Annotated in this window: 199 protein-coding genes, 2 tRNA genes and 1 pseudogene; 80 read left to right on the top strand and 122 right to left on the bottom strand. The window is 36.4% G+C overall.

The features are described 5' to 3' along the window. Both ACFRAE_RS05885 and ACFRAE_RS05890 read left to right on the top strand, forming a co-directional pair. Nucleotides 1–1,911: pseudogene (locus ACFRAE_RS05885) on the top strand (SusC/RagA family TonB-linked outer membrane protein); the annotation flags it as partial. A 9-nt stretch (nt 1,912–1,920) separates the two neighbouring features. Continuing rightward, nucleotides 1,921–3,552 (top strand): SusD/RagB family nutrient-binding outer membrane lipoprotein, encoded by a 1,632-nt coding sequence (locus ACFRAE_RS05890; RefSeq protein ID WP_422796201.1) that lies wholly within the window; start codon nt 1,921–1,923, stop codon nt 3,550–3,552. 85 nt (nt 3,553–3,637) lie between these two features. Here the strand turns inward: ACFRAE_RS05890 and ACFRAE_RS05895 are convergent, their stop codons facing one another. The 3 genes from ACFRAE_RS05895 to ACFRAE_RS05905 form a co-directional block, all read right to left on the bottom strand. Further along, the gene (locus tag ACFRAE_RS05895) at nt 3,638–4,900 is read right to left on the bottom strand and encodes a DUF3748 domain-containing protein (protein ID WP_422796202.1); all 1,263 of its coding nucleotides are present in this window, start codon (nt 4,898–4,900) and stop codon (nt 3,638–3,640) included. 122 nt (nt 4,901–5,022) lie between these two features. Further along, complete coding sequence (locus ACFRAE_RS05900) at nt 5,023–5,946, bottom strand: dihydrodipicolinate synthase family protein (RefSeq protein ID WP_422796203.1); 924 nt, start codon at nt 5,944–5,946, stop codon at nt 5,023–5,025. A 23-nt stretch (nt 5,947–5,969) separates the two neighbouring features. After that, entirely contained in the window at nt 5,970–7,517 is a 1,548-nt protein-coding gene (locus tag ACFRAE_RS05905; RefSeq protein ID WP_422796204.1) for a sodium:solute symporter, read from the bottom strand. Nucleotides 7,518–7,826: 309 nt separating this feature from the next. Between ACFRAE_RS05905 and ACFRAE_RS05910 the strand changes: the two genes are divergently transcribed. Then, nucleotides 7,827–8,681 (top strand): AraC family transcriptional regulator, encoded by an 855-nt coding sequence (locus tag ACFRAE_RS05910; RefSeq protein ID WP_422796205.1) that lies wholly within the window; start codon nt 7,827–7,829, stop codon nt 8,679–8,681. Between the two features lie 8 nt (nt 8,682–8,689). Here the strand turns inward: ACFRAE_RS05910 and ACFRAE_RS05915 are convergent, their stop codons facing one another. From ACFRAE_RS05915 to ACFRAE_RS05990, 16 genes are all read right to left on the bottom strand, one after another. Beyond that, a complete protein-coding gene (locus ACFRAE_RS05915) occupies nt 8,690–9,628 on the bottom strand; it encodes a polysaccharide deacetylase family protein (RefSeq protein ID WP_422796206.1) in 939 nt (312 codons plus the stop codon). A gap of 19 nt (nt 9,629–9,647) precedes the next feature. Continuing rightward, the gene (locus tag ACFRAE_RS05920; RefSeq protein WP_422796207.1) at nt 9,648–10,526 is read right to left on the bottom strand and encodes a glycerophosphodiester phosphodiesterase family protein; all 879 of its coding nucleotides are present in this window, start codon (nt 10,524–10,526) and stop codon (nt 9,648–9,650) included. After that, nucleotides 10,520–12,202: a SusD/RagB family nutrient-binding outer membrane lipoprotein gene (locus ACFRAE_RS05925; RefSeq protein ID WP_422796208.1), complete on the bottom strand. Its 1,683-nt coding sequence runs from the start codon at nt 12,200–12,202 to the stop codon at nt 10,520–10,522. The genes ACFRAE_RS05920 and ACFRAE_RS05925 overlap by 7 nt, the downstream gene beginning before the upstream one ends. An 11-nt stretch (nt 12,203–12,213) precedes the next feature. Beyond that, on the bottom strand, nt 12,214–15,546 hold the full coding sequence (locus ACFRAE_RS05930; RefSeq protein WP_422796209.1) for a SusC/RagA family TonB-linked outer membrane protein: 3,333 nt from the start codon (nt 15,544–15,546) through the stop codon (nt 12,214–12,216). Between the two features lie 64 nt (nt 15,547–15,610). Then, nucleotides 15,611–16,675, bottom strand: a complete 1,065-nt coding sequence (locus tag ACFRAE_RS05935) for a sialidase family protein (RefSeq protein WP_422796210.1) — start codon at nt 16,673–16,675, stop codon at nt 15,611–15,613. 157 nt (nt 16,676–16,832) lie between these two features. Continuing rightward, nucleotides 16,833–19,010, bottom strand: a complete 2,178-nt coding sequence (locus ACFRAE_RS05940; RefSeq protein ID WP_422796211.1) for a hypothetical protein — start codon at nt 19,008–19,010, stop codon at nt 16,833–16,835. Between the two features lie 12 nt (nt 19,011–19,022). Beyond that, on the bottom strand, nt 19,023–20,207 hold the full coding sequence (locus tag ACFRAE_RS05945) for a sialidase family protein (protein WP_422796212.1): 1,185 nt from the start codon (nt 20,205–20,207) through the stop codon (nt 19,023–19,025). 5 nt (nt 20,208–20,212) lie between these two features. Next, nucleotides 20,213–21,979 carry a metallophosphoesterase gene (locus ACFRAE_RS05950; RefSeq protein WP_422796213.1) on the bottom strand — a complete coding sequence of 589 codons (1,767 nt, stop codon included), beginning with the start codon at nt 21,977–21,979 and terminating at the stop codon, nt 20,213–20,215. 8 nt (nt 21,980–21,987) lie between these two features. Continuing rightward, on the bottom strand, nt 21,988–23,208 hold the full coding sequence (locus tag ACFRAE_RS05955; protein ID WP_422796214.1) for a metallophosphoesterase: 1,221 nt from the start codon (nt 23,206–23,208) through the stop codon (nt 21,988–21,990). 641 nt (nt 23,209–23,849) lie between these two features. Continuing rightward, on the bottom strand, nt 23,850–24,809 hold the full coding sequence (locus tag ACFRAE_RS05960; protein ID WP_422796215.1) for a cytochrome-c peroxidase: 960 nt from the start codon (nt 24,807–24,809) through the stop codon (nt 23,850–23,852). 135 nt (nt 24,810–24,944) lie between these two features. After that, a complete protein-coding gene (locus tag ACFRAE_RS05965) occupies nt 24,945–25,811 on the bottom strand; it encodes an MbnP family protein (protein ID WP_422796216.1) in 867 nt (288 codons plus the stop codon). A 63-nt stretch (nt 25,812–25,874) separates the two neighbouring features. After that, nucleotides 25,875–26,249: a hypothetical protein gene (locus ACFRAE_RS05970; RefSeq protein WP_422796217.1), complete on the bottom strand. Its 375-nt coding sequence runs from the start codon at nt 26,247–26,249 to the stop codon at nt 25,875–25,877. Between the two features lies 1 nt (nt 26,250). Beyond that, nucleotides 26,251–28,239, bottom strand: a complete 1,989-nt coding sequence (locus ACFRAE_RS05975) for a TonB-dependent receptor (RefSeq protein WP_422796218.1) — start codon at nt 28,237–28,239, stop codon at nt 26,251–26,253. A gap of 3 nt (nt 28,240–28,242) precedes the next feature. Continuing rightward, entirely contained in the window at nt 28,243–29,169 is a 927-nt protein-coding gene (locus ACFRAE_RS05980; protein ID WP_422796219.1) for a hypothetical protein, read from the bottom strand. Nucleotides 29,170–29,397: 228 nt separating this feature from the next. Next, nucleotides 29,398–29,697, bottom strand: coding sequence for a hypothetical protein (locus tag ACFRAE_RS05985; protein ID WP_422796220.1), 300 nt, complete (start codon nt 29,695–29,697; stop codon nt 29,398–29,400). A gap of 197 nt (nt 29,698–29,894) precedes the next feature. Next, entirely contained in the window at nt 29,895–30,239 is a 345-nt protein-coding gene (locus tag ACFRAE_RS05990) for a winged helix-turn-helix transcriptional regulator (RefSeq protein ID WP_422796221.1), read from the bottom strand. Nucleotides 30,240–30,347: 108 nt separating this feature from the next. On the opposite strand from ACFRAE_RS05990, the gene ACFRAE_RS05995 reads away from it, so the two are divergent. The 6 genes from ACFRAE_RS05995 to ACFRAE_RS06020 all read left to right on the top strand — a co-directional run bounded on the left by ACFRAE_RS05995 (nt 30,348) and on the right by ACFRAE_RS06020 (nt 38,347). Continuing rightward, nucleotides 30,348–31,091 (top strand): SDR family oxidoreductase, encoded by a 744-nt coding sequence (locus ACFRAE_RS05995; RefSeq protein ID WP_422796222.1) that lies wholly within the window; start codon nt 30,348–30,350, stop codon nt 31,089–31,091. A gap of 172 nt (nt 31,092–31,263) precedes the next feature. Beyond that, nucleotides 31,264–31,869 (top strand): sigma-70 family RNA polymerase sigma factor, encoded by a 606-nt coding sequence (locus ACFRAE_RS06000; RefSeq protein ID WP_422796223.1) that lies wholly within the window; start codon nt 31,264–31,266, stop codon nt 31,867–31,869. A gap of 99 nt (nt 31,870–31,968) precedes the next feature. Then, a complete protein-coding gene (locus tag ACFRAE_RS06005) occupies nt 31,969–33,123 on the top strand; it encodes a FecR family protein (RefSeq protein ID WP_422796224.1) in 1,155 nt (384 codons plus the stop codon). A 181-nt stretch (nt 33,124–33,304) separates the two neighbouring features. Next, a complete protein-coding gene (locus ACFRAE_RS06010; RefSeq protein WP_422796225.1) occupies nt 33,305–36,736 on the top strand; it encodes a TonB-dependent receptor domain-containing protein in 3,432 nt (1,143 codons plus the stop codon). A gap of 17 nt (nt 36,737–36,753) precedes the next feature. Beyond that, the gene (locus tag ACFRAE_RS06015; RefSeq protein ID WP_422796226.1) at nt 36,754–37,548 is read left to right on the top strand and encodes a hypothetical protein; all 795 of its coding nucleotides are present in this window, start codon (nt 36,754–36,756) and stop codon (nt 37,546–37,548) included. A 106-nt stretch (nt 37,549–37,654) separates the two neighbouring features. After that, on the top strand, nt 37,655–38,347 hold the full coding sequence (locus ACFRAE_RS06020; RefSeq protein ID WP_422796227.1) for a hypothetical protein: 693 nt from the start codon (nt 37,655–37,657) through the stop codon (nt 38,345–38,347). Between the two features lie 62 nt (nt 38,348–38,409). Here ACFRAE_RS06020 and ACFRAE_RS06025 read toward each other — a convergent pair whose 3' ends face one another. Together ACFRAE_RS06025 and ACFRAE_RS06030 are read right to left on the bottom strand one after the other, a co-directional pair. Further along, nucleotides 38,410–39,819, bottom strand: coding sequence for a sulfatase family protein (locus tag ACFRAE_RS06025; RefSeq protein WP_422796228.1), 1,410 nt, complete (start codon nt 39,817–39,819; stop codon nt 38,410–38,412). Further along, nucleotides 39,806–41,419: an arylsulfatase gene (locus ACFRAE_RS06030; RefSeq protein ID WP_422796229.1), complete on the bottom strand. Its 1,614-nt coding sequence runs from the start codon at nt 41,417–41,419 to the stop codon at nt 39,806–39,808. The genes ACFRAE_RS06025 and ACFRAE_RS06030 overlap by 14 nt, the downstream gene beginning before the upstream one ends. Before the next feature lie 253 nt (nt 41,420–41,672). Between ACFRAE_RS06030 and ACFRAE_RS06035 the strand changes: the two genes are divergently transcribed. Beyond that, the gene (locus tag ACFRAE_RS06035; protein ID WP_422796230.1) at nt 41,673–42,533 is read left to right on the top strand and encodes a glycoside hydrolase family 16 protein; all 861 of its coding nucleotides are present in this window, start codon (nt 41,673–41,675) and stop codon (nt 42,531–42,533) included. Nucleotides 42,534–42,631: 98 nt separating this feature from the next. On the opposite strand, the gene ACFRAE_RS06040 is transcribed toward ACFRAE_RS06035, so the two are convergent. The 23 genes from ACFRAE_RS06040 to ACFRAE_RS06150 form a co-directional block, all read right to left on the bottom strand. After that, a complete protein-coding gene (locus ACFRAE_RS06040) occupies nt 42,632–43,096 on the bottom strand; it encodes a hypothetical protein (protein WP_422796231.1) in 465 nt (154 codons plus the stop codon). Between the two features lie 51 nt (nt 43,097–43,147). Beyond that, complete coding sequence (locus ACFRAE_RS06045) at nt 43,148–43,681, bottom strand: dihydrofolate reductase family protein (protein ID WP_422796232.1); 534 nt, start codon at nt 43,679–43,681, stop codon at nt 43,148–43,150. 71 nt (nt 43,682–43,752) lie between these two features. Beyond that, a complete protein-coding gene (locus ACFRAE_RS06050; protein ID WP_422796233.1) occupies nt 43,753–44,550 on the bottom strand; it encodes a sulfite exporter TauE/SafE family protein in 798 nt (265 codons plus the stop codon). A gap of 347 nt (nt 44,551–44,897) precedes the next feature. Further along, complete coding sequence (locus tag ACFRAE_RS06055) at nt 44,898–45,542, bottom strand: Crp/Fnr family transcriptional regulator (protein WP_422796234.1); 645 nt, start codon at nt 45,540–45,542, stop codon at nt 44,898–44,900. Nucleotides 45,543–45,677: 135 nt separating this feature from the next. Further along, nucleotides 45,678–46,085, bottom strand: coding sequence for a VOC family protein (locus ACFRAE_RS06060; protein WP_422796235.1), 408 nt, complete (start codon nt 46,083–46,085; stop codon nt 45,678–45,680). A gap of 323 nt (nt 46,086–46,408) precedes the next feature. Then, nucleotides 46,409–47,446, bottom strand: coding sequence for a Gfo/Idh/MocA family protein (locus ACFRAE_RS06065; protein WP_422796236.1), 1,038 nt, complete (start codon nt 47,444–47,446; stop codon nt 46,409–46,411). Between the two features lie 201 nt (nt 47,447–47,647). Next, nucleotides 47,648–48,553 carry a sugar phosphate isomerase/epimerase family protein gene (locus tag ACFRAE_RS06070; RefSeq protein ID WP_422796237.1) on the bottom strand — a complete coding sequence of 302 codons (906 nt, stop codon included), beginning with the start codon at nt 48,551–48,553 and terminating at the stop codon, nt 47,648–47,650. A gap of 22 nt (nt 48,554–48,575) precedes the next feature. Next, nucleotides 48,576–50,672 carry a PQQ-binding-like beta-propeller repeat protein gene (locus tag ACFRAE_RS06075; protein ID WP_422796238.1) on the bottom strand — a complete coding sequence of 699 codons (2,097 nt, stop codon included), beginning with the start codon at nt 50,670–50,672 and terminating at the stop codon, nt 48,576–48,578. Nucleotides 50,673–50,858: 186 nt separating this feature from the next. Beyond that, the gene (locus tag ACFRAE_RS06080; RefSeq protein WP_422796239.1) at nt 50,859–51,431 is read right to left on the bottom strand and encodes a YdeI/OmpD-associated family protein; all 573 of its coding nucleotides are present in this window, start codon (nt 51,429–51,431) and stop codon (nt 50,859–50,861) included. Nucleotides 51,432–51,510: 79 nt separating this feature from the next. Further along, nucleotides 51,511–52,236, bottom strand: coding sequence for a DUF2071 domain-containing protein (locus tag ACFRAE_RS06085; RefSeq protein ID WP_422796240.1), 726 nt, complete (start codon nt 52,234–52,236; stop codon nt 51,511–51,513). A 7-nt stretch (nt 52,237–52,243) separates the two neighbouring features. Next, nucleotides 52,244–52,744 carry a MepB family protein gene (locus tag ACFRAE_RS06090; RefSeq protein WP_422796241.1) on the bottom strand — a complete coding sequence of 167 codons (501 nt, stop codon included), beginning with the start codon at nt 52,742–52,744 and terminating at the stop codon, nt 52,244–52,246. 11 nt (nt 52,745–52,755) lie between these two features. Then, a complete protein-coding gene (locus ACFRAE_RS06095; protein ID WP_422796242.1) occupies nt 52,756–53,169 on the bottom strand; it encodes a DUF6157 family protein in 414 nt (137 codons plus the stop codon). Between the two features lie 33 nt (nt 53,170–53,202). Continuing rightward, nucleotides 53,203–54,108, bottom strand: a complete 906-nt coding sequence (locus ACFRAE_RS06100; RefSeq protein ID WP_422796243.1) for a carbohydrate kinase family protein — start codon at nt 54,106–54,108, stop codon at nt 53,203–53,205. A gap of 91 nt (nt 54,109–54,199) precedes the next feature. Beyond that, the gene (locus tag ACFRAE_RS06105; RefSeq protein WP_422796244.1) at nt 54,200–54,676 is read right to left on the bottom strand and encodes an SRPBCC family protein; all 477 of its coding nucleotides are present in this window, start codon (nt 54,674–54,676) and stop codon (nt 54,200–54,202) included. A 322-nt stretch (nt 54,677–54,998) separates the two neighbouring features. Beyond that, nucleotides 54,999–55,439 carry a hypothetical protein gene (locus ACFRAE_RS06110; RefSeq protein ID WP_422796245.1) on the bottom strand — a complete coding sequence of 147 codons (441 nt, stop codon included), beginning with the start codon at nt 55,437–55,439 and terminating at the stop codon, nt 54,999–55,001. A 564-nt stretch (nt 55,440–56,003) separates the two neighbouring features. Further along, complete coding sequence (locus tag ACFRAE_RS06115) at nt 56,004–56,753, bottom strand: class I SAM-dependent methyltransferase (protein ID WP_422796246.1); 750 nt, start codon at nt 56,751–56,753, stop codon at nt 56,004–56,006. Then, nucleotides 56,744–57,481, bottom strand: a complete 738-nt coding sequence (locus ACFRAE_RS06120) for a DUF2071 domain-containing protein (RefSeq protein ID WP_422796247.1) — start codon at nt 57,479–57,481, stop codon at nt 56,744–56,746. Before ACFRAE_RS06120 ends, ACFRAE_RS06115 begins: the two co-directional genes overlap by 10 nt. A gap of 4 nt (nt 57,482–57,485) precedes the next feature. Continuing rightward, nucleotides 57,486–57,869, bottom strand: coding sequence for a DoxX-like family protein (locus ACFRAE_RS06125; RefSeq protein WP_422796248.1), 384 nt, complete (start codon nt 57,867–57,869; stop codon nt 57,486–57,488). Nucleotides 57,870–58,340: 471 nt separating this feature from the next. Next, nucleotides 58,341–58,826 carry a cupin domain-containing protein gene (locus ACFRAE_RS06130; protein WP_422796249.1) on the bottom strand — a complete coding sequence of 162 codons (486 nt, stop codon included), beginning with the start codon at nt 58,824–58,826 and terminating at the stop codon, nt 58,341–58,343. A 3-nt stretch (nt 58,827–58,829) separates the two neighbouring features. Beyond that, entirely contained in the window at nt 58,830–59,894 is a 1,065-nt protein-coding gene (locus ACFRAE_RS06135; RefSeq protein WP_422796250.1) for an alpha/beta hydrolase, read from the bottom strand. Nucleotides 59,895–59,926: 32 nt separating this feature from the next. Then, nucleotides 59,927–60,373 carry a nuclear transport factor 2 family protein gene (locus tag ACFRAE_RS06140; protein ID WP_422796251.1) on the bottom strand — a complete coding sequence of 149 codons (447 nt, stop codon included), beginning with the start codon at nt 60,371–60,373 and terminating at the stop codon, nt 59,927–59,929. A 26-nt stretch (nt 60,374–60,399) separates the two neighbouring features. Continuing rightward, entirely contained in the window at nt 60,400–61,482 is a 1,083-nt protein-coding gene (locus ACFRAE_RS06145; RefSeq protein ID WP_422796252.1) for an alpha/beta hydrolase, read from the bottom strand. Nucleotides 61,483–61,485: 3 nt separating this feature from the next. Continuing rightward, nucleotides 61,486–62,229 (bottom strand): carboxymuconolactone decarboxylase family protein, encoded by a 744-nt coding sequence (locus ACFRAE_RS06150; protein ID WP_422796253.1) that lies wholly within the window; start codon nt 62,227–62,229, stop codon nt 61,486–61,488. Nucleotides 62,230–62,745: 516 nt separating this feature from the next. On the opposite strand from ACFRAE_RS06150, the gene ACFRAE_RS06155 reads away from it, so the two are divergent. After that, complete coding sequence (locus ACFRAE_RS06155; protein ID WP_422796254.1) at nt 62,746–63,666, top strand: helix-turn-helix domain-containing protein; 921 nt, start codon at nt 62,746–62,748, stop codon at nt 63,664–63,666. A gap of 806 nt (nt 63,667–64,472) precedes the next feature. Here ACFRAE_RS06155 and ACFRAE_RS06160 read toward each other — a convergent pair. Continuing rightward, on the bottom strand, nt 64,473–66,050 hold the full coding sequence (locus tag ACFRAE_RS06160) for a RagB/SusD family nutrient uptake outer membrane protein (protein ID WP_422796255.1): 1,578 nt from the start codon (nt 66,048–66,050) through the stop codon (nt 64,473–64,475). 10 nt (nt 66,051–66,060) lie between these two features. Further along, nucleotides 66,061–69,150 (bottom strand): SusC/RagA family TonB-linked outer membrane protein, encoded by a 3,090-nt coding sequence (locus tag ACFRAE_RS06165; protein WP_422796256.1) that lies wholly within the window; start codon nt 69,148–69,150, stop codon nt 66,061–66,063. A gap of 1,274 nt (nt 69,151–70,424) precedes the next feature. Here ACFRAE_RS06165 and ACFRAE_RS06170 point away from each other — a divergent pair. The 5 genes from ACFRAE_RS06170 (at nt 70,425) to ACFRAE_RS06190 (ending at nt 75,450) form a co-directional block, all read left to right on the top strand. Continuing rightward, complete coding sequence (locus ACFRAE_RS06170; protein ID WP_422796257.1) at nt 70,425–71,264, top strand: SDR family oxidoreductase; 840 nt, start codon at nt 70,425–70,427, stop codon at nt 71,262–71,264. A 50-nt stretch (nt 71,265–71,314) separates the two neighbouring features. Then, nucleotides 71,315–71,578 carry an Atu4866 domain-containing protein gene (locus ACFRAE_RS06175; protein ID WP_422796258.1) on the top strand — a complete coding sequence of 88 codons (264 nt, stop codon included), beginning with the start codon at nt 71,315–71,317 and terminating at the stop codon, nt 71,576–71,578. Nucleotides 71,579–71,587: 9 nt separating this feature from the next. Next, entirely contained in the window at nt 71,588–72,502 is a 915-nt protein-coding gene (locus tag ACFRAE_RS06180; protein WP_422796259.1) for a helix-turn-helix domain-containing protein, read from the top strand. Nucleotides 72,503–73,448: 946 nt separating this feature from the next. Then, nucleotides 73,449–74,420: a glycosyltransferase family 2 protein gene (locus tag ACFRAE_RS06185; RefSeq protein ID WP_422796260.1), complete on the top strand. Its 972-nt coding sequence runs from the start codon at nt 73,449–73,451 to the stop codon at nt 74,418–74,420. A gap of 28 nt (nt 74,421–74,448) precedes the next feature. Further along, nucleotides 74,449–75,450, top strand: a complete 1,002-nt coding sequence (locus ACFRAE_RS06190; protein ID WP_422796261.1) for a glycosyltransferase family 2 protein — start codon at nt 74,449–74,451, stop codon at nt 75,448–75,450. A gap of 797 nt (nt 75,451–76,247) precedes the next feature. Here ACFRAE_RS06190 and ACFRAE_RS06195 read toward each other — a convergent pair. Both ACFRAE_RS06195 and ACFRAE_RS06200 read right to left on the bottom strand, forming a co-directional pair. Beyond that, nucleotides 76,248–77,192, bottom strand: coding sequence for a hypothetical protein (locus tag ACFRAE_RS06195; protein WP_422796262.1), 945 nt, complete (start codon nt 77,190–77,192; stop codon nt 76,248–76,250). A gap of 637 nt (nt 77,193–77,829) precedes the next feature. Next, nucleotides 77,830–77,903: transfer RNA gene (locus ACFRAE_RS06200), tRNA-Pro, on the bottom strand. Between the two features lie 305 nt (nt 77,904–78,208). On the opposite strand from ACFRAE_RS06200, the gene rplS reads away from it, so the two are divergent. Then, the gene (gene rplS, locus ACFRAE_RS06205) at nt 78,209–78,556 is read left to right on the top strand and encodes a 50S ribosomal protein L19 (RefSeq protein ID WP_422796263.1); all 348 of its coding nucleotides are present in this window, start codon (nt 78,209–78,211) and stop codon (nt 78,554–78,556) included. A 170-nt stretch (nt 78,557–78,726) separates the two neighbouring features. Here rplS and ACFRAE_RS06210 read toward each other — a convergent pair whose 3' ends face one another. Next, a complete protein-coding gene (locus ACFRAE_RS06210; protein WP_422796264.1) occupies nt 78,727–79,716 on the bottom strand; it encodes a potassium channel beta subunit family protein in 990 nt (329 codons plus the stop codon). Nucleotides 79,717–80,474: 758 nt separating this feature from the next. Between ACFRAE_RS06210 and ACFRAE_RS06215 the strand changes: the two genes are divergently transcribed. Beyond that, the gene (locus ACFRAE_RS06215) at nt 80,475–82,085 is read left to right on the top strand and encodes a CTP synthase (protein WP_422796399.1); all 1,611 of its coding nucleotides are present in this window, start codon (nt 80,475–80,477) and stop codon (nt 82,083–82,085) included. Nucleotides 82,086–82,119: 34 nt separating this feature from the next. Further along, nucleotides 82,120–83,946 (top strand): membrane protein insertase YidC, encoded by a 1,827-nt coding sequence (yidC, locus tag ACFRAE_RS06220; RefSeq protein WP_422796265.1) that lies wholly within the window; start codon nt 82,120–82,122, stop codon nt 83,944–83,946. Between the two features lie 176 nt (nt 83,947–84,122). Here the strand turns inward: yidC and ACFRAE_RS06225 are convergent, their stop codons facing one another. Further along, entirely contained in the window at nt 84,123–85,472 is a 1,350-nt protein-coding gene (locus tag ACFRAE_RS06225; protein ID WP_422796266.1) for an acyl-CoA dehydrogenase family protein, read from the bottom strand. Nucleotides 85,473–85,706: 234 nt separating this feature from the next. On the opposite strand from ACFRAE_RS06225, the gene ACFRAE_RS06230 reads away from it, so the two are divergent. The 10 genes from ACFRAE_RS06230 (at nt 85,707) to ACFRAE_RS06275 (ending at nt 94,290) form a co-directional block, all read left to right on the top strand. Continuing rightward, a complete protein-coding gene (locus tag ACFRAE_RS06230; protein WP_422796267.1) occupies nt 85,707–85,937 on the top strand; it encodes a hypothetical protein in 231 nt (76 codons plus the stop codon). Nucleotides 85,938–86,060: 123 nt separating this feature from the next. Further along, on the top strand, nt 86,061–87,410 hold the full coding sequence (purB, locus tag ACFRAE_RS06235) for an adenylosuccinate lyase (protein ID WP_422796268.1): 1,350 nt from the start codon (nt 86,061–86,063) through the stop codon (nt 87,408–87,410). 74 nt (nt 87,411–87,484) lie between these two features. Continuing rightward, nucleotides 87,485–88,039, top strand: coding sequence for a NifU family protein (locus ACFRAE_RS06240; protein WP_422796269.1), 555 nt, complete (start codon nt 87,485–87,487; stop codon nt 88,037–88,039). 311 nt (nt 88,040–88,350) lie between these two features. After that, nucleotides 88,351–89,199 carry a transketolase gene (locus ACFRAE_RS06245; RefSeq protein WP_422796270.1) on the top strand — a complete coding sequence of 283 codons (849 nt, stop codon included), beginning with the start codon at nt 88,351–88,353 and terminating at the stop codon, nt 89,197–89,199. Nucleotides 89,200–89,274: 75 nt separating this feature from the next. Next, nucleotides 89,275–90,228, top strand: a complete 954-nt coding sequence (locus ACFRAE_RS06250; protein WP_422796271.1) for a transketolase family protein — start codon at nt 89,275–89,277, stop codon at nt 90,226–90,228. Between the two features lie 6 nt (nt 90,229–90,234). Next, on the top strand, nt 90,235–90,780 hold the full coding sequence (locus ACFRAE_RS06255) for an RNA polymerase sigma factor (protein ID WP_422796272.1): 546 nt from the start codon (nt 90,235–90,237) through the stop codon (nt 90,778–90,780). 34 nt (nt 90,781–90,814) lie between these two features. Then, complete coding sequence (locus ACFRAE_RS06260; RefSeq protein WP_422796273.1) at nt 90,815–91,738, top strand: hypothetical protein; 924 nt, start codon at nt 90,815–90,817, stop codon at nt 91,736–91,738. After that, nucleotides 91,738–92,178 carry a hypothetical protein gene (locus tag ACFRAE_RS06265; protein WP_422796274.1) on the top strand — a complete coding sequence of 147 codons (441 nt, stop codon included), beginning with the start codon at nt 91,738–91,740 and terminating at the stop codon, nt 92,176–92,178. Before ACFRAE_RS06260 ends, ACFRAE_RS06265 begins: the two co-directional genes overlap by 1 nt. A gap of 129 nt (nt 92,179–92,307) precedes the next feature. After that, a complete protein-coding gene (locus tag ACFRAE_RS06270; protein WP_422796275.1) occupies nt 92,308–93,495 on the top strand; it encodes an aspartate aminotransferase family protein in 1,188 nt (395 codons plus the stop codon). Nucleotides 93,496–93,537: 42 nt separating this feature from the next. Continuing rightward, entirely contained in the window at nt 93,538–94,290 is a 753-nt protein-coding gene (locus ACFRAE_RS06275) for an SGNH/GDSL hydrolase family protein (protein WP_422796276.1), read from the top strand. Nucleotides 94,291–94,350: 60 nt separating this feature from the next. Here ACFRAE_RS06275 and ACFRAE_RS06280 read toward each other — a convergent pair whose 3' ends face one another. From ACFRAE_RS06280 to thrA, 4 genes are all read right to left on the bottom strand, one after another. After that, nucleotides 94,351–95,535: a class I SAM-dependent rRNA methyltransferase gene (locus tag ACFRAE_RS06280; RefSeq protein ID WP_422796277.1), complete on the bottom strand. Its 1,185-nt coding sequence runs from the start codon at nt 95,533–95,535 to the stop codon at nt 94,351–94,353. 191 nt (nt 95,536–95,726) lie between these two features. Beyond that, nucleotides 95,727–97,034: a threonine synthase gene (gene thrC / locus ACFRAE_RS06285; protein WP_422796278.1), complete on the bottom strand. Its 1,308-nt coding sequence runs from the start codon at nt 97,032–97,034 to the stop codon at nt 95,727–95,729. Nucleotides 97,035–97,039: 5 nt separating this feature from the next. Further along, complete coding sequence (locus tag ACFRAE_RS06290; protein WP_422796279.1) at nt 97,040–98,041, bottom strand: homoserine kinase; 1,002 nt, start codon at nt 98,039–98,041, stop codon at nt 97,040–97,042. Between the two features lie 29 nt (nt 98,042–98,070). Continuing rightward, nucleotides 98,071–100,518, bottom strand: a complete 2,448-nt coding sequence (thrA, locus tag ACFRAE_RS06295) for a bifunctional aspartate kinase/homoserine dehydrogenase I (RefSeq protein WP_422796280.1) — start codon at nt 100,516–100,518, stop codon at nt 98,071–98,073. A gap of 482 nt (nt 100,519–101,000) precedes the next feature. Here thrA and ACFRAE_RS06300 point away from each other — a divergent pair, with 482 nt between their 5' ends. After that, a complete protein-coding gene (locus tag ACFRAE_RS06300; protein WP_422796281.1) occupies nt 101,001–101,576 on the top strand; it encodes a C40 family peptidase in 576 nt (191 codons plus the stop codon). A 107-nt stretch (nt 101,577–101,683) separates the two neighbouring features. Beyond that, nucleotides 101,684–102,199 carry a phosphoribosyltransferase family protein gene (locus ACFRAE_RS06305; RefSeq protein WP_422796282.1) on the top strand — a complete coding sequence of 172 codons (516 nt, stop codon included), beginning with the start codon at nt 101,684–101,686 and terminating at the stop codon, nt 102,197–102,199. A 46-nt stretch (nt 102,200–102,245) separates the two neighbouring features. Here the strand turns inward: ACFRAE_RS06305 and ACFRAE_RS06310 are convergent, their stop codons facing one another. From ACFRAE_RS06310 to ACFRAE_RS06330, 5 genes are all read right to left on the bottom strand, one after another. Then, a complete protein-coding gene (locus ACFRAE_RS06310; protein WP_422796283.1) occupies nt 102,246–103,688 on the bottom strand; it encodes a LysM peptidoglycan-binding domain-containing protein in 1,443 nt (480 codons plus the stop codon). 149 nt (nt 103,689–103,837) lie between these two features. After that, nucleotides 103,838–104,047 carry a Sec-independent protein translocase subunit TatA/TatB gene (locus ACFRAE_RS06315; RefSeq protein ID WP_422796284.1) on the bottom strand — a complete coding sequence of 70 codons (210 nt, stop codon included), beginning with the start codon at nt 104,045–104,047 and terminating at the stop codon, nt 103,838–103,840. Between the two features lie 76 nt (nt 104,048–104,123). Next, complete coding sequence (locus ACFRAE_RS06320) at nt 104,124–105,401, bottom strand: peptidoglycan DD-metalloendopeptidase family protein (RefSeq protein ID WP_422796285.1); 1,278 nt, start codon at nt 105,399–105,401, stop codon at nt 104,124–104,126. A gap of 109 nt (nt 105,402–105,510) precedes the next feature. After that, entirely contained in the window at nt 105,511–106,296 is a 786-nt protein-coding gene (locus ACFRAE_RS06325; protein ID WP_422796286.1) for a DUF4292 domain-containing protein, read from the bottom strand. Then, nucleotides 106,274–107,977 (bottom strand): tetratricopeptide repeat protein, encoded by a 1,704-nt coding sequence (locus ACFRAE_RS06330; protein ID WP_422796287.1) that lies wholly within the window; start codon nt 107,975–107,977, stop codon nt 106,274–106,276. The genes ACFRAE_RS06325 and ACFRAE_RS06330 overlap by 23 nt, the downstream gene beginning before the upstream one ends. Nucleotides 107,978–108,455: 478 nt before the next feature. Here ACFRAE_RS06330 and rplM point away from each other — a divergent pair, with 478 nt between their 5' ends. The 4 genes from rplM to tsf all read left to right on the top strand — a co-directional run bounded on the left by rplM (nt 108,456) and on the right by tsf (nt 111,132). After that, the gene (rplM, locus tag ACFRAE_RS06335) at nt 108,456–108,899 is read left to right on the top strand and encodes a 50S ribosomal protein L13 (RefSeq protein WP_149525068.1); all 444 of its coding nucleotides are present in this window, start codon (nt 108,456–108,458) and stop codon (nt 108,897–108,899) included. Nucleotides 108,900–108,910: 11 nt separating this feature from the next. Beyond that, on the top strand, nt 108,911–109,297 hold the full coding sequence (gene rpsI, locus ACFRAE_RS06340; protein WP_422796288.1) for a 30S ribosomal protein S9: 387 nt from the start codon (nt 108,911–108,913) through the stop codon (nt 109,295–109,297). Between the two features lie 17 nt (nt 109,298–109,314). Next, nucleotides 109,315–110,121: a 30S ribosomal protein S2 gene (gene rpsB, locus ACFRAE_RS06345; RefSeq protein ID WP_422796289.1), complete on the top strand. Its 807-nt coding sequence runs from the start codon at nt 109,315–109,317 to the stop codon at nt 110,119–110,121. Nucleotides 110,122–110,295: 174 nt separating this feature from the next. Then, complete coding sequence (tsf, locus tag ACFRAE_RS06350; RefSeq protein WP_422796290.1) at nt 110,296–111,132, top strand: translation elongation factor Ts; 837 nt, start codon at nt 110,296–110,298, stop codon at nt 111,130–111,132. Between the two features lie 146 nt (nt 111,133–111,278). Here tsf and ACFRAE_RS06355 read toward each other — a convergent pair whose 3' ends face one another. The 12 genes from ACFRAE_RS06355 to ACFRAE_RS06410 all read right to left on the bottom strand — a co-directional run bounded on the left by ACFRAE_RS06355 (nt 111,279) and on the right by ACFRAE_RS06410 (nt 127,982). After that, nucleotides 111,279–112,895: an ABC-F family ATP-binding cassette domain-containing protein gene (locus tag ACFRAE_RS06355; protein ID WP_422796291.1), complete on the bottom strand. Its 1,617-nt coding sequence runs from the start codon at nt 112,893–112,895 to the stop codon at nt 111,279–111,281. Nucleotides 112,896–113,019: 124 nt separating this feature from the next. Next, nucleotides 113,020–113,628, bottom strand: a complete 609-nt coding sequence (locus tag ACFRAE_RS06360) for an alpha-ketoglutarate-dependent dioxygenase AlkB family protein (protein ID WP_422796292.1) — start codon at nt 113,626–113,628, stop codon at nt 113,020–113,022. After that, complete coding sequence (locus ACFRAE_RS06365; protein WP_422796293.1) at nt 113,615–114,472, bottom strand: bifunctional transcriptional activator/DNA repair enzyme AdaA; 858 nt, start codon at nt 114,470–114,472, stop codon at nt 113,615–113,617. The genes ACFRAE_RS06360 and ACFRAE_RS06365 overlap by 14 nt, the downstream gene beginning before the upstream one ends. 108 nt (nt 114,473–114,580) lie before the next feature. After that, complete coding sequence (locus ACFRAE_RS06370) at nt 114,581–115,324, bottom strand: SDR family NAD(P)-dependent oxidoreductase (RefSeq protein ID WP_422796294.1); 744 nt, start codon at nt 115,322–115,324, stop codon at nt 114,581–114,583. A gap of 154 nt (nt 115,325–115,478) precedes the next feature. Beyond that, complete coding sequence (locus ACFRAE_RS06375) at nt 115,479–116,528, bottom strand: AI-2E family transporter (protein ID WP_422796295.1); 1,050 nt, start codon at nt 116,526–116,528, stop codon at nt 115,479–115,481. Nucleotides 116,529–116,946: 418 nt separating this feature from the next. Further along, entirely contained in the window at nt 116,947–118,791 is a 1,845-nt protein-coding gene (locus ACFRAE_RS06380; protein ID WP_422796296.1) for a hypothetical protein, read from the bottom strand. A 3-nt stretch (nt 118,792–118,794) separates the two neighbouring features. Beyond that, a complete protein-coding gene (locus ACFRAE_RS06385) occupies nt 118,795–119,886 on the bottom strand; it encodes a hypothetical protein (protein ID WP_422796297.1) in 1,092 nt (363 codons plus the stop codon). Between the two features lie 16 nt (nt 119,887–119,902). Next, nucleotides 119,903–120,919 (bottom strand): BT_3987 domain-containing protein, encoded by a 1,017-nt coding sequence (locus ACFRAE_RS06390; protein ID WP_422796298.1) that lies wholly within the window; start codon nt 120,917–120,919, stop codon nt 119,903–119,905. Nucleotides 120,920–120,928: 9 nt separating this feature from the next. Next, a complete protein-coding gene (locus ACFRAE_RS06395; RefSeq protein ID WP_422796299.1) occupies nt 120,929–122,650 on the bottom strand; it encodes a RagB/SusD family nutrient uptake outer membrane protein in 1,722 nt (573 codons plus the stop codon). Nucleotides 122,651–122,662: 12 nt separating this feature from the next. Beyond that, nucleotides 122,663–125,806: a SusC/RagA family TonB-linked outer membrane protein gene (locus ACFRAE_RS06400; protein ID WP_422796300.1), complete on the bottom strand. Its 3,144-nt coding sequence runs from the start codon at nt 125,804–125,806 to the stop codon at nt 122,663–122,665. Between the two features lie 329 nt (nt 125,807–126,135). After that, the gene (locus ACFRAE_RS06405) at nt 126,136–127,350 is read right to left on the bottom strand and encodes a FecR family protein (RefSeq protein WP_422796301.1); all 1,215 of its coding nucleotides are present in this window, start codon (nt 127,348–127,350) and stop codon (nt 126,136–126,138) included. Between the two features lie 38 nt (nt 127,351–127,388). Then, nucleotides 127,389–127,982 carry an RNA polymerase sigma factor gene (locus ACFRAE_RS06410; protein ID WP_422796302.1) on the bottom strand — a complete coding sequence of 198 codons (594 nt, stop codon included), beginning with the start codon at nt 127,980–127,982 and terminating at the stop codon, nt 127,389–127,391. Between the two features lie 294 nt (nt 127,983–128,276). Here ACFRAE_RS06410 and ACFRAE_RS06415 point away from each other — a divergent pair, with 294 nt between their 5' ends. The 4 genes from ACFRAE_RS06415 to ACFRAE_RS06430 all read left to right on the top strand — a co-directional run bounded on the left by ACFRAE_RS06415 (nt 128,277) and on the right by ACFRAE_RS06430 (nt 130,631). After that, nucleotides 128,277–128,807, top strand: coding sequence for a YfiT family bacillithiol transferase (locus ACFRAE_RS06415; protein ID WP_422796303.1), 531 nt, complete (start codon nt 128,277–128,279; stop codon nt 128,805–128,807). Nucleotides 128,808–128,816: 9 nt separating this feature from the next. Continuing rightward, entirely contained in the window at nt 128,817–129,332 is a 516-nt protein-coding gene (locus ACFRAE_RS06420; RefSeq protein ID WP_422796304.1) for a GNAT family N-acetyltransferase, read from the top strand. Nucleotides 129,333–129,609: 277 nt separating this feature from the next. Next, on the top strand, nt 129,610–130,017 hold the full coding sequence (locus ACFRAE_RS06425; RefSeq protein ID WP_422796305.1) for a hypothetical protein: 408 nt from the start codon (nt 129,610–129,612) through the stop codon (nt 130,015–130,017). Nucleotides 130,018–130,085: 68 nt separating this feature from the next. Next, nucleotides 130,086–130,631 (top strand): hypothetical protein, encoded by a 546-nt coding sequence (locus ACFRAE_RS06430; protein WP_422796306.1) that lies wholly within the window; start codon nt 130,086–130,088, stop codon nt 130,629–130,631. 18 nt (nt 130,632–130,649) lie between these two features. Here ACFRAE_RS06430 and ACFRAE_RS06435 read toward each other — a convergent pair whose 3' ends face one another. Continuing rightward, on the bottom strand, nt 130,650–131,918 hold the full coding sequence (locus tag ACFRAE_RS06435) for a response regulator transcription factor (protein WP_422796307.1): 1,269 nt from the start codon (nt 131,916–131,918) through the stop codon (nt 130,650–130,652). 366 nt (nt 131,919–132,284) lie between these two features. On the opposite strand from ACFRAE_RS06435, the gene ACFRAE_RS06440 reads away from it, so the two are divergent. Together ACFRAE_RS06440 and ACFRAE_RS06445 are read left to right on the top strand one after the other, a co-directional pair. Next, the gene (locus ACFRAE_RS06440; protein WP_422796308.1) at nt 132,285–132,449 is read left to right on the top strand and encodes a hypothetical protein; all 165 of its coding nucleotides are present in this window, start codon (nt 132,285–132,287) and stop codon (nt 132,447–132,449) included. Nucleotides 132,450–132,465: 16 nt separating this feature from the next. Continuing rightward, nucleotides 132,466–134,070, top strand: a complete 1,605-nt coding sequence (locus ACFRAE_RS06445; RefSeq protein ID WP_422796309.1) for a fimbrillin family protein — start codon at nt 132,466–132,468, stop codon at nt 134,068–134,070. A 144-nt stretch (nt 134,071–134,214) separates the two neighbouring features. On the opposite strand, the gene ACFRAE_RS06450 is transcribed toward ACFRAE_RS06445, so the two are convergent. Next, complete coding sequence (locus ACFRAE_RS06450; RefSeq protein WP_422796310.1) at nt 134,215–134,874, bottom strand: hypothetical protein; 660 nt, start codon at nt 134,872–134,874, stop codon at nt 134,215–134,217. A 2-nt stretch (nt 134,875–134,876) separates the two neighbouring features. After that, complete coding sequence (locus ACFRAE_RS06455; RefSeq protein ID WP_422796311.1) at nt 134,877–135,821, bottom strand: hypothetical protein; 945 nt, start codon at nt 135,819–135,821, stop codon at nt 134,877–134,879. 708 nt (nt 135,822–136,529) lie between these two features. Here ACFRAE_RS06455 and ACFRAE_RS06460 point away from each other — a divergent pair. After that, entirely contained in the window at nt 136,530–137,333 is an 804-nt protein-coding gene (locus tag ACFRAE_RS06460) for a DNA adenine methylase (RefSeq protein WP_422796312.1), read from the top strand. 2 nt (nt 137,334–137,335) lie between these two features. Then, complete coding sequence (locus tag ACFRAE_RS06465; protein ID WP_422796313.1) at nt 137,336–139,681, top strand: DGQHR domain-containing protein; 2,346 nt, start codon at nt 137,336–137,338, stop codon at nt 139,679–139,681. Between the two features lie 1,077 nt (nt 139,682–140,758). Here ACFRAE_RS06465 and ACFRAE_RS06470 read toward each other — a convergent pair. Further along, nucleotides 140,759–140,832 (bottom strand) — tRNA-Met (locus ACFRAE_RS06470). Between the two features lie 329 nt (nt 140,833–141,161). On the opposite strand from ACFRAE_RS06470, the gene ACFRAE_RS06475 reads away from it, so the two are divergent. Both ACFRAE_RS06475 and ACFRAE_RS06480 read left to right on the top strand, forming a co-directional pair. Beyond that, nucleotides 141,162–141,539 (top strand): START-like domain-containing protein, encoded by a 378-nt coding sequence (locus ACFRAE_RS06475; RefSeq protein WP_422796314.1) that lies wholly within the window; start codon nt 141,162–141,164, stop codon nt 141,537–141,539. A gap of 206 nt (nt 141,540–141,745) precedes the next feature. After that, nucleotides 141,746–143,221 carry an LptF/LptG family permease gene (locus ACFRAE_RS06480; protein WP_422796315.1) on the top strand — a complete coding sequence of 492 codons (1,476 nt, stop codon included), beginning with the start codon at nt 141,746–141,748 and terminating at the stop codon, nt 143,219–143,221. A gap of 100 nt (nt 143,222–143,321) precedes the next feature. Here ACFRAE_RS06480 and ACFRAE_RS06485 read toward each other — a convergent pair whose 3' ends face one another. From ACFRAE_RS06485 to ACFRAE_RS06495, 3 genes are all read right to left on the bottom strand, one after another. Then, complete coding sequence (locus tag ACFRAE_RS06485) at nt 143,322–145,697, bottom strand: TonB-dependent receptor domain-containing protein (RefSeq protein ID WP_422796316.1); 2,376 nt, start codon at nt 145,695–145,697, stop codon at nt 143,322–143,324. 86 nt (nt 145,698–145,783) lie between these two features. Continuing rightward, entirely contained in the window at nt 145,784–146,974 is a 1,191-nt protein-coding gene (locus ACFRAE_RS06490) for a PepSY-associated TM helix domain-containing protein (protein WP_422796317.1), read from the bottom strand. 65 nt (nt 146,975–147,039) lie between these two features. Beyond that, nucleotides 147,040–149,502 (bottom strand): TonB-dependent receptor domain-containing protein, encoded by a 2,463-nt coding sequence (locus ACFRAE_RS06495; protein ID WP_422796318.1) that lies wholly within the window; start codon nt 149,500–149,502, stop codon nt 147,040–147,042. An 89-nt stretch (nt 149,503–149,591) separates the two neighbouring features. Here ACFRAE_RS06495 and ACFRAE_RS06500 point away from each other — a divergent pair, with 89 nt between their 5' ends. The 3 genes from ACFRAE_RS06500 to ACFRAE_RS06510 all read left to right on the top strand — a co-directional run bounded on the left by ACFRAE_RS06500 (nt 149,592) and on the right by ACFRAE_RS06510 (nt 153,398). Further along, nucleotides 149,592–150,584 (top strand): helix-turn-helix transcriptional regulator, encoded by a 993-nt coding sequence (locus tag ACFRAE_RS06500; protein WP_422796319.1) that lies wholly within the window; start codon nt 149,592–149,594, stop codon nt 150,582–150,584. 95 nt (nt 150,585–150,679) lie between these two features. Continuing rightward, nucleotides 150,680–151,891: a bifunctional 3,4-dihydroxy-2-butanone-4-phosphate synthase/GTP cyclohydrolase II gene (locus tag ACFRAE_RS06505; protein WP_422796320.1), complete on the top strand. Its 1,212-nt coding sequence runs from the start codon at nt 150,680–150,682 to the stop codon at nt 151,889–151,891. A gap of 76 nt (nt 151,892–151,967) precedes the next feature. After that, nucleotides 151,968–153,398, top strand: a complete 1,431-nt coding sequence (locus ACFRAE_RS06510) for an NAD-dependent succinate-semialdehyde dehydrogenase (RefSeq protein ID WP_422796321.1) — start codon at nt 151,968–151,970, stop codon at nt 153,396–153,398. Nucleotides 153,399–153,414: 16 nt separating this feature from the next. On the opposite strand, the gene ACFRAE_RS06515 is transcribed toward ACFRAE_RS06510, so the two are convergent. From ACFRAE_RS06515 to ACFRAE_RS06540, 6 genes are all read right to left on the bottom strand, one after another. Then, nucleotides 153,415–153,921, bottom strand: coding sequence for an outer membrane beta-barrel protein (locus ACFRAE_RS06515; protein ID WP_422796322.1), 507 nt, complete (start codon nt 153,919–153,921; stop codon nt 153,415–153,417). 1 nt (nt 153,922) lies between these two features. Then, nucleotides 153,923–154,474, bottom strand: coding sequence for a CopD family protein (locus ACFRAE_RS06520; RefSeq protein WP_422796323.1), 552 nt, complete (start codon nt 154,472–154,474; stop codon nt 153,923–153,925). Nucleotides 154,475–154,644: 170 nt separating this feature from the next. Next, complete coding sequence (hemE, locus tag ACFRAE_RS06525) at nt 154,645–155,682, bottom strand: uroporphyrinogen decarboxylase (protein ID WP_422796400.1); 1,038 nt, start codon at nt 155,680–155,682, stop codon at nt 154,645–154,647. Continuing rightward, a complete protein-coding gene (locus ACFRAE_RS06530; protein ID WP_422796324.1) occupies nt 155,679–156,194 on the bottom strand; it encodes a hypothetical protein in 516 nt (171 codons plus the stop codon). Before ACFRAE_RS06530 ends, hemE begins: the two co-directional genes overlap by 4 nt. Nucleotides 156,195–156,200: 6 nt before the next feature. Beyond that, nucleotides 156,201–156,908 carry a response regulator transcription factor gene (locus ACFRAE_RS06535; protein ID WP_422796325.1) on the bottom strand — a complete coding sequence of 236 codons (708 nt, stop codon included), beginning with the start codon at nt 156,906–156,908 and terminating at the stop codon, nt 156,201–156,203. Then, entirely contained in the window at nt 156,898–157,773 is an 876-nt protein-coding gene (locus ACFRAE_RS06540) for a sensor histidine kinase (protein WP_422796326.1), read from the bottom strand. The genes ACFRAE_RS06535 and ACFRAE_RS06540 overlap by 11 nt, the downstream gene beginning before the upstream one ends. A gap of 121 nt (nt 157,774–157,894) precedes the next feature. Between ACFRAE_RS06540 and ACFRAE_RS06545 the strand changes: the two genes are divergently transcribed. Continuing rightward, nucleotides 157,895–158,596, top strand: coding sequence for a YjjG family noncanonical pyrimidine nucleotidase (locus ACFRAE_RS06545; RefSeq protein ID WP_422796327.1), 702 nt, complete (start codon nt 157,895–157,897; stop codon nt 158,594–158,596). Nucleotides 158,597–158,652: 56 nt separating this feature from the next. Here the strand turns inward: ACFRAE_RS06545 and ACFRAE_RS06550 are convergent, their stop codons facing one another. From ACFRAE_RS06550 to ACFRAE_RS06565, 4 genes are all read right to left on the bottom strand, one after another. Beyond that, on the bottom strand, nt 158,653–159,699 hold the full coding sequence (locus ACFRAE_RS06550) for an SGNH/GDSL hydrolase family protein (protein ID WP_422796328.1): 1,047 nt from the start codon (nt 159,697–159,699) through the stop codon (nt 158,653–158,655). Nucleotides 159,700–159,761: 62 nt separating this feature from the next. Beyond that, nucleotides 159,762–160,577 carry a 3-keto-disaccharide hydrolase gene (locus ACFRAE_RS06555; RefSeq protein WP_422796329.1) on the bottom strand — a complete coding sequence of 272 codons (816 nt, stop codon included), beginning with the start codon at nt 160,575–160,577 and terminating at the stop codon, nt 159,762–159,764. 59 nt (nt 160,578–160,636) lie between these two features. Next, a complete protein-coding gene (locus ACFRAE_RS06560) occupies nt 160,637–163,114 on the bottom strand; it encodes a TonB-dependent receptor domain-containing protein (protein ID WP_422796330.1) in 2,478 nt (825 codons plus the stop codon). Nucleotides 163,115–163,199: 85 nt separating this feature from the next. Continuing rightward, nucleotides 163,200–163,481 (bottom strand): ATP-dependent Clp protease adaptor ClpS, encoded by a 282-nt coding sequence (locus tag ACFRAE_RS06565; protein WP_422796331.1) that lies wholly within the window; start codon nt 163,479–163,481, stop codon nt 163,200–163,202. Between the two features lie 68 nt (nt 163,482–163,549). On the opposite strand from ACFRAE_RS06565, the gene ACFRAE_RS06570 reads away from it, so the two are divergent. Beyond that, on the top strand, nt 163,550–164,596 hold the full coding sequence (locus ACFRAE_RS06570; RefSeq protein ID WP_422796332.1) for a 3-oxoacyl-ACP synthase III family protein: 1,047 nt from the start codon (nt 163,550–163,552) through the stop codon (nt 164,594–164,596). 51 nt (nt 164,597–164,647) lie between these two features. Here ACFRAE_RS06570 and ACFRAE_RS06575 read toward each other — a convergent pair whose 3' ends face one another. From ACFRAE_RS06575 to ACFRAE_RS06620, 10 genes are all read right to left on the bottom strand, one after another. Continuing rightward, nucleotides 164,648–165,325, bottom strand: a complete 678-nt coding sequence (locus ACFRAE_RS06575; protein ID WP_422796333.1) for a sterol desaturase family protein — start codon at nt 165,323–165,325, stop codon at nt 164,648–164,650. Between the two features lie 417 nt (nt 165,326–165,742). Further along, nucleotides 165,743–166,621, bottom strand: a complete 879-nt coding sequence (gene atpG / locus ACFRAE_RS06580; RefSeq protein WP_422796334.1) for an ATP synthase F1 subunit gamma — start codon at nt 166,619–166,621, stop codon at nt 165,743–165,745. A 69-nt stretch (nt 166,622–166,690) separates the two neighbouring features. Next, the gene (atpA, locus tag ACFRAE_RS06585; RefSeq protein WP_422796335.1) at nt 166,691–168,265 is read right to left on the bottom strand and encodes a F0F1 ATP synthase subunit alpha; all 1,575 of its coding nucleotides are present in this window, start codon (nt 168,263–168,265) and stop codon (nt 166,691–166,693) included. Nucleotides 168,266–168,324: 59 nt separating this feature from the next. Beyond that, nucleotides 168,325–168,870, bottom strand: coding sequence for an ATP synthase F1 subunit delta (gene atpH / locus ACFRAE_RS06590; RefSeq protein WP_422796336.1), 546 nt, complete (start codon nt 168,868–168,870; stop codon nt 168,325–168,327). 25 nt (nt 168,871–168,895) lie between these two features. After that, complete coding sequence (locus tag ACFRAE_RS06595; RefSeq protein ID WP_422796337.1) at nt 168,896–169,396, bottom strand: F0F1 ATP synthase subunit B; 501 nt, start codon at nt 169,394–169,396, stop codon at nt 168,896–168,898. 108 nt (nt 169,397–169,504) lie between these two features. Next, a complete protein-coding gene (gene atpE / locus ACFRAE_RS06600) occupies nt 169,505–169,696 on the bottom strand; it encodes an ATP synthase F0 subunit C (protein WP_156306020.1) in 192 nt (63 codons plus the stop codon). A 37-nt stretch (nt 169,697–169,733) separates the two neighbouring features. Beyond that, a complete protein-coding gene (gene atpB / locus ACFRAE_RS06605) occupies nt 169,734–170,858 on the bottom strand; it encodes a F0F1 ATP synthase subunit A (RefSeq protein WP_422796338.1) in 1,125 nt (374 codons plus the stop codon). A gap of 52 nt (nt 170,859–170,910) precedes the next feature. Then, nucleotides 170,911–171,315 (bottom strand): hypothetical protein, encoded by a 405-nt coding sequence (locus ACFRAE_RS06610; RefSeq protein ID WP_422796339.1) that lies wholly within the window; start codon nt 171,313–171,315, stop codon nt 170,911–170,913. Continuing rightward, nucleotides 171,308–171,535, bottom strand: coding sequence for an AtpZ/AtpI family protein (locus ACFRAE_RS06615; RefSeq protein WP_422796340.1), 228 nt, complete (start codon nt 171,533–171,535; stop codon nt 171,308–171,310). Before ACFRAE_RS06615 ends, ACFRAE_RS06610 begins: the two co-directional genes overlap by 8 nt. A gap of 36 nt (nt 171,536–171,571) precedes the next feature. Then, a complete protein-coding gene (locus tag ACFRAE_RS06620) occupies nt 171,572–173,803 on the bottom strand; it encodes a helix-turn-helix domain-containing protein (RefSeq protein WP_422796341.1) in 2,232 nt (743 codons plus the stop codon). Between the two features lie 111 nt (nt 173,804–173,914). Between ACFRAE_RS06620 and ACFRAE_RS06625 the strand changes: the two genes are divergently transcribed. Next, nucleotides 173,915–174,421 carry a phosphoheptose isomerase gene (locus tag ACFRAE_RS06625; protein ID WP_422796342.1) on the top strand — a complete coding sequence of 169 codons (507 nt, stop codon included), beginning with the start codon at nt 173,915–173,917 and terminating at the stop codon, nt 174,419–174,421. 187 nt (nt 174,422–174,608) lie between these two features. Here ACFRAE_RS06625 and ACFRAE_RS06630 read toward each other — a convergent pair whose 3' ends face one another. Then, nucleotides 174,609–175,124 carry a hypothetical protein gene (locus ACFRAE_RS06630; protein ID WP_422796343.1) on the bottom strand — a complete coding sequence of 172 codons (516 nt, stop codon included), beginning with the start codon at nt 175,122–175,124 and terminating at the stop codon, nt 174,609–174,611. A gap of 181 nt (nt 175,125–175,305) precedes the next feature. Here ACFRAE_RS06630 and ACFRAE_RS06635 point away from each other — a divergent pair, with 181 nt between their 5' ends. Continuing rightward, complete coding sequence (locus ACFRAE_RS06635) at nt 175,306–176,001, top strand: carboxypeptidase regulatory-like domain-containing protein (RefSeq protein WP_422796344.1); 696 nt, start codon at nt 175,306–175,308, stop codon at nt 175,999–176,001. A gap of 360 nt (nt 176,002–176,361) precedes the next feature. On the opposite strand, the gene ACFRAE_RS06640 is transcribed toward ACFRAE_RS06635, so the two are convergent. Both ACFRAE_RS06640 and ACFRAE_RS06645 read right to left on the bottom strand, forming a co-directional pair. Next, nucleotides 176,362–177,123 carry a hypothetical protein gene (locus ACFRAE_RS06640; protein ID WP_422796345.1) on the bottom strand — a complete coding sequence of 254 codons (762 nt, stop codon included), beginning with the start codon at nt 177,121–177,123 and terminating at the stop codon, nt 176,362–176,364. Nucleotides 177,124–177,241: 118 nt separating this feature from the next. Next, a complete protein-coding gene (locus ACFRAE_RS06645) occupies nt 177,242–177,961 on the bottom strand; it encodes a LytR/AlgR family response regulator transcription factor (RefSeq protein ID WP_422796346.1) in 720 nt (239 codons plus the stop codon). Nucleotides 177,962–178,091: 130 nt separating this feature from the next. On the opposite strand from ACFRAE_RS06645, the gene ACFRAE_RS06650 reads away from it, so the two are divergent. Then, complete coding sequence (locus ACFRAE_RS06650) at nt 178,092–178,682, top strand: Crp/Fnr family transcriptional regulator (protein WP_422796347.1); 591 nt, start codon at nt 178,092–178,094, stop codon at nt 178,680–178,682. Here ACFRAE_RS06650 and ACFRAE_RS06655 read toward each other — a convergent pair. The 4 genes from ACFRAE_RS06655 to ACFRAE_RS06670 are packed head-to-tail and all read right to left on the bottom strand — an operon-like array spanning nt 178,679 to nt 183,306. Beyond that, nucleotides 178,679–179,311, bottom strand: coding sequence for a response regulator (locus ACFRAE_RS06655; RefSeq protein ID WP_422796348.1), 633 nt, complete (start codon nt 179,309–179,311; stop codon nt 178,679–178,681). The two genes, ACFRAE_RS06650 and ACFRAE_RS06655, sit on opposite strands and share 4 nt — an antisense overlap. Nucleotides 179,312–179,349: 38 nt before the next feature. Next, nucleotides 179,350–181,407, bottom strand: coding sequence for a tetratricopeptide repeat-containing sensor histidine kinase (locus tag ACFRAE_RS06660; protein WP_422796349.1), 2,058 nt, complete (start codon nt 181,405–181,407; stop codon nt 179,350–179,352). 36 nt (nt 181,408–181,443) lie between these two features. Next, nucleotides 181,444–181,926: a hypothetical protein gene (locus ACFRAE_RS06665; RefSeq protein WP_422796350.1), complete on the bottom strand. Its 483-nt coding sequence runs from the start codon at nt 181,924–181,926 to the stop codon at nt 181,444–181,446. A 60-nt stretch (nt 181,927–181,986) separates the two neighbouring features. Next, nucleotides 181,987–183,306: a hypothetical protein gene (locus ACFRAE_RS06670; protein ID WP_422796351.1), complete on the bottom strand. Its 1,320-nt coding sequence runs from the start codon at nt 183,304–183,306 to the stop codon at nt 181,987–181,989. Between the two features lie 269 nt (nt 183,307–183,575). Between ACFRAE_RS06670 and ACFRAE_RS06675 the strand changes: the two genes are divergently transcribed. The 4 genes from ACFRAE_RS06675 to purU all read left to right on the top strand — a co-directional run bounded on the left by ACFRAE_RS06675 (nt 183,576) and on the right by purU (nt 187,783). Then, the gene (locus tag ACFRAE_RS06675) at nt 183,576–183,917 is read left to right on the top strand and encodes a LytR/AlgR family response regulator transcription factor (RefSeq protein WP_422796352.1); all 342 of its coding nucleotides are present in this window, start codon (nt 183,576–183,578) and stop codon (nt 183,915–183,917) included. Between the two features lie 23 nt (nt 183,918–183,940). Beyond that, nucleotides 183,941–184,600 carry a hypothetical protein gene (locus ACFRAE_RS06680; RefSeq protein ID WP_422796353.1) on the top strand — a complete coding sequence of 220 codons (660 nt, stop codon included), beginning with the start codon at nt 183,941–183,943 and terminating at the stop codon, nt 184,598–184,600. A 430-nt stretch (nt 184,601–185,030) separates the two neighbouring features. Continuing rightward, the gene (locus ACFRAE_RS06685) at nt 185,031–186,884 is read left to right on the top strand and encodes a DNA topoisomerase IV subunit B (protein ID WP_422796354.1); all 1,854 of its coding nucleotides are present in this window, start codon (nt 185,031–185,033) and stop codon (nt 186,882–186,884) included. 56 nt (nt 186,885–186,940) lie between these two features. Continuing rightward, nucleotides 186,941–187,783 carry a formyltetrahydrofolate deformylase gene (gene purU, locus ACFRAE_RS06690; protein WP_422796355.1) on the top strand — a complete coding sequence of 281 codons (843 nt, stop codon included), beginning with the start codon at nt 186,941–186,943 and terminating at the stop codon, nt 187,781–187,783. 106 nt (nt 187,784–187,889) lie between these two features. Here the strand turns inward: purU and ACFRAE_RS06695 are convergent, their stop codons facing one another. Together ACFRAE_RS06695 and ACFRAE_RS06700 are read right to left on the bottom strand one after the other, a co-directional pair. After that, nucleotides 187,890–188,219 (bottom strand): DUF4288 domain-containing protein, encoded by a 330-nt coding sequence (locus tag ACFRAE_RS06695; RefSeq protein WP_422796356.1) that lies wholly within the window; start codon nt 188,217–188,219, stop codon nt 187,890–187,892. Nucleotides 188,220–188,244: 25 nt separating this feature from the next. Beyond that, the gene (locus tag ACFRAE_RS06700; RefSeq protein WP_422796401.1) at nt 188,245–188,400 is read right to left on the bottom strand and encodes a DUF6268 family outer membrane beta-barrel protein; all 156 of its coding nucleotides are present in this window, start codon (nt 188,398–188,400) and stop codon (nt 188,245–188,247) included. Between the two features lie 295 nt (nt 188,401–188,695). On the opposite strand from ACFRAE_RS06700, the gene ACFRAE_RS06705 reads away from it, so the two are divergent. Further along, the gene (locus ACFRAE_RS06705; protein WP_422796357.1) at nt 188,696–190,477 is read left to right on the top strand and encodes a hypothetical protein; all 1,782 of its coding nucleotides are present in this window, start codon (nt 188,696–188,698) and stop codon (nt 190,475–190,477) included. Nucleotides 190,478–190,668: 191 nt separating this feature from the next. Here the strand turns inward: ACFRAE_RS06705 and ACFRAE_RS06710 are convergent, their stop codons facing one another. From ACFRAE_RS06710 to ACFRAE_RS06720, 3 genes are read right to left on the bottom strand one after another with little or no spacing between them, the layout of a single operon-like run. Further along, entirely contained in the window at nt 190,669–191,571 is a 903-nt protein-coding gene (locus ACFRAE_RS06710) for a class I SAM-dependent methyltransferase (RefSeq protein ID WP_422796358.1), read from the bottom strand. Between the two features lie 53 nt (nt 191,572–191,624). After that, complete coding sequence (locus ACFRAE_RS06715) at nt 191,625–192,383, bottom strand: ABC transporter ATP-binding protein (RefSeq protein ID WP_422796359.1); 759 nt, start codon at nt 192,381–192,383, stop codon at nt 191,625–191,627. Nucleotides 192,384–192,389: 6 nt separating this feature from the next. Beyond that, nucleotides 192,390–193,124, bottom strand: coding sequence for an MlaE family ABC transporter permease (locus ACFRAE_RS06720; RefSeq protein WP_422796360.1), 735 nt, complete (start codon nt 193,122–193,124; stop codon nt 192,390–192,392). Between the two features lie 209 nt (nt 193,125–193,333). Between ACFRAE_RS06720 and ACFRAE_RS06725 the strand changes: the two genes are divergently transcribed. Beyond that, entirely contained in the window at nt 193,334–194,245 is a 912-nt protein-coding gene (locus tag ACFRAE_RS06725) for a LiaI-LiaF-like domain-containing protein (protein ID WP_422796361.1), read from the top strand. Between the two features lie 29 nt (nt 194,246–194,274). Further along, nucleotides 194,275–196,272 (top strand): (E)-4-hydroxy-3-methylbut-2-enyl-diphosphate synthase, encoded by a 1,998-nt coding sequence (gene ispG / locus ACFRAE_RS06730; protein WP_422796362.1) that lies wholly within the window; start codon nt 194,275–194,277, stop codon nt 196,270–196,272. A gap of 223 nt (nt 196,273–196,495) precedes the next feature. Here ispG and ACFRAE_RS06735 read toward each other — a convergent pair whose 3' ends face one another. Then, the gene (locus ACFRAE_RS06735) at nt 196,496–197,281 is read right to left on the bottom strand and encodes an META domain-containing protein (RefSeq protein WP_422796363.1); all 786 of its coding nucleotides are present in this window, start codon (nt 197,279–197,281) and stop codon (nt 196,496–196,498) included. 242 nt (nt 197,282–197,523) lie between these two features. On the opposite strand from ACFRAE_RS06735, the gene nuoH reads away from it, so the two are divergent. The 11 genes from nuoH to ACFRAE_RS06790 all read left to right on the top strand — a co-directional run bounded on the left by nuoH (nt 197,524) and on the right by ACFRAE_RS06790 (nt 209,231). Further along, nucleotides 197,524–198,597, top strand: a complete 1,074-nt coding sequence (nuoH, locus tag ACFRAE_RS06740; RefSeq protein WP_422796364.1) for an NADH-quinone oxidoreductase subunit NuoH — start codon at nt 197,524–197,526, stop codon at nt 198,595–198,597. Between the two features lies 1 nt (nt 198,598). Next, nucleotides 198,599–199,162, top strand: a complete 564-nt coding sequence (locus ACFRAE_RS06745) for a 4Fe-4S binding protein (RefSeq protein ID WP_422796365.1) — start codon at nt 198,599–198,601, stop codon at nt 199,160–199,162. After that, nucleotides 199,162–199,704, top strand: coding sequence for an NADH-quinone oxidoreductase subunit J (locus ACFRAE_RS06750; protein WP_422796366.1), 543 nt, complete (start codon nt 199,162–199,164; stop codon nt 199,702–199,704). Before ACFRAE_RS06745 ends, ACFRAE_RS06750 begins: the two co-directional genes overlap by 1 nt. Then, nucleotides 199,701–200,006, top strand: coding sequence for an NADH-quinone oxidoreductase subunit NuoK (gene nuoK / locus ACFRAE_RS06755; protein ID WP_422796367.1), 306 nt, complete (start codon nt 199,701–199,703; stop codon nt 200,004–200,006). Before ACFRAE_RS06750 ends, nuoK begins: the two co-directional genes overlap by 4 nt. Then, a complete protein-coding gene (gene nuoL / locus ACFRAE_RS06760) occupies nt 200,006–202,009 on the top strand; it encodes an NADH-quinone oxidoreductase subunit L (protein WP_422796368.1) in 2,004 nt (667 codons plus the stop codon). The genes nuoK and nuoL overlap by 1 nt, the downstream gene beginning before the upstream one ends. A 1-nt stretch (nt 202,010) precedes the next feature. Then, complete coding sequence (locus ACFRAE_RS06765; RefSeq protein WP_422796369.1) at nt 202,011–203,615, top strand: complex I subunit 4 family protein; 1,605 nt, start codon at nt 202,011–202,013, stop codon at nt 203,613–203,615. Nucleotides 203,616–203,623: 8 nt separating this feature from the next. After that, on the top strand, nt 203,624–205,117 hold the full coding sequence (locus ACFRAE_RS06770; protein ID WP_422796370.1) for an NADH-quinone oxidoreductase subunit N: 1,494 nt from the start codon (nt 203,624–203,626) through the stop codon (nt 205,115–205,117). Between the two features lie 80 nt (nt 205,118–205,197). Next, entirely contained in the window at nt 205,198–205,803 is a 606-nt protein-coding gene (locus ACFRAE_RS06775; protein WP_422796371.1) for a DUF4254 domain-containing protein, read from the top strand. 4 nt (nt 205,804–205,807) lie between these two features. Next, nucleotides 205,808–206,833, top strand: a complete 1,026-nt coding sequence (locus tag ACFRAE_RS06780; protein WP_422796372.1) for a glycosyltransferase family 9 protein — start codon at nt 205,808–205,810, stop codon at nt 206,831–206,833. A 35-nt stretch (nt 206,834–206,868) separates the two neighbouring features. Continuing rightward, a complete protein-coding gene (locus tag ACFRAE_RS06785) occupies nt 206,869–208,107 on the top strand; it encodes a glycosyltransferase family 4 protein (protein WP_422796373.1) in 1,239 nt (412 codons plus the stop codon). 8 nt (nt 208,108–208,115) lie between these two features. Beyond that, the gene (locus ACFRAE_RS06790) at nt 208,116–209,231 is read left to right on the top strand and encodes a glycosyltransferase family 4 protein (protein ID WP_422796374.1); all 1,116 of its coding nucleotides are present in this window, start codon (nt 208,116–208,118) and stop codon (nt 209,229–209,231) included. Here the strand turns inward: ACFRAE_RS06790 and ACFRAE_RS06795 are convergent. Genes ACFRAE_RS06795 through ACFRAE_RS06825 form a run of 7 tightly spaced genes read right to left on the bottom strand, consistent with a single transcriptional unit; the run spans nt 209,221 to nt 216,259 of the window. Continuing rightward, a complete protein-coding gene (locus tag ACFRAE_RS06795; protein WP_422796375.1) occupies nt 209,221–209,892 on the bottom strand; it encodes a glycosyltransferase family 32 protein in 672 nt (223 codons plus the stop codon). The genes ACFRAE_RS06790 and ACFRAE_RS06795 overlap by 11 nt on opposite strands. Before the next feature lie 5 nt (nt 209,893–209,897). Then, nucleotides 209,898–210,707, bottom strand: coding sequence for a glycosyltransferase family 2 protein (locus tag ACFRAE_RS06800; protein WP_422796376.1), 810 nt, complete (start codon nt 210,705–210,707; stop codon nt 209,898–209,900). Nucleotides 210,708–210,731: 24 nt separating this feature from the next. Next, nucleotides 210,732–211,538 (bottom strand): glycosyltransferase family 2 protein, encoded by an 807-nt coding sequence (locus ACFRAE_RS06805; protein WP_422796377.1) that lies wholly within the window; start codon nt 211,536–211,538, stop codon nt 210,732–210,734. A 29-nt stretch (nt 211,539–211,567) separates the two neighbouring features. Next, nucleotides 211,568–212,728, bottom strand: coding sequence for a glycosyltransferase (locus ACFRAE_RS06810; protein WP_422796378.1), 1,161 nt, complete (start codon nt 212,726–212,728; stop codon nt 211,568–211,570). Further along, a complete protein-coding gene (locus tag ACFRAE_RS06815; protein ID WP_422796379.1) occupies nt 212,691–213,977 on the bottom strand; it encodes a glycosyltransferase in 1,287 nt (428 codons plus the stop codon). The genes ACFRAE_RS06810 and ACFRAE_RS06815 overlap by 38 nt, the downstream gene beginning before the upstream one ends. Further along, a complete protein-coding gene (locus ACFRAE_RS06820) occupies nt 213,974–215,011 on the bottom strand; it encodes a glycosyltransferase family 2 protein (protein ID WP_422796380.1) in 1,038 nt (345 codons plus the stop codon). Before ACFRAE_RS06820 ends, ACFRAE_RS06815 begins: the two co-directional genes overlap by 4 nt. A 3-nt stretch (nt 215,012–215,014) precedes the next feature. Beyond that, entirely contained in the window at nt 215,015–216,259 is a 1,245-nt protein-coding gene (locus ACFRAE_RS06825; RefSeq protein WP_422796381.1) for a hypothetical protein, read from the bottom strand. Nucleotides 216,260–216,558: 299 nt separating this feature from the next. On the opposite strand from ACFRAE_RS06825, the gene ACFRAE_RS06830 reads away from it, so the two are divergent. Genes ACFRAE_RS06830 through ACFRAE_RS06840 form a run of 3 tightly spaced genes read left to right on the top strand, consistent with a single transcriptional unit; the run spans nt 216,559 to nt 219,597 of the window. Then, nucleotides 216,559–217,044, top strand: a complete 486-nt coding sequence (locus tag ACFRAE_RS06830) for a SixA phosphatase family protein (protein ID WP_422796382.1) — start codon at nt 216,559–216,561, stop codon at nt 217,042–217,044. Nucleotides 217,045–217,066: 22 nt separating this feature from the next. After that, nucleotides 217,067–219,079, top strand: coding sequence for a thioredoxin domain-containing protein (locus ACFRAE_RS06835; RefSeq protein WP_422796383.1), 2,013 nt, complete (start codon nt 217,067–217,069; stop codon nt 219,077–219,079). A 17-nt stretch (nt 219,080–219,096) separates the two neighbouring features. Continuing rightward, entirely contained in the window at nt 219,097–219,597 is a 501-nt protein-coding gene (locus tag ACFRAE_RS06840) for an FKBP-type peptidyl-prolyl cis-trans isomerase (protein WP_422796384.1), read from the top strand. Between the two features lie 420 nt (nt 219,598–220,017). Here the strand turns inward: ACFRAE_RS06840 and mnmD are convergent, their stop codons facing one another. Further along, nucleotides 220,018–220,710 (bottom strand): tRNA (5-methylaminomethyl-2-thiouridine)(34)-methyltransferase MnmD, encoded by a 693-nt coding sequence (mnmD, locus tag ACFRAE_RS06845; protein WP_422796385.1) that lies wholly within the window; start codon nt 220,708–220,710, stop codon nt 220,018–220,020. Nucleotides 220,711–220,845: 135 nt separating this feature from the next. Between mnmD and ACFRAE_RS06850 the strand changes: the two genes are divergently transcribed. The 5 genes from ACFRAE_RS06850 to ACFRAE_RS06870 all read left to right on the top strand — a co-directional run bounded on the left by ACFRAE_RS06850 (nt 220,846) and on the right by ACFRAE_RS06870 (nt 227,878). Beyond that, entirely contained in the window at nt 220,846–222,096 is a 1,251-nt protein-coding gene (locus ACFRAE_RS06850; RefSeq protein WP_422796386.1) for a dicarboxylate/amino acid:cation symporter, read from the top strand. A gap of 341 nt (nt 222,097–222,437) precedes the next feature. Then, nucleotides 222,438–222,857: a cytochrome c maturation protein CcmE gene (locus tag ACFRAE_RS06855; RefSeq protein WP_422796387.1), complete on the top strand. Its 420-nt coding sequence runs from the start codon at nt 222,438–222,440 to the stop codon at nt 222,855–222,857. A gap of 38 nt (nt 222,858–222,895) precedes the next feature. Continuing rightward, entirely contained in the window at nt 222,896–225,358 is a 2,463-nt protein-coding gene (ccsA, locus tag ACFRAE_RS06860) for a cytochrome c biogenesis protein CcsA (protein ID WP_422796388.1), read from the top strand. Nucleotides 225,359–225,362: 4 nt separating this feature from the next. Continuing rightward, the gene (locus ACFRAE_RS06865; RefSeq protein WP_422796389.1) at nt 225,363–226,127 is read left to right on the top strand and encodes a Rossmann-like and DUF2520 domain-containing protein; all 765 of its coding nucleotides are present in this window, start codon (nt 225,363–225,365) and stop codon (nt 226,125–226,127) included. A 197-nt stretch (nt 226,128–226,324) separates the two neighbouring features. Next, nucleotides 226,325–227,878 (top strand): FMN-binding glutamate synthase family protein, encoded by a 1,554-nt coding sequence (locus tag ACFRAE_RS06870; RefSeq protein WP_422796390.1) that lies wholly within the window; start codon nt 226,325–226,327, stop codon nt 227,876–227,878. Nucleotides 227,879–227,882: 4 nt separating this feature from the next. Here ACFRAE_RS06870 and ACFRAE_RS06875 read toward each other — a convergent pair whose 3' ends face one another. Then, nucleotides 227,883–228,323 carry a MarR family winged helix-turn-helix transcriptional regulator gene (locus tag ACFRAE_RS06875; RefSeq protein ID WP_422796391.1) on the bottom strand — a complete coding sequence of 147 codons (441 nt, stop codon included), beginning with the start codon at nt 228,321–228,323 and terminating at the stop codon, nt 227,883–227,885. A 122-nt stretch (nt 228,324–228,445) separates the two neighbouring features. Between ACFRAE_RS06875 and ACFRAE_RS06880 the strand changes: the two genes are divergently transcribed. Then, nucleotides 228,446–228,865, top strand: coding sequence for a hypothetical protein (locus ACFRAE_RS06880; protein WP_422796392.1), 420 nt, complete (start codon nt 228,446–228,448; stop codon nt 228,863–228,865). Nucleotide 228,866: 1 nt separating this feature from the next. On the opposite strand, the gene ACFRAE_RS06885 is transcribed toward ACFRAE_RS06880, so the two are convergent. Both ACFRAE_RS06885 and ACFRAE_RS06890 read right to left on the bottom strand, forming a co-directional pair. Next, nucleotides 228,867–229,643 (bottom strand): amidohydrolase, encoded by a 777-nt coding sequence (locus ACFRAE_RS06885; protein ID WP_422796393.1) that lies wholly within the window; start codon nt 229,641–229,643, stop codon nt 228,867–228,869. Nucleotides 229,644–229,699: 56 nt separating this feature from the next. After that, entirely contained in the window at nt 229,700–230,677 is a 978-nt protein-coding gene (locus ACFRAE_RS06890; RefSeq protein WP_422796394.1) for a polyprenyl synthetase family protein, read from the bottom strand. Nucleotides 230,678–230,686 lie beyond the last annotated feature (9 nt).

A 230,686-nucleotide genomic window follows, 5' to 3' on the forward strand; every position in this document is an offset into this window, starting at 1 on the left:
TATTTCAATGCCTTAAGTGGTCTGTATATGTTCCCAAGAGGGTTAGATTTTAATAAATACAAAACCTACGAATATTTTTCTGAAGAACGTAATATCTACTTACAGGATTGGTGGAATATCAATGCCGATGCGGGTTTAACAGGTACTCATCACCAGCAAAATCCATTCTGGATATTAAACCGTATTCCTACCGATCAAAAGAGGGATAATATTATTGGACAGGCACAGTTGAAATTCCAATTGTTGGAATGGTTGGCTTTAAGTGCGCGTGGTACGATAAACAAACGATGGGATAATTTTGAACGCAGAGCCTTTGCAGGTACCCAAGGCGTTCTTTCGGGAGAAGTTATTGAAGGTGTTTTGAATGATAATGGCCGGTACTCGCGCTCAGAAAGTCAAAGCACAAGTATGTATGGAGATTTATTATTAATAGGAAATAAACAATTTAATGAGGATTGGGATTTTAATTTTACTGCGGGTACCTCTATCAACGATACAAGGTCCAATGGTTTTAATCTAGACCAACGTAAATTGGCTGTAGCGAATGTTTTCTTAATGAGTAATATTTACCGCAACAACCCCATCAATTCATTGAACGAAACGATTACTCGTCGACAAGTGCAGTCTTTGTTCGCTTCAGCAAATTTAGGTTTTCAAGAGAAACTATATGTAGATGCTACGGTAAGAAATGACTGGGCTTCGACTTTAGCAAATACGCCTCAAGAGCATACAGGTTATTTTTATTGGTCGGCAGGTTTAAATACCGTACTGACTGAATGGGCTAACTTGCCTGAATTTATTAGTTACAGTAAGTTACGCTTTTCGTATGCGCAAGTAGGTAATGATGTGGATATTTATGCGACTATGCCATTGAATACGTTGAGTACTGGAACTTTAACATCCAATGTGGCTGGTCCATATATGGGTTTACCATTAAAACCTGAATTGAGTAAAAGTTCGGAATTAGGGTATGAGGGTAGATTTTGGAATGACCGTGTGAATTTAGATGTTGCCCTATATAGAACCTTGACTGAAAACCAGTATTTCACCTACCAAGGTCCTGTGGGTGTGGTAAATACGACTATTTTCTTAAATGCTGGAAAGGTAGAAAACAAAGGTATTGAAATTGCATTGGGTGTGGACGCGGTAAAGAATGACAAATTTACTTGGAACACTGGTTTAAATTTCACCGCAAACCGGAATAAAATTCTAGAATTAGCTGATAAGCTTGGTGATCGTTATCCATTGGGAGGAAACTACAATGTGCTACGATTGAATGGATCATTTGGTGATTTTTGGGCGAGAACATTTTTAAGAGACGCCAATGGAACCATAATCGTAGATGACAATGGAAGACCTCAAATAGGCCCAGAAGGATATGTTGGAAACAATACCCCTAAATCAATCATCGGATGGAATAACACCGTTTCTTATGGAAACTTTGGTTTAAGTCTAACCATTGATGGTCGTTTTGGAGGACAGGTAATCAGTACGACTGATGGGTATTTAAATTCATTTGGTGTAAGTGAAGAAAGTGCTTTGGCTCGTGATCGTGGTGGTGTGGATGTTAAAGCTGTTAAAGCCGATGGTACTGCATGGTCTGGATTACTTCCGGCTCAAGCCTATTATGCTGCTGTTGGAAACAGAGATGGTATTATTGAAGGTCAGGTTTATGATGCTACGAACATTCGTCTTCGCGAATTATCTGTGAGTTATAAATTACCTATTCAATGGAAAGCTGTTCGTCAGGCAACTTTATCATTGACAGGTCGGAATTTGTTTTTCTTCAGAAACGATGCTCCTTATGATCCAGAGTTAAATACGACCACCAGTGTGGGTGGTCAAGGATACGACAACTTTGCGCTTCCTACGACTCGTAGCTATGGATTAAATTTAAAAGTTTCCTTTTAATCGCCTATTATGATGAACTCACAAATGAACAATAAGATATATGCAAAATTAATGGTGATTCTACCCCTAATTTTGCTCAGCCTATTCAGCTGTACAAAAGATTTTACTGAACTAAATACCAATCCTGCTGGAATTTCTGATGATCAAGCAAATGCGGATTACGCGTTGATTGCTTCCTTTTTAGCGCAGGCACAGCGTGATATTATCCCAGAAAATGTCGGGGAATACCAACTGGCAAACAACTTGACGTCAGACGCATACAGTGGTTATTTTGGTGCACAAGCTCCATTTGCAGGAAATGCAAACAACTTAACCTACAACCTTGTCCCAGGATGGTATCAAGCTATATTTGTAGACCGCTATATTACGGCTATGAATCCGCTGTATAAAGTCATTCAATTTACGCGTAATAATGACAAAATGCAGGACATCTTTGCATTCGCGCAATTACTGAAAGTTGCAGCAATGCATAGAACAAGTGACAAAGTTGGTCCTATTATTTATAGCAAATACAATAAACCGGATGAATCTGGTGCGGTAGGTTATGATTCTCAAGAAGTTGCTTATCAGAATTTCTTTTTGGACCTGGATAGTGCTACAACAATTTTAAAAAGCATTCAGGATGAAGAACCTTCTGCTGCGATACGTAAATCAGATCAAGCTTATACCAGTAATAATTACAAGCGTTGGTTGAAATTTGCGAATACCTTACGCTTACGTTTAGCAATACGCATCGCCTTTATTAATCCCGGAGATGCGAAAATACAAGGTGAAAAAGCCTTAGATCCTGCAAATGGTGGCTTACTTGATGACAATGAAGATAATTGCTATATCAAGCTAAGTACAGATCATCCATTAAATATTATCACCAGTTCATGGAGCGATACCCGATTAGGAGCTTCTTATGAATCTATACTCAAAGGATATAATGACCCACGCCTTGCGAAGAACTTCTTGACAGCTGTAGATCCTGCGGTTACTGGTCAATATAAAGGGATTCGTTCAGGAATTAATATTGATGCAAAAAGCAGGTACGATAATTACTCTAAATTAGTTCCTCAACCATCGAAAATACAATTAATGGTGGCTGCAGAAAGCTGGTTCTTAAAAGCTGAGGCCGCATTACGCGGATGGGCAAATGCGGGTAATGCGAAAACGAATTATGAAACTGGTATCACCCAATCCTTTGCTATGTACGATTTAAGCGGAGTTACTACGTATTTGAACAATGCGAGCAATACTCCTGCACCTTATATAGATCCGAAATCTTTTACTCCTGGTGAAAATAACATCAATGCAGGTTCGCCGCATTTAAGTGTTATTACCATTCGCTGGGATGATGCGGCAAGCAATGCGAAGAAATTGGAACGTATTATTACGCAGAAATGGATTGCTATTTTCCCAGATGGAGATGAAGCTTGGTCAGAATATCGTCGTACAGGTTATCCTATTTTATTCCCTGTGGTTATAAATTTCAGTGCAGGAAAAATCCCTACAATACCAGGAGTACGGAGAATGCCTTTTCCAGAACGTGAATACAATAGTAATAGTGCTGCTGTTCAAGAAGCTGTTGGCTTCTTAGGCGGAGAAGATAATGGCGGTACGCGCCTATGGTGGGATGTCGCTAATAAGAATTTTTAATGGTAAGAAATGATGAAGGATCGCTAATTAGCGATCCTTCATTTTTTAGAAATAGAAATAAGGGTTTAAAGCTTAAGAAGCACCCTCATTGTTCTAGATTAATTTGTTTGATTTGAATAAATATACCTGAGTCTTGCTTTACCAATTGGTTGTAAACAAGACTTCTTCCATCGGGGGAAAATGATGGAACTCCGATTAAGGGCAATTCATTGTTGGAATGATTGCTTACTTGAATTAATTCTTTTTTACTGATATGATAGATGTATACCTGCTTATTTGCGGTAAATGTGATCCAACTAGAACTAACATCTAAATTGATGGGAGATTGAATGGAAAAATTAAAATCAGAAATGTAGCTAAGCTCTCCAGAAGAAACTTCACATTGGATAAGTTGATTCCTATTTGTTTCATCTTTGCCTAAGGCATAAATATATTGACCATCATGACTTGCTCTTAGCCAATGTCTAAAATCTGAAATCCCTTTTGTGGATCGACTTAATCGCTGCTGCTTAATGCCTCTTGGCACATGAGGCCTTTCTCCGAGGATACCTACAGCAATAGAGTCATCAAGAATTTTATCCTTATCTATCTCAACTGTAAATATTTCCGTAATCACTTGCCCTGCGTCGTTTAGTGTATTTCCTTGGAATGCGATAATTCCAGAAAAATCCTTATGGTTTGCTGTACTAGGGATAGGTAGCCAGCATTCATCAAAAGCTTTCGATATTTCATCAGATCCCGGTTTAGGGTTAGCTACAACTTCGGAGACAATAGCGGAATAATAATTTCCTAATACATTGTCCCCCTGCTTATCAATATAAATAGGATCTTCGATAGGCAACATCACTCCGACCATACGTAATTGAGGCTCGACAAATTCATCGTTATAGGTAAAGCTAAGCATATCGCCAGATGGGTCCCAAGCATGGGAATGCGTCCCTCCTCTTAATGATCCGGGGGTATAAGGAAATTGTATATCTCTTATATCGGCAAATTGTGCTGATAATGTGGAATCAATAGGCATAATCATACCTGTCCTTCGAGTGATATCATAGGGTTTCTCAGCATTAGCATGCACAAGCCCATGTATAAATATCACTTTATTATCTGTGGGGTGAAAAGAAACTGCCCCTACTCCAGGACCATAGAGGGTCTGATTCGCTGTAGAATAAATATTTTTTTGCGTTCCACTGCTCAGGTCTAACAAACTTATAGATCCTGTACGACCAATATGAGTCTCATCATTCCTTCCATCGAAGGTTAGGTATTTACCATCTCGAGAAAACACCCCCTGATGGTGTAACGTGTGTCCCGAAGGATCAAAAGTCAATTGTTTTGTTTCGTACATAATAGCATCATTCAAATTACAACTCTTCAGTGATAGACATCCTAATAAACTAAAACAGATTAATAATCGATTCATCAATTGTAATTTTGGGTATCAACAGCTAATAAAAAGGCAATATAAAATTAAATTTGTAATCTCATTTTTAAGTCTTGATAATTTAAACTTAGCTGATCTAACTTAGTTTTCGTTTGCTCATCCAATTCCTCAATATCCATTCTTCTCGTATGCAAAGCAATTGGAAATCCTCCTTGTTGTAAATAGTATTTTGCAGCAGTAGGATATGCATAATGCATTACCTCCATTTGCGTTCTTAAAAAATCTTGCACTTCATTTACGGCCTCTTGCTTATGCACATCATCGTAATGATTACATAACCATACAATCAATTCTGGAAAATAATTACCTTGAATACAAGAAAGACCAGCAGATCCTGCAAGCAAAGAATCAACCGCATGCACCATATAAGCATCAAAAAGACCAAATTGCGCATTATCAACTGTATTCGCTAGTTTTCGATTAATGTGATCCAAATCCAATGAAGTGTCTTTATGGTATTTTACCCTTCCCAATTCACTTAATTTCCCTAAAAACTCTGGAGCAATCAATCGTTTATAAGGCACAGGGCATTCATAAAACCCTAATGGTATTTCTTTCGTTAAATTTAAAAGTTGCAATACATTTTGCTCAAATTCCTCATTAGATTGATCCTCTGTCGCCATCAATCCTGTAATCACGATAACACTATCTACTCCTAAATCATACACCTTTCGTATAAACTCTGCCTGACGTTCCAATGGTTCATCAAATGTACCAGTCGCGACCACAGGTACTCGTCCATGAACCTTTTTGATAATAAAATCAATAGATTCCAACATTTCATCCTTGGATAAATCAAACATCTCACTGGATAAGCAATTGGCAAACAATCCTTTTGCACCAGCCTTTAAATATAATTCAATTAGCTTTTCCAAGGCTTCATAATCTATGGATAGATTTTCCTGAAAAGGCATAAGCATAACAGGAATAAATTTTTTAGGTTTATTCATTTTTTGGTTGATTAGGTTATAATTTATTTTTTAAGTTTACTCATCAACATTCCAACTAGGCAAATGCTCAATGTACCGATCACGATAATCATATTACTATGCAGTGGGAATTTTAAACTATTTAGATGGGGAGGTAATAAATAAGAAAGGGACATCCATAGAATCAATAATACACCGACAATAACGCTAATAATTGCCGCTTTATTCTGAACGTTCTTTCCTATTAGTCCCAGTAGGAATAAGCCTAACATGCCCCCTGCGAAAATGCCAGACAAGGTCCACCAAATATCGAGTAAGCTTTTAACGCCAATCATGGCTATTCCACAGCACATACCTAGCACCCCCACCAAAACAGTTGCGGTATACAATACCTTTAGGTTGATTTTCTCATTACTTCTTTTATTAATATATCGTTTGTATATATCTTCCGTAAAAACAGTCGCTGATGCATTCATTCCTGAACTAATCGTACTCATGGCAGCAGATAATAACGCAGAAATGATTAAGCCTAAAATACCAGTAGGAATCATATTGACCATAAAATGTGGCATTACTTTATCGCCATAATCAGCAGGAACCATTTGAGCTGCTAACGTTTGAACCTCTGTATGCCCCATAGGGAGCCCCAATCGTTCCATTGCCGCTTGCAATTTTATCCCTTCAATTAAAGCTGGATGCTGCTGATAATACACATAAAGACAAGTTCCAATCACAAAAAACAATAAAGAAACCGGTACATAAATCCAAACACACAACCAAATGGATTTATTTGCTTCTTGTGCAGATTTTGCCGTATGGTAACGTTGAACATAATTTTGATCCATACCAAAATTATTGAGATTAATAAAAAAGCCATACAACAAAATCACCCAGAAACTTGAGGAGACCAGATCAAATTCAAAAGTTCCCAAACTCAATTTCTGATTCGCCATCGCTTCCGAATAAATAGTCGACAATCCACCAGGAACCTCCTTCACCACTAACCAAATAATGATCAGTGCACCAATGGTTTTCAACACCCCTTGCACTACCTCGGTCCATATGACCGCTTCAATTCCCCCCATCACGGTATAAATCACGATACATATGCCAGTTACCAGCATAATCGCTACCATATTATATCCAGTTAATGCCTGAAGGGTAAGAGATATACCGAAAAATATAGAGCCTATGCGCGCCAATTGCGTAAGTAAAAAACAAAACACCGCATAAGTTCTTGCCCAAGGACCGAAACGCTTTTCCAAATTGGTATAAGCCGATACTTCCCCAGTACTGCGGTAAAAAGGAACAAAGTATTTAGCGGCTAGCCATGCAGCAAAGGGCATGGAAAGGCTAAATACAAACGCATTCCAATTACCTCCATAAGCTTTTCCTGGAACACCGAGAAAAGTATTAGAACTCAAAAAAGTAGCGTATATCGATATTCCAATAGCCCAACCCGGTATCTTACCTGCGGCTTTCGTAAAATCATCAGTAGATTTATTCTTACGTGAAAAATATACCCCAACCAACACCATAGCGATCAGGTAAATCACAATAATCAATACATCTAATACAGGTAAATTTTTCATGCTATACGTTTGAACTATGGCTAAAAATTCTATTTCGGCAATTACAATTCTCCTTCCCAATGCTGTAGAAGAAGCATAAATTAGTTAAAACGAATTAAGGGAAATTTTGAAAACTATTTCTTTTAAAAATTACCAAAAGTGTCCAAGATTTTATCATGTTTGAAAAATCATCTTTTTTTAAGATCAATAAAATAATAACCATAAAATAACATTAGACTTTATTAAAAAAATCAATTAAATATTACCTTTAGCCCATTAACATTTTGATTTTTTATCGCTAATTTTATACAAGTAACCAATAAGACGACCATGATTCCTAAATTTCACCAAGTACCGAAACAATCGGATAATACTTTTAGAATACGTCATGATATCCTTCCAAACTTTGGTAGCATTTGGCATTACCATCCTGAAATGGAACTCCACTATGTGATTAAAGGTCAAGGATTAAAGTTCATTGGCGATAATATCAGCAATTTCCAAGAAGATGAAATGGTCTTGTTGGGCTCCAATATCCCGCATACTTGGAAGTGCCATATTCCAAAAGAATCCGACCATTATGTAGAAGCCATGGTGTTACATTTTCATCCCGATTCCTTAGGGAAAGAATTTTTACATCTACCAGAAACCTTTGAACTATTAAAATTATTAAACAGTTCTAAAACCGGTTTATATATTTTGGGAGATACGAAGCAAAAAGTAAAAGAATATATGATCAATATGTTAGAATCTTCCAAACTACGAAAGGTCATCTACTTATTGGAAATTTTTGATATCCTTAGTCAGACAAAGCATTATTCACCCATTACGCAGGACTATGCGAACAGCAAATTTAATAGTATCGATGAGGAACGCATGAATAGCATTTTCAATTATACATTCAAGCACTTTAGGGAGAAGATTTATGTGGAAGAAGTTGCTAATATTGTCAGCCTATCCGTAACCTCATTCTGTCGTTATTTCAAGCAGATGGCCAATAAATCCTACTTTGACTTTCTTACCGAAGTGCGCTTAAATCACGCCTGTCGATTGCTTATCAATTCCAATTACGCCATTAAGCAAATTGCTGAAGATGCAGGTTTTGAAAACACCTCAAATTTTTATCGTCACTTCAAGATTCTTAAACAGTGTACCCCAAAGGAGTATATTCAGCAATTTAGTTAATATCGTATTTAATTTCCTCTTTGTAAATCCAGCAACTGCTTATAGCTAATAATATGAATTTGTTTTGCAGCGATCAAATCTCTAATCTTCGTACTCTTGGTAAAAACTTCCAATTCAGCCATTCGCTTTTTCCAAGAACCAGTAATCACGGGCAGTTCGTTGGTTTCATCCGAAGCATGTAAATATAATTCCGTCACGCCAGGTTTTAAATCCCCAATTACCTTTAACCAAAAACCCTCCACATCGTCATTATAATGTTGCATTTCCTCATAAATTAGGTAATCTACAAAGACAAGACCCAATTTTTCACAATCCTTACGTAGGTTTTCTTGCCCAAACTTAGCACAGGTTGCTTGTGAGGCCATACGTAATGGTAGATTAAATTCTTTAGCCAATTTTACATACTGGGCAATATAGTCCGGATGCAATTGATAAGTACCCATATGCGAATCGATATGTGTAATATTCAAACCATAGTTTAAGGCTTTTTGAATTTGAGCTTTCCCTTCCAGGTAGGCATGTTCCGGTTTACCATGTTGGTAAACCTCCTCAACAGAGCGCCATAAATAACCATGAGGATCTAACAAGGAGCTTACCTGATCTGCCGGAGCAACAGTACCCCACTTATACATTTTCCATTCAGAAGTCAATGTTAAATGAACACCAAAATGTTTATTTGGATTGGCTAATGCAAAATTAACGATATCTGTACTCCACGGACAATTAAACATTATCGTTGAAGAGCTTATCAACCCTTCTTGCATCCCTTTGATCGTACCTTGATTGGAGGCATAACTCATTCCCGAATCATCGTTATTGATGATGAGTAACTTATCCCCCTTTTTATAGCCCAATCGTTCTGCTAACGTCTTTTCTTGAGCCATTAATTGCAGCTGTAAAAAACAAAGAACAACAGCAATTGTAGTGATTTTAAAGATAATTTTCATTGGTTTATCGCTTAATTAGTTAATTCGATCTTGAAGTTTTTCGCAAATAGTCTTTCAATTGCTGTCCATAATCTGTTTGCACCATATTGACCTGTTGGAATTGCTTAAAAAAAGCATCAAAACCATTCTGTTGAGTTCGTTCCATTTGGTCAAATTTACCTAGACTATTCATCCAAACAAAATACCCATCCGCTAGTAGCCCCTGCATTAATTCCGCATCATAACATTTTTCATCGATGTGTATAAATCGGATAAATGGATATTTCTTCACAAATTCAATATCCTCTGAATTATAAACACGGGCCAAAATTGCAATCTTAGGCGCTAGCCTATGCATTCGTTCAATAGCAGCTTTATCGTATAAAAATAGTAAAACTTGCTCTTCCATTTTATTCTTTTGGATCAAATCAACAATTCGTTTATACGAATCCTCCGATTCTAATTTAATGTCCAAGTCTAAAAACACCCTTCCCTTTGCCAATTTAAGAACTTCATCTAAGGTCGGAACCGTATATTCTGTAATCACATGTTGATGTTTTAGCCTTAATTTCTGGAGCTCATCCCAAGTTAATTCGGCCACATTTCCTTGTCCATTGGTCGTTCTGTTTACGGTTTTATCATGCAATATAACCAATTGTTTATCCTTTGTTTCACGGATATCCAATTCCAAGACATCCGCTCCAGCAGCGATGCAATGATCTATTGTTTTTAAAGAATTTTCTGGATAAACATCATCGCCAATATTAGCACGATGCGCTACAACCATAATATTCCGATAAGGTTTTTTAGATTGGGTCAGTTCCAACAGGCTTTTGGAACTGCTACAAGCAGTAAACGTATGCCCGAATAAGATCAGGCATACGAATAAGCTAACACAAAAATTATTATTTTTTACCATGGTTTATTCGTTCCTTGAAGCAACCAAGGTTTTGACCATTGACTATTTTTACCTCTTAATTTTGAATGACTAGTTTCTTCCAATGCCTCAATCGCAGCGCTCACATTCTCCTTATTCGCATTTATTTCATTATTTCCATAAATGAACCGCACAGGTAATACCGGTTCAGATGAAGCAGGTCCTGCAACCAATTGAGGAAAACCTGTACGCCTAAAATCCATCCATGCCTCTGTAGAACAATTCCAACTAGCAATCCACTTTTGTTCGATTATTCGCTCCAATGTTCCATTATACTTAACATTGGCTCGAGCGATGAAGGTATTATATTTATCAGCAATATTCCAAGTTGTCAACGAAGCTTTAATCCCTTCGTTAAACATATTTTCCGCATTTGCTGTAATCCAGCCGCGTTGTGCAGCCTCTGCCAAAATAAAATACGTCTCCGAAGCCGATGCGATTCTTCTTTTAAGCAAAGGGCCAGTTGTCTGCCTGTATATTTTGCTTAATTGAGACACATGCTGATTTTGAACAATTTGTCCAGGAGTAGGATTCATATTCGTAGCATCAGGAACCTGAACGCCCACCGGTACTCCTACATACAAGCCCGTATCTAATTTAGAACCTAATAACGTAGGATTATAACGTCGTGTAAACTTATTACCTGCATTTATTTCCGTAATGTACTGTTCATCAGTTAAGGATTTATAGGTTTGCAATACCCCGTTTTTACGGACAAATTCATCGTTTTTCACCGGTAAAGTAAGGTCTTCTACCCACTGACAATGCACAGGATCAATCCACACCGTCATCCGCGGATCATTGGTAACTTTCAATTTGTCCATGATGGTCTTAGCAATTTTTCTTCTGCGAAAAACACTGCCATCCGCATCAAATTGCTTCGCTAAGAACCAAGAATCTCCGCTCGTATTACCCAAATAGTTAACTACCGCATCTTGATTATCCTGTTGAATATAGATTCCACTATCATACACCTTTTTTATTAAAGGCGCTGCGACATCAGGCAATTTTTGAGAAAGACGCATGGCATAACGCAATAATAATGTATTGGCCAATCGATGCCATTTATTGATATCACCTTGATAAATTAAATCATTGGCAGGAATTACACCTTCATTTGAATTGTTTTGAAACAAGCTGGAAGCTTTTTGCAGGTCATCCAAAATACCTCGATAAATAAGCTCTTGATTATCATACTTCGGTTGAATGATATTTTCATTCGCACGCAATGCTTCAGAATAGGGAGCATCTCCCCATAAATCCGTAATATTTCCGAAAGCGAAAGCTCGAATCACATAGCCCATACCTTCATGCATCGGAAGGCTATTTTGTATGGAACTCTTTATTAATAAGTCATTATTTCTCAACACATCAAACCAATCCCCCCAATCCCGAGCATCCCAAGTATAATGATTGAAGGAGGTAAACCATCCATCTTCTTGCATGTGTTGTACTAATCCAGCCATTACGCCATTATCCAAAGACGCGTAATTAGCAGACATAGTGCTTAGCACACCCGGAAGAATCAAATTAGCGTTCGCTCGGCTAGGATCTACCCCATTAGGATTAATATTGATTTCTGTCAGTTGATCTGAGCAGCCAGTGAATGTCATTAATCCACAAGTTGCTATTATATATAGGAATTTATTCGTTTTCATGACCGTCAAGTTTATAAAGTTAAATCCAATTTAAATCCAAATGGAATTGTCCAAGGGCTTACATTTTGCATTTCTACCCCCTGTCTAAATCCTGTACCACTTGCCTGAAAGGCTCGTTCTGGATCAATACCTATTTTTGCTTTAGTCCACATCATGATATTTCTTGTAAATAAAGAAACTCGAAGATTTTTCACCCGTTTTATACCAGTGATGTCATATCCTATTGTCAATTCCCTAAGTTTGAGGTAATCGGAATCAAATATTACCTGCTGATTGTAACTCCAAGCAAAAGCATCGGCTACTGGATAAATATGAGTCGTACCTTCGCCTAAATGCTCGGTATAACCGGTTAGATTGCCATCATCATCATATTGGGCTATCACCCCAGGTGCAAAAGACCCATCGTAGGCTCCTACGCCATCCATTTCAAACAGGTAGCCTCCAGTTTCTTTAGTTAAACCACCCACCTTTGGAAAATTACCATTGCTAGGGATAATATATTTCTCAGGATCCGATTTCAAGAAGTTGGCTAATTCCGAAGGTGTTCTCGTACTTCCTGGTATCAAAGCATCTATCAGGTGTTGCGATTTAAAATTAGACCCACCGTAGCGATACGTTGAAGACATAAACTGACCACCATTTCTCCAATCCAAACTAAAACTTAAATGGAATTTTTTATAACTGAATGACGATTGCAAGCCAGCAATAAAATTTGGATTAAAATTACCCACTTTCATTTTCGCATCGATGGAGTTGTCTGCTATCCATTCTCCATTCTTATCCAAAATAGGCCATCGATAATATTCAGAGCTTTTATCCTTCACATAGGCATAACCTCTACTGTACAAATTACCAACCTCATCGCCAACCCATGTCAATGCACCCCCATTATTTTCCTCCCAAAATGCGACATAATCAACCCCTGGAGCCAGTTCTAATATCTTCGTTTTGGTTCTGGTAAAATTCACATCAATATCCCATACTAAACCATTTTCTTTTCTTATCGGTGTTCCACCTAAGCTAAACTCCCAACCTTTACTTTCCAATTTTCCTGCATTAATTAATTTATTATTAAAGCCGGAAGATAAGGCCGTACTTACCCCTAATATTTGGTTTTTATTGTCTTTAATAAAATAGGTTCCTTCAAAACGCAGTCTATTTTTAAATAGTTGCAAGTCCAGACCAAACTCCGAAGAAGAAGCGATCTCTGGTTTTAAGTTCGTATTCAACAAGGTGCCTGGTACTGTCGAATAAATTATCGAACCCCATCTACCAGTACCCAATACAGGATTTAACTGGTACGGATTCGTATCATTACCAACCTGTGCATAGCCTGCGCGTAATTTCAGGTAAGAAATGACATCCGGTAAATTCAAAGTTTCATTGGCAATCCAACTGAAAGATGCCGAAGGATAAAAGTACGATCGGTTATTTTCTGGAAGCGTACTAGACCAATCATTTCTTGCCGTTAAATCTAAAAACACTTGATTTTTATACCCTAAATTAGCCGTTCCATATAAACTATAAATTGCTTTTTCGTATTCACCATTGGATATTATTAAACCAGCACTTGGGATATTAGAAAGCCTATACAAGCCTGGTATGGTTAGTCCGGCATTCCGTTGAGAACCTCCATAGAAATCCGAACCAACTTGATGCATGTAATTACCTCCGAAGGATACCGAATAATTAAAGTCGGCATATTTTTCCAAGCTGTTATAAGTGGCTAAGAAGTCCACATTATTTTCGCGATTTTTAATCTCTTGAAGGTGATAGGCACCCTTCATATCCCGACTATAACTCCATGGAATTTTTGTCTCTCTACTTTCCTCAGACCTGGTTTCTGCCCCCCGTAAAAATGCAGTGAAATGTTTATTGATTTGCCAATCCAACTTTACGTTCCCGAAAATTCGATTCCTTTCAAATCCATTCGTAACAGCATACGCTAAAAAATAAGGATTATCCAAGCCTGGTGATACTTGCATTTGTTGTATTTCTTCTTGTCCTACCCTCCAATAATTTTTTAGATCGCGAACATCCACGTGCGGATAGATGTAAACGGCTTGTAAAGGATTCGTACCTCGATTACCTGTAGCAGGCATATCGTTGGATGTTGAACGAACAAAATTGAGATCAGATGATATTTTCAGGTTATCCAAAATACTGTAACTCACATTGGTGCTAATTCCCGATCTTTTTAAATCGCTATTTGGAATCATACCATTATGCGTCAGATTGTTCAAAGATATGCGGTATAACATTTTAGCGCCAGACCCCGAAATAGCAATATTATTCGTAGTAGATATTCCAGTTTCAAGGAAATTCTTCATATTGTCCTTGTATGATTTTAATTCCGTTGGGATTTTATTGCCACTGGCATCCACAGGACTATTCCATTGAACCGCGAGATTACCTTTATCCAATTCAGGACCATTCCAATATTCCGACGATTCACTAAAAATAGTATGACCTCCTGGTGCGTATTTATAATGTAAATCTAAATAGCGATAAGGTGTCTCAAACACATTGTTCGTCGTAAAGTTTACCGTAGTTTTTTGACCTTCTTTGGCCGATTTTGTCGTGATTAATACAACCCCATTACCTGCCCTAGATCCATATAACGCTGCTGCACTGGGACCTTTCAAGATAGAAATACTTTCTATGTCATCCGGATTAATATCTGCAATTGGATTTCCATAATCCACCTCATTACGATCGCCCATGTTTCGCACATTGTTGGTGCCACTAGTCATTGGTACCCCATCGATCACAAATAAAGGTTGATTGTCTGAACTCAATGAAGTAGCGCCTCGAATCACCATACTCACCGAAGACCCAACACCGCCCGTTTGACTCAAGGTTACTCCCGGAACTTTCCCCGCAATTCCTCCGAGCACATTTTCTTGAACTACTTTGGTTAGGCTTTCCCCATCCACCTTACCTACAGCGTATCCTAATGATCGTTCCGACCGCTTTATTCCCAATGCCGTCACCACAACCGATTCGATCTGCTCACTACTGGTACTTAATAAAATGTTCATGCTACCAGTGCGGGAAATAGGCACCTGCTTGGTAGCAAAACCTACATAAGTAAATTTTAGATTGGCATCCGCATTACTTACACGGATATTAAATTTTCCGGATTCATCAGATGAGGTCGAAACACCCGATTGATCCGTGCTGATGCTTACACCAGCTAAAGGTAGATTTGTTGTTTCTAATCTAACAACTCCAGAAACAGTAGTGCCTTGCTGCTGCGCAAAACTCCTGATTGATGTGAAACAGCCCACTAAACCCAGTAGCATGTACATCAAAACAGCTGTTGAAAGTTTGATTTTTTTCATAATTAAATGTTAATTTTTTTTGGCTCATTATTGTTTCAAATAAATGTGGTGTATGCAAGAGAATTTACTTTAAATCCTCTTTCGATAGTATCAATCGTTTAAAGGCTATATTAGATCGGTTCCAGGTGTACGTCAATGCCACCACACCGTCAGATTGTATGATCGCAGGATAAGAATATTCATCTTCTTTGTCTCCATGCTCTAAGATCAGCGCATCGTCCCATGAAGTGCCATTATCTTTTGAAATTGCTAAATGTAAATCCCCTCTTGAACCCCAGTTTTTTTGATCAGGATTGTATAAGAGCAGTAAATCTCCATTGTCCAATTTGACTAAATCAATTCCACTGTTCGGGTTAGGCAAAGAAGTCGCATAAGGCTTATTCCAAGTCTGTCCATAATCTTTAGAATCTGCACGGTAAATGAATCCTCCACTCGTTCTGAGCAGCATATGCACTTGGCCATCCCCAGACTCCCATAAAGTTGGCTGAATCATCCCTTCACCACCCAGGCGCTCTACATTAAATTCAAAATATGCAGATCGGTTCCAGGTTTTACCACCATCTTTACTAATGTCCACAAAAGGTCTCCAAACGCCTTGTTCATTGGAAGCACCGGCAATCCAATCACCATTGGAAAGAACGATTGGTTTATTGCGCACTGGCCCTCTACCTCCACGATCTGCAGCTACCAATTCTGTGGCTTGGGACCAAGATTTTCCTTCGTCTCCAGATTTGATATACCAAGTTTCCCAGGTCGCTATTTCCTTCCCTACTTTAAAAAAAAGATAAATGGAATCTTGCTCATCTCGAAAAAGCACCGGATTCCAATGAGGTTCCTCGCGAATTTTTGCAATTTCGATTGGTGCGGACCAGTGTTTACTATTTCCTTGTGTCAACCAGATACCCACGTCATCATCCTTTTCCTTCGTTCCTCCAAACCAAGCAATTAGATAATCGCCATTGTTCAGGTAGGTTAAGGTAGATGCATGAGCTTGCGCGAATGGTCGAACATCTGGCAATACGAAGGAGGAATCAGCAATAGCAATAGGTTCCTTTTTAGTTGCGGTCTTACAGGAAATCCCCAACAATAGCAGGAAGAATATGGCGGATGGAAAAATAATTCTTTTCATAAAATTTCATTTAACGATTGGTTGAATTAATTCGCTTTTAGCAATTAGTACGGATGACAGTTTATTTTTGGATAATCAAAATTACAGGCTGATTTCCAACTTGTTTTCTAATAAATTATCTAGATAATATGAAATATTCGCATTTTTATATTAAAATTTATTGAATTATATGTAAATATCTTCCCATCCAGTAAGGCAATAGCCAAATATCTCCCGCCGCATTTTCTGAAGTCCCATCGTGGCCTCCATCCAATACAAATCGATTTCCATTATGCCTTGCTATCTTTAATTCATCGGGTGGCAATACTTGACCTGTAGTTTGCCTTCTAAAATTCTGACTCAGCAGTTTGATATCCTTTCGATGGCTATTTTTTATTGTCCATTGTATGAGATCCATAGGATATTCTTGCAAAAACCAAATCCCATCTTCGAGACCATATTCCTCGGTACGTGTGATGGCAGTAATGATATTCCATAAAGCATCTTTTTCAGGCTTTTCCATTTCCCAATGATCGATAATAGAAGCCTTAAATTTTGTTTGAAGCTCTGGGGTCAATGCATATCGGTATAAACCCCAGTACCCTAAAAAATACATCTCATCATCAGAATGGTTCCAATACATAGAAAGCAATTGACTCAAGTCGTCTGAATCCGATGTGGCTTTTCCAATCTGTTCCATCGGAGTCATTAAATTATCCAAGTAACCATGCTTCTCCATCAGTTCCAAGGCCTTAACTTTAAACTTTTCTTTTTTTGTAAATTGATAGGCCGTTTGCAACATGGCAATGATGTTTGAAGAATTTAATTTCCGATCCCCAATGTTTTTTGAAAAGGAATTAACATATTCAGGGTTCCATTTACCCCATAATGTAGGTTTACCATCATAATCAATTAAATAGAGATCATGATCCACAATATGCGTCATGATTGAATCGATCAATTTAATAGCTTGTTTTTTTACTTCAGGAACTTCAACCACCTCCGCAATGACACCATAAGCAAAAATATGGCCTATGGCCTCATCACTACTGGTCGTTGCCTTCCAATCAAAATCTTTCGCTGGCGCCTTTTGCCAGCGTTCTGGATCGCCAAGTTCAGCGATATGACCTGTTCGTTCAAATGATCTAGAGGGAAATCCTTGCAAAGGATTTATACTAAACAATCGCTCCATGGCATCCAATGATTCCTGCATGTTTTGAAGCGCTTCATCACTTTTAGTCACGGCATATCGAAAGGCTTGTGAAGCCAAATACATCGAAGTCCACAATCCATCATTATCCGAATCTGCTAAATATCCGGTACGGATATTACCGTCTTCCATGCCTACCAAATTCGCATTAAACCCCAGACGAATATGCCGATCGCGAACCTGTTGCTCAAAGAATGCTGCTTTTTTTGCTAAACTGTATTCTTCAAACCTTATTTTTGACAAACCCTTATCCGTTAAAACCAATACTTCAGTTCCAATTCCTTGTTGAATAGCAACAACTTTATCCGATGGTAACCATCGCTTACTGGCATAATAATTTATTTTTTCATCCGCAGTAATTTTAAATGCCCCTTCGGAAGTTCCCACCCACAAGGCCTGATTAATAGTCGCTAAACAGGTGAAATTTAAGGATGGTAATTTATCGATAACTTTGACAATCTGATTTTTCTCATTCATGAACATCAACCCTAAATGTTCATGCGCTATAACAATTTCATTGGTTAATTCCGCCACGCTTTTCATATTTGAGCTTGCAAAAAGTTTCTTTAGCTTTCGTTGATTTAATGCACCCTCATACAAATTATTCGTTGTTAATACATAAAATTTACCAGGATCTCTTGCTTTTAAAACTTGAACGATAGACTCATTAGCTAACGTAATTTGCCACATACTTTTCGAATCTTTGATGTATTTTAACGCTTGATCGGCATATATTAAAAATTCAAATTCAGGATAACAGGTAAAACCTTTGGCCTCCTCCAAGCCATGTGGGGTATATAAACGTCCAGCCCAGGCATTACTAAATATTACTTCCTTATCTAGGTAAACGAATTGCTGATCCAACTGCGCTATAGCGACAATATTTTTATCTTTCATAAATCGATAAACCTGATCTGGCAAAACTTCCCCAGGCCATAATAATTCAGCATGGCTAAGCTGTTGTAAACCCGACTCACTTAATAACTGAATTTTCCCATTGCGATCGATGGCCATATCCATCAATTTTTCATCAGCTGCGTATTTTATGGCAAAATCCTGGATAAAAGGCTTATCCTTATAAATTTGCTGTCCCTGCGCACTAAAGCAGCAGATGAAACAGAAGAGAATGATTATTTTGAATTTCATGTTCGTTTCTATTTAATGACTTGACCAGGTTTTAGTATCTATACAGACATAAGCTATGGACTTCATATCATTGCCTTGATGATGCGAATAGGTGATATGAATTTGTCCTTCCTTCCCTAATATCATTGCTGGATAAGAAAATCTACCTTTTTTCTCCTTATCCGCTACCACAATCCCTTTAGACAGCCAAGTAATCCCCTCATCTTTGGATTGATACAAGGACAATTGAGCTCGCCCCTCCTCCAAATCATTAACCAACAGGAACCAATTGTTTTTTTCTACTTGGAGTACCTCTACGCTGGCTGTACTCGGGATATCCAGTTCCACATTTGCAGTCCATGATAGACCTTGGTCAGTAGATTTACTAAACTGCAATTTGGAAGGAGCATCTCCACTATCACGCATAAAGGCTAAGATTTCACCTTGACTATTTTCCACTAAAGTTGGTTGTATATTGCCTCGTCCTACAATAGGCAAAGAAGATTTCCATTGCTTACCATGATCATCCGAATAAGCAATCATCGACATGTTCAAGCCGTCTGAATAAACTGGCAATAATATTCGACCAGTACCTATTACTAAAGGTTTTATTCGAGTCATCCAGCCTATGGAGCGTTTTAATAAATCACCCGATGCTTGAACAATCAAATCGTCATATTCTGGAGCATACTCTGCCCATCCTCGATGCAAATTGGGCAATTCTTTAAAGCGATCTTTAACTTCCTTCTCAAAATTGGAGTCTGGTTTTAAAAAGATATTATCTTGCCAGTTCCAAGCCACTTGTTCAGCCTCAAAAGACTGACTTTTCCTGACCCGTAGAATGGAGTTTTCCCATTTGTTTGCCTGCACGGCAATCCAAACTAAGAAGAGCTCATTGTTATGTAGAAATAAGACTGGGTTACAATCGGGAATTCCGGGGGTATCCGCCAATTCATAAGGTTTACCCCAAGTTTTGTTGCGTTGACTAAATTTTGCGCCCATAATGCGAACATCATCAGCAGTACGTTCCCCAGAACCTTCAAACCAAGCCACTAATAAATCTCCGGAAGGAAGTTCAACAATAGAACTGCCGTGAACATGCAACTTTTGTAAAGGAAATATCAATTCCTGCTTCTGCAGTTTTATGCCATTTTTCTGCTGTCCCTTTCCCCCATAAGACAGTAATAAAAGCATTAAAACAAATGTCATGTGTTTCATAATAGTTAGTTAGGTTTAATAATTTTAACATAATCGACTTGAACCCCTGCAGTATCTACTGACCAGAGTTCCAACTTATTTTTATTTATTTTGATATGTTGGTATAGGTAACCTTGGTTTTTCCAATGAGCATCCTTTAACACCTGTATATCGTCCCTGCTTTTTACACTGGTCGCTACAGACATCACATACATGGGCGACGATTTGGATTTCTCTCCTTGAGTCCTTAAATAATAGTGAAAATGTCCACTTAACACTAAATCTACTCCATATTGGTCAAATAATGGAATCCAATCTGATAAAATATCAGCATAAGTGCTTTCAAAGGTATATGGAGCGAAATGAAAACAAACGATTTTAAATTTCTCTTTACTAGCTTTAAGCTCTTCTTCCAACCATTTTTTCTGTGATGCTGTTGAAAATGTGACTCCATCCAACATTAAAAACTTACTATGACCATAAACAAAAGAATAGGTTAATCCGTTGGCCTCTACAAAAGGACCATGATTAGGATATTTCAAAAAATGCTGGTACATGGAAGGAAAAATTCCCTCTTGGCTATCGTGGTTTCCAGGAACAGCCATAATTGGTCGACTGGCACCTATTGTGGATAAGCCATTCATTAATTGGTCCCAATGATCCCTATATTGACCCGTATTGACTAAATCTCCCGTTAGTAAATAGAATTGCGCATTGGGAAAGGAGTTTTTCCATTTCGGAACATACTTAGCCCAAATATCATCATTATGGATATCTCCAAACCATCCAAATTCCATAGAATCTACATGAGAAGATGTTTGAAATGAATAGCTTATGGATTTTTGTTGATCTGTGACAATTTGATAAGCGTATTTTGTCCCTGCTGATAGACCTGTTAAATCTACGTGAAATCGATTTATTTCCGAATCATTCGCCAATTGAATATCGACTAACCTTTCTACCAGCGCATCTACGCTAAGCGTATCCTTTTCATTTTCTTTCCAATACCTAAGTTTAGATTGCTTTACTGATGTAGCAGATCTCCAACTGATATGCTGCGAGGTAGAAGGATCTCCAGTCCAGGTTAATAATATTTGATCCGCCATAGGGCTTGATGGAAAATGAGTAGTCCGAAATGCCTTTTGCAAATGTGCTTCTCGAGAACGACCCCGGTAAGTATCCAACAGGTAGGAACCTTGCAATGCTTCAGGAATCTCCTGCAATTGCAATTCGGTCCAGTCCTGATACGTGGATACTCCTTTGGACAATTTAGTGACCGATTGTTGGATTGGATACCTTGGACTAATCTTAAAATGATCCTGCTGTTTTTCCGGTTGCACCAACGTAAAATAAACAAATCGATGCCTATCAAATCCATTGATTCCTAATTGCACCAATCCTTTTGAAAACCTTTTCTTCCAAACTTCATATTCCACCGATTCGTTGGCTAATGAAAGATCCGTTTTCTGAAAGCCATTTCTAATTAACCAAAAGGGGATTTCCTGTTGGTTCTTATCCCTAGCGATATACAGCATGGCGTCCTCATTGATTTCAAATTCCCAGTATTTTTCAGCCAGGACCTGCTGATCCTGCTTGGAAAAATATGTCAGAATATCGTTTTGGTTGAGGCTGTCAAATTTCTTCCATTCTCCCGATGCATATAAACCATTCACGGTATTATGCATCAGGGAAGCGATCGTACTACTCGATTGCGTTGGTTTACAGGAATAAGCAAGTAAGCTCATTCCGTAAACTAACAGGGCTAATTTCATCAAACATTTAATTTTCATCATCCCAAGAATTAATGCGTCTTATGAATCTCAAAATAATCTACTAGCTCCCCTAACTGATTATAGCTGCTAAATTTAATCTGCTTATGATTGATTTCTAAACCATGAAATAAAGGTGTAAATGCAATTTGCTTATCCATCCAAGTTGCGGGCTCTACCTCGTACATTTTGGGACCTGAAACCGAAACTACATAGGTTGGATGCCCATTCCCAGGTACCTTTGCCCGTCCTCGTGCATATCCATGATCATGACCTTGTAAAACTAAATCCACTTGATACTGCTCTATCAATGGTTTTAACTTTTCCCGAAGCTGATCATTATCTCTATTTTTCTTTGTGGAATACAAAGGATGATGCAGTAATAATACGGTCCATCGTTGCTTATTTTGTTCCAAAACTTGTTTTATCCAATCGAATTGTTCGTTCCTAAAGACATCTTCGTCTATCCACATTTCGGTGTTTAAAACTATAAAGCGTACTCCTTGAACATCCGAAAAATAACAGGTCTCTTCCAATCCTTTAGGACCATTGTTAGGAAGATTAAATTGCTTATTCCAGTGCCTGGTAATTCGATGTTTTCCCTCCAAATCATCTGCATGATCATGATTGCCCGATGCCGGAAGTACAGGAATTTGTGCCCCATGGTAACTCATCGCTTGAAACCATTCCTCCCATTCATGAAGATTATTTCCTCTATTGACAATGTCTCCAGCAAAAAGCATCAATTGAGCATCTGGAACAGTTTTCATAGATTGTCTAACGACCTTCGACCACAAGGATTGCACTTGAGATTGCACATCTCCATAATAAATGAATTTAAGAGGATCCGCTTCGGAAGCCGTTGTTTTAAAAACAAACCATTCCGACCAGTGCTCAGCAGTACCTACTCGATAGGTATAACTCGTCTTTGGTTTTAAATCACTCAGAATTAGCTCATGTTGACAAGTGGAATCTTGATTAAAAACAAACAATTTACTACTTGCCAATTTTTCCGATACGGCTTTAGACCATTTGCTAGAAGGCTCCTCCTCTTTAAACTGAATATGACTTATCGGAAATCGTTTATGTGTTCGCCAATTGAGTGCAGCACTATTCGAAAGATTGCTCGTAACGTTTAAAATAATCTGATCAGGAAAGCCCAATTCAAATCGCCATTGCTGTCCAAATACTGAACTATATTGGATAGTTTGAACGAAAAATAAAAGCCAAAAGCAGCGTTTAATAAATTTCATGATTTCTAGAATAAGTAATAATTGTCAGCCTTTTTTAAGCGTTAAGAATCGATTTTTCTTTTCGCTTAATCCAAAGTTATTGAGTAATTCAAGTGGATTTGTCCAATATATTATCATAATTATCCTGCATATTAACCTCATAACCTTCAAATTATAATAATTTAACAGTATAATAATCAAATAAATACAATAGATCTAAATAAAAGTTATTAAGAAAAAATAAGACGCTAATAGTAGCCAGCAACATTCCTAAAAAAGACTGCCTAACAGGAGCTATAGGAGAAATAAAATGCGTTTAGGAACAAACCTGCGAAAGATAAAAAATCAGGATTGATAGAAACATAGCACAATGTCTTTCGTGCTGGATACACGAAAAACAATAATCGTAAAAATCTTGAAGTCAGTAGTGGAAGTATATGCGATCTATTTAATACTTTTTTAAGGTCAGCTATACCATATGTTCGGAGCTGCTAGGGATTTGCTTCGCAAAATTTCGGACTTGATCCATACTAGATTCGATGGAGATCCGAATGAGATCCGTTGGATATGAAAAAATAGCATAAAAATTCTACCTGTTTTTCATAAAAATATAGGGATGCTATTTTTATAAAAACGATCGCAATTGCTGAATGATTCCGATGCTATTTTTTGATAAAATTAGGGTCACTTAAGGTCTTCAAAAAAGCGATAATATCTTCTTTTTCGAGGGCTGACATTGGAATCCTGTTGTTATTGTTTTTTAGGTAAGGATCAAGATTTTCAGATTCCAATACCCCGGCATCCAGATAATTAAGCAGGTCCATTAGATTGGCAAATTGACCAAAACTACCGTAGGGTGCCGTGTAAGCAACATTTCTTAAGGAAGGAACTCGAAAACTATACTGATCTGACGCTTTACCTGTAACTCGGGCACGACCAGCTTCGGAGCTATGGCTATTGATAGGAAATCCAATCGTTCTAAAACTTTGATCTGTAAATAAAGCACCACGATGACAACTGGCGCATTTCAGCTTAAAAATGGCAAAACCACGTGCTTCCTGAGTGCTGAATTCTACTGGATGTTCCATACGCATCACTGAGTCGTATTTACTGTTGGCTGAAATTAATGAATAAGCATATTGGGCTAAGCTTTTATAGATTCGATCAGGACTAAAATTTCCATCGCCAAAACTGTAGGTCAATAACTGTTTATAAGAATCATCATCCTTTAATTTTTCCATGACCTCTACAATGGAGGAATTCATCTCTTCATGGGTAATAATCGGTACTAAAGCTTGATTTTCCAGTTGAAGGATATTGCCATCCCAGTTGTAAAACTGCAAAAATGCCATATTTTGAATGGGAGGAGTATTGCGTAAACCTACACGATTTTCAATCCCAATGGCTTGTGCTTGTTGATCGGTAAAGGCATGTGCTTGCTGATGACAGCTTGCGCAGGAAATGGTATTGTTGCCACTCAACCGTTTATCATGAAATAGTTTTTCTCCCAATTGCACCCCATATTTCGTTGGAAAATTAGCATAGACTGCTGAATTCATAGCCGGGAATTCCGCGGGTATTGAAAGACTCAATAAGGGATTATCCAGCTTTTCTAGGTCCATATTTCGTTGATCCTTACACGATAGCATAAAGACACACAGTAGGTAAAATAGAATTAAATTTCTCAATATCTGCAGGCTTTAGTTCAACATAAAAAAGCCAATGGACTTTTAAAAAGTCCATTGGCTTTTAGATTCTTAATTTTCGACTTTCGAAATGCTAAACATGCCTGATAAATCAGTTGATCCATTGCCAGCAAGATTATCTACGAATCGTAACATTTGTACGGCGGTATGAATGTTCGGGGTTGCATTGTCCGCATTTCCATTGCCAGTACTTAACGTAATGGTATGCAATTTTCCACTTAGCATTTTATCAAAATCTGCTTGAATGCGAATTACAGGCGCATGCTTACCTACCTGCGCTTGAGTTTCTAACGAAAGTGTAATTTCACGATAAGCGTCTACACCTTGCGTATAGGCTCCCTCCTTACCCGCTACCGTACTGCCCGTATGTATGGATAAGGTTTTATGATCGGTATCGTAAAAGCCTTCAATTTTCGTAAAACGGTAACCTGTCCCCCATTCCCACATCATTTTAGTGTCATTTGCTCCAGCTAAAGCATAAAAGCCAGGAAATTTAACCTGATCCAAAACATTCAATTCTTGTTTTATTCCCAGTCCAAACTTTAACGTTTTGTACGTACCTGCTGGAATATCCTGTAAAACAAAATTTAAGGTTTGAGGCTTCGATTGATCGATAACTGTAGCACCTTTATCCAAATTAAGCATATGGTAAGGATATTCAGATCCATCGGCCCTAACCAATCGAATATTACTGATGACGTATTTTAATTCCGAAAAATGATGTACCTGACCTGAAACCGAAGTGTTCGAACTTGCTATATTGGAATTAGCCTCTCCTAAAACAATCACATTTCCTTTAAACGTATTGTTAAATTGTAAGCTTAAATTATTTGCTGCGGGTACCACATCATCTTTTGCACAGGAGAAAAGGAAAATAATGGAAATGAAAAGGAAAATATAGTTGATGAACGTGTTCATGATGATTTGTATTTTAATATATAATATGTGTTAGGGTTCTGTTTAAAATTTATACGATCGTAGTTAAGATGTAAAATTAGGTGGAGGAATCAGCACCTCTAAACTTGGGGAGGTATAAGGAGGGATTTGCGCTAAAAATACGCCTCTAGCTGGCAGGGTAAAAAACCAAGCAGCAAGTTTTACCATAGCTTCCGTAAAGATCAAATGGATGATTGGACTAAGCATGGTTTGTTCTGCTTGGTTATCATTGGCTTCTGCCAGTTTCTTTTTTAAGAAGCATTCGCCATGACAAGCTAATTCTGCTGCGTCTTTATTTATACAATAGATTTCTTCTAGCTGCTGTTGGTTGATTTTAAATTGCAAAATCATAATCGCTTGCTGAAATCCAATCAGCAAACTCAAAAACATAAGCAAATAAGCAACCGCTTTTCTTAACATATTAAATAGCTAATTTTAAAGAGCTAAATACATTACGTCCCATTCTAGGAATATTACCCCAATCTGCATAAGTCGTATAGAATTTATTAAACAAATTTTCTACTCCTACTTGCAAGCTGAAATGATACTTTTTAAGTTGAAAATGGTAGTCTGTTGACATATTCCAAATTTGAAAAGCAGGGGTTTGGTCTTCCCCGTACATCGGACTAAAATCTCGATGTTTTAAGTCGCCTTGGACGGCAAGTTGCAGCGACCATTGGTTATGCATCAAGTGCAAGGAAGATTGGTAATTTAACGGGCGAATAAAAGGTAGGTTCTCTTTGTTGAAGTCTACTGCTTTCGCATAAGTCATACTTCCCTTCCAATGCAAATGGGTCAAAAGATCGTATTGACCTTCTAAGGAGATATTAAATAGCTGCGCATAGTCTAAAGAATGATAGCCTTTGACCCCAACTGATTGATAATTCATTGGACTGCCCAGATTAAGAATTCGTCCTACAATATAGTCTTGGATATAGAAATAATTTGCCTTTGCTTCCATCGAAAATCGATCGGTTTTATATCCTGCACTGGCTTTCCATTCCAAGGAAGTTTCATTCGCTAAATCTGGATTTCCGACATAGTCATATCGATCGAAACTATTGTATATGTAATAGCCATAGGCTTCAGAAATGGAAGGAGCCCGTTGACCAAATCCCATACCTAGGTTGAAATAATAGTTATTAATTTCCTTTTCAAAACTTACATGTAAAGAAGGCAAGATTCTATTTTTAGATTGGCTAGCATCGGGATAAAAGATCTTATTGAATTCGCTGTATTTGGAATGGTTGTAATTCCATCCTAAAGACCCAGAAAAATTCAATCGACTCAGCTCCGAAAAACTCCATACATTATTCATCGCCAAACTCGAAAATGCCGTAGTCACCCATGGCCAAGTATAGGCAAACATTGTTTTCTGGCTACGATCTTGGGGGTACATGGTCATTTCAGCAATGGAAACATTTTTATACGCATTCCATTGAATTTCAGAGGTCCATTGGTTTTTTACTAAACTTAGTTTCGAAAGAATTCCTTGGGTATTACTCCATCCGGGCATATCCATGTGGACCAAGTTTTCAGGCCTTTTCGTATCGTCCATATAATGTTCTACAGCGTTGAAATACACTTTGGTTTCCCAAGCTTTCCATAAATCATTTTCAAATAACTGCTTGTAAGTTGCCGAAGTAATTAAGGCTCTAGATAACCATAAATCCATAGGCAAGGCTGGATATCCCACATCATTGGCTTGATCAAAAATAGCATCGATCCGAATGGAAGATAGGTCGCTGGTTTTATACGCTAAGCCTAAGGACGTATTAAATTTTTGGTATTGTGAATGCTTAATTTCCTGATTATTTCCATCGCTATAGTTTGCTGATTTTCGAAAGGCGATACTGGCATCTGTTACCCAACGTTGGGTGGAATGTGCGATATTGGCTAAGTTATAATATTGCTGATTATTGAACTCGAAACCCGTTTGATACGAAGCATTCCAAGATTTCTCCATAGCAAAAGGAGTTTTCTTTTTCTGTAGATCAATAGAACCAGCCACGGTTGCTCCATGCATATTTCCCTCTTGACCCGAGCTGATGGCAATTCCCGAGAGGTTATTACTTTCCAAATAAGAGGTTACAGGATCCATTTTATCGGTACATGCGCCAAAAATATGCATGCCATCGATCGTAATCACCGAACGTTCGGAACTCATATTGTTCAATAAAGGCTCCCAAGCGTAAGCACCACGTTTTATAAAACTGATGTTCGCAGAACTGGACAAGTATTCATCAATAGAAATATTCATTTTGATATCGTTCTTCAGCTGCTGATGACCTTTAGCATGAATCTTAACCTCTTGTATTTTAGTAACGGTATCTTTTTTGGCATCGGAATGCTGCGCAAGTGCCGAAGCGGTACATAATAGATACCCTACAACTATTAAAGTAATTCTCATGGTTTAAAATAAAATATCAATGAACAGTTCACTTTTTATTCCAGCCACTCCAGGTGTAAAATCCTTAGGTACTGGTGTTCCTTTAATGATTCTTCCTGCAGAATTTAGCAGGATAAAATTCAAGGTCCAATTTCCAGTCATCGTATAGTTGACGACACCTTCATACCAACCATTCTCCTGTTGTTCAAGATCCCTATTGTTGGGCGATGAATGATTGCCCATGGAAGGTTCCGGCATGCGCGGATCTAACTGTAAGCGATAGGATTGAACTCGGTTATACGTTGAAATAAGCAAAGAACTAACATCAGCATTGGAAATTTCCTGGTCCTTATCCCGTTTATAAATCCCTGCTATTAATCTATTTTCCGCAACATTAGGAGCCCTAGGCGCTATCAAAGCAATCGTATAATCTTCTTGATCTATTCCAGTAAACTGAACAAGATTTAAATTTTTATTGGATTGCGCATCAACTTTAATCCGTTGTTTTAATGGAATAATTTGTTGTCCTACTCGAATTTGAAGCAATAATTCCCAAAATTGATCATCGGTGGATAATTGCGTAAATACGACATAGCCATCATGACTTTTATCTGTGCTATTGAAGGTCAATTCTTTGCTATGCGGTGCAGATTTGAATCGATTTGCTGCCTGGGTTAATACCGGTAACATATGAACAGCATCTGCTTGGATCGGTTGATGGGTTTGGTTCGATTTGATTTTTACACGTATTTCATTATAACCCTGTTGTAATTTTGCCTGGATGGATAAAATCTCAATTTCATAGCCTTCAAGATTCGATTTAAACAGCGTGGAAAACGTTGTTTCTGAAGGAATTTCTTTTGACCTTTCGGCCTCGTAATTCGTTTTTTCTTTAGTACAAGAAAAAGTGATCGTTAAAATACAGCTAAATAAAATAAATATTCTATTCATGTTTCGATAAGGATAGTAAGTAATTTTAGGGAATTTGGAGCGTAAAAATACGCTGCACAAGGTGCTAAGTTTTAACAACAGCTAGGCTAACTGCTGATTGATGTCATGGAATTTTAACACTTAATTTTCTAAGTATCATTGAATCGCCCTAGCGAAATGATTATAAGTTAAAAAATGTCAGTTGTCATCAACCTATAGCGGTCAGGATGTCGAGAAATTAGCGAACTATTAAGCCTGAATTGGAGGACGGAATAAGGCTTGGAGATGCGTATAGGAATACGCCACTAGATTAGGGGTAAAATTCTTCTGCCTGGTCTCTGGAAGTATATGTTGGTATTCAAAATGTAAATAGTCCTTATGCATATACAAAGAACTATATTCATAGATTAGGAGATTTTTTTTAGCGTTTTCTTTTTCTTGCTCACGAACTTTCTTCATCAATTCACACTGTCCATTACAATGCAATTCAGGACGATCTTTATTGATACAGTTTGCGATATAATCCGGTAGGTGCAATTCATAGTCCATCGTCATTAAGCAGCGATAAAAGGATTGCAGCGTTAATGAAATTAAAAGGATATATGTTAAAAATCGCTTCAAAAGAATGTAAACTTGAATCGTATAGTTACAATGTTGCAAATATAATTAAAGAATTGAGGATAAAAATAATTATCGAAAATTAATAGAAAATCTAAAATCCGTAATGGGTCATTACTAAGCTGTTTCTATTTATTTATTATGGCCTGCCGATGTTCCTTTCCCCAATTGGATAAACTTTTTATAATATCTTGTAGCGTCCATCCGTATTCCGTCAATTGGTATTCCACGGTGACAGGTTGGGTATCCAAAACAGTTCTTTTGATCAGCAAATCCATCTCTAACTCTTTTAATTCCTTACTCAACATTTTATTAGATATTCCATCCACATCTTTTAAGATATCGGAGAACCTTCTTTTATTGTAATAACAAATGGAAGAAATAATGGAAATTTTCCATTTCCCACTTAAGACATCCATCGCATCATGGACAGCCATGATTTCTTTCTTATGGTTATTTGTACAATCATTCATACTTAAAAATGTTACCTGGTTACTCTTTTGTTACCGTTACTTTTAGTAACAAAGTAACAAAAATAAATTTGTATGCCGTAGCTTTGTCCCACTAAAAATTTAAAAAACATGGATTTCACGAACAAAAAAGTCATTATCACCGGAGGAACATTAGGCATAGGCTACGCAAGTGCAGAAGCATTTTTAGCTGCAGGCGCACAGGTATGGATAACCGGTAGAACGGCTGATAAATTAGCAGAAGCAGCACGTCAGCTAAATCATAAGAATTTAAACACAATCGTATCTGACACCTCGAATTTAGAAGGTATAGAACATTTAAGAGCAGAAGTAGTGCGACAAGGAATTACCTTGGATGTATTATTCCTCAATGCAGGAATTGCTTCATTTGCGCCTATCGAATTAGCCACAGAAGAACAATTCGACGCACAATTTAACACCAATGTAAAAGGTGCATATTTCACCTTACAGAAATTAATACCATTTCTGAATGAAGGCTCTTCAGTCCTATTTACCTCGTCTACAAATGCGACGGCTCAAGCCATGAATTCCAGCGTTTACTCTGCGACCAAAGCCGCTTTAAATAAAATAGCTCAAATAGCCGCCAACGAATTGGCCGAACGTAAAATTAGGGTCAACCTCATAAGTCCAGGACCAACAGAAACACCGGGCTTAATCAATGCGATTCCTGCAGAAGCGAAAGAATATATTCAATCAGCGACAGCCATGAAACGTTTGGGAAAACCATCTGAAATTGCACATACGGTATTGTTTCTGGCTTCGCAACAAGCGAGTTTCATTACAGGTACTGAATTGATCGTTGATGGAGGGTTGATTTCCAATATGTTGAAATAACAGGTGTATTATAAGCGAAGGGGTCAGTGCGATAAAAACTGACCTCTGTTTTTAATCAAGAAACGAGCTGTCTTGTAAATATTATTTCATTAAATTATTAATAATTTATTAATAATTATAAAACACAGTAATTTTATTAAGCCATTAATTTTGGACAAGGTTTAATAAAATTATGGCTTCACCCATTTCTATAATTGAAACAGACAACGATTTATTTGATCGAGTAAGGCTGCAAGATGATCGCAAGGCTTTCGAAGTGCTCTACCATAGGTATTGGAAAACGCTGATCAATGTGGCAGCTCAACGCATTCCAGCTATAGAAATAGCAGAAGAAATTGTACAGAATGTTTTTGTTGACTTATACAGTAAACGTACGCAAATAGTTATTGAAACCAGTTTGGAAGCATACTTAAAAACAGCCATTAAGTTTCAAGTTTATAAAACATTTCGACATCAGCAGGTAAGAGATCAATATAAAACCAACCTACAAATCAACCTTAGTCAAAAATCAGATGAGCCAGATCTCCTGTTGGAATTCAAACAATTACATGAAGAACTCCATTTGTTGGCTAAAAAATTGCCTGAGAAATGTGGGGAGGTGTTTATATTAAGTCGGATTGAACAATGGTCCAATCAGGATATTTCGATTCAATTGGATATATCTTTAGCGATGGTTCGTAAACATATTACGAAATCCATGAATTTTATGCGGGCAAATTTTATTAAGCATCATATCGATGTCTTGAAAATGATTTTAATATATTGCTTCTTGACCTAAGGCATAATTTTAATCATCATTAAATAAAAAAACTTTTTCCAATTTTTATTCCCACTTCTTCTTCCTGAGGGTACTTGTTAGTATAAGGAAGAAAAAATAATGGATAATCATGATCATTTATTCTTATTAATTGAAAGGTTCGAAAAGGGAATTGCAACAGCCGAGGAACTAGACATCTTAGAAAATTGGTATCGTTCATTTGAACAGCGTGAATTGATCAGCGAAAAATTCAATGCTAAGGATTTTGAACATTTAAAAAACTCCAATTTTCAACGGTTATTAACACAGATAAATCACCTTCAGGAGGTCCAAACTAAGGATCAAAACAACTTCCCCAGAACAATTTGGAGAAAATTGCTCGTTGCAAGTTGTTTCATTATGATGATAAACTTAGGGATTTACTTGTTTTGGAAACAGCATAATTTAAACGAACAATTATCGGTTCAAGCCATTCCAGCATTTCAAGCTGCTAGCAGCAAAGCCATATTAACATTAAGTACAGGAAAGCAAGTCCTGTTAGATCAAACGCTGCAAGAGCCTGCTGTAAACCTAGCACGTGAGCATGCAAATCTAGCTGAAAATGGAGATTTATCCTATGCAAATCAGCAGTCCATGGCTGAAAATCAATATCACATTCTGCAAACCCCTCGAGCAGGAATCTACCATTTAACCTTGGCTGACGGTACGCAAGCATGGTTAAATGCAGCATCTTCTATACGCTACCCAACATCCTTTACAGGCAATATTCGAGAAGTCACCGTGACTGGGGAGGTTTATTTTGAGGTCGCTCATAACCCTTCAAAACCTTTCCAGGTTATTACGGGCCAGCAAAGCATTGAAGTTTTAGGTACACATTTTAATGTGAATAGTTATTCGCCAGATTCAGGCATACAAACGACCTTATTAGAAGGTTCAGTCGCCATTCAACATGCCAATCATCGGGAAATATTAAATCCAGGAGAACAGGCTCTATTTAAAGATCAGCACATTCAAATCAAGGCGGTAAATCTAGAGGAAGTGATGGCTTGGAAGGAAGGATTTTTTGATTTTACAGAGGCGAATCTAGAAGATATGATGGCCGAGTTTTCAAGATGGTATGATCTAGATATACAATACAGTGCTGCAGCAACAAAGGAGACATTTACAGGAAGAATTCCTAGATCCTGGACCTTTTCACAAGTTATTAAAATCATGAAAACATTCAAATCGCTGCATATATCAGTCGAAGGAAGGAGGGTTATGATTAGACCTTAACCAGAATCAACAAAAATAAATCCAATAAAAAGCCAGCAACGCTTGCAACATTACTGGCCAATGCCTGGATACTTTAATGAATTTCGAGATACCATTAAATCATTTACAGACACCACAAATGTATAAAAAATATACGTATGAATGCGATATGAATAAGCCTCATATCCGAAAAATAATGCACATGATGAAGCTTTGTACCTTCATATTAGTCGTAGGGATGTTGCAATTTAGTGCTGCAGCAATAGGGCAAAAAATTAACCTATCAGAACGTAACAGTTCATTAAGCCATGTTATCAAAAAAATAAGTAAACAGACGGGATATGGTTTCATTTTTGAATCCTCCCTCTTAAAACAATCCAAACCCGTTAACATTTACAGTAAGAATGAAGAAATCGAAGTGGTCCTTGCTCGAATCTTTGATCAGCAACCCTTAAATTTTAAGTTAGAAGATCAATCGGTAATATTATCCTTAAAAACAAATAAAGAACCATTGTCTACCGTATCATTCGTCCAACCCCAAGTTTCAAAGCAAAACCAAGTTAACGGAACAATCACAGGCCGAATCATCAATGATCAAAGTAAAGGATTGTATGGAGCGACTGTAAAAATACTACAGACGAACCAAACTACACAAAGTAAAGCGAATGGCTATTATAAATTCGAGGTAACTCCAGGAACCTACACGTTAGAATTTAGTTTTATTTCCCATCAAACAAAACGCATTACCGAAGTACAAGTAAAATCGAATGAAGAAACGAATCTTCCGGTAGTATTGAACGAGGCAACCCAAGGCATTGCGGAGTTGCTCGTTACGGGGAATTACAAAAAAGAGAGTATTGCCGCATTGTATACCCAACAAAAGAATAATGCGAACGTTACGAATGGAATCAGCCGGGAGCAGATGGCTTTATTGCCCGATAAAAATATAGGTGAAGCATTGAAGCGTATTTCTGGCGTTAGCGTTACCGATAATAAGCGAGTGGTAGTAAGGGGTATTGCAGAACGCTATAATGTGGCGATGATGGATGGAGCTACCCTTCCCAGTACCGATGTACAAGTTCGTGATTTTGAATTTGATATTGTTCCAAGTAATTTGATTGACAATGTGATCATCAACAAAACGAGTACCCCAGATATAAGTTTTGGATTTGGTGGTGGATTGGTTCAAATCAATACGCTGGCTATTCCTGAACGCAACTTTACTTCTTTAAATATCGGGACAAAATACATCCAAGGCACTACAGGTAAGGATTTTTTGGGTTACGGAAGAGGAAAATACGATTACCTCGGTTTTGATGATGGTGGCAGGGATCATTTTCCAGATGGGCTATTATCCTTTGACGGGAATAATTACAATCCAGCAAAACCTTATGACCCAGTACCAGAAGGGGTTACAGCAATCACACCAGAAATGATTGCGGAGCAAAATAAGCGAATTGGAGGAATGGAGCGCTTTGGAACCCGTATATATAAGGCTAAACCTAGTCAGAATTACCAATTTAGTTTGGGAAGAATTTACCAATTAAAAAAGAATCAGTTTGGTTTTGTTGGATCGATCAGTTATCGAAATGAACAAAGTGTAGACCAGATTACGGATTTTGCACGTGGAGATTTTGCGCGACCTACAAACAAGGAATTTAATGTTGAAACTGGCAAGGAAATACGTCCAAATGTTGGAAATCAATATAATTTTAACACCAACATGGGCGGTTTGCTTAATTTGGGATGGCAGTCAGCGAACCATAAAATTACGCTCCGAAACTTTTTCAATCGAAGTTTTAATAATCAATTTACTAATATTTTAGGATGGGGTCCTGAAATCAGTAATGATCGCGATGCAGTCATGCGTGAATTCGATCGTCCAAAATTTATTGATATTCTGCAGAACCGCATCAATGGAGAACACCAGTTCAAAAATTTTCAATTCACTTGGAACGTGGCTCGCAATCGGGTTAATAATCAAGAACAAGACGCTATAGAATCCTGGTTGGATGCTGTAAAAACTCTGAATGATAAGTTTTATATTCCAAGACCTTCCGATTTAAACTCTTTAGGAACTCCCCTATTAACACGCTCTCAATACCATTACCAAGAAACTAATCATATTGCTGAGGCTGCTGTCAATTATAGTTTTTCTGCATTCGGACAACATCAACAAATTAAGTCTGGCTATCAATATTTACAACGAAGAGGGGAATATAATTGGATCATATTACCGATAGGTGGTGGAGCAAATTCTTTTGTCCCAATCCAAGAATGGGGCAAGTTTTTAAATTTCGAAAATCCCCTGACGGATTTATTATATTATCCAAATCCAGTCAACTTAAGCGGGTATAAAGGAAGAAATAATAATCAGGCTATATATGGGATGTTGGATACCCGATTTACCTCATGGCTTCGGCTCGTAGGTGGATTAAGAGCAGAATATTATCAATACAGAGAAGATAAAGACGGTTTTAATGATCGGGTTGAGGACCGAAGATCGATTGATTTACAAAATCAGCGCTATGTGGATCCGGTTACAGGAAGAATCATCAGTATGTTGGCTGACCCAGAAAAGGAAGAACAAACCTGGCGATATTTGCCATCGGCAAGTTTAACGATTACGCCGTTTAAAGATTTTAATATTCGGACTGCATATTCCAAATCTGTGGTACGTCCAGCTTTAATTGAAAATTCTAGAATGGTAAGGCAAGATCCAGCATTAGGAGGTGCTTTGCGCAGAAATGAAGGTGTATTATCAACTGTTATTGATCATTTAGATTTTCGTTTAGAATGGTATCCAAAAGTAGATGAAGTCATTTCCATTGGTTTTTTCTATAAATACTTTGACAATCCGATAGAATTCTACCGCCAAACCATGGATACTTCGTATAAAGTATATGTAACTACCAATAATTCTGAATATGCCAAAGTTCGCGGTTGGGAATTTGATATTCGGAAAAACTTAGGTTTCATTGTTCCTAATTGGAGTTTTTTAGAAGATCTATATTTCAGTGGAAATATCACGATACAACATTCCCTTGTTCAATCGGCACAATTTGACGCAAAATCTATGCAGCAGGATATTTATGGCAAAAGCTATTCTTACCGGACTAAAAAATTTCTAGTGGATAAAAGACCTCTTTTTGGACAGGTACCTATCGTATATAATGCGGGTTTACAATATAGTGGGAAACGATTAGGAGCTAATATAGCGCACAATTACATGGGCTATAAGACCTTTATGACGAGTATGGAGCCCTCCATTGTAGAATATGAAAGGCCTCGTCATCAGCTTGATGCCCAATTAAGTTATAAATTTCTTAAAGCTCAAAAATTAGAGGTAAAACTGAATTTAAGCAATTTGCTCAATAGTCCATTTAGATTCTATTCGAACAGCGCAGATACCTATAAAGTATTGGATAAATGGAGAGGATTAGGCGCCTCTCAAATTCCTGAAGAAGAATGGAGCCAGATCTATGAATGGAAATTTGGTTTCAGCCAAAAATATGAGGAAGGATTTTTAGAAACTTCAACCGACGGAAAAACCAAACGTAGAATTGGAGATATAGAAACGTTTAATCGTAAAATAGGTACATCATTTAGCTTAGGCTTAGGCTATTCATTTTAAATTAAAGGTTAACAACGATGAAAAAAAATCAAAAACAGCTTATTTATGCATTCTTATTTAGCTTGATATGCATTTTATCTTGTTCTAAAGAGCATGGTGAATTTGTATTCAAGCGGAGTATGCTCACGGTCTCTATTTCGGGATACAATACCAGTGGAAATTTTTTGGAAGTTAAAATAGACACCATCAAGTCAGAATACCTAATTTCCCCAAATAATCAAATTCTATTTGGCGCAGCATATACTTTTTTAGAGGGGCAAGAAGAAGTCCAAATGACGATATCAGAAAAAGAATCTGGTAAGATCATATTAGAAAAGCAGCTAAAAAAAGGTGCAGAACCGATCAAAATATCTTTTTTATATATGGATGGGAAATTGCTTGATTTTCCAACCATACCTCCAAAAGAAGAAGGAAAAATAAAAATTCAATATATTTATAAACCCACAACAGCAGAATTCAAAGGTCCTGTTGATATTGTATTTGGGCGCTACTATTTTATTCCAAAAGTATTTGAAGAATTTGCTCGGATAAAGAATTTAAACCCGAATGAATTATCTGAACCTATCACATTTGACACCTTTAGTACCACTGGATTAACCTATAACGGACAAGCAACTCCTACGTTTTTTAGAGCCCATCTATATAAGGCCGGTACAAATGAACCAATAACGTCAGGAACCGACTACATTTGGAACGCGCTCAATTCTACAGTTCCAACTCCATCATCAAGCACTGCATCTTCAAAATTTTATATTTTTTCAGATTACATTCAGAATAATACCCTCCGATTTTATAAAAATTTAGAATTATAAGATTATGTACATAAAACATTCAATTTTTAAGCACATACCATTACTCGGTTTACTTTTTTTAATAATTTCTTCCTGCGATAAAGAAAATCTTACAGGAGAAAGGGCTATGCATATTCTTATTAATGGTTATTATGATGGGCCCAACGCAATTCGATTAGCCATAGACACAACGGTATTTGGGATGAATGTGAAAAATGGTTCCTTTATTAGAAACGGAAATTCCAATTTGGGCCACACTTTTGTTTATCCTTACCAAGAGGAAAAGGTAAGATTATTGACTTTAACAGATACCATTACAAACCAAATCCTCTTCAAAAAGGAATTACCTGAGACAGGCCCTATAGGATTATTTAATTTTGTATACTTTGACGGAAAAGAATTGGATTTAGAAATTCCAAAATCCGATCCTTCAAAAAACTTGTTAGGATTTTATATTCATTTTAGCGAAAGTCAGGAACCTTTTGACATTCAATTTTATAGAAAAGATATAGTAACTCAACAAGAATTTAGGGTGACTATAGCCGAAGATCTGGTTCCTGGCAAATGGAATTATATAGACTATGATATCCCAAATGATTTTAAATTGCGAGTTCACTTGCAGAATACGAGAATTCGTTTTGTTAAGGCTAATACCGTTGATCAATGGGCCTTTGATAATAGTCAATCAAAAAGTGAGTTAAGTGCTACTCCTTTGCCCATAGCAGGAGAAAAAGGATTAGTTTTCCCTATATTCTTTGCGCCAAATTCCTCCAATCAAAAACATGCCTACTTGTTTTATTTTCACAATAGGTTGTTATAATATGATGTAACAAAAAGAGGTGCTGTTTGTCAGCACCTCTTTTTAAATTTCTAAATCGAAGCTTAGTTTGGAAAATCTGGCAACTTATTCCACCATTCTAATAAAATCTTCTGGTATTTTTTTACTAAATCAGGCTTTCTAGTAAGCAAATTTATTGTTTCTTCCCGATCTTTGGAGAGGTCATATAATTCTATTCCAGACTGATCTTGGTTCATTAAAAATTTCCAATTTTTATCTCGAATGGCCATCGCTGGACTTTTATTTTTGTTTTTTGGGAGGTTGTATGCCGTAGTATCATTTCTACCATACTCCCAAATCAATGGAAGTTCTCTTTTTGTAGGTTTGCCGTACCATACCTGTTTCATATTTTGCCCATCATGATTTGGTAGCCGTTGGGAAGCGACTTCAGCTATGGAAGCAAAGGTGGGTAAATAATCTAGCGCTGAAATGATCGACACAGAATCTATAGTCCCTGGTTTAATTTTTTCAGGATATCGAACAATAAACGGTAAGCGTATTCCACCTTCATATAAAGATAGTTTACTCCCCCTAAAACCAGCCGATCGATCTTGTCTAAAATTGGGCATTGGGCCATTATCACTAGTAAATATAACTATGGTATTTTCATCCATACCAAGTTCTTTTAAGCCTTGGATTAATCTTCCAATTTGTACATCAAATTGTTGAAGGACCGCTTGAAAACTTTTTTCATCTTGTGGTTTCCCTGGATATCGCCCTACTTCATCATCACCAGCAACCCAAGGTGTATGGACATCATCAGTCCATAAATTTATATAGCAAGGTTTGTCTGGATTCTTTTTAAGGAATGCTAGGGTTTTGTCAACGAAATATGCTGTTCTATTCCAGCGTTTAATACTATCTTGATCACTCCAAATCCAATTGGTTTTCGTCAGTAAGGGATCTGGATCAGGACTTTCATAAGTACTTGCCCATTCATCAAAACCATATTGGTCAAAGTTGGGCGCGTTTAGTACATCTCTGCCACCACCCATATGCCATTTACCAAAATGTGCTGTAGCATAACCTTTAGATTTTAAAAGATCTGCGATGGTAGTCAGTTCAGGATTAAGAAAATCTACTTGCTTCTTCTTTTTATTTTCTGCTTTGGTATTTAGAAAAGTTGTGAAATGCAATTTTGCAGGTTGAATTCCAGTAAGGATTCCAGCTCTTGATGGTGAGCATATTGGTGAAGCACTGTAATAATTGGTAAATCGAATACCTTCTCGGGCTAATTGATCAATATGGGGTGTAGCATATTTACCATGATATGCGCTAATATCTCCCAATCCCAAATCATCAGAAAGGATTAAAATAATATTCGGTTTTTTATTCGAATCATGCTTATTGGATTTCCCTGTTTGGGCAAAGCCAATGGAGGTGATAAGAGCCGTTATTAGGACTAAATTGCCTATAGCTTTGGAGCAATTACTGCAGAATTTATTTTGATTCATTTTTTACTTTTTCATAATTATAAAACCACTTCACTTGGCGATTCCAAGGTTCCGCTTTTATTTTAGCAAACCAAGCCGTGTATAAAGAAGTGAGTTCAGCTACCTTTTCTGGGAATTGTGCGTTTACATTATGTAACTCGGTCCGGTCATTTGCAAGATTATATAATTGCCAATCTTCTGTATGCTCCGCTACGAGTTTCCAATCGCCTTGTATGATAGCTTTATTACCTTCATGCTCCCAATAAATCGGTTCTTTTCTCTTCACTTTTTTTCCTGCTAATGCAGGTAATAAACTAACGCCCACATATGGAGTAATTGAATTTCCTTGAAATTGTTTTGGATATTTCACATTAGCTAAGTCAACTAAAGTTGCCATGATGTCCGTGATATGGGCAGATTGTCGCTGAATAGTACCTTTCAACTTGCTGTGGATTCCGTTTGGCCAGGATATAATGCCAGGTGTAGCAATGCCTCCTTCATGGGTGTGATGCTTATAGGCCCAAAAAGGTGTACAGTTCACTTCAGCCCAACCTTGTCCTAAAAATATATCGGATTTTGAGTCGCCGGGATTTTTCCCGATGTATTTTCCTAAGGCACTGGGTTCAGGATTTCCCCCATTGTCCGAAAGAAACAAAATAAGGGTATTTTCGAAAACTCCCTTCTCTTTTAATCCTTTCACTAAATCTCCCACACTTTGATCAAGCCTTGAAACCACAGCTGCATATATCGCCATTAAATGATCGTATTTATCCTTCTCGACCTCAGATAAGGTATCCCAATCAGGCACAAGAGGATTCATAGGTGGAAGTTTATAATTTGCTGGAAATAAGCCTATATCCAGTTGTTTCTGGTAGCGCGCCTCCCTAAACTTCTTCCAGCCAGCCTTATATTTTCCTCTAAATTTCGCGATGTCTTCTTCAGGGGCTTGCAATGGGAAATGGGGTGCATTATGGGCTAAATACAATAAGAAAGGTTTTTGAGCTTGAATAGCTTCATCAATGAATTTTAATCCAAATTTTGTCCATAAATCGGTAGAATACCAATTTTCTGGTAATTGCTCACTGTTGTTGGCTATGCTGTTGCCATCTAGAAATAATTTCGCATTCGGATGATCACCATAATAAAAACCTCCTGCAGGAGCATTTAATGATCTATCAAATCCTCTTGTGGAAGGAATAATCCCTTTTGCTTGTCCAACATGCCATTTTCCAGTCATTGCTGTGAAATAACCAGCCTGTTTCATCATTTCTCCAATCGTGACATTCTGAGCATTCAAATGTCCGCGGTATGCCGGATGTTCTTCGCCTTTATCCTCCATCATGTGGCCAATTCCTGCTTGATGTGGATATATTCCCGTGAGTAATGCCGCTCTTGAAGGACAACAGCGGGCTGCATTGTAAAAATTACTGAATTTCATGCCTTGTTCCGCTAAGGCATCTATATTTGGTGTGGGGATTTCACCGCCATAACATCCCAGATCGGAAAACCCCAAATCGTCTACTAATATGACAATTACATTGGGTCGATTTTGTGCATATCCAACGGATATCAGGCAACAGAATAGGATAATAATATTGGAAATAAGGATAGGTTTTCTCATCAATGTTTACGTTTATTAAAATGAAAAAGAGCAAGAGCTTCTGGTAAAACATTCCATTAAAGCTCTAAATTTTAGATAAATATAAAACTAATAATTTAAATCTATAAATTTAGTAGACATTATTTGCAAATACACTTTTTGTAATCCAGTAGATTAATGGAAATATTCTTTTAAAATGAAACAAATGAATAATTAAATTATGTAAATTAGTTGTAGAAAGCGTTTTTAAAAAAACAAATTATACCTAAAACCTATGAAACTAACTCCTATTTCAAGTCTATTTTTTTTCGCCTTCATCTTGCTATTAAACAATGAATTAATAGGACAGTCTGAAAAATCGAAAACAAAAAAAATCGACCAAGCCATAAATTATACTTTTACGAAGAAACCAACTTGGTCTGATGAATTCAATTATTCTGGATTGCCTGATTCTACGAAATGGTCCTATGATATTGGATCAAAATGGAATGGTTGGGGAAACAATGAGTTACAATATTATACAAAAGCTGCGGAGAAAAATGCGCATGTAGCTAAAGGAGTTCTTAAAATCACGGCGATTAAAGAGCCTAAAGAAGGCCTAAATTTTACTTCTACGCGCCTAGTGAGTAAATATAAAGGAGATTTTCTCTATGGACGATTTGAAGCGCGAGCAAAAGTTCCAGTTGGTAGGGGTACATGGCCCGCTATTTGGATGTTACCGACAGAATCTGTTTATGGAGGATGGCCCGCATCTGGTGAAATAGATATCCTGGAACATGTAGGTTATGACCAAGATGTTGTGCATATTTCGACACATAGTAAGGCGTACCATCACTCGATCAATACCCAAAAAACAGCTACTAAAAAAATAAAAAATGCGACGAGTAAATTTCATTTATATCGCGTAGACTGGACACCAACTTATATTAAAGGATTTGTAGATAATGTGGAAATTTTTCATTTTGATAATGAAGGAAAAGGATTTGAAAGCTGGCCTTTCGATCAAAAATTTCATTGGTTAATCAACCTTGCTGTGGGAGGTAATTGGGGAGGTCAAAAAGGAATTGACGAATCAGCATTTCCCGCAATATTTGAAGTGGACTATGTTCGAAAATATGATTTAATTGAAAAGTAAATCAGGCTGCCCCTGAGAGGTTTTATGGATTTCTTCAAAGCCAAGTGCTAATTAGTGGAAAAACTTAATTCTACGATTTCGAAGATCTTTAACGGAATTTATTTAAGTTCCACATCCAACTGTCGACCCTCTTCAGCAGCTTTATTGTCTAATTTAGTACCTACAGCGACACCGATTCCTAAACCTATCGGTAATCCGACTCCTAGCAAACCCATGTTATCCGTAAATAATCCTAAAAAAAGGCCGAAAGGAATTCCAAAGACAGCCATACCCAATGCTAACCATAAGGTTCTATAGTATCCAATAGGAACTAGTTTTACATCTTTTTCTAGATCTTTAATAATTTGAGTTTGTGCTGATTTTAATTTTTGCTTGAAATTTTTATTAGGTAACTCAATCAAATTTAATTGATGGAGTTCTTCATTTATTTTATCAACAAGTGTACTTGGAAGATCTCTTGATTTTAGCAGTTTAATTAAATATTGAAATTGAACCCACATCTCCCTTAATTTACTATCATCATTTATTAAATGTTCTTTCGGTAATAAGTCAATTATTTGCATCTGGGAAAATACAGTTAATTTCCCAATAATATATACTTATCCTTAATTTAATTATATTGTTTTTCGATAATAAAGTTGCACTAACCCGGATGGGTACGCTTGGGAGGAAATTAATGTGAATGATTTTTCGGGGATAGCATTTTTAAATAATCGAATTCCTTCACCCAGCAATATAGGTATTATGGATATGGTCATCTCATCAATAAAATCATGTTTGAGTAATTCATGAATCACTTCTGCTCCACCATCACAATAAATATTTTTACCAACCTTATTTTTTAATCCATTGATTAATTCGGGGAGATCTCCATTGTAAAATTGAATATTCCCATCATTGGAACGAGCAGTTCGACTGAGTACAATTACCTGACTTTCCGATTGTTGATAATGCGCTAAACCAATCGTTTGCTTTACATAGTCATAGGTTTTTCGACCAATAATGATCGTATCGATATCAGCCACAAATTTATGATACCCATAGTCTTCGCCCTCGCGTTCAACTATTTTTAAAAAATCAAGGTTATCGTCATTTTTTGCGATAAAGCCGTCAATACTCATCGCGATAAATAGGGATATTTTTCTCATAAGGTATAAAACTAACAATAATCTTTATAAAGCGTTTACAGCCTACTACGGTTTTTATTCTTTTGTTAACCTTAAAAATAGAGCTCTTTAATGATCATCGCTATCCCAATAATCAAGGTGAAAATTCCAAAACCTGGTTTAAGCTTCTCGCTATTAACAAATTTCGAGAGATATATACCCATGAATATTCCTAAAATAGCCAAAACAGTAATAACAATTAATAAAGACCAATCAAAACTTGCAAAAGAATGTAGTTCTCCGACAAAACCGATCAAAGATTTAGCGGCAATAATTAAAAGAGAAGTTCCAATAGCTTGTTTAAATGGTAGTTTTGAAAGCATAACTAGGGCTGGAATAATCAGAAAGCCACCTCCGGCTCCTACTAATCCAGTAAGAACGCCAACAAAAGTTCCTTCCAATAGAATGATTAGGTAATTGAATTGCGGATTATCAAAATGATTATTTGAACTGTCTTTAGCCTTTTTAAGCATGCTTACCGAAGCGATTAGCATGAGTATTCCAAAAAGCAATAATAGGAAAACATCTTTACTGATAATAAATTGTGGATTGCTAAACACTATAGCTGGAATAGCAGGCACTATAAATTTCCGCGTTAAAAATACCGTTATGATCGATGGAATGCCGAAAACAATAGCCGTTTTTAAGCTGACCATTCCCTGTTTAACATAATTTATGGAGCCAATTAGACTACTTATACCAACAATGAATAAGGAATATGCAGTAGCCGTCACAGGCATAATCCCAAATAAATAAACCAAAACAGGCATGGTCAAAATGCTGCCTCCACCTCCTATTAAGCCTAACAAAACTCCGATAATTACGGAAGCGAAATATCCAAAAATCTCCATGTGTTTAAATTTATTGCAAATATCAGTACAGTAAATCTAGCATACGGTTACATATGTTACACAAGCCCCTTCAGGAATACAAGGCTTTACCATAAAATGGATGTTTTATTTATGTGGTCAATCTGGGATTAAATTGAATAAGGGAAGCTATCAATAATCCTCATCGTATTGATATCAAAAAAGAGTTGTCGAATAAGAAGTACTTGAACATGAAACTAGCGAGGAGAAATTTGCTGTCCTTGCTATAAAAAAACATGCTTTTATCTGTCAAAGATAATGGGTCAGCCTGTAGTTTGATAGCAATAAATCTGTTTTTCAGCTGCAGTATATTGGCTTTGCAGAGGTAATTATTGAATTAGAATTTCAATACTATTTCGATTCAATTTTATTCGTCCTTCCTTCTCTAATGATTTCAACAATCTGGATACGACCACTCTGGAAGTATTTAATTCTTTGGCAATATCTTGATGGGTTTTAAAAACGATATGGCTACTTTCAACTTTTGATTTTTCGAAAAGATAATTTAATAATCGATCTTTCATATCCATAAAAGCAATGGTATCCACAGCATTTAAAAGCTCATTAAAGCGATTGTGGTAGCTATCGAAAACAAAGGACATCCAAGATTTATAGTTACTAATCCATTCAGCCATTTTATACACAGGTATCATCGCTATTTGCCCTGGCACCTCCCCAATAGCTCTAATTTCGCTTTTTCGTTCGCCCATACAACAGGTCATTGTCATCGCACAAGTATCACCTTTTTCCAGGTAATATAATAACAATTCGCCACGATCATAATCTTCACGCATCACACGAATAGCTCCAGATAATAATAAAGGCATGGATCTAATATTTTGATGATAGTCAATTAATACATCACCTTCTTGAAAAGTCATTATTTTACAAACCTCTTGAATTTCTTCTAAAAGTTTCTGTTCAAAAATTCCTTCGTAGGTTTTAGCAAGTAAAGCTTCTTTATTATCCTCCATAGTATAGCAAACATATCAATTTTTAGGTGGACCTGGATTCTTCACCTATTGAAATGTAGAAAATGGCACTAGATTTCTTGATGATCAGTGGCTAAAAAAGCTTATTATCCTGAAGCAATAGCTAATCGTATAATCCTATGCCTTTGGAACCTGTTCCATATCCATGTAAAAGATTTCCCAGGTATGGCCATCTAAATCCTCTATAGTCCTTTGCTTCATAAAGCTATAATCCTGAGCCTCAAACGGCTCAACGCCTCCTGCATTCAATCCCTTTTCCATTACTTCATTGATTTCATCAAAGCTGGAAACAGATAAGGCAAATAGTCCGGCAATATTACTTTTGGTGTCGGCAATAGATTTATGGGTAAAATTAGAAAACTTTTCATGCGACAATAACATCACATATATATGCTCACTCCAAACCATACATTTGCCTTGATCATCTGAGAAATGAGGGTTATTAGTAAACCCTAAACCCAAGTAAAAATCCATTGCTTTTAGGACATCCTTAACGGGTAGATTGATAAATACTTCTTTTGTCATAATATATAAATTAGCACTTTCATAGGCTTGTTCACTCTATTGTTTTAGCGAAACAACATTACAATTGAAAGAAAAACAAGGATTTCTCACAAATGTTTGTCCATTGCAATTTAGGCACTTGAAGGTTAAAGAAACTTGCCTAAGGACAAGAAATAAAGAAATTTAGTTGGTTTAACTGGGGCGAATTAAATGGTATAGGCCATCAAGCAGTCATTCAAACAAATCAGGCTAAATCTGATGGTTCGCGGTAGCCTGATGGCTAGTATTAAATGATAAAGGCAATCCTACTTACCTTATCCTAGTTTCTGTCAATTAGAAAAACCCTAGGGTTTTAAGAATACTGTTTTTTTCAGCTTCGCAGATTGTTTAGCGGCCTCCAATATTTCAACCGCAATCACATTCACTGCTAACCCATATTGATCGTTTTTATCTAATTGATGCGAACCATTGATCACTGCTGCGAGAAAAGAAAAAGGATCATTAAATGGTTCAGGTCTAGCAGCTAACTGAATTACTTCTTCTGGTTTACTTTCTTGAAGTCTAGTTTTAAGTGTATTCGCGTTACTTGCGATCGCATAACCTTTATTTCCATACACTTCCATATCTTTCCTAGAGAAGGTCCAGTTCCAAGAACCCTGAATTACACATTGCGCTTTAGGATATTGCAATACAATCGTAGCTTCATCATCTACTTCTTTGTATATTTCAGGCTTATTCTGTTGCAGTACAGCGGTGACCGATAATGGACGTTCCCCATTCAAAAGCCAGGTCATAAGATTTGCTCCATAACAACCAAAATCAATAAGCGCACCAGCGCCATTCAATTTTGGATCTGTTAAGATTTCTAAAAACTCATGGCTCACACCAATTTCTTTAGGACCTTGATGCCCATCATTGACCATTACCTTTCTCAATTCCCCCAAAGTACCTGCTTCTACCATCTTTTTTATTTGTTGATTGCTCTCATACCAGGAAGTTTCAAAATTTGTTAATACTTGAATCTGATATTTTGCAGCTAACTGTTCCATTTCCTTGGCATCGGCAAATGTACTTGCTAGTGGTTTTTCTACCATCACATGAATTTTCTTAGGTGCACAAGCACGGACGATTTTAACATGTTCACTGATCGCCCCGAATGCTGAAACTGCATCCGGCTTTTCCTTAACTAACATCTCTTCGAGGTTGGTATAAAACATGGAAGGATCCAATTGATATCGCTTGACGTAACGATCTACCAGCTCTTTATTTTGTTCATAAACCGCAACCAATAGCACATCAGATTTATCTTTTCTATTAAATATCCAATCAACATGCCCATGACTAAGTCCTGCTACAGCTAATTTTAAAGGTTGCTTTGCCATGGTAGGCAATGTGCAAATTATAACAAGTAATTGGATGAAGAGTATTCTCATGATGTATAGTTTAATCGTTTATATTGGCTTCAAATAAATTCCACTACGCTAAAAATATTGAAAATAAATAGCAGTATAACCTATAAATATCATACTATGTTTTTCCTTCCCTAATTTATATAGCTTAAAAGCACAGCTTCCAAAAGCCTACTAATCAAAGGACTTTCTGGCCTTTTTATTACCTATTTCTTCTAATATTTTTTTCAAACCTTCCATTTCATCCATCAATCCTTTTTTAGCATCCTCATTATGGTCATGATTCAATATTCCTATAGGTCCTTTGTATTTACTTTTCCAAACTTGCATCAACATGTCTTTTTCTACATCACCTTGGCCTACGCGAAAGGCATGTTCAGTAACACCCGATTGAAGACCCGCAATATTTAGCGCCATTAATTTAGGGAGCATCTTAGGGTAAAAAGATTTAAATTGAGCATGATGAAATCTGGCGTGATGGAAATTGTAAACGATTCCTATATTTTTCATTTTAAGAAAATCTATTATTTCCAATTGATTTTCAGGTTCTCCAAACCAACCGCCGTGATTGTATAGCGCAACCTCACAACCCAATTCCTTTGCTTTTTCAGCAATATATTTGATTGGTATACTCAAGGTTTTTACTTTTTCCTCTTGGGATAAGGCGGGGAAATTAGCTGGTTCTCCGACTAATAACCAGATTTGAGTTTTAATCCCATTACGTTTTAAAAAATCAAATATTTCTTGAACAAATCGATCCTTTTCAGGCTCTTGACCAGTCATCATCCAAAAAGCACTGAGCTCAATACCATATTTTTGAAGCGCTCTCCATTCTTCATCGAATTGAGGAACATGCTCCTCCCTCCAATCGTAGGCAAATTTCTTGATACCTAAATCAGAAAGCATTTTTGCACGTTCTTCAGGGCCTCTTTTTTGAGAATCGAAAGGTACAATACACCAGGCCAACAAGTTGTTTTTATCGAATATATCGCGCTTTTGCGCCATACTTTTTTGAAAATTTGTAAATAGCAAGATGATAATCCCAACTATCGTTAATGAATTGATGTTATGTTTTTTCATAGGGTCATTATTCTAAGATTATTTATTCAGGTATTGCAAAAGCAATATAAGCATCACCAGTTTTTGTACCTAATTTACCACCTCCAGTAGCAGCAATGATCAGGTATTGTTTTCCATTTACGGCATAGGTACTAGGTACAGCATAACCACCAAAAGGCAGTTGATACTCCCAAAGCACTTGACCTGTATGTTTATCAAACGCCCGTATTTTTTCATCTCTGGTTGCTGCAACAAAAACTAAGCCTCCTGCCGTTACGATACTTCCGCCAAAATTCTCCGTTCCTGTCTGCGGAATACCTTTAGCCGTCAGTTCAGGATGTTCCCCCAATGGCACTTTCCAGCGCACCTTTCCAGTAGTTAAATCCAACGCATTTAAGGTGCCCCAAGGTGCTGCAGTTGCAGGATAACCATTTTGATCTAAAAATTTCGTGTAATCCATAGCGCGGTATACCGGTTTCTCAATAGCACTCGGAAGTTTCGTTTCTTTAGCCTCTTGATCCAATAAAAAGGAAGCTATCGTATGCATCTCTTCTTGACCAATTTGCGGAAATGGAGGCATTGCTCCTTTTCCATTTCGGATCAAGGCAACTAACTCTTGCTCGGAATATTTACTGTTTAAATCGACGAGTTTTGGAATACCTCCCACTCCTTGACGATTAGCTCCATGACAATTTGAACAATTATTCTTCAGAAATAAAGCCTTTCCAGGGTGATTCAAGGCTGTTTGATTTGCCGCGGATGGTTGATTGATTTCTTGCATCGTGATATGCCAAGCCAATTCATTAGCATTGACGTAAATCATATTTTCATTAGGATCATAAGAACCTCCTCCCCACTCTGCTCCGCCATGAATTCCATAATAAATAATCCCCTTAAGGGATGGAGGTATAAACCAACCTGCATCGGCTGAAAGAAACCTATTTAACGCAAAAGCATGTGAAGTAGAATCTATTCTCGTCAAGTCCTCTTGGGTGACCACCTGCTTAGCGAAAGGTTCTGGCCAAAGTACATAGGGTTGAGTAGTACTTGCATGCTCCCCTTCCAAACTGCTCGCTGGGACTTCCCTATCCTCCACTTTTGATAATAATTCCCCGGTTATCCGATTAAATAAAAGTACATTTCCAGTTTTTGTTAATTGTACCAATCCAGGTATTTGTACGCCATCCATGTTCAATTCAGTAACGATTGGTGCACAAGGAAGATCTAAGTCCCAAAGATCGTGTCTTATCGCTTGATAATGCCAGATATGCTTCCCCGTTTCCCCATCGATAGCTACAACACAATTTCCAAATAATTGGTCTCCTTCGTTATCAGGTCTAAAAAAATCATTCTTAGGCTGTCCTGTAGAGAAATAAATCATTCCATTTTTAGAATCGACACTCAAACCTCCCCACACATTTACTCCTGCACCATCCTTCCAGGAGTCTTGATTTGCCCATGTCTCATAGCCTACCTCTCCCGGTTGCGGTATAGTATGAAAGATCCAAACGCGTTTTCCAGTTTTGACATGATAGGCACTTACATTCGCTGGAGAACTCCAAGTCATTGCTCCCACAATAACCATATCCTTATACAATACTGGGGCTGCAGGAGCAGTAATTCCCATTTGATCTGCAGGCTTAACTTGACCCTCATTCAACGATATTCGTCCAAAATCTCCAAAACTTGTATCCACTTTTCCATCTTCCGCGAAAATTGAATTCAAATATCCAGCACTTGTAAAAAATATCCGGTCTCTTTCTCCTTTTTTACGCCAAAATGCAATTCCCCGATTAATTCCGGCAAATTGTTCCGATTCCCTCGCAGGATTAAAACGCCATTTCTCCTTTCCTGTTTCCCCTTCTACAGCGATTACTTCCTGTTTTGGTGTAGTGATGTAAACGATTCCATCGACAATGACAGGATTCATTTGTACATTCCCAGATGGATCTGATGAATGGTAAGTCCATGCTAAGCTTAATTGAGAAACCGTTTCTTTATTGATTTGTGTTAAATTGGAATATTTCTGTTGACTCTCCTGTCCTCCTGCATAGGCCCAATCATTCACTGTAAACCGATCTGGATTTTGACAGGAAATAAATGAACATAGCATAATTATCCAAGGAAATATGTTTTTCATTTGCTATTTGACTTAGGTTTAGGTTACTTGGAAAGCAATGAAATTTCCAAGTGTTAGACAAAGATGTGCATTTTTACAGGAAGACTGAAATGATAATAGGTAATAATTCTGATAAACAACACTTTCCTCCAAACGCTTTCGCCTCAAACTGTTGGTACTGTAGCGCTGGAAAATGTTGAAACCAAATTAAAAGACACTAGGTTTTTTGTTTTCCCCAGCCTTTGCTGCAATTTCAACAATCCTTTTATGACGGGTTTCTATCTTTTTGGCACTCGATACCCAATGCAACATCATCTTTCGAACGGATTTACTCAAGGTTAAAAAATAATCTTTGGATCCTGAATAGAGAGCAAAAGCTTGGTCTAAATCCGTTGGAATAATTAGAGCTTCCACGTCATCCAATAAATTCCAAGAACCATTATTTTTGGCCGTTTCTATACTTTTCAACCCTGCAGGTGTAAGTAATCCCTGCTCGATTAATTCTTGAACTTTTGCTTTGTTTATCTTAGACCATCCGCTTTTGGCTTTTCTAGGACTAAAATACTGATGAGAAGACTCCGCATCAATTTTTATTTTTTTACTGTCAATCCATCCAAAACATAAGGCTTCGTCGACTGCTTCTCGCCATGATATTGTTGCTTTTTGTGCATTCTTTTTATATAAAACCAACCAAACGGAGGTTTTAGTGGCATGATTTTTTGCTAACCAACTTCGCCATGCCTTTCGATCGGATGGATCATAAACTTCTACTTCGTTCATATCATTAAAAAATGTATAAAACACCGCCAATACATAATAGGAACTATTTATTTATTATAGAATTCATCTTGTTTCTTAATTAAGAAATACATGGAATTGCTGGCAAAGATTTCCATTCATGTTCCCTATTTTCCATCAAAATCGCATGATCAAAATGAATACTTCCTTTTGGGAATACCTGCTCATCTTCAAAGAAACTCGACTTTACCTGCATTACTTCCAATGGCTTTATACTCCAATGGTACACATTCAGTTGCAGTCCTTCCAAAACTTTCCCATTCATGGAGTATCCTATGGATCCTTTTTCAAAAAAATCAGACACTTGATCTAATGATTTGAAAATAGATGTTGTGTCCAATTTATCGGTAAGCTTAGCATCAATTGAAATTGCGGTCTGATCTGAACTCAAAAAATCTATATGGTAATGGTTATTTTCTTCCTGAACATGGAACTTTGCATAATAATGTTTTCCAGGAAAAACCCTTCCCCCCACTAGCGTATTCAATCGTAAATTTGAATCCCTTCTCGGGATGTAAACCCCTTCTTTAGTTTCTCCATCTTCATCCCATTCCACTGCAAATCTATGTGCTCCATTCTCCGATTTAAGACCCAGAAAATCCGGCAAGCCTTTAGGTTTAATATTTTTCAATCGGATTAAGCAAATTCCCACGATAGCTTTTCCATTGAAAAGTTTAGGCCGAAAGGGTTTCGGTAAAATCTTTTCAATTACTTCTGGCTCTGCAACATAATTAATCAAAATACGTCGCTCAATAATTCCATGAATAGTGGGTATTTTCAATATCATAACGTTATTAGCATAAATTTAATAAGCTTTTCAATTTATCTCGCACATTCAAATCATTGGATGACAAGTTAATTAAATAATCACTTTGCCAGTCTTGCGTTTTCCGAGCTTGGCTGTTTTCAGTAATTACCCAATCGGGATATACTCTAAATCCACGTTTTCCTAAGCCTAGGCTACTTGATATTAGTCTCCTTTGCTTTAATACAGATTTAGAAAACACCAAAACAGCATACTGATCATCTTGTTCTACAACAATAAAACAAAAGTCAAATTCATCTGTTTCGTGGAATGGTTCTGTCTGCTTAAATGCATTTCTTTTCCATAAGGTCACAAACTGCCCTGTTTTTTTAGGAGTGATTTTCGCTTTCCGAAATTTTATGATCTTTGACCCTATCTGAAAATTGTATCCTGCATAAGCCATACATTCCTTTTCGGGAGTTACACACTCAAAACTTACACCAATCAATTGATGTAAAACACCTTCAAATCGCTTTAATTCTTCGCTCATCAAGAATAAAGTTATGATTTGCTAGATTTCATAGCCTTCCACTTTTTTATAGAAGCATTAGCTATAAAATTTTGATATTCCTCTGTTTCCATTCCATACAATGCTATTTTACCATCTGCATCGCTGTGGATTCCAAATCCATACGTTTTTGTTAAGGGAGAAGCTCTAAAACAGGCTTGACCTTTTGAAAAAAACTGCACACGCGCATCTGCAAGCTCTTCGTTTGATAATTCATTTCTTTCTGCAAACACTTGGAATAATACATCGTCCGAAGTATAATGATATGGACTATTAGAAATTAGTTCAAATTGCATTTCAGCAATCGTTTTATGATCTTTTTTAGGCGGCGGTGTTCCATTAACCGCTTTTGTATCTTCAGAAACTTCAATAAAGGAATTTACATAATTACTGCTGTGTATTTTCATCGTAAAAACTAATAATTAAAGCAAAATTAATGATTATAATTGGCGCTTAAAATCTTCAAATTCCTCCATAGTATAAGAAGGACAAGCACCATGATGCGCTGTGATAAAAGCACCTAAAGAGATGGCTTCGTTCATGATCAGCGACTCATTTTTTTCACCAGCTAATCGTTTAGATAAAAATCCGGCTAAAAAAGCATCTCCGCTTCCTACTGTATCGGCTACATTCACATGTTTTGCAGGAAAATACTGAATACCCTGAGCTGTGGCATAACATGCCCCAATCGCTCCATTCGATACTATAATCTCTTCAATGCGATACCGGTCTTGTAAATACGCAATACGGTCTTCATCCGTAGGTAAATTCTTAGCAAGGGAGTCCAATAAAAGCAGTAATTCAGCTTTATTAAACTTAGCAATATGAGTTCGTTTTAATAATTCTTCTATTGTAGGAAGATGAAAGAAAGGTTGACGGATATTAATATCAAAAACATGAAGTTTATCATATTCAAGTAATGAAAACAAGGTGTCTCGAGATTCCTTATTCCGAGTCGCAAGGGAACCAAAGACTAGCGCATCGGAAGCCTCCATAAGTTCTTTTGCCTGCCTATCAAATTCAATAAAATCCCAAGCTACTGGCGCAACAATTTCATAATGAGCATCATTGTTCTCATCTAATGTTGCTAGCACTGTACTGGTTGGCTGATTTAAAAGGATTTGAAGGTTTTCTAAAGGAAGGTTCCAGTTCTTCAATTGATTTAGGAGTTCCTGCCCCAAATCATCATTCCCAACAGCACTAATCATCCGAGCATCAACTCCTAGCCTAGAAAGATGGTAAGCGACATTAAATGGAGCACCTCCCGCTTTCTTTTCTTGACCTGGAAATAAATCCCATAAAACTTCGCCAAAACAGGCTACTTGTAGTTCTTTTTTTTCACTCATAGGATAAAGTTGTTTAAGGATATTAAGGCCCTAGTATTAGTTTTTTTGCTAAAAATCAAAGAATAAATAAGATAATCATATATGAGAACTTTTAAAAATTTAACAGCTCCTTCCATTCTTCTCCTTCGGCGACTCTTTTTATTTCTTGGTTTCTCAATGCGAGAAATCTCATCATATAATTTCTTAAAAACAATTTATTTGTTAGCGTACCAATAAAGCCAAATGGAGATTGGAATTCAAAAATATCGGTCATTTTTGTTCTTTGGTCTATGGTTTCAAACAGATGTAAATGTTTCATTTTCGAAAATGCGCCTTTGAGCATTTGATCTTCAAAAAAATTAGGCTTTTCCATGCTCGTAATTTTAACGGTAAGTTTTTGATAAAAACCTAAATGTTTTGCATGCCAAGTCACAAATTCATCTAACTCAATAAGTCCAGAGGTTCTTCCACCTACAGCCTGTTCATTGGTTCCTTTGCTGGAAATTTTATGCAAATCAATACTTCTTGATAGATCAAACACCCTTTCCATTGGAGCGTTTATCATGGTTTCTAAAATTATTTTTTCCATTATTGATTATGAAAAATGAAGTAGAATGATATTATAAGCATTAGTTCTGTTGTCCACTCATTCCATACAAATTAGTTATTTTAAACTTATAAACACATTCTTTTTCTTGCATTTCAAGTTTACATTCAACATAAAAATTTTACCTACTACATGCGGCAACGTGTGCCATATAAATACTGAAAATTAGGTTTAAGTGATAAATATTATAAGCACAAATCATTCTTGCGGTTATTTAGATGATTAAAAATATACTCCGATGGAAATACTTGGTTAAAATCTAAACTTATAGACTTTCATGGACGCACTGACAAACAGGTTTTAATTATAAATTTTCTAATATCCGAGATTCGAATAATTTAATTTCTTTCCTGTTTTCAAACCAATTAAAATCCTTATTCATCAACCTTATTGTCGCTGTATTTTTATTTTCAAAACTTAGCAATAAAACTTTACAGTTATTTTCAAAACCTCTTATAAGTACTTTAATAATTTCATTTCTTTCAGGGTAATAAAAATTGACTATTTTCCAATATCCGGTTGGATCATTGTCAAGTTTTAGCTCATGTTTATCTAAAAATAAATCAGGATTTTTTTGCTGTAATATTTTAAGATTTTCTTCCACATCAACCATGGATTTATTCAAGGTCCAAGTTTCAGCGAATGGATAAGATCCTGCAAAACCACCAACATTTCTTCTGATTACCTCGTAACCAATCAGTACAACTAAGAGAAACAATGTATTTTTTAATACTGTTTTTAACATAATTGGCGAATTAATTAATTTAAAAATACCTGAAATTTGCGATACTTTTTTGGGAGCATTTACAAAAGGTTAGCGTATCGGCTGGTAATAGATCACAAAACTCAAAAACATTGTTTTGAATATTTTGATATAATAATATAAATTAGAAGTCTTTAACCTAGCTATATCAATAAAAGTAGTTGAACAAAAAAATAATACTTAAATATATCCATAATAGGGAAAATAAAAGATGTATAAACGTTTCAAACCTTTTCCCTTTCCAGAGTTCGGTAGAATAAAAGAAAAATTGCACTAATAGTCTACACGACCAGAATAAACCAATGCCTAGCGATATTTTTTTTCCAAATCTTGTATTAATCAAATCTAATGTATAGGTTAAACATAGTAAACCCATTAAAAACACAGTCAAAGCAATAAAAAAAGTATGAACTTTCATCATCTGTTGATTAATCATACTTAATGATTTCAGTTCCTTTTTCCAATTAAAATAGTTTGGAAAGACAAGGTGGCACAATGCCAAAGCGATCAATAGAACACCTATTATTTTAAAATGTATTTCCATTACTACTTGCATTCAAAAACAGACATAAATGCTGTAAATTTTTGTTCCTTAAAAGACTGGAAACCTGCCTCTTTAAAGGATTTTTCCCAAGTTTTTTTTGAGAAAAAATGCGTAAACCCAATAGTAAAAGCTATAAAATTCGGTAAATCTCTTAAATGTTCAACCATAATTACGGTTCCAGTAGGTTTGCATACTCTGTGACATTCTTTCAAAAATTGCACCCTCTCTTCGTGTCTGCGGATTTCATGAATTGCGGATAGTAAAAAGATATGGTCTACAGATTGGTCATTTAATGGAATAACACTCGAACTTATCTGTATGGTATTAGGATATACCCTACTCACTTTTCTTGCTCGCACAATAGCAGGCTCCGTATGCTGTTTCGCATTATAAAAATCAAATACCTGTAACTGAGATTCCGAAAGAACACTTTTTATAATAAAGCTAGTCTCATCAAATCCAGCATTTATATTCAAAATAAAACTGTCCTTTGCATTAGTAAAATGCATTTGCCTTAACCAGTTAAAATTATAAAATCCAGAAAAATCATAAACATAAGCTGATACAATCAAAGGCATTAATAGTCCGTAGATGAATCCTGCAATAATAACCCAAAATAAAAGGTCTGACCAATGAAACATGACCTTACTTCCAATAATAAAAGCCAAAGCAATTAATCCATATACATAAAAATGCCTGTTAAAGCTTAGAATATTTATAAGGCCTTGAAACTGACGTCTCTTTATTTCCATAATTCTTTTTTACCTTTTTTCCAATAATAAGGAATATCATTAATGATGAAAGCATTGGCTAAAATTGGATTATCTAGTTTTAACCTATTCAAAAAATCGAAATGGTAATCTAAAACTTTAACTGGACTTGGCAGCCAGTTTTGGCGCACGCCTTCTATGATAAGTACTTCCTTAGTTTTATAATTATAAGTGAATGTAAATGGTAATGGTCCTGCAAATCTTCTAGCTTCCTTCCAACTATCAAAAGGTGAATTTTCAGGTAATGCGATGTCCTCCTCTCCTTTGCCAATGCGTACTTGGAAGATTGATTTAACGGAGGATATTTCTTTGGATTTTTGATTTTCAACTTGTTGAATATCGGTGCTGGTATAATTATAGTGAGTGAAGATATTTCCAAAAAATTCCATTTTAGGTTTATTGGTTTCTGATTTCAAAATATATAAACCTCGTAAATTTTTACCTGCAGCATTAGTGTACCGAACAAAAACACGGTAACCAATAAGAAAAAAATCGTTTCCCAACAGTTTAGGAAAACCTTTCGGTCGCAAATCTTTGGTTTGAACCATCGCTACTGCTAGAAATGCCCATTTATCTTGAAAAGTATCCAATTGTAAACAATCCGGAATTAAAGATTGCAATTGTTCTTTTGAAACAGCAAAAGTTAACACTAATGAACTTTCAAAATAGGCTTCAACTGCAAAAGGATGATTTTTTAATTGAGCTAACATTGCTTTAATAGTATAGATTTTTGCGTAAATAGAATTCGTTGTAGTATATTACTGATATCAATAGAAATGCGAAAACCATATTCATTCTTCCCCAAAGTAATAAATCTGGCACAAGTATGAATTCAAGAATATTCATAAACGCAATTACTGCGATTTGTACAACTGCATTTAGTTTTCGCATAATTCCACTTAAAATCCAAAAAGCCATTAAGATTTCCGAAAATCCTATTAATATGGTTAATGGTCTGGAATAGTCTTCATTTAAAATCTTCGCAATGATCTGCTCGTGTCTAGGTACTAGATTTAAAATTTTACAAAAGAGTCCGTTTATAATCCAAATTAAAGCAAAACAATAATTTAAAACATTATAAATTCTATTTGCATTCATTGTAAAAAAATCAAAAAAATAATACTTTCATTTTTATATGAGTTCACAATACTAAGATACAATATGTTTATGCAATTTAACATAAAACTCCATGAGAGTTAGTTGATAACTTCTGAATATCTTATTTTATCAACAGAAATAAAGAGCAAGCTTTTAGATATGTAATTAGCTGAAAGACTTTGCTTAGTCATACACTAATCTACTTACACCGAAGGTTCGGTTCAGCACAAAGCACAGCAAACATCTGCTACACTCCGAAAAAGAAGGTTTTATCTGGTTAGTTTTTTTTCATGTAAAGAGGCAACTAAATAAGTTACCTCTAAAGAATCGAATTTCGTTTTTTTTAAACATACTCCTATTAGAGCTATTTGAACCGTAAGCAGCAGCCTAGATAAAAATATTAGTTAAAACCTGATGCTTCATGCTACCCTAAGAAATAAACACGATGCGTTTCAAAAGCAACAATAGATCTTATTGATTGTATTCTTCGTTTGTCACTTCATGCAACCAAACAGTTTCACCTTTTTCACGTCCAGTAATGGCTATCTGAACAAAAGCAGTATCAGCGCTTGCACCATGCCAGTGAGGAACATCAATAGGGCATTTTACGACCTCTCCTTTACGAATGATTACCTTGTTCTTTCCCTCTTCCTGATAATAACCTACTCCCTCCAAAGCTAAAATAATTTGTCCTGCGGGATGTGAATGCCATTTTGTCCTTGCGCCAGGTTCAAAAGTAACACTTCCAACGGCATTCTGATTAACACTGTCTGCACTAACCAAATTGTTAAGCCAAGCGGTTCCAGTGAAATTATCATTTGTAATCCTTTCCCCTTTTGCGAATATTGGTTCATGGCTATTCGGTTGAATAGCTTGATCTTTTACAGATGATTGTTGGCAAGAAATAGCCGTTGTTCCAAATAAGAAAAATAATACTATACTTTTTAATTTCATCATTTTTTAACTCTTAAATTTACTCTGATAGAATTTTACTAACTTATTTACAGCTTGCTCTACATATTCAGCCTTCCAATAAGTTTGAATATGCGTGGCACCGTCAATTAAAAACAATTCTTTATTTTCAGCATTACTGACTTTGCTAAACGCTTCGTCCGTCATATATTTAGTATCTGCTTTACTTCCTGCAATCATTAACAAAGGTTGATTAATTAATTCAATCCCATCCGTTGCATCCCAGGTCATCAGATCCATTAAACTGCTCATGGTATATAAGAAAGTTGAATTTGGGTGCGCGTGAGTCCTATAATAATATTCATACCCTTCACGATACAAGTCAGTTGAAGTTTTGGCAATTTCTTCATCCGTAATACTAGCCACACCTACGTAACTTATCTTTCCTTCTACACGCTCCTGTGTACGTGCTGCGGTCGCTTGTTGTAAGCGTTCTTGAATACTATTTAATTGGGAGTTCTGAAAGCCATTACGTCTTACCTCACCGGAGTTGAACATGCTTAATGTAGCGACGGCTTTAAAACGTTTATCGCTTTGTACAGCTTTCAATGTATAACCCCCACCAGCACAAATACCCAAAATACCTAATCGATTTTGATCCACCCCAGGGTATGTCGTCATAAAATCAGCCATTCCGTGTATATCCTCAGTACGGAATTGAGGCTTATCCGTATGCCGTGGTTTACCCCCACTACCGCCTTGATAACTTGCGTCAGCCACAAGTGTAATAAACCCAGCTTCCGCTAAGCGTTGTGCATACAATCCTGCGGTCTGCTCTTTGACACCTCCATTAGGATGGGCTACGACTACAGCTGGATATTGCTTCGAAGCAGTATAGTTTGCTGGAGTATAAACATTTGCAACGATATCAATTCCGTTTAATGTATAAGTCACTGGATGGATATTTACTTTTCCAATTACATTCTCGGAGATTGCTCCCTCATATACTAGAGAATAAGGATTTTGTTCTGCTTTATGGTAATGTTGAGCATTCACGCTCTCTGTCGCTATCGATGTAAAAGTTACTGCAATTATTGATGTTAAAATTCTCATTTTATTTAATTTGTTACCTTTTCAAAAATTACTTATCGGTCTGAAGCCGTTAATAATTTCGTGAATGACATGGAGCCTAATTTCCAGCTATCCCCTTCTTTTACATACACTTCGGTGACTACAAATGGGTTTGTCACTTCATTTCCTCCCACCACCGCTACCAGTGTAATCCTGTTTAAAAGTATGGCTGTTGATCCTATGATATTTACTGACACCTCATGGATATCTGCCTTCTTGTAATGGATACCTCCACTTTTGATAACGCGAAGCTCCTGCTCCTTGTTCATGTTACCACCCATGTGGACGAAAACAGCTTTCTCGTGAAATAGCCGGTTAAGAGTATCCAGCTTTTTATCCGACATCCATTGCCATTTTTCTTTTGAAAGATTAATAATTTCCTGCGCTGGGGCAGAATTTTGTGCCCATGAACACTGTAATGTTAGGGCAATTAAAAACAGGGTTAAAATTGTTGCTTTCATAATAATTTATAGTTTAATTATACCGATTAATCCAAGCCTTTTTCTTTAAGCCATTGTGCCAAAAGATCAGCTACTTCGTTATTATTTAAATCAGAAAACGGAAAATGCGTATTTCCCATAATTCCACTTTCGGGAAGATGTACTACGGTTGCATCACCACCATGCTTATTGATGGTTGCTGCCCACAACCTTGCCATTTCCAGACCCGAACGCCAATGATCTTTATTCCAGACATCCGTTGGCTCTTTTGCAATGTTATCACCATAGTACACGACGATTGGAATTTTAGTCAATCTTTCAAAATCAGCTAATGGAATTTCGACACCTTGTAATGGACCGAATAGACCTGTTGACTTTATCGCCTCGGGCAATTCTCCTACTGGAAACACGAAGCTACTATAAGGCTCATAAGCTATCACTGCTTTAACATTGTGGTTTTTTATAGCTGTAAACCAGCCGGGCCCTCCTCCCTGAGAATGAGTTACCAAAATACCTTCTCCAATCTTTTCAAATAACTGGGATACAGCATCTGAAATAACATGAGCATCAAAAGCTCCAGTATTTGGTGTCATTTGTCGAAAAAACTGTTCCAAAGAAGCTTTATCTTTAGGGAATTGAACGTTAGGGAAGTAATCGGGATAATTTCCTATTCGGAATTGAGTAAACCAAAACTGCTCGTCGGGAGTTGCCTTGATGTGTTCCTCAATAGTGCTTCTGCCAGCTTCTCCACGTCTAGGTTGATCAAGCAAATACACGCCATAACCTCGTCTCAAAAAGATATTCTGAAAGCCCTCTCGTCCATCAGGAGTCGTTTCCCAAGTTTTTTTAGATTGACCAGCTCCATGTAAAAATACCATTGGATACTTACGTGCCTCTTGCGGCACTTGATAAAAGACATAAGCATGATCACCGTGAAAGGTTTGTCCATCGGGTTTCAATGGTTGGGCCAAATCGAAAGTTCCTTCCGCAGAGATTTTTGTTCCGCCAACAGCAAAACTCCCTTGTTCCTTAATGATCAAAGAATTTTCGCTGCTGTGTTTCTCTGTTTTTTTTGCGTTCGTACAGGCAGACATTGCTACTATTAGTAAAAAGGGGATATTCCTCATCATAATCTAGTTTATTTTATCATTTGCAAGGACTTCATCTAAAACTTGCTGAGCCACTTTAGCTTCTTTTTTTCCAATGGTTGATTTTAATACTGTTACAAACTCTTGTAACTTTTCGGAATTTAAACCTACATTCCGACAAATGATTAAATGTGAACGTAACATAGGTTCTGCTTTACCAATTGAAGCTATTACCGAAATGGTAACCAATTCCCTTTCTGCGTAGTTCAACACATCACGTTCAAAAATAGCTGCAAATAAATGTTCTTTCAAAAAACGGTCTATTGTCGGTGCAAACGCCGAATATCCGCTTAGTGATTCTGGCTGCTGTGTTTTAGTTAATTCTTCTAATATCTTTTTCCCACGCGTATACTTATTTACGTTTTGATCTATAGGTGAAGCTTCATCACCTATTTCGTCCACTATACCACTAGCTTTACGATCATCAACAACCTCCATAAAGCTTTGTAAAGCCCGAATACTACGCGGAAACCCACAATATGCATAGGTATGTACCAATACTTCCTTTATTTCATTGATCGTTAACCCTTCCTCAAGCCCCGTATTTAACGCTATTTTCAACTTATCCAAATCACCTTTGGCTGTAAGTGAAGAAATTGCAATTATGTTTTGTTCTTTCTTAGTTAACTCATTCGCTGTTGCCATTATTTGTTTAGCGTTTACATGATAGACCATACCCACTATTGCAATAAGTACCAATACTGCCACTTTCACCTTTTGTTTCTTCATACCGTTATCGTTCATTTAACACTTTCATTATCAACTAGTTGTTTCAATTCTTTTTGCGTCTGTTTAAAAATTATCCAATGGATCGTAAATCAATGATTGTATCTTCTTAAAGAATGGCTTACATACTATTAAAGCTCCTGAAATCTCCATGTAGGAAGTCTAAATACGAACAAATAAATTCCTTAAGTGTTCGTACTTATTTTTGAAGTACTATCATGCAGCGTTCGATACTTTTGCCTGATTATCCGGTTACCATGATGACTATCCACTCCTTGGTATATGCTAACAGCAACATAAATATTAAACATACTAATCCGACATCCAATTTAAATTCTCGCTTTCCTATAAACAATTTAAAACCTATACATTCAAAGTTTTAACCAAATTAAATCATTTAACTAGGACAAAGGTGCAGGTTAATTTTAGCAAATTACTTATACCAATTACGGTATTACCTACCAAAATCACTGATTATAAAATGACTAGTCATATAGAGGACAATGATTTTGTAACTTTGTGAGTAAGTTTTTAAATAACATGGCAATGGAAGATGTACTTTATTTTAACAGTATAAAGGAATACAACGATTTTAACAACAATGAAACCTTGCACCCTTTGGTAAGTGTGGTTCATTTAGATAAAGCCGAACCAAGAAAACTTAGGCGTTTGCGATATGGCTTCTATACTGTCTTTCTTAAGCAAATTTATTGTGGCGACTTGCGCTATGGACTGAGCAACTATGACTATGAGGAAGGTACTTTGATATTTCTTGCACCAAATCAAGTAATCGGGGAAAATGGCAATAGTTTTTACCAGCCTCAAGGTGTAGCCTTGGTTTTTCACGCTGATTTGATTTCAGGAACTTCACTCGGGAAAAATTTAGGCAATTATCATTTTTTCTCCTACACTGTCAATGAAGCCCTGCATTTATCAGAAAAGGAAAGGAAGATTGTCGAAGATTGCTTTTCCAAAATCCAATATGAATTGCAACATGCCATAGACAAACATAGCAAGCAACTCATTATATCCAATATTGAACTGTTCTTGAATTATTGTTCACGTTTTTATGACCGTCAATTTATTACGCGGGATAATATTCATAAAGGTATTTTAGAACGATTTGAAGAAATTCTAAACAACTATTTTTCTTCAAATAAACCTCAGACTATCGGATTACCATCTGTATCCTGGTGTGCTAATGAACTAAATTTATCAAGTAATTATTTTGGTGATTTAATTAAAAAAGAAACAGATTTAACCGCACAAGAATATATTCAATCGAAAGTAATTCAATTAGCCAAAGAACGTTTTTTTGTTCCCAATAAATCTATTAGCGAAATAGCCTATGAGTTAGGTTTTAAATATCCCCAACATTTTACACGATTATTTAAGCAAAAGACTGGTATAACGCCAAATGCGTATAAAAATTTAAATTAAATTTTGAAATAATCACCTCGTTGATGTAAGTAGGGCTAATTCCTAATTTCCGAATAAGCCGCCTCCATGCTGCATCTAAATGAAGTTGCTACCATTCCCTTGTGCAAGTAATAAAAGTTTGGTTTAAATTTAATTACCTATGAGTAGATATGCAGATAATTAGTTAAGAAAGGGGCAGTATAGATATCATATAACAAAGATTACAAATTGAAAGCTGCAAGAAAATCTTAATAGTTACTTTCGATTAAAGGAAATGAAGCATGATTCACAAATTTAATGGATGTATCTTAGCAAATGCATCAGTAAAACAGGTATTAAGTTGATAGGAACGAGATAATAGTATTTGGAATTTGAAAATGCTACCAACCAAAGCTATTGACCTTCTATTACAAATAACTAAAAAAAAGAAGTGTTTAAATCAAAACACATCCTTATTTTTCCCATAAGCCATAGGTAACTAAAAAGGAGTAATAACTAGAAATTCGCTAAAGATTTACCCATATTTATTTCAGCGCTACCAAGGGAGGCGTAAAATTTATCATCTTTTACAGCAAAGATATATTTTCATTGATTTTATGCCCGCATATCAGGCTCCAAAAAAGGGAATAGTCTAGTCATAATCATGCTACTAAAAACCTTGATAGGGCATGATCTTTTCAGACCATGCCCTATTCATTATTGTATCAACTGTATTTTTTTAAACTATATGCCTGTATATTTTAAACATAAAGACAACTCGTAGTCGCTAATATCCAAAGCAATTGTCTTTTGATTAAGGATTCAACGATAACTTGTTTTTTCTGACCTTACCAACCTTCATTTTGTGCAATACCTGAATTACTAATAACCTGAGGAGGAATAGGCCACACATGGTGAATTGCAGGATTAAACTGACGTCCAGGCCATACTTCTATAATTGTAAATTTTGAATTAGGATCATTTTTCACTAGGTGTTGGCGTCCCGTAGCAGGCTTACTGTATGCTTCCTTGGCATCTCCCCATCGTACAAGATCTGAGTGTCTATCCGTGAATTCACCAGCAAATTCTACCCTACGCTCTTGCTTCAAATTATTTAAAGTAGCTCCTTTTATGGGATTAAGACCAGCTCGATCACGAATCAAATTGATTTCATGATCTCCATTTTTACCTTGCATTATTAATGCTTCAGCTTTCATTAACAATACATCAGCATAACGAACTAAAGGAATATTTAAATCTGAAGTTGGATAATTTCCATTTGGATTTAAATGTTGTTCCTTAGGGAAGGAAAATGGATTCATATATTTATTAAATTGAAATCCAGTTTGCGAATTAGAAGAAGCATACTTGGTTACATTTCCAAATAACACGTATTCATCAGCAAACTCTAAAATTGTCGCTTTTTTACGTGCATCACCTTGTTCAAAAGCGTTATATAGCTCTAATGTCGGATGAAAATATCCCCAACCATTGTATAAACCAAAGCCTGTGTTTTCAAATACTACTGCAGGAAAAATTGATCCTTCGACTTTATTTGACACTACGGAGAATATATATTCTGAAGAAAAATTATTCGAAATATAAAAAACACTTGCAAAATCAACTTTTGGATTATTCGTATCAATTAATTTTCGATTGGAACCTGAATTAGTGACCATATCTGCATACTTTACGACCTCTTGCCATTTAGTCTGATCATATCTTGCCCATTGAAGATTAGTCTTTGCCAAATAAGCATATGCTGCATCTTTATTAGCTCTACCCAGATCATCTGCACCATAACTAGTTAATAAAGGCAATAAAGCAGCTGATTTCAAAAGGTCACTTTCAATTTGTTCAAAGTTTTCGATTACATTTTTTGGACGTACAAATGATTTCTCAACCATATTCTTTTCTGTAACAATTGGAATACCTGCGCGTTGATCTCCATAATATTGTGCTAAATAGAAATAAGCATAACCACGCATAAAATACGCTTCACCTAATATTCTATTTTTCAGTTCCTCAGAAAAAGTTATTTCTGGAATCTTTGCGATGATTGAATTAGATCGTTGTATAATTTCATAAAACCGCTTATAAAAAGAATTAACTCTACCCTCAGCACCAGTGGCCGTAAAATTTCGTACCGCAGCAGAACCAGCATCCGTACGGCCTGTGACTACATCATCAGAAGCATTAACATACCAAAACAGTCCTCTACCAAACAGGTCATCATTATTAAAATGTTGATATAAACCATTAACAGCGGCAATGGCATCCGATTCTGTTTTCCAAAAATTCTCGTTTGTAACACTTCCTTGTGGAGTTAAATTAGTGAAATCTTTGTTACAGGATTGAAAACCAAAACTTGTTACCAATACCGCAACTGTCCATCTTAAGATTGATTTTTTATATATTGTTTTCATTATACGCAGACTAAAAATTTATATTAAGACCTATAGTGTATGTTTTTGCTAATGGATAATTTCCAACATCTAATCCAATACGTCCAACTTCAGGATCTATCCCTGAATACTTGGTAAATGTCAATGGATTTTCTGCCGAGATATAGACTCTTGATTGTAGTTTAGACCACAATTTTGGTATTGCGTAGCCTATTGTAATATTTTTTATTCGGAAATAATCTGCATTTTCTAAATACCAATCAGAGTTTGTTCCGAAATTGCTATTTGCATCTTGTCTTGATAAAGCTGGAATATTGGTATGCTGTTTATCTTCTCTCCAAGCATCTAACACACGCGCATCTAAATTGTATCCTTGCAAGCCTGCATTATACGTAGACAATTTATAACCATTAAAAACCTTAGATCCAGATATACCATAAGTTAACATACTTAAATCAAAGTTTTCATACTCTAAATTTAATGAAAAGCCATAAGTAACCTTAGGAATTGCGGAGCCCATATATTGGCGATCTTCATCATTTATCCGACCATCTCCATTTGTATCTCTAAATTTTAAATCTCCTGGTCTTGCATGTGGTTGTATTAACTTTCCATCTTTTTGATGCGCTTGTATCTCTTGGACATTATTAAAAATTCCTTCATGAGGTATTAAATAATACGAGTATAACGCCTGGCCTGGTGTAGAACGATAAGGATTTAAGGTACCTCTCACGTTATCAGTATGAACTATATACTGATTTGTAAAACCATCCAAGTTTAATAATTCATTTTGATTAATGCCTATATTCCCTTGTAATACAAAATTCAATTTTCCGAAATGATCATTAAATCGTCCCGTAAACTCAAAACCTTTATTTAACACATCTCCTACATTCGAGGTTGGTCCAAAATTCAACCCTGAATGAGGATCTGCTTCATTAGTCCAGATCATTCCTAATGTTTTTTTACGGTAATAATCAGCGGTTAAATTAAATTTTCTAACGACTTCCAAATCTAATCCAATATTGAACGTCTCGGATGTTTCCCATAGTAAATTAGGATTCGACTGTTTTGTTAATGCAAAATGTCTTTCCAAACCTCCTTTTGAACCGAGCGGTGTCTCGGAACCATTACTCAAGGGTAAATTATAGGCATAATAATCTACCGATTGAATATTTCCTATTTGTCCCCATGATGTTCGTAGCTTTAAATCATTGATATATTCACTGTTAAAAAATGATTCAGAAGATATTTTCCATGCCGCTGATACTGCAGAAAAAAAATCAGATTGATTTTTTGTAGCCAAACGCGAAGTACGATCATTACGTATACTTGCACTTAACAGATATCTACTCGCGTAATTATAATTTACGCGCGCAATTGTTGATGTCAAGGCATCTTCAAATGCATAACTAGAAGGCAATTTTGGAATTGATCCTGAATTCTCTAAATATTGATACCAATCATCCTCACGCTCAAATCCCATAGCTTGGATATTGTATTGCTCATAATTTGTTTTCTGAGCAGAATAAACTAGGACGGCATCTAGTTGATGAAAACCAAACTTTTTGTTATAATTCAATTGTTGATCCCAAATCCAACGATTTTCACGCGATTCATAATGTGACAAATAATTACTACTATTTGATCTTCCTATTTCTGGAATCTTTGGCTCAAATGTTTTCGATGCATTTCGATCCAGATTAACTGCAAAATTAGACTTAAAAGATAATCCATCTATAATGGTATATTGAAGGAAAGCATTAGCATTTATATTTAGGACAGGGTTTTTAATGGATGGTCTTAGCAACAAGGCTACTGGATTGTAAGTGTCTCCATAAGCAGCGGAAAATTGAGCAAGGTTAATAGGAACTGTCCCGTGAAATAAACCTTGTGCATCATATACTGGAGCAGCAGGATTCATATAAATTGCATTGATAATGGAACCACTATAACCACTTGAAGTATTAGTCCCTCTTGCTTGTGTATGGTTAACATAAAAATTTTGCCCTAAAGACAATCTTTCCGTCAAATCAAATGCTGACTTTATTCTATACGTAAAACGTTTATATCCTGTATTTAACAATACCCCATCTTTATCATGGTATCCGAAAGAAGAACTGTATCTCGACGTTTCAGATCCTCCGGATAATTGCACATTTGCATTCAAGATATTAGCTGTACGAAATATTTCTTCCATCCAGATTGTACGCGATTCTTGTCCCCAAGGATTAAGTGTTGGATTATGACCATCGGCTACTATTAAATTATTACGATCAGATGCCATTTGATAAACCTGAGAATACTCTTTTGCATTCAATGCTTTTGGCAGATTTGAAGCATTTTGCCAACCCCTATATAAATCAACATTTAATTTTGAAACTCCTGATTTACCACTTTTAGTTGTAATTACGATTACCCCAGAAGAAGCTTGTGCCCCATAAATAGCTGCTGCAGATGCATCTTTCAAGATATCAATAGTTGCAATATCATTTGGATTAATTGGCCCTCCATAATATGGAATTCCATCGACAACATACAGTGGTTGTTCATTATTAAGTGTACCCATTCCTCGAATGATAACATTCGGTCTAGCTGATGGATCACCGCCCGAAGACATCACAGTTACACCTGCCACATTACCCTGCATCATCTCAGACATATTCGTAACAGGTCTCGCAGCATTCTTCGATACATTAGTCATAGAACTTACAGCCGTGGTAAGATCTCCTCGCTTTTGCTGTCCATAACCTATTATTACAACTTCATCCATTGAAGAATGACTATCTACCAATTGGATATCTAGACTTGTATCTTTAAGTTTATTCAAAATAAATTCATACGATACATAACCGATCATACTAACTTTTATCTTATATCCTTCATTTTCTTGATTGTCATCTAAGACGTATGCTCCATGAATATTTGTAGCGGTTTGCGCAATTATTTTACCCTGTCGATCAACCAATTGAATCGTGGCCCCTGGTAATAAACCACCATTTTGGTTCGTAATTATTCCGGAAAGTTGTTTTGATGACTGCGCCCAGGAGTTTATAGCTAAAAACAAACTAATCCCCGTAAACAGGTACCTTAAATTCTTAGTGATGTATTTTTTTTTCATTAACTAACTGTAAAGTGTATTAAAATTTCTTATTGCGACAAAAATATTAATACTAATTTTACCAAATTATTAAAGTTATGTAATCAAAACACCATTAAATACTAGAAATTAAAGATATTAACTGTAAATTTTTTTTCTTTTAACTTATATTTTTACGAAAATTTATTACTAGCTCTATTGTTAAAAAAAATATTTAGGTATAGACACCGTAAATTATCATTTGTTAAATTTAGAATAGCCTTTAGTCATTAAGGCATTCTATTTTCTTTTCTTAGTCAACCTTAAACTCGTAAGCCATCTAGCGTTAATTCAATTTTCAAATCAGCTAAAATTCAAAAACATGAAAAAGAACTTTTTCGCTAATGAACTTAAATTAAGGACCACTGAAATAATAAATTCGCTATGAATGATTTCAAGTCCATCAACAATTCTAGATTACTGGATAGAACATTCCTTATGATCTGGGGTTAAGAAACATTTTGAAATCAGAGAAAATTTTTATGCTTTATACAGCACCCCCAAGCTTAATATTATTAGTTGCCGAAAAATAGCAGATGGAGTATGGAATGCGTATAAATACTTCTTCCACAGTTGTGGAAGATTGGAAAATGACTAGAAATAACCAAGACTTGGCGGAGGAACACATTTTTCACAGTGACACGTGAACCCAATATTCCAGTAATGAATTTCGTTTATGCATAAAGGTGGCAACTGTACTGCACAGAAGTGTTTTTTCATTTTCTAACATCAATTTTAAATTTTAATGGGTTGGCATAAGGAAAAATAATCCACTGCGGAGTGCCGTTCACTTTGTCTATATACCCTAAACTAGACCAAGGAAAGTGGCAAGATATAAAAAGCGTTCCATCATTGATACCCTCGTCAATTATCCTTTGGCTTGTTTTAATAGCTTCATCAATATCGGCATCCCATGCTGTGCTCTTTTGTATGATCTTATTGCTGAGTTAAGCACATGGAAAAAACATTGCTCTTGAAGTGGGGCAAAACAGCATACTCGCTCCTGAATAAAAAAAGGAATTGGAAGTAATGAAAACGACTTGGTGCAAATGGACTATGCGCTAATTACAACCTACTTACTGGCTTCACTGCATTTTTTTGTCTTATTGTTTCATAGGTTTTTCTTAAGAAGTAGAAGGTACTTACACCAATCCAATAATATAAAAACACGATTTAACTACAATATTCATTGATTTAGCTACGATAGCCGGTTCACAATTATTCAATTTTGTATCATAAACTAAAACAGGTAAAAAATGGAAGTAAAAAAAGTATGGTTGGTAACTGGAGCATCAAAAGGATTAGGCCTAGTATTAACGAAAAAATTATTACAACATGGCTATCGTGTTGTGGCTACAACACGTACTCCAGAATTACTAGAGAAAGAAATCGGAAGCACCAGCGCTCACTTTCTGCCGCTTGCGGTTAATTTAGCGGACAACAATGATGTAAAAACTGCCATTGAAAAGAGCATCGCGCATTTTGGTAGAATTGATGTGATTGTGAACAATGCTGGTTATGGTCAAATTGGGACATTGGAAGAACTGACTGATGAGGAAGCAAGAGGAAACTTTGAGATTAATGTTTTTGGAACCTTGAATGTTGTTAGAAATGCAATGCCTTATTTAAGAAAACAAAAATCAGGACATATCTTTAACATTTCGTCGGTAGGTGGTGTTTTTGCTGGCTTTCCTGGTTGGGGTATTTATTGTGCTACAAAATTTGCTGTTGCAGGATTTACCGAAGCATTAGCCGAAGAGGCAAAAATATTTGGGATAAACGCTACAGTAGTTTACCCGGGTTATTTTAGAACGGATTTTCTCTCTAAAGGTTCCGTAAAAACACCTGCTTTAAGGATGCAGGAGTATGAAACCGCCCGACAATCTGAACAGGATCATCTTGAAAGCATCAGTGGTAATCAGCCCAATGATCCCGAAAAAGCTGCGGATGTATTGATTGCGATCAGTCAAGAAAAAAATCCTCCTGTACACTTGTTGTTAGGCAATGATGCTTATAATATACTGAAAAGAAAATTTGAAATCATGACAAACGATGTTGAACAATGGAAAAAACACACGCTTTCTACGGCATTTTAATATCGATTACTTTCTTAATCACCAGTTGTATAAATAATAAACAAATTCCAATGGAAAGAAATAAAACTATCGAAGAAACAAAAGATTATATCGGTATGTGGGTAACAAAAGATGGTCATATTCGACACGAATTATTACCTAATAACCGATATGACGAAGCTCGTGGAAACCGAAAAAGTGCTTATCAAGGTAGTTATAAAATTACTGGCAATCATATTGATTATAAAGATGACACAGGATTTACAGCTGATGGCGTATTTAAAGACGGTGTTTTATATCACGCTGGAATGATTTTATGTAAAGAAAAAAACTAAATTAGCATTATGCAAAAAACATTCCGCCTTGATTCAATTGGCCAGTTTCACTCATTCTGTAACCTACCTAATCCCGAACATCCGTTGATTAGTTTGATTGATTACAGCAGGGTTTCCTATCCCTTTGATGATTCGAAAGTAAAATGGATTCAGAACTTTTATACGATTGGATTAAAGCGGAATGTCCATGCTAAATTCAATTATGGACAGCAACAGTACGATTTCAATTCGGGTGTTTTGTCTTTTATTTCACCACTTCAATTTTTAAATCTAGAAATCAATCAAGATATTATAGCTGAACCAACGGGCTGGTTATTGCTTATCCATCCTGATTTTCTTTGGAATACCTCTTTGGCTAAAAAGATAAAATCATTTGATTTTTTTCAATATGCGGTTAATGAAGCTCTTTTTCTATCAGACAAAGAAGAGAAAATTATAGCTGATATTCTTTTGAAAATAGAACAGGAATATCAATCTAATATGGATAAACATAGTCAAGAACTTATTGTTACTCAACTCGAAATGTTACTCATATATGCAGAACGCTTTTACGAACGTCAGTTTATCAATCGAAGAAAATCAAACCATGAATTGTTAGCGAAGTTTGAAACCTTACTTTCGGAGCATTTTGGAAGCAACAAATTAGCAGAAAATGGGATACCTACTGTAGCTGATATTGCTGAAAAACTAAACATTTCACCTAATTACTTAGGAACACTTTTACGCTTACACACCAAACAAAATACCCAGCAGCATATCCAAAACAAATTGATAGATTATGCCAAACAACAATTAAGTACAACTAACTTGTCTGTGAGTGAGATTGCATACGAATTGGGGTTTGAACATCCACAATCCTTTAGTAAATTATTTAAACAAAAGACTAAACAAACACCTTTGGAATTTCGCCAGTTTTTCAACTGATAAAATGTAAACTTTAGGTTTACCAAAATAACTACCAACGTTTTTCACAGTTGATATGATCTTCCAAATAATTTAGCTAAAAATTATTTTTTAACTGGCTTTTCAATTCCCCACAGCAATGTTGATTCAAATGATAAAGGGATTATAACTACTAATGAAGCTAGCAAGTACAAATTCAATTTCGTGGGATTATTTGTAGGCAAACATGCGCCTTTTGAAAATAAGTTGAACGGCATTGAATATAAACTTGATTCGAAGACTTTCCAATTGACTAGAAAGTTATGGAGGAAGCTTTATGAGGCTCTTTTAAAGGAACAATAGATTTTGTTACCCCAATTAATTATTTAAACATTTTTGTTTTTATTTATTATATTTAAAACATTATTGCCAATTATGAATAATTACTTGTGAAAACTGTTTAATATTTTTGATAAATATTTAATTTAATCAAATAATATTTAACCAAATCATTTTTATAGAGGAGATTTTAAACGCTTTATTTTATTATCAATATTTAGGTTATACGCTATGAATATGATTAGGATATTGTTTTCTAATGGTATTTTAGGATTGTCTAGGAATTGCTATGTGTATGCTTTTAATACAAATATGAGATTCTTCCTGTACATCGAGCGAACCTAATAATGATTAAATTAACCAAACTAATACAATTTATTTAACCTATTTAACCTCGATTTTAGCCCTGTAAATATTTTAATTGTTTTATTATTTTTTATTAAAGGAATTAAAGGTTCAGGCACCTTTGAAGAAATGAAAAACAAATCAAATTATTTTTGGAAGTTAACAGAATTGCAAGAGATATAAAACCAACAGGCTATATATCTTCTCAAAATTTTGGCGTAAAGCATATTAAATCCAATTGAATATTATAGCTATCCGCATATTTTTTAATTGTTAAAATCAAACTCAATTATTGATTACATATATGAATGTTCCAATTTTTTCAATAATTATTCCATTGTATAATGCTAAAGGTTTTATTGAGAAAACCTTAGAAAGTATACTAACTCAGAATTTCAAAGAATTTGAAGTTATTATTATTAACGATGGTTCTACTGATGGTGGGGAAGAAATCTGTGAGGACTTATGCAATAAAGATTTTCGTTTAAAATTAATTAATCAAAAAAACCATGGTGTAAGCTATTCAAGAAACCGGGCAATAAAGGAATCGAAGGGAGAATATATTATTTTCGTAGACGCAGATGATTTTATTGAAGAAAATTTCTTAAATCACCTATCTGTTGACCAGGAAAACCATCCGGATTCTTTTATAATTCAAGACTTTTGTAAGATTGGATTGGATGCTGTGAAGAAAGATGTTTACAAACTAATAGATCAAGAATTATCTATTTCTGATTTTATATTGCAATTTGATTTAACAAAATTTGGACATATAGCCTCCAAGATTTATTCTAGATCTATATTAATTAATAATAATATCAAATTTCCAGAACATATTAAATTGTCAGAAGATAGTATCTTTTTTATTGATTATTTAAATTTTGTTGACAAGATATACTTGTCTTCTAAAAAAGGCTATTATTACAGAGAGGTTGAAAATTCAGCAATTACGAAAAAAATTTCTATGAATGAAATATTTGATTTGTATAATTTATTAAATACATCATTAAATCGCTTGGTCAAAATGAAGAATGTGGCTGTTAATGAAAAAGAAAAATTGAAATTTTGGATAAAAGCAGTTATTGATAATGTTTATAGCTTAAATTTGGATGAAAACCAACGTATTGATTATCTCCGTTTCATTCGAGAACGATATTATAATGATGTGATTTTTTTATATTCTAAATCTAAGTTTAGAGGCCGTATATTAAAACTAAGTTTTCAGTTAGGCCTCTTGCACTTTTTCGATAAAATGTTTCAAAAATTTGAAAGATAATTAATACAAGATGTTTATGTCTACACCTATGAAATTTAGATTAATTATTCCTATTTATAATGTTGAAGAGTACATTGAACACTGTATTAATTCAATAGTATCACAAGGTTACGATAATTTAGAATGTTTGTTTATAAACGATTGTTCCACAGACAATAGTCAATTAATAATTGATGAATTTTTAAATAATTATAAAGGAAAAATAATTTTTAAAACAATTTATCATAGTCAAAATAAAGGTTTGTCAGCAGCAAGAAACACAGGTATAAAAAATGCTACTGGAGATTATTTTCTTTTTTTAGATAGTGATGACATGCTATTGCCTAGTGCGCTAAATAATTTCATTGAACTAGCACAAAAATATAATTATCCCGAAATTATTATAGGCGACCTATTTTCGGAAAGTGATTATTATCAATCTATTTTAGGATTCCCATCGAACAAAATATATCCAGATTATACAGCCAGTACAAGTTGGTTAGCCGAAAATTTCCTTTTAAACGTTAAGGTTGTTGCTTGGAGCAAACTATATAAAAAAGAGTTCATTATTGAGAACAATTTAAAGTTTGAGGAAGGATTTTTATTTGAAGATGTCATTTGGCACTTTTGTCTAAATAAGTTTGTAAAAAATGTTGGCTTTTGTTTCGAACCATTTTATTATTATCGGTTCAATGAAAACTCAATAATGAATTCTACACAAAAAGAGCGAGGTCGGATTGAAGGAAATGTTAAATTAATTCATAAACTTTTAGAGAAAGTTTCAAAAAAGAATTTTTACATAGAACACTTATTTATTTTAAAATTGTGGCATAGGTTTAAATTAATGGAAGTTTCAACTGAAAATCAAACCTATTTCGAAAAGACATTTAAAGAAGAAAATCAAAAAATAATTGAAAATTTTGAAATTCCATTTTTAATTAAGTTAATGTATATGTGGTTGAAGAGGTCTAAAGCTAAAATAAAAGCCTCTGATTTCTTATGGAATAAATCTTTGGGAATATTATATCGACTTAGTAAGATCATGCTATAAAATAAAGAATGAGCTATTTAATCTTTCCATTTTTCTTTGTTACTATAAGTTTCAAACGAATATATAGTTTCGATAAATGCTCCCTCAGTTTTCAATTTTTTCCCAACTAACAACGTACTTTTTTTGAATTTGTTCAATTGTCCAAAATTTGTTTGAGTCTCCATTTTGATTTATGAAAATTCTTATCATAAGAAATTATCTATTTTGATATTTTTACGGCCGCATTTTTTTAGCATTGCAGCTAACCAGCCAGCGCTTGGCGAAGTGCGGGCTTAAATTGAGCGGAAGTACAATTCAGAACCGATCGTAGCTAAAACGAATTTTAATAAGTTAAAATTAAAATAATAAACGAATAAAATTCGTTGTTGGAGGAATACTAGGATAGAACTTTCAACTTTACATTTTAGCCACGCTTATGGCAATACCGTGTTATAGGACTTTTTTCTATTCATAATTCCACAATTGATTTTAGTGCATAAAGAATCTTTGATAAATCCATTATATCAAAAATCCAACTGCAATTAGTCTAACAATCATACTAAATGGAGAATGTTTCACTCGACCTTTTTCAAGTATCAAAGGAAGTATTTGTTGACTAGTCCATTCAGGATTTAGTTGTAAAATATTTCCCATATTAGCCCCTTCGAATTAGCTGATTTAAGCTTGTTAAAATAGAAACTAACAAAACTCTAAGAAACAACCAACCTCGTTTAAAGAGATTTAAACGAGGTCAAATATTTTATGTTTTACTGTAAAATTGATGTTATGCAACAGTTACCGATGTTAGCCGTAGTTTTTTATTTTTCCAGTTTTATTTTTAGCGACTCTAATAATCGTTTTTCAAAATCTCCAATAATACTTTTCGCCCAAAAGTTTGCGTAAAAATTCATTTTAGATTCAATTTTATAGTCACAATTAAGAATTATCTTAGTTTCTGTTTCAGAAATATATTCAAGCGAATAATTGATGTTTTCAAAATTGAAATAATTACTTTTAAGCAAATGCTGATCGGTTGCTGTTTCTCTTAACTGAGATTTGGACAGATCGATTTTGAAATTTACAAATTCATTTTCCTTAATTTCTGAAACATATTCATAAAGTTTCAAGTCATCTGTAAAATGTCCAATCCTATACATTTGACTTTCATTAATCAGAATTTCTGAATTTACAGGTCGTGGAATACCAATTTTTTGATAAAATCCATTTTTGTATTCTTTATCTGATATTGTTGGAACTGATAATAAATTAGGGAAAATTTCAGCTTTGTTTTTATTAATTATTATTTCTGATGAAACGTTGTAAACTTCTTGATAATTTGGAATTAAGTTTTCAATTGGGTTTAATACGAGTGGAATTAAAATAATTGAATAGAGTTTTTTGTCTTTTATTCTGTATTTGACAAAAGCACCAAGTAAAATCCCAATTACTCCAGCGACCAATAAAAATGGAAATCCAATAATTAACAAACAAACTAAATCTTCAATTCTTGTAATTAATGCTACCATCAAAAATAGAATAATGGTAATAATCGGATAGAAGAATAGTTTAGTATTTGATTTGTAAACTTCATTTGAGGAGAAAAGTATCGGAAAGAAACTAATAATTATTGGAGTTACCCAAAGAAAACTAATGCTATAAATATTGTAATAATCTTCAAAAATTTCGTTATCTCCTAAAATTCGAATTATCAGTCCGTAAATTACACCTAAAAATATTCCTAAATATTGAGACATCTGTTTCATACGAGATTATAGTAAAATTACGAAAACAGCCTGGCGGCTTTGCGCAGTTTCGAGCAGAGCGAAGCTCTAGGCTGGCCATTGTGCAAAACCGCTTGATGTACGAAGTCCGCGAAGCGAATTGCGTATCATCAATAGTATTTACGAAACCTAATATACAAAAAGTTTGCCCATCCATCTCTATATACGAAATACTTTAAAACTCCGATATAAAAAAATATACAACTGATTTTAAAATAAATACACTTACCCATGTCACGAATAGTGAAACAAAAATGCCACAGTATTTGATTTACGGAGATGAATAGCGAAAGAATAGTCCGTGCAATTGATAAGATAAGAAGAAGCCCCCTAGCCATTTGGATTTTCTATTATCTACAAGAAAAACACTTTAGGAGATTATCTTAAGCTAAACTTTTCTATCTTAATATTAAGTTGAAAAACAAGAGAGATTTGTCCGAAATATGTCCGAAAAAATAAAAAACCACTAATAATCAGAGGCTTTGGTCGGGGTGGCAGGATTGCTTCAGCCCCACAACCACAAACACCAGCCTGAAGCTCCTTCGGATCGAACCACGGTCCGAATCTGCCACACCCGAACACAAAAAAAGCCCTAACTTTCGTTAGAGCTTTTTTTCTGTCGGGGTGGCAGGATTCGAACCTACGACCTCCACATCCCAAATGTGGCGCGATACCGGGCTACGCTACACCCCGAAAAGGTATCACCTTTCTTTACTGTGGCACAAATATACGGCGAAAAAGAACATTGTCAATAGATTTTTAACAAAAAAATATAATCCACTCATTTATTGAATATTAATTTTAAAATGGTCAAATTTTAAAAATTATAGAAACATTTTTTACTTCACGCAAGGATAATAAAAAAGAAATTCTTATTTTTGCACACCTTCTCAAAAAAGAGAAGAAAATTAAAAAAGAATTTTTATTTATCGAAATAAAGCTGTAATATTGCATTCCGATTTTTACAGGTTAAATATCGTTATTAATTACTCAGAATCATGGATTTAGTAAAATTTGTAGAAGAACAAGCGGTAGTAAAAAATGAAATTCCCGCTTTCAAAGCAGGAGATACCATCAGTGTTCATTATAAAATTCGCGAAGGAAACAAAGAGCGTGTTCAAGTGTACCAAGGTGTGGTAATTCAATTAAACAGCGAAGGAGCTAACGCTACTTTTACCGTTCGTAAAATTTCTAACGGTGTTGGTGTTGAGCGTATTTTCCCTGTAAATTCTCCAAACATTGACAAAATTGAAATTAACAGCGTAGGTAAAGTACGTCGTGCGAAATTATTCTATTTACGCGGACTTACTGGTAAAGCTGCTCGTATCAAATCAAAAAGAGTATAAGTTCACCTTATATTCCATAAAAAAAGGGCTTGATATAAAAATCAAGCCCTTTTTTTATGGAATATCATGGAGAAACTAGCCAATAGACCGATGGCTAGTTTCGCAACGCGAACTAGATTAAAATAGGTCTATTGCCTCAAAACTCATGTCTTTTATTGATTAGCAGGCTATTAATTTCTAAGCACTACAGGTTTAGTGCCCATGATTTCATCGATCTGCGACAACAGTTCAGGAGATAACAAAGGAAGCACATCCAAAGCTTTCAAATTTTCTTCCAATTGTTCCATTTTGGTTGCACCAAGAATAGCAGTAGTCACATTCGGATTGCTGATACACCAAGCGATAGATAAGGCCGGTAAACTTAACCCCAGCTCCTTAGCAAATTCACCAAGGGCGGCAACCCGCGACAGTTTCTCATCCACTACAGCACGATCCCTCAACCATTCATAACCTTCCAAAGCCATACGCGACCCTTCAGGAATACCTTGATTGTATTTTCCCGTTAATAAACCAGAGGCCAATGGACTCCAAATTGTGGTACCCATACCCACATTACGGAATATAGGCGCGTAATCCACCTCGATTTTACGCCTATTGAATAAATTATATTCCGGTTGTTCCACTGCTGGCCCTTCCAGATGAAGATCTTTCGCAACCATATGTGCCTCCATAATTTCCGCAGCTGTCCATTCACTTGTTCCCCAATAAAAAATTTTCCCCTGTTGAATTAAAACATTCATGGTCCTGACGATCTCCTCCATCGGCACATTCGGATCAGGACGATGACAATAAAACAAATCCAAATACTCAACTTGCATCCGTTGCAAAGCTTCCTCACAAGCCTCCATCAAATGTTTACGACTTAAACCATGTTGATTAGGCTTCTTCCCCTCTCCCTTCCAACCAAAAAACGCCTTACTCGACAACACATAAGATGATCGATCCCATTGCAAACTTTTCAATACCCTACCCATCATTTCTTCCGATTCACCCGCAGAATACACTTCCGCATTATCAAAAAAGTTAACTCCCGCCTCATACGCTCTAGCCATTAACCGTTCATTAATATGATCTGTAGTTTGTCTAGCAAAGGTGACCCACGACCCGAAAGAAAGCACACTTAGTTGCAATCCAGTTTTACCCATTCTTCTGTACTCCATGAAATCTTTTTTATTTTTTCGTTCAATATATCAATTATGAACTGAAGATTTCGCTAAAATCTTGCCAATTTAAACGAACTACAGCTTTACTCCTTTCGCTTTTTGACTATAGCCTATGGAAGATCGTTAAAACCCTTTCAAATTTCGAGACATGGCATCCAGGTAAACAAATAAACGAAACTACACCTGTACGATGTTATTTTTTTTTAGACATTTTATCATTTTATAAACCCACAACTCTTGGAATTATTTATTCCTAAATCTGAATTCACATGGATCTCCTTCGGATCTTCCTCGGATATTAAACGAAGAATCGTTGAATGCCTGCGAAGGAGATTCGATTTAGTTCCCCAAAACATCCACCGAAGATTCAATCCAAATGCCCCCAACATTAAACAAACGGCATCCTATCCGCTACCTAGAAATACGCCTGTATCAGTAAAACCCCAACAAGAAGTAAGGATCTACGCGAAAGTTATACTGGCAGAAATAACGAGCTGATTGGAATAATGTCAAAAAAAAACTTAGCAAAAATCAACAGGTTTACTACTAAGGAGTTAATCCATTCCACAGGATAAAAGCAAATACAGAAAAGATCATTGCATCCACATTTGAAATTAAACTAGGCAATGAAATCAGGATTGAAGGAATTTTATAAGTCATATTGAATAAAATTTTTGTACCTTTGTATCCCGTACATAGAGCAGATGAGAACAACAAAAAAAGCCTCATCTCCCTTAAGAAATCTATTTATTGCTATGACTAAATACATCTTTGTTACGGGCGGCGTAACTTCGTCGTTAGGGAAAGGAATTATTGCAGCTTCCCTAGCCAAGCTTCTCCAAGCTCGTGGTTTTAAAGTAACCATTCAGAAATTCGATCCCTACATAAACATTGATCCAGGAACTTTAAATCCATATGAACATGGCGAATGCTATGTGACCGAAGATGGAGCAGAAACTGACCTTGACTTAGGGCATTATGAACGTTTTTTAAATGTTCCAACTTCCCAAGCCAATAATGTGACTACGGGTCGCATTTACAGTCATGTCATTGAGCAAGAACGCGCAGGTGCCTACTTAGGCAAAACAGTGCAAGTTGTTCCACACATTACCGACGAAATCAAACGTCGTATGTTATTATTGGGACAAGAGAACAAATACGACATCGTTATTACCGAATTAGGTGGTACAGTGGGCGATATTGAGTCTTTACCATTTATTGAGGCGGTAAGACAGTTACGTTGGGAATTGGGAAATAACGACTCCTTGGTAATTCACTTAACCTTAGTGCCATACCTTGCTGCTGCTGGTGAATTAAAAACCAAGCCTACGCAACACTCGGTAAAAACATTATTGGAATATGGCGTACAACCTGACGTCTTGGTTTGTAGAACAGAACACAAACTAAACAACGATATTCGTAAAAAATTAGCATTATTTTGCAATGTAAATATCAATGCTGTCGTGGAATCTATTGATGCACCAACGATCTATGATGTACCATTGAACATGCTTAGAGAGCAATTGGATAAGACTGTATTGGCGAAATTAAAGTTATCAACTAAAAACGAACCTGATTTAGAAAATTGGAAAGCGTTTTTAGGAAGGTTAAAAAATCCAACCAATGAGGTTAATGTAGCTTTAGTCGGTAAATATGTAGAATTACCAGATGCATATAAATCCATTACGGAAGCATTTATCCATGCTGGAGCGAGCAATGAGACTCGTGTCAAGGTGAAATTCATTGCAGCAGAAAGTATACACCCAGAAAATGTAGCCGACAAACTAGAAGGATTAGATGGTGTTTTGGTTGCTCCAGGATTTGGTGAACGCGGATTAGATGGAAAATTAGAAACTATTCGCTATGTACGAGAAAATAAAATTCCATTTTTTGGGATTTGTTTAGGAATGCAATGTTCCGTAATTGAGTTCGGAAGAAATGTATTAGGCTTAAAAGGTGCGAACAGTTTCGAAATGGACGAAAACACCCCTTATCCAGTCATTAATTTGATGGAAGAGCAGAAAAACATCACTAATATGGGTGGAACGATGCGTTTGGGTGCTTACGACTGTGATATTAAAAAAGGAACTAAAGCTTTTGCCGTTTACGGAAAATCGAAGATAACCGAAAGACATCGTCATCGTTATGAATTTAATAACGAATATTTAAAAGCATACGAAAATGCGGGAATGATAGCTTCAGGGATCAATACCACCACCGGATTGGTAGAAATTGTGGAATTGAGAGACCATCCATTTTTTGTGGCAGGACAATTTCATCCAGAATTAAAGTCTACTGTAGTAAATCCTCACCCACTTTTTGTTAGTTTTGTAGCCGCAGCATTAATACATAAAAAATCAAAGTAGTCGAAAAAGAAAAGACTTCAGTAAATAATAAACAATGGATAGAAATAATATTTTCGGATTTATCTTAATTTTCGCCATCCTAGCCGGGTCCTTCTACATCATGAAACCCTCGGAAGATGAGATAAAGAAAGAAAAACAACTTCAAGATTCGTTGGAGCGTGTGCGCAACGGTGTAACCAGCGTCATTGATTCCAGCAAATTAACTCCTGCAGCTCCAGTGCTAGCAGACTCTGTATTACTTAGCCAGCCGTTTGGTGCTGCCTCAGTAGGCGAAGAAAAATCAATTACCTTAGAAAATGAATTAATTGCAGTTGAGCTAACCAGCAAGGGAGGTCGTGTAAAGAAAGTTCATTTAAAAGGTGAAACTAACTATAATGGATCAGCACTCGTTTTATTTGATGGTGATCAAAATCGTTTTGGATTAGCATTTAATATTCCTGGAAAAGCGGTTAACACCAATGATTTATATTTTCAATCCCAAGATGCTAATGTTTCCGTATCTGGCAATGATGCTAAATCAGTAACCCTACGATTAAATTATAGTGCCGATAAATACATCGATTACATTTATAGCCTAGCAGCTAATGATTACAACTTAAAATTAGACATTCGTGCCGTAGGCATGAAAGATCTGATCGATGTAAAAACGAAAAGCATTTTATTAAACTGGGAAACCACCTTATTGCAAAAAGAAAAAAATGCGAAATCCGAACGGGAGAAATCGACCATTTTCTATAAAACTGTAGAAGGTGAAGTAGATTACCTTTCCGAGACAAGCGATGATGAAGAGGCTATTGAAGAAAAGTTAAACTGGATTGGTTTCAAACAACATTTCTTCTCTGCTATTTTAACCAGCACCGAAGGACTTTCGAATAGCAATTTGAAATCCACCTTCTTAACAGAAGATGGTGTGGTTAAACATTACAAAGCCACAGCAGAATTGGCGCTAAGCAATCAACCGGATGCACAATATGGCTTCAGTTTCTTTTTTGGCCCAAACAAGTATAATACGTTAAAAGCTGAAGGAAATGATTTCTCTAAGCTGATCAACATGGGATGGGGTCCGATGGGTTGGATTAATAAATTCATTACCGTTCCTATCTTCGATTTCTTGGATGGATTTAATATGAATTATGGTATCGTGATATTAATTTTAACCTTATTCTTAAAATTGATCATGTTCCCATTAACCTATAAGTCTTACCAATCTATGGGTAAGATGCGGGTATTAAAACCACAATTAGACGAAATAAAAGCAAAAGTTGGCGAGGATAACCCAATGCTACTACAACAAGAGCAAATGAAGTTGTACAAGCAAGCTGGTGTAAATCCACTTGGAGGTTGTTTGCCATTGTTATTGCAAATGCCATTCACACTAGCATTCTTCTTCTTCTTCCCGAATTTGTTTGAATTGCGTGGTGAAAGTTTCCTATGGGTGAAAGACCTGTCGACTTACGATTCGCCAATCACCTTCTCTCCAATCTTTGGAATAGGTCACATTTCATTTATGTGTATTTTAATGACCTTGACTACCTTATTGACCACTTGGTATAATAACGCAACTTCTGGTGCTGTAAACAACCAAATGAAATACATAGGTTACATCATGCCATTGGTTTTCTTCTTTGTCTTGAATAGCTTCCCTGCTGGATTGAACTATTACTATTTCTTATCCGCAATCTTAACGTTCTTAACTCAAGTACTTATTCGTCAATTCGTAAATGACGATAAAATTCTTGCAAAAATCGAACAGCATCAAGCAAAACCAAAATCTGAAAAGAAACAATCTTCCTTCCAAAAGAAAATGGAAGATATGATGAGAGCTCAACAAGCTGCTCAACAGAATAAAAACAAAAAGTAAAACTCTACAAAAAAGGCTTGATTTAAACATCAAGCCTTTTTTTTGTAAACATAAGAGGTGCGATGAAAGAAATTAAGTCAATTTCATCCTAGACTTAGATGCGGCGTAAATCGAATAGCTCACCTCTAAAATGTAAAATCGCCTATCTACTGCCTATTACCTCCTAGCACCTTTCATCATACAAAAGCACTATATCCTGTAATACTTCTTCCGACGATAAGGGAATTGATTTCTTTAGTTCCTTCGTAGGAATAAATTGCTTCCGCATCGGCTAAAAACCGAGCAACATTATATTCCAAGAGAATACCATTACCTCCCATCACTTCACGGGCTCTCGATACGATATCTCGCATACGAAGCGTACAAAATACTTTAGCTAAAGAGGCATGTTCATCTTTAAGTAGATCATCGTCTTGAAGTTCGGAAAGTCGAAATACCAAGGTTTGCATAGCCGTTAAATTGGACAACATTTCTACCAAATGATTTTGGATCAATTGAAACGATGCGATAGGCTTTCCAAATTGTTCCCGCTGCAAGGTATAGGCTAAAGCGTTTTCATAGGCCCCTCTTGCACAGCCTACAGCCATCCATGCGACACCAGCACGTGTCATTTGCAAGACCTTTGCAGTGTCTTTAAAAGAATTCGCATGTGGCATACGATCAGACTCCGGAATGATACAATTGGTTAAAGTGATCAATCCATTTTGCACGATCCTTAAGGCCATTTTACCTTTTATTTTTTCTACAGCGAAGCCAGGATTTTCTTTACGAACAATAAATCCTTTCACCTGCTGATCATCTACATCCCTAGCCCAGATAATGGTCATATCCGAAAAGGTAGAATTTCCGATCCATTTCTTCTGACCGTTCAACTCCCAGTGGTCCCCCTGTCGTTTACAGGTACAGGTAAGCCCTCCTGCCGTTGCAGAGCCAACCAAAGGTTCTGTTAAGCCAAATGCGCCTATCTTTTTCAATTGTTGCATAGCAGGAAGCCATTCGTTTTTCTGTTCCTCAGATCCACATAAATAAATAGACCCCATAGCTAATCCACTTTGTACACCTAAGAATGTTGCAATGGAAGGATCAACACGACCAAATTCACTAGCGATAATACCATCCATAAGTGATGAACCACCAGCACAGCCATAACCTTCGTATACATAACCACATACATTTAATGCTGCGAGTTTAGGAATTACTTCAAAAGGAAATTCGTCGTGAAGCCAATAATTATTGACTATCGGTTTAATCTCTGTTTCTAAAAAAGCACGTATTTTTAATTGAAGCGCTCGATCTTCGGGAGAAAGTTTAGCAGAAAGATCATAAAAATCCGCATTGATGGCTGGAGGATCTTTCTTTTTATTGCTTGAAGTCAGCATTTTCATAGCCATTTTCAATTGATTTTCATCCATTTTTGATACCGCTCCTAATACTGCTCCTAAATCAATTTTCTTAGAAATTTTTTCCAACTGTGCTAAATCAATTGATTTATAGAGTTTTATGATGTTTTTTAGTTTATCCAACATAGATTTAGATTTAAATAAATATAGAAATTTAACAATTTTTATCAATTATTGTTGCAATTCAACAAAACTTAGTATATTTGCGCTGCCCAAAGCAACTAATATTAAATTAACATGCTGATTATCAGCTGATTTAACAAAATATTAAAAATAAATTATTTTTTGGGTTACCTTTTAAAGGTAAACGTATTAAGGATAAAATAAACAAATTTGTTTCAACTAAATAAAAAATTAAAAATGAAAAATTTATTAAAATTCGGATTCTTAGGTTTAGCATTAACTATCGCTGTTGCTTCTTGTAACAACGCTGAGCAAAAAACTGACGCTGCTGCTGATTCAGCTGCTGCTGCTATCGATTCAGCTGCTAACCAAGTTGCTGATTCAATCAAAACTTCAGCTGATTCAGCTGTTAACGCAATCGATTCAGCTGCAACTCAAGCTGTAGATTCTTTGAAAAACGCTCAATAATCTGAATTCATTCAAAATACAATAAAAGCTCGTTATCTAACGAGCTTTTATTGTTTTATACCCTTTTCATTGGTATAGGTCTATTACTTTTTGTATTTTTGCAGTAAAAAAGTAAAATATACCATGACATTATCACCTCTTACCGCAGTAACGCCCATTGATGGCAGATACTATAACAATACCAAGGATTTAACAAATTACTTTTCAGAATTTGCCTTAATTAAATACCGTGTATTGGTAGAGGTAGAATATTTTATATCCTTAACAAAATCTGGCATTCCTCAACTTAGCCATTTTGATGGTAGCTTAGATGAAAAACTTCGCGATATCTATCGTAATTTTTCGATCGAAAATGCCCAATGGATCAAGGACACTGAAAAAGTAACCAACCACGATGTAAAAGCTGTAGAGTATTTCTTAAAACATGAATTTGAAAAATTAGGATTAACCGACTCCTTAGAGTTCATTCATTTCGGACTTACTTCTCAAGATATCAACAATACCGCAATCCCTTATTCTTGGAAAGAAGCAATCGCTCAGGTGTATCAACCGGCAATTACGGAATTGCTAACAGAATTAAAAAGCCTTTCCTCTGCTTGGGAAAATGTGCCTATGTTAGCACGTACCCATGGACAACCAGCCTCTCCGACTCGTTTGGGTAAAGAAATCAAAGTATTTATCGAGCGTATCGAAAAACAATTAAATTTATTAGCGCAAGTTCCATATTCTGCAAAATTTGGTGGTGCTACAGGAAACTTAAATGCGCATCATGTGGCTTACCCCAATCATGATTGGGTGAATTTTGGAAATGAATTTGTAAATAAGGTATTGGGTCTTGATCGCTCGCAAACTACGACACAGATTGAGCATTATGATAATTTTGCAGCAAGCTGTGATGCTTTAAAACGTGTAAACAACATCATGATTGATTTATGCCGTGACATCTGGACGTATATCTCCATGGATTATTTCAAACAAAAGATTACGGCTGGTCAAATAGGATCTTCAGCGATGCCACATAAAGTTAATCCGATTGATTTTGAAAACGCAGAAGGAAATTTGGGATTAGCCAATGCCATATTTGAACACTTGGCTGCAAAATTGCCTATTTCAAGATTGCAACGTGATTTGACAGATTCTACTGTATTGAGAAATATTGGTGTCCCTTTTGCGCATACTTTGATCGCTATTAAATCTACGCTACGTGGATTGAGAAAATTAATTTTAAATGAGTCTGCTTTTCAAGCCGATTTAGAAAATAACTGGGCAGTCGTAGCAGAAGCTATTCAAACGATATTAAGAAGAGAGGGTTATCCTAAACCTTATGAAGCATTGAAAGATTTAACGAGAACTAATGCGCACGTAACTCAAGAAACCATAGCTGTTTTTGTGGATCAACTTGCTGTATCAGAACTTGTAAAACAAGAGATTAAAGCAATTTCTCCAAGCAACTATACTGGAGTTCAATTATAAGCTTTTACCCAGCAATGACGTTGACGTATTGTCAAAAGAGGTATATTTGAAAATTATTTTTAGAAATTGATTACATGGCAACAATAAACGTATATACAGAAAGTACTCCAAATCCAGCAACCATGAAATTCTTGGTCAATAAGCTGTTGATCAATGGAAGCTTAGACTATCCTGATCGTGAGAAAGCGCAGGAATCAGATTTCGCTCGTGAGTTGTTTAAATTTAACTTTGTGAATGGCGTATTTTTCGCAAGCAATTTTGTCACCATTACTAAGGTAGATGAAGCGGAATGGTCTGACATTGAAGCTTTATTAAAGGACTTCGTGAAAGGTGCTGTGGAATCAGAACTTGCAGTGAAACCTATTGAACACTCTGAGGATGTTGTTTTTGAAGGGTCGGAAGTGGAAATTAAAATCCAACAAGTTTTACACGATTATGTTCGTCCTGCAGTAGAACAAGATGGTGGAGCCATCGCTTACAAATCTTTTGATGCTGGTAAAGTCACGGTAGAATTGAGAGGGTCTTGCTCAGGCTGCCCTTCTTCAACCATCACGTTGAAAGCTGGTATTGAAGGTTTATTAAAACGTATGGTGCCAGAGGTGGAAGAAGTAGTCGCAGAAGCGATGTAACTCTCAGAAAAATATTGGACTTGAGTTATTCGAAAAATATTTGACGGTTGAAGGTAAACTTCAACCGTTTTTTATTACTCATCGTCTAACAAGCTTAATTGTACTCCAAGAGCATCCTATGCAGTCATTTCATTGGCCTTCATGAAGGTATTGCTTCAAAATCACGAGGCCTTCTATTACTTGATGGAACTATCCTGCCCAAACCTGCTCATCTTCCATTTCAATCTCCTACCTATTCTCTAATTCCTTCATGCTAAATAGTAAAATTTTCCTAACTTTATCACCAAATAATTGAAACATTATACTTTAAGATGAGTGCAGACTTAAATAAACTTGAACAGATCGCTTCGCAAGTAAGAAGAGACATCGTTCGTATGGTGCATGCATGTCAATCTGGCCACCCAGGCGGTTCGTTAGGTTGTACAGATTATTTCGTAGCATTATACTTCCATGCAATGAAACATGACCCTTCCTTTAATATGGATGGTATTGGAGAGGATTTATTCTTCTTGTCCAATGGTCATATCTCCCCTGTTTTCTACAGCACCTTAGCTCGAGCAGGTTATTTTCCAGTAAGCGAACTGGCGACATTCAGAAAAATCAATTCCCGTCTTCAAGGACATCCAACCACGCACGAGCATCTACCAGGTATTCGTATTGCGTCTGGTTCATTAGGACAAGGTCTATCAGCGGCTATTGGTGCCGCACAAGCGAAGAAATTAAACAATGACACAAATTTAGTTTATGTGTTAATGGGTGATGGTGAATTGCAAGAAGGTCAAGTTTGGGAAGCTGCAATGTATGCTCCACACAACAAAGTGGACAACTTGATTGCTGCAGTTGATTACAATAGAGCGCAGATTGATGGTTCTACGGATGAGGTATTGTCTTTAGGTAATTTACGTGCTAAATGGGAAGCATTCGGATGGGATGTTCTCGAAGTGGCTAACGGAAATAACTTAGCGGAAATTATCGCAGGATTGGATACAGCTAAATCTCGTACTGGTCAAGGAAAACCCGTAATCATCTTATTACACACTGAAATGGGTAATGGAGTAGATTACATGATGGGATCTCACAAATGGCACGGTGTTGCTCCAAATGATGAGCAATTGGAATTGGCCTTAAATCAACTACCAAGTACCATAGGCGATTATTAATCAAAACCACCGTACTATTAGCATTTCGAATAGGAAATAAGACGATTATAGACTATTGGATTTCATAATCAAGACATGAAAAAATACACTTACACAGAATCAAAAGATACACGTTCAGGTTTCGGAGCTGGCTTATTAGAAGCTGGTAAACAAAACGAAAATGTGGTTGCACTATGTGCCGACCTTATCGGATCCCTAAAAATGAACGATTTTATAAAAGCATACCCTGAGCGCTTTTTCCAAATAGGTATTGCTGAAGCAAACATGATGGGCATCGCCGCAGGTCTTACCATTGGTGGTAAAATTCCATTCACTGGAACTTTTGCGAACTTCTCTACCGGTCGTGTTTACGATCAAATTCGTCAATCTATCGCTTACTCTGGTAAAAATGTGAAAATTTGTGCTTCACATGCTGGATTGACTTTAGGAGAAGATGGTGCTACCCACCAAATCTTGGAAGATATTGGCTTAATGAAGATGTTACCTGGTATGACCGTAATTAATCCTTGCGATTATAACCAAACAAAAGCAGCAACAATTGCGTTAGTAGACCATGAAGGTCCAGTGTACCTACGCTTTGGCCGTCCGGTAGTTCCTAATTTTACCCCTGCAGATCAAACCTTCGAGATTGGTAAAGCAGTACTATTAAATGAAGGAACAGATGTGACTATTATAGCGACAGGCCACCTGGTTTGGGAAGCTATTCAAGCTGGTGAAGAACTGGAAAAATTGGGCATAAGTGCAGAAATCATCAACATTCACACCATCAAACCATTGGATGAAGAAGCAATTCTTAAATCGGTTGGTAAAACTGGCTGTGTGGTTACTGCAGAAGAACATAATCGCTTAGGTGGATTGGGAGATAGTGTAGCGCAAACTTTAGCAAAGCATTTACCTACACCTCAAGAGTATGTGGCTGTTGACGATAGTTTTGGTGAGTCCGGAACTCCAGCTCAATTGATGGAGAAATATGGTCTTAATGCCGCAAACATCGTTAATGCAGCACGAAAAGTAATTAGCAGAAAATAATATTCTATGGAAGATGCCCTGATAATTGCAAAATTCGCCGATGAAAGTACTCGTGAAGAGGCCTTCCGCCTTTTGCTAAAGAAATATCAGCAGAAAATCTATTGGCATGTTCGTCGTATGGTTATTGACCATGATGATGCCGATGATGTTGTGCAAGATATTTTTATAAAGGTTTGGCGAAATCTGGAAAAATTTAGGGAAGATTCTCAACTCTATACTTGGCTATATCGCATAGCTACGAATGAGTGTATTACCTTTTTGAATAAGAAAAAACAAAAGCAGAACATTTCATTGGATGATGAAAGTTCTGCTTATCTTTCTGATTCATTAGCTGATGGTGCTTATTTCAATGGAGATAAAGCACAGATGAAATTGCAACAGGCTATTTTAACTTTGCCTGATAAGCAAAGGCTCGTATTCAATATGAAATATTTTGAAGATATGAAATACGAAGAGATGTCGGAAGTTTTGGGAACAAGTGTGGGTGCATTAAAAGCTTCATACCATCTCGCTGTCAAAAAAATAGAGAACTTTTTTAATGCTCATGATTAAACCTTTCGGGGCTAAAACTATCTATTAAGGTACTATGAAGGAAAATAACACATATTTCGAAAACACAGGAAGCAACAACTTACCTAATTCGCTGCGTGTCAACCCTTTCATTGTACCCGACAATTACTTCGATGATTTTAAAGATCATTTGCAAGCTCGTATCAATCTTGATACAATCAACTCGCAACATAACGAAGGTTTTACTATTCCTAATGGATATTTCGACAACCTTTCATCGCAAGTAATTAGTAACATCAAGGTTGGACAACTGAAAGCGGAATCTGCTTTATCTGTTCCTGAACATTACTTTGATGAACTTACCGAACAGGTACTCGCTCAAACAAAAATTGATGCGATGAACTCAGTACTACCTACTGTACCTGATGGATACTTTGATGGATTAAGTGATCGAATTTTAGAAAAAGTTACTGCTGATACATTTCCTGTACTGCGCAAAGAAGATGGTTTCACCGTTCCGCTTGGCTATATGGAGGAAAACGAAGAAGCGATCATGGCTCATATTACAGTGCAAGGTTGGAAAGAAAATATCGGAACTACTGGTTTCCAAGTTCCGCAAGGATATTTTGATCAATTGACTGATCGTGTGATGGATGAAACACAAATTCCGGCACCTATTCAATTACCAAAAAGAAAAACCATACCTGCAACGAGTCCATTTAAAAAATACGCTTGGTTTTCTGCAGCAACCGCTGCTTGTATTGCTGCTATTGTTACGGTAGGAAACTATCATGCAACAGACAAAAATCCAGTAACTGCGACGACAAGTTCATTAGAAGGAATTCCAGATGAAGAAATAATTCGTTATCTTTCCAATTATAGTGACGCATCAGACCTTGCTGAATTTGCGGAGTATATTTATGAACCTAAAGATTCAAAAGGTATTGGTAGTGAAATCGCTGATGAGGAGTTAGAAAATTATTTAAATTACGCATTATAATGGTTTCTTTTAAACATATTATAACCACCTGTTGCCTATTTTGCTTGGTGACTTTGTTTGCGAATGCTCAATCACGTCAAGAACGGTTTGAAGCAATCGAAAATCAAAAAGTTGCTTTTATTACAAAGCATCTTAAATTATCTCCTGCAGAGGCACAACGCTTTTTTCCGCTTTACAACCAATATTCTAAAGAAATATTGGCGATCAAGTCGAAAAAAAGCAAAAGTGTGGAAGCTAGTAGAGGCAACTTCAATTCATTTAGAAAAGAGGATGACATTTTGGAATACGATTCGAAGGAGGTAGAAACCAAGAAAGTATTCCGCAGCAAATTTGCCGATGTTATTGGACAAGCTCGAGCTTCTCAATTCTTTGCCGTCGAACAAGAATTTATCAAACTTCTTTATAAAGAGTTAGATAGCAGAAATATAAAACATGAATAAAAGAAGCTCCAAATTGGAGCTTCTTTTTTATCCTTAAAATTCCTACATTTCGTCCGAAAACACCAGTAATCGTAAGGTTCATGATTTTAAACCTTCGTATTGGTGATTTATAGAAATGGTACACAACACATGATTAGTAATAGAGAATTATTTTTAAAAAATACGGCCCAAACATCCAATTCCCCTCGCCTTATCGAAGTGGAACGTGCAGAAGGTATTTATTTGTATGGCCCTGATGGAAAATCTTATATGGATTTGGTATCAGGATTTAATGTGAGCAATATTGGACATCGACATCCAAAGGTCTTAGAGGCTATTCAGGATCAACTCAGTAAGTTTATGCATGTTACGGTATATGGGGAATTTGTTCAAGCGCCTCAGGTACATTTTGCAACTGAATTATTGGCACAACTCCCCTCTTCGTTTGGTTCGGTCTATTTCACAAATTCTGGGGCAGAAGCCGTGGAAGGTGCAATGAAGATCGCCAAGAAATTTACTGGAAGAAGAGAAATTATTGCCGCCAGAAAAGCGTACCATGGTAGTACTCAAGGCGCCTTAAGCCTCATCGGAAATGATGCTTATCGCGAAGCGTATGCTCCTTTACTTCCTGAGGTTTCTTTTATAACTTATAATGATCTTCAGGATTTGGATTTAATCAGCGATAAGACCGCAGCTGTCTTCATGGAAGCCATACAAGGGGAAGCTGGTATTCGTGTTCCTGATCGCGCTTACATGCAAGCTCTACGGGATAAATGCACGGCTTGTGGAACCTTATTAATATTCGATGAGATACAAACTGGATTTGGAAGGACGGGTAAACTTTTTGCCTTTGAGCATTTTGGAATTGTTCCCGATATCTTAATGTTAGCTAAAGGGATAGGGGGTGGAATGCCGATTGGCGCTTTTGTATCGGCTAAAGAAATCATGGATGTTATAAAAGACAACCCCATGCTTGGACATATTACGACCTTCGGCGGGCATCCGGTAAGTTGTTCCGCAGCAAGAGCTTCCTTAAAAGTAATATTAGCAGAAAATCTAATTCCACAGGTGGAAGAAAAGGCACAGCTCTTTCGATCTGAGCTTGACATTCCTCAAATTAAAGAGATTCGGGGCTTAGGACTCATGATGTGTTTGCAGCTCGAAAGTTTTGAACAGGTTTATGCCGTGAGTAATTATTGTGCTGAACAAGGGATTATTATCGATTGGTATTTGCACTGTGAAACTGCCCTTCGCGTTGCTCCTCCACTGACGATAAGCAAGGAGGAGATTAAAACGGCTTGTAAAATTATTCGAGAGGCAATTGCCAAATTCTGTTAGTTTCCTTATCTTGTTCTCTATATCAACCTATATAAACTAATAATGGATAATAGAAGAGATTTTTTGAAGAAAAGCCTACTCGGAATAACAGCTGCTGGACTTGGTTCAAGCATCGTATATGCGGAAGATTTTTCAGGCAATAAAGCTGGAAAATTAAGCATCTCCCAAAATGATGTCATCCTTTTTCAAGGTGACTCAATCACGGATGCAGGCCGTAATAAAAACAACGATCAACCCAATAATGCCAATGCATTTGGGGATGGTTATGCATTATTAGCAGCAAGTGCGCTATTGCGGGATCATGCTGCAAAAAATATCAAAGTTTATAATCGTGGAATTAGTGGCAATCGCGTGCCTGATTTATTAAATCGTTGGGATAAGGATGCCATCGCTTTAAAACCTAACATCATCAGCATTATGATTGGTGTGAACGATTTTTGGAGAACTAAAGATTCAGGAGCAAGCAATACGCCTCAAAAATATAAGGATCAATACAAACAACTGTTAGAAAAAACATTGACCTCCTTGCCTGGTGTTAAACTAATAATCATAGAGCCATTTGGAGTGAAAGATGTTAATCATGTGAAAGATGAATGGTTTCCAGATTTCCCGAACTATCAACAAGCATCAAGGGAAATCGCCAAAGAGTTTAAAACATTGTTCTTACCTTATCAGCAAATTTTCGATAAGGCATTGAAACAAAATAATGGTGCTTATTGGACTACCGATGGAGTACATACCACCCTAGCTGGCGCAAGCTTAATGGCAGATGCTTGGTTAGGATTGATTAAATAATTGAGGAATACAATAAAAAAGCGGTCAGTTTGATATCAAACTGACCGCTTTTTTTGCATATTAAAGTACGCGGACTAGTAATCCTTTAAGGTATTCGCTCTCTGGAAAGGATGCCCGAACTGGATGATCTTCCGGTTGACAATATTGATAGATAAATTGGATTTCTTTTCCTGCATCTAAAGCTGCCCATGCAATAACTTGTTTAAAGGTATCGATATCCATAGCGCCAGAACAGGAATAGGTAGCTAATAAGCCGCCACTATTCAATAGCATCAGTCCACGGCGATTTAAATCTTTATAGGCTCTTGATGCTTTTTCTAATGCTGATCTTGAAGGTGCATATTTAGGGGGATCCAATACAATGAGATCAAACTTCTCGCCTTGTTCGCCTAATTCTCTTAAATATTTATTGACATCAGACTGCACTGCTTGATGTTTTGACAGTTCAAATCCGTTGTTTTTGACATTATTGATTAGGGTTTCGATCGCCAATGCAGAACTATCTACCGAAGTCACTGATACCGCTCCTTCTCGCAACGCATTTAAGGTAAATCCTCCTGAATAACAGAAACAATCCAATACTTTTTTACCTTTAGCATACCTCGCTGTAATGGCTCTGTTTTCTCGTTGATCGCAGTAAAAACCGGACTTTTGTCCTTCGACAATGTTAACTTGATAATGAATACCATTTTCTACAATGTCCACAAATTCAGGTGGTGTTTGTCCGTATCGACTAGCGTTATCATCTGCTAAGCCTTCGTATTCCCTTGATTTTAAATCGCTGCGCTCATAAACACCTATAGGTTTCAATAGTTGAACTAATTCATCGACTAGGATGCCCTTCACACGTTCGATTCCTACGGAATGAACTTGGATCGAAATATAGTCGGCGTATTTATCGACAATTAGTCCTGGGAGGAAATCAGCCTCCGCAAAAATTAATCGAACGGTATTATTGTGTTCATTTAATAAGGTTAAACGGTTGTTTACAGATTTACCAACGCGCATTCTCCACCATGCTTCATTGATTTCCTTTTTAGGATCCCATTCCAATAGCCTTACTGCGACCCTGGAATTCCCATTAAACATTCCGTAAGCGATGAATTCATCGGCTTGGTTATACACTGAAACAATGTCTCCATTGCTGGGCTCACCAACACTGGAAGCTATGGCTCCTGAAAAAATCCAAGGATGTAATTGCCATGCTGCTTTATCTTTTCCTTTATTCAGGATTATTTTTTTCATGTGTGCAAAAGTAAGTAGAATCACAAGATATTATATGGAATTCATGCGAATTTTTGCAATAAGCTCTCCTGGTTAAGTCGCCTTTACAAAATTGAAGCTGAAAAATCGAGCAATCCGCAAAAAAAAGAGACGCATAAAGCGTCTCTCCAACAGTAAATATGATCCATAAATCATAAAATTAGTACCGGTTGTTATTGATTGTCCAATAAATATTGTTTGAATTGTTCGTAATTAACGTTCATCTCAGTTGCAAGTTTAGGCTTATTGGAAAATTGCGCTGCTCCTTTTGGTAAAGTCACCTGGCTATAGACTTCTGGCGCTATAGCTTCTGGAAATTTACAAGGATGGGCTGTCGATAAAAACACAGACGCATATTCTCCCGGTTGATCTTTTCTATAAGCTTCAGATGCTAAGTAAGCTATGGCGGTATGTGGGCAGGCTACATATTGATAGCGTTGGAAGATCTCTTGCATCGCCGCAACTGTTTCTGCATCATCATAAGTATAGGAGCTGATATGCTGGGTTAATGCTGTTAAATCCTGTGCAAACAAGTCTTGAATACGCACCCAATTGCTTGGATTGCCTACATCCATTGCGTTCGCTAAGGTTTGAACGGAAGGTTTTGGATCATACGCTCCCGAAGATAAAAAGCGAGGAACTGTATCATTCACATTTGTTCCCGCAACAAAATGTTTTACAGGCAAACCCATACGTTGAGCCAATAAACCCGCTGCGATATTACCGAAATTACCGCTAGGTACAGTAAATACAACCTCATTGATGCCCTGTGCACGTAATTGTGCATAGGTCCAGAAATAGTAAAATGTCTGTGGAATTAATCGCGCTATATTGATTGAGTTTGCGGAGGTTAACCGCAACTCTTGATTAAGAAACTCATCATTGAAAGCCTGCTTTACCAATGCTTGACAATCATCAAAAGTACCATCAACTTCTAGCGCACGGATATTTTGCCCGTTAGTGGTTAATTGCTCTTCCTGTACTTTGGATACTTTTCCCTTGGGATATAGAATGGTCACTCGAGTTCCCGCTACACCTAGAAAGCCAAGGGCCACCGCACCTCCCGTATCACCTGAGGTAGCTACTAACACATCCAATAGTTGATCTCCTTGCTTGGAAAAATAACCCATCACACGGCTCATAAAACGTGCTCCAAAATCTTTGAAGGCATAGCTAGGTCCATGGAATAGTTCCAAGACGGCAGTCTCCGGATTAAGGAATTTAACAGGTGCGTCAAAATCTATCGCTTCATAAACTATTTTCTTTAAATCTTGCTCTGGAATATCGTCCCCAATAATCGCTTGTGCGATCTTGAATGCTATTTCTTGCAAGGAATATTGTTGGATATTTTTAATAAAATAGGGATCAAGTTGAGGGATATGCTCATGCATATACAAACCGCCATCTTGCGGCAGGGAATTGAAAACCGCATCCTGGAAGGATACGCGTAAATCTTTATTATTTGTACTGTAAAATTTCATGTTAATTAAGATTTGTTGAGAAGTTTAGGACCTTGTGTATTCACTGCAGAAACATATTGAAAACTTTCAATGCCATGCTTTGCCAAGTGCGCCTGAATGCGGTCAACTGCCAGTTGCGCATCTTCCTTACCCTTGCAGATCGCTACAACAGAAGGACCAGATCCTGAGATCCCAAAAGAAAGGGCATTCGATTCCAATGCGATACGTTTCATTTCATAAAACTCAGGAATTAAGATCGCACGAGTTGGTTCAATTAATACATCATGCATACTGCGACTGATAAGTTCATAATCAGCACGAAAAAGCCCCGCTATTAAGCCTGCAATATTTCCCCATTGCGTTACTGCATCTTTTAATCGAACTTTCTCTTTTATCAATTGACGAGCATCTCTGGTAGGCACATCCACTTGTGGAAATACAATTCCCGCTACTAAATCTTCTGGAACAGGCAAAGCAATGATATCCAATGGCTCATAGCCACGAATCAAAGTGATTCCTCCCATCAATGCGGGTGCCACATTATCTGCATGCCCATGTCCACAAGCCAGTCGTTCTCCCTCCACGCAATAAGGCATTAGTGCATCTTTACTTAAGGGTTCTCCTAATAAAGCGTTGATGGCAAATAAACCTGCGACCGTACTAGCCGAACTAGACCCTAAACCAGAACCAATAGGCATATGCTTAGTCAACTCAATTTCAATACCGATAGCATCCGTCAATCCTAAATCCGCCAATAACAACTTTACACAAGCACTTACGGTATTTTTATCCGGATCCAATGGAAGTCTACCATCATCTCCTGCTATGGATTTGATTCTTACGCCCTTTTCTGCCACCTGACGCATGAAAACCTCATCGCCTGGCGCATCTACCGCAAAACCTAAAACATCAAAGCCACAAATCATATTCGCTACCGTAGCTGGCGCAAATACACGGACTTCTTTCAGCCATTTAGACTGATCTATATGAATATTTTCCTTTAAACTAGGAACTTCTAAATTAGACATGTTGAATTATTATTTTTTTCAGTTTTCCCTTAAGCCCCTACATTCACTAAATCCGCAAATACACCAGCGGCAGTTACTTCAGCACCAGCACCAGGACCTTTAACTACCAATGGGCGGTCTTTATATCGTTCTGTGGTAAATGAAATAATATTATCACTTCCAGAAAGCGCATAGAATGGATGATACTCATCTACAAACTCCAGGTTTATAGACACTTGACCATTTTCTAATTTACCAATATAACGTATTACCTTAGCTTCCTGATTCGCCTTATTCTTCAAATCATTGAAATATTCTTCCGATTTCAATAGCTCCACATAAAATTCATCCACTGAAGATGCTTTTAAGCAGTTCTCAGGAAGGATATTCCCCAATTGAACATCCGATGACTCAATGTTATTGCCTGCATCTCTAGCGAGGATAAGCATTTTTCTCATAAAATCTATACCACCCAAGTCATCACGAGGATCAGGCTCCGTATATCCTAACTCTTGTGCCTTTTTCACAACCTCATAAAAAGAAGCATCTCCTTTGAAATTATTAAAGATATAAGAGATTGTTCCCGATAATATCGCTTCAATTTTTAGCAATCGATCTCCAGACAACATTAAGTCTTTCAATACACGTACGATAGGCAATCCAGCCCCCACATTGGTTTCATAAAAGAAATCGACCCCATGCTTGCGCGCAGTTTCATGTAACAATTTATATTGTTCCAAACTACCAGAATTCGCAATTTTATTACAAGTAACAATGGATATATTCGATTTAAAAATATCTAAGTAATAACTTGAAGGCAATTTACTAGCTGTGTTATCAATGAATACACAATTTGGAAGATTCATAGCTTTCATTTTAGAAATGAAAGTTCCCAAATCAGCAACTTCACCTCCTTCATCCAATTGTGTATCCCAAGTTGATAAATCAATCCCTTCCGGATTAAATAACATTTTCCGTGAATTGGATATTCCAGCTACTTTGATTTCGATATCGTTATGATCTAACAAGAAATCATGTTGCTCGTGCAATTGCCTAAACAATGTGGATCCAATATTTCCCGTTCCCACATTAAACACATACAATGTCTTTTTCAATTCGGCAAAGAAAGCATCGTGAACAGCATTTAATGCTTTCGATAAATCCTCTTTATTGATGATAACTGAAATATTAAACTCCGAAGAACCTTGAGCGATAGCACGCACGTTGATACCATTTCTACCCAACGAGTGAAACAATTTACCAGACATACCTGGAGTACGTTTCATATTTTCACCTACAATTGCTAGGATAGACAAATCTTCTTCCACAATTGGAGCCGCCAATTTATTAGCCAATAATTCTAACTCAAATTCCGAAGCGATTAATTGAACCGCCTTTTGAGCATCACTAGGATTCACAGCAAAGGTTATGCTGTGTTCAGACGAAGACTGCGTAATTAAAATCACATTAATCATCTCACGAGCCAACAAGGTAAATAATCGACCGCTAAAGCCTGATTTACCCACCATACCAGAACCCGTTAAATTGATTACCGAAACATCCGATATAGAAGATATCCCCTTAATTGGGAAATCAGATTTTCCACTTTCAAATTGAATCACCGTCCCTGGAAATTCCGGCTGAAAGGTATTGCGTATCACAATAGGAATCTTCTTCATAAAAGCAGGAACCATTGTTGGAGGATAAATAACCTTCGCTCCAAAATAAGATAATTCCATTGCTTCCGTATACGATAAAATAGGAAGTGAAAACGCTTTTTTTACAATCCGAGGATCAGCAGTCAACATACCATTTACATCCGTCCATATTTCAATTGCCGAAGCATTCAAAACCGAACCAAAAATCGCAGCGGTATAATCCGAACCTCCACGACCTAAAGTCGTAATCCTTCCCGCATCGTTTGAACCAATAAAACCCGTTACAAAAAGTAATTTATCCGAATGCGTCTGTGCCAATGCTTGAATCAGTTGATTACTGAGTTCCTCATTCAAATGTGCATTTCCAAAATTAGAATCTGTTTTTACATAATGAGACGCATTGATGTATAAAGCATCAGCAACCTCTTGTTCCATAATTTTAGAAACCAAATAATTGCTACAGCGCTCCCCATATGAAATAATCAAATCTTTACTTTGATTGCTCAACTCGCGCAAAGCATTCACACCTTGTAAAAGATCTTCCAATTCATTCACCAATAATTTCAGCTTCGTCAATACAGGATTTTGAAATTTAATGGCTATTAATTTCTTCACCACTTCAAAATGCCGATCTTCTAAGGTTTTCAAGTCTGTGCTAAAAGATTTACCCTCGGCAGCATCTTCTGCCATTTTGGTCAAAAGATTCGTAATTCCTGACATAGCCGATAATACAACTAAAGGCTTTTCACCAGCATCATACGATGTCTTTACAATCTTCAATACAGCTTGGATACTTTCTACGGAACCTACGGATGTCCCGCCAAATTTTAAAATTTTCATGTGTTCTTTCCTCTGTTTATATTCTGTTAGTTTGTTGCTATATAATAAAGAAGCCTTCCCCGATGGAGGAAGGCTTCTTTTATATGTACTATATACTATACAATAGATTTACTTCCTCCTGAGATTATGCCCGGTGGTAATAATAATTGTAGTAATAATAGTGTTAAAATTCATGAATTTTATTTTGAATGACCAAATATATTATTAATATTTTTAAAAATACCAACTTTTGTTATTTTTTTTCCAAAAGTAAGCCCCATACTATTAAAACAATTTTATTTCACTGTTCGTTCCATAAATATGCGGTTTTATAAAAGAAATACCCAAAATTAGAAGTGTTAAAATTGTTAAGAGTATGTTAAAAAGTCATTAAAATGTTTTGATTTCTATACAGTATGTATTACATTTGCTTCAGCTTGTTAGAAAATTAACGTAATTGCTAACGATTTGATAAGCTTATGGTTGTAAAAAAAAGCGATTTAATGAAAACAAAGAAACTAGTGGCAGTCATGCTCTTCATAGGCTTATGTCTATACTCGCAGGCACAAACCAGTCAACAAAAGTCAACTGACCCTGATAATCTAGCCAAAGAATACTTCTCACAAATAATGGGTGTAGCAGTAAATGCTACCGCGAATACGAAACTTTATCAATTTGTATATGAATGGTTAGGAACTCCATATCGTTTAGGTGGAGATTCAAAGCGTGGAATTGATTGTTCGAAGTTCTCTTTAGCCTTGTATGAAAATGTATTCAATACAACAATTGGCTATAACAGCAAAAATCAATGGTCTAATGTAACACCCGTACGTAAAGGAGAGTTACAACCAGGAGATTTAGTGTTCTTCAAAATTAGAAGCAGAAGTATCACTCATGTAGGAGTATATATGGGCGATGATAAATTTGCACATGCTTCATCCAGCAATGGTGTGATGATTAGCAATTTAAATGAGGCTTATTGGAGACGATATTTTTATAATGGAGGTCGTCCAAAATTAGATGAAAGCCCAACCATGACGGCAGATGCCAATGGCAACAAAAAAGATAATTTGAACTAGAATCTGTTCTTGAAATAAAATTTACAACAAAAGTCTGAAAGTCGATACTTTCAGACTTTTGTTTTTAAAAGATTTGCTAAATTTACGATTGGAATAACAGCGCTATAATGTCAGCAAAAAAAACACTTATATTAAACAAAGGGCAAATTCTACAAAAGTCCAGACGCATTGCCTATCAAATCATCGAAGATAATTTTGACGAACCAGCTATTGTACTGGTAGGAATTGCAGATCGAGGCTATGTATTTGCACAACGCCTTCAAAAGCTCCTGCAAGAAATTGCACCTTCCAAGCAAATTGAGTTAATAAAAGTCACCATTCAAAAGACTAAACGTAGTTTAGAATCCAAAACAGACTTACCTATTGAAACAGTAAAAGATAAGGTCGTTATTTTAATCGATGATGTATTGAATAGTGGAAGAACCCTAGCATACGGTTTAGGCGTGTTTCTAAATGTTCCTTTAAAGCGTATGCGGACAGCAGTTCTCATCGACCGAAGCCACCATCAATTCCCTGTCTTTAGCGATTACTACGGCTTAAAACTATCTACAATTTTGAAAGAACATGTAGAAGTGGTCTTAGAAGAATATGATCAACAAGAAGATGCGGCCTATTTATCATAGACCGCATCTTTTTTAGGTTGTACTAGGAACATGAAATTAGTCCTTATTATCCATTTCCTTTATAAACTTTAATTTTCTGACCGATTCTCAAAGCAGATCCTTTTAAATTATTATCTGATTTCAATCTAGAAACGGTAGAACCTTTATATTTCTGTGCGATATCCGACAAGGTATCCCCTTTTCTTACCGTATACGTTAAATAAGTAGGATTTGATTTTTTCTTGGACTCCTTCTTCAAGTTGGCCGACAACACATGGGTCGTCAACTCCTTATCCAATTCATCCTGTATAACTAAGGTTTTTCCTACGATTGATGATTTCGAGGACAGGTCGTTCCATGCTTTAAGATTTTGAACAGACACCTCGTATTTCTTTGCTATGCTGGCTAGCGATTCCCCACGCTTGACCAAGTGTGTCTTTTCCTTCGCTGTAAGACTAGCCGCTTCAGCTACTTTAACAGCGCCTGGATGATGGATGGTTGCATATATCAACGAATCAGAAAACTGCTCCTGATAAGGAATAATTAAGCGTTTTGGTTTCTCAGCACTAGCCGAAATATAAGCTTTTTTATACGCTGGATTCAGCTCTTTAATCATGTCAGGAGCAAAGCCTAAACTCTTTGCCAATTGCTCAAGACTTATCGAATGCTGTACCATCATAATCTTATGGTCATCCCCAAGTTGAGGATCCGTTGCACTCAAATTATAATTCTGCGCATGATTCATCACATAAGTCATCGCAATAAATTTCGGAATATAGTTTTGAGTTTCCTTAGGTAAAAACGGAGATAACTCCCAATAAGTCGGATTATGTAAACCAGAACGTATTATCGCTCTTCGTACACAGCCACGCCCACAATTATAAGATGCCAAGGCAAGCAACCAATCATCAAACTCTCCATAAGCTTCTTTCAAGTAATCCGAAACCGCATAAGTACTTGCATACACATCTTTACGCTCATCAAAATTAGCATCCATCTGAAAATGATAAGACTTTGCTGTACCATAAACAAACTGCCATAAACCAACAGCACCCGATGTAGAAACCGTATGAGGGCTTAAAGATGATTCTACCACCGAAAGGTATTTGACTTCATTCGGAATCCCGTTTTCCTCGAATATTTGATCATAGATTGGGAAATAATAATTTCCCAGACCTAATAATTTCTCGATATAGGGCTTATAATTTTTGGAAATATACTTATCCAAATAAGCTTTTACTTTCGCATTGTAAACTAAGGGAACCGTTTTTTGCAAGCGTTGAATACGCTGGGAAATAAGCACGTCATCCTGGCTAAAACTAACCTCCGACTGATTATCTGCATCCAATTCAGAAAAAACTCGTTGGCGCTCCTTGTGCATTTGTTCGATAACCGTGCTTTGCAGGTTTTCTGAAACTTGTGCAGGAGCTAATTGATGTTGTTGGGCTAGTCCAAATTTAGTTAAGACACTGAAGCCTATTGTCACTAGGAAACTAATATTTTTGTTCATAAGTAGTGTTGATACTATTCACCTTTGTGTTAGTTCTTCGCTTATCGTTGGCGAATTAGGTGCAAACCATGGATTGGTTAGCTTAAAATAAAAAGTTTCATTAAACGCGCTTGTTTAATGAAACTTTTCAAAGTCTTTACTGAATATTATTATTGTTGTTTATTAGCAACATCATTTTTCGCGTTAGTAGTATTTTCGGCAGAACCATCTTCTTTCTGACCTTCTTTAAATTCTTTTACGCCACGACCTAACCCACGCATTAATTCAGGAATTTTCTTACCCCCAAATAACAATAAAGCTAATACAACAATGATAATAATTTCATTAGTACCGATAAATAATAATCCTGATGTGTACATATTCTATTTAATTACTTATTCTTTTCTAAACTGTATATCTAACAAATATAGTTATATTATTCTAAAAACCATGTAACTATCTTGCTATCCACTGCACTGGATTCATGGCGGTTTGCCCTTTATAAACACTTAAATCTACGTAAGAAAATCCTTCCTCCCCGTCGTGGTCTGCTGTACCTATTACCGTCCCTGTAGAAATCTTTTGCCCCTTACGTACCGAAGAGGTTTTTAAGTTCGAGTAGATTGTAAAAAACTCACCATGCTGTACAACCACTCCAATAGTACCGATATCCACCACTTGCATTACTACCCCTTCAAATATGGATTTCACTTGGGCATTATCACCCGTGCGAATCCGTATATAATCGTAGAAGTCATGCACCCCACGTTCCACTAGGGCGTTTCCGTAATTTCTCACGATATTACCTTGCGATACTGGCCAAGGCAAACGACCACGGTTAGACTGAAATCCTGCCGATAATTTCGCAGCCTCTGGGGTATTATTCAATACTGCTGAGCCTGTTTTTTTCTCTATTTTCTTTTCCGCTTCAGCTACGGTAGTACCCGATTTCTTCGCTTCCGCTTCAGCCTCTCGCCTACGTTTTTCTTCAGCCAATTTCCGAGCCGCTTCCACTTCTCTTGCGATAGCTGCTTTCAATGCCGCTTCCAACCTTTTCTTTTCTTGCTGTTTTTTGGTCAACTGGCCTCGGAAGCTTCGCTCCTCTTTCGCCAATTGATTTAATTCTTGAGAATGCGCCGCCTTATCTTTCGCTATGGTATTGCGCTCGACCTGTTGCTCTTTTAACAAGGCTTGTTGGGTTTGTTTATCCCGTTGCAACTGCGCTAATTTCAGTTCAATTTGTTTCTTATGCCCTTCAATTTCCGAAACCTTAACCTTACGGGCATCGTTAAACTGTTGCAAATATTTCACCCGTTTGAATGCCTGATTAAAATCCTTAGAAGCAAAAATGAACATCATTTTGTTGTAGCCATTTTTATTTCTGAAGGCGAAAAGAATCATCTTTTCATAATCATTCTTCATTTTTTCAAGCTCTTCTTGGAGCTTGTCCACGATCTTATTATTGGAGTTTATATTATTATTGATAATACGCAACTCACTATTCATGGTGCTTATTTTATCCTCCCTTAAATTCAATTGCTTGCTCAATGCCGTCACTTCCCGTTGGGATAACAACTTCTCTTGAGTCTTTGCACTCAATATTTTTTGGAGTTCCGCAATTTCCTGATCAATCTTTTCCCGTTGCTTTTTTAGTTCCAAACTGCTTTGCCCGAAACTTATTCCTACAAAAAGAAAAACAGAAAATATACTTAATACGATCTTTTTAATATCCATGAACCACTAAATTCTTGCTTATAGCTAAATAAAACTTCCAAAAATAAGGATATAGTTTATATAAAGACAATATTAACTTAATTTTATTTAAGAACAGCCTCGTCGCTTATTAATTGATAACCTTATACCTGGAAGGAACATTAAATGGAAGTTCCAAAGCTTTATTAAATTCTATTTTATTATACACTAAATCTGCTCCCAGTTTCACATCATCCCCTTCAATACTTAACGTGAATCGTTCAGGAAAATTATACCCATCAGATTCCGCAAAATCCCCATAATAGGTTTCCATTTTTCGGTTTTTCCCCAATTCCATTAGGTTAAACGAAAAAGGCCGATTATTAGTTTTAACACCATAATGAAAAGTAAGTCCATCTTTTATACCGATCAGTTGAATATCGTCAACACTATTGGCTACCTGCAATTGATCTGTACGTAACAGATCTACGGTGATATTGCCCATAAAGATATCTTGAAGCATAGCGAAACTAATCCCTGGATTGACATACTTATAGATGTAGGAAAATGGTTTTGCAATATATTCTCCTTGCATTTTATTCATTATCCTCACACTATCCGGAGTGATAATCACGCGGGCAGCTTCGATACCCAACAGTGCTGTTACAGAAATCCAAATGGTTTTACCACGATCCATTCGGATGTTCAAATTGACATTATGCGATTCCTTGCCCATTTCTACTTTCGCTTTCGCTTTCCCGCTAAACGTGTGAAAATCAAGATTACTCAATTCAAAATTTTTGATCATTTCCACATGGGAATTTGCTACAGCTAAATGAGGATCCGTTTTCACGACTTTCTTTTTGCTAGCACATGCTGTCAGAATCAACAGCATAAACAGTCCCGACAACAGTTTATTCAATATATTTCTTTTCACTGATCTTCAATTTTATCTTTTCCTGATCGATAGCCGTTTGATCTGCTAAAGTCAACGCTTTGGTCCATTGCTTTATTGCATCCTTAGTTTTTCCGGATTTTACGAGAATATCCCCATAATGCTCATACAATACAGCCGACTCCGAACTGTTTTTTATAGCTTCCTCAATCCAATGAAGTGCTTGTGAATAATCTCCTTGTTGAAATAACACCCAGGCATAGGTATCTTGAAAAGTTCCAGATTGAGGATCTAATTCCACAGCCCGCTTTGCGTAAGAAGCTGCTTTTTCCAACTCTTTCTTTCTCAAGGATAAATAATACGCCAAATTATTCATCGCACTAACATTCGTGCTATCTAAGCGGATAGCCTCCTCATAAGCCACATCCGAAGCAGATTCCAACTTCAATTCATGGTATAAATCACCTAGCGAACCATAAATCATCGATTGAACAAAAGGATTTTCATTGGCGCTTTGGTTCAATGCCCCTTCTAAGTATTGTCTAGCATTCAAGGAATCCTTTTTAATCATGTATGCAACACCAACAAAATAGGTCAGCACCACATTACCAGGATTGTATTTTAACGCTTCGTGACCATCCACTATTGCGTTATCCAAATCATTCATTGCGATTTCGACGTTTAACAGTTTCCGCCAGGCATCCACATGCTGTGGTTGCATACTCACCGTCGTTAAATACAAGGATTTTGCTTCCGGTAATTCCCCATTTTGCCACATCAAATCTCCTTTGAACATGTGGCTATCTGGAATTCTTGGATGATTTAAAACTAAGCTATTGGCCAAATCCTGTTTTTGAACCATATTAAAGGTGCCCTTACTATTCAAAACATTTAACATCGCCCGATGTTTTTCCGCAAAATTTATTTGCTTAGACGCAAAGGCTTTTTGCAGATTCACGAACGCTAGATCGTTCTTTTTCATTGCCGAATGTACATCCGCCAAGTCCAAGTAAAGTAGGTCATCCTTCGCATTTAACAAGCCCTCTTCCAGTACGGGTAAGGCCTCTTTTGCCCTGTTTTTATCCAAATAAATATACCCTAAACTGCTATATACTTGCCTGATTTGAGATTTCTTTGCCCGCCAATTATTCAGAATTTGAATTGCTTCATCCTCTTTCTTCAAATCCATTAAGATCTCGGCTTTAAGCACATCTAACGTATCCGACTCCCCAAACTTACCTTTAGCCAAATCATAAACCTGCAATGCGGCATCCGATTTCTTGCCGGCATGAAGCAACATGATTTTTTCCCGGTATATTTCTCGATTATTAGGTTTAGTTTCAATCACCTTATCCAGCAAACCAACCGCCGACTCTAAATCACCACTACCCTTATAAAGGTCCAATAAGTGATTCGCAAAGGTTAGGTTTTCAGGAGCAAAAGTTACTGCATCCTTAGCGGCAGCAATCGCCACCTCCAAGTTTCTCGCTTGTGCATATAGTAAAGACTTCGCGTAATATATTTCGGCAGCTTTAGGGTACTTTAAAATACTTTCTTCAATTTGTTGCAATGCTGCATTAATTTCCCCACGTTTCAACTGAGCCTCAATCATGGCCAATTGTTCTTTATAGGCTTGATCTTGGTTCACCTCTTGCGCCATCAATTGTTGACCAAAAAATAACATCGCACATGCCACAACTTTCCAGCCTAAAACTCTTCTCATTCTTTTTTTGTTAAGATATCTATGTATTCCTCTTGTATCGATTTTCAATACCTTAGTCAAGATAATAAATTAATATTAAAGAGCGCAAAAATGCAGAAAAGTTTAAAAGGATAACCTTAATATATGTTAAATAAAGTTTTCCCATTCCAAAACATGGCCCCATTTCGAGCTCAAAAGCACGCCCTATCCTGAGCAAGCGTAGAAAAGCTTAGCCATAAAAACCGATAACTAGTCGATTTAAAAAATAACGTGAAAAGGAATTCTACTTTACTACAAAACAGGAGCATATGTACTGGCGTTCGTTAAAAAATGAGGCAATTATTCCAATCCATCCAAAACTCCATTCAAGCAAGTTGGGAGGCTAAATATTTTCTAAATATCTCTTTGTTAATTAAATATTATTATTGTACCTTTGCAGACCTAATTGTAGGGATTACAATAGGATTTACAACATTATTAATTAATTAAATAAAAGCAAGTGAATACGTTAAGTTACAAAACTGTCTCTGCTAACAAGAACACCGTTAACAAGGAATGGATCGTTGTTGACGCTGAAGGCGAGATTTTGGGGCGCTTAGCAAGCGAAATTGCGAAAGTGATTCGTGGAAAGCATAAGCCAACATTTACCCCACACGTAGACTGTGGAGATAACGTGATTGTTATCAACGCAGACAAAATTAAATTGACAGGAAACAAATTAGGCGACAAAGTTTATGTTCGCTACACAGGCTACCCAGGTGGTCAACGTTTCGTTTCTCCTAAAGAATTAATGGCTAAACACCCAGAGCGCATCATTGAGAAAGCGGTACGTGGTATGTTACCTAAAAACCGTTTAGGTCGTCAATTATTCAAAAACCTTTTTGTTTATGCAGGTTCAGAGCACAAACATGAAGCACAGAATCCAAAACCAGTTAAATTTTAAGGAGATCGATTATGTCAACAACTAACACTTCAGGAAGAAGAAAAACTGCTGTTGCCCGCATCTACTTAGCGGCTGGTAGCGGTAACATTACCATTAATGGTAAAGACTATAAGGAATATTTTCCTACATTACCTTTGCAATACATCGCAACTCAATCTTTATTAGTTGCTGAATCACTTGCAAATTTTGACATCAATGTTAACGTTCAAGGTGGTGGGGTAAAAGGACAAGCTGAGGCAGTACGTTTAGCAATTGCTAAAGCTTTAGTAGAACTTAACCCAGAAGTAAAACCAGCTTTACGTGCGAAAGGTTTAATGACTCGTGATGACCGTATGGTTGAGCGTAAGAAACCAGGACGTCGTAAAGCACGTAGAAGATTCCAATTCAGTAAACGTTAATTTAGGAGGATCAAAAAATGGCAAGAGCAACATATCAAGAATTATTGGATGCAGGTGTTCACTTTGGTCACCTTACTCGCAAGTGGGACCCGAAAATGGCGAAGTACATTTTCATGGAACGCAATGGAATCCATATTATCGATTTGAACAAAACTATTACGAAATTAGATGAGGCTGCTTCAGCAATCAAACAAATCGTAAAATCAGGTCGTAAAGTATTATTCGTAGCTACGAAAAAACAAGCAAAAGAAATTATTGCTGAACAAGCGAAAGCGGTTAATATGCCTTTCGTAACAGAGCGTTGGTTAGGTGGTATGCTTACCAACTTCGCTACTGTACGTAAGTCAATCAAGAAAATGGCGAACATCGATAAAATGCAAAAAGATGGCACTTACGATGTATTGTCTAAAAAAGAAAAATTGATGATTCAACGTGAGCGTATCAAATTAGAAAACCTTTTAGGAGGTATTGCTGATTTGAACCGTTTACCAGCAGCTTTATTTATCATCGATGTGAAAAAAGAACACATCGCGGTAGCTGAAGCATTGAAATTGAACATCCCTACGTTTGCCATGGTAGATACCAACTCTGACCCTACAAACATTGACTTCCCTATTCCAGCAAATGATGATGCGACTAAATCCATCAGTTTAATTGCAGGTGTTATCGGGAAAGCTATCGTTGAAGGTTTGGAAGAACGCAAACGCGATAAAGAAGAAGATGCGGAAAAAGAAGCTGCAGCTGCTAAAGCTTCAGTTGATAATGGTGAAGCAACAGAAGCTGCTCCAGGAAAACGCACTCGTAAAGCAAAAGACGTAGAATAATATATTCTATTTTATAAAGCCGGATAGACTTGTGTTGGTTTCTGGAAGATAAGCTTCCTTGATCCTTCCAATCTGTCCGGTTTTTTTGTTCTTAACTAAAAAGTTAACATACCGTTATTTATTTAACAAAAGCATGTTAACATATCAATTGTAATTTTAATAAAAAAAAATACTATGTCAGTACAAATTTCTGCATCAGATGTAAACAAATTGCGTCAACAAACTGGCGCAGGTATGATGGATTGTAAAAAAGCGCTTATCGAAGCTAATGGTGACTTCGAAGCTGCTGTTGACTACCTACGTAAAAAAGGTGCTAAAGTTGCTGCAAGCCGTCAAGACCGTGATTCTAACGAAGGTGTGATTATTGCTAAAGCTTCTGCTGATGGTAAATCAGGTATCGTTGTTGAAGTAAACTGCGAAACTGACTTCGTAGCTAAAAACGCAGACTTTATCGCTTTCGCAGAATCTGTAGCTGATGCTGCATTAGCGAACACGCCTGCATCTTTAGAAGATTTAAAAGCAATCGAAATTGATGGTGAGAAAATCGCTGATCTTTTGATTTCTAAAACAGGTACTATTGGTGAGAAAATTGATGTATCTAAATTCGAATCTGTAAGTGCGGAGAAAGTTGTAGCCTATATCCACGGTAACTACCGTTTAGGTGTATTAGTAGGTCTTTCTGCAGCTGTTGATGCGGCTGAAGAAGCTGGAAAAGATGTGGCTATGCAAATCGCTGCTATGAACCCAGTAGCTATCGATAAAGATGGTGTTGATACTAAAACTATCGAGCGTGAATTAGAAATTGCGAAAGAGCAAATCCGTGCAGAAGGTAAACCAGAAGAAATGGTTGAGAAAATTGCTGCAGGTAAATTGAACAAATTCTACAAAGAATCTACTTTATTAAACCAAGAGTTTGTAAAAGATTCTTCAAAAAATATCGCTCAATTCCTTGATTCAGTAGAAAAAGGATTAACTGTTACTGCATTCAAACGCGTACAATTAGGAGCGTAAGCTTATACTTTATAAAAAAAGGGCTTGATGAATAATCAAGCCCTTTTTTTATGGGCTACCCTGTACCGATGATCGCTATCCCTTAAGCAATAACAGGCCTAGTCTACGCAAGCTCTGAGCTACCTAAGAATACCCTTGCCTTGCAATTACTGCAGCAGCAGCGTTTCGGATATTCCTAATGTATTTTTGAAATAGGCATCGTGACTTACCAAAACAATAGTGCCCTCAAATTGGTTGAGCGCATTCGTCAAGATATCCATATTTTGAATATCTATATTATTGCTAGGTTCATCCAAGATGATTAAATCAGGAGCTTGCTGTGCAATACTCATACTGCACAATAACAATCGCATCCGTTCTCCACCACTAAGTACCTCACAAGGTTTATTCCATGTATCTCTGGGAAAAAGAAATCGGTTTAACCTGATTTTAATTTCATGCTCCGCCAGTCCAGCGTCGTTGAACGATTGAGCCATTTCATAGATACTCAGCTTGGATTGGATAATGGAATAATCCTGATCGATGTATAGCGAACTAAATTCACGGGAGAATAAACTTCCTGAACTCGCTTGTACCTGCTGAAGTAATAATTTGATCAAGGTTGTTTTCCCTGAACCATTTCTTCCGGCTATTTCCCAACGACTTCCCTGTTTTATTTGAAAATTTAAAGCATTCCGCCATAAATTCTTCGCCCTAATCTGGTATTGAATATCCTTCCCCTCCAATATTACCTTGCCGATTGCCAAATGAGAACGCTTAAAGTCAAATTGCATTTGATCTAAGTGTAATGCATTATTTCGTAAATCCTGCACTTGCTGTTGGATACCCAGAATTTTTTCTTGATGGATCCCTTTTAATTTGGCACTGCTATTTTCAGCATTGTTCTTTAAGGTATTCATCATAATTCGAGAAAGCCCCGATTTTTCCTGCTTTCCCTTCCCTCTTGCATTCAACTTTTGTTGCCTTTCCAAACTTTCCCGTTCTTTCTCTTTCGCTTTTCGCAATTCCTTTTGACTTGCCTGAAGTTGTTGATCCAATGCATTCCGTTGAATTGTTTTTTGCTCTTCGTAAAAGTCGTAGTTACCCCCAAAATGCGTTATGCCTTTAGCGCTCATGGCTGCCACATGCGGAAATAAGTTCAACAAATTACGATCATGACTAACCAGCACTATGGATTTTGAGGTACTTGCTACCCATTGGTAAAGCAATTCCCGACCCTCTTGGTCCAAATGATTACTCGGCTCATCCATTAAAATAATATCAGGATCAAAAATTTGGATTCCTGCCAGAAAAACCTTTGTTTTCTGACCACCACTAAGCTTATGAAACGAATCCTTCAAACGAATGTCTTCCAATTGCCAATATTGAAAAGCCTGCATACTACGCTCCTCAATCGTCCAATCGTCATTTAATAGATCATACCAAGTCGGATCCAACTCACCAGCTAAAATGGCATCTAATGCCTGTAATTTCTTGCTTAAGCCCAGGACATCTGCAACCGTTTGATTCGGAATGGATTCATGCAATTGAGGGATATAATAAGGGGTTGAATTCGCTAGGTAATCACCTTTGTTCAGCGTAATTTGACCAGCCAATATTTTCAAAAGGCTCGACTTTCCTATACCATTTTGGCCTATAAGGGCAACTTTTTCTTGGTCTTGAACCAAGAAATCTAACTCCTCAAAGAGGATATCTTTATTGGGATGTATGTAGGTGGCTTGTTTTAATAAAAGCATTGCTCTTTTCGCTAAGGGTAAAACCATAGTTTGAAAGAATAATTCAAACGATAACTTGATTTTTGCGGAAAGAAGGAATCTTACATAAAGTACTTTTAATTTATTGCTTGCAAATATAAGAATTATTTTAATTCCAATAAAATAGCAGCGTCTAAGTTAAAATAGTCCGAAAAGTGAGGTTGATCCGAGGGCCATGATTAACTTTCGTTGGGGGCAGTCTATGCAACCAATTGGTTTGAGTTTTACCTTTCATCAGCAATAAACTCCCATGCTCCAAAAGTATATCCACTTTTGTTTTATCCGTTTTATGCTTAAACGAGAATTTACGCGTAGCACCGAAAGTCACAGAAGCAATTGCAGCATCTTTTTGAAGATCCTTTTCCGCATCGCTATGCCAGGCCATCCCCTCAGAACCATCATGGTACAAATTTAATAAGCAAGAATTGAACGATTCTCCGGAGATTTCCTCCACCAGTTCTTTTAGCTTTAGAAGTTCAGGAGTCCAAGTCAGCGCGATCTTTTGAATACCAGAATATTGATATTCAAAAGGCTGGTCGCCATACCAGGCCACTTTGCGTTTGGTAAAGATATGTTTCCCAAATAGCATCGATTCATCCGGTTTCCAATCGACTTGATGCCATAATTGATTATACCAATCATCTGCCTGGTCGATCACGATACCATAATAATTTACGAGACCATCGTATGGTAGCCAGTTTTTCTGTGGATCAGCAAAATTACCTAGGTTAAACTTCATCATGTTTTCTAAATTGTGCAAACTCCCATCCTAGGATGGCTTTCTTACGTACTGGTTCCCATCGATAGCCACCAAAATGCCCTGTCGCTTGAATCACCCGATGGCACGGGATCAAATAAGCCACTGGATTTTGACCGATGGCTGTCCCTACCGCACGGTAAGCTTTAGGATGGCCAATGGCCGTTGCTAATTGCTTATAGGTACTGCAAGTTCCGGCAGGTAGCTGTAGTAAAGCTTGCCACACTTTCAATTGAAAAGGAGTGCCTTTTAAGTGCAATTTGACCTGAGCCAATTGTTGAATAGCCGGATCGAATAAAGCGATAGCCGCTTGATGGAAGGAGTCTTCCTGTTCTTTAAAATTTGCTAATGGAAATTCCATTTTCAAAGCGCGGATGCTCGCCTCCTGATCTGCTGAAAAAGCCATACTACAAATTCCTTTAGGCGTCGAGGCAATAAAACAAGTACCAAACAAGGTTTCATACCATTGGTAATTTATGGAAATACCTTGCCCTTGGTTTTTAAATTGTGCCGGAGTCATTCCTTCGAGCTGTACAAAGAGATCATGGAGCCTACTTGTACTGCTCAAACCGGTTTGCAGATGAGCGTCAAACAAACTGGGCTGTTCTTCACGGAGCAATCGCTTCGCAAAATCAGTTTGCAGGTACTGAACAAATTTCTTAGGACTAACCCCCGCCCAATCGGAAAACAGACGCTGAAAATGAAAAGGACTCAGATGAACATGCTTGGCTATATCATCCAAGGATACATTTGACTTAAAATTATCCTGGATAAACCCAATTGCTTTCGCAATACGATCATAGTTCAGTTGCATTTGTGATTTTTCCATACCCAAAGTTCGACAACAAAAATCAGTATAAAAATCCGAAACTTGCTAAACTAAAAAAAGGTAATTGATTCATCAACTACCTTTGCTTTAATCCCATATATTGGGAAATTACCTAGCTAAATATCCCCCATCTACGGGGTAATAAGAGGCTGTCACAAAGGAAGATTTATCCGATGCTAGCCAAAGCGCTAATTCAGCTACTTCACTTGCTTTTCCAAGCCTTTGAAATGCATGCTGAGTTTCCAAGTATTTTAAAGTATCTGCATCCAATGCATTGTCTACTAAAGGTGTGGAAATAAAACCAGGGCCTATCGCATTGACACGTACCCCTTTGGTCGCGTATTCCCAGCCCGCAGACTTGGTTAATCCAACCACCCCATGTTTGGCGGCTACATAGGCAGAAGATTGAGCAAAACCTACCGCACCCAAAATTGAAGCCATGTTAATAATACTACCTCCTACTTTTTCAATTTCCGGCAATTGGTAATGCATCCCGTAGAATACGCCGTTTAGGTTGATGTTGATAACCTTATTCCAGCCTTCCAAAGACATCGCCCCTACTGTTGCGGCCTCTCCTCCAATACCCGCATTATTCACCGCAATGTGCAAAGCACCGAAATTCTCAATCGCCGCATCTACAATGCGTTTATTGTCTTCTGCCGATGCCGAATCCGCTTTAATAAAAATAACATTAGCTTCCCCTAGGTTATTGAGGAGTTCATTCCCTAATTGATCATTCAAATCCGAAATGACTACTTTAGCTCCTTCAGCAACAAATAATTCTACAATTGCTTTACCTATCCCAGAGGCTCCTCCAGTGACAATGGCTACTTTATTTTCTAATATTTTCATAGTATATGCCCTTTAAATTCTTGCATAGCTAATTTAAGGAAACATCTCAGAGAAATAAGTGATACCAATCACCTAAAAAACTGATTATGACTTTAATAAGAAATTAATGCTTAAACCTTACACAATTTTGATAATTAATTGCAGGAGCAAAAGGTTAAAATTCACCAGGTAGTTTTATGGGCTTACTTTTTCCGAATTCATTGCTATACACTTTGATGAGCACTCCTACGGAAGATAAAATCAAAGGCCCAAAAATTAAGCCCAACATGCCAAAAAGCTTTAAGCCAAGTAATACTCCAAAAACCGTAATCAATGGAGGTACATTGCCTAAGGTTTTTAATATGGTAAATCTTAATATATTGTCTATACTGCCAATAAGGATTAAGCCATATAATCCTATTCCTATACCATTTGCCGTTTGCCCTGATGCTACCGTAATAATTGCCAATGGAATATAAATGGTCATGGTTCCTAATACGGGCACAATGGACGAAACGCCCGTTAAAATACCCATCAGGATAAAATTATCGACATCAAAGATCCAATAACCCAACATGGCGACAATACCTTGGCATACCCCTAAAATGGGAATTCCAAGAGCATTCGAGCGAACCATTAAATAGACTTCATCCCAAATTTCTTGCTTACTTTTCAAAGAAAATGGAATAGCGCTAATGATGTAATATTCCATTTTACGACCATGAACCTGCATAAAATAAAGGACGAATAGAGTCACTAATATATTGACTCCGACTTCCGCTACCGAATTTAATATATTGGGCAAATACTTCGTCAAACGCTGTAAATTGGCCACTAAAGCTTCGTCAGAAAGATCTATATCTTTCAATAAAGGTTTATCAGAAAGATACTCTTTAAGCAAGTTAAACTGCGTGACGATGTTATCGGTATTATTCAATAAGGAGGTAATTTGAGGCATTAAATAATCGATAATACCCCAGACAGGCAGGACAATAAAAACAATGGACAGCAAAATAAACAACAAACTGGATAGGGATTTATTCCATTTTCGCTGTTCCGTTAACTTAAAATAAGAATGCCTAAAAAGTATATATAGCGTTATCGCTCCTAAAAATCCTGGGAAATAATAATAAAGGTTCGTAAAAATGACAATTCCAATCAAAATGATGATGATAATCAACATAATTTGATTGATGGAACTGTTGCTGATTTGTCTCGGAGTCATACGTTAAAATTCTATGAGCAATTTACGAATAAGAACTGATAAGAGTCGTATGACCTAGCTTTTGAAAACTATTTTTTTGACCGCAACAGTTCGGGAAACTAAACTTTGCTAGGCAAGATTTAGTTGATTTAAGAAAATAATACGACCCTACTTCCACGGATCTCCTTTGGATCTCCATCGGATATGAATCGGATATCCTATGAAAATTTCCGAATCAAATGCGATTAAGATCCATATCAAATGCCTCTTTATTCAACATAAAATCATATTGGTTCATTGGAAAAAGATGGAGGAGGAAAAAAAATAGCTTTGCCGCTCAGGCACTTGGCAAAGCTATCCTGAATACCTGTAGCCTATTTAAAATCGAAATAATAATGCATGCTAAGCTCTTACTATAGCTTCGCATGCATTCATTAGACTAATCAAGAATTTGAAAATGCTTTTCGCCTATTAATTGAACATCCGTCTTTCTCATGTGTTGAATTTGAATAGTTTTACCTAGGAAATTCTTTGCCATTTTATTGGATGCAATAGTAACATGGCGACAACCATCCAAATACAAACCAACTTCTCGGTAGAAGGGTTTATAGGTTTTGGTACGTATAAGCTTGTTATTCGAAAAAACTAAATCATTCACTGATCGAGCATAGAGTATGGCATGATCATAATGTTTAAAGGTATTGTTTACAATATGTATTTTTTGATGGTAGGTGGGAAAGTCTACATTTTCAGGTTTTACCGATGGGGTAATGGAGATCACTGCCTCTCCCCAACCCCAGGGTTTATCAAGTATATTATTGCCCGAGGAATAACAATCTTCAAAGACATTATGCTGAATCAGCAAATTGCGATTTGCTCCAGATTCATACCATAACTCAATATCCCCTTCAATCAAAATCGCTGCCCCCGCTGTTCGGAAATAATTATTTTCAATCACTGCTTTCGAGGCCGTAGTAACCAAGATACCTCGAGCACGATGACGCTTTAATATCTTGCAATTCCGAATTTCTACTTCAGGGTTCCTATTTATATTTTCTAATAAATCGCCAGGCTTTAATGCTTGTTTAGGCTTCCCATCAAATTTCAGTTTATAGCCGGTAATTAAGCCGTCCTTCCATAAGGTTTCCTGATAAATAACCGCCAAGGAATCCTTCCTTTGCATCGATAAGGTATCCACAATCCAGGCTTTTTCACCAAGATTAAAGCCGATGTACCGACCATTGGGTTTCACTAAGAATGTTTGATCATCCAGCACCTGAGTCACTTCAGCATACATCCCATGTATATTGGTAAAATCATCCCCAGCACCTGTCATCTCTACGCCATCCAACACTATTTTACCTTCGCATCCATTGAAATGTGTCGCATCTGCCACCGTACTAAATACCCGACCTTTCTTATCATTTGCGATGATTTTCACATTTTTCAATAAGATGTCTTTCGTTCGGTACCCCGATACTCCGCAACTTAAGGTATGATAAATGACGACATCCTCAATCTGTACCTGTTCACTGTTAATTAATAGAATACCATCGGTAATATATGCCCCATGATATAAGGCGATATAAGTACCGAGTTCCGGTTTCATTAAGGGTTTCATGTGGAAACGGACCTGATTGTTCTTCAGTGCTGAAACCTTCGCATTATACAGTTCACCTAAAGGATTATCCCGTGTTTGATAGACAATTTCCTTATGAACTTTATCATATAGGTTATTGTAGTTTTTAGTTATTTTGCTTCGCCAGCCTTCTCCTAAAAAGTAAATCGAATCGCGAACGATTTCATAAGGATAGGCAAGAGAATCTATAGCTAAATCCACATAATTGTCCGATACCCCTACTATCTGCGCCTGAGAAATCATAGGACGATCCCAATCTAAGGAAAAACCTTTCAATTGAATATTTTTTGCTTTATCTATACGAAAAGGCATCATCCTGCCATGAAAAACAAATTCAGATTGATCCGCTAGGATTTGAATGTTCTTTAGTCCCGTTAAATCAAAAGCGATTTGCGCTTTAAAATCTTTGACATGCGCTTCATCCGGATAAAAATCAAATCGACCTTTCGGAAATAGTAACGTAAAGTTTCCTTCAGGATGTTCATCGCATATTTTTTCAATAATTGGTTGAACATTCACCTTCGAATTAGGGATTATACCATACGCTTCAACATGGATCATTTTATTTTTGGATTGTGCATAAGCCGCTGTACCAAAAACAAATGGCAATAGGATAAAAGCAAGGAGCTGGATTTTTAAACGCATTAGTTATTCTTTATTGAACGAAACCTTGTAATAATTACCTGTACGCTGATTGGTGGCTTTATCAATACCAGCAGTATATAAGCGAATATCTTTGCCTACAACATGGCTATCTCCAGTTTGTTCATCGACCTGCCAATTGTAATACGAGGTCACTTGAGGGAAATTGAAATCTCGTTCAGTCCAATCTTGCTTCTCCATACTGCTGGCAAATGAAATAAAACTTTTTCCAGATGGTGCATTACCAATACATACATAGCGTTCTAAATACGTGTTATAGACCACATTGGCAATGTTTACAAATGGAATAATAGTAGATTCTTTGCCACCTAAACCATCCTGTTCCCATGTCCCTTGATAGAATTTTTTCCAGGAATTGGGCGCTAATTTATCAGACAGTTTACATCTTGCTACCGATATATTTTGATCCGTTCGGTTTAAGTTTTCCAAAGAATAAAATCCTTGTTTATAATAGATGTAAGCATATCCATCACCGGGTATCAAAAAGCTAATATCGCCGACTCCATAAAATTGCTTATTCACTGGAGCCGCGTTACTTTTATCTTGGGTAACTATATCTCCTTGATAGCTCCATGTAGCCCCTTCATCCTTAGAAATAGCCAAGCCTAATCTTCGTTCTTTTGCTTCGGTTACCCATCCGTTTAAATAATTGTATTCACTATAGGCAATGGAATAAAAATGGCCTGAAGTTTCGTCAATCCAAAGCCCCATTAACCAATAATAACACCATTCATTACCTTCAGTACGAAAATTAGGAAAATTAGCCGACATACGAGGTTGAGGCATTTTGACTAAATTATCCAACGAGGGACCTTTATGTAGCGCCCAACCATTCCATTGGTTATCGTCAAAATTATTCCACATCGTACCATTATCTCCTAACAAATAGATTTCTCCTTTGTATTTCGCAATTCCAGGCAATTGATCAATTTTATAGGGTTGTGGTATAGGTTGGCTTGATTGCCAACCTATCTTCATATTCTCTTTGGGATCTTCGATTTGACTTATCGTTTCTTTACCGCAACTTATAAAAATAACGGTCAGGCATAGGGTCAAAATCTTCATTAAAATTTTCATAAATTTCACATTTTAATTAATAAGCACCTATTTCGGCAATATTTACGACGGTACCGGCACCATGTACTCCTGTGACTACCAATTTAAAATATCGAGCACTCACCGCATTATCGAAGTCCATTCTAATCCATTTGCCCGCAGGAGGCACTCCAAATTCAGGTCCTGGAATATCATCAACATCTTGCACAAAATCCCAATCACTACCATTTAAAGACACGTATATGCTTACGTTTTTGGGTTCACCATTCGTTTCATTTTGCCAAAAAGTACGGTTCATAAAGGTCAGGCCGTGTACCTCTCGCGCTGTTTTCATATCAATACTAATGCTATGCGGGAAAGGCAATGCTCCACCTAACCATTTAGAAATCCAAAAGGTATAGGCATTATCATCGAGGATTGTCAAGGCATGTCCTTCACCCACTCCTTCCCAAGGGTCATGCGAGGAATAATCAACGACTTCCCAACCTGCGCGGCTAAAATCTTCATAATACACAGGTGCTGGAGGGGTTGATTTTACATAAACATAATAGATTTGCCCATTCTCATCGTATTGATCGATGGACTTATGTTCATCAATAATCCGTATCGGCAATAAATATTCCTGGTCAAGCTGCAAACCCGTAGAGGAGATTATCAATTCAGACAAACTAGAACTAACTTCACCTGCAGGAATGGTTACATTCCAAGAAGAGAGTTCATAGGCTGTTTCTGGTAGCAAAAGGTAGGAAGTTCTATTCAAGTCGTTATAAGCATCCAATGCTTGAATATCAACTTCAAATTTGATAGAAATTGCTGCTGTTATTTTATCAAAACCACCCACTGCAGCACCAATTTTTAGGGTGTCTTTTTTATCCTGTCCACCAATATACTCAATAGACTTCAAGCCCTTAATGGCCTGTGGAATGTAGAGCTTTTGATACGCTTCACGGTTAACGATTTCTACTTCATGATCACATGAGGAAATAAACGTAAGTAAACTAATAGCTATGCAGTTTATAAATACGTAAAATTGATTTAATGATTCTCTTTTCATGATTTAAAATTACCAGCCTTCATTTTGTGATAAAATCCCTGCACTTTTTTCGATTTCTGTCTGTGGAATAGGAAATAGATAATGCTTAGAACGATCGAATATTCGATTTCCCCAAATAGGATAAGTGAACTCTCCTGAACTGGACACATTAATTCTTCTGACCTGTTTATTATCGACAATTTCTGCTATTTTCCACCGCCTTACATCAAAGAAACGATGATTTTCCATTGCAAATTCCACCCTTCTTTCCCTTTGAATACGATCGCGCATTTCTAGCTTAGTAAGATTTGTGGGCAAATTTGGCAATCCAGCTCTAGCTCTTAACACATTCACCGAAGCATATACTTCCGCATCAGGACTTGACAGACGTTCATTTCTTGCTTCTGCAAAATTTAAATAGAGCTCCGATAAACGAAATAATATAAATCGACGTTGTGCCATTCCATTACCAGTATATAAATTATGTTGCTCTAACATGTATTTTTTCCAGAAGTAATTTACACGAGGTTTATCGGTAGAATAATCAGCTCCTCCAGGTGATACATTGACGAGTCTTCCCTTCCAGCTTGCACCATGGTAAAGTATCGTTTGGTAAAAGCGATCATCGCGGTTTTCAAAAGGTTTTGCAGGATCGAAACCCGAAGCAGGATTCGCTATGGGTGTTCCATTAGCATTGTAGCCCAAGACAGGAAGTTCCCCAAGCTTAGTTTCATAGGCATCCACTAGATCTTGTATTGGACCTTCACCATACCAGCCTCCTTGTCCTAAAGAGCCGCCCCAATTATCCCAGTAATGTCCATCGCCATTATTGGGGCTAAAACTTGCCCATAAGGTTTCTGGATTATTAATTTCTAAAAATATAAGTTCGTACGCTTTTCGATTTCCGGAAGGCGTTAAAGACAAAAGATGCCCCTGTAGTTCCGCTTTTTCTTTTGCTACTTTGGCAAAAGTTTCCGCTTTTTCCCATCGAGCTGCATCATTGCTTGGATTCGATAGCGGGCTTGCAAAATACAACCATAAACGACTTCGAATCGACGCAGCTGCTAAGGAAGTAACTCGACCATAATCTGCATCGGAATATATATTAGGTAAATGTTTTTCCCCTTCTAAAAGGTCTTGCTCTATTTGAGCAACCAAAACGTCTATGGAACTTCGCTCTAAATAAATATTTTCTGCACCACCTGGTAATATGGGATTTGTTAAAATGGGAACCTTACCCCACATGGAGTACAAAAGAAAATAATAATAGCCCCGTAATACATAGGCTTCCCCTAACATTCTATTTTTACGAGAACTTGAGGTCTGACTGGAAACTTCTTCAGGAATTAACTCGTAATTTTTCAAGAATAAATTAATTCTTCGAATGGCTTGATAATACGATTGCCAAGTCCAAAACAAAGGGAATGATACTGGATTCCAGTTTCCATTATTAAAATCCATGGTGGTCAGGTGATGCCCCCACATTTGAGCAGACTCATCCGTACCCGAGCCTAGATTAAAAAAACTCGATCCACTATTATCATTACGATAGACGAGTTGAGGAATTTCTCGATATGCATTATTTAAAAACGCTTCTGCATTATTCAAATTGGAGAACACTTTCTTTTCATCAATCAAATCACTTGGAGAGCGTTCTAAATAATCTTTACTACAAGAAGCTAAGGTAAGTGTGAGGGATACCACAAGTAATAAAATGGCTTGGAAGTATCCTTGTTTATTTCTTTTTTGCATTGTTGACATAAATTAGAGTCTTACATTTAAACCAAAATTAAAAACACGCTGAATCGGATAAGGCAAATTGGAACTGCCACTTACCTCAGGATCACGATCTTTAATCCATAAACGATCCCAAATAGCTAGATTTTGTCCATTTAAGAACACACGCACATAGCTAAAGCCTAATTTCTTAAGTCTTTCGCCGGGGATGACATAACCTATTTCCGCATTTCTGAGTTTTAAATAATCGGTTTTGAAATAATAAAAATCAGACATTAACGTATTGTTGGAAGAATTCTTAGCTACTGGAATTAAGGCATTTTCTTGATTTCCTTCTTGCCAACGATGTAAGATCATTGGGTCTAACGGTTTTGGAATATATCTGGCGGTTCCCCCACCTGCCCCATTTAAGAGAATACTGATATCGAAGGTTTTATAAGTAGCCCCTAAAGATAAGCCTCCCATATACCTAGGAACATTTTGCAATAATATCGGCACACGGTCAAAAGCATCTATCCGCCCATCACTATTCATATCCTGATACCTAAGATCTCCAGGGATCAATTTATTATCAAATTGTTGTAAGGCACTGTTATCAATTTCTGCTTGGTTTTGGAAGAAGCCCAACGATTTATATCCTAATACATACCCAATTTCATAACCTCTTAAATCTTGATAGGGATAAGCTGGCATTGGCTGATCATTTTCCATCACCTGATTACGGGAGTAAGTAAATTGGATGTTACTAAAAACACTGAAATCATTCCACTTCTTGTTTATCCTTAACTCGCCATCAATTCCTTTATTAATTACTCTTCCAGCATTCAATGGAGCTAAATTAGAAATCCCTAAATAATCAGGAACCGTACCGGGCTGTGTTAAAATATCCGTCCTTTCTTCGTGGAAGACATCAAAGGTTAATTGAAGTAAATCTTGAGGAAGGATAGAAATTTCAAAACCTAGGTTAGATTTGCGTGCCGTTTCCCATGTGACAAAAGGATTCCCTATTCGAGATTCGTTGTAACCGGGTTTCCAATTAGCCGTAACTCCGAAAGGATAGCCACCACCACCGGCAAAATCACTTAAATACAGCCATCGCTGCCCACCAATTTTATCATTTCCAACTAAACCATAAGATCCCCTAATTTTCATGAAATTCAATCCATCTACCTCTTTCAAAAATGATTCATCACTGATCACCCAACCCGCAGAAACACTAGGGAAAAATCCGTATCGTTCTCCTTTAGGGAAGTTCTCCGAACCATTATACGATAAATTGGCTTCTACGAAATATTTCTTCCTAAACGCATAGGTCGTCCTTGCACTAACCCCTTGATAAGCATAAGGCAATTCGTAGTTAAAGGATCTAAAGGTTCGATTAAATAAAGCTTGGGCAGAAACCTCGTGATCATTCCAGCTATTTTGATATTGTAAACGAAAATCCATATAATTAGATCGCTCAATATTATTATATCCAGAAGTACCTAAGGTACTTGCTATACGTGTTTGTTGGTACATCGGTAATCCGTCAATATCTAAGCCTCGATACCAAAACGAATCAAATTCTTGGCTTCTTACCGTATGGTTGATATTGTTGTTTTCGAAACTAAAAAAACCTTGTGCCGATAATCCTTTTAAGAAGAAGTTTAGGTCGTGTTTTGCGGATATCGTACCATACATCACATTCGTAGAGCTTTCATAGTAACCGCTTTGCGTAACTAAACCATAAGGATTTCTCCAGAAGGGTATTTCTACATTACTTGCAGCACCAAGCGTACCATCAGGGTTAAAAATAGGAAGCGCAAATGGAGGTACATTGCTTATTTGGTTAAACACTTCATTAAAACCAGAAGATGGGCCAATACGTTGTTCCAAACGGCCAGCTAAATCAACTTGTATACTCAGCCCTTTTGTCGCTTGGATATCGACATTGGAACGAAAGTTATACCTGGAGAAACCACTTGTTTTCCCATAATTATCATTTAATACATCACTATATTTCAAGAGTGCCCCTTGATTAATATGGCTTCCAGAGACAAAATATCGGACACGGTTGGAATTGCCACTCACATTTAAATTATATTGCCCTTGAAGTGCCGATTTCTCCAGGATCTCATCGTACCAATTAATATCAGGATACAAATGGGGTTCAGATCCATTTCTAACAATTTCCAAGGCTTCCTCACTAAATCTAGGTGTGGAATTATTATTAAAATCATATTGATTAAAATATAAAGCACTCTCATAAGTACTTATAGGCTTAGGTAATCTTACGACCTGTTGAACGGCTTGCTGAGCCGTAAAGTCAATAGCCGGTTTTTGGCCTTCACGACCACGTTTGGTAGTCACCACAATGACTCCGTTGGCCCCTTGAATACCATAAAGCGCCGAAGAGGATGCATCTTTTAATATGGATACCGATTCGACCTCGTTGGGGTCAATTTGACTAAAACTACCCTGACCTCTAGGTAAACCATCGATTACAATCAAAGGCGCTGTATTGGAACCATATGTAGCTATCCCACGAATATATAAGGAGGAGGCATCGTCTCCAGGTTGCCCCGTAGACTGCACAGAAATCAATCCGGGCAATCTACCTGCCAACGCATTATTTAAATTAGCTACAGGACTTTGTTTTAATTCTTTCGTTTGAATGGTTGCTAATGAGCCTGTGACCGATCGTTTCGCTTGTCGAATATTCATCCCCACCACGACCACTTCATCTAAATCACTTACCTTCGCTTTTAACACAACTTTCAAAGGCGCATTATCTTCGATCAGCATTACCTCATCCAGGTAACCCATAAATTTAAACTGTAAGGAACTCAGGTCATTCGGAACTTGAATTTCAAATTCACCATTTTCATTGGATACGGTAGCGAGTGTCGTTTGTGCTACAGCTACGGTTACGCCAGAAAGTGGTTGCCCCTGCTCATTCGATACCGTGCCTCGGACGATACGCTGTTGCAAAACCTGTTTTACAGTTTTTGTACTTTTTGAAATAACAATGGTCTCATCTTCCATCGTCCAGTTTAAACTTAGACCTGAAAGTATTTGATCCATTGTTTTATTGAAGGGTTGATTGACGACATGCACATCAATTTCTTGGTAGGCTATTTCTCGACCTTGGAGAAAATATTGGTATCCGGTTTGTTTTTTCAATTCCTCCATCACTTACGTGAGGGGTTTTTTCTTCACTTTTAAACTTACCTTTTGTGCATATGAGCTGGCATATGCTTGGAAAATAAACACGAAAACAAGCAGGGCTGTTAGTTTCATTATCAATAACCATTTGACTAATAAAGGGCATAATCTCCCCTTTATATATGCGGAATAATTCATAAATTTGGTTTTGTTTGGTACTAAATTTCACATCAATTTTGTCGCTGTACATCTTGTCACAGCGAATGCCGAACTTTCGCAGGTGATGTTGGAGCATCACCTGTTTTTTTATATATTTTCTATGTACTCATCATCATTTCATTTAGGTTAATTAATCGTTAGGGTAATACCGTTAAAATCTTTTCATTATTTTTTTCCTCCAGGGAAAAATTCAACCCACTTCTTTTTAACAATTTTAAAACCTGTGACAAGGATTTGTCGCGGTCTACTTCACCAAAAAATGTGGTATTCGGAATATCCTTTTGATACCATACTTTAACATTGTACCACCTACTTATTTGCGCCATTGCTCGATACATGTCTGTATCTTTAAATTGAAATACGCCTTTCGTCCATGCAATAAATGGGTCTACCTGAACTTGGCTAAGGGTGGATTTTTCTCCTTGAATGTGAAGTTGTTGGTTAGGTTTTAAAAAGAATTCCTTGTTGCTACTCGTGTTTCGAATCTTCACTTGACCTTTAACGAGTGTTGTTTCAGTTACCCGCTCATCGGGGTAAGCATATACATTGAACGTAGTTCCTAAAACCGTAATTTTTTGGTTTTCGGACAGCACTTCAAAAGGTTCTTTACTTGATTTCACATCAAAAAATGCTTCTCCGCTTAATTTGACAGACCGATTAGCGCCAGAGAATCGTATAGGATAGGTAATGGAGGAAGAGGCATTTAATAGCACCTTTGTTCCATCGGCTAAAGTTACTTTATATTGTCCCGCAGCAGGTGTATGCAAAGTAATGGAATCAGATAAAGATGGTTGTTTACGGATTATATTTTTAATATTATCTGCGATCAGGCCGCCATCCACATAGTGTATGACTTCCTTGCTGATGATTTCATCTTGATGTTCATCTAAGGATATTTTAGATCCATCCTTAAACGTAAGCCAAGCTCTGTTGCCTCCAGGTTTAGCATCTGTTCCAAACTCAGAGTGCATAGGCTCTACAACTGCTGAATCGATTTTCGGTTTGTGGAAATAATATAAAAAGCCCAACATGACTAAAATTGCCGCGGCAGCACTGTAATAAAAAGGTAGTCGCTTGCGTAGAGTTACTGGTTTGATTTTAAGGTATAATTGATCTGCAACTCGATTTAGGTCTTGTTGAATCTGATCATCAGATTGCAAATTTTCATTGACTGGATCTAATAAGGAATGTGCAGCAAGCTCATTCCATTCCCGTTGATTTGCTTCGTTTTTTAATCGCTCTTGCAAATCTTGCCATTGCTGTTCCGTTAAATTACCGTCACGATATAATTTAAATAACTCTTGAATGTTGATCTTGTCTTTCAATCGATTGCCTTTTATATATAAAGACAACTGAAATCGATTGGAACTCTGCTCTGAACTAAAAAAAATTAAAAATTGGAAATAAAATATAGGAAAACATATCCAAAACACTCCGATTTTGAGATTCGATTTTTAATAAATCGAGTCGCTTTTACCATGTGATCACTGATCGTTGAAGATGATAAACCAAGAATCTGGGCTGCTTCATCATAGGATTTCCCTTCTACTTTACACAATAGATAGACGGATTTTCGCTTTGGAGGTAATTCCGCAATGGCTTGATCATATAACGATTGTATCTCATTCAGCATAATGTTCTCTTCCACATGGGAATATTGTGAAGGGTTGTGTTGAATAACACTAGTCAAATAATTTTCATTCAGACTAATGCGCTTAGAAAAATTGAATGCTAAATTTCTAGCTATGGTATTTAAGTAAGCGGGAAAAGACTTTTCGATGGTTATGGTTGATTTCTTATCCCAAATTTTTAAAAACACATCTTGAAGAAGTTCTTGTGCTACATCCCGATCTTTAACTAACTTAATTAAGTTAATATAAATGCGATTGGCGTATTTCTCATACAATTGCGTAAAGGCCTTTTCACTTCCCTGCTGTATTTGCATTAAAAGCATTTCATCATCCACATGGCCATCTGTATGCATAAGAATTTAAGTTGATTTACAAGGTTTGAATCAAATATAATAATATATCCCAAAATTAAAGCTGACCTAAACTTTCTGTAAAATAAAATTTCCATAGTCGATATTTTCGGAAAACTTATCCAATCCGCTCCCAATCCTTCTATCCTACCTAAAAGTTGCCGTTCTTAAAAAAATTAATGGTATGTGTTGGAATTTTTCTCTAATTATTATGATTTTTACAGTAAGGAAAATCATCCTACGGAATTACAAACGATTAAAATGCATAAGTACTACATCCCCTAGATTTTGAACAGCATGACAGAAAACTTAGCTTATCCTATTGGACACTTTAATCCTCCCAGCAGAATTGATCAAGCATTAATTGATCTATGGATTCAACAAATAGCTTCATTTCCAGGTAAACTAACCCAAGAGTTGCATGGCTTAAGTCCTACTGATCTGTTGCGAAAACATAGACCTGGAGGATGGACCATTCAACAATTAGTACATCATTGTGCTGATAGTCATATGAATAGTTTTATACGATTTAAATTAGCATTGACGGAGGAAAATCCCAGCATCAAACCTTATGAGGAACATCTTTGGGCAGAGTTAGCTGACGTTACCCAAATAGACATCGCAAGTTCGCTGTCTATTTTAACAGGTTTGCATCAACGTTGGGAACTATTATTGCGGAGTCTTGACACGGAGGAATTAGACCGCACATTTGTGCATCCTGCAACTCAAAAAATGATAAGCCTTAAAACGAATATAGGGATTTATGCCTGGCATGCTGAGCATCATCTTGCACACCTAAAAAACGCGAAATTGATGGAAATTTATTAAAGATATAGAGTGCCAATAATCGAAACGGAAAGGCTTATCCTCAGGGAGATTGTCCCTTCGGATGCTGCGGATTTATTTGAGTTGGATTCGGATCCGGAGGTACATCGCTATATAGAAAACAAACCTGTAAAAGCTATTGATGAAATCTATCCGGTTATCGAAATGCTCAGAAAACAGTATGAGGATTATGGAATAGCGCGTTGGGCTGTGGTTGATAAGCTTAGTAAAGAATGCTTAGGTTGCTGTGGCCTAAAATATTTTATTGGACCTTTAAATGGGCACCAAAACTTTGTTGAACTAGGCTATCGATTTAAACGAAAACATTGGCATAAAGGGTACGCTACGGAATCGGCTAAGGCTATCATGGAATATGCGCAGGAGCAATTACACTTAACCAAAATATATGCCATTACCGATCCTGAAAATGAATACTCAAAAAAGCTGTTGTATAACCTTGGATTTAAATTAATCAACAGGTTTGATTATGATGGAGCGTTAACAGATTGGTTTGCGTTTGAAAAATAAGTTTATAGTCCATCGTATCTTGCAATTTTACAAATTATCCTTTTCGTAATAGGTTCCTATTACCGCAAAGAATTCCTTTCCAACACTAAAATCCCTACAGCTTAAAATCACTTACTTGAACCGCTAAAAACAGTAGACTACCCGACGTATACTCGTTTGGATAGGGATTTTGAGCTAAAACTACCCACTAAACTACCTGCTTAAATCTGAATAAATAGTGTTTAAACAGATACTTTTGCCTCGTTGAATTATAGAAACATTAAAAAACTCTTTTACTATGAAAGTTAGCATTTTAGCCCTTGCAAGTTTAATTTTTACAGGCCTTATTAGTTCTTGTGGAGGCACGAAACTAGTAGAGACAGGTATATCTACTCAAACAACTCGCATCTCTAGTCAATTAAAAAGATCGGAATACACCATACTCAGTGGTAACACGGCATATACCGTAGAAAACAAAAAACAATATAAACGATATACTTTAGACCAATTAAAACAAGTTGCGTTAATGATGGCGGAAAAAGCTGCGATAGAAAAAGGAGCTGATGGGGTCATAAACCCAACTTATACTGTTGATCAAAAGAAGAAAAAATACACTGTTACTGCACGCGTGAAATCATTCAAAATTAAATCGGATGAAGAATATTTAGATATGGATTCACAAATCAAAGCAAACGGAAAAAATTAATATTCACCTAACCTATTATCTAGATGAAAGGGGTATGTTATATATCCCTTTTCTACTTGAATACCTGTATGGAAGGCACAAAAAAACTGGTACTTAGTCTCGTTCTGCTCACTTTATTCGTTCCATTTTCTTTCGGACAGTCGGTTGATTTAACTTTTTTGAATGACCTAAATCAAAAACCATTAGCAGAAATACAACATCAGATGGTTCAATCGGGTTTTCATTTAGTCGATGTAGCTAAAAATAAATCCAACAAAGCAGACTCCGTGATCTACAAAAACTCCGCAGCGCTGCTGGTCACCTATCAATTGAGAAAAAATGAGGAAGAAAATAGCGTGACATTAAATTACCAGGATTCTGAATCTTACCTTGCCTATAGCGAAGAATTAAATGGAGCGAACTACAAGCTATTACATACCGAAATAGTACAAGATAAAGGCATTCAAAGCTATTATATAGCCAAGCAGAATGGAAAAGTAATCAGCTTACTCGCTTCCTACTCGAATTCTACGAATGTTAAAAGTTCTCCCCTAATAATTCAGGAATATGCCATTCAAATCCTGTCTTTAAAAGATTCCAATCGATTGAGCCGAAAATGGAAAACTAAGTTCTAGCCTTGAGGAATTAGCCGGCTAACCTAAGATCGATTCCTCTTCTTTTAACGCTTCTCCAGGAACTTTTGCTCTTAATTCTATCCGATTACCAATACCCAAAATATCATAAATAGATTTTAAATGGTACTTCACCGTATTTTCGGAAATAAATAACTCTTCGCCTATTTCCTTATTGGTTTTGCCTTTTTTGACCAACAGGATTATTTCCAAATGTCGAGCACTTAAATTATACTCATTTAATGAAATAATGGTTGGTTTTTCATATTCTTTGGTGGGTAGGTGTTGAATCATCCGCCGAATAGCAATATTTTCACGTTCCACCAATTTTGCTTTTTGCTTATTCACTAAAACCAATCGAATCAATATGAAGATTAATATTAATAGTATGCCAACTATACCTATGATGTATTGGTTCTTCTTACGCTCATACGCTAATTCAATTTGTTTTCGCTCTTTATTGATTTGACTTTCTAATATATTGAGCTTCCCACTGATATTATTGGCATTATAGGCAGTTCGAAGTTCACTCACTTTATGTTGAGAGGTTAATGCATTTTTGTAATCCTCCTTACTCACATAATATTTCGTTAAGGACTCGTACATGATTATTTTATAAAGTTGAACTTGATATTGTTCGGCATATTTCAATCCCAATTCAAAGGATTCTATAGCTTTAATGGGCTTATTCATTTGGCCATATAGAATAATTTTTGCCTTATAAACGATCGGGAGGTGCTTAGGGTCTTCTTTTTTTAATAATTCAATCGCCTCGTCATATCGCTTTACAGCTTCTTCCAATTGATTTTCACGCATGGCCAGAATGCCCTGTATCGATATGAAAAATGCCCTTGTTTGTGCTGGAACTAAGTTTAAATCTTCGGCCTTAATTTGTTGGTAGAGAATCCTAAATTCTTCTTGCTGCTGATAATCAAAATAGATGAAAAGCTTTTCAATTTTTACACGGGCAGAAACCTCCTTTCTATGGGTTTCATCGCGAATACCCACTTCTTCCGCGTAATTTAAATTGTCTAAGGCTAGCGGGTAATTAAAAATACTTTTATAAACTAAAGACTTTTGCAGATAAAGCTGATAATGTAAGTAATAATTGTCTTTATTGGTATGTTCTAAACCATCTTGAATAGCAGTAATGGCATTTTCAAAATCATTTTTAGTAATCAAATTCTTGATTTCTTCAAGAAGCTTAGGGTTTGACTCGGCAAAGGAAAGTTGAAAAGAACCTAGACTTAGGAAAATAAAGGATATACAAGAAATATAAATCTTCAGCATGCTAATAATAAGTAGTTATGTGCTTATTCTTTTAAAGAGATAAGACCCTGTTAATAGTTGGAAATGCAAAGGTACATAAATTCTAAGGCTAGAATTTCTATTTCGAAGGAATAATTAGCACAAGAATAAAATATGCTTGTTTAGAAAAACCTGATTAACGATTAGTTAAAGCTAATTTTTAACACTTCAAAATAGGCTAAATATATAAAAATAATTTCTCCAAATATTATATTAATAATTTAATAGATATATATTATTGCAAATGGTAAAATAAAGTGTTATTTTTGCGCAACTATTAATCAGAACAATATTTTAATCACAAAAACTATAGTAAATATCTACGAAGTTATTCGGTATAATTTTCCAATGAAAAAGAAAAAAAAATATGTAGCTCCACAATTGGAGCTCATTATTGTAGCACTAGATCATGGCATTGCTGTTGGATCGGCTATAATTCGCACAACACGAGATGATCAACAAATCCTAGAGGAAATAGAAACTGAACATCAAGTAATTGATATAGATTGGTAATTTCAGAACGATCATCATGAAAATTAAATTAAATAACATACGCCCTATTCATACCCTGCTACCTTGGTTAGTAATCTTTCTATTGCTATCGTATTCCTGTAAAAAAATAAAGGTTGAAGGTTTAAAGGAAGGAGGTAAAGCACAATTAAGCATCAATTTCGCTGTATTTGAAGTTGAAAATGAGTTTGAAGGTAGCCAGAATCCCCAGGTTAGAAAGCCTCAAAAAGCAGCCTCAAAACCGCTTGGAATTATTGGGTTTTCTGAAAATAAAAATGTAGAAATAACCCTCAAAGAGCTTGACCCTATTTCAAATAAACAAACTAGGCCAGCTATAAAGAGCAACAAGAATAACAGAGCGGCCACAGAAAGAAAAAATTTGTCGGATGGCATAAAATATAAATTATTGGTCTACAAAAGTACGGGTGAATTGGCTGCTGAAAGAGAATACCTCCGTGGAGAAGAGGAAAAAACTCCAGTTTTGGCATTTGAAGAAAACAGTACGTATACCTTCCTGGTGTATTCAATAAACAGCCGAGATGAGCTGCCAAAATTGATCAATAAAGAGCAGTTAAAAAATGCTGAAATTGTTGATGTGAACAGCAGGCTTATGTATTTTAAAAAACAGTTGACCTTGAAAAGCGGTAATAATTACTTGGATATTATTTTGAAACATCAACTGGGAGAAATAAAGGTTAATCTATCAATTGACAATGGTACCACAGGCACATTTACCGAATTAAACAACGTGAGCATCAAACCCAATAAAACAAGCGCCAGTTTAAAACTAGCAACTGGGGTTATTTCATTTGCATCGGAAAATTCGAACGGTACTCCACTTAGTTTTCCCAATTTAGGAGCCAATGGCCTTAGATCGGTGAGTAGCACACAAACGTTAGTCATTAATCCAGAAACTAATACCGCTTCATTGACATTTGGAAAAATAACCATGGATGGTGACACAAAAGAAAACCTAACCATCCAAAACATCAAAATCAAACCGGGAGTTTTTTATGAATTAGATTTAAATTTTAAAACCTGTACGGTAACCACCAACTGGACGACTACTTATTCCTGGAGGTATGAGGAAAGAAGAGAAAATGGGGTGAAAGGAATAAATAAGGATGGTGTATATGTGCCGGATAATACTTTACTCGTGAAAGAAGTTATTGCGCCAGCAGCAGACTATGGTGTTGTATTTGATTTTATCGTATTGGACAATTCCTTTAATATGGAATTAAATGGGGTACTCTTGGCTAAGGATGAGCTTCAATTTCAAAAACACACCTATACACCACAAAACATTATGTTTGAAGATGGAAGTATGTATGAAGGTACCAATGTGGAAGGCGGGGCAAAAATAAACACGATTTCTTCCATGAGCGGAAGTAAGGATTTTCCGCTTATACGCCTTATCATAAGCCGACAAGGAGATGTGACCATCTTTGGCAGTAAAGTAAATAAAGGTAAATTATACCCATTGAAATTGTTTAATGGAAATACATTCAATAAATTCCCTTGGAATAAGGATAAAAATAACCTGATAAAATTCACTCAATTAGTGGAAGGTCGAACTTATATTGAAGCGACGGGTACGAGCGTAAATAAAGTTCCTTGTAAATAAATAGTATGGAATTATAAGCCAGTAAGAACCAAAATAGTTCATTTTAATGCGCTATCTTGGTTCTTAAACGGGCTAATTCTGAGGTTTTCTTTACTGTTTTTAGGGCAACAGCCCTAACATGCGGAGGGCTTACAGCGCTAACCCTTAGCTTAATTTATCTGTGCTTTCCATTATGGTAATCTTTCCGCTTTCATTGTCTAGCAGTGAAAACTGAATCCAAATAACCTTATCTTCCTTACGGATGATATAGGTGTGAATGTGATCTAGTCCATTGAAATCAATGGCATGCCCATAATCGAGTACTTCTTGTTTGCCTATACGCTCAATCTCGGAATAAGGTACTTCTACCCCATTTACTTCTACAGCTCCCAAATCCAATAACGCGTTATGAAAAGCTTTTTCAACGAATAAGGCACTAAACCTTGATTGATCGGTTGTCCTATTCTTTTCTATGGTTTGTTTGTAAGATTTACCTTCTATAGCTACTAACTTGCCATTAAATGCAAAAAACTCTCGATCTAAAGCTTTAATATCGTCTTTTTTTATGCTTCCCTTCCATGCCTGGCAATAGTCAAAGCAATAATCATCTGGTGGAGTTAAGTATGGAAATTCGCCTAAACTTACTTCACTGATAGGTATCTTTCTAAGATCAAAATCAGCGGTATCTTGAATAACCACTTGCTCAGTGGAATCACCCACAACTGTTTCTTCTGTTTGTTTAGCAGCATGGTTTCCACAAGCGGTGATTGCCAGCCCTATAAACAATGAAAAGACATATTGCTTTCCTTTAGTTAATTGTTTCATGATTAATTTATTTCCTCGTCTTCACTGAATTCTTCTTCATTTTCATCGCTCACATCCATTTGAGCCATGCCCCCCATCATAATCCCCATCAACTTCATGGCGTAGTTCATATCGGTTAACGTATATATAGGCTCTGATTTCTTCGGTATAAGCAAGCTGTCGTTCACTGGACTTTTATCTACAGCGGTCATTTCATAAACCATGGACGGTTCTGCTTTTGCATTCAAGTAGATATCGATTCGAAGAATTCCGTGATCTTCAGGCAGGTAATAGGGATGGGAAAAATTAATGCCTTTTGGTAATTCTTTACTGGTATATACTACCAGCTTATGCACCTGTACTGAAGGAATCCCCATCGAATTTGGAGTTTCTGGATCTAAGGATTTCGTGGTATAAGTGGAAATATTACAAGTATAACCGGCTACTTGTGCTGTTTTTGTGGAACGCTCTACATTAAACTTATCTACTGTGATGCGATTGGCTTCAGTGAATAATGCATCGTATCCTTCGGAAGGTTTGTATGCCCCGGTTACCGCATCGCTTGGTTTTATTAATGAGGCTGTATAAAGAAAGGCCTCATCGCTTTGTTCATTGTGATAATGCTGAATTTCATAACCTAATCCCTTGGTTTTCGCGTAGGTTATTTTGTTTTTGATGTGAATGCTTGCTTTGGGAGGCATCATAATCATGGCTATTCCCATCATTGGGTTTTCTTCCATCATAGCTCTTAATCGTGCAAAATCTGCTGGAGGAATCGCCTTAAATAAGGTTTGCATTTGCTCCTGAACATTTCCCTTGGAATAATCGATTTGTTCGGTAACTAAACTGAGGTCTACTCCCGCCATCGTAACTCGAGAAGTCAACGTTCCTTCAAAGCTTGACTGGGCAAATATCGGCGCAGTGCAGCATAGCATCGTCAGTAATGTAATTGCTCTTAATAGTTTCATCTGTGATTTGTATATGCTACAAATATATTGTTTTTGCTTTCAGCTACAAGAATGATGGGGTTTTAACTGTTTGCTGCTGTAGAATTGGCTATGAGCTTGGTTGTTGTAGGGTATTGTAAGTAAACGAAAATTGCTGCGGAAGTAAGTGTTATCAAATTGTACATATTCTTTTGTAGGTAGAGATGAATGGTATGTGGTGAATTATACTTTTTGAAGCTTTAGGGTATTTTAATGATTTATCATGTGGTCTCTCATTTCCTGATTGGATATGCTTATGTACTAATATTATTTTAATTGCTGAGGGTTTTATAGCTATAGAAAATATGATTTTCAGATTATTTGGGTCTATAATTTTTCCTTGTACAATACTTTGGAAATAAGTTCTACTTTTTAACATGCTGTGTCGAATAGAATTTCCTTTAAATCATGTAATAGCTATGTTTGATCTGTAATAAGGTTTACTAAAAGGCAGGAAAGGCTTATGAATTGGTATTATACTAAAAAAGCTCATCAATATTGCTAGAACATGAATTATTACAAATTGTGATATAATTCGGTAATGATTTTGAGTAAAGTTATTTTCAATTATTAAAGTTAGGTGTATATTCATGATGCTAATTCCGAAACGGAATGCTTTATAACCAATAGTAAATTAACCAAGATTAAAAATATTATTAATCTAAACTTTTATTTTTAAAACTTAATATTATGAAAAAGGCTAAACCTTTTTTAAGATGGGCTGGAGGAAAAAGGTGGTTACTTAGTGAAATTGACAAAATTATCAAACTTGATAACTTTGAAAACTATTATGAACCTTTTATTGGAGGAGGATCGATTTATTTCCATTTAAATCCTCAAAAAGCAACTATTTCTGATTCAAACATTGATCTTATCAATACTTATATACAAGTAAGGGATAATGTTCAAAACGTGATAAAAGCTTTATCACAATTTGAAAATACTGAAGAATTTTATTATAAAATCAGGAAACAAATATTTGATGACAAAATATATGAGGCTGCTAAATTCATTTATTTAAATCAAACCTCTTTTAATGGTATTTATAGGGTTAATAGCTTAGGTGAATATAATGTACCATATGGTCATAGAAAGAACTATGTTATTGATTTTCAAAATCTCTTATTGGCTAGTCAGAATTTAAGCGGTACGAATATTTTGGCTATAGATTTTAATGAAACTATCGATCAAATAAGAGAAAACGATTTAATATTTCTTGACCCCCCATATACCGTTGCTCATAATAAAAATGGTTTTATTCAATATAATCAAAAAATTTTTTCACTAGAGGATCAATTCAGGCTCAATTCTTATATAAATAATATTAAAGATGCTGGAGCATACTATATTATGACTAATGCAGCACATAAATCTATTAAAGAAATTTTCAATAATGGAGATTTTGTTTATGAGGTGGAACGTGTAAGTGTTGTTGGAGGAAAATTTGCTAAAAGAGATAAATATTCAGAGTTAATTCTAACTAATTTAAAATAATTATGGCATTTATAGATCATTTCAAAATAGCTGATATTAAAAAAAAGATGACTAATGATTTATCATATTTAGGGAAAATATATAATTCAAAAAAAAATGAATATCAAACACTAAGTATTGATCATAATTTGATAAAAGAATATGAAAAAGACGGGTGGGAAGTTTTTGGAAAACCATTAAAGACAAAGACAAAAGTTAGAAAATTAAAAATACATTCAAAAAAATTTGAGGATGATATTTGGTGTCAAATGTATGAACTAGGATATAGAGAATTAAATATTGACGAAAATTTACATATGTATTTTGACAATGATAATAAAAAGCAAATTGATGTGTTAGCAGTTAATGATGATACAGCTATTTTAATAGAGTGTAAGTCAAGTGAAAAACTTAAAAAATCTCAAAGTTTCAAAGATGACTTTGAATTATTAGGATTAAGGATTGATGGATTCAAAAAGACCCTCCAACAAGTTTATGGTAGATTTCTTAAAGTTAAGTATATTTTCGCAACACGTAATCTTAGGATTGAGTTGGATTCAGAAGATTTGAAGAGGTTACATAATACAAATTCTTTTCATTATAATAATAATACTTATAGATATATTAACGATTTAATTAAAAACTACAAGAATGTTGCATTTTATCAATTTCTTGGTCTTATTTTCAAAAATGAAATTATTTCAAAAGACCGAATAGAAATACCAGCTATTAAAGGGGATATGGGAAAAAAAACATATTATATGTTTTCCATTGAACCAGAATTATTATTGAAAATGGGTTTTATTCTACATAGAACTAAAGTGAATGAATCAGAATTCCCAACATACCAAAGGCTTCTTGTTCCAAAAAGATTACCAGGTATAACAAAATTTATTGATGAAGGAGGATATTTTCCAAATTCAATAATAATAAATTTCAATAGTAAAAAACATAAAATTCAATTTGAAGCAAGTTCAAAAATGAGCGATAGCAACTCATGTTTTGGGACTTTGAAAATTCCAAATAGTTATTCAATTGCTTACATAATTGATGGGCAGCATAGAGTTTATGGATATGCTAATTCTAAGTTTAAGAAAACAAACACTATTCCTGTTGTTGCATTTGAAAACTTAGATACAAGTGAACAACTAAAAATTTTCATGGATATTAACGAAAATCAAAAAGCCGTTAGTCCTAGTCTTAGATTAGACCTAGAGGAAGATTTGTATTGGAATTCGGAAAAAACAGATAAAAGAGTTAAAGCACTTCGATCAGCTATAATTAAAGAATTATCAAATAATTTAAGTAGTCCTTTATTTGAAAAAATATCTGTTGGTGAAGATAAATCAATATTAACTTTCCAACCATTTTCAAATGCTTTATCAGCATCTAATATATTGCCTAAAGCTAAAGGTAATAATTTCTCTGAAGAAGCTTATAAATACTCTTTATATAATATAACAAATCATGATCATAATGATGAAATGATTAAATGTAAAAAAAGAATTTTTAATTTAATTTCTAAATGCTATGAATTCGTTGAACAGAATTATCCCTTAATTTATAATGATGAAAAATCTTTTATTTTATCAAATAGAGGAACTTATCCATTTATACTTTTGATTGATAGTTTAAATAAATTTTTAATAGACGAAGGAGAAGTTAGTTTCTCAACGAATGAAATAGATAGGTTTAATAAATTAGTTCCTTATATAAAATCATTGCTTAATTATTTACAAAATGAAATTACCGAAGATGAAAAAACAAAATATCTTTCCTATTTAGGATCTGGTGTAGAAACAAAGTGGCTTAGATTTTTCCAAAGTATAGTTCATCAAAAAAACAATAAATTTTTTCCAACCGAGATGGTTAAATGGCTTGAAACTCAAGATGAAGAACTTCAAAATAGAGGAAGAAGTTTAGGAATAGCGATTGAAAAAAAAATGAAAAGTATAGTTTTATCTAAAATAAAAATTTTATACGGTGATAATTGGGAATTAGAAATTAATAGTATAAAAAGGGAGTGTCAAAATAGAGCCGAACAGGAAATGGAGAAATTTTATAAAGATGGTTTAGGTAAAAGAATTGTCGATTGGACAGAAATGTTTAATATAAATGATTATAAAACTATTATCGAAAAATATTGGAATAAAATACTGGATATTAAAATTGATTATTTTAGCACTTTCGAAAGAGATTTTTCAATAGATATAGGTGAGGGTATTGGAAGTAAACAAAAAGCTTTGAAATGGATTTCTTATTTCAATTCATATAGAAACTTGTGGGCACATGAAGGTACTAAGGAAAAACGCTTAAATAGAGATGAGGTGGATTTTATTGAAAAAATACATAAGCATTTTTATCAATAATTTGAAATAGACATAATTGAGATTAAATAACTTATTTCCAAAATTGAAATGGACAGATCTTTTGAACAATTATTAAACATATTTACACATATAGCAAGGGAAATTCAAATATATTTTTTAAGTGGATTTCTTGTTTTAACTAATATTTATTGTATTGATTATTTCTATTACGAATCATCTTTATATACACATATTATTAAAAGTAATTTAATTTTACCAGCAGCAATAATTACCTATATTATTTGACAATTATGTATGGCTATTTACTATGTATTATTCGGACTTACAAGATTTGAATAACACATAAATAAAAAACTAGATATTCTATGTAAAATAAATTCTAAAAGTATTCCTAATATTTATAATAATCTAAATGAGGTTTACTACCATTTTATTGAAAAGTAAGTTATTTTGGTTATGATGAGGACTACACTTACATAAGCATTTTTATTGATGAAAATTATAAACATAAGTTATTTGTTCAAAGGTTGCAAATGGCAAATTTGTTTATTAACATGGATAACTACTATATCATTTATATTAATGTACATATTAACTGCAAAAACAGAATATGATTATTCTAAGAGAATTGATTTTATGAAAAAAATTAAGTTTCGAAACCTACCAATAATAGGATTCATAACAAAATTAAATCTATTATTTATGCTAAAATAATCTTTCACTTATAAACTTTAACAGACTTATAATTAAACAATTAAATGTCAATATTTTTCTTAGTATTAAACCTTAACAGTTACTTTAATTTTAGTCATATTGACTACATCATGTAAACTGGCATCCATTTTTAAGATAACTAATTATGCGGCACGATAATCTTAGCTGCATAAGGATTTAAAAGATTGAACTATGATTTTCAGATCATTTGGGTCTATGATTTTTCCTTGTACAAAACTTGGGATATATATGTTAATTTTTAACATGCTGTGTCGTTAAGAATTTTCTCAAAATCATGTAATAGCTATGATTGATCTGTAATAAGGTTTACTAAAAGGCAGAAAAGGCTTATGAATTGGTATTATACTAAAAAAGCTCATCAAATGATGAGCTTTTTTGTAGTAGCGGGGAGCAGGATCGAACTGCCGACCTCAGGGTTATGAATCCTGCGCTCTAACCATCTGAGCTACCCCGCCGTTTTTCGGTATGCAAAGATAGCAATAAGGAATAATTATCAAAGAAAAATTGAATAAAAAAATGCTATTAAAAACGATATAATCTAAGAAAAACATGCAAACGATTTATTTTCAAACGGATACCATGAAGCGATAAAAAATGCTTGGAAAGAATAAGCACTAAAGAATTCAATTGGCATACTTGTTGAAAACGCTAGAACTGTTAAAAAAAAGATTTATGCATTTTTTTTAATCACGGAATAATTCATTATAATTACAAAAACTAGTATGGTAAACATACGAGATAGATTACTAACAATAATTTTAAACGATCCACTTAGGTATAGCATATGTCGGAAAAAACTAAATTGAACCTAGAATATGTATTAAACTCATCCCCACGCATATTATTTCCTTATTTACAGGAGCCAAACGAATTAGCGCAATGGTTTGCTGATGACGTAAATTATCATGATGGGATATATGAATTTTTATGGGATAACGAATCTCACCGTGCGAGATTGGTATCTGTTAAAGAGAACAAGAGTGTGAAATTTAAATGGTTGGATGACGAACCTTATTATTTTGAAATTGAGATTGTCCAAGACGAATTAACAAATGATGTAGCATTAGCGATCACCGATTATGCTAAAGAAGAACAATTGGAAGATCGTAAGCAAATTTGGAATAATTCTATAGGGTATTTGCAACGGGTTATCGGCGCATAATATTCATATCCTATTCCCTGGTTTTGGATCTTCTATTTAATACCAGGGAATTTAACGTCCATTCTTATGGAATTTAAAAATTCCGTAAAAAACCCATACAGATTAACTTTTTCTAACATTTAGTACATCACAAAAAATGTATCTTTGTGTACTAAACCTAAGCATGTGCGTATAGCAAGCATGTATTGGGTTGTTGTAGTAATTACATGAAAAAGATAAATTTACTCATATTACAAGCATTCATTAAACCATTTCTCGTGACATTTTTTATTGTCATGTTTGTTTTACTGATGCTTTTTCTATTTAAATACATTGATGACCTAATAGGTAAAGGATTTCAATGGTATGTGATTTTAGAATTATTGAGTTACCAATGTGCGGTACAATTGAGCATGGCTTTACCCCTATCGATGTTATTATCTTCGATTATGACCTTCGGAAATTTGGGTGAAAGTTATGAATTAGTTGCTATTAAAGCGGCTGGTGTTTCGCTTCGAAAAGCAATGACACCGCTATTCGTTGTGGTTGGATTGTTTAGCGCAGGATCTTTTTTCTTTTCCGATTATATCTTACCGATAGTCAATTTAAAAATGGGCTCCCTATTGTACGATGTACGTAAGAAAAAAGCAGATTTCTTTATCAAACCAGGGGTTTTCAACAATACCATTCCCGGCTATTCTATTCGTGCAAAATCAAAAAGTGAAGATGGAACGACCTTATATGATATGATGATTTATCAGCATTCTGAAGGAGGAGCCTCGTATAACGTTATTTTTGCTAAGGAAGGATACATTCAAAATTCAGAAGATAATAACTACATGGTCTTGGAAATGAAGGACGGAGTGCGTTATGAGGATTCAAGAGTAAAGAATGCTAAGCGTTATGACCCTAGGCAACAATTTACACGATTTAGGTTTAAGGAAACGACTCAAAAGTTTGATATGGGTAGTTTTGCGATGAATCGGACGGATCAGGATTTATTCAAGACCCACCATCAGATGTTAAATTTAAAACAGCTGAAATTTTATTCGGATTCTAATCTTGTCCATATGGACAGCCTCGAAAAAATATACAGCGTGGAGTCTATGCGCTATGTTAATTTCTACAGTAAATATTACCAAGAAGGGAAGCCAAAAGAATCCAAGAGCGGAATAACCTTAGCCGAATTAAACCAATCGGATCTTAAACGTACGGCCTTGAATAATGCCCTTAATCAGTCAAGACAATTGAAGGATTTGGCGACGAATAGAAATCAAGATTTTACGCCCTATTACGAAAAGGATATACGATATGACATCGAATGGCATCGAAAATTCACCTTGGCATTCTCCTGTTTATTACTGTTCGGATTGGGAGCTCCATTAGGTGCGATTATTCGAAAAGGAGGACTGGGACTACCGGTAGTGATGGCGATTATCTTTTTCTTAATATACCATGTCATAGCGACATTAGCGGAGAAAGCGGCGAAAGATGCAAGTTTAGCGCCTATATGGGGCATGTGGATGGCCATTATTGTTCTCACGCCATTGGCAATATTTTTAACATATAAATCAACATCAGATTCAGCATTATTTGATGTAGACCAATATAAAATTAAAGCGGAAGCGATTTGGAAAAAAGTAGTCAGCTTGTTTAAAAAGCCAAAGTCTGAAGCTGTAACCAGCACTGATCCGACTTCATAAAACGACATCCATTTTTATCATAAAATGAAAAGAGCCGCTTCAATAACATTGTCGCGGCTCTTATATATAAAAGTTAATTTGGTTTTATTAAATGCTAAAATTAGTTTGCCCCACGCATCCTTTTTTGCTCGTCATTTTCTGGATGTGCTTTGGGTTTAGCTTTTAAATCTGCGCCTATTTTCCAAGTAGCAGAAATGAGCAACACCCTCGAATCTAAATTAAAGTTTTGCTGCATGCGCACCCCTGCACTTCTGGATGTTGTAGAATAGCTCATGGTTTTAAACATGTCATTTACTGAAAGTTTTAAAGCGATTTTATCATTCCATACCTGCTTCATCAATCCTGCAGATACATTGCCAAACGATTTCCTTTTAAATACGCCATCAGTTTCAGGAGAAACATATTGAGCATTCAATTCTGCGGAATATCCTGCTCCAATTTTGAATGTATTATTAGACTGTAGGGTGTATGACCACTGCCTTTGATCGATACGTTCTTCCTTAAATTGTCCGAAATAATAATTTTCAAAGAGCACTGCATTATTAATGCTGGTCCAAAACTTCGTAATGGGATAAGCATGGTTGATGTTTACTCCTTTGTTTCTAAATCCGCTGATATTCGCAACAGACCGTATGGTGGTGTTCCGATCGGGTATTTGAGTCAAGACATTCGTCATCACATCGTTTACATCGGTGTAGAACATGGATACATGCAAGTTTTTACCAAAACTGTAATTCAATTCAAAAGCGTTTGCCAATTCAGGCTGTAAGGATGGATTGCCTTCATAAAACACAAAGGCATCTACATAATACCGAAAAGGATTTAAATCTTCATAATCTGGCCTATTTATGCGACGACCAAAAGAGAATTGCAGGTTGTTTTTATCATTAAATTTATGACTCAAGGATGCATTGGGAAACCAATTGGTATAATTCCGTGTAAATTTTTCTTGGGTTGTTAATTGATTACCGACTGCCTTGGTGTGCTCTGCACGTAAACCTAGTACCATATTCCATTTTCCTTTTTCGAATCGGTAATTTGCATAACCGGCATGTATTTGTTCTTGATACTTAAAATGATTGCTATTGCCTAGATCATGCACCCATTGCTGACTTTTGAGCGAGTCATTTATGGAATTATTATCAGCCTCGATGGAACTACTTTTCCACCCAAGCTCGAACAAATGGCCTTCCGCAACTGGTTTGCTATAATCAATTTTACCAATATAAAGCTTACTCACCGAAGGACTTAGGTTTCTTTTTGTCGAGGTGAAAGCGTCTTGAACAGCCGTTTTTTGGAAGTCGGAGATTAATAATTGATGGGCATCGTAATCCGCATACATGTAATCAAAATCTGCTCGAAGTTCATCTCCCTCATGGGAGAAGGTTTGCTTGAAATTTAAATTTAGATTATGCGTGTTCCACTGTGAGCGGATGGCATTATTGGTCAAGGTATTCGAAAGCAACTGTTCATCTGTATAAAGAATATTATTATAGCCCTGATTGAAATTCTTATAGGATCCAAAATCAGCAGACCACATGATCCCAATGTTCGTCCGTTCTGTAGGTAAAAAATCTAACGCAAATTTGGCACTATTAGTTTCTAATGGTTCGGAAGTCAGGGAATACTGTTTAGACATGCGGGCAAATTGTTCTTGAGGTCTTTTCTCAAAAAACCTATCGAAATATCGATATTCTTCCTCTCCGCGATAGGCTTTATTAAAACTCCCCATAACACTCCATCGGTTTAAAGTTGCATTCATTTGGAATGCTAAACCATAACGTTCTTTCCTACCTCCACCGCCAAACAAGTTTAGGCTTCCATTTAATCCAGTTGTTAAATCCCTTTTCATCACAATATTGATTAGTCCACCCATACCTTGCGCATCATATTTGGAGGAAGGATTTGTGATGAGTTCTACCCGCTGAATAGTGGATGAGGAGGTGCCTTTTAAGAGGGTCGCTAATTCGCTATTGGATAAATACGAAAGTTTGCCATTGATCAATACACCTACATCCGACTTCCCACGCATTTGTATATTACCATCATCATCTACTTTGACACCTGGTGCTCTTTGTAATATCTCTAAGGCATTCATTCCGTCTGCTAGTATACTGCTCGCGACATTGAGGATCATGCGATCAGATTTCTGTTCAATTAGGCGCTTTTCTCCTTTGATCAAAATCGCTTCAATAAATTGCTCGTCGGCCTTTAATAGAATTTTATTTAACTGTAGGTTTTGATCATTGATGTTTATCTCTGATTGGATCAGCTCTTCATAACCTAAACAAGATATTTTCAAATTATATTTTCCATTCGGAACTTGAAAAACAAAGAAACCCTGTTCATCACTTACAACCGTCCATGATTTTTGACTGATGGTATGATTCAAAGTGACCGTAGCATTGCTGATCTGCCGTCCTGTGGAATCAACAAGTTGCCCCTGCAATGCGTGTTGACCATAAACAGTGCTCATAGAAAAAAGGAATATGAGGGAAATAAAATAAGTAAGCTGCATATATATAGATTTGATTTCGTTTTAAAATGGCCTGAAAAAACAGGCTATGTTTGAGGTTTTGGGATCTTTTTCTTTTTTCGTGTTCGCCCCCACCAGATTAAAAATCCTGTTATGGGTAAGGAAGTTGCAATTAGCCCTGCTAAGAAAGTGGAGAATTTTCCAAACTGACCCCACCATTGACCCATATGTAATTGCCAAATGCTGTTCTCTACTTGCTCGTGAATAATATAGGGCTTCTCTACAGCGAGCTCTTGTCCAGTATATTTATCAAATACCATGACCGCTAAATTTTCAGTGCTTTTCAATCCTGCAACACCCAAATTAAAAACATATGCTCCTGTTTTATTTTCCCTAGGCACCCATATACTAGCATTAGGTTGATTAGGATGCTTTTTCAAAGCTTTAAATGCCAATTGAGCAAAATCTAAAGATGGAGCTCCTTCAATCGCTTTGGGTAAAATAGTCTCTAGATGATCTGCTGAGCCACCAAAAGTTTTACTAATAGCTTCACTCAGGGAGTGGAAAAAGATGAATACGCCAGTAAGACTCAGGATGAAACACAACAAAAGGGCGTAAAAGCCATATACATTGTGCAAATCATAATTTAGCCTTTTGAATTTAGCCTTCCATTTTACCGTAAAACTGTCTTGTCGGGTTTTCTTAGTCCATCTTTTCGGCCACCAAAGTACTAAGCCTGTAATACAACTCACTAAAAAGATCACCGTAGACAGCAACACAATCCATCCTCCAATCTTACCTGCCAAGAGGTGCGAATGGATATGAGCCATCACGAAAAAGAAATGTATGGTATAGTCTACGTCCAAAATTTCAGCTGTATAGGGATTAACATAAATGAGATTAAGTTTTCCAGTACCCTTATGGAAAGCACGTACCCTAACACTGCGCTGCTCTTCTTGAAAAAATACCATTTCGGAAACTTGAAATGCGGAATCTCTATCTTTAATAGAATTGAGGATGGCATCTGCAGTTACAGGTTTGGCATCCGGAGGTAGGCTTACATATTTTGATGGTCCAGCGGTAAAATTCATGATTTCATCGCAGTAAACTATGATTGTTCCTGAAAGGCAAACGATGATCACAATGATTCCTGAAATAATACTAGGCCAAAGATGTAACCATGCATTTAGACGTAAAAGCCAATTGCTTTTCTTCTTTTTCGCCGGGGCCGATGCTTCCGCTTTTTTAGGTTTTGTTCGTAGAGCAAATGCTGTCATAATAATACCGTAAATTAATTTGCCAAGGGAACGAGTCCCTCAGCAAATTGAAAGAGAGATATGCATTAGAATTTAAAGGATAGATTGGCTAAGAACTCAAATGGTTTTTGAGGCCTTGCAAATACATCCCAATATTTTTTATTCGTGAAATTGTTGAGTTTAATTCCTACACGATATTTGGGCTGGTCATAAAATAAAGTCGCATTGAAAATGGTAGCGGATGGAACGATAAAATCATCTTGCATGTTCATAAGCACTTGGTCAACGTAGTTCATTCCAACACCAGCACCGAATCCTTTTAATTTATTAGTTAAGAATTTATAGGATGTCCAAACATTAGCGACATGTTTAGGAGTCCATGCTTCTCGCAAACCAACCAAGCCATCGGCAGCCATGATATATTCATTTTCGTTAAATCCATAGCCTAATATCACATTCCATCCTTTTAATGGATTGGCGATCAAGTCTATTTCAAAACCCTTACTATTAAATTTACCATCTTGAGCATTTACCGCATCTGCAATTTGTCTTACTTTGTCATGCACAGTAATGGTATAATAACTGATATTTGAATTAATAAGCCCATTCATTAATTCGAATTTTGCTCCAGCTTCAAATTGATAGGCTTGTTCTGGTTTCCAATTGGTCAATACTGGTGTAGATTGTAAATCACTAGGATTTGATAACCCCATAGATGCCGCATTGTTCGTAAAACTATTCATGTAGTTGGCAAAAATGGAAACCTGGTCTTTGATCGGTTGGTAGACTATACCAATTTTAGGTGAAATATTCGCTTGATTATAACCTTTCTTTTCAGTGTAGGATGCTGCAACCGCACGTTGCTCTACTTTTCCTTGTTCATCACGAACTTCCGGTTGACCAGGGCTATATGAAGTGATGGTACCTTGATAAAATTTATTTAACCGAGCACTCAGCATCAAAAATAAACGGTCTGATATGTTCGTCACATTGGAAATATAACCACTGATCACATGATATTTACTATTATCAATCCCGTCTCCGAAACTTCTTTTTTCCCTGGAATTATTGACTTCTGTTCGTGTGAGTGGCTTCCAAATAGGATCATTCACATTGACTGTATCTAGAATGGCGAAGTATGGAACTAAATAAAGGTTTTTACTGGTAAATAAGGTCGCATCTGCTCCTATTAATACTTGATTTTTTACAGCACCTATTTGATATGAACCATTAAAATTTTGTTGTATTACAGAATAGTTTAAATTGAAATCGTCAAATATTCGATACCTACGCTCTATGCGTTGATCATCAACAATCATAGGCACCATGAAAATAGATCCTTTATCTCCACTGTTATTGTATAAATAAGAAGTTCTTGAAGTCCAAGAGTCCGAAATCTGATGTTCTATTTCTGCGCCAATATTTATGTTCGTTCGGTTGGTGGCCACATCATTTGATGTATAGGAGCGATCAAAAGGTGCTTTAAAATCTTTCATATTCGAAACCGTCAACTTATTGGTATTTCGAATAAAGGCAACTAAGGGTTTGGTGGTATTGTATACATCGGCATCAAAGCGAACGGTAGTTTTTTCACCTGCTTTAAATTGCAGGCTTGTAGCAAACGCTATAGCGGTATTCTTGCCTTCGTTCTGAAATCCATCATGATTCATTCCAAGGATATTAAAACGACCAAGTGCTGTCCTGTCTTTATTTAAAGGGGCATTGATATCAGCCGTCAATCGGTTCATCCCAAAACTACCAGTCAAGTAACTTATTTCCCCTCGAAATGACTCAAAGGGTCTTTTGGTGACATTATTAATAATGCCGCCATAAGAAGTTACCTGTGCGCCAAAAAGTGTCGCAGAAGGGCCTTTTAAAATCTCAACCTTATCTAAATTAAATATTTCAGACACCGCACGAGAGTTAATTGGTAAACCATTTCTAACCATATTGGAATTTCCGTTGCCACTATTGGAAAATCCTCGTAAATAAACCCCATTACCATTATCATTCACCCCAGTGGATACCACTGCACCTGGTACTTGGCTGAGTGCTGAATTATAATCCGTTGCAGCTAATTCCATCATTAAATCCTTGCTAATTACACTATAGGCCTGCGGATTTCTAAGATTGGATAGTGGCATTCTTGCCACATCATCGGTTTCTTTTTTTGCAAATTTATTTCGCTGAATATCCGAAACGATGACTTCCCGTAATTGCGTAGAATTGGATTGAACGATGATTCTTTCCAGAATCAAGCCTTGCCCGGCTTTTAATTTGATAGGCTTTTGGTAGACAGCATAATTTGCGTAGGTCACTTCTAATCGGTAATCCCCTTGTGGGACTTGCATGGAAAAAGTTCCATCCTCTGTTACAGAACAATTATATTTTGTTCCTTTTAATCGAATGGAAGCATACGATAATGGTTTTCCATCTATTGTATAAATCTCTCCTTTTATCGTTGCGTTTGCTTGTGCAAAGACTGAAATTGGCAACAAAACTGTTAAACAGATGAGTGAGGATACTATGTATGTATAAATTTTAATCATAAAAATTATTTAGATTGATTTTAAATAACATGGCAAAAGTATTATTTTTGATAGGCTAAGAATAACAGATAAAGGATAAACTGTAACATATGAGGGATAAAATACCTTGCTTGACACTTAAAGAAATTTACGGAAGTGACTATTTACAAGATTTACTAAAGAATAAAGACTCCGAAGTTTTAACCAGTGGATTTCATAAAAAAAACATCAACAATCCCTACCTAGATGGTTATTTGATCTCTGCAAACTTAAATGATATTAGGCTAACTTATCAGGAATGGAAGATTACAAGCCCTTTTAAGATTAGGGTGGATCATCATACCCCCTTAATTAAACTACAGTTTGAATTATTAGGTCAATCGGCTTATGAAGGGGATGATCATCAACAAATTATTATCCCTAGTAATCATTACCAATTTATCTATAATCTAACCACACACGGATTTCTGAATTACTCTACGCATAGGAAGGTGCTGGACATCCATCTACCCTATAGCTATCTAGAAGAATTATTAGGTTCTCAAGGTTTTTCAAAACTGGGAGTTAAAGCGTTAATCAATAAGACAAACATGACACTTTTCAAATCCCCGCTTATCATTTCTACAGATCAAGAACTACTAATTGATCAACTGACCTCCCATAATTATAAAGCTGATTTTGCGTATGATTTCTTAAGATGCAAGGCAAACGAATTGATATTATCCGCTTTTGTAGGTGCAAACAATGCTTTACATCAAAGCCCTTGGAGCAATCAAGATATCGCCATACTGAATGCTGTGCGAGATTACCTCAAAAATAATTACCAGCAGGATTTTCACCTTCAAGATTTGGCTAAAATGTTTGGAATAAATGAATACAAATTAAAGAATGGATTTAAGGCGCTGTTCTCCGATACGGTTTTTGGATATATCCGTAAAATGAGATTGACTGTGGCCCATCAAATGTTGTTAGAAACACCATTAGAAATCAAAGAAATAGCATACCTCACTGGATTTAAGTATTCTCACCATTTTACAAAAGTATATTTTGATCACTTCAACAAATTACCGAAAGAAAGCCGGAAGCCAATTAAACTTAAATAAAGCATTTTCCTTTTCCTTAATATTGCTATTTATGACAACATATTTATAAAAAAATGGCAATTAAGCCCTACCTTTGTAAGCATATAGAAAACCAAATGAATATTAAGCTCCATACGATTGAAGAAGCAATCGAAGACATAAAAGCAGGCAAAGTTATTATTGTGGTGGATGATGAAGACCGTGAAAATGAAGGAGATTTTGTCACTGCAGCTAGAAATGCAACTCCAGAAGTTATCAATTTCATGGCTACTCATGGTAGAGGTTTAGTTTGTGCCCCATTAACAGAAGAACGTTGCCGTGAACTTAATTTAGGTTTAATGGTAAACCAAAATACAGCAGTTTACGAAACAAATTTTACAGTGTCAGTGGATTTACAAGGTTATGGATGTACCACTGGTATATCAGCTTCTGACCGGTCCAAAACCATAAAAGCCTTAATCGATCCAAATATAAGACCGGAAGAGTTAGGCAGACCTGGACATATCTTTCCTTTGATTGCTAAGGATGGTGGTGTATTGAGAAGAACTGGTCATACAGAGGCATCTGTAGATTTAGCAAGACTTGCTGGATTTGAACCTGCTGGGGTATTGGTCGAAATTCTGAAAGATGATGGTGAAATGGCTAGGTTACCAGATTTGATTAAGGTAGCAGAGCGATTTGATTTAAAAATCATCAGTATTGAAGACCTGATCGAATACCGATTGAAACACGATACTTTGATCGAGGAAGAGGTTTCTGTAGAGATGCCTACACAATGGGGTGACTTTAAAATGAAAGCTTTCACGCAAAAAAATACAGGCGAGCAACACTTAGCTTTATACAAGGGAGAATGGAATGAAGATGAGCCTATATTAGTTCGTGTACACAGTTCTTGTATCACGGGTGATATCTTCGGTTCTTGCCGTTGTGATTGTGGCCCTCAATTACACAGGTCCATGGAAATTATTGAACAAGAAGGTAAAGGGATTATTGTTTATATGAACCAAGAAGGTCGTGGCATCGGACTAATCAACAAATTGCATGCCTACAAATTGCAAGAGCAAGGTGTAGATACCGTAGATGCGAACTTACAATTAGGCTTCAAACCAGATTTAAGAGATTATGGTGTAGGTGCGCAAATATTGCGGTATATGGGCGTTACTAAAATGCGTTTACTTTCCAACAACCCGACTAAGCGAGCTGGCTTAATTGGTTATGGATTAGAAATTATCGAAAACCTACCCATCGAAATTAATCCGAATCAACACAATGAAGCTTATTTAAAGACCAAGAGAGATCGAATGGGTCATACTTTAAATAATCTGTAAATAACATACAAAAGGAGACCCAATGGTCTCCTTTTTGTTTATAATCCAATAATTAATTCAATATCTAATTACCAAGATGAGAAATTCTTTATTCCTTGAACAGGCCTACCTTAATGGCAAATTCATCAGTAGCGATAAAACCTTTGAAATTTTCAATCCTGCGACTCAAAAAGCAATTGGTCAACTTCCAGACCTAAGCGTAGCGGATTGTTACCGGTATATCCAAACTGCTGAACAAGCTTGGCATCTGTGGAAAAAGGAATCCCTTGGATTTCGATCTCAATTAATTAGGAAGCTCAACCTGTTAATTGAAGAACATAAGAATGAATTGGCAGAAATAATGACCCTAGAAAGTGGTAAACCCATTCGGGAATCATTGACAGAAGTTGATTATGCGAATTCCTTTTTAGATTGGTTTGCAGAAGAAGGGAAACGTGCTTATGGAGAGACTATTCCATCAATTAATGGAAAGAATCATTTAATGACCATTAAACAGTCTATAGGTGTAGTCGCTGCAATAACCCCATGGAATTTCCCCTTAGCAATGATTACTCGAAAGTTAGCACCAGCCTTAGTCGCTGGATGTACATTAGTCTTAAAACCGGCTTCTCAAACGCCATTTACCGCAATTGCATTAGCTAAACTAGCTGATATGGCTGGTTTTCCAAATGGTGTGTTCAATGTCATTACCTCCACCGATAGCAAGGGAATTGGAAAAGCTTTAGCAACGAGTGATCTTGTCCGTAAGATTAGTTTTACAGGCTCTACCGCTGTTGGCAAAACCTTAATGGAACAAGCTGCAAGTACCATCAAACGGATTTCCTTAGAACTTGGTGGCAATGCACCAATGATTATATTCCAAGATGCAAATATAGATCAAGCCGTAGCAGGTTCAATCGCTGGTAAATTCAGGAATACAGGTCAGACCTGCGTTTCCATAAACCGCTTTTATGTGCATGAAACTATTTATAAAGAGTTTTGTGATAAGCTTACGATAGCCGTAAAAAACCTAGTGCTTGCAGATGGGCTTAATCCTGAGAGCCAAGTCGGGCCATTGATCAATCAAAAGGGTTTAGAAAAGGTGCAATCACACGTGGCAGATGCGGTTGCTCATGGTGCAAAAATTGAGACAGGAGGCGAAACCAAGGAAGGCTTATTTTATCAACCTACTGTTTTATCCAATGTACATCCGGACAGCCTGATTGCAAAAGAAGAAACATTTGGACCCGTCTGTGCACTTTTTAAATTCAGTACAGAAGAAGAAGTTTTGCAATTAGCCAATAATACAGCTTTTGGTTTAGCGGCATATTTCTATTCCGATAATGTTGCCCGTTGCTTTCGGGTATCGCAAGCTTTAGAAGCTGGAATGATTGGTATCAATACCGGATTAATTTCCAATGCCTCTGCACCATTTGGTGGTGTAAAACAATCGGGATTAGGAAGAGAAGGTTCTAAATACGGCCTTGATGAGTATATGGAATTAAAATACCTATGCTTTGCCGATTAATACCAAGCCATTTGGATTACCAAATATGGTATCGTAAACCCAACGTCAAATAGTTTGCATCCATGTGCTCGTTTTTAAATTGATACTTCGTTTTAAAACCACCATAAATGGATAAGCCTACCGTTGGAAAATATTGACTGACGCCTATTTGTCCAATAGCTTTTGTGAAATTTTCCTTTATCTTCATTGGACTAGTCTGCTCATCTTCAACTGCTGATTCATACGTAAAAAACTCCTGACTAAGTCCTAGACCTAAAAACACATTAAAATTAGATTTCTCCTTATTTAAAAATTGAATCAAATAATCAGCTCCAACACCTATAAATTCTCCCCGACCATAAACCTGTGCTTGCATAGACTGATGATTATCCAAATCATATCTTCCTTGCAATCCATAACTCGCATAAGGTGAAGAATCTTTAAATTGAATATCTGTCAAAAAACCCAAGGCCCATTGCTTTTCTTGTGCATTGGAAGATTGAATAGTCAGCATTCCAATAATTACGGCTAAAATATATCTCATATTAATCAACTTGTTCACCTTTATTATTTCTATATTTTTTATACAATTTCACTAATATCATTAAAAGCACAGCTAAAGAAATTAAGCCAACCACACCAAACACCCAACCTATGGTAGATTTTAAAATGACTAAAAACACGATTGCAAATAAAATCAGTGTGGATACTTCATTCCACAGCCTTAATTGGGTGGAAGTCCAACTCAAATTCCCAGCACGCAGTTGAAACATCATCCCTTGACATTTGAAATGGTAAATGACAAGCAGACCCACAAATACTAATTTAATTTGCATCCATCCTGTCAACAATAAGGCTGGATTTAGATAGAGTAAGACGAAAGCAGAACCCAGAACAATATACATGGCTGGTGTGGTTATCACCCACCATAATTTACGTTCCATAATCATAAATTGCTTATGCAGCACTTCATACTCTACTGTAGTTTTTTGTTTAGCTTCTTGATGATAGATAAATAGGCGTGGCATATAGAATAAACCAGCCATCCAACAAACCACGAATATTATATGAATTGCTTTTGCGTATAAATAGAGCATTTTAGATTCTTTATCTTATCAAAATTAACAATTATCTGTCAATCGGAAAGGGCAGCGCTCATAAAATCAGGGATGTCCCTAAGACTATACTTTCTATAAGTTATCGTTGTGAACAAAATAAAAGAAGGAACAATTCACTGCTCCTTCTTTTAATGTATTCGTTAAACCGATTAATACCGATATTCTTTAATTAATTCGACAGCATATTTCACATTGTCGAATGGAATATCAGGCATGATGCCATGTCCCAGATTGAAGATAAATCCTTCCTCGCCACGCATTCTTTCAAATAGATCCAAGATCTTCTTCTTAATTACTGGCTTATCTGCATAAAGCACAAATGGGTCTAGATTTCCTTGAACGGCTATACCCTTCGGTAAACCTTGTTTAATATGTAGTAAATCTGCATTCCAATCTACAGAAATAACATCAGGTTTCGTTTCCGCCATTAGAGGTGCAAATACGGAAGATCCTTTACAGAAGGAAATCACTGGAACATCTTTTCTATTTAATCTAGAAATAATATAATTATTATATTGATGACTGAACTCTTTATAATCGTTCCAGGATAAGGCCAGCGCCCAGCTATCAAATAATTGAACAGCATTAACACCTGCTTCAATTTGCATATTTAAATAAGCGACCGTTACATCCGCTATCTTTTGCAAGATACTATGCGCTAACTCCGGTTGATTATTCAATAATGTTTTAGTCAATTTAAAATCTTTTGAAGATCCTCCTTCGACCAAATAACTTAAAATAGTAAAGGGAGCACCTGCGAATCCAATTAAAGGAACTTGTTGATCTAATCGTTGTTTAATGACACGGATAGCATCACCCACATATTGCAATTTATCTAAACAATCTGTAGAAAGGTTTGCCGCATCTTGTTTGGAACGGATAGGATTCGAAAATCTTGGACCTACCCCTTGTTCAAAGGAAAGATCTCCACCCATTGCTTCCGCTGTCACTAAAATATCAGAAAATAAGATAGCCGCATCTACACCTAATAAATCAATAGGTAACATCGTTACATCCGCTGCAATTTCAGGTGTTTTACACATTTCTAAGAAAGAATATTTGTTCTTTATATCCCAATATTCCTTCATAAATCTACCTGCTTGACGCATCATCCATACTGGCGGCCTTTCTGTCGCTTGGGAAAATGCAGCACGTATTAAAAGATCATTTTTTAAATTATTCACTATATATGTTTATTTACTTCGTTTTTTATTTTTCCTATTATTTCCTGTTGGCGAGCGGTCAATCTTAATTTCTCTGCCAAATCAATGTAGCTGCTCACTCGAACATACTCTTGTTTTCGTAAATTTATATTAGCCAAATTGATCAATACCATTCCTTTTTCATTGTCGCGTTTCCAAGGTAACCTAGAAGCCAATTGAAAGTGATATTCCGCCTCATCAATGCGTTCCTCCTTTAAGGCAATATTACCCATCATAAATTCATAGAAATTCCGTCTTCCTTTTCGTAATTGATCTGGATTTTTAATTTCTGCTAATAGGGATTTTGTTTTTTCATAGTCTTGTTTATGAAATGCCTGTGTAGCTAAATAAACAGTACCCTCACGAAGGTAACTCCAAACCAAATAGGCTATTCCTCCTAAAATATAAATAGCCACATTATAATGCTTTGCAAACAAAGCATACACAAGGAAACCAATCGCAATTGCGATAACAATTTTACGTGCCGTAGTGTTCATGAAAACCTATCCCTGGTTATCTGTAAATTTATAACCAACGCCTCTGATGGAATGAAAATATATGGGATGCTTCTGATCCGGTTCAAAATATTTTCTAAAGGTCAGAATAAAATTATCAATCGTTCTTGTGGAAGGATAAACATCATAATTCCAAACCGTCTCTAAGATTTGTTCTCTAGATACGGCCTCATTACGACGTTCTATTAACAACTTCAAAAGCATAGTCTCTTTCTTCGTTAAAGATGAAATCGTCCCATCCGCATGATGTAATTCGAAAGAATTAAAATAAATAGTTTTATCACCAATCGTGTAGGAATTCAATTCTTTCAAATCGTCTCCCTTCATACCACGACGAATCAAATTGCTCACCCTCAAAATTAACTCTTCCAAATTGAAAGGCTTTATTAAATAATCATCCGCCCCTTTTTTCAAACCAGTGATCCGATCTTCTGAACTATTCTTTGCGGTTAAAAACATAATTGGAACCTCAGAATTGTGTAGGCGAATGGTATCTGCTACTTGAAAACCATCAATTTCTGGAATCATCACATCTAAAATAATGAGATTAAATCGTTCCTCTTTAAATAATTTTAAGGCTTTCTTACCATCGGTTGCCGTAGTTACACGATATCCTTCCAATTCTAAATTTAATTTGATAGCTTCCAAAAGATGCTCTTCATCTTCTACCAATAAGATTCTTTGCTTAGTTTGCATAATTTTCAAATGTTACTTCAAAAATACTCCCAGTAGGTGTGTTATCTTTTACCTTGATGGTAGCATAATGTTTTTGTAAAACTGTTTTTACGATATATAACCCCAAACCTGTTCCTTTAGTTTTGCGAGTCGCTTCACTACCTACTCGGTAAAATTTATTAAAGATAAGTTTTTTTTCCTCAGCCGGTATTCCTTCTCCATGGTCGGCCACAGAAAATATCAAATCGTTTCCTTGCACGAATAAATTGACATGCACTGTCGCACATGGTGGAGAATATTTGACCGCATTTTCAATTAAATTGGTAATTACGTTGGTGATGGCAAACTTATCGGCCTTGAGGAGAATACCAGATACTAGATCAGCCTTTATGACTTGAGTTTTGCACGCATTTTTCTGCAATCGATCTATCACCTCTTCAACCAATGAACTCATATCGATTTCTTCTTTTGGCAGTTGATACGCTCGATTCTCTAACTTCGTCGTCAACAAAACATTTTCCACCAAATCATCCAATCGCTCTATATCTTTTAACGAATTATTTAAAAATTCCTTCTGTTTCTCCCGTTCTAATTCTCTTTTTAGAATCGTTTGAATATATAGTTTTACCGATGCCAATGGCGATTTTAATTCATGTGTGATCGCTAACAAAAAGTTTTGCTGTTGTTGATTGATCTCATGTTCTCGATTGACGTGTTTTTTTAATCGAAATGCACCCCAAACAAAAATGAATAAAAAGATTAATCCTTCTCCTATGATCATCCCTTTACGGTCTGGCTCAAACTTAATTAGGATTATCCCCCACCATAATAATTGGGTTATTGCATAAAAGAATAAAAAGTAAAATAGAAATAAGGCTTTTTTCATACGTATATTCTCAATTGCAAAGGTACTTAAATACACATGGATAAGAAAACTCCAAAAACTTTATGACAGTAAACTTAGAATCAACATTTGCCTACCCAGTTCCTTAAACCTATCTTTGACTATGTTTACGGATAAAAAGCACCTATTCTTCGACTTAGATCACACCATTTGGGATTTCGATAAAAATGCCGAAGAAACACTTCAAGAGTTATATAAAAAATATAAATTTCAACAACTATTTAACTCATCTTCCCCAGATCGATTTATTGAAGCATATACCTTAAACAATCATCGCTTATGGAACCTGTATCATCATGGCCAAATCGATAAAACCACCTTAAGACATCTACGTTTTGCAGATACCTTTTCGCAATTAGGAGTAGACCCTAATTTATTTCCTACAGCATTTGAAAATGACTATTTAGAAATTTGTCCCACAAAAACGAATCTGTTTCCTCATGCACATGAGACATTGACGTACTTAAAGGGAAAATATCAAATGCATTTAATTTCCAATGGTTTTAAAGAAGCCTGTGAAAAAAAATTAGCGCATAGCAACCTTTACCAATACTTTGAAAACATCGTTATTTCTGAACTGATTGGAATTAATAAACCCGACCCCCGCATATTCCAACATGCATTGCAACTCGGAATAGCCCATAAGGATCAGAGCCTCATGATTGGTGATAATATTGACGCGGATGTCCGAGGAGCTATCAATGCAGGAATAGACGCCATTTATTTCAACCCTAATCAAGTTGAAAAACCAGCAGATATTCATTACATGATCAAAGACCTCGCAGAACTTCAAGAAATTTTATAAGCCCTTGCACGTTTTTCCTAAAAGATAATCTGTAAATAAATTGGAGATTTTTCCAACTATTTTACCAGGCGCCTCAAAATATTTTCATAAGCATCTGCAATTTTTTTCATACCGATATCATTCGGATGGGCATAGTCCACAGTAGAATTTACATCTAATTGGATACTGGAAGAACTTAACCAATGCAATTTTTTAATACCTTTTTTCTGCAATGCCTTTACAGTTTCTTCCGCCACTTTAGTACTTGCTGTATATTCATTTTCAGTACCCAGATTTAGAACCCCTTTTACGTTCGAAGAGCTATGGCCTGTCAACACAATAGGGACATGCGGATGATCTTTCCGTAAGAAAGAAACGGCATCCTCAATAAGCTTCGCGAGTTCATCTGCTGTTCTATCACCTCTTAATGACAAATTTGGAATACAATCCAGCACATAAACTTCCGCATCTATTTTATTCATCATTTCCAGAATAGGTTGTTCCAATCGACCATTACCTGAAAACGCTAAATTGATGATTGGTTTATTCATTAATCTTCCTAAAATATTTGTCCAACCTATCCCTGGACGACTTGCACAGGCACCTTGGGCAATGGAAGTACCATAAATAACAATCGGTTTGCTAGATTCCTTTTTAAATTCCAAAGTATATTTGGATGAAGTACCAATCTCCAACCATTGCACTTGATTATATAATGGTAAATACAAGCGATACACCTTATTTCCATGATGTCCTATATTTTCAAAACTATACTGTATGGTATCTCGAAACTGATACCTTCCATGCGCCCAACTCCACTCCTTATCCTTCGGATCAAATGCATACAAATCGAGCCCACTTACTCCTGTTGTTGGCATATGCGGCATGTTCAAACCACCGGCGACTTGGTACCGCACAAAAATACTATCTGCTTCGGTACTGAAGTCAACATAAACACCAGCAGCCTGTAATCCTAAATTCCAAACAGACTCTCGAACCTGATTTTTATACGTATTCGGAAGTCTCCCGAAGCCATCTTGCGGTTCTAGTTCAATTGAACGACCTGAAATCATCGTTGCATCCAGCGGACTTTGCCAAGTTTTATCTTGGCCTTTACTCAGCAAAATTAACATACAAAAAAGAGAGCTCAATAAGCTCTCTTTCCAAATATTGAAGGATATCTTCATTATAATACTTTAACGGTTACATTTTTCAACCAAATATCATCACCATGATCTTGGAATCCAATTACACCCGATTTAGTTTTTCCACCAACACTATTCAACAATTCGAATGCCAATGGCCATTTTTCTTTACTGAATTTACTGGATTGTAGTAATTGAGTCCATTCAGGAGTCCAAAATTCATATTCTACTACTTTCTCATCATTTTGGTAATGGGTAACTTTTCCTTTATTCACCACAATCTTAGCTCTATTCCATTCTCCAGCTGGGAAAGAATTCTGAGGTTTAGCCGGAATCATATCATATAATGATGCTGATTTACGATTTCCATCTACTCCTTGTTTAGCATCAGGATGACTAACATTGTCTAATAATTGATATTCCGGACTAGAAATATAGATCGGTTGTCCCTTCACCTCTTTGGCTAAGAAGAATACCCCTGAATTTCCAGCTTGCGAAATTCTCCACTCAAATTCCAATTCGAAATTTTTAAAATCATGCGCAAAAATGATATCTCCACCTTCCGCATTTTGAATGCCAGCAGGGCTTTTAGAAAATTTTAATGTCCCATTGTCAATACTCCATTTACTTGGCACATGGCTTTTATTATATCCTCTCCATCCGTTTAATGATGATCCGTCAAAAATCACATAAGCGCCTGCAGAGTTTTTCTTAAAGTCTTTAATACTTACTTTAGGAAGATCTAATAATTCATAGGCTGGAGCATTGGGATCAGCAACAGTGGCATTTTTCGTCGCACATGAACTAAGTGCTAAACCGATAGTGCTTATCATAACAAAAACAAAATTTCTTTTCATATGTATAGTTGATTATTTTAAAAGTCTAAATTAATTGAAAGAATTTGTAATAACAAGTATTAAAATTGTTGGCCTCCCATATCGCCCATATCCATGTTTTCTTCGCGGTTTTTCTTACTTCTATCTTGTATCCCGAATCGGTATGTAAAGCTCAAATTCACCATTCGCTTCATCCAGCGATGAGAAAAATTCACTTGTCTATCCGGTAAAATATTGGACATTTCAAATTTTCTAGAATTAAAAACATCCCTAACATTTAACGTTAAATTCGCTTTATTATTTAAAAGATCTTTCTTTAATGCTAAATCCACACCCATCATTGGATCCATTTTTCCTTGTAAACTTCGCATTCCTGATCGATAATCCCCTCTGATTTGTGCAGAAAAAGTAGGTGTCATTTTTAAATTTGTACTCAAATTACCGTGCCAATTAAAATTAGAAACAGGTTTCACATCAAATGCTGCTTTTGGATTCATTTGATTGTAAAACATGTTTGCATTCGCTGTAACATCCCACCAATTAAATAGATTGACCTTTGAAATTAGTTCAAAGCCCATCGCATTATTATCGGCAACATTTTCCCATCTGGAATAAGTAATGTTACTTCGATCCCCGACAATATCAGCTATCAAGGAATCCGGATAGATAAACGGCTGAGATACATCATTAGATCTACGGTAATAAACAGAACTTACGAAATTCCAATTGTCATAGAATTTTGAAAAACCCAATTCCAAGGCATGAATATCTTGTGGCATTAAATTAGGATTTCCTTGCATATAGCTTTGTTCGTTGGACATATCGATGAATGGATTCACCTGCCATCCTCGTGGTCGCTCTACCCGTCTTGTATAGCTTAATTGAACCTTATCACTTTGTCCATCTCCTACATCGTAACTTAAAAACACACTTGGGTAAAGTCTGAAATAATCCAATTTGCCATCGGTCTTTGTCGGATTAGATGGATTTAAGCCATAATAGGTCGAATTTAAATTCGCTTGTTCTGCTCGTAATCCTACTTGAACTCCAAACTTTTCTGTCAATTTCTTCTGGTAATTAACATACAAGGCATGAACCAAGCTTTCCATGTCAAAATTATTACTCACATTATAGTCCGGCAACAAAGGTCCACCTATAGAATCTAACAGGGAAAATTGAGTGTCCTCCGAATTACGGATGATGCTACGATAACCTGCTTCAAATTTATGTTCTTCGCCCAATGGTAAGGTATAGTCTAACTGAAAGTTCCAATTTCTACCGGCCTCTGAAGTCGTATTTCTACGATTCAAATTTGCCTTCCCACTCGCATATTCTTGAAAGAAGTTGTTGGTTCCATCCTCTGTATCATTACCAAATGATACATTCGCCATGATTTCCTCACCTTCCCGTTTAAAACCATGTTTAAAATCAAACTGAACATCAATGCCTAAATCATCTTCTAATTGTTTCGAATTCCTAAAACCGGTAGCTCCATAACCCGGCAGATTCCAATAGAAATAATTAAAGTCTTGAGTCCTATTATTAGATCTTAAGCTTAAATTACCAGCCAAACTGAGGGTTGTTTTCTCTGTCGCATAATAATCAGTACCCAAGCGGATGGTATGGTTGTCCCCTTTTCTCGTACTTTCTTCCTCATTTCGAGTCCGAGGACTAGTAGGTTGCACCATTCCATTGATAAAATCTGTATTATCGGTAAATCCTTCACCAACCATATTGCGTTTGGAAAAATTGTAACTACCAAAATAGTTTACCTTTCCTGGTCTATAATTTAAAGTGACTCCAGCTTGCGCATTTTCATAAGTACCCGCAGATACATTGACCGAGCCATTTAAACCTGTTCGTATATTTTTCTTTAAGATAATATTAACGATACCCGATTGTCCTTCAGCATCATGTTTAGCCGACGGGTTCGTCATAATTTCTACTTTGGAAATCGCATCTCCTGGCAAAGACTGCAAAAAGGCATTGATATCAGATCCTGCCATAGCAGATTCCTTCCCATCTATTAAAATGCGGACATTGGTCGACCCTCTTAAACTAATGGAACCATCAGACTGCAATTGCAATGTAGGCACATTGGCCAATACATCTTGCGCGGAGCCTCCGACACTCACTAAGCTTTGCGATACATCAAAAACTTTCTTGTCAATTCCTATTTGTAAATCGGGCAACTTTCCTTGCACCAATATTTCAGCCAATTCTTCCCCCTGCTCTACCAAAGCAATTTTGCCTAAATTTAAGGTCTCATTACCCGAAATTTTGACATCAGCTTTACTATAGGTTTGGTAGCCCAGTGCGCTAATTTGCAAGGTATACGTGCCTTTAGGAACATTGTTCAATAAAAACTTCCCTTGCTCACCTGATTGTTGACTGCGAACTGCACGGTTATTTTCTGTAGATAATAAACTTACACTTGCACCAACAAAAACCGTTACACTATCTTGTTGATAAACAGTACCAGATAGTTGCGCTTGTTGAGAATAGGCAAAAAATGGAGCAATAAATAAGAAAAAAATGGAAATTCTAGTAATATACATAGGATATCTAAGCTGTGATGATATCCGTAAAGTTGCATATAAAAACACGAAGTAACAGATAAGTAACCTTAATATTACTTAATTGCTATTCGACAGAAACCGTTAATCCTTCGGTTTTTAAGATTTTGCGATACACCTCCAATTCGGTTATGGATCCTTCTAAAACAATACATTTACCATCGTTGTGAACTTTAAAAGCGATGCGTGTAGCCTCCTCTCCCGAATATTGCAAATAATGCATTAGACAGAATATCACATGGTCAAATGTATTGACTTCATCATTCCACAAAATTAGTTTATGCGAATCCTTTATGGATGCAAGAATTTCTTCCAGGCTAAATGTTTCCTGCTCTACCTCGACACTCATAAGGCAAAAATATGTTTATTTTTCAAAAATTCTGTATTTTCGCCAAATAGTTTATTTAAATTATTCCTATGTTACATTCGAAGATTGCAGGTATTGGGTACTATGTGCCTAAAAACATATATACAAACAATGATTTAACACGGTTTATGGAGACCAGCGACGAATGGATCCAAGAACGTACCGGCATCAAAGAGCGTAGATATGCAGATCGAATTGGAGAAACTACCACGAGCATGGCCGTAGAAGCATCCAAAATTGCCATACAACGTGCAAACACCAGTGCCGAAGAAATAGATTTTATTGTATTTGCCACCCTATCTCCAGATTATTATTTCCCAGGATGCGGTGTTTTATTACAACGTGAAATGGGAATGAAAGAAATAGGTGCATTGGACGTTAGAAATCAATGTTCTGGTTTCGTCTATGCCCTATCCATAGCCGATCAATTTATTAAAACGGGTATGTATAAAAACATATTAGTCGTGGGTTCCGAGAAACAATCCTATGCGTTAGATTTTTCTACACGCGGTAGATCCGTATCTGTCATATTTGGCGATGGCGCAGGTGCTGTTGTATTACAGCCCACCCAAGAGGAGGGGAAAGGTATTCTCAGTACTCATCTTCATTCAGATGGTTCTGAAGCTGAAAAACTAGCTATGTATTACCCTGGGGCATCTGCGGGTAGCTACCTAGAAAACCAGCCTAAGTGGCCAGACGTAGAATTGGGTCAAATGCTAATGACTGAAGAAATGTTAGCAGATGGTTCGGCATTCCCGTACATGGATGGGCAAGCTGTATTCAAAAAAGCAGTAGTAAAATTCCCTGAAGTTATTGTCGAAGCCATGGCGAAAAACAACCTCAGCCCTGCAGACATGGACCTGCTAGTACCTCATCAAGCTAATTTACGAATATCTCAATATGTACAAAAGACATTAGGTCTTCGAGATGATCAAGTTTTCAATAATATTCAAAAATACGGAAATACCACCGCAGCATCTGTACCCATTGCTTTATGTGAAGCTTGGGAAGAAGGAAAAATAAAAGATGGAGACCTCATCTGTTTAGCTGCATTTGGTGCAGGCTTCACCTGGGGTTCTGCATTAATCAGGTGGTAAAACAGCGTTCAAACCTATAAAAAAAGTCTCCAGTTGAACTGGAGACTTTTTTTATAGCGATTGCTTGAAGTGCTGCATATTTTCAGGTTTATCCGTTTTCGATTCCTTCTTTTTCAAATAACCCGATTGAAATATTTTATCCCAAAAGGGAGAGCTTACACCAAATCCCTTTTCAGGTTCCGCATAATGATGCAACATATGATGATCTTTAATTTTCTTAAACCAACCAGATTTAAAATTTGCATGATGCATTGCATAATGGCATTCATCATAAATTAAATAGCCAACAAGAAAACCAGCAAAAAACCCAGCTAAAGTAAACGTATTAAAAAATAAACTAAATAGGATATATATGATGGATGCCATGGGAATACTAGCCGATAGAGGCATCACTAATCGAAGCCTATCCTTTGGAAAATCATGATGTACGCCATGAAATATAAAATGAATACGTTGACCCCAACTTGAGCTAGGATGGTAATGAAACACAAATCGATGTAATAAATATTCAGCAAGTGTCCAAAATGCTAATCCAAAACCAAAATAAAAGACTACAGTACCTATGGATAAGCCACCTTGAACTATCGCCCTCCAGATAAATAAACATATTACAGGAATCCAAAAAATCAATGGAACTGACCAGTGAACTTTGGTCAAAGATTCTAAAAAATTATTTTTAAACATCCTCGATGATTCTGTAGAATTAGAAATATATAATTTCCTTGCCATAACACTAAAATTTAACAACTAAAATAAAACGGTTAATAAAAAACACTGAAAAAATCCAATATTTCCCTATAGTTAAAACAAAATTAAGAAATGAAATTAATATTGTATAAAAACATTATAAATTTGACAATTCAAGGATAATGTTCAAAAATTAAGTCTATACAATTGAGTTAACACAGCAAATAAGGCAAGGTGCTAAACGAGAAAATAACACTCATTATCAATCACTTGCTATACTAAAACCCTAAAAAGAAAACGATATAACTGAGGAATTCAGAAAAAGAGGGATTCCAACAATTAAAAACCAAGCTATTAAACCTAAGTTATATAACTATAGAATATTAATTATCAATTCAAATTTGCGCGCAAAAAAAAGAGCTGCCATGGGCAGCTCTTCCTTATACGTTTTATCTTTATTTAGCCGTTGGACAACGCAGCAGCACCAGATACAATTTCCGTTAGTTCGGTTGTAATAGCAGCTTGACGCGCTTGATTGTACGACAATTTCAATTGCTTTAATAAGTCACCTGCATTTTCAGTTGCCTTATCCATAGCAGTCATACGAGCTCCATGCTCAGAAGCATTAGAGTCTAATACAGCTTTGAACAATTGAATTTTTATTGCTTTAGGAATTAATTCTTCAATAATTTTCTCCTTAGATGGCTCAATGATATAATCAAGTTCTGCAACATCTTCATTTTTTTCTTCTGGCAAAAGAGGTAGAATTTGCTCAGTAGTCAAAACTTGAACTGCGGCATTACGAAATTGATTATAAACCACCTCAACACGATCAATATTTCCCTCTTTAAATTGTTCCATCACGTATTCGGTAATTTTTGAAACATTTTCAAAATTTAAATCATTGAAAAGCTCATTATGATTACCAATTACTTGGAAGTTACGTTTTGAGAAAAAATCTTGACCTCTTTTACCGATTGCAATCAAACTGACATCTCCACGAGCAAATTGATCAGCATATTTATTCGCTATCAGGTTATTAGTTGCTTTAATGGCATTCGCATTGAAAGCTCCCGCTAAACCTCTGTTCGAAGTCACGACAATGATTAATACCTTGGTAGGAATACGATCTTGAGTAAAAGGAGAATTATTGCCCTCCACTGAAGCAGATACCTGTGCTAAAATTTCTCTCAATTTAGTCGCATATGGACGTAGTTGGACAATAGCATTCGTAGCGCGCTTCAATTTGGCCGCAGAAACCATTTTCATTGCTTTGGTAATCTGTTGCGTAGAGGATACGGAGGTAATCCGATTTCTAACTTCTTTTAAGTTTGCCATATGATTTTTCTAGAACAAAGCTATTAGACAATAAAAATTAATCCTTATTGTCTAATACCTCATATCTAATTAATATTTTGACGCTAATTCCTTAGCAACTTTTTCTAATACATCAGTCAATTCATCGCTAAATTTACCTGCTTTAAGCGCAGCTAATACTTCAGGATGACGTTGCTCCAATTGAGTCAAGTATTCTTCCTCGAATTGTCTTACCTTATCCACAGGAACACTACGTAATAAACCTTTAGTACCTGCGTAAACAATAGCAACTTGTTTCTCTACTGATACTGGAGAATATTGTCCTTGTTTAAGGATTTGAACGTTACGAATACCTTTATCCAATACCGCTTTAGTAGCCGCATCCAAATCCGAACCGAATTTAGCAAATGCTTCCAACTCACGGTATTGTGCTTGATCCAATTTTAGGGTACCTGCTACTTTCTTCATCGACTTAATTTGTGCATTACCACCCACACGAGATACCGAAATACCTACGTTAATTGCTGGACGAATACCTGCATTGAATAAGTTAGATTCTAAGAAGATCTGACCATCAGTAATCGAAATTACGTTGGTAGGAATATAAGCAGAAACGTCACCTGCTTGAGTCTCAATAATAGGAAGTGCTGTTAATGAACCACCACCTTTTACTAAATGTTTAATAGACTCAGGAAGGTCATTCATGTTACGTGCAATCTCATCAGAAGAGTTGATTTTAGCAGCACGCTCTAATAAACGAGAGTGAAGATAAAATACGTCACCTGGATAAGCTTCACGACCTGGAGGACGCTTTAACAATAAAGATACTTCACGGTAAGCTACCGCTTGTTTTGATAAATCATCATAAACAATTAATGCAGGACGACCTGTATCGCGGAAGTATTCTCCGATAGCAGCTCCAGCCATTGGCGCATAGAATTGCATAGGTGCAGGTTCAGCAGCAGAAGCAGATACAATAACTGTATAAGGCATTGCACCTTTTTCTTCCAATACACGAACAATATTCGCTACAGTAGAATTCTTTTGTCCTACCGCAACATAAATACAGAATACTGGTTCACCAGCATCGTAAAATTCTTTTTGATTTAAGATGGTATCAATACATACCGCCGTTTTACCCGTTTGACGGTCACCAATAACCAACTCACGTTGTCCACGACCTACAGGAATCATCGCATCGATTGATTTAATACCTGTTTGCAATGGTTCTGTTACTGGTTGACGATAGATAACACCAGGAGCTTTACGCTCAATAGGCATTTCGTAAGTTTCACCTACAATAGGACCTTTACCATCAATAGGTTGACCTAATGTGTTTACCACACGACCTAACATACCTTCACCTACTTTTATAGATGCAATACGGTTAGTACGTTTGATGGTGTCACCTTCTTTGATTGTGTCTGACGGACCTAAAAGTACAACACCTACGTTGTCTTCTTCTAAGTTTAATACAATACCTTGTAATCCGTTTGCAAACTCAACCAACTCTCCTGATTGAACTTTTGTTAAGCCGTAAATACGTGCAATACCGTCTCCTACTTGAAGTACAGTTCCCACTTCTTCTAATTCGGCCGCTGACTTAAAGCCTGACAATTGCTCTCTAAGAATTGCCGAAACTTCATCTGGTCTTACCTCTATCATTGTTAAATTCGTATAAGGGGTTTTTTATTCTATTTTTATCTATTATCCTATCTTCAGAGTTATACTCCTAAAGTCTGGAAATGTCTTTCTAATTTATTCAATTTTCCTAAGATACTCGCATCTAATTGCTTGTCTCCTACATTGACTACAAATCCACCAATTAAGGAAGGATCGACCTTATTACTAAGTATCACCTCCGCATTAATTTCTTTCGCTATTTGCGCAGTCAAGGCTTGTATATTTTGCTCAGACAATGCCGCTGCAGAAACTACTTCTGCATGAACAATACCTTTCACTTCATTATACTCGCGAACAAATTCTTGTGCCGTTGCATATATCAATTCTGCACGACCTTTTCTCACCATGATAGTAAAAAATGCTAATATCTCTGGTTTTACTTTTTGTTGAAATAAAGCCTCCAAAATCGCCAATTTACGATCCGTTTTTATTATCGGATTGCTCAATACAGCTTGAAGTTCCGTATTCGATTTAATCACTGAAACAACGCCATCGATATCTGCTTTCACATCATCCAAATTGTGGTGTTCCGTAGCCAAATCAATTAATGATTTAGCATATCTTGAAGCTACTTTAAAAATTGACATACGTTCTTTTTTTCTTGTTAACCAATTAGTTTAATTTAACATCTTTCAACAAGTCAGCCACTAATGCTTCTTGTTTGTTTTGGTCTTCAAATTCTTTTGTCAATACTTTGCGAGCAATATCCAAAGACAATGCAGAAACTTGATTTTTAACCTCAGCTAAAGCTTTTAACTTTTGGTCTTCGATTTCACGTTTTGCTTGTTCAATCAATTTACCACCTTCAGTTTGCGCTACTGCTTTCGCTTCAGCAACGATTTTATCTTTCAATTCTTTGGCTTCTTTTAAAATCAAATCGCGTTCTTCACGAGCTTCTTTTAATAACTGCTCATTTTCATTCGTTAAACGAGCCATTTCTAACTTCGCCTTCTCTGCCGATGCCAATGCATCAGAAATACCTTTTTCACGCTCTTCTAAAGCATCTACAATAGGTTTCCAAGCAAACTTGCCTAGAATGAAAATAACAACTAATAAAATAATAGCTTGCCAAAACACTAAGCCTAAGGAAAACTGATTAATTAATGCGTCCATTTATGTCTTTAATAATAGATTACGAATGATTTAATTTAATTTTTTGTCAAAACATAACTTGCAACCAACCGTTGCAAGTTATGTTGAGTTTTTTTAATTCATCTAGAATTATGCACCTAAGATTAAAGCACCGAATGCTAAACCTTCTACTAGTGCACCGATGATGATCATCGCAGTTTGAATTTTTGATGCTGCTTCTGGTTGACGAGCAATCGCTTCCATTGCAGAACCACCAATTTTACCTAAACCAATACCAGCTCCGATAACGATCAAACCTGCTCCTACTAAATTTGGAATCATAAAAATTTATAGTTTAATATTTAACAAAAAATTCTAATTAATGATGCGCATGTTCTTCCACAGCCATACCTATGAATAGGGAGGACAACATCGTGAAAATAAATGCTTGTAAAAAAGCTACCAATAGTTCTAAGAAGAATAATATCAACGTCAACAACATGGAAACTCCGATACTACCACCAACCGTCAGTTGATTTTGAAACAAGTAGACGATGGCGATTAACCCCATTACGACCGAGTGACCAGCAGTAATGTTTGCAAATAAACGAAGCATTAATGAAAAAGGTTTGGTAAACAAACCCAATACTTCGATTGGAGCTAAAATAAATTTAAATGGTACAGGAACACCTGGCATCCAAAAAATATGCTTCCAATAATCCTTATTTGCTTTAAAATTGGTAATTAAGAAGGTAAACACTGCTAAACATAAGGTTACAGAGATATTTCCCGTAACATTAAATCCTAGCGGAGTTAAGCCTAATAAATTTAATAAGAAAATTAAAAAGAAAACCGACAATAAATAGGGCATGAATTCTTTATAACGATGACCTATATTTGGAACAGCCATTTCATCACGTACATAAAGTACTAAAGGCTCTAAAAAACGACCAATTCCTTTTGGAATGGCATTCGCTCCATTTTTATACGTTTTAGCTAAGCTAATGAATCCAATAAATAATAAAACTGTTGCTAAAAGTAATCCAACCACATTTTTTGTGATCGAAAAATCCAAAGGCTTTGCATTGGTCGGATGATGTTCTTCATCATAAGTCAATGTACCTGCTGCATCCGTTTTATAAATTTTCCCATGGTAAAGTTTGTAATAATTACCCTTTTTCTCTACCACTGCTTCGCCGTATTGGAACTCAGCAGAGGAAAATACATGAAATCCATTATCAATTAAAATAACTGGCAAAGGGAATCCATAATGCTTTCCAGCTTTCTTGTCTAAAGCTAATGAAAAGTAATGGTCATCTTGTAAGTGGTGTTGGGTATATTCCTTAATCTCTTTTCTTTGAGAATCAGCTCCCTGTTCGCCTCCTACTTCCCCCGCCAACAATCGTGCTGGAGCAAATAAAACCATTAAAAACGTCAATAATAAAAGTACTTTCCTAGGACTCACCATTTTAACAGATGTTGAATTATAACAAATTTTGCGCAAAATTACAATTTTATTTGGCATTAAATCACTTTTGTTTAAACTTTTTGAAATTTTAATTCCCTTTCGGATTATGCTGCTGATCTATCAGTCTAAAGGCCACATAAATATCATAGAATAGGAATAGAAAAAACACACCTAAAAAGTTTAACTCCAAAAAATTATTCTCTAAAAGGCCTAAACCTTCTTGAATAAAAATATAGGAAGCAATCATTTTCAGTAAGACGCCTCCAAGAAACACAAAACCAAATTGTTTCTCTAGAGAAAACATCGCTCCACCCAACGCAAACAACATTACTAATGAAGTAATGGAATTAAATGCGTAAATCCCAAGCAAACTATATCCTGAGCCAATCCACCAATGATCCTGACCAAATGCAGACAACATTAAATAATGCGCTGAAAACCCTGCCGCCGTCACAATCAATAGGATTATAAAAAACATAATGTATTTATTCATTCTTATTGATATAATTTACTTGTTTTATGAATTGATATATGGAAACAAATACCCCTAACAAAGTCGAGCCTTTCATCGCCCATTCGCCTGTTAACTGATATTTATCATCTAACCAAGTGCCAAGCCAATAGAATGCATAGATGGTTATTCCCATTTGAAAAGGCATGGAAATAAAAACCATCCATTTGTTGGCTTTTACATTTGATTTAGAATCCCTCAAAACTATTTATAAATCAATTATTCGCAAATATAAGGATTAATACGAGGTATTGGCATCCTGCACCTTCCTTAATTCCAAATGTTTTTGCGCAATCCGTATCGCCGGATAGTCTACTCGTGTGCCCATCAGGTTTTTAATCTCCGTAGCGGAGGCTTCTGGATGTTCTAGCAAATGGGTAATTATTTCATTTAACAGCGGTTCCGGAACCAAATCCTTAGCTTCCAGGTCTATTCCAATGAAGGGAATTAAATGCCCATAAATGGTGCCTTCAACCATCGATCGCTTCACGGCAATCTCTGCAATATCTAAACCATCCAAATACATATCTAATGTGACTTGTTTGCTGTCTTTTTCTTTTTCCTCATCACTGGTTTTAACCAGCTCATCTTTAGGCTTATTCCACTTGAGTAACTCCTCACTTAGTGTATCACTTGTCTTTGTGAGCGCTTCCGAAATAGTTAAACTATGCTTTAATTGTTCGAACTTCCGCTTGAAATCTAATAAGATACTTTTCAGCGTTTCGATGTACTTTTTAGTTCTCTTTTTAACTTTCCATACCTCAATATGTTCCTCCAATGGTTTCAAACATTCTTTTTCGAAGTTAGGGATAAACCAATTGACCGCAGCTTTTGAACGCTCACAGATTTTATCATAATCTGTATTTACTTTCACCGAAAGCAATTGATAGAGCTGTGTGATAAATTTATTAGCCACTTGCTCCTGGTTCTTTAACTGTAAAAATATGGCGTTTAGTACCTGTAAAGCCTCCTCTTTCCCTTCAATTTTTTTACCTTCCTGTTCTTTGATCAATGCCTCTAGCTCCTCAGTCATCATAGACCATTTAAAGCTTTGCAATAAGATCTGTCCTAAATATCTTCGTTGGCTTTCTTGCAAAATAGGTGTAAGGTCCCCCATAGCCTCCATTTGCTGCATGAAACTCACCACTTGAAAATCTGTCCTAATCGCATAGCTCGGTATTTTAGACCGCAGGACTAATCCTTTCAATCCTGTAAGCCGTGACAGCGCGACATACACCTGCCCTGCTGCAAACGAAGTCCCTGCATCTATAATCGCTTTATCAAAAGTCAGTCCTTGGCTTTTATGTATGGTAATGGCCCAAGCCAAACGCAGAGGAAATTGAGAAAATGTACCCAAAATTTCTTCTTCGATTTTGTCATCGCCTTTATTATAAGAATACCGGATATTTTCCCAAGTTTCTCTTTTGACAGTCACATCCTCTTCCTCATTTGGAAAAGAGACAATCACCTGATGTTTGTCAATATTAATGTCCTTTACCGTCCCTATCTTTCCATTGAAATAACGCCTATCCTCGCCAACATCATTTTTAATAAACATAACTTGTGCTCCCACCCGTAAACTTAACGTATCATCTGCTGGAAAACTTGAGGCTTGAAAATCATCTTTGATGATGGATTTAATCTGATGCAAAGCACTGGAAAGACTATCTAATTTCTCTTGATTGATTTGCTCAGCAAGCCGATTATGAGAAGTTAATGTAATGTATTGCTCCCCTTCTTCAGGTACGAAATCTGGCTGAAAATGTACATTTAATTCTTCGAGATCCTCTTGGCTTGTATTATTATTTCTGATTTTATTTAAAACTCGGATAAAATTCTCATCCTGTTGTCGGTAAATTTTCTTCAGTTCTATGAGGATAGGAGGTTGTTGCTTGAATACTTTCGCATCGAAAAAAAATGCACTTTGATAATAATCGCGTAAAACCTGCCATTCTCGATCTTGAACTACAGGTGGCAATTGATAAAGATCCCCTATAAACAACAGTTGGACACCACCAAAAGGCCTCATATCACGACGTACACTTTTCAAAATCACATCAATAGCATCCAAGGTATCCGCTCGAACCATAGACACTTCATCAATAACCAACAATTCCAATTCTTGAAGAATCGCTCTTCGGTTCTTCGTTAATTTTATGGTACTGAATAAGCGATGTTTATTGTATATAAATTGATCCTTATCCTCCCATTGCAAGGGGTAATCCTCGATAAAAACACCAAAAGGGAGCCAAAATAAGGCATGCAAAGTAGTACCTCCTGCATTCATTGCTGCTACTCCCGTAGGCGCAGTGATGGCCATCTTTTTATAACTATGATCTCGAATATATTTTAAAAACGTAGTTTTTCCAGTTCCCGCTTTTCCTGTTAGAAAAATAGGTTGTTGCGTTTGGTTTACAAATGCAACGGCTTGCGAAAAAATATCGTTTTGTTGATCTACAGCTAATGACATATCCTTTTTAATATATCTGCAAATATAGGTTTATTTACAGGATTGACTTTTGAGAAAGGTTTGTTTTAATACAAAACTTATATTATCTTCACGTGAGTAAACTTAGTAACCATGACATATATTGATAAAAGCGAGTTATTTCAAGAAATTGAATCCAAATTGATTGAAAATGGCTTTAAAATTGAAAGCACTGACCAGAACAGACCCTGGGGTGGTTTTTTTGTAATAAACGAAGATCAAGCACAAGAATTTGCAAACTCTTATTTTGAAGGCTTAGATGTTCAAGATTTAAAGATATCTGGAAAATTAAGCCCAAAGGTGTTAGTTGTAGGACCTAACAAACGATTATCATGGCAGTATCACCACCGTAGAGCTGAAATATGGCGAGTGATTCGTGGTGAAGTAGGTGTCGTAACGAGTCCTACAGATGAAGAACACGAATTAAAAATCCTTAAAGAGGGGGAAACTATTCGTTTAATTCAAGGAGAAAGACATCGTTTAGTTGGTTTAGGTACCTTCGGTGTGGTCGCAGAAATTTGGCAACATACTGATGCTTCCAATCCTTCTGATGAAAATGATATTGTTCGTGTACAGGACGATTTCGGTAGAGGAATCTAATATCCTTAATACGTATTATAGCGTGGAATTTATAAAGTTCCACGCTTTTTTTATGTTCTTATACGCGCATGGCTATGCTTTGCGGAGCACCCAGTTTAATAAATAAAAAAGCACCTGAGTAGGTGCTTTCTAGAAAAATTAATTTGAATTTATGAAACACTTGTTTGAGTGTACGAACTTATGGCAATTAAAATTTAAGAGCTACTCCAACATTTAATAAGGAAATTCCATAGCCTAATTCTCCAAATGCACCCAGTTTATCGGAGAACCAATACCGAGATCCTACATGAATACCCCATAAAAACCCACCTGCAGAAGAAGAAAAAGGTGCTGATCCGGATCCTTCCCATTTTACCGACGCAATATTATATCCTAAGGATAATCCTGCATAAGGATCCAGCTTCTCCCCTTTCACTGCAAAATGATAAGAGCCCTTCGCTGTCGCAAGAATATAATTATATCGCCAACCAATGCCTGACCCATAGGATTCCTTCTCGGTCGCAAATGCGGCGTATGCTCCAACCCCTATACGATCTGAAATTGCTTTCTCATAACCTAATCCAATAGGCAAACCAATACCTCCACCTAATCCAATTCCTAAGTGTAAGGTTTGCTGCCCCTTTAGGAATGATTGTGCTTTCAACCCTTCAACTAAAGTAAAGGAGACAAAGAGCATGAGCACTAAAAGTTTTATTCTTTTCATTATTTCTGTTTTTTGTTATTGCCAAAGGTAGAGTGCCCCAAACAACAAAATTTACGTAGTAATACCAATTGCTTCCTTTAGGTACTTGCCCGATTTTCAAGGCCTTAAGTAAATCTACTTACTTGCACAGACTCGTACTCTTGCGGTTCTTTCGTCAACTGATAATAGAGATTTTTGTACCATGAAAAAAATAGCTGTTCTTGCAGTTCTCCTTCAAATTTCCTGTAGCAGGAACGAAATAGAACCTCGTCATGCATTTCTCGTTGGAGAAGCCACCGATCGCTCAGGAAATAAATTATCAGGAGTTCAAATTATTATAGACAATAGCCTCCTATTTAACCAGCATTTAAGCACAATCACGAATGAAGAGGGGCAATATTCATTGGAAATTCCAGTAGGCTCTTGGTACGCCTTTGCAAAATTCAGCAAGCACTATCATGGACAAGCGTATCAGCTCTATTTGCATCCTGAAAACACCGCAGGCTTTGGTCGCGAAGGTGGTAAACGCAATTTTACTTGGATGCTTACCGGCCAACGCCCAGCCCCACTTACAGGAAATTATGGCGGCCTGATAACCTTTGATCATTCAGTAGGAACATATATTGATGAATCAAAAATTGAAGTGTCTTTAACCCCAATTACCCCTTTAATCGATGGATCTATGGGCAAAAAAATAACTTGCAACTTACTTGAAGAAGCAGTTTTACACGACATTCCATTAGGTCGATACCGTTTACAGCTAAGCTATGAAGGTAAACCTTTAAGCCTACGAAAATGGAATACCCAAGACCCTTATCAACAGGAAATCAGCTTTGACTTTGACCCTTTAGTTCCTGGTCAATGTACCAATTGTTTCAAAATAGAATATCATAATTAGTCCTTTACTCTGCCTTTAATTTACAACTCTATAATCAATCTCTTCTAATCATTACATTAGGTTTTTCCACGTCGTTAGAAGTTGTCCTCCCTGGACAGCTTCTTCTTTTTATGCGGAAGCTCGTAAAAGACACCTTTAATAGAGGGAATGCGTTAATGACTGCAATAGCTAATTGAAGTTTCCTGAAATTGATACTAACCAGCAAAAGTCTCCATGAACAAATTTTTGTTTAATGCGTTCACTTATAACTGTAACTAGTGAATAGCCATAAACGACTATCCATGACCGACACAAAAAATAAAAAACCTAGCTAACCACAAGGGTTAACTAGGCTCATTATTCACATGGTTATTAAACTAATTATTTGTAGGTCAATGTCGTTCGACTTTCAATTTCACTCTCTTGATTTATTTCCTCAATAAGAGTTGGATAAGAAAGCTCATTATATTGATTATTATACTTCAATTTGATCGCTGCAAGATCAGGAATAGCTAAAGTAGATTCCACCACATCGTTTTCACTAAAAAAATCAAACATTAAATCTGGTAATAAGACATATTTTTGACGAGAAGCAAAAAAGGCTGATTTACGACTTCCAAATATCGAAGTCATGGTTATTGATCCGTCCGTGTTCAGCCCTTCTATTTTGACCAAATTATTCCCTTGATAAGTTAAATTAAAATCAATGATTTCATCATTTTGCTGTTCATACCTTATTCTACTGACTCTTCCTTGATTCATTTGGTAAGTAATTTGAGTAAGCTCTTCTTCTTCAGGCTCCTCTTTGGGATGACTTATCAGGGTCGCTTTCTTCGGCTCTCCATTTTGATCATATTCCACATTCAGGGTATGCATTACGCCATCTGATTCTGTTTTTAAGGTCAATAAACGACCATTTGTAGCATATTGAAATGCTGCAGACACCGCATCCTCCTCAGACACATAACTGATTAATCGATTTTCGCTATTATAGTTAAATACATATTCGATTTCATTTCCATCCTCGACCTTCACTATTTTTTGAACATATTTCAAACGTTCTGAATTGGGTCCAACTTGATTATCTTTCTGACAAGCAATAATGCAACATGCACAAGCGATTAATAGTATGATTTGTCTCATTTATAAATTATTTTAGATGATGAAACAAATCTACTTTACGAAATCAATTCCTTCATATACCGTACTACGGAGTTAAAGGATTACGTGATTCTACTTACCAGCAACTGATTCCTGCAGATCAACAAATCATGGGTTTGATCGACGACATATATTTCCTTCCAATATTCATTTCCAACTTATTTTTTAAAATAATCTTGCTGCGGCCATCTTCTTTAAATAATTCTTGAACATGATCCATATTTACCAGAATCGAACGATGGATTTGAAGAAATTTTGATGGACTGAGTTTGCTTTTTAACTTGCCCAGGCCCATACTACTTAAAAAAACCTCATTATTTATGGTATGAATCCACGTATAGTCCCGATCAGATCGCAAATGAGAGATATGATCTACCTCAATCTTAACTAATTTACGCCCTTTCCCTACTAATAAGCTCTTTAAATGCGCCGCATCTTGGATAATATCATCTGAAAGATGAGTCCAAGAACTACACAATTTATTCAAAACTTGTGCTAAACGTTCTGGTAAAATAGGTCTTAACAAAAAATCAAATAGGCCATAATCAAAAGCTTTGACAGCATGACCACCACAATTAGCGATTAAAATCACCGGAGATTGAAAATCTACTAGGTCTAAAAATTCAAAAGCCGACATCCCAGGAATTTCCACATCCAAAAACAAAACATCCGGTTCCCGCATTTTTAAGTACCTCATCCCTTCCAAAGCATGCTTACTTTCCAAAACATTTGCGGAAACCCCAACATCCTTTAAACTGTTCATTAATTGTTCCCTTAAAGAGTCTTGCTGACTAATAATCAAGATGGATAGTTTTTTCATAATTCAATAGATCGAATACTAATCAAAGTTAATGCATCCAACCTCAGCAAAAACTGACAATTGTCAGATAATGAGATCTAAACAAAATTTATTAATTTTAAACCTCAAACCAAAACAGTAACCATTTCCTATGAAAAGTCAACTCGATCTTTTATGTCGTTTTATTCAACCTTTCGGAATTTTATTCACGCCAAAAGAAGTAGAAATCATTAAAAGTCACAGTAAGATTATCCATGTTCCTGCCCATACCATACTGATGGAACAAGGTAAAACCGTAAAAAAATTGTATTTTCTTTTTGATGGCATTGTGCGCTTATTTCGGGAAGAAAATCACGTTGATTACACCTTAGGAATGACCTCTTTACCTTTTTTTCTTTCTACTCCTATTCATATATTAAACAATCAAATTTCCACCTGTTCATTGGAAAGTTTGACCGAGGTGGAATTAATGGAATGGAATAAAGCGGATGTGTTGGAATTAAAAAAACAAATTCCCAACATGTATGATTTAGAATTAATCATCATGGATTTATTATTACGTTGGTTACAAGACAATCAAATTAATGCCATTTGCATGAATGCCGAAGAACAATATATACACCTCATGAAAACACAACCCCGAATCATACAGCAGATCCCTCAAAAATATATAGCATCCTTATTAGGCATACATCAAGACAGCCTTAGCAGAATTCGTAAAAACATTGCCCTAAAGAATTAAATCAAGCCTCGTAAATAAGCCTCCTTCACCAATCCAGCAGTAGTTTTAATGTTTAATTTCTGATTCAAACTATGCCTGTGGGATTCAATGGTCCGCACGCTTAAAAATAATTTATCCGCTATTTCCAGATTGGAAAGTTCATTGGCAATATGGGTAAGAATCTCCAATTCACGCTTAGTTAATTTCGCATTAATTACCGCATTCCTTCCTTGAATAGCTTGTTTTAATATAATGTCTTTGATTTCTTGATCGATAAACTGACCTCCATCCTTCACCGTTTGTATAGCATCGATAAGCCCTTGTTGTTGGGTACCTTTCAACACATATCCTTTGGCTCCACTCCGAAACATTTTTCGCACATATACGGGTTCATCATGATTGGATAAAGCGATGACCTGGACATCTGGAAAATCTTGGCGAAGTTCTTCGCTAATGGATATTCCACTGATATCAGGCAATTCAATATCTAGTAGCAAGATCTCTGGAAAATTCCCTGCGTTCAATTCCTTTTTCAACTCTTTCCCGGAGCCTACAGTAAAAACGATTTGAATCGGAAAGCCCATTAACATCTGCAAAATCCCGTGAATGATCAATGGATGATCATCCACTATCCCTATTTTTATCATCATTTTTTTTAACTATGGTTTGCTGTTTATAAATGCATCAATTAGAATTGACTGACTTCGTTCAATCGCAATATTCCGAAATAAGGTTTTATGAAAACCGCTCTTTCTGATCGATCAACCGTGAATTTTTTAGACAGGTCAACTTCAATATTTAAACTTGTTCCCTCCCGTTCATTGGACATTATTTCTAAAGTCCCTCCTAAAGATTCCACCCGAGAACGTAGATTTTTTAATCCTAAACCTGTGCTAGGCAAATCGTCTGACCTAAATCCCTTTCCATCATCCTCAATACTTATACTCAATTGGTCCTGGTGCAAAATGATTTGTACAAATCCTTCATTGGCCGAAGCATGCTTGACTAAATTGCTCACTGCTTCTTGGATAATTCGATAAATATGAAGTTGCATATCCTTCGACAAAGCGTCTAAATTTCCCTGTATATTACAATTAACGGTTTGATCTTCTCGACTCATCCGACTACAATAGGATCGAACGGCATAAGGTAGCCCTTCTTTCAGCATCATTTCTGGTGCTAGATTATGAGAGATCCCACGAATTTCTTGAATAGCTGCATCCATTAATTGAATAATTTCCACCATACCCGAGGGAGAAATACATCGCTTTGCATAGTCTTGGATTTGTAATTTTGTAGCAACTAATAAACTCGCTACGCCATCATGAAGTTCTTTTGCCGTTCGAGATCGCTCTTTTTCTACTGCAACTAATTGTGCTTGTAGTAATTGTCGTTCTTGCCGTTCAAGCCTTGTTTTTTTTCGTAAATCACGCCTCATATTATGCATGATTAGCAACAAGCCTATAAATACCAATAGGGAAAAGCTGACACCAACCCACAGATTCTTCCGATCCAATTCCAGTTGTTGTTCCATAATTTTGAGATCACGCTGGCTCAAATCTTCCTTATTCTGGGCTAAGTTATACTGCATCTCGAGCTCTTCGACCATACGTTGATTTTCTTGATTACGAATAGAATCTCGTAATAAATCGTACTTTTTACGAAGACTTAGTGCCGAGGGGTAAAGGCCTAAGGCTTCTTTTATTTTGGTACCCGCATGATAAAATTCCATTAAATCGGGCAGACCTAATTCGTTAATTGATTTCGTATTCGCCAATTCGAAATAGCTATTGGCTTTGGCATAATCTTTTAATTCTAAATAAACAGTCGAAAATCCGATTAAGGTAAAAGCCATGGATACGGATGGATTCGTTTTTAATATTGCATATGCTTTCGTATAATACGATAAGGCGGTTTTAAATTTCTTTTGCCTTCTATACAACTCCGCTAAATTATTATAGGCTTGTATCTGCATGCTAGCATGCGCATATTGCTTCCCAATCATTAACAGTAAATTTCCATGAACTTCTGCCTCTTTTGTTCGTCCTAAAAGCATTTCAGAAACCATCATATTGACAAGGCTACTACCCATTCCCAAACTGTCTTTCAATTCCGCAGCGATATCATGAGATTTCTTCGCATAATACCAACCTTTCTCCAGGTCTTTTAAGTCTAACAAGAAGGCACTTAAATTATTTAAGTATTTCCGTCGGTTCTGCAAATCTTTTCGGATAGGCTGCGGAATTTCACTGGATAATTCTAAAGCCTTTAATAAGGTCTTAATGGCCTCTTGCAGATTCCCTTGAATATGCTGTTGCAATGCAATATTGTTTAATGAAGCTGCTGCTTTGGAGCGATCTGAAAACTGAAGACTCCAATCGACTGCTCTTTTTGTTTGTTCCGTAGCCTCTAAGAATCTGGATTGCTGAAAAAGAAATTGGCTATATTGATTCGCTATAAAAACTGCTATGGAAGGATCTTGAACCGCAGTTGCTAATTGCTCTGTATCTTGAAAATACCGTTCAGCTTCCTGAAAGTTATTGTTATTCCACATCAACGCTGCTGAATCCAATTTACGATAAATGTCGCTTGGAATTGACCCTAAGTTTTTCGCAAAATTTGATTCTAATACTAACAATTGAAGGAGCAACACAAGCATGAAAACTCGAACCTTATCCAAGATTATTTGAGAAATCTTACCTCTATCTAGACCTAGCTGTAGCGTAATCAAACCACTAACATTCATGATTTTGTATATATGACAAGGCGATTAATAAATCCATTATAATTTTCTCTTCAGTTTGAGCGTAATTACATGCTCCGATTTTGAACTTTTATGATGGGCTGTAAACGTTAATTGATTGCTGGTTTTCTGAATTAATTTCGCTTCCATCAACTTTCTAGAATGATCTTTTTTAATCGTTAAGATCTGCTTCTGTGGATTAAATTTCCATGTTCCTGTTTCTGTAATCCCTTCTTCTTCTTCATCGCATCGTATATTTCCCCAATCGGTTAAAATAACTCCATCTGCTCGGAAAAGATCGGCATCATCTCGATCACAAGGTTCTTGTAATATTAACACATCCGTATCGGGCTTTCCATCCATATCCAAGTCTAAAGCAGGATGTATAGTTGAAGACTCGACAATCCAATAGTTATTGCCAAATAGGGGATTGCTCATTTCCGCATCAGCAGGTTTGCTAAGTTTGGCTGCTATTAGCAATTGCGAAAATCCTAGGCTAATGAATAATTGCACAATGTTCATATTTTTTAAGTGTTTTATGGTGAGTTACTTAACATTAAATAATTCCAAATACATCTTGTATTATCGTATTGTTATTCCTCTAAAGCTGAGTTCAACGTCTTTTTGAGCTGTAAATCCGCAGGCTTGCTCCGTATAGTATACAGGCCCCTTGAAACTGCCCTCCCCCTGTTGACCATCAAATTTGATCTGCGATTGACCCGCATATAAGGGTTCAAAATTTGAACAGCGGGTATACCCATTAATCATTGAATATGGTAGGCCAGGTCCAGTTTTGGGTTGCATCCAAATAAATATAGATTCTCCAGCCTCATAGCCTCCATCATAAGATCCTGCTTGCGTACCATGATAAACCAAGGAGACATTTTCTCCTTTTGGATTGCCTGCCCGTATTGTGATTTTTCCTTGCATGATGATAATATGGTGGGGAGGATCAAAATGGATCATTTGGTTACCTACATTTAATCGTACATAGGTATCTGGAATTAACCATAATTGCACATAAAGGAAAAGCTTGCCAATTTTCCGTTTTTTAGAAGGCACTTTCGGGTCACTGATTTCCGAGGAAAGACTCTCCACTTCAACCTGTATATTTACTTCAGTTGGCTTATTGATCACTGCTGGGGCTTGATAGATCGCATCCCCCATCAGCATGGCCGAATTCACTTTTGGAATTAATTCTCCTGGCCCTTTGACGATTTTCCATTGGCTAATCTTTACATCCTTAGTCCACAGCCCAATTTCATCATAACTACCTAAAGGTAGATCGCTTACACCATCGCTCGGTACGAGCGCTGCCAAGACTTGTTCTTGCAGACTAAGTCGAATCTGCTCTCCTTTTTCCACATTTGTTTTCTCCACAAATAAGGTGTATCGATCAAGTAGCACCCAATCACTAAAATGTTTGGTCTGAATCTGCAATTTATCACCAACAATACTGGTAGGCACTGCATTCCAAATTTGATTTTTATCTTGGTATGCAATCATTTTTCCAGATATAGAAAAACGCTGTGTTTCAGGAATATCAAACTGCACGAGCACAGGTTTTTCAAAATCTATGTTTTCTGGTAGAATACGAACAGCTTGATTACCCGATTTTGGATTTAAGGTATTTTCAATTGGCTGCAAACTAAAGTTTGTCGTTTGCTTGATTGCGCCTTCTGGAACTTGGACCTCTACCCCAGCATGACTAATAACACCTCCAGCTACGGTGATAGCCTTAGACACAGGTTGTGCAATACTGTTTCCAATGGGTTTTTTATCTGCATGTCCTATTATTAAATCCGGATTATTAGGGCTTGGTGTATCTGATGATTCACCCTTACAACGAACTAAAAGGATAGCGATTAGCAAATAGATCAAATAAAAGTTACGTGATTTCATAATTATTTTAGGTTGAAATTCGGATTCTCCAATTAAACTTTCAGCCTAAACTCCACCAAATGCTTTATTTTTCGACAAACAGTATAATTCAGCTGACCAATAACCTAGATGGTAAATCTTGATGCAGTACATTCAGCCCCTTATTCTACTTCCGTAGAAACACCTAATTCCTAGTTTAAGGCTTATTACGCTAATTTAAAAACCTGATATACCATATTTTTGAATCTAATACTTGTTAAAAATTGCAGCTCACTAAACTTTCACACGCAATGAGTAATAACCAGATGTATCCCTTATTCATGTTTTTAAAAGAAGGTTTGCAACATAAAAAGATTATCCTTTTAGAAATTCAATTTATCCGGGCGGCACGAGATTATACCATCATATATACACAGCAAGGAGAACATTTGAGTGCCTTAGGAATCACTGAATTAGAAAATATACTTGACCCCACAAAATTCGTTCGGATACATCGGTCCTTTATTGTGAATATGATTCACGTCCAAACCTTAAAAAGAATGAATGGGAAAATTTATTTAAACCTATTGAATGGAAACCCTATACCTGTGGGAAAAACCTATGTAGAAATCATTAAAAAATTAATCGCTTGAATTTTTGTTCAAGTATTGAAAAGATGAAAATTTTCAAATTCAACTTCTTTATTACACGCATCATCATCCTTAGTGTAATAATTTCCTGTACTAAAAAGCAGGAAAGGGTTCAAAACCCAGCAGAGCGCAAAGAAACTTTTTCTTTTATGCGCGAAGGAAATGCATGGAAATATCAATTTCGAATAGCTAATCGTGTGTACGTAGGAACCTACCGAATCATGGAACGTAAAAATAATCATTACAAAATCGAACAAAATTTTGACCCAATATTCCAATTCCCAGCAATAACATCCCATTGGTATGCTGATCAGCATTCCTTTTCCATGAACAGCCTAGGCCCAGGCTACCATACACATTATGACCTTATTCAAATCGACAAACAGCCAGGAGAATACTGGGAATATCGATTGCCAGGGCCTGAAATTAAGGAAGGTGAATTTCTCAGTGGCGTGTTGAGTTATATCCTGTTAGAAAAAAACAGTAGCATCCATTTAGGCAAAAACGTCTATCATGATGTCATAAAAATCAGGCAGTCCGCATCTTCTCATCTTCGATTTTACTTAGATTATTACATCAGTATGCGGTATGGACTGGTAAAAGTAGAAGGAAATGGATTCGAGTGGGTAGCTAATAAACTCTTTTATAGCCCAATCACGATCCAACTCGTAGATCGTAATTTTTAGAAGTTCCTGTTTTCTTATTTATTCTATATCAATTTCAAAACATGGCCTCAAGCAGATCTTAGGTTCCATTTAAAAGCGTTTATGCTTTGGATCTGCTATGGAACTTTATCGGAAAATTCCGTAAAATATCCAATGAATTTCCGAGTGAGTTCCGAAGGAGATCCGTAGGAGAAGTGTATTTATAGTCTAAAAAATGGTTTATTACCGAGCAAATTATGGGGGTAAATTAGGCGAGAATCTTGAACTGTTTTTTTGCCGCTGTATTCGGAAATACCAAGCGAAGGAACAGAGTTATTTGGTCGCGAAGGGATTAAAATCTTGCCATCGTTTAGTATAAATAATTGAATTCCACGATATGTGCAAAAGTGTTGTGTAAAAATCGATTTTCTTTTTTATATTTTTGCGAAGGTTCAACGAAAGCAAAGAAAATATGACAGCATATAATGAAGATAGTATCCGATCCCTCGACTGGAAGGAACATATCCGCCTAAGGCCAGGTATGTACATTGGAAAGTTGGGCGATGGATCTGCTTATGATGATGGAATATACGTCCTTTTGAAAGAGGTTGTGGATAATTCCATTGATGAATTTGTGATGGGGGCTGGAAAAATCGTTGATATTACTGTAAATGAAAATCGCGTTACCGTTCGTGACTATGGGCGGGGCATTCCGATCGGATCCGTAGTCGATGTTGTTTCTAAAATTAATACCGGTGGAAAGTACGACAGTAAAGCCTTTCAAAAATCGGTAGGATTAAATGGAGTGGGTACCAAAGCGGTAAATGCATTATCCAATCAATTTACAGTACAATCCTATCGTCAAAATATTACCCGTATTGCGCAATTCAGCAAAGGCGAGTTAGTATCCGACGAACAAAAAGAGACCACCCAACGCAATGGTACTTCCGTAACTTTTTATCCGGACGATAGTATTTTTCGGAACTATAAGTATCGCAGTGAATTTGTAGAAAACATGATTTGGAATTATGTTTTTCTAAATTCAGGTTTGACGATCAATTTTAATGGACAAAAATTCATTTCCGAAAATGGGTTGAAGGATTTATTGGAGCGGAATGTGGATACAGAAAGCATGCGCTATCCAATCATCCATTTACGTGGAGAGGATATTGAAATTGCGATGACCCATGGCCAACAATATGGGGAAGAATATTACTCCTTTGTCAATGGCCAACATACGACCCAGGGTGGAACTCATCAGGCCGCATTCCGGGAAGCATTGGTAAAAACCATTCGGGAATTCTACAAAAAAGAATTTGATGCTGCTGATGTTCGTGCATCGATCATTGGAGCAATTGCCATCAAAGTTCAAGAACCGGTCTTTGAATCGCAAACGAAAACAAAATTAGGCTCTCAATCCATAGGACCAGATGGTCCAACGGTGCGGACCTTTATCAATGATTTTCTCAAAAAGGCTTTAGATGATTATTTGCACAAAAATCCTGCAACAGCAGAAGCTTTACAAAAACGAATCCTTCAATCGGAACGGGAACGTAAGGATATCGCTGGAATTAAAAAGTTAGCGAATGAACGTGCCAAAAAAGCATCCTTACATAATCGAAAATTAAGGGATTGTAAGATTCACTTTACAGATAAGCATGAGCGATATTTGGAGACGACCCTATTTATTACCGAGGGAGATTCTGCCAGTGGCTCCATCACTAAATCCAGGGATGTACAAACCCAAGGAGTATTCAGTTTAAAAGGTAAACCGTTGAATTGTTATGGCCTAACTAAAAAGATTGTCTATGAAAACGAGGAATTCAATCTACTGCAACATGCCTTAAATATTGAAGATGGGATTGAAGGCTTGCGATACAATAACATTGTGATCGCTACCGATGCCGATGTGGATGGTATGCACATTCGATTACTGATGATGACCTTCTTCTTACAGTTTTTCCCTGATCTGGTGAAGGCTGGTCATGTCTCCATTTTGCAAACCCCATTATTCCGTGTGCGCAATAAAAAGGAAACTATCTATTGCTATTCGGATGAAGAACGTCAGCAGGCCATTCTAAAATTGGGGAATAAACCAGAAATAACCCGATTTAAAGGCTTGGGTGAAATTTCACCTTCCGAGTTTGGCTTATTCATCGGTGAAAATATTCGCTTAGAACCGGTTATTTTATCCAAAGACAATAAATTACCTCAGTTACTCGAGTATTATATGGGGAAAAATACCCCCGATAGACAATATCATATTGTTAATAATCTACGTGTCGAATTAGATACAGAAGATCAATTGACTAAAGAAGCTGTATAAAAAAATAATGGGAATATGGTTTAGTCCATATTCCCTATGTTACAACCTAAACCAAAATGAACAATCAAACGCTGATCTTAATACAGTGCCAAGACGCTGTAGGCCTTGTTGCTTTAATTTCAAATGTGTTAGCACATCATCAACTAAACATCATCACGATGCGGGAATTTGTGGAGGAAACCGATCAAAAATTCTTTGTTCGTGTTGTCTGTACTGGTGATTTGAAAGATCAGTCTTTGCTCGAACAGGATCTTTTGTCTAGACTTCCAGCAAATACACATTTAACGATCAATCCTTCTCGCAATAAACGTTTAGTCATCTTAGTCACTAAGGAGCATCATTGTTTAGCGGATATATTGGTACGCCATAGTTTCAAAACAATGGAAGCTGAAGTACTTGCCGTGGTTGGGAATTACCCGGACCTAGAGGACTTTACTAAAAAATTCAACATACCATTTCACTGCATTTCGCATGAGGAAAAAACAAAAGCTGAATTTGAAAATGAACTTGCCGAAGTTGTCGCTCATTATCAAGCGGATTACATCATTTTAGCGAAATTTATGCGCATCCTATCGCCAAGCTTTGTTTCTAAATTCAACGGCAAATTGATCAATATACACCATTCATTCTTACCTGCTTTTATTGGTGCAAACCCTTACCAACAAGCCTACGACCGTGGTGTAAAAATCATTGGAGCTACCGCACATTATGTGACAAATGATTTGGATGAAGGACCAATAATCGTTCAAAACATAAAATCAATAGACCATAGTTATAATGTTCCGCTCATGCGGAAAGCAGGGAAGGAAATAGAAAAAGCCGTATTGAGCAAAGCTATTCAACTCTTAACGGAAGATCGGGTGATGTTACATGGCAATAGAACAATCGTTTTTAAGTAAACTGAATACAAAATAATACGCACACCCTAATTAAATTATTGTTTTTTAGGGTGTGAATTTAATGCTAATGATGAGTGATCGAAGTTAAATTTCCTAGTGCTTTACTTTAACTTTCCTTCAAGACTTTTTCTCTAAGTTCTACTAAACGAATAAAATTAAGAACTTGATTATCTTCCATAATATTGGAAGTCCATTCTTCCAAATCAAACATATAAATTTGACGAATCTCTATTACTCCTAAAAAAGTCCATCTTACCCATTCACTTTCCCCATTTTTGAATTGAAATTCTTTATCATAAGCATGTTTTTTGGCTTTATTGAATGCAGAAATTTTATCACTGGACAAGAGGAGGACTTGTTGTTCATCAAATTGCTCAGTATGAAGACCCATTCCAGTCGTTAATTGAAAAATTAATTTACAAGAATAGTAGTTCATAACCTATTGTTTAATTTTATAACAATTATGGAGTGTATTTAACTCCAATACTTACAGCAAATTTGGGTTTCATACCGTGATAAGGAATTTTACTAAACATTTTGCTTCTTTCTTTTTCACCATAGGCAAATGTTCTCAAAGCTGTAAATCCAATCGAAGGTCCTATATCAAATTTCCCAATATGATAGTTAGCAGTTCAATTATCTTACTTTAATTTTAGAGGTTCTTGATTTTAGTCGCAAATTGAATTGCTGGATTGAGTATCCTGAAACTTCTATTGCATAATATCATTCATCAGATATATGGTCCTATGCTTAGAAATCCTTTCAGTAAAAAATTCAGAGCTAAATATTTCAATGGGCAAATTTCACAAAAATAGCAATCAATTAGTGACCACAATCACTTTAAGCTAAGTCCTGTTGTTACTTTTTTAATTATACATTATTCTTTACTTGCGTCATCGAAAATATTAATTCATGACGCATTCTTTTCATATTCCTGTTTTAGGCCTAGCATTTTCCATAGATACCGCAATCAAGGTAGCCCAATATGGTATATCTTCCGTGATTTCCTTAGTGGATGATGATCTATTGGAACGCATGCGTGCTTATTACAGTAAACTGTACCAGCAATTGTACCAAGCAATCCCTAAACATGAGGAAGATGCTCGGGCAAAACGTATAACAGCCTATTTGGATCTCGTACATGATATCGTGGAAGAGCAGATGAAAGAACTTAAATACAGCGATTGGTCAACGAATAAATCGGTTCAACAATATATCGGCTTATTAGCCAATGAGCATCCACTTACACAAAAGTTTTCCGCATGGATGGATTCAGAAAGTGAAGCAGAAAGGTTAACCTTAGCGGAAGAGATCCGGCAGGCATTTGATAGGGGCAATATTGATGTAAATATCATGTCTAAAGTGGATAAAATCAATTATAGCAAAAATGGTGAAGCGCTAGATGCTACCTATTCCGATGCTAGTGCGGCCATCAGGGGATTTGCAAACAGTAAACTATCCTCTTCGGTGGTTCTTTCAGCAGGAATGAATCCTCAACTGTATGCTTACCTAGGCGATCTTGCCATATTTTTACCAAACGCTTCAGGTCAATTTAGCAAAAAAATTACCTTAAAAGTCTCGGACTATCGTTCCGCATTAATCCAAGCGAAATACTTAGCCAAAAGAGGAATTTGGGTTTCCGAATTCCGCATCGAATCGGGTCTTAATTGTGGAGGTCACGCGTTTGCCACAGAGGGCTTTTTATTAGGCCCGATTCTCGATGAATTTTCAAAAAACAAACCCTCACTTATTGCAGATGTGTTTGCAATTTATCAAGAGAAATTAGCCGAAAAAAACCTGTTTTTACATGAAGCTCCACAAGTTTTAATCACGGTACAAGGTGGGGTTGGCACAGCAGCAGAGCATCAATTCTTATTATCGCAGTATGAAGTCGATGCTGTTGGTTGGGGTAGCCCTTTTCTATTGGTCCCAGAAGCTACTACGGTAGATGATAATACCTTAAATCAGTTAATTCATGCAACAAAAGAGGATTTTTATTTATCAAACGCCTCGCCCTTAGGTGTTCCTTTTCATAATTTCAAGCGAAGTACCGGAGAACAAGATCGCTTAAAACGAATTGCCCAAGGTAGACCAGGTTATCCATGCAGTAAAAAATACTTAGTCAGCGATAAAACCTACACCGAAGAGCCCGTATGTACAGCCTCTCGCGTTTATCAAGCTCATAAAATCAAGGAATTAGAGCAACTTGAATTGCCCAATGAGGAGTTTAAAAAACAATACGATCAATTGGTAGAGAAACAATGCTTATGTGAAGGATTAGCCAGTGCTGCCTATTTGAAATATTCCCTTTTAAAACCGAAAGAACGTCAAGCTGTGGCAATTTGCCCGGGTCCAAATACGGTTTATTTTAAGCAACAATATACCTTAAAAGAAATGGTTGACCATATATACGGTCGAATCAATGTACTTCAGGGGGTGGAGCGACCGTCCATGTTTATCAATGAATTGGAACTCTATGTACAATACTTGAGCCAATACATCCAAGCGAATGTACTGGATATGGATCTTAAAAAAACAAAATACATCAATCGGTTTAATCAGCAACTCTTAGAAGGAATTAGCTATTATCGAAATCTTCACCATAAAATTTCGCAAACCTTAACTGATACGAAAGATTCCTTTTTAGAATCACTAAATGATTATGAAATAAAACTCAAACCACTTATTATATAAAATTAATATCCTACCTATGAATTGGGAGGTGGCCGTTTTTATAACGGCTGCTTTCTCTTTTTGAACATCTGAAGATTTTACAAACTAATTTACCCAAATAAAGCGCTAATCTTCAACAACAAAAACCCGAATACATAATGGTTGTATTCGGGTTTGTTAATTGTATCCATATTCTGATATTACCTGTAAAATTAGGTGCTTATTTTTCTGAATTTTCCAAACACACCTAATGGTAATTTTGGACCTGCAGTAGCTTGTAGAAATAATTCTCCTATCTCTAAATTTTCTACTGTTGGGAAGGAGGTTTTTATTAGATTTTCAACAATAACGGATGAAAAGCCCAATGAGTAGGTGTTTAAAATCAAGAAATGTTCTTTTGGATCTAATAATTGAACAACATCCTGCATCATTTCCATAATATGATCTTCCAATTTCCACTTTTCTCCTTTTGGTCCATGACCGTAGGCTGGAGGATCTAATATTATGCCGTGATAAGTGTTGCCTCGTTTTAGCTCTCTTTTAACAAATTTCAAAGCATCTTCCACCACCCAACGGATGTCAGAAATTCCAGAAAGTTCTTGATTTTCGTTAGCCCAAGTTACCACTTGCTTAATAGAATCCACATGGGTTGTATCAGCACCTGCAGCTTTTGCAATGAGTGAAGCTCCCCCAGTATAGGCAAACAAATTAAGCACTTTAGGTGTCGGAGTTTTAAAGGCTTTGACCGTTTCTGAAATATAATCCCAGTTAACGGCTTGTTCTGGAAATATACCTACATGTTTAAAGGAAGTTAATGCCAAACGAAATTTGATCGCTACATCCTCGTTTTTATATTGAATGTGCCAACGATCAGGCATTTTAGGATTCTTTTTAACCCAATCACCACTAGTTGCTGATCGTCCTCTAAATTTTATATGATGCCTTTTATTCCATTCTGCTTCACCTAAGGTTTTAGGCCACACGGCTTGTGGTTCTGGGCGTATGAGAATGAATTCACCAAAACGCTCAAGTTTTTCAAAATCACCACAATCGATTAATTCATAATCTTTCCAGTGTTGAGGAGTAAGAAGTTGTATAGGAGATTGCTTATTCAATGTATTTTTTTGTGCAAAGATAGCAAATTAAGCTAAACTATGATTAAAGGGAATTATCGTTTCATGGTATCACGAGCGGCTTTCATCAATGGACTAGCAAAAACGAAATCATTTAATTCCTTATTATCGGACATAAGCATGTCTTGATTGGAACCTTCCCAATACTTTTTACCTTGATATAAAAATAAAATGTACTCCCCTATTCCCATCACAGAATTCATATCATGCGTAACAACCACAGTTGTGGAATTATATTCTTGCGTAAGATCTTGGATTAATTCATCAATTAATATAGAAGTTGCAGGATCTAAGCCTGAATTAGGTTCATCGCAAAAAAGATATTTAGGACTCATGCTGATAGCACGTGCAATTCCCACCCTTTTCTTCATTCCTCCAGAGAGTTCTGCGGGATATAATTTGTTCTTTCCAGCAAGATTAACGCGTTCTAGGCAAAAATTTGCGCGATCAATCTTTTCTGCTCTGCTCATTTCCGTAAACATATCTAAGGTAAATATGATGTTTTGTTCTACGGTCATGGAATCAAACAAAGCGGAGTTTTGAAATAACATGCCAATTTCTTTACGAATAGGTACTCGTTCTTCAAAAGACATTTTGGTAAATTCCTGCTTGTCAAAATACACCTTCCCTTCATTGGGTTGATGCAACCCTACAATACATTTCAACAAGGTACTTTTGCCCGAGCCCGAGCCGCCAATAATTAAACTAACTTTACCAGGTTCAAATTCGGCATCAATTCCATCGAGCACTAAATTATCACCAAAAGATTTATGAATATTTGTTACTTCAATCATATTCTTTTATAACATTAACGCAGTTATAATGTAGTCAAACACTAAAATTGCAATACATCCAATGACCACGGCCTTTGTTCCAGCTTGACCTACTTCCAAAGCTCCACCACGTACATAAAAGCCTTTATATGCTGGTACTGTTGTAATAATAAAACCGAAGACCATCGCTTTAACCATCGCAACAGAAACTGTAAAACCATTAAAGCCACTGCGAATACCATCGATATAATCGGCCATGCTTACAGCTCCGGATAAGGCACCTCCAAAAAGACCACCTACCAAGGCACAAAATATAGCTACCGTAACTAATGCTGGAACCATAATAACCCCAGCAATGACTTTAGGCAAAATGAGGTAACCTGCAGCATTAATCCCCATGATTTCTAAGGCATCAATCTGTTCAGTTACGCGCATAGAACCAATTTGTGAGGAAATGGCCGAACCGACCTTTCCCATTAAAACTAAGGCTGATATGGTAGGTCCAAGTTCTAAAATATTAGAATCTCGATTGATTTGACCAATTACCGAGGAGGGGATCAAATCAGACACTAACTGAAAAGCGATTTGCATGGTCATTACTGCACCAATAAAGGTGGAAATAATAACAATTAAGCCTAAAGAGCCCACGCCTACCTCACTCATTTCATGGAGCACCTCTTTCCAATAAATTTTCCATTTTTCAGGTTTTCGAAAAACTTTCTTTAGTAATAGTATATACTCACCGATATAGTAAAAAATCATATATCCTTTGTTGATTTTAAAATATTAAAGCCAATCCTTCGAAATTCAGCACGTACAAATTAAAGAATTTGTTGAAGATAACAATTCTAATCCACTCTTTTTACCGACAAATCTAATTCATTTACCGAATAATTAAACGAGATAACCTATTTTACATTTATATATTTGTATAATCGTAGTAGTTTTGATGAAGACAAAGGAACAAAACAATGAATAATAAAATAGCATCTGGTATTTGGCTTGTATTTTTTGGAATCGTATTCCTTCTGCATAATTTCCGTATCATCGATTTTAATTTTTATAGCCTAATCAATCTATGGCCATTATTGCTCATTTCTGTAGGTGTAACCTTATTACTTCAAAATAGACCAAACAGTAAAATTATAATCATCCTAAGCAATGTGTTGTTATGCGGTTTCATTTTCTTTAAAGGTGTTACCTCGAATGATGGCTTAATCCCTTTCATTAATGTAACAAACGACGATAATGAATCTTTTATTGCTAATAATCGAGTGACCCAATCGTTGAACGAAGAGGAAGGAACGGCACGCATGGAATTGAATGCTGGAGCAGCAAAATTTATCATAGACAGTGAAGTGGAATCGCAATTATTGATTGATGCCTCTACAGCTTCTAAAAACTCATCGCTTGATTTAAAGTCCAGCGACCAACAAGGCAATCATGTTGAATTGACGACTCAAGTAAAATCTTCAAAATCCAATAATAATAACACTTTTTTCGTTCATCTAAACGATAAGCCAATATGGGATTTGGAATATAATTTAGGAGCAGCCAACATTCAAGCAGACTTTAAAAAATTAAAACTTGGATCCTTATCTATTAATTCGGGCGCAACAAATTTGTCAATTTACCTCCCTACGCCTACGCAAGAAACAAGTCAAATTGAATTAAATACGGCCGCGTCTAGTATTAAATTATATCTACCGAAAGGCGCAGCTTGTAAAGTCGAAACAGAAACTATATTTTCCAACAATAAATTCGAAGATGTACCTGTCGTAGAAGATAAAGCTCGAAAAACCACGGATTATGATCTAGCAACTCATAAATATCATATTGTGGTGGAAGGAGCTGCAAATTCATTAAGCATTTTACGCTATTAAGCTGGGAAAATAGCTAACTTTGTCTTGATATGGAGACTAAGAAATCAAACCTGCTTCAAGCTGGCTATTGCAATTCAAAAACAACGTATGAACGCTATCTCACTCGGGAAGTAACGATTGGTGATATCCCTATGGGTGCTCATCATCCGATTCGGATTCAGAGTATGACTACCGTCGACACCATGGATACCTTAGGTTCGGTGGAACAAACGATTAAGATGGTGGATGCAGGTTGTGAATATGTACGCATAACTGCTCCAAGCATCAAAGAAGCAGAAAACTTAGCCAATATTAAAAAAGAACTCCGTCTTCGAGGCTATCAAGTTCCATTGGTTGCCGATATTCACTTTACACCCAATGCAGCAGAAGTTGCCGCAAGAATCGTAGAAAAGGTTCGTGTGAATCCGGGAAACTACGCTGATAAAAAGAAATTTGATCAAATAGATTATACCGATGCCGCTTACCAAGGTGAGTTGGATCGTATTTACAAGAAATTTGCACCCTTAGTCGCTATCTGTAAAGAATATGGCACTGCCATGCGCATAGGTACCAATCACGGTTCATTATCCGACCGCATCATGAGTCGTTATGGTGATACGCCAGAAGGTATGGTGGAATCTGCATTGGAGTTTATGCGGATATGCGAAGACTTAAATTACTACAATCTCGTGGTGTCCATGAAATCTTCTAATCCTCAAGTCATGGTGCAAGCTTACCGCCTTTTGGTGGAAAAAATGCAGGCCGAGGACATGAATTATCCCCTGCACTTGGGCGTTACGGAAGCTGGAGATGGTGAAGATGGCCGTATTAAATCTGCCGTAGGAATTGGTACTTTATTGGAAGATGGATTGGGTGATACCGTTCGGGTATCCCTAACAGAAGAACCTGAAAAGGAAGCTCCTGTGGCCATTGCCTTAGTGAATAGGTATAGTAAACGAGCAAAAGACGCCATTCAAACACCAACTAGAGAAATCATTCAACTCGCTAGTCCGACTAAAACAGAAGCTTATACCTCCCTAGAGGTCAATGCTTTTATTGGAGGATCCTTAGTTCCGCGAATTATTGTTGATATCTCTTCAAAAAACCTAAAAGATCCTTTTATCTTATCGGATGTTGGTTATAAATATGACGCGCTATTGGATAAGTATCATATGGGTGATCAGTCGGTAGATTTTGTGTATTTAGGGGATGAACTTCCTTCATTCAACATGCCAGGTAATTTAAAACAATTGTATAATTACAAAACCTGGTTGACCCTGTCGAATAAGGCTAATATCCATCCGATTTATTCCTTAGCGGAATACAATCAGGCAACTGAAAAAGACGGTTCGATGAACCTGATATACTTGAAGAATGAGGATTTATTATCTGAAGAATTTGCGCAATTATTATGGAATAAAACCTGCGTTTTCATTCTTGAAACGACGCATATCCACGGAATGGCAGATCAACGACAATTTTTCGCTAATCTACAGGAGATCGGTATCAATTGCCCAGTAATTATCAAAAGATCTTACCCTGCATCGGAGTTTTCGGGGCCTGTAGGTGATTTCATGAGTCCGGAAGAACCCATCTCCAAGATTCAATTGTATGCGGCTACTGATTTTGGTGCTTTACTGATTGATGGTTTAGGTTCGGGCATATGGCTTGATTCATCGGCTACGCCTACCGCCAATCTAGCCTCTATTTCTTTCGGTATACTGCAAGCGACACGATCTCGAATATCAAAAACAGAATACATTTCCTGCCCTAGTTGTGGAAGAACTTTATTCGACCTCCAAGAAACGACGCAAATGATTCGCAGTAGAACCAATCACTTAAAAGGATTGAAAATAGCGATCATGGGTTGTATTGTGAATGGTCCAGGTGAGATGGCGGATGCCGATTACGGATATGTCGGTGCTGGACCTGATAAAGTGACACTGTATCGGAGTAAAGAAGTAGTGAAACGTAATGTTACTTCTGCTCGTGCACTCGATGAATTGATAGAAATCATCAAGTCTGATGGTTTATGGATTGAAGAATAAACCTTGATTGAAATAAGTGAATTGAAATGAGAGATTTGAGAAGTTAGGTAGGAAAATTAAGCCCTGTTCCACATTCAATACGGTATAAAACCCCCTAAAAGGGTTACTAAACTACGAGTTCTTGAATAGAAGTATTTCGTTGAACTTTTTAATCGAGTGTCTTAGATTTAATGCTTAACCTCGCTTATCTCCTACCTAACAGTTAATATCTCCAATTTAAGGGCTAGACTTTCTTAAACCTCATTACTGCAATATCCCCAATGATGAGAGTCAATGTATTTTCGTATTCGCTATGGATATTTACTTTTTCTAGCGTTTGTAAAAACAATGGTTCACCATCAGTTGGGCAGGCCATTCTAGTTGTTGCTAACGTATTAAACTTAATTCTTCTTCCTTGTAGTTCAACTTGACCATTAAGTTGATTACACCCCGAGTTACCAGTCACTTTATTGTTGCTTAGATCAAACACTAAAGTTGGCTTTTTATTCGGGAATAATTCATTAAATGGCTTTTCAGATCCGGCTATATAATCTAATTCCCAAGTACCACTTAACGATGTTTCATTAGGCACTTCTTTAAACTTAGCTAAAGCCTTTCCATTTTTACCTTTACTTAGGACAAGGATTTCTCCTTCCAAGCGGTAATTGGTGCTATTCTGAAATACTGATGCTAATGCTTGATCGGATTCCATATCATCACAGGCCATCATTGTAGAAATGCCACGAGTGAAAGTAATTTGATTGTTCCTGCCAAATTTAAATTCCCCATTCATGGTATTGCAACCGCCAGTTGCTGTATAGCGCGCTTCCTCTTCTAAAAATTGAAGGAATGGCATTTTCCCATTGATTGTTCCAGAGATTTGCTTTCCTGCTAATTCAATAACCTGCCATTTCTTGCCAGTCACCGCTGCAATATCAACACTTTCATCGGGGCTAACTTGCTTCTTGCTAGCACATTGAGAAAATAAAACGATTGATAAGACCAGTAAACTATTCATGATTTGTTTCATATATTTTTCTTTATGATAAAATTAATCTATTAGGAATACGATGATTAAAGCAGATTCGCTACTCAAATCATGTAAATCGACAGGCATAGGGCAAAAACTATGCTAATATTTGGAATAATTATTTCTAATTTTTCCTGCATAAAAGAGATAATCTACTAATTTGGTATATTTTGCAAAATCTCTATCGAATTTGCGCTGTTTTGTTTATGTTTGTAGCTAATTAAGAATTATTCTAAAAGAGATTGGATTCCTATTTTATCTATATTTTAGTTCCTTTGGCAATATTCAGTTTTATTGCTTTGTTTACGCTGTTTGCAGTCTATGCGGAGCGTAAAATTGCTGGTTTCGTACAAGACCGTTTAGGACCTATGGAGACCGGGAAATTTGGATTATTACAAACCTTTGCGGATATTCTTAAATTACTTCAAAAAGAACTAATCAATCCAGCTGCTGCAGATAAAATACTATTTGCTGTAGCACCTGTCCTCATTTTTACCGCAGTATTTATTGGTTTTTCCGTAGTCCCTTGGGCTGCAGATTTTGTACCAGCAAATACGCATACCGGTTTGTTTTTCATTATGGCCGTAGTGTCCATTGATGCAATCGGTATATTAATGGCCGGCTGGGGATCGAATAATAAATATTCTTTATTAGGCTCTATTCGAGCAATTGCACAAATGGTTTCCTATGAATTACCGGTAGGTCTCTCGCTGATTGCTGCCGTAATGATTTCTCAAACATTGAACCTAAATGAAATTGCCTATAGCCAGGGTGTATTATCACCTGAGCCTATCTATTTTCTTGGTTTTTGGAATGTTACTGATATCGGAGGCCTATTCGCTTGGAATATATTCCAAGCTCCCCACCTCATTGTCAGCTATGTTATATTTTTTATAGCCTCTTTAGCAGAATGTAATCGTGCTCCATTTGATATCCCAGAAGCAGAAAGTGAATTAATAGGTGGCTTCCATACAGAATATGGAGGTATACGATTTGCCTTTATTTTTCTTGCTGAATATGCGATGATGTTTCTTGTGGCCATGTTGGGCGTCGTTATATTCTTAGGTGGTTGGAATACCATTCTTCCGAATATTGGTTCTTTGCGCTTAGCCGATTGGACCACTGGTTTATATTGGGGCATCGCTTGGACTTTATTTAAATCTTTGCTCATCGTAGCAATTCAAATATGGATTCGTTGGACATTGCCACGTTTCCGCGCGGATCAATTAATGACTTTATGTTGGAAAATCCTTATCCCTTTAGCCTTTGTTTGTATGGCAATCTCAGGGATTTGGAGATTAATGGTGATGGTATAACGTGATAGTAAAAACGACCATACAAGGACTAGTAACTGCGGTTAAAGGGCTTTCATTAACGATAGCTCACTTATTTGCTGCGCGTAAGGTTCGGAAGGAATTGGATATTAAAAATGATGATTACTTTCAAGACCAAGGAGGTATTACCACCGTTCAATTTCCTAAAGAAAAAATGCCTATTCCTGAAGTCGCACGGTACCAATTGGATGTGGAAATAGATGATTGCATTGTTTGCGATTTATGTGCAAAAGCTTGTCCTGTAGATTGCATCGCCATAGAAGCTATAAAATCTCCAGAGGCCATAGGAAAAACTTCCGATGGTAGTGTGAAAAGACTATATGCCGCACAGTTCGATATCGATATGGCTAAATGCATGTATTGCGGACTATGTACGGTGGTTTGTCCGACAGAATGTATCACCATGACTGACCAATATGACCGCAGCTCATTCAACCTGGCTGATCTTACGTATACCTTTGCAGATATGACAGCGGAGGAAATAGAACTTAGAAAAAAAGAATGGACCACACATCAAGCAGCGAAGGAGGCTGCTAAAAAACAATAATGGAGCTCATCATTTTCTATATATTCGCTTTCATTGTACTCACTTCTGCAATCTTGGTGGTGAGTTTGAAAAATACGGCGCGATCCTTATTTCTGTTTTTTGTGGTGCTATTTGCCATGGCAGGCTTATTTATCTTTGCCTTTGCAGATTTTATAGCCATTACTCAAATATTAGTCTACGTGGGCGGGGTGCTGATATTAATGATATTTGCCTTTATGCTTTCCAACAAACAATTGCTGGAAGATTTACAAAATACCTCTAAAAAGTTTCTCTCACTTCCCAATTGGCAATCCTTACTTGTTGCTATTGGCTTTCTAGTCGTAATGAGCTATGGCATCTTCGAATGGCAAGAACATACGCCTAGGTGGATTACAGAAAATATACATAAAGGTGCTGTAATTGGCCCTTCAGATAATAATATTGAGGAATTAGGGATTAAATTCATGACGAAGTATTTACTTCCATTTGAAGTGATTTCCCTCTTTCTTTTAGCGGCATTAATTGGTGCAGCACACCTATCCAGAAAGGAGGATCATTCGTGATTACCTTAACTCATTTCCTGCTGGTATCAGCTGCTTTATTTAGCATAGGTTTATATGCTGTTCTAGCCAAACGAAATGCCATTATGATATTGATAGGTATTGAATTTATTATTAATGCCGCTATCTTAAACTTAGTCGCATTTGGTAAATACGATAAGATCAATTATGGGGGGCAAGTGTTTGCATTATTTGCTATTGTTCTCGCAGCTGCTTCGGTCGCTGTTGGATTAGCAATTATTTTAAATCTGTACCGTAAACACCAAACAATTAATCCTGAACAAACAACAGATTTGCGCGACTAATGGGAGATTTTGCAAGTATAACGATCGGTTCGCTAAGCATCATTATTGTCATGCTTCCTTTGTTAGCCTTTATCTTACAAGCGCTATTGGGAAAACGTGCGGTTTCAGGAAATATCTCGCTAGTTGCTATTGTACTGAGCACCATGCTAAGTGCCTTTGTCGTATTTCCAGCTATTTGGCAAGAAAAGATCGTTCAAGAAGATATGACTTGGTTTACTATTGGTACTCAAAGTTTTCAGATCGGTATTCTCCTCAATAACCTAACTGCATTAATGCAATTCATAGTCTGTATTATTGCATTACCTGTTCATATTTATTCAAAAGCCTATATGAAAGGTGATCCAGGTATACATCGTTATTGGATGTATTTAAGCCTGTTTTGCTTTGCTATGTTGGGATTAACGATTTCCAACAACCTCTTGATGATGTATATCTTTTGGGAGCTAGTCGGATTTGCTTCTTATTTATTAATAGGATTTTGGTTCACTAAAGACGCTGCTGTGCAAGCGAATAAAAAGGCATTTATTATCAATCGTATTGGTGATCTAGGTTTTCTTCTCGGTATTGCAAGTATCTATAGTCTTTTTGGTACTTTAAATATTGATCGTTTATTCTCCGAAGGTGGATTAATTTATACGAACTTAACTAATCAAGGTGGTTTAACAACCTTTGCCGGTATTTGTTTTTTCATTGGGGCAATGGCTAAATCGGCACAATTCCCACTGCATGTATGGTTGCCTGACGCAATGGAAGGTCCTACAGCAGTTTCCTCTTTGATCCATGCTGCAACTATGGTCGCTGCAGGGGTCTTTTTATTAAGTACTGTATTCCCTTTATTTAATGAAACGGTATTGCTACTCATTGCCATCATCGGATGTATCACCGCATTTATTGCAGCTTTCTTTGCATTAACACAGAAAGATATTAAAAAAATACTAGCCTTCTCTACCATTTCGCAATTGGGATTTATGATGGTCGCTATTGGCGTAGGCGCATGGGATGCTGCTATGTTTCATTTGGTGACGCATGCTTTCTTCAAATGTTTACTTTTCTTAGGCGCTGGTGCCGTAATTCATGAAATGGCTCATTTAAAGGCTGCCGAAGGACTTGATATTGACCCTCAAGACATCAATCAAATGGGTGGATTGAAAAAATGGATGCCTAAGACCTTTGCGTGTATGACTATCGCCTCATTAGCATTAGCTGGCTTCCCTTTAACTTCAGGTTTTCTGTCCAAAGACGCCATCTTAATCTATTCCTTTGAATGGGCAATGGAACAGGGTTCTTTATACCTAATTATTCCTTGCACCTTAATATTGGTAAGTATACTAACGGCATTTTACATTGGCAGATTGATATTTAAAGTGTTTTTTGGGGAATTCAAGGTTCAGGTTTCAACAACTAATTTACATGAAGCAAATCGAGTGATGTTAATCCCTATGATTTTCTTGGCAACCTGTTCCCTATTTATCGTATTTAGCTTTAATCCTATAACCTACCAACAGGCTTTTATCATGCTTGGCTTTCCTGTAACACATGCAGCGCAAGAAATAGCTGTTCTTCATATGCTATTACCAATAGGCTTAACGATGACTAGTTTAATCGCCTGGTTGATTGGATGGAAATGGTATGTAAAACAACAGTACCCTTTACAAGGAAATAACTTCTTGATGAGCCTATCATTTCATCAAGGCTATTTCAATGAATCTTACCAACGCTTGTTTGTCAATAATACCCTGAGCATAAGCCATGGCCTCTTTTGGTTTGATCGGCATATTGTAGATGGTATCGTAAATTTTATGGGTACTTTTATTCGAGGCCTAGGAAAACTTAGCGACTGGATAGATCGATATATCGTGGATGGATTTGTGAATTTTATTGGAAATTCCACGTATTATATAGGTCATCTATTGCGATGGATTCAAAACGGTAGACTACAAAACTACTTGGGTTTTGCATTTACCATTTTATTAATTGGAATTATTTATTTGATATTAACTTAAGATGGGACTATTATCCTTACTTATATTTTTACCATTACTAGCAACTGTAATCATACTGCTGCTACCAAAGCTGTATGAACAAAGCTTTAAATATATCGCATTAGCTATTGGCCTTGTTCAAACCTGCCTTGCCGCATTCCTATATTTCAATGGCAATGGTTCATCAGGATTGATGTCAGATGTAGCGAATTACCAGTATGTCGAACAATTGCCATGGATTCGCATGAATTTAGGCAGTTTAGGTAATTTGGAAATTGACTATTTCCTTGGAGTAGACGGTTTTTCATTACCCCTGTTATTATTAAGTTCATTGGTGATGTTGATGGCGGTTGCTGCATCTTGGAATATGGAAAAAAGTAAAAAAGGATATTTCTCCTTACTCATGATTCTGAATACTGCGGTAATGGGAATATTTTGTGCCTTGGATTTCTTTTTGTTCTACGTGTTTTATGAAGTGATGCTGTTACCCTTATATTTCTTAATCGGAATATGGGGAGGCGCACGAAGAGAATATGCAGCGATAAAATTCTTCCTATATACCCTATTTGGCTCTGTTTTCATGCTATTAGTCATTGTTGGTTTATATTTCTCCGTACAAAATCCAGAAACAGGAGCGCATACGTTTAATATGTTGCACATGATGAATCCTGCGAATTATATCCCAGGAACCATCTTTGAATTCCTCAATAACCCGAATGAAATTTTCGGCATTTCTGCACGTTTAATTGGTTTTGCGGTGTTGTTTATTGCCTTTGCGATAAAAATCCCAATTGTACCTTTACATACCTGGTTACCAGATGCCCATGTGGAAGCCCCGACACCGGTATCCATTATTTTGGCAGGTATACTCTTAAAAATTGGTGGCTATGGCATCATTCGAGTATGCATAAGTATTTTTCCAGATGTATTTGCCGAGACCAATTGGTGGTTAGGATTAATCGGTATTATTTCCATATTGTATGGCGCATTAAATGCGATAGCACAAACTGACTTGAAAAGATTGATCGCCTATTCCTCTGTATCTCATATGGGATTTGTCCTGTTGGGTATTGCATCCTCCACGGCAGAAGGAATTTCTGGCGCCGTTTTTCAAATGTTAAGTCATGGTTTCTTATCTGCGGCCTTATTCTTTTTAGTAGGCGTCATTTACGATCGTGTACATGATCGATACATCTATCATTTCAGAGGACTAGCTAGCATTATGCCGAAGTTTACCGCTTATGTTGCCATTGCATTTTTTGCCTCCTTAGGTTTACCAGGGTTCTCGGCCTTCATTGGTGAGGCTTTTGTTATCATCGGTGCATTCAATGCAGAAAGTATAGGCACTGGAATTCCTCGTTGGATGGCCATATGTGGATCAATTGGTATATTATTAAGTGCTGCCTATTTCTTGTGGACATTGCAACGCATGTTTTTCGGTCAAACTAGACTAAAAGGTGGTGAAAATTGGGCATCTTCTCTACAAGATTTAACTGTTCGTGAACAAATCATATTGTTCCCAACTTTAGCCTTAGCGTTACTTTTGGGTATTGTACCCTCTTTAGTTTTTGATACCTTAAACCCATCGGTATTAAGTTTACTTAACTTATTAAACCCTTATTTTTAAGGAATTGTATGAATGATTTTGTGTACTATATAACCGATCATCTCAATCAAATAATTGGTTCTATCCATTTATTTTTCGTTGAGTTGGTACTCGCTTTAGGGTTTTTATTAACTATTGGAGCATCCTTGTTTTTGGATAAGCGATGGAAAAACAGTTCATTCATCGTCAGCATACTAACGTTCATTGCTGGATTGATCGTTTTAGGCACACAGTATCAATATTATACCATCGGATTTTTTGGCATGTTAACATTAGATCCCTTAAGCTTCTTCGCTAGAGCCTTAATCTTAATCGGGATCCTCATTAGCTGCGTCTATATCCATCATGATGTACAGCATAAGCCCAATAACAAACGAGTAGGTGATTTATACGCAATGCTTATTGCAGCCTGTATTGGTATGAATACGCTTTGCTTAACTAGCAATTGGTTATTAGCATTCATCGCCTTAGAGATGGTGTCCATTTGTTCCTATATCATGGTTGGTTACTTTGCTGCGGACAAAAAGCAAACAGAAGCGGCCATGAAGTATGCCCTTTTTGGCTCTGTCTGTGCAGCGGTTATGCTTTATGGTTTATCATTGATCTACGGCTTTACTGGCAATCTCGACTTCGCAAGTCAGCGCCATATTCAAGGATTAATCGATGCTCCAGAAGTCATGTGTAGTATTGCTTTACTTTTTGTTTTCACAGGAATAGGTTTCAAATTAAGCTTTGTTCCATTCCATTTGTGGACTCCAGATGTATATGAAGGCGCTCCTACTCCGATAACAGCTTTCCTATCCACAATCCCTAAAATCGCTGCCGTAGCTTTATTTGCACGGTTAGCCGAAGCATGGATTTCTACTCAATTCTACTTCAGCGACCTCAGCTTTTTGTTTATCAGTTTCGTCGCCATAGTGACCATGCTCGTAGGAAATCTAATCGCACTAAGACAAACAGAAATTAAGCGTATGATGGCCTATTCATCCATTGGCCATACAGGTTTCTTAATGATGGCAATCATTTCCTATTCGAGCGGGCAGCAACAGATGCTCCTGTTTTACTTAGTCGTTTATACCTTGATGAATTTAGCAAGCTTTGGATTTATTATGCTGATAGAACGACAAATAAATAGTACGAACCTGAAGGATTATGCTGGTTTAGGAAAAAAATTCCCCGTATTATTTAGTTGTTTTTCATTTGTCGGAATCGCATTAATCGGGCTTCCTCCTACCGCGGGTTTTGTAGGAAAACTTCTTGTCTTCAGCAGTATCTTTGATTTATTTCAAAACAGCCAAGACTCCAACTTCTTATGGTTACTGATAGTCGGAGCATTAACGTCGGTGATATCCTTATTCTATTACTTTAAAATTCCATTATATGCTTTTCTTAGAAATGCCGAAAAAGAACGAACGATAACTTCTCTTTCATTTTCTACGACCTATGCGATAGTCATCCTATTGACTTTAGGAATTTTAATCATCGGAATATTCCCTTCCTTACTTCTTCATTTAATAAGTTAAACAAAACTAAATTGATTTCAATTTAAGCTACTATTTAATAATTACTAATACGAAGCTACCTTTAATAATTATATTTGTATATGATTAGTACTACTGCAAACCATATTTTTCAGCAAGTAATCTCCGATTACCATATTTTCGATGAAATTGATCATGAGATTAATAATCCGTATGACCAAGCAAGCTTAGCACATTTATTATATCTTAAATGCTGGATAGATACCGCCCAATGGCATATGGAAGACGTGGTACGAAATCCCAATATCGACCCGAAAGATGGTTTATATTGGAAAAGAAGAATTGATAAACAAAATCAAGTGCGTACCGATACTGTTGAATATATTGACAGCTATTACCTACAGCTATTTAAGGATGTTAAGGTATCCGAATTCGCAAAAATAAATTCTGAAAGTCCCGCATGGGCTATTGACAGATTATCGATTTTAGCGCTTAAAATTTACCATATGGAACAAGAAACTTTACGGGCTGAAGTTTCTGATGAACATCGGACTGTCTGTCAAGAAAAGTTACAAGTTCTTTTAGAACAACGTACAGACTTATCTCAAAGTATCGATGAATTATTAAGGGATATCCAATCCGGTCAAAAGTACATGAAAGTTTATAAGCAAATGAAAATGTATAATGACCCCAATTTAAATCCTGTACTTTACGGATCTCAAAAATAAATCCATGAAACGTATTATTGTAACGCGTTTTTCAGCAATGGGCGATGTGGCTATGGTTGCATCCGTATTGAAAACCTTACAAAATCAACAGGAAGATTTGGAAATTATCCTCGTTTCAAGACCATTCTTCAAATCTTTCTTTGACCAGATTCCAAGGCTTCGATTTCATGCCATTGAACCTAAAGGCAGGCATCAAGGCATTTTTGGGCTATTCAGCCTATTTAAGGAACTTAAAAAGTATCAGCCAGATGCTGTAGCAGATTTACATAATAATTTAAGATCTAGATTTCTAGATGTACTCTTTAAGCTCGCCGGAATTAAAACTCAGGTATTAGATAAAGGAAGAGCAGCGAAGAACGCATTAACCAGGCAGGAAAACAAAATCCTAAAACCCCTAAAAGCTACTACAGAGCGTTATGCCGATGTGTTTAGGTCTTTAGGAATTCCAGTAAAGCTAGACCATCAATTGCACAAAGAATTTAGACTCATCTCACAAGGGATGCAGCAAATCGTTGCAAATCAACGATTGAAAATTGGGATTTCCCCTTTTGCACAGCATAGCTATAAAATATTTCCCCTACACAAAATGGAAGAAGTCCTTCAATTTCTTTCCTTACAACAAGTTGAAGTAATTCTATTTGGAGGTGGAGACAAAGAAAAACAAATCTGCGAGCAGTGGGCAGCCTCATTTCCAAATGTCACTTCTGTGGTTGGCCAATATTCCCTAAAAGAAGAATTGGATATTATTTCCCATTTAGATGTAATGATTAGTATGGATAGTGCAGGGATGCATATGGCCTCCCTTGTTGGAACCCGAAGCATATCCCTTTGGGGAGCAACACATCCATATGCGGGGTTTTTAGGTTATGGCCAACAAATTGAAGACTGTATCCAAGTAGATCATCCTAACCGACCGAATTCTGTTTATGGCAATAAACCCTGTCCTTGTGGCGATATTGAAGCTATAGACCTTATTAGTTCCGCTATGGTGATCGATAAATTGAAACTAGTTATTTCGGAGAATAAATAGGTATTCGTTCACATTAATAGCACAGACGTATAAACATGGCTAAATTAGGGTTGATCACAATTAGGTATGGAACAGAAATCAATGGTGGCGCCGAATACCATTGCAGAATGCTTGCAGAGCGGTTTGCACACAATCATGAAGTCGATGTTTTAACCACTACGATTAAACGTTTAAACCATCCAGAGGATGTATTTCTTGCCGGCGAAAGTGTACTAAACAAGGTGAATATCCGCAGATTCGATACACAGGAGCCCAATAGCAACCTTCGTCATCAATTCAATAAAAAAAGTAAAATTGCTCGTAAAATAAGACGTACGATCTATAGATTTGGTTTAGCAAAATCTATTTTTTCTAAATACCCAGTTTGGAAATATAAGTTACAAGAAGAAACCGAACTTTTTAAACAGCATGACTTTTATTCATCAGATTTATTGCAGTTCATAGAACAAAACCATCAATTATATGATGTGCTTCTCTTCTTCACCTACGAAAATCCATTAACTCAATTGGGCTCTTTAATAGCACCTCAAAAAACCATCCTTATCCCAACAGCCCATCTAGAAAGCATGTTATTCAAAAGCAGCACCTCTGTGCTCTTCCATACCGTGAGGTACATCGCCTTTAACACAGAAGCTGAACAGGATATGTGTCTAGAGATCTTTAGTCATCAAATGGCGGAACATGGGGTTATTGGCGTTGCTGTAGAAATTGCAAAATCTCCTCAGTGGGCACATGTACAAGATAAATTTAAAGTAACAAAACCGTATTTATTGTATTGTGGCAGAATCACGCAAGTAAAGATTAATAATTTCCTAGATTACTTCATACAATTTAAAAAAGAACATGCCATTGATTTGCAATTGGTATTAACAGGAGAAAATGAATTGGAAACAGTAGCCCATGAAGACATAATCTATGCAGGTTTTGTTTCGGAAAATGAGAAAATTGCATTAATCGAAAATTGCTTTGCTGTAGTCAATCCTTCCCTCGCCGAAAGTCTATCTTTGATTGCACTAGAAGCGATGACCCTCGGAAAGCCAGTCATTGGAAATCAACATTCGACGGTAATGGTAGAACATGAGCGCAGAAGCCACGGTGCTGTACAATGCTATAGAGATTATGCCTCGTTTAAATCCATCGTATTAAACTTAATAAATCAACCCGAACAGTTAAAAACAATAGCCGAAAAAGCCCTAGAATATGTTCATTCAAACTATAATTGGAATATTATTATAGCTAAATTTGAAGGCCTTTTTAAAAAAATAATTAAATAAAACTACCTATGATGAGGATCGGATATGATGCTAAACGTTATTTCTTAAATCGTACTGGTCTAGGAAATTATAGCCGTGATTTAATCCGCATACTCGAAACCTATTACCCAGAAAACGAGTACCTAAAATACAGTCCAAAAGTAAAACCAGAATATATCAATCAAGTTCCTGACTGGCAGCTCAAAAATAAAGTACCCCTAGGATTTTGGAACAAAAGTTTCCCCAGCCTTTGGAGAAACCGATGGATCGTACAAGATTTACGCAGAGATAACATCGATTTATTTCATGGACTATCCGGAGAAATACCGGTAGGCTTAAAGCAGACAAACATCAAATCGATCGTCACTATTCATGATCTTATTTACCTTCGATATCCAGAATTGTATAAGCCCTTAGATCGATGGATTTACAACAAGAAAAGTTTGCATGCGGTCCAAGAAGCTGATAAAATCATTGCAATCAGTCAACAGACGAAGCAAGATATTATGCAGTTTTATCAGATCCCAGCAAATAAAATCGAGGTGATCTACCAAGGTTGCCATCCTGCCTTTCAAATTCAACGAACCGAGGAAGAGAAACAACAATTACGAGAAAAGTATAAATTACCGCAGCAATTTATCCTAAATGTAGGATCCATTGAGCCTAGAAAAAATGCCTTTCAAATTGTAAAAGCAATAGCGCACATGGATATTCCTTTATTGATTATTGGAAAAATGACACCATATGCGGAACAGATTAACAAGTATATCGCAGAAAAAAACCTAGGGAATAGAATACTGTTGAGACAAGGGTTTTCTATGGATGAATTAGCAACCATCTATAGCATGGCAACTATTTTTGTATACCCATCCAAATTTGAAGGATTTGGAATCCCGATTATCGAAGCCCTATACGCTGGAACACCCGTAATAACCAATCAAAAAGGGGTATTTCCAGAAGCTGGAGGACCATTTTCATATTATATAGATCCAGAAAATATTGATAATTTATCCTATGCCATAGAGACGGTACTAAACAGTACAGGAATACAAGCAGAAATGCGAACCAAAGGCTTAGCATATGCGCAGCAATTTAATGATGACCGCATTGCTAAACAGTTAATAGATTGCTATACTAGTCTTTAGTCTCGGGCCGAACTACCGGTATCCGTTGTTGTAATTTTTTCCAATGATTCGAACGATCACGATAGATTAATAGTTTGCCCAGTTTATATTTAAACTGCAGAATGCCTTTATAGTCAAAATCCACTACCCTATATCCCACTTCTGGATGTTCTTTAATTACATCCTCAATACCTCGAGTATAAACCGTAGGGCCAGTCATGGCATGAACATCATGAGGAAAAGCATTTTGCTCTATATTCTCCAGCATGTACTGTATGGTTCGTTCTAAGAAAGGATGTTCTTTCTCGAAAATTAAACCCCATTGGGCAAATAAGTTTTGATGATTTTTTTCCCGAGCAATGACCGCTGAATCAGATGGAAAGATATATTTATCCAAATTAACCAATATATCGCTATCCAAGTCCAAGTAAATCCCACCCTTCTTATAAAGAATGGCATATCTAAAAAAATCAGCTTTAGCTGCTCCAATTTGCAATTTAGCGTAAGCTTGATAAACTCGATCACTAAAGTTCATTTTTATAAACTCCTCCACCGCTACATCATCATAAAAAACATAGTCATAGGATGGATTTTTCCTTCTGAATATCCAGATATATAATTTTGTTAACCAGGGAATATCATGAGTTTTAAACGTCTGGTAGATAACTTTAGGAATTGCCATAAATGCTAATTTTCAAATAAATACTTGGACAAACCGTCAGTACAACGAGTCAATTGATTGCTTATCGTTTGTTTTAACAATTCATCATTTTGAGGTAGTGCAGCTTTTGGTTCCTCAGGATGGTATAAATGATAGGCTAACGCTTCAAATTTAATCAATTTACCTTTCAGCCCATGATTAATTAATCGCTCCACAAATTCGCTATCTTCCCTACCCCAGCCCACAAAACGATTATCAAAACCATTAACTGCTTTTATATCCTCCATAAAAAAAGACATATTGCAGGACCTCACCTTATTTTTATTGATTAAATCCTTCCGAAAAAGATTTGCAAGCGTTAGCGATCGAAATGCAGTTAATCTTTTCTCCAAACGATTTTCCACTCCATTCTCTAAAAATGCAGGATCAAAATAACTAGGTTTCTTGAGTAACTGCTTAGTTTTATCGTCGGTCAATAATACCCGACCACCCTGCAAAAATTGATTAGGTTTTGCATTTCGAAGATGATCTTCCATGAAATGCTTTTCCAAAACCATATCCCCATCAATAATAACGACATATGGAGATTTCACTTGTGCTAAAGCAAGATTACGAATCGCTGCAGCACGAAAACCCAAATCTTCATGCCATACATGGATTAGTTTACAAGGAAAATGAGCTTGATACTGCAAGATGAGGGAAGCCGTCTCTTGTGTAGAACCATCATCAGCGACGATGACTTGAAAAGGTAAAATAGTTTGCTTACTTACAGCCATTAGCACCATTTCTAAAGCGTCAGGTCTGTTATAGGTGGTAATAACTAAATCTACATTCATTTCAAGGGTCGAATTTACCCAAAATTATTCTTTAATCAGATATTGAGCAATACCTAAATTGCAATATTTAACATTCTGTTGAATAGATTCCTGAAATATGACTTCGTTGATATTATAATTGTCTCTCGAATTGTAGGTATGGTTTAAGTGAAAAGCTATACCTCCAAATTTGAGAAATCGTTTTTCAAAACCCGAATTTAATAAGCGCACCACTAATTCCTTATCTTCCAATCCCCAACCGACCATTTCTTCGTTATAGCCATTGACCTGAATAATGTTCGCTTTCCAATACGCCATATTACAGCCATGAATTTCCCAACGTTCCGCCCCTTTCATTTTATAATTACTCGCTAGTAGTCCCCAAAAAAGTGGAGCTCGAAAAGCGCTGAAAAAATTAGATACCCGTTTATCAAATCGATTGATCTGAATATCTTTCGATTCAAATTTTTCCAAGGTAATGGAATCATTTAAATAAATACGGCTGGCCCGCACAAAAGAATTCGGTTTTGCAAAAGCTTTATGGTCACTGATAAAATAAGGGTGAAGTAACATATCACCATCAATTTGAACGATATAATCTGCTGTTGATTTGGCGATAGCCTTATTGCGAATTTTCCCCACTTGAAATCCATTATCCTCATGCCAAACATGGATTATTGGGACTTTAGAAATTTGCTGATAATGCTGTATTACTGCCAAAGTTGGTTCTTTTGAACCGTCATCAGCAATCACGATTTCATCCGGAAGAATGACCTGATTCATCACACTTTTCAAACATAAATCGATCGCTTCAGGCCAGTTATAGGTTGAAATTAATAAGGCAATCTTCATATATTATTCAATTTTCTCACTTACGCTTGTTATTCCACTAATAATGTACTATCTAAAATTCTTTTTTCAAATTTAGGATGATGGTATAATGAGAAGAAATTAATTCCTTGATTGGCAATCTGTTTGTAAAAATTTTCATCTGTTAATAATTGTGTCATGAAGTTAGCGAAATCCTTGGGATTTTGAGCAATTAAACAGCCATTTTCTATCTTATTGACTAAACCATCTACGCCCCTTCTATTGGTCACCACCGGGATGCCATAAGACAAGGATTCCAGAACTTTAATTTTAATACCTGTTCCACTCAACATTGGACAAATACTGATCTTAGCATGTAGATAATATTCTTCGATGTGCTCCACTCTTCCACATTTAATCAATTGAGGATGATCCTTCACATGCTTACAAATGCTTCCTATTACATGAACTTTCCTATTATTTAACAAAGGTAATACTTCATTCGTAAACCAAGCGATACTTTTCTTATTATGATTATTATCGCTAGCTACGTAAATGATATCATATTTTATTGTTCGATTATCTGCAGGAATATGCTGATTAAAAGTTACCGGTATTAACTGAACTTTCTTATTCGTAAATTGATCAAAAACGTATTCTTCCTCAATCGAATAAGTCCAAATTTCATCAAATTGCTTTAAGATGGACATTTCCTCATACAGCACTCGATCTATACTTTTCCAAGCACGATCACGATCCTCCTCCAAATACTGAAATGTGAAGAAATCATGCGTATCAATTATTTTCCGAACATGAGGTAAGCCCGTGACTAAATCTCCATATTCGGCATAACTTATTAGGATCGTATCAAATTGTATTTTTCGATGCAGATTTTGAAATCGTTTTTTAAAATTTGGGGATACCTTATTGACCTTGAAACCATAACAAAATTGCTTAATTAATTTAGGCAGCTTATCGTTAAAAAAATAGGTTATCCTATTTTTACGAGAAGATTTTAATGGTTCTATGACCAAGGTTATCGATGGAAAAACTTGTTTAAATCTTTCTTCATCTTCTTTCGTCCAACAGATGCTTGACAGAAAGTAAACTTGCAAATACTCCTTATTTTTTTCAAAATAAGTCAGCATCTGTATACATCTAGTTAAATTGCCAGCCCCTCTCCAAAATGGATTTTCAGGCATAAAGTATAGTATCTTCTTCTTTTGAGACATATTTATTTTTAATCTCTTTTATTAATTCGATCCATTTTTCACTAATTAATTGCTCTTGAAAATCCTTGCTGTAACAATTCCCTAAGATACCATAATCAGCTCTTACTTGCGGATTACCCATCAAAATATCCAAATAAATTACCAATTCTTGTAAATCATTAACTAAATATCCAGTAGTTTTATGTTGAATTAACTCATTTACTCCAGAACAACTAGCAAAACCTACACAAGGTAATCCGACTGCCATCGCTTCGACTAAAGCTAAAGGAAAACCTTCAAATTTACTTGGGAAAACAAATAATGAAGCTTCCTTTAATACTTGAATGGGTTGCGAGGTAAATCCCTTCAGAAATATCCGATCTGACAATCCGTAACTTTTAATTAATTTCTCCAGTTTTATTTTATCATTTCCTTCTCCCCAAAATTCCAAGTCCCAATTGGGGTATTTATTCGCTAGTAAAGCAAAAGCCTGAATAGCAAGATCCTGTTGTTTGCAATAGGTGTTTAACGTACCTAAATGCATCATTTTATAGCGTTTTTTCGGCTTTAAGTGATCAACAATACGTTCATTATTCACTTGAAGCACTGGATTTGCGATTGTTTTCGCAATACCCTTAAAATCCTTCGGCACATATTGTTGGTAACTTGGTAATAACACTTGAAGACCTGCCATCTGCTTATATCCTGCTCTTAACAATTGTTCTTCCATGTGAAACAATTTGCGAAATGGGGGAGCATAATCATAATCAGGTCGACCATTTACCGAATTAATGATTGGAATCTGAATATCATTTTGAAAAGTTATCTCAACGACAGATTGCAATGACATCGTAATGATGATGGAAGGCTTTTGCTGGTTTAAAAAATCATTCCAAACCTTAGCTCTTTGTAAAAGATTGTACGCATAAATTTCTTCCTCATTTTTATCGAACCTCCACTTTAAATATATGCGATTATATGCTTTGGCATATTTCTTCTTTATTTTTCCGCCAATCCATTTAAGTATACTGTTGCCAGAATAGTTTATATAAGGCAACATCTTTATTTGCTTAATTTCGGGCCTGTAAATATTATGAACAACCACCTCCTTTAATAACGGAAATATTGGCTTTCCTATTACATTTTCACAGGTCGAAATACGAACTTCGTGCCCTTGTTCAACGAATAAATTGGCCAAAAAGCTACACATTTTCTCGGTCCCTCCTTGTCCATTAATAAACCCTTGATGCTGAACGAAAAGAATTTTCATAACTTATACTTTTCAATAATCTGTTTTCTAAATTTTCTTCTTTTTTTAGGCAACATAATCAAACGAGCTAGCAACATATACACTTTCCCACGAGTTCGAAGTCCATTTAAATATTGTAAATAGTATTTTTGAAAATTTTCAAAATTGGAAGACTGAACGAATAGTTGAAAAGGTTTACTCAATCGGTTAAAATCCTCCTTCGTCAAATAGGGCTGCACCTGTTCCTGGTAAAATTTTTTGATCAATTGCGTTAAAGACTCTTGTTGAGCTAAGGTTAATTGCATTTTTAATAACCTAAATTCAAAAGGTTCATGTTCTAAAAAAAGAGCTAAATGCAAGGCTTTTTTAGGCATTAGCTTATGTTTATTATAAAAATTGCGAAGAATATCAAACCAAATCGGAATTTGAGCAAGAACACTATCCACCTCCACCAAGGAGCGGATATGATTTTGCTTCTCATGTTGCCGATAATGATAAATACCTGCTGAGTTTAAAGCAATCTTATTCGTCATGGCCAATAATTGATGGGAAAATAACCCATCTTCGCAGGGTTGTATTCCCTCTGGGAATTGTATTCCCCCATGTTGCTGCAAAAACTCTTTCCGCCACATCGCAGCACAAGTAGGCAAAGCCATAACCTGAGGAAATCGCTTGGTATAGGCTTCTCCAATAATAACTAGGTCCTCCTGGTTATGGGATAACTGTTCGTAGGAACTACTTAAAAATGAAGCATCGATGCTGTCATCAGAATCTAAAAAATAAACATACGCTCCCTGAGCCATCAATAATCCTTTATTTCTTGCGACAGAAACCCCGGCATTTTCCTGATGGTAATAATAGACATTTTCATTTCCCGAGGTATAGGCTTTACATAGTTCAGCACTGTTATCCGTACTGCCATCATCCACTAAAATGATTTCAATAGGTTTTAGCTGTTGATCTAATACACTTTGAATGGTTTCTTGAATGAAATCTGCTGCATTATAAACAGGTATTATCACTGAAACTTTAATCGATAAAGAAGCTGTATCCATGGTTTAGTTACTTTTAGGTAAAAATGAATTATTGCTCAAATTAGGCAAATTTACATCCCAAGTTGAATAATAAAATTCACCTAGTTTATTTCCCCATATGCCTCCAAAAGTGATTTGATCATTCAATACTTTCATTGGAAAAATGGCCGATCGATAGGCATTTTCCGTCATTACAGGCTTAGGATCTACGTAAAAATTTAACCCATCTTTAGAATAGGCTAAATATAAAAGATCGGAGGTATATTTAGCGATCCGCCCCACGGATAAAGTCATAAAATAATAGCCAGAAACATAGCAAACATTGAGATGCCATATCCCTAGATTTTCATTTTCCCGCCAAGGTGCATTGACAAAATTCACTTGTTTGCATTCTTTAAAAGGGGAGAAATCTAATCCATTTTTAGAATGTCGTTGGATAACATGGGTTTTCTCGAAAGATCCATACCGTTTTGTTTGCCAATCGAATTCTACTTCATAAGCAACTACATCTCCATTCACTTCAATAAATGAAGGAGATATCAGATGATTATCTTTTGGGGTCGAGGGAAAATTACTGGTAAAAGCCACTTCCAAGGCCGTCCAGTTTACCCCATCTGTGGACGTTTGTCGAACGATATTTCTAATTGCATTCTTTTGACTTAGTTTTTTTCTGTTATTCAAACTCTTCGCTCCTCTTTTCATTAATGCTTGCTGAAGTATACAACTTCCCCGATAATACAATTCCAACTCATCATTTCGAAAAATCCAATCCACATCCGACCAAAACCCTTGTATTGATTCCCCTTTCATTTCCCTAAAACTTTCTTTCACCGATGGACAGGCTTGTATCGGGTTTCGAAGAGCTGGAGGATTATCCCAGGTCAACCCATCATGCGATACAACAATACTTGGATTTTCATATCGTTTAGAAAAATAATCTTGACCCACTTTTCCAAAGTAGGGCGTAAAAACCATCCAATATTCGTAACCCTGAAATCCTTCAGGAAAATACAGTACATCTGGGTGGCAATAACTGTTATTCACTCCTGATAAATCAAAAATATACTGGGAATAATTAAATTTTGGAAAATTTGCATTCGCCTGCGTATGGATATTGATTTTGGTAGGGGGTATATTATACTTTTCTAAAAGTTTTACCGGCCTAACCGTAGAATCTATTGAAATCTGAATAGCAGGAACCTGTTCTTCCATTTTAGCACAGGAAAGAAATAGCAATAAGATCAATAGCCAATACAAGGTGCTGTGCATAAGAATTTACTGAAATTAAATTAAATAACTCACGTGGTAATTTTAAATGCAAAAATATAATTTTAAAGAAATATATTTACCTAATGAACGATAAAAAAGTAAGTATCGCTACAGCTTATTTGAATTAATTCTATTCAACTGCGCTCGCATTGGCTGAACCAATCGCTCCAATACTTGCATTTTAAATTCCAATTACTTAATAATCAGTTCATCTTAGTTGGTCATAGGCTTCATAATTAAATAATATACTCAAAAGAATTAATTCATATATTGCATTTATAAAAAACTGTTATGTTTCTATGAAAACTTTATACCTTATTCGACATGCTAAAGCGGAAGAACATGCGCTAACCAAAAGTGATTTTAATAGAAATTTAATTCCAAAAGGGAAGGAAAGAGCAAAAACTATTGCCAAAGAATTAGCAGGAACATTTAATATCGATAACAATACCTATGTACTATCTTCTTCAGCACATAGAGCACTACAAACCGCTGAAATATTTTGTGAAGCATTGCAGTTTCCACTATCCAAAATCCAAGTAACAGACCATATCTATGAAGCGCATTTTACGGCAATTCTAAAAGAGATCAATACCGTAAGCAAGGAATACGACAAGGTATTAGTCTTTGGACATAACCCAGGATTGTCCAATCTCATAAATTACCTCAGTCACGCTGAGCTAGAGTTAGCCACTTCCCATGTGGCCATTTTACAATTAGAACCAGGTATTGAATTTTCCATTTTATCAGGTGGTACAGCCAACCTAGTCGGTTTATTAAAATAATAAATGTTTACCTTCGTATAGTATGGTAAACAAGTTAGCGCAGGAAAATTCCCCTTATCTAAAACAGCATGCACATAATCCCGTGCAGTGGTTTCCTTGGGGACAAGAGGCATTAGCCAAAGCAAAAGAAGAAAACAAACTTATTATCGTTAGTATTGGCTATTCAGCATGCCATTGGTGTCATGTTATGGAGCGAGAAAGCTTCGAAAATGAAGCCATTGCTGCGACCATGAATAAATTTTTCGTTTCGATCAAAGTTGATCGGGAAGAAAGGCCAGATATTGACCAAATATATATGATTGCGGTTCAACTCATGACGAACGCAGGAGGATGGCCTTTGAACTGTATCTGTCTTCCTGATGGCAGACCCATATATGGTGGAACCTATTTCAAACCCCATGATTGGCAACAAGTATTGCTACAAATTGCGCAAATGTGGGAAGATAAACCAGCCGTGGCTATTGATTACGCAGAAAAATTAACAGAAGGAATCGTAAAAGCAGAACAACTTGCGATTCAACCGATCCTAGATAAATATACGTTAGAAGATATACAACAAGTACTTCAGCCTTGGAAAAATCATTTTGACCCAATACATGGCGGATATACTCGGGCTCCAAAATTCCCTTTGCCAAATAATTGGAGTTGCTTATTGCGGACAGCTGTTTTATTAAAAGATGAGCCCCTTTTGGAACATGTTCATTTTACCTTAAAAAAAATGGCTACAGGTGGTATTTATGACCATATCGGCGGTGGATTTTCCAGGTATGCTGTTGACGAGCGATGGCATGTGCCTCATTTCGAAAAAATGCTGTATGACAACGCACAATTAATCAGCTTATATGCCGAAGCCTATCAACAGGATGCTAACCCATTGTACAAACAGGTTGTCCAAGAAACAATTACTTGGTTGGTCCGGGAGATGCGAGATAGCAATGGTGGATTTTACAGCGCTTTAGACGCGGATAGCGAAGGCGTTGAAGGTAAATTTTACACCTTCTCCTACGATGAATTTGAGGTATTAGGAGAAAACGCAGATTTAGCCAGAAGTTATTACCACATTAGCCGATCTGGGAACTGGACGGAAGAGCAAATTAACATTCCTTACGTCAATATAGAAGAGGAAAACTTGATTGCTGAATCGGGATACCGTACGGAAGAATGGCAAACCTTACTTCAAGAAATCAAATCTGATTTATTAGCTTACCGAAACCAGCGTATCAGACCAGGGTTAGACCATAAACAACTCATCTCTTGGAATGCGCTTCTAATGAAAGGACTTATCGATGCCTATCATGTCTTTGATGAACAATCTTATTTAAACTATGCTATCGATATTGCCAACTTCATATTAACAGCAGGTAGGAAAAACGAATCCTTGTTACATCAACCTGAGGATAACAACAGGATGATATTAGCCTTCTTAGATGATTATTCCTTTTCGATAGATGCATTCATTAGCTTGTACGAAGCAACCTTTGATGAGCAATGGCTTTACATGGCTAAGGATTGGGCAGATCAAGCTATCGAGAATTGCTACGATCATGAAAAAAATTGTTTTTATTATACCCAAGCGAAGGCAGAACTTTTAATTGCTCGTAAATCCGAAGTTATGGATAATGTCATTCCCTCTTCTTCCTCTAGTATGGTCAGGCAATTGCATAAATTAGGCTTATTCTTTGATCATGAAACATATACGTTAATCGCCGAAAAAACCTTTGCCAATGTATTTCCTTATTTGAAAAGTTATGGGTCTGCTTATTCCAATTGGACTAACCACCTGCTTGATTTGTACGTCGGAATTTACGAAATTGCAATATCCGGGACCGACTCTATTTCATGGAAAAAAGAACTACAGCAACATTATATTCCGAACAAAATATTGATGGGTGGAACAAAAAGCACCCTTCCATTGTTAGAGCATAAGGCAAGTTTAGAATCAAAATCCTACCTTTGTATACATAAAACGTGCAGTCTACCGCAATCGTCGATTGCTGCTATCGTAGAATTAATAAATAATAAACAGGGAAAATAGCCCATAATTACATTAGAATGGCAATAGAAAACAACAACGTAGTTACGTTGAATTACATTCTTCATACTATTGAAGAAAACGGTGAAAAGACTTTTGTAGAACAAACTACAACGGAAAATCCATTAACATTTTTATATGGTGTAGGTATGATGTTGCCGAAATTCGAAGAAAATATTGCTGGTTTAAATGCTGGTGATAAACTTTCTTTTGAATTAGAGGCTGCTGATGCCTATGGAGATCGTGATGATAAAGCCATTGCTCAATTGCCAGCAGATATGTTCCAAGAAATTGGATTACCTCCAGTTGGAGAAATTATCCCTCTACAAGACAACCAAGGAAATCAATTTCGTGCGGTAGTTATCGAGGTAACTCCAGAAGCCGTTATTGCAGATTTAAATCACCCAATGGCTGGAAAAAAATTAAACTTTGATATTGAAGTTTTATCAAGTCGTGAAGCAACTGAAGAAGAATTAGCACATGGACATGCGCATGGTGCTGATGGAACAGAAGCTCACTAAGTAAAATTGATTCGCTAAAAAAGACCTTGAAGTTCACTTCAAGGTCTTTTTTTTGCTTATTCAACTTCCCAAATAAACAAGAAGGAAGGAGTTCTGTAGGATCCCACGTCAACAGCTAGAATTCCGATGCATCAAAATCTTTCCCCTCAATGCTATCCTAATGCTCAATCCACTGAAATAATATCGGATCTCTTTCGGATCTTATTCGCTTTTTTGCGTTTCATTTCCGACTAATGTCCGATGGAGATTCGAAGGAGATCCAAGCTAAGAAACAAAAAATAAGGAGTTTAGTTACTAAAAAATTTAAGGAATGGGGTATTAGAAAACGTTATTTGATAAGCATTATTCAAAGATATAACTGGCAATCATCATACGGCTAGATTAAACATTACAAAACAAGAGGCTTGGAAATACCGGTTATTAAGCTAGCAATTCATCTTCTAGCAATACAGCCCTCAACATTTCCCTTTTTCCTGGAGCTCCTGGAGCTTTTTCTATAGAAAAGCCAAGGGATTTCATGGCTCTTTTTAAATTCCCAGTAATGGCATAGGTTACGAAAACTGCGCCTGGATTAAGAAACTGCCGAATATGGCTTAAAGACTCGATAGTCCACATTTCTGGTTGATGGATTTCAGCAAATGCATCAAAATAGATTAGGTCAAACTTCTTATCAGATTGAAATTGAAGCAGTTGTTGATGCGGGATGGTTAAATTTATTTCTTTATGGAAAGAGCAAGATTTTAGTAAAGCTTCGGGATAAATCTTGCAGAATTGATTCCAAATAACGGGGTCCACAAATTGATCATAGCCAGATTCTTGAATTAATTGATGCGACAAAGGATAAGCCTCAATGCCTACATAATCTATCGTTAAATTTTCATGGTTGGCAAAATCCGCCGTTAACAAAAAATTAAGACCTGTACCGAAACCAATTTCCAATATGGAGGCTTTTGTCGTGTTTTCTTTGTCCAAATAAAACTGTAAACCAGACTTTAAAAACACATGTAAGCTTTCTTGCTTTGCACCATGCTTAGAATGGTAATGCTCCCCTACTTCTCGATGAAATAATGTTTTTGATCCATCTGCCGTATCCACAAATTCTAATTTTTCCATTGCACAAATGTACAAAAAAGCAGTATTTATCATCAGGATGAAATGAAGGAGGAGAGACTGACCTAAAATTTGCTTAAAATTTAAACAATTGACATTCTAAAAAAAACCGTTAATTTAGCTCAACAAATTACTTAAATGAATAACATCATAAAAAATTATGGAAGCATCTTATTGCTTCTATTGGGAATCGTCCTTGGTAGTGTTATAGGTATTTTTTTTCCTGCTTTCGTGGATATCTTAAAACCCATAGGAGACATCTTCCTTAATTTACTATTCGTTTCTGTAATTCCATTATTGTTTTTCGCAATCTCCTCTTCCATAGCCAACATCGAAGACAGCAATAAGTTAGGGAAAACAATTGTGATCATGTGCTTAGTTTTTATTGCAACCATAGTCGTCGCTGCAGTAGCAACGATCATTGGCTTGTGGGCATTTCCGGTAACGACAATGGCCGATAGCTCCGCCATTACCGAATCGTTAACCAGTCAGTCCGACGAGACCTGGGGCGATCGAATCGTTCGTTTTCTTACCGTGGATGAATTTGGAAACCTATTGTCTCGCAAGAGCATTTTAGCTTTTGTTATCTTTTCTTTATTAGTGGGTACTGCTACGCGAAAGTCAGGTGAAGCAGGGAAACAGTTTACTGCATTTTTAAATGCTGGAAATAAGGTCATGGAGAATTTATTGATTCTTATTATGAAAGTAGGACCTGTAGGGCTAGGTGCATATTTCGCTTACCAAGTAAAAACATTAGGGCCTGAATTGTTTGGGTTTTATGCAAAACCACTAGGCTTTTACTACGGGTTTGGAATCGTGTTTTTCTTGTTGTTTTATAGTATCTATGCTTTCATAGGAAATGGTAACAAAGGAGTTAAATCGTATTGGAAACACAATATTTCACCTACTTTAACGGCCTTGAGTACCTGCAGTAGTCTAGCCACTCTACCAGCCAATTTAATTGCTTCTACCAAAATAGGCATTCCTAAGGAAATTGCGAATATTGTTGTTCCTATTGGAAATACCTTATATAAAAATGGTTCAGCGATCTCATCTATTTTAAAAATATATGTTGCTTTCTCCATTTTAGGGTGGAACTTTTTTGAACCAAGCACTTTAATTACCGCAGTAGGAATCACGGTATTGGTATCCATGGTCGCAGGAGGAATTCCGAACGGAGGATTTATTGGCGAAATGCTGATGATATCCATTTACGGGATCCCTAATGAAGCGGTACCTGCTATATTAATTATCGGAGCATTAGTTGATCCTCTGGCTACAGTTTTAAACGCGACAGGAGATCCGGTAGCAGCCATGATGGTAACAAAAATATCAGGCGAAAAATTTGATTCAGAAGATTTGCATAACACAGAGGTTGTTGGCAAATAATCCAATCTACCTAAGCGACAAATTAAAAAAAAGAAACAGTTAATTTATTTAGATAAACTGATAAATTTCATCAGATTAGACCTTGAGTGATCATTGAAACAGATAAATTACAAGAAAGAATAGCCTAGCATTGCATTTTCTTTACCAATCTATTTTATATTCAAAAAAAACGCAAAACTTAGTGATTGACAATCAGGTAGTTAAACAAGTCCTTCAATGACCAAGCAAAAACCAGTTGTATAAATTAGAATTGTTCTAAATAATACTAAAACCTTGCTAAATTCATTGCTTCCTTATCTAATTTGTAATTTTGTATTTCGAATACAGTTTTTATTAAGACAATGAAAAAAAGTTCAATTATATTAATCGTCATCATCGCCATAGCGATAGCGATGATTCTCGTGATTTATACCGACTCCAGTACCTATTCTACTTTTAGTGAAGCCAAAGAAAAGAATACGGAATTGTATGTTGTTGGCGTATTAAATAAAGAAAAAGATTTGACTTACGATCCTGTAAAAGACGCGAATCATTTTTCTTTTTACATGTACGACAGTGACAGCACCGAATGTGAGGTCGTATTTTTTGGTTCAAAACCTCAAGATATTGAACGTTCAGAACAGATCGTGTTAACAGGAAAAATGGAAGGTACAAAATTTCATGCGAGTAAAATCCTGATGAAATGTCCTTCTAAGTACAACCAAGATCAAATGGAGGTTCAAGAGGTTATTGCTGAACCTAGAACCGCTTTAAAATATTAATACTTCAGTAATTCATATCGCTTTACAATACACAATTTATGGACGTTAATTACGTTGGAGAAAACCTATTACCAGGGCAAATAGGACAGTTTTTTGTTGTTTTATCCTTTGGTGCCGCATTATTTTCCTTGATATGTTATTTTTTTGCCACTCAAAATCCGGAAGAAACTTCTTGGAAAAAGTTAGCAAGATTAGGTTTTTGGACAAACGCCATTTCCATCTTGATGATTGGAGCAACATTGTTCTATATCATCTACAATCACTTATTCGAATATCATTATGCATGGGCGCATTCATCGATGTCGCTACCTACCCATTATATTATCTCTTCGTTCTGGGAAGGACAAGAAGGTAGTTTTTGGTTATGGATGTTCTGGCAAGTGGTGATGGGTATCATTCTCGTGTTTAAAGCGAAAAGTTGGGAAAGCCCCGTAATGACTTTTGTCATGCTATGTCAAGTATTTTTATCGTCTATGATCATAGGGGTTGAAATTTTTGGCTCACGCATCGGAAGTTCTCCATTTATATTACTGAGAGAAGCCATGACCTGGCCTATTTTAAAAGACCCTAATTATTTAAATTTAATTCGTGATGGTCGTGGACTAAATCCATTACTCCAAAATTACTGGATGGTTATCCACCCTCCTACCTTATTCTTAGGTTTTGCTTCGATGATTGTTCCATTTGCTTATGCAGCTGCGGGAATCTGGCAAAAAAGATTTAAAGAATGGTTGAATCCAGGATTACCATGGGCATTATTTGCCGTTATGATTTTGGGTACGGGTATTATTATGGGTTCATTTTGGGCATATGAAGCCTTGAATTTTGGAGGATTTTGGGCTTGGGATCCAGTAGAGAACGTTTCCATTATCCCTTGGTTTACCTTAATCGCTGCAGTCCACGTGATGGTGGCTTTTAAAAATTCAGGACATGCCTATTTTACGGCAACCTTTTTATGCATGATCAGTTTTGTTTTAGTGATCTATGCCTCATTTTTAACACGAAGTGGGATTCTAGGGGAGACTTCCGTCCATTCTTTTACCAGCTTGGGGATGTCATCTCAATTGATTTTTTTCAATGTAACTTTCTTAGCGATCATGGTAATCTTATTGGTCGTTCGCAAGAAAGAAATGCCTAGTTCAGAAAAAGAAGAAGAAATATATTCTAGGGAGTTTTGGTTATTTATTGGTGCATTGGTATTAACAGTGGCCTGTGCTCAAATGATTGCAAGTACTTCCATCCCCGTTTTCAATTCATTATTTGGCACTAAGGTAGCCCCTCCTTTAGACCCTATCGCCCATTACAATAAATGGCAAGGTGCATTTGCAGTAGTGGTCATGTTACTAACTGCCTTTACCCAATTTTTAAAATATAAACGTTCTGACGTCAAAAAATTCTGGGCAGCTACCATCGCTTCCTTAGTCTTTGCGGTTATCCTATCAGCAGTGATTGTCTATTTTACGAATGTATATACCAATATCATGTATATATTGATTACGTTCACTTCTGTTTTTTGTATACTCGCAAATTTAAGGGTGCTCAGCGATTCATTTAAAGGAAAATGGCGTTTAGCAGGATCTGCAGTATCCCATATAGGTTTCGGTTTATTGTTGATTGGTGCATTAATTGCGGCGGCAACAAACGAAGTCATTTCCAAAAATTCTAGTAATTATATTGCTGTTGCTGGATTTGATCAAGTGGAAAAACCAGGTGACAACTTATTTTTGAATGAAGGTGAACCCGTTCAAATGGGTGAATACCGCATTACCTATGTTGGAGACAGCATCGCGGCACCAAATGTATTTTACAAAATAAAATACGAAAAAATAGATGAAGAAACAGGCAACGTTCAGGAAACCTTTATATTAAGTCCATTTGCACAAAACAACCCTCAAATGGGAGGTTTAATCGGGACTCCCGGCACTAAACATTTCCTAACCCACGATATTTATACGTTAATCACTGCTGCAGCTTCAGATTCACAAGCATCGATAAAAGATGAAAAAGAAGGTACTGCTGCTGGGTTTGAGGCTTATGAAGAACCTGCGACTTATCTTGTAAGCTTAGGTGACACCCTTCGGTATAGAAATGGATACTATGTCATTGAAGGATTGAATAAGGATGCAACCTTGGAAAACATGCCTAAAGCTGCTGATGATATTTTGGTTGGTCTGAAAATCAAAGTGGTGGCTGTTGATGGTAAGGATTATCCTGTTGAGCCCATGTTCTTAATAAAAGGTGGTAATACTTTCGATTTCTATAAAGATGTTAACGATCAAGGTCTACGGTTTAGATTTACAAAAATTGTTCCTGATCAAGAGAAGTTTGAAATTATGGCGTACCAAAAACCATTACCACAAAAGAAATGGGTTGTATTTAAAGCCATCAAATTTCCATACATCAATTTCTTCTGGTGTGGAACGATTGTCATGACCATTGGATTTTGTATGGCCATTTACCGTCGCTTAAAAGATGAGAAAATAAAACAAAATAGCAAATAAACGCATGAAGGTGATCCTAATTGGCAGCGGAAATGTAGCTACCCAGTTGGGTAAAAGCTTGGTCGCTCTAGGAAATCATCAAATCGTTCAAGTCTATAGTCGCACATTAGCTCATGCACAAGCATTAGCTCATGTGTTGAATTGTCCCTATACCTCCAATATCGACGCGATTGCTGAGGATGCTGACCTCTATCTCCTACTCGTAAACGATTCAGCTATTGCAGAAGTGGTTGAACAATTACCTGCTACATGGAAAGGCATAGTCGCGCATTGTTCAGGAGCAACAGCCATTGATGTGTTAGCTAAATTTCAGCAATATGCTGTGATTTATCCGGTTCAAAGTTTCTCCAAAGAAGTCAACATCAATATAGCGGAAGTCCCTTTTGGCATAGAAGCGCATAGTGCGGAAACACAAGCACTATTAATCAGCTCTTGGTCCACCATGAGCAGCCAGGTTTTTGACTGTAGCACGGAGCAGCGTTTGGCATTACATACCGCAGCAGTTTTTGCAAACAACTTTAGCAATGCTTTATTTCAAGTGGCCTACGAACTCTTAGAAGAGCATCATCTTTCTTTTGATTTGATAAAACCTATCATTTTAAAGACCGCAGAAAAAGTGCAAAAGAACATACCTCAGGATGTCCAAACTGGTCCAGCCATTAGAAATGATAAAATTAGTATGGAAAAGCATTTACAGTTTCTTAGTCGGCATCCCGATTGGCAACTTATTTACCAAAAAATATCAGACCTTATTACAAAAAGAGGATAGATTATTTCATTCTATTAGGATTTCATTAAATCTTCTTCAGTAGGATTAAATCCTTCCATTTACTCCTTATACTTACTAATTTTGCATCTTCAATTAACTTGATTAGAACAATAGGATTGAACTAAAATGTGGCACATTTATAGCAGCTACAAATTACAAATCCATGTATTAATAGTTTAAAGATTAACAAAGATATTATGCCAGTAAGAAAACTCATCCTTGGGATTATCATTATCATTAATCTTATTATCCTGTCTTTCGGGATAATCTTTACACCAAAATGGTTTTGGTTGCTCATCATTCCATTTCCGTTATTGGTGGTCGCCTTGTTTCATAGTTTTCAAACGAAACACGCGATTTTAAGGAATTACCCATTGGTGGGATATTTCCGCTACTTTCTAGAGTCTATACGTCCAGAATTAAGACAGTATTTTTGGGAATCGGACACGGATGGTCGTCCTTTCAATAGACGTCAACGCAGTATTGTTTATCAACGAGCGAAAAACCAACGAGAAACGGTTGCTTTTGGTATGCAAACAGACCCGCAAGCCATTGGTAACGAATGGGTGGCTCATAGTATTTTCCCTGTTCATATTGAAGATCATAACCTTAGAACGTTGGTCGGGAATTACCAATGTAAACAACCCTATAGCTTAAGTGTATTTAATATATCGGCGATGAGTTACGGTGCATTAAGCAGAACTGCCATTACTGCGCTTAATAAAGGAGCAGCCTTACAAAATTTTGCGCATAATACCGGTGAGGGTGGTATCAGTCAATACCATATCAGTGGCGGAGATTTAATCTGGCAAATTGGTACCGGTTACTTTGGCTGCCGTAATGAGCATGGATTATTTGATAGTCATTTGTTCCGGGAAAAATCCTTAAAGCCCTATGTTAAAATGATCGAATTAAAGCTATCACAGGGGGCAAAGCCAGGACATGGAGGTATTTTACCAGCAGCTAAGAATACTCCTGAGGTTGCAGCAATACGACATGTTGTGCCAGGTACAGATGTGATGTCTCCACCTGCTCATAGTGCATTTAGAACACCAATAGAAATGATGCAGTTTATACAGCAACTGCGTGAATTGTCTGATTATAAACCTGTAGGATTCAAGCTTTGTATCGGAGATAAACAAGAGTTTATAGATATCTGCCAAGCGATGCAAGAGACCCAAATCATGCCTGATTTTATTTCGGTGGATGGTTCGGAAGGCGGTACAGGAGCTGCACCATTAGAATTTACAGATAACATAGGAATGCCCTTATACGATGCATTGGCATTTGTAACGACCACATTGATCAATTTTGGATTGAAAAAACACATCAAGGTGATTGTATCCAGTCGTATCGTCACTGGTTTTGACATCTTAAAGGTGATGGCATTAGGCGCAGATGCTTGTTATAGCGCTCGGGGTATGATGTTCGCATTGGGATGTATCCAAGCCTTAAAATGTAATGAAGATGTTTGTCCTGTTGGGGTAGCTACCCAAAAACCTCACCTTTATAAGGGATTGGATGTGGAAGATAAATATGTGCGAGTGGCACAATTTCACCGCAATACACTTAGGGCAACGGTAGAAATTATGGAAGCCTGTGGTTTTAAAACTTTAGAAGAAATCTCTGCAGATAAATTCTTTAGAAAAGTAGATAGTCAAACTACCTTAAGTTTTCAAGATATTTATTTTAGATCTACAGGAAAATTAGTCAATAACCGGAGTGATTTTGCTCCAGAAGTTTTTGATTAATTGCTTATTTCAAATTATTAAAAACTATTTCCAAGAGTAGTTGGGCTTGTTGCATGGATTCTTTATCAACACCTTTCATCGCTTCAGAAATAGTTTTTTCTGCTTGAAACATACATTTGTCCTTAATTCGATGCCCCAAAGCGGTTAGAAAAATTTGATTGGTACGTTTATCTCCAGTACAATTTAACCGAATTAATATTTTTTGTTTTTCTAAGTTTGAGATTAAGCGAGAGACGGATGGTTTGTCTCGAAAGGTTAATTTCGCTAGATCCTGTTGGCTTAATCCTTCCGAATCCCATAAAAAATAAAGGATACTCCACTGCTCAGCGGTGATTGTTATGCCATTTTCCTTAAAATTACGTTGAAGTCTGCGTTCAATTGCGGTTGAAACACGCCCGGTTAAAAAAGAATAAAATTGATCGTCATAAATAAGATTAGTATCCATCTTAGAAATACAAAAAAAAGGGTATAAAAAGTTGTTACTGCAATTAAATAATTATATACATGAATTCCAAATATTTTTAGTAATTGCTCGCCAAAATTGATTTATTGTATTTATATTAGAAAATGGAAAATATTCTAGGTGTGCTTTTGGTTATTGGAGGAATTCTTTATAAGATCTATGAATCTTATAAGGAGGAGCAAGAAAAAGCGAAGGAACGTATGGAAAAGCTTAAAAAGCAGCAAAAACAAAGCGGCACACGAACAGAAGCACCTAGATTTGAAAAAACTCCTACTATTCCTGAAATCAGCTATCAACAATTCGAAAGGAAAGAGCAAGTTAAACCTATTGCTATTCAAGAAACCGTTCCAGATGAAGTTGTGCTAATGCAACATAGACGTTTGGAAAAAGCTCGAATAGAGAAACAACAAAAAGCGCAAGCACTTCAAAAACGGCCTCAAGTACAGGATATAGAAACGGAAACTTTCGATTTAAGAAAAGCGATTATTCAACAAGTCATATTGGAAAGACCGTATAAATATTAGTTTAAAGAATATTGAATTGATCTTGATCTTCTAAAAACGGGAACCTTTCTCTATTTTCTTCCAATTCTTTCGGATTTAAGGTAAAAGTATACAAATCTTCATCCTCGGGCTTATAGTATACAACATCCCCATTTGGAGAAATACACATAGATCCTCCAGAATAGTACACTTCCTTGCCATCATGCCCTACACGGTTTACGCCAATAACATAGGCTTGATTTTCTATGGCTCTAGCTGGGATAAGTGCTCGCCAATGTGCCGATCTTTTATCTGGCCAGCTTGAGGTATACACTAATAAATCATAGGCTCCTTGTTGATTTCTCGACCAAGCAGGGAAGCGTAGGTCATAACAAATCATCGGACAAATCTTCCAACCTTTTAACGGAAAAATAATTCGTGAGTTACCGGCAGTAAATTTTTCATTTTCACCACCAAGACTAAATAAATGGCGCTTATCATAATGAACAAAGCTACCATCGGGAGACATCCAAATAAAGCGATTGTAATACTTTCCCTCTTCTTCAATGATTAAGGAACCTGCCATCACACAATCAAATTGCTTGGACATATCGTATAACCAATGCATGGTTTTGCCAGACATGGTTTCTGCACATTTCTCTACATTAGTCGTAAAACCTGTGTTAAACATTTCAGGCAACAAGATAAGATCTGTTTTTTCACGTAAGGACGATAACCTCAATCCTAAGTTTTGCAGGTTCTTATCTACATTTTCCCAAAAAAGGTATGCTTGAAATATTGTTATTTTTAAAGGCTCCATTCAGTAACTATCCTCCATTTGTTTCAATTTATAAAAAACTAAGCAAATATCATAATTTACTTCGTTCTATGCATCAATTGGTCGGCAAGCATTCTCAGCTCTAATTTATATTCTTCTAATAGATCAATGGCATCCAAATACTGGTATGCTAAATCCATATAACGTTGCTTTACCTCTTGTGCGTATTCATCAACGGATAATTTTTTATAGAGATCCTTCATGCGTCGAACCTTTTCGCTGTCTATTAACTCCTTATCAGCAAGAATTTCCTGAAACGATTCATCGCCCAAATCATGAGCCAGTTGTTTCGTTCTAATATGCAGTATTGTTTTTTTATCACTGAGGATATCACCGCCTACTTGTTTACCAAAGGTACTGGGATCACCATACACATCTAAATAATCATCTTGAAGTTGAAAAGCTATGCCTAAATTCACACCAAAGTGATACAGTAGCTCTTGTTGTGTTTTGTTGGCATCGGCTAATATGGCCCCCATTTGCAAAGCTCCTCCTAATAATACAGAGGTTTTCAACTTAATCATGGTGATATAGTCATCCTCTGAAACCTGATCTAGCGTTTCGAAATCCATATCCATTTGTTGTCCTTCACAGACTTCCAATGCGATTTGATTAAAAACTAATAATAGTGCTGGAATCTTGTTTGGCGTACATTTACTGAGTTGTTGATAGGCTTTCACCAACATCGCATCGCCCGATAATATCGCTACATTATCGTTCCATTTTTGATGCACAGTATCCATTCCTCGTCGTAAAGGTGCCTTGTCCATAATATCATCATGAATTAAGGAGAAGTTGTGAAAGTATTCAATAGCACAACTGGCAGGTAAAACCTCTTCCAAATTTTGCTTACCGAACATTCTTGCGCCCATTAGGACCAACATCGGACGAATACGCTTCCCTGACAAAGAAAGTATATATCGGATAGGATCGTACAGAGCGGCAGGTTCATCTGGAAATACTTCTTGTTGAAGATAATTGCTTATTAATTTGCTATACGGGTTTTGTTCGAACATAATTATTAT

This window comes from Sphingobacterium sp. HJSM2_6 (genome assembly GCF_049316305.1).
Classification (GTDB): Bacteria; Bacteroidota; Bacteroidia; order Sphingobacteriales; family Sphingobacteriaceae; genus Sphingobacterium.

What these genes read in the sequence shown, in the direction of transcription:
- ACFRAE_RS06400 (WP_422796300.1), bottom strand. Translation starts at nt 125,806, where the DNA reads ATGGAGGAATTGAAAAAACAAACCGGATACCAATATTTTCTCCAAGGT.
- ACFRAE_RS06685 (WP_422796354.1), top strand. Translation starts at nt 185,031, where the DNA reads ATGACAGCATATAATGAAGATAGTATCCGATCCCTCGACTGGAAGGAA.
- ACFRAE_RS06005 (WP_422796224.1), top strand. Translation starts at nt 31,969, where the DNA reads ATGGATAATCATGATCATTTATTCTTATTAATTGAAAGGTTCGAAAAG.
- ACFRAE_RS06725 (WP_422796361.1), top strand. Translation starts at nt 193,334, where the DNA reads ATGAATAATAAAATAGCATCTGGTATTTGGCTTGTATTTTTTGGAATC.
- ACFRAE_RS06075 (WP_422796238.1), bottom strand. Translation starts at nt 50,672, where the DNA reads ATGAAAAACATATTTCCTTGGATAATTATGCTATGTTCATTTATTTCC.
- ACFRAE_RS06210 (WP_422796264.1), bottom strand. Translation starts at nt 79,716, where the DNA reads ATGGAGTACAGAAGAATGGGTAAAACTGGATTGCAACTAAGTGTGCTT.
- ACFRAE_RS06720 (WP_422796360.1), bottom strand. Translation starts at nt 193,124, where the DNA reads ATGATTTTTTACTATATCGGTGAGTATATACTATTACTAAAGAAAGTT.
- ACFRAE_RS05890 (WP_422796201.1), top strand. Translation starts at nt 1,921, where the DNA reads ATGATGAACTCACAAATGAACAATAAGATATATGCAAAATTAATGGTG.
- purB (WP_422796268.1), top strand. Translation starts at nt 86,061, where the DNA reads ATGACATTATCACCTCTTACCGCAGTAACGCCCATTGATGGCAGATAC.
- ACFRAE_RS06090 (WP_422796241.1), bottom strand. Translation starts at nt 52,744, where the DNA reads ATGAGCGAAGAATTAAAGCGATTTGAAGGTGTTTTACATCAATTGATT.
- ACFRAE_RS05915 (WP_422796206.1), bottom strand. Translation starts at nt 9,628, where the DNA reads ATGAAAATTATCTTTAAAATCACTACAATTGCTGTTGTTCTTTGTTTT.
- ACFRAE_RS06850 (WP_422796386.1), top strand. Translation starts at nt 220,846, where the DNA reads ATGAATAACATCATAAAAAATTATGGAAGCATCTTATTGCTTCTATTG.
- ACFRAE_RS06380 (WP_422796296.1), bottom strand. Translation starts at nt 118,791, where the DNA reads ATGCGTTTAAAAATCCAGCTCCTTGCTTTTATCCTATTGCCATTTGTT.
- ACFRAE_RS06635 (WP_422796344.1), top strand. Translation starts at nt 175,306, where the DNA reads ATGAAAAAAATAGCTGTTCTTGCAGTTCTCCTTCAAATTTCCTGTAGC.
- ACFRAE_RS06385 (WP_422796297.1), bottom strand. Translation starts at nt 119,886, where the DNA reads ATGAAAATTTTAATGAAGATTTTGACCCTATGCCTGACCGTTATTTTT.
- ACFRAE_RS06410 (WP_422796302.1), bottom strand. Translation starts at nt 127,982, where the DNA reads ATGCATACAGATGGCCATGTGGATGATGAAATGCTTTTAATGCAAATA.
- ACFRAE_RS06780 (WP_422796372.1), top strand. Translation starts at nt 205,808, where the DNA reads ATGAAACGTATTATTGTAACGCGTTTTTCAGCAATGGGCGATGTGGCT.
- tsf (WP_422796290.1), top strand. Translation starts at nt 110,296, where the DNA reads ATGTCAGTACAAATTTCTGCATCAGATGTAAACAAATTGCGTCAACAA.
- ACFRAE_RS06085 (WP_422796240.1), bottom strand. Translation starts at nt 52,236, where the DNA reads ATGATATTGAAAATACCCACTATTCATGGAATTATTGAGCGACGTATT.
- ACFRAE_RS06250 (WP_422796271.1), top strand. Translation starts at nt 89,275, where the DNA reads ATGAAAAAATACACTTACACAGAATCAAAAGATACACGTTCAGGTTTC.
- ACFRAE_RS05985 (WP_422796220.1), bottom strand. Translation starts at nt 29,697, where the DNA reads ATGGACTATGAATTGCACCTACCGGATTATATCGCAAACTGTATCAAT.
- ACFRAE_RS06800 (WP_422796376.1), bottom strand. Translation starts at nt 210,707, where the DNA reads ATGAATGTAGATTTAGTTATTACCACCTATAACAGACCTGACGCTTTA.
- purU (WP_422796355.1), top strand. Translation starts at nt 186,941, where the DNA reads ATGAACAATCAAACGCTGATCTTAATACAGTGCCAAGACGCTGTAGGC.
- ACFRAE_RS05995 (WP_422796222.1), top strand. Translation starts at nt 30,348, where the DNA reads ATGGATTTCACGAACAAAAAAGTCATTATCACCGGAGGAACATTAGGC.
- ACFRAE_RS06375 (WP_422796295.1), bottom strand. Translation starts at nt 116,528, where the DNA reads ATGACTCCGAGACAAATCAGCAACAGTTCCATCAATCAAATTATGTTG.
- ACFRAE_RS06135 (WP_422796250.1), bottom strand. Translation starts at nt 59,894, where the DNA reads ATGAGAATTTTAACATCAATAATTGCAGTAACTTTTACATCGATAGCG.
- ACFRAE_RS06715 (WP_422796359.1), bottom strand. Translation starts at nt 192,383, where the DNA reads ATGATTGAAGTAACAAATATTCATAAATCTTTTGGTGATAATTTAGTG.
- ACFRAE_RS06065 (WP_422796236.1), bottom strand. Translation starts at nt 47,446, where the DNA reads ATGGCAAAGCAACCTTTAAAATTAGCTGTAGCAGGACTTAGTCATGGG.
- rpsI (WP_422796288.1), top strand. Translation starts at nt 108,911, where the DNA reads ATGTCAACAACTAACACTTCAGGAAGAAGAAAAACTGCTGTTGCCCGC.
- ACFRAE_RS06320 (WP_422796285.1), bottom strand. Translation starts at nt 105,401, where the DNA reads ATGGATATTAAAAAGATCGTATTAAGTATATTTTCTGTTTTTCTTTTT.
- mnmD (WP_422796385.1), bottom strand. Translation starts at nt 220,710, where the DNA reads ATGGAAAAATTAGAATTTGTGGATACGGCAGATGGATCAAAAACATTA.
- ACFRAE_RS06280 (WP_422796277.1), bottom strand. Translation starts at nt 95,535, where the DNA reads ATGAAAAAAATAATCCTGAATAAAGGAAAAGATAAAGCAGCATGGCAA.
- ACFRAE_RS06435 (WP_422796307.1), bottom strand. Translation starts at nt 131,918, where the DNA reads ATGCTGAAGATTTATATTTCTTGTATATCCTTTATTTTCCTAAGTCTA.
- yidC (WP_422796265.1), top strand. Translation starts at nt 82,120, where the DNA reads ATGGATAGAAATAATATTTTCGGATTTATCTTAATTTTCGCCATCCTA.
- ACFRAE_RS06670 (WP_422796351.1), bottom strand. Translation starts at nt 183,306, where the DNA reads ATGAAATCACGTAACTTTTATTTGATCTATTTGCTAATCGCTATCCTT.
- ACFRAE_RS06290 (WP_422796279.1), bottom strand. Translation starts at nt 98,041, where the DNA reads ATGTCTAATTTAGAAGTTCCTAGTTTAAAGGAAAATATTCATATAGAT.
- ACFRAE_RS06565 (WP_422796331.1), bottom strand. Translation starts at nt 163,481, where the DNA reads ATGAGTGTCGAGGTAGAGCAGGAAACATTTAGCCTGGAAGAAATTCTT.
- ACFRAE_RS05955 (WP_422796214.1), bottom strand. Translation starts at nt 23,208, where the DNA reads ATGAAATTTATTAAACGCTGCTTTTGGCTTTTATTTTTCGTTCAAACT.
- ACFRAE_RS06180 (WP_422796259.1), top strand. Translation starts at nt 71,588, where the DNA reads ATGCAAAAAACATTCCGCCTTGATTCAATTGGCCAGTTTCACTCATTC.
- ACFRAE_RS06035 (WP_422796230.1), top strand. Translation starts at nt 41,673, where the DNA reads ATGAAACTAACTCCTATTTCAAGTCTATTTTTTTTCGCCTTCATCTTG.
- ACFRAE_RS06195 (WP_422796262.1), bottom strand. Translation starts at nt 77,192, where the DNA reads ATGAAACAGATGTCTCAATATTTAGGAATATTTTTAGGTGTAATTTAC.
- ACFRAE_RS06395 (WP_422796299.1), bottom strand. Translation starts at nt 122,650, where the DNA reads ATGCAAAAAAGAAATAAACAAGGATACTTCCAAGCCATTTTATTACTT.
- ACFRAE_RS06520 (WP_422796323.1), bottom strand. Translation starts at nt 154,474, where the DNA reads ATGCTCTATTTATACGCAAAAGCAATTCATATAATATTCGTGGTTTGT.
- ACFRAE_RS06655 (WP_422796348.1), bottom strand. Translation starts at nt 179,311, where the DNA reads ATGATGATAAAAATAGGGATAGTGGATGATCATCCATTGATCATTCAC.
- ACFRAE_RS06865 (WP_422796389.1), top strand. Translation starts at nt 225,363, where the DNA reads ATGAAGGTGATCCTAATTGGCAGCGGAAATGTAGCTACCCAGTTGGGT.
- ACFRAE_RS06595 (WP_422796337.1), bottom strand. Translation starts at nt 169,396, where the DNA reads ATGGACGCATTAATTAATCAGTTTTCCTTAGGCTTAGTGTTTTGGCAA.
- ACFRAE_RS06170 (WP_422796257.1), top strand. Translation starts at nt 70,425, where the DNA reads ATGGAAGTAAAAAAAGTATGGTTGGTAACTGGAGCATCAAAAGGATTA.
- ACFRAE_RS06490 (WP_422796317.1), bottom strand. Translation starts at nt 146,974, where the DNA reads ATGACAGCATTTGCTCTACGAACAAAACCTAAAAAAGCGGAAGCATCG.
- ACFRAE_RS06660 (WP_422796349.1), bottom strand. Translation starts at nt 181,407, where the DNA reads ATGAATGTTAGTGGTTTGATTACGCTACAGCTAGGTCTAGATAGAGGT.
- ACFRAE_RS05925 (WP_422796208.1), bottom strand. Translation starts at nt 12,202, where the DNA reads ATGAAAACGAATAAATTCCTATATATAATAGCAACTTGTGGATTAATG.
- ACFRAE_RS06270 (WP_422796275.1), top strand. Translation starts at nt 92,308, where the DNA reads ATGATTAGTAATAGAGAATTATTTTTAAAAAATACGGCCCAAACATCC.
- ACFRAE_RS06060 (WP_422796235.1), bottom strand. Translation starts at nt 46,085, where the DNA reads ATGACAAAAGAAGTATTTATCAATCTACCCGTTAAGGATGTCCTAAAA.
- ispG (WP_422796362.1), top strand. Translation starts at nt 194,275, where the DNA reads ATGGAGACTAAGAAATCAAACCTGCTTCAAGCTGGCTATTGCAATTCA.
- ACFRAE_RS05905 (WP_422796204.1), bottom strand. Translation starts at nt 7,517, where the DNA reads ATGAAAAATTTACCTGTATTAGATGTATTGATTATTGTGATTTACCTG.
- ACFRAE_RS05920 (WP_422796207.1), bottom strand. Translation starts at nt 10,526, where the DNA reads ATGGTAAAAAATAATAATTTTTGTGTTAGCTTATTCGTATGCCTGATC.
- ACFRAE_RS06050 (WP_422796233.1), bottom strand. Translation starts at nt 44,550, where the DNA reads ATGGAGATTTTTGGATATTTCGCTTCCGTAATTATCGGAGTTTTGTTA.
- ACFRAE_RS06555 (WP_422796329.1), bottom strand. Translation starts at nt 160,577, where the DNA reads ATGAAAAGAAATTTTGTTTTTGTTATGATAAGCACTATCGGTTTAGCA.
- ACFRAE_RS06430 (WP_422796306.1), top strand. Translation starts at nt 130,086, where the DNA reads ATGGAAGGCACAAAAAAACTGGTACTTAGTCTCGTTCTGCTCACTTTA.
- ACFRAE_RS06475 (WP_422796314.1), top strand. Translation starts at nt 141,162, where the DNA reads ATGTCGGAAAAAACTAAATTGAACCTAGAATATGTATTAAACTCATCC.
- ACFRAE_RS06025 (WP_422796228.1), bottom strand. Translation starts at nt 39,819, where the DNA reads ATGAATCAAAATAAATTCTGCAGTAATTGCTCCAAAGCTATAGGCAAT.
- thrA (WP_422796280.1), bottom strand. Translation starts at nt 100,518, where the DNA reads ATGAAAATTTTAAAATTTGGCGGGACATCCGTAGGTTCCGTAGAAAGT.
- ACFRAE_RS06230 (WP_422796267.1), top strand. Translation starts at nt 85,707, where the DNA reads ATGAAAAATTTATTAAAATTCGGATTCTTAGGTTTAGCATTAACTATC.
- ACFRAE_RS06255 (WP_422796272.1), top strand. Translation starts at nt 90,235, where the DNA reads ATGGAAGATGCCCTGATAATTGCAAAATTCGCCGATGAAAGTACTCGT.
- ACFRAE_RS06240 (WP_422796269.1), top strand. Translation starts at nt 87,485, where the DNA reads ATGGCAACAATAAACGTATATACAGAAAGTACTCCAAATCCAGCAACC.
- ACFRAE_RS06790 (WP_422796374.1), top strand. Translation starts at nt 208,116, where the DNA reads ATGATGAGGATCGGATATGATGCTAAACGTTATTTCTTAAATCGTACT.
- ACFRAE_RS06440 (WP_422796308.1), top strand. Translation starts at nt 132,285, where the DNA reads ATGAAAAAGAAAAAAAAATATGTAGCTCCACAATTGGAGCTCATTATT.
- ACFRAE_RS06495 (WP_422796318.1), bottom strand. Translation starts at nt 149,502, where the DNA reads ATGATTAAAATTTATACATACATAGTATCCTCACTCATCTGTTTAACA.
- ACFRAE_RS06575 (WP_422796333.1), bottom strand. Translation starts at nt 165,325, where the DNA reads ATGGCAAGGAAATTATATATTTCTAATTCTACAGAATCATCGAGGATG.
- ACFRAE_RS06355 (WP_422796291.1), bottom strand. Translation starts at nt 112,895, where the DNA reads ATGGTTTTACCCTTAGCGAAAAGAGCAATGCTTTTATTAAAACAAGCC.
- ACFRAE_RS06510 (WP_422796321.1), top strand. Translation starts at nt 151,968, where the DNA reads ATGAGAAATTCTTTATTCCTTGAACAGGCCTACCTTAATGGCAAATTC.
- ACFRAE_RS06460 (WP_422796312.1), top strand. Translation starts at nt 136,530, where the DNA reads ATGAAAAAGGCTAAACCTTTTTTAAGATGGGCTGGAGGAAAAAGGTGG.
- ACFRAE_RS06680 (WP_422796353.1), top strand. Translation starts at nt 183,941, where the DNA reads ATGAAAATTTTCAAATTCAACTTCTTTATTACACGCATCATCATCCTT.
- atpH (WP_422796336.1), bottom strand. Translation starts at nt 168,870, where the DNA reads ATGTCAATTTTTAAAGTAGCTTCAAGATATGCTAAATCATTAATTGAT.
- ACFRAE_RS06830 (WP_422796382.1), top strand. Translation starts at nt 216,559, where the DNA reads ATGAAAACTTTATACCTTATTCGACATGCTAAAGCGGAAGAACATGCG.
- ACFRAE_RS05975 (WP_422796218.1), bottom strand. Translation starts at nt 28,239, where the DNA reads ATGAGAATTACTTTAATAGTTGTAGGGTATCTATTATGTACCGCTTCG.
- atpA (WP_422796335.1), bottom strand. Translation starts at nt 168,265, where the DNA reads ATGATAGAGGTAAGACCAGATGAAGTTTCGGCAATTCTTAGAGAGCAA.
- ACFRAE_RS05960 (WP_422796215.1), bottom strand. Translation starts at nt 24,809, where the DNA reads ATGGACCTAGAAAAGCTGGATAATCCCTTATTGAGTCTTTCAATACCC.
- ACFRAE_RS06040 (WP_422796231.1), bottom strand. Translation starts at nt 43,096, where the DNA reads ATGCAAATAATTGACTTATTACCGAAAGAACATTTAATAAATGATGAT.
- ACFRAE_RS06330 (WP_422796287.1), bottom strand. Translation starts at nt 107,977, where the DNA reads ATGAGAAGAGTTTTAGGCTGGAAAGTTGTGGCATGTGCGATGTTATTT.
- ACFRAE_RS06100 (WP_422796243.1), bottom strand. Translation starts at nt 54,108, where the DNA reads ATGAGTGAAAAAAAAGAACTACAAGTAGCCTGTTTTGGCGAAGTTTTA.
- ACFRAE_RS06030 (WP_422796229.1), bottom strand. Translation starts at nt 41,419, where the DNA reads ATGAGAAAACCTATCCTTATTTCCAATATTATTATCCTATTCTGTTGC.
- ACFRAE_RS06365 (WP_422796293.1), bottom strand. Translation starts at nt 114,472, where the DNA reads ATGGAAAAATCACAAATGCAACTGAACTATGATCGTATTGCGAAAGCA.
- ACFRAE_RS06130 (WP_422796249.1), bottom strand. Translation starts at nt 58,826, where the DNA reads ATGATGAAATTAAAAAGTATAGTATTATTTTTCTTATTTGGAACAACG.
- ACFRAE_RS06020 (WP_422796227.1), top strand. Translation starts at nt 37,655, where the DNA reads ATGCATATTCTTATTAATGGTTATTATGATGGGCCCAACGCAATTCGA.
- rplS (WP_422796263.1), top strand. Translation starts at nt 78,209, where the DNA reads ATGGATTTAGTAAAATTTGTAGAAGAACAAGCGGTAGTAAAAAATGAA.
- ACFRAE_RS06360 (WP_422796292.1), bottom strand. Translation starts at nt 113,628, where the DNA reads ATGATGAAGTTTAACCTAGGTAATTTTGCTGATCCACAGAAAAACTGG.
- ACFRAE_RS06300 (WP_422796281.1), top strand. Translation starts at nt 101,001, where the DNA reads ATGAAAACAAAGAAACTAGTGGCAGTCATGCTCTTCATAGGCTTATGT.
- ACFRAE_RS06560 (WP_422796330.1), bottom strand. Translation starts at nt 163,114, where the DNA reads ATGTATATTACTAGAATTTCCATTTTTTTCTTATTTATTGCTCCATTT.
- ACFRAE_RS05900 (WP_422796203.1), bottom strand. Translation starts at nt 5,946, where the DNA reads ATGAATAAACCTAAAAAATTTATTCCTGTTATGCTTATGCCTTTTCAG.
- ACFRAE_RS06450 (WP_422796310.1), bottom strand. Translation starts at nt 134,874, where the DNA reads ATGAAACAATTAACTAAAGGAAAGCAATATGTCTTTTCATTGTTTATA.
- ACFRAE_RS05945 (WP_422796212.1), bottom strand. Translation starts at nt 20,207, where the DNA reads ATGAAACACATGACATTTGTTTTAATGCTTTTATTACTGTCTTATGGG.
- ACFRAE_RS06825 (WP_422796381.1), bottom strand. Translation starts at nt 216,259, where the DNA reads ATGCACAGCACCTTGTATTGGCTATTGATCTTATTGCTATTTCTTTCC.
- ACFRAE_RS06870 (WP_422796390.1), top strand. Translation starts at nt 226,325, where the DNA reads ATGCCAGTAAGAAAACTCATCCTTGGGATTATCATTATCATTAATCTT.
- ACFRAE_RS05965 (WP_422796216.1), bottom strand. Translation starts at nt 25,811, where the DNA reads ATGAACACGTTCATCAACTATATTTTCCTTTTCATTTCCATTATTTTC.
- ACFRAE_RS05895 (WP_422796202.1), bottom strand. Translation starts at nt 4,900, where the DNA reads ATGTACGAAACAAAACAATTGACTTTTGATCCTTCGGGACACACGTTA.
- ACFRAE_RS06115 (WP_422796246.1), bottom strand. Translation starts at nt 56,753, where the DNA reads ATGGAAATAAAGAGACGTCAGTTTCAAGGCCTTATAAATATTCTAAGC.
- ACFRAE_RS06215 (WP_422796399.1), top strand. Translation starts at nt 80,475, where the DNA reads ATGACTAAATACATCTTTGTTACGGGCGGCGTAACTTCGTCGTTAGGG.
- ACFRAE_RS06775 (WP_422796371.1), top strand. Translation starts at nt 205,198, where the DNA reads ATGATTAGTACTACTGCAAACCATATTTTTCAGCAAGTAATCTCCGAT.
- ACFRAE_RS06370 (WP_422796294.1), bottom strand. Translation starts at nt 115,324, where the DNA reads ATGAAAATATTAGAAAATAAAGTAGCCATTGTCACTGGAGGAGCCTCT.
- ACFRAE_RS06750 (WP_422796366.1), top strand. Translation starts at nt 199,162, where the DNA reads ATGGAGCTCATCATTTTCTATATATTCGCTTTCATTGTACTCACTTCT.
- ACFRAE_RS06425 (WP_422796305.1), top strand. Translation starts at nt 129,610, where the DNA reads ATGAAAGTTAGCATTTTAGCCCTTGCAAGTTTAATTTTTACAGGCCTT.
- ACFRAE_RS06225 (WP_422796266.1), bottom strand. Translation starts at nt 85,472, where the DNA reads ATGTTGGATAAACTAAAAAACATCATAAAACTCTATAAATCAATTGAT.
- ACFRAE_RS06890 (WP_422796394.1), bottom strand. Translation starts at nt 230,677, where the DNA reads ATGTTCGAACAAAACCCGTATAGCAAATTAATAAGCAATTATCTTCAA.
- ACFRAE_RS06140 (WP_422796251.1), bottom strand. Translation starts at nt 60,373, where the DNA reads ATGAAAGCAACAATTTTAACCCTGTTTTTAATTGCCCTAACATTACAG.
- ACFRAE_RS06675 (WP_422796352.1), top strand. Translation starts at nt 183,576, where the DNA reads ATGAGTAATAACCAGATGTATCCCTTATTCATGTTTTTAAAAGAAGGT.
- ACFRAE_RS06275 (WP_422796276.1), top strand. Translation starts at nt 93,538, where the DNA reads ATGGATAATAGAAGAGATTTTTTGAAGAAAAGCCTACTCGGAATAACA.
- ACFRAE_RS06045 (WP_422796232.1), bottom strand. Translation starts at nt 43,681, where the DNA reads ATGAGAAAAATATCCCTATTTATCGCGATGAGTATTGACGGCTTTATC.
- ACFRAE_RS06620 (WP_422796341.1), bottom strand. Translation starts at nt 173,803, where the DNA reads ATGTCATTAGCTGTAGATCAACAAAACGATATTTTTTCGCAAGCCGTT.
- ACFRAE_RS06880 (WP_422796392.1), top strand. Translation starts at nt 228,446, where the DNA reads ATGGAAAATATTCTAGGTGTGCTTTTGGTTATTGGAGGAATTCTTTAT.
- ACFRAE_RS06540 (WP_422796326.1), bottom strand. Translation starts at nt 157,773, where the DNA reads ATGAAAAAAGCCTTATTTCTATTTTACTTTTTATTCTTTTATGCAATA.
- ACFRAE_RS05935 (WP_422796210.1), bottom strand. Translation starts at nt 16,675, where the DNA reads ATGAAAAGAATTATTTTTCCATCCGCCATATTCTTCCTGCTATTGTTG.
- ACFRAE_RS06810 (WP_422796378.1), bottom strand. Translation starts at nt 212,728, where the DNA reads ATGTCTCAAAAGAAGAAGATACTATACTTTATGCCTGAAAATCCATTT.
- ACFRAE_RS06570 (WP_422796332.1), top strand. Translation starts at nt 163,550, where the DNA reads ATGTTACATTCGAAGATTGCAGGTATTGGGTACTATGTGCCTAAAAAC.
- ACFRAE_RS06305 (WP_422796282.1), top strand. Translation starts at nt 101,684, where the DNA reads ATGTCAGCAAAAAAAACACTTATATTAAACAAAGGGCAAATTCTACAA.
- ACFRAE_RS06530 (WP_422796324.1), bottom strand. Translation starts at nt 156,194, where the DNA reads ATGAACACTACGGCACGTAAAATTGTTATCGCAATTGCGATTGGTTTC.
- ACFRAE_RS06190 (WP_422796261.1), top strand. Translation starts at nt 74,449, where the DNA reads ATGAAATTTAGATTAATTATTCCTATTTATAATGTTGAAGAGTACATT.
- ACFRAE_RS06310 (WP_422796283.1), bottom strand. Translation starts at nt 103,688, where the DNA reads ATGAACAAAAATATTAGTTTCCTAGTGACAATAGGCTTCAGTGTCTTA.
- ACFRAE_RS06705 (WP_422796357.1), top strand. Translation starts at nt 188,696, where the DNA reads ATGACGCATTCTTTTCATATTCCTGTTTTAGGCCTAGCATTTTCCATA.
- ACFRAE_RS06885 (WP_422796393.1), bottom strand. Translation starts at nt 229,643, where the DNA reads ATGGAGCCTTTAAAAATAACAATATTTCAAGCATACCTTTTTTGGGAA.
- ACFRAE_RS06315 (WP_422796284.1), bottom strand. Translation starts at nt 104,047, where the DNA reads ATGTACACATCAGGATTATTATTTATCGGTACTAATGAAATTATTATC.
- ACFRAE_RS06545 (WP_422796327.1), top strand. Translation starts at nt 157,895, where the DNA reads ATGTTTACGGATAAAAAGCACCTATTCTTCGACTTAGATCACACCATT.
- ACFRAE_RS06445 (WP_422796309.1), top strand. Translation starts at nt 132,466, where the DNA reads ATGAAAATTAAATTAAATAACATACGCCCTATTCATACCCTGCTACCT.
- ACFRAE_RS06245 (WP_422796270.1), top strand. Translation starts at nt 88,351, where the DNA reads ATGAGTGCAGACTTAAATAAACTTGAACAGATCGCTTCGCAAGTAAGA.
- rpsB (WP_422796289.1), top strand. Translation starts at nt 109,315, where the DNA reads ATGGCAAGAGCAACATATCAAGAATTATTGGATGCAGGTGTTCACTTT.
- ACFRAE_RS06795 (WP_422796375.1), bottom strand. Translation starts at nt 209,892, where the DNA reads ATGGCAATTCCTAAAGTTATCTACCAGACGTTTAAAACTCATGATATT.
- ACFRAE_RS06010 (WP_422796225.1), top strand. Translation starts at nt 33,305, where the DNA reads ATGATGAAGCTTTGTACCTTCATATTAGTCGTAGGGATGTTGCAATTT.
- ACFRAE_RS06095 (WP_422796242.1), bottom strand. Translation starts at nt 53,169, where the DNA reads ATGAAAATACACAGCAGTAATTATGTAAATTCCTTTATTGAAGTTTCT.
- ACFRAE_RS06455 (WP_422796311.1), bottom strand. Translation starts at nt 135,821, where the DNA reads ATGAAACTATTAAGAGCAATTACATTACTGACGATGCTATGCTGCACT.
- ACFRAE_RS06500 (WP_422796319.1), top strand. Translation starts at nt 149,592, where the DNA reads ATGAGGGATAAAATACCTTGCTTGACACTTAAAGAAATTTACGGAAGT.
- ACFRAE_RS06390 (WP_422796298.1), bottom strand. Translation starts at nt 120,919, where the DNA reads ATGAAAAGAGAATCATTAAATCAATTTTACGTATTTATAAACTGCATA.
- ACFRAE_RS06015 (WP_422796226.1), top strand. Translation starts at nt 36,754, where the DNA reads ATGAAAAAAAATCAAAAACAGCTTATTTATGCATTCTTATTTAGCTTG.
- ACFRAE_RS06820 (WP_422796380.1), bottom strand. Translation starts at nt 215,011, where the DNA reads ATGGATACAGCTTCTTTATCGATTAAAGTTTCAGTGATAATACCTGTT.
- ACFRAE_RS06875 (WP_422796391.1), bottom strand. Translation starts at nt 228,323, where the DNA reads ATGGATACTAATCTTATTTATGACGATCAATTTTATTCTTTTTTAACC.
- ACFRAE_RS06610 (WP_422796339.1), bottom strand. Translation starts at nt 171,315, where the DNA reads ATGAATAAATACATTATGTTTTTTATAATCCTATTGATTGTGACGGCG.
- ACFRAE_RS06505 (WP_422796320.1), top strand. Translation starts at nt 150,680, where the DNA reads ATGAATATTAAGCTCCATACGATTGAAGAAGCAATCGAAGACATAAAA.
- ACFRAE_RS06080 (WP_422796239.1), bottom strand. Translation starts at nt 51,431, where the DNA reads ATGAACGAAGTAGAAGTTTATGATCCATCCGATCGAAAGGCATGGCGA.
- ACFRAE_RS05990 (WP_422796221.1), bottom strand. Translation starts at nt 30,239, where the DNA reads ATGAATGATTGTACAAATAACCATAAGAAAGAAATCATGGCTGTCCAT.
- ACFRAE_RS06145 (WP_422796252.1), bottom strand. Translation starts at nt 61,482, where the DNA reads ATGATGAGGAATATCCCCTTTTTACTAATAGTAGCAATGTCTGCCTGT.
- ACFRAE_RS05930 (WP_422796209.1), bottom strand. Translation starts at nt 15,546, where the DNA reads ATGAAAAAAATCAAACTTTCAACAGCTGTTTTGATGTACATGCTACTG.
- ACFRAE_RS06120 (WP_422796247.1), bottom strand. Translation starts at nt 57,481, where the DNA reads ATGTTAGCTCAATTAAAAAATCATCCTTTTGCAGTTGAAGCCTATTTT.
- nuoL (WP_422796368.1), top strand. Translation starts at nt 200,006, where the DNA reads ATGGGAGATTTTGCAAGTATAACGATCGGTTCGCTAAGCATCATTATT.
- ACFRAE_RS06260 (WP_422796273.1), top strand. Translation starts at nt 90,815, where the DNA reads ATGAAGGAAAATAACACATATTTCGAAAACACAGGAAGCAACAACTTA.
- ACFRAE_RS06465 (WP_422796313.1), top strand. Translation starts at nt 137,336, where the DNA reads ATGGCATTTATAGATCATTTCAAAATAGCTGATATTAAAAAAAAGATG.
- ACFRAE_RS06650 (WP_422796347.1), top strand. Translation starts at nt 178,092, where the DNA reads ATGAAAAGTCAACTCGATCTTTTATGTCGTTTTATTCAACCTTTCGGA.
- ACFRAE_RS06630 (WP_422796343.1), bottom strand. Translation starts at nt 175,124, where the DNA reads ATGAAAAGAATAAAACTTTTAGTGCTCATGCTCTTTGTCTCCTTTACT.
- ACFRAE_RS06110 (WP_422796245.1), bottom strand. Translation starts at nt 55,439, where the DNA reads ATGTTAAAAACAGTATTAAAAAATACATTGTTTCTCTTAGTTGTACTG.
- atpG (WP_422796334.1), bottom strand. Translation starts at nt 166,621, where the DNA reads ATGGCAAACTTAAAAGAAGTTAGAAATCGGATTACCTCCGTATCCTCT.
- ACFRAE_RS06265 (WP_422796274.1), top strand. Translation starts at nt 91,738, where the DNA reads ATGGTTTCTTTTAAACATATTATAACCACCTGTTGCCTATTTTGCTTG.
- ccsA (WP_422796388.1), top strand. Translation starts at nt 222,896, where the DNA reads ATGGACGTTAATTACGTTGGAGAAAACCTATTACCAGGGCAAATAGGA.
- ACFRAE_RS05910 (WP_422796205.1), top strand. Translation starts at nt 7,827, where the DNA reads ATGATTCCTAAATTTCACCAAGTACCGAAACAATCGGATAATACTTTT.
- ACFRAE_RS06835 (WP_422796383.1), top strand. Translation starts at nt 217,067, where the DNA reads ATGGTAAACAAGTTAGCGCAGGAAAATTCCCCTTATCTAAAACAGCAT.
- ACFRAE_RS06165 (WP_422796256.1), bottom strand. Translation starts at nt 69,150, where the DNA reads ATGAAAAAAAAATACATCACTAAGAATTTAAGGTACCTGTTTACGGGG.
- ACFRAE_RS06415 (WP_422796303.1), top strand. Translation starts at nt 128,277, where the DNA reads ATGACAGAAAACTTAGCTTATCCTATTGGACACTTTAATCCTCCCAGC.
- ACFRAE_RS06105 (WP_422796244.1), bottom strand. Translation starts at nt 54,676, where the DNA reads ATGGAAAAAATAATTTTAGAAACCATGATAAACGCTCCAATGGAAAGG.
- ACFRAE_RS05980 (WP_422796219.1), bottom strand. Translation starts at nt 29,169, where the DNA reads ATGAATAGAATATTTATTTTATTTAGCTGTATTTTAACGATCACTTTT.
- ACFRAE_RS06515 (WP_422796322.1), bottom strand. Translation starts at nt 153,921, where the DNA reads ATGAGATATATTTTAGCCGTAATTATTGGAATGCTGACTATTCAATCT.
- atpE (WP_156306020.1), bottom strand. Translation starts at nt 169,696, where the DNA reads ATGATTCCAAATTTAGTAGGAGCAGGTTTGATCGTTATCGGAGCTGGT.
- ACFRAE_RS06125 (WP_422796248.1), bottom strand. Translation starts at nt 57,869, where the DNA reads ATGAATGCAAATAGAATTTATAATGTTTTAAATTATTGTTTTGCTTTA.
- ACFRAE_RS06640 (WP_422796345.1), bottom strand. Translation starts at nt 177,123, where the DNA reads ATGAGACAAATCATACTATTAATCGCTTGTGCATGTTGCATTATTGCT.
- ACFRAE_RS06535 (WP_422796325.1), bottom strand. Translation starts at nt 156,908, where the DNA reads ATGCAAACTAAGCAAAGAATCTTATTGGTAGAAGATGAAGAGCATCTT.
- ACFRAE_RS06765 (WP_422796369.1), top strand. Translation starts at nt 202,011, where the DNA reads ATGGGACTATTATCCTTACTTATATTTTTACCATTACTAGCAACTGTA.
- ACFRAE_RS06175 (WP_422796258.1), top strand. Translation starts at nt 71,315, where the DNA reads ATGGAAAGAAATAAAACTATCGAAGAAACAAAAGATTATATCGGTATG.
- ACFRAE_RS05950 (WP_422796213.1), bottom strand. Translation starts at nt 21,979, where the DNA reads ATGATGAAAATTAAATGTTTGATGAAATTAGCCCTGTTAGTTTACGGA.
- ACFRAE_RS05940 (WP_422796211.1), bottom strand. Translation starts at nt 19,010, where the DNA reads ATGAAATTCAAAATAATCATTCTCTTCTGTTTCATCTGCTGCTTTAGT.
- ACFRAE_RS06160 (WP_422796255.1), bottom strand. Translation starts at nt 66,050, where the DNA reads ATGAAAACAATATATAAAAAATCAATCTTAAGATGGACAGTTGCGGTA.
- ACFRAE_RS06000 (WP_422796223.1), top strand. Translation starts at nt 31,264, where the DNA reads ATGGCTTCACCCATTTCTATAATTGAAACAGACAACGATTTATTTGAT.
- ACFRAE_RS06150 (WP_422796253.1), bottom strand. Translation starts at nt 62,229, where the DNA reads ATGAAGAAACAAAAGGTGAAAGTGGCAGTATTGGTACTTATTGCAATA.
- ACFRAE_RS06770 (WP_422796370.1), top strand. Translation starts at nt 203,624, where the DNA reads ATGAATGATTTTGTGTACTATATAACCGATCATCTCAATCAAATAATT.
- ACFRAE_RS06625 (WP_422796342.1), top strand. Translation starts at nt 173,915, where the DNA reads ATGACATATATTGATAAAAGCGAGTTATTTCAAGAAATTGAATCCAAA.
- ACFRAE_RS06840 (WP_422796384.1), top strand. Translation starts at nt 219,097, where the DNA reads ATGGCAATAGAAAACAACAACGTAGTTACGTTGAATTACATTCTTCAT.
- ACFRAE_RS06485 (WP_422796316.1), bottom strand. Translation starts at nt 145,697, where the DNA reads ATGAGCACTGTTTATGGTCAACACGCATTGCAGGGGCAACTTGTTGAT.
- ACFRAE_RS06645 (WP_422796346.1), bottom strand. Translation starts at nt 177,961, where the DNA reads ATGAAAAAACTATCCATCTTGATTATTAGTCAGCAAGACTCTTTAAGG.
- thrC (WP_422796278.1), bottom strand. Translation starts at nt 97,034, where the DNA reads ATGAAATTTTACAGTACAAATAATAAAGATTTACGCGTATCCTTCCAG.
- ACFRAE_RS06665 (WP_422796350.1), bottom strand. Translation starts at nt 181,926, where the DNA reads ATGAACATTGTGCAATTATTCATTAGCCTAGGATTTTCGCAATTGCTA.
- ACFRAE_RS06805 (WP_422796377.1), bottom strand. Translation starts at nt 211,538, where the DNA reads ATGAAGATTGCCTTATTAATTTCAACCTATAACTGGCCTGAAGCGATC.
- ACFRAE_RS06785 (WP_422796373.1), top strand. Translation starts at nt 206,869, where the DNA reads ATGGCTAAATTAGGGTTGATCACAATTAGGTATGGAACAGAAATCAAT.
- ACFRAE_RS06070 (WP_422796237.1), bottom strand. Translation starts at nt 48,553, where the DNA reads ATGAAAAAACATAACATCAATTCATTAACGATAGTTGGGATTATCATC.
- ACFRAE_RS06855 (WP_422796387.1), top strand. Translation starts at nt 222,438, where the DNA reads ATGAAAAAAAGTTCAATTATATTAATCGTCATCATCGCCATAGCGATA.
- ACFRAE_RS06185 (WP_422796260.1), top strand. Translation starts at nt 73,449, where the DNA reads ATGAATGTTCCAATTTTTTCAATAATTATTCCATTGTATAATGCTAAA.
- ACFRAE_RS06815 (WP_422796379.1), bottom strand. Translation starts at nt 213,977, where the DNA reads ATGAAAATTCTTTTCGTTCAGCATCAAGGGTTTATTAATGGACAAGGA.
- ACFRAE_RS06480 (WP_422796315.1), top strand. Translation starts at nt 141,746, where the DNA reads ATGAAAAAGATAAATTTACTCATATTACAAGCATTCATTAAACCATTT.
- ACFRAE_RS05970 (WP_422796217.1), bottom strand. Translation starts at nt 26,249, where the DNA reads ATGTTAAGAAAAGCGGTTGCTTATTTGCTTATGTTTTTGAGTTTGCTG.
- ACFRAE_RS06055 (WP_422796234.1), bottom strand. Translation starts at nt 45,542, where the DNA reads ATGGAGGATAATAAAGAAGCTTTACTTGCTAAAACCTACGAAGGAATT.
- ACFRAE_RS06735 (WP_422796363.1), bottom strand. Translation starts at nt 197,281, where the DNA reads ATGAAACAAATCATGAATAGTTTACTGGTCTTATCAATCGTTTTATTT.
- ACFRAE_RS06695 (WP_422796356.1), bottom strand. Translation starts at nt 188,219, where the DNA reads ATGAACTACTATTCTTGTAAATTAATTTTTCAATTAACGACTGGAATG.